This is a genomic window from Microtetraspora malaysiensis, assembly GCF_050947145.1.
GTDB classification, from domain to species: Bacteria; Actinomycetota; Actinomycetes; order Streptosporangiales; family Streptosporangiaceae; genus Microtetraspora_A; species Microtetraspora_A malaysiensis.
In genome coordinates this window covers 2,930,712-3,159,594 of record NZ_CP191998.1, presented here as the reverse complement: position 1 = coordinate 3,159,594, position 228,883 = coordinate 2,930,712, and the positions used below count along the sequence as shown (strand labels likewise).

The window sequence follows — 228,883 nt, the reverse complement described above, 5'->3', positions numbered from 1 at the left end:
CTCGGCCAGGCGGCCGGCGAGCTCGCTCTTGAGCACGATCAGCGACAGGCTGTGCCCGAGCAGGTCGTGCAGGTCTCGCGCGATGCGGAGCCGCTCGTCGCTCGCCGCCAGCCGAGCGACCTCCCGCTGCGCGTCCTCGAGCTGGAGGACGAGCAAGCGCGTGTTACGAACGCTGGCGAACAGGATGCCGAGGGTCCACACCTGCATCAGGAGCATCATCACGGTGCCGATCTCCGCGCCCGCGACCAGGCAGTCGACGAGGACGACCAGGGACATCGCCGCCATCGCTACCAGGGCGTGCCGCAGGGGCAGCGCCATGGAGAGCATCACGGTGACGTAGATCGGCAACGCGGTCCACTCGCTCCCGAAGAGGAGCGGGAACACGACCGCCATCAGCGTGGTCAGGGCCATCAGCGTGATCGCCCGCCTACCGCGCTCGCCGTGCTCCCCCGGGGTGAGGACGGCGACGACGTAGGTCACGACGAACACCCCGAGGGCGACGCTCTGCCAGACCGCCTCCGCGCCGGAGACCTCTCCGGTCACGATGGCGGACACCGGGTAGGCGAGGTACATGAAGCCGAACGCGATGCCCATCAGGCGCCGCGGTCGTGACCCCCGTCCCCCTGTCCTGCCGAACGTGAAGACGCGCTCCAGCCTGCCGATCATGCGCGTACGGTAGCCCGCCGGAAGGCGAAGATGGCGAACGCGATCAGGGCGACGCCCCACCCGAGGATGCCGAGGACCGCCGAGGCGGACGGCGTCTCTCCTGCGACGATCTGCCAGCCGATGGTGGCGTAGTCGTTCGAGGGAAGCACCTTGGCGATCGACCGCATGGTCTCCGGCATGATGTCGAGGGGGATCCAGAGACCTCCGAGCAGCGCGAGCCCGAACATGCCGATCATGGCGAGCGGCTGGGCCGTGTCGGGGCGCGTCAGCGAGCCGATGGCCAGGCCGAGCGCGGCGAACGGGATCACACCGAGCCACATCGCGACGACCAGCCCGGCCCACGCGCCCGGCGGAAGCGAGACGCCCTGGGTGAGGACGGCCGCCAAGCCGACGAGCACGAGCGCGGGCAGAGTGAGCAGCAGGGACACGACCAGCTTGGTCACGATGAACGACCAGCTGGGCAGCGGCGTGATCTGGAGTTGGCGCAGCCAGCCGCTCTCCCGCTCCTGCGCCCAGGGGACCGCCGTGGACATGATGGACGAGGCCAGTGCGCCGTACGCGCCCATGGAGACCATGAGGATCACGCTGGCCTTCACCCCGGTGGTCGCGTCCACCTGATCACCCCACAGGTTGGAGTAGAGCAGGTAGAAGCCGAGGGGGAAGGCCACGACGAAGACGGCGTAGCGCTTGTTGCGCAGCATCCGCAGCGCTTCGATCTTGATGTGCTTCAGCATCAGGACTCCTGGGTCAGTGCGAGGAAGGCGTCCTCGAGATCGGCCCCGGCGATCTCGAGGCCGCGCACATCGAGGGCGGTCTTGCGGTAGAGCGCGTCGACGGTGACGTCCGGATCGCTCGTCCTGAGTACGGCACGGCCCGATGTGATCTCGACCGCGATGACGCCGGGCAGCGCGTCAAGGCCGGCGACGGACTGCGTGCCGAGCGTGAAGCTCACCGTTTGGCCTCCGACTCCGGCCTTGATCTCGGCGGCCGTCCCGTCGGCGACGATCCGGCCGCGTGCGATGACGACGACCCTGTCGGAGTTCTCGTCGGCCTCCTCCAGGTAGTGGGTGGCGAACAGGACCGTGCGCCCCTGTGCCGCGTACGCCCGGATGTTGTCCCAGAAGGCGCGGCGGGACTCGACGTCCATGGCGGCGGTGGGTTCGTCGAGGATGAGGAGCCGGGGAGCGCCCGCGATGGCCAGCGCGAACCGTACCCGCTGGGTCTGTCCGCCGGACAGCCGTCCGGCCCTGCGTCCGGCCAGGTCGGTGAGTTCGGCCATGCGGAGGATCTCGTCGAGGGGCAGGGGGTCGGGGTAGAGGCTCCGGACGAAGCCGACGGTCTCGGCGACGGTCAGTTCGGGGATCAGCGTCCCCTCCTGGAGCATCGCGCCGACGTCGCCGCGGGCGATGGCGCGTTCGGGCGTCTCCCCGAAGATCTTGATCTGGCCGCTGGTCGGGCGGAGCAGGCCGAGCATCATGTTGATCGAAGTGGATTTGCCGGCGCCGTTCGGCCCCAGCAGGGCGACCGTACGGCCCGGGGGGATGTCGAGGTCGAGCCCGTCCACCGCGAGCACGTCCCCGTAGGCCCGTGTGACCTGGGAGAAGGAGATGGCGTTCACGCGCTCGATGCTAGGAGGCGTACCGCTGCACGCTGCAGTTCCATACCTCCGGCCTTCTTCATGACATTTGTCAGAGAAGCGCGGCCGGTCGTGCGGGCCCGGTCCCCTTGATCCCTCCGTTAGGGTGTTCGTCATCCTTTGACGCTGATGTGTAGGGGGCTGCGGTGAACGGCTGGGTGGGAGTCTCCTCCGTGCTCGGCGACCGCTACCGCCTGGACGCGCCGATCGGCCGGGGCGGGATGGCCGAGGTGTGGCGCGGCCACGACCTGGTCCGCGATCTGCCGGTGGCGGTCAAGGTCTTCGCGGCCGAGGGGTCCGATCCGTCGATGCGGGCCCGGTTCGCCCAGGAAGCGCGCACCGCCGCGCGGGTGGTCCACCCCAACGTGGTCAGCGTGTACGACGTGGGCGAGCACGAGGGGCGGCCGTTCCTCGTGATGGAGCTGCTCTCGGGCCGGAGCCTGGCCGAGGAGCTGGCCGCGCGGGGGCCGCTGGAGGTGGACGAGGTCCGCCGGCTGGTCGGGCAGGTGGCCGTCGCGTTGGACGCCGCACATCGGGCCGGGGTCGTGCACCGCGACATCAAGCCCGCCAACCTGCACCTGACCGACGGCGGCCAGGTCAAGGTGGTCGACTTCGGCATCGCCCGGCTGGCGGACGAGGCGGCGGGACGGCTCACCGCCGTCGGCATGATCGTCGGCACCGCCGCGTACATGTCGCCGGACCAGATCATGGGACGCCCCGGTGACGCGGCCAGCGACATGTACGCCCTCGGCTGCGTGTGCTACGAGCTGCTGTGTGGCCACCCGCCGTTCGCCGGGTCGTCGGCCGAGCTGGTCTTCCAGCACATCCAGCAGCCGCCCCCACCGCCGCGCCGCTTCCGTCCGGAGCTCCCGGCGGACCTGGAGGCGCTGGTGCTGGCGCTGCTGGAGAAGGAGCCGAGCGCCCGGCCGACGGCCGGAGAGGTGATCGCCCGGACCCGGAGCGCCCCGCCCCCGCCTCCCGGCCCGGCGCGGGCCGGCGACACAGCGTTGCTCGACGTGAGCGGCGCCGGGTTCTTCGAGGGGGGCGGCGCGGCCTCCGGCTGGCCTCCGCAGGCCTATCAGGGCGGCGGGGCGCCCACGCAGGGGCACACCGCGCACCCGACCGCCTGGCCGCCCACGTCGGCATACGGCGGGCATCTCGCCTACCCGGACGGCGGCCCGACGGCGCACACGTCCGTCACGCCGGGGCCGTGGTCCTCCGGAAACTCCGGAAACTCCGGACGCCCGAAGCGCGGCGGGATGTCCCGGCGCAAGGGGGCGATGATCGCGGCCGGCGCGGTCGTCCCCGTCCTGGCCGTGGTGTGGCTGGCCTCCCCGTCCTCGACGTCCACGCCCGACGCCGCCGGGGCGGCTCCCACGAGTGCCGCGACGACGCCCGCGCCGGTGCGGCGGAGCCCGTCCGCCACCCCGAGACCGACCCCGTCGGTCACCCCGACGCCGCCGGCTCCGTCTCCGTCGCCCACGAGGGTCGTGAACGGCCCCCTCGCCTGGCTGGCCGGGCTCGCGAGCGCCCTGGCCGCCCAGGAGCAGCAGGGCGGCATCGACTCCGACACGGCCGAGAAGGTACGCGACAAGATCGAGGAGATGCGGGAGAAGATCGCGGACGGCAAGCCCGAGAAGGTGCGCAAGAAGCTGCGCGAGCTCAGCCGGACGATGAACGAGGCGCAGCGGAAGGGCCGGCTGGCCTCAAGCGGCCCGCTGGTCGACTACCTGAACCGGTCCGGCCTCCTCAACGACCACCGGCGCTGATCCCGCTCGCGCGGCGACGGACGTCAGAGCCGGCAGGCGTAGATGGCGGTGATCAGGATGGCCTTCGCGCCGATCTCCCAGAGCTGGTCCATCATCTGCTGGTGGCCCTTGCGCGGCACCATGGCGCGTACGGCGACCCAGCCCTCACGGTGCAGCGGCGACACCGTCGGCCCCTCGACGCCGGGCGTGATCGCGATGGCCTCCTCGATCCGCTCGACCCGGATGTCGTAGTCCATCATCACGTAGTCGCGGGCGACCAGAACGCCCTGGAGCCGCCGGATGAGCTGCTGGAAGCCGTTCGTCTCGGCGGCGCCGGCCCGCTTGATGACCACGGCCTCGGAGTGGGCGATGGGCTCCCCGAAGACCTCCAGGCCGACGTTGCGGAGCGTGGTGCCGGTCTCGACGACGTCGGCGACCGCGTCGGCGACGCCGAGCCGGATCGCCGTCTCGACCGCGCCGTCGAGCTTGATGACCCGCGCGTCGATGCCCTCCTCGGCGAGGTACTTGCCGAGCAGACCGGCGTAGGAGGTGGCGATCCGCAGGCCGGCCAGGTCGGTGACGCTGCTGTACCGTCCGGCGGGCGCGGCGAAGCGGAACGTGGACCGGCCGAAGCCCAGCGGCACGACCTCCTCGGCCGGGGCGCCGGAGTCGAAGAGCATGTCGCGGCCGGTGATGCCGGCGTCGAGCGTGCCTTCGCCGACGTAGACGGCGATGTCGCGGGGACGCAGGAAGAACAGCTCGCAGGAGTTCTCGGGGTCGACGACCACGAGCTCCTTGCTGTCGGTGCGCGGGCGGTACCCCGCCTCTTTCAGGATGGTCTGGGCGGCTTCGGCGAGCGCGCCCTTGTTCGGTACGGCGAGACGCAGCATGGTGTGACGGAACCCCTTCGGGACGCGGATGACGAGGTCATTGGACGCGTTTCGGCCGCCTCGCGGGCGGCCTAGAGATGCTTGTAGACCTCGTCGAGCCCGATGCCGCGCGCCAGCATGAGGACCTGCACGTGGTAGAGGAGCTGGGAGATCTCCTCCGCGGCCCGCTCCGTGGACTCGTGCTCGGCGGCCATCCAGCTCTCGGCGGCCTCCTCGACGACCTTCTTCCCGATGGCATGGACCCCGGCGTCCAGCGCGGCCACGGTGCCCGAGCCCGGGGGCCGGGTGCGCGCCTTCTCCGACAGCTCGGCGTACAGCTCTTCGAAGGTCTTCATGATCTCTTTCAGGGTTGTCGGGCGATGCGGAACCAGCGTAGTCGGTCCGCGTGACCGGCCGCGTGACCGGGCGCGTCTCGTGGGCCTCCGCGCCGTCGCCGGGCCGACGCGAGGTCAGCCGAAGATCTTCTTGGCGATCTTCAGGTGCTCCAGGGCCTCCAGCGACTGGCCGCCCTCGTGCCCGTTGAACGGCCAGACCGAGATGTCCTTGGGACCGGCGTAGTGATTGTAGGCGGCGAAGACGGTCGAGGCCGGGGTGACCTCGTCGCGCAGCCCCACGGAGAACCGGGCGGGCACCGTCGCCCTGGCCGCGAAGTTCGTCCCGTCGAAGTAGGCCAGGGTGGCGAAGACGTCGTCGGCCCGCTCCCGGTTGACCGCGCAGAACCGGCTCAGCTCCCCGTACGGCAGGGCGTCGGTGACCTCGACGGCACGCCGGATGTGGCACATGAACGGCACGTCGACGAAGGCGTAGGAGATCCCGGGCGCGAGCGCGGCGGCGGCCAGGGCCATGCCGCCGCCCTGGCTGGCGCCCGAGACCGCGATGCGCTCCGCGTCCACGGCGGGGTGCGCCCGAGCCGCCTCGACGGCGCGCACCACGTCGGTGTAGAGGCGCCGGTAGTAGTACTCGTCGCGGTCGAGCACGCCGCGGGTCAGCTTCCCGGCGGTCTCGGGGCCGGTCCCGGGCGCGGGGTCGGGTGTGTCCCCCTGCCGCCAGCCGCCGCCCTGGCCCCGGGTGTCCATCACGAACACCGCGTATCCGGCGGACGGCCACAGGAGCCAGTCGTGCGGCAGACCCCGTCCGCCGTTGTAGCCGATGTACTCGACGACGCAGGGCAGCGGCCCGTCCGGCGAGGCTGGGGTGAGCAGCCACCCCTTGATCGGGTGCCCGCCGAACCCGGCGAAGGTCACGTCGTACGCGTCCACGAGCGCGAGGTGGGCGTCGTGGGGTGTGAAGGTGGCCGCGAGGTCGTACGTACGGGCTTCACGCAGGGTCCGCGCCCAGAAGTCGGCGAAGTCGGCGGGCTCATCCCGTTCTGGAAGATAGGCGCGAAGATGGTCGAGCGGCAGGTCGACGAACACAGGGGGACTCCTTACGGCAGGCGCCCGGGCGGCGACAACCTACCGGATCCGGCTCAGGCCCGGATGTCCGCGGGGCTCGTGGAACCGTCGCCCGGAAAACGGCGAGCGCCGGTGCCCCGTACGGGACACCGGCGCAGCACAACCGCGAAGAGCGGTCGGAATCAGGTCTCAGCGACCGTAGCGGTTGCCGGAGTGGCCTCCGGCGCGCCCGCCGGGGCGGCCACCCTGCCGGAACCCGCCGCCACGCGGCGTGCGGAAGTCGCCGCGGCTGTCCGGGCGGCGCTCGCCGTCACGGTGGCCGCCGCGCTCGCCGTCCCGGGAGCCGCCACGCTGCTCGGGGCGGCCCTCCCCACTCTGGCCGCGCGACTGATCGCGGAACCCGCCGTGTGAGCCCCGGCCCTCGCCGAAGGAGCCACGCGAGCGGTCCCCCTGGTAGCCGCGGTCGCCGCGGTTCTGGCGCCCGTCACGATCGCCCCGGTAGGAGCCGCCGTCCCGGTCGCCGCGGAAGGGGCGGTCTCCCTGGCCGCGACGGTCGCCCTGGTACGAACCGCTCTCACGGTCGCCCCGGTACGAACCACTCTCACGGCCGCCCCGGTAGGAGCCGCCGTCGCGGTCCTGGCGGAACGGGCGGTCGTTGCGGTCGTTGCGGTCGCCCCGATAGGAGCGGTCACGGTCGTCGCGGAACGGACGGTCGCCGCCCTCCCGGTCGCCCTTGACCGGACGGTCGCCACCGTCCCGGTCGCCCTTGAACGGACGGTCGTCCCGGCCCTGACGCTCGTCACGGAACGGACGGCGCTCGCGGTCGTCGCGGAACGGACGGTCGCCGCCGTCGCGGTGACCGCGGAACGGGCGGCCCTCACGACGCTCGTGGCCTTCACCGGTCTCGCGGTCCGCGCCGAAGGAACGGCCCTCCTGGTCGCCCCGGAAGCCCCGGCCGTCACGGTCGAACCGGCGCTCCCTGCGGTCGCCGAAGCGGCGGGGACGGCCCTCGCCGGCCGGGCCCTCACGGCGCGGCCGCAGCGGCTTGCGCACGTCGGGCTCCCAGACGGGGATCGCCTCGCCGCTGGGCTGCCGCGCGCCGGCGACCTCGGCGAGCACCTCGTCACCGGGGCGCACCCGGTGCCGCGACGGCGTGATGCCGGCGCGCCGGGTCATCGCGTCGGTGGAGCGGCGCTCGTTCGGCATGACGAGCGTCACGACGCTGCCGCTCTCGCCCGCGCGGGCCGTACGGCCGCCGCGGTGCAGGTAGCTCTTGTGGTCCATCGGAGGATCGACGTGGAGCACCAGGCTGACGTCGTCGACGTGGATGCCCCGGGCCGCCACGTCGGTGCAGACCAGCACCTTCACGTTGCCCTCGCGGAACTCCCCGAGGATGCGGGTGCGCTGGTTCTGCCGCTTGCCGCCGTGCAGGCCGCCGGCCCGGACACCGACGCGGGCGAGCTGCTTGACGACGCGGTCCACCCCGTGCTGGGTGCGCACGAACAGGATCGTGCGGCCCTCGCGGTTGGCGATCTCGGCGGTCACGTCGACCTTGTCGTCCCGGTGGACCTGGAGGAGGTGGTGCTCCATGGTCGCCACCGACGAGGCCGCCGGAGCGAGCGAGTGGGTCACCGGGTCGGTGAGGAACTTCTGGACGAGCTTGTCCACGTCGCCGTCGAGCGTGGCGGAGAAGAGCAGCCGCTGCCCGTCGGAGGGGGTGGCATTCAGGATCGCGCTCACCACGGGGAAGAAGCCGAGGTCGCACATGTGGTCGGCCTCGTCGAGCACGGTGACCTGGACGTCCTGGAGCGAGCACTCGCCCTGCTCCATGAGGTCGGTGAGGCGTCCGGGCGTGGCCACGACGATCTCGACGCCCCGGCGCAGCGACTCGATCTGCCGTCCCATCGACATGCCGCCGACGACGGTCCTGGTGCGCAGCGACAGGCCCCGGCCCAGCGGCTCAAGGGTGTCGGCGACCTGGAGGGCCAGCTCGCGGGTGGGGACGAGGATGATGGCGAGCGGGCGCTTGGGCAGCGCGCGCTCCCCGGCGATGCGGGCCATGGTCGGCAGGCCGAAGGCGAGCGTCTTGCCCGAGCCGGTCTGCCCGCGGCCGAGGACGTCGTGGCCGGCGAGGACGTCGGGGATCGCCGCGCTCTGGATGGGGAACGGCTCGGTGATGCCGTCCCTGGCCAGCCCGGAGACGAGCGGCCGCGGCAGGCCGAGCGACGCGAAGTCCCCGGCGCCGGACGGCGCGGAGGAGACGTCGGAGGAGGGAGCCGCCTCGGACGGGGCGGCGGCGTCGTCCTCGGGCGAGGACGCGGGGGAAACATGGCCAGCGTCAAGCATGGTCACGAGGTTCGTGCCTTTCATCGAAGTCAACGTGTCGAAACACGGGGGCGCGTCACTTCTGCGAAAGGACGAGCCAGGACATAGGTACGGCGGCGCCGTACTTCATTCATTCAGTACGCAGGGGTGTTCATGGGCGGGGCTTCCAGGATCGTTTCCTGGACGGACACAAAGTCCGGCGCCACCGAGCACTCCGGCGGGCTGGCCCCTGCGTCAGGCGGTGGTTCCGCGTGATGCGCGCGTCGCGCGGTGCGGTACCACGGTCAATCCGGCGACCTCGGCGTTCCCGCAGTCGTGCCGGTCACCCGCATGGATGCGAGCGGCCTTGTCACGGACACCGTCATTCAAGTCGCTTCGGGCATAACGAGATGCAACCCTACACCATTCCCTCAGCCACCAACATCACGGTAAAGACCGCCGGGCGGTGGCACGAGAACGGGCCGACCCCCGGCCGGGAAGCCCGAGGTCGGCCCGAGAAAAGCCTGGTCAGACGTTGAAGCCCAGCATCCGGAGCTGCTCGCGGCCCTCGTCGCTGATCTTGTCCGGGCCCCACGGCGGGAGCCACACCCAGTTGATCACAACACTGGACGCGAGGTCGGCGAGGGCCGAGTTGGCCTGGTCCTCGATGACATCGGTCAGCGGGCAGGCCGCGCTGGTCAGCGTCATGTCGATGGTGGCGACGGGCCGCTCGCCCTCGCCCGCGGGGTCGAGGTTGACCCCGTAAATGAGGCCGAGGTCGACCACGTTGATCCCCAGCTCGGGGTCCACAACGTCCTTCAGCGCCTCCAGGACGTCGTCGAGGGAGATCTCTCCGTCGAACGCCACCGTGGGGGTCTCGGTCGGCTTGCTCACGCCATCCTCCTTACGTTCGTTCGAGCGGTCACGCCTGGCTCCGCAGCACGGCGTCCTTGTAGGCCATCCAGGACAGCAGCGCGCACTTGACCCGGGCGGGGAACTTCGCCACTCCGGCGAAGGCGACCGCGTCGCCGAGCACGTCCTCGTCGGCCTCGATCTGGCCTCGCCCCTGCATGAGCCGGGTGAACTCGTCGACCACTGAGAGGGACTCCTCGATCGTGGAGCCGGTGGCGAGCTCGTGCAGCACGGAGGCCGCCGCCTGACTGATCGAGCAGCCCTGCCCGTCGTAGGAGACGTCCACCACCTTGCCGCCGTCGCCCAGCTTCACCCGCAGCGTGACCTCGTCGCCGCAGGTCGGGTTCACATGGTGCACCTCTGCGTCGAACGGCTCACGCAGCCCGCGGCCCTGCGGGTGCTTGTAGTGCTCCAGGATGAGTTCCTGGTACATGGATTCAGCGATCATGGCTCAGCCGAACACCTTCTGGACATGGTGGAGGCCGCGAACCAGAGCGTCGACCTCGGCCGTCGTGTTGTACAGGTAGAACGACGCCCGAGTGGTCGCGGGAATTCCGAACCGCAGGTGCAGCGGTCGGGCGCAGTGGTGTCCTACCCGTACGGCAACGCCGAACACGTCGTCCAAGATCTGGCCGACGTCGTGCGGGTGGATGCCCTCAAGCGTGAACGAGACCGTGCCGCCGCGCGCGATGACGGTGCGCGGCCCGACGATCCGCAGGCCGGGGATCTCCCCCAGCGCGTCGAGAGCGTAGCCGGTGAGCTCCCGCTCGTGCTGCTTGATCGCGTCCATGCCGATCGACGTCAGGTAGTCGACCGCGGCGCCGAGGCCGACGGCCTCGACGATCGGCGGCGTCCCGGCCTCGAACTTGTGCGGCACGGGGGCGTAGGTCGAGTGGTCCATCCAGACCGCCTCGATCATCTCGCCGCCGCCGAGGAACGGCGGCATGGCCTCGAGCAGCTCGCGGCGGCCCCACAGCACGCCGATGCCGGACGGGCCGAGCATCTTGTGCCCGGTGAAGGCGACGAAGTCGACGTCGAGGTCGGTCACGTCCACCTGCTGGTGGGGCACCGACTGCGAGGCGTCGACCATCATCAGCGCGCCGACCTCGCGGGCCCGGTCCAGGATCGGCGAGATCGAGTTCACCGTGCCGAGCACGTTCGACTGGTGGACGATCGAGACGATCTTGGTGCGCTCGTTGACCAGCTCGTCGAGGTTGTCCAGGGAGAGACGGCCCTCGTCGGTGACGGAGAACCAGCGCAGCGTCGCGCCCGTGCGCTGGGCCAGGAACTGCCACGGCACGATGTTGGAGTGGTGCTCCATCTCCGTGATGACGATCTCGTCGCCGGGGCCGATCCGGAACCGCTCGTCGGTGTTGGTCGGGTTGCCGAAGGAGTACGCCACCACGTTGATCGCCTCGGAGGCGTTCTTGGTGAAGACGATCTCGTCGCGCGACGACGCGCCCACGAACGCGGCGATCTTGTCGCGGGCCCCCTCGTACGCCTCCGTGGACTCGCTGCCGAGCGCGTGCAGCGCCCGGCCGACGTTGCCGTAGTGCTGGGCCAGGTGCTCGCGCATGGTGTCGATCACCTGGGCCGGCTTCTGGGAGGAGTTGCCCGAGTCGAGGTAGACCAGGGGCCGACCGCCGGGCAGCTCGCGCGAGAGGATCGGGAAATCCTTCCTGACCCTCTCCACGTCGAAGCTCGGAACGCTCATTACGCGGACGCCTTCACGTAGGACTCGTAACCCTCGGCCTCCAGCTTGTCGGCCAGCTCGGGGCCGCCCTCCTCGACGACCCGGCCGCCGGCGAAGACGTGTACGAAGTCGGGCTTCACATAGCGCAGGATGCGGGTGTAGTGGGTGATCAGCAGCACGCCGGTGTCGCCGGAGGCGCGGAACCGGTTGATGCCCTCGGAGACGACGCGCAGCGCGTCCACGTCGAGGCCGGAGTCGGTCTCGTCCAGGACGGCGATCTTCGGCTTGAGGAGCTCGAGCTGGAGGATCTCGTGCCGCTTCTTCTCACCGCCGGAGAAGCCCTCGTTGGTGTTGCGCTGGGCGAAGGCCGGGTCGATGGACAGGGCGTCCATGCCGTTCTTCAGGTCCTTGGCGAACTCACGCAGCTTGGGGGCCTCGCCGCGCACGGCGGTGACCGCGGAGCGCAGGAAGTTGGAGACGCTCACGCCGGGCACCTCGACCGGGTACTGCATCGCGAGGAAGAGACCGGCCCGGGCCCGCTCGTCCACCGACATGGCGAGCAGGTCCTCGCCGTCGAGCAGCACGGTTCCGGAGGTGACGGTGTACTTCGGGTGACCCGCGATCGCGTACGCGAGGGTGGACTTGCCGGAGCCGTTCGGCCCCATGATCGCGTGGGTCTCGTTCGAGCTGATGGTCAGGTTGACGCCGCGCAGGATCTCCTTGTCGCCCACTGCGACGTGCAGGTCACGAATCTCAAGGGTTGACATGTATTACTCCTTCGAGAGCGAGACGTACACGTCGTCGCCGTCAATCTTGACTCGGTAGACGTTCACGGGCTTGGTGGCGGGCGGGCCGGTGGACTTGCCGGAGCGCAGGTCGAAGCACGAGCCGTGCAGCCAGCACTCCAGGGTGTGGTCGTAGACCTCGCCCTCGCTCAGCTTCACCTCCGCGTGCGAGCACACGTCGTGCAGCGCGAAGACCTCGCCGCCGGTGCGGACGAGCGCGACCGGGGTGTCCCCCACCTCGACGCCCAGGGCGCCGTCGTCGGGGATGTCGCTGACCTTGCAGACCTTCTCGAAACTCATCGCGCGAGCTCAGCCTCCACCGCGGACAGCACCCGCTCGCGGATCTCCTCGACCTCGATCTTCTCCAGGAGCTGGGCGAAGAAGCCGTGCACCACGAGACGCCGGGCCTCGTCGTACGGGATGCCCCGAGCCTGCAGGTAGAAGATGTGCTCGTCGTCGAGACGGCCGGAGGCGGAGGCGTGGCCCGCCCCGGCGACCTCGCCGGTGAGGATCTCCAGGTTGGGCACCGAGTCGGCGCGGGCGCCGTCGGTGAGCAGGAGGTTCCGGTTGAGCTCGTAGGTGTCGGTACCCTCGGCCTCGGCCCGGATGATCACATCGCCGATCCACACGGAGTGCGCCCCGTCGCCCTGCAGCGCGCCCTTGTAGGTCACGTTGCTGCGGCAGTTGGGCACCCCGTGGTCCACCCAGAGACGGTGCTCCAGGTGCTGCCCGGCGTCCACGAAGTAGAGCCCGGTCAGGTCGGCGTCGCCGCCCGGAGCGGTGTACGACACGGACGGCGAGAGCCGTACGAGGTCGCCGCCGAGCGTCACCACGAAGGACCGGAACGTCGCGTCCTTGCCGAGCTGCGCGTGGTGGTGGGAGACGTGGACGGCGCCGTCGGCCCAGTCCTGCAGGCTGACGACCTTGAGGGTCGCGCCCTCGCCGATCGCGAACTCGACGTTGTCGGCGTAGACGGCGCCGCCGGTGTGGTCGAGGACCAGCACCGCCTGCGCCATCGGCTCGACCCGGACCACGATGTGGCCGTAGGTGGCCCCGTGACCCGCGCCCTCGCCGAGGCCGCGCACGTTGACCACGGTCGGCCGGGAGGCCACGACCTCCCGGGGCACCGTGATGACGGTCGCCTTCTCGAACGACGCGTACGCCTGCGCGCTGACCCGGTCGGACGGCACGTAGGCGGCGCCGATCCTGGCGTCGTCACGGGTGACCGTCTCCACGGTCACCTCGGGTGCGGCGTCCACCTCGACCACGACGTTGCCCACGGGCGCGGCCGTGCCGTCGTGGAGCCCCTTGAGGCGGGACAGCGGCGTGAACCGCCACTCCTCCTCGCGGCCGGTCGGCACCGGGAAGTCGGCCGGGTCGTACGACGACTCCGCGTGGAGCTTGGACACCGGCATCGTTTCCAGACCCATCAGCCGACGGCCCCTTCCATCTGCAGCTCGATCAGGCGGTTCAGCTCCAGGGCGTACTCCATCGGGAGCTCCCTGGCGATCGGCTCGACGAAGCCGCGCACGATCATCGCCATCGCCTCGTCCTCGTTCATGCCGCGGCTCATCAGGTAGAAGAGCTGGTCCTCGGACACCTTGGAGACCGTGGCCTCGTGCCCCATCGACACGTCGTCCTCGCGGACGTCCACGTAGGGGTAGGTGTCGGAGCGGCTGATCTGGTCCACCAGCAGCGCGTCGCACTTCACCGTGGACGCCGATCCGGCCGCGCCCTCCTCGATCTGGACGAGGCCGCGGTAGGACGTGCGGCCGCCGCCCCGGGCGACGGACTTGGACACGATCGTGCTCGACGTCTTGGGCGCGAGGTGCACCATCTTGGCGCCGGCGTCCTGGTGCTGGCCCTCACCCGCGAAGGCCACCGACAGGGTCTCGCCCTTGGCGTGCTCGCCCATCAGGTAGACCGCCGGGTACTTCATCGTGACCTTGGAGCCGATGTTGCCGTCGATCCACTCCATGGTCGCGCCCTCGTACGCCACGGCGCGCTTGGTGACCAGGTTGTAGACGTTGTTCGACCAGTTCTGGATGGTCGTGTACCGGCAGCGGGCGTTCTTCTTCACGATGATCTCGACGACCGCGGAGTGCAGCGAGTCGGACGAGTAGATCGGCGCGGTGCAGCCCTCGACGTAGTGGACGTAGGAGTTCTCGTCCACGATGATCAGGGTCCGCTCGAACTGGCCCATGTTCTCGGTGTTGATCCGGAAGTAGGCCTGGAGCGGGATCTCCACGTTCACGTTCGGCGGCACGTAGATGAAGGAGCCGCCCGACCAGACCGCGGTGTTCAGCGAGGCGAACTTGTTGTCGCCGACCGGGATCACCGAGCCGAAGTACTCCTTGAAGAGCTCCTCGTGCTCGCGCAGGCCGGTGTCGGTGTCGACGAAGATGACGCCCTTCTCCTCAAGGTCCTCACGGATCTTGTGGTAGACGACCTCCGACTCGTACTGAGCGGCCACACCCGCGATCAGGCGCTGCTTCTCCGCGTCGGGGATGCCGAGCTTGTCGTAGGTGTTCTTGATGTCGGCGGGCAGTTCGTCCCAGGAAGCGGCCTGCTTCTCGGTGGACCGGACGAAGTACTTGATGTTGTCGAAATCGATGCCGGACAGGTCCGAGCCCCACGTCGGCATCGGCTTCTTCCCGAACAGCCGCAGGCCCTTGAGGCGCAGGTCGAGCATCCACTCCGGCTCGTTCTTGAGCTCGGAGATGTTGCGCACGACCTCCTCGGACAGGCCACGGCGGGCCGCGGCACCGGCCGCATCCGAGTCGGCCCAGCCGAACTTGTAATTCCCGAGGCCTTCCAGCTCCGGGCGGTCGGTGACAGTCACCTTCCGGACTCCTTGCTCGTCGTTTCAGGACTGCGCGCGTGCCGTACGGCCAGCGCGTGAGGACTCACGTGTGTGGTGCAGACCCCGTCGCCGTTGGCGATCGTGGCCAGTCGTTGCACCGGTGTGCCGAGCAGCTGCCCGAACGCCTCCGTCTCGGCCTCGCACAGCTGCGGGAACTTCGCGGCGACGTGGGCGACCGGGCAGTGGTGCTGGCAGAGCTGCTCGCCTCCTATGACCGTCTCCGTGGCGGAGGCGGCATAGCCCTCGGCGGACAGCGCCTCGGCCAGCACGCGGATCCGCTGGTCGGCGGGGACCTCGCGCATGACCGACTCCAGCCGGTCGACCAGGCCGGCGACCTGTGCCCGCGCGAACTCGGACACGGCCTCGTCGCCGAGCCGCTCGGCCAGGAAGCGCAACGCGCTGCCCGCCAGGTCGTCGTAGGCGTGGACGAAGGCGCTGCGGCCCGCGTCGGTGATCGCGAACAGCTTGGCCGGCCGGCCCCTTCCCCGCTGGCCGCGCGGCCGCGCCGTACGGGGTGCGATCATCCCGTCGGCGAGCAGCGCGTCCAGGTGGCGGCGGACGGCCGCGGGGGTGAGCCCCAGCCGTTCGCCCAGGTCGGCGGCGGTCACCGGACCGTGTTCGAGGATGAGACGCGCGACCCGCGCCCGCGTGCCGCGCTCGGCGGACAACGCGCTCCCCACTGCGATCTCGGCCCTGCTCTCGGTCGTGTTGCCGGGCACGCCGGAACGCCGCGTCGCCGCGGCACCCTCGACGCTCGTCTTCCCGGACACGTATTTCACAACATCAGTGTGCCGTAATTCCTTCCCGCGCCACAAACGAAGGTAGGAGCAGTCAGGAATGCAATTTGTCACGCAGGGTAGGCTTACCTAACACACTTGCCCGGCGTCGCGGCGACGCCCGACGCCGCGCGCGATCAGGGCTCCGGCGGCCCGGGCACCCCGCCGCCTCCCTAGACTCGTCTCGTCAAGAAGTGTGTCCCATCTGGCTGGGGGGAGGCCGGGAGCGTGCGGACTTCCGGCTGCGAGCCCCCGCGTCTGCCATGGTGCGGACGGCAGGCAGGAGAACCATGATGCCGGACGCCGCGAACACGCGACCCGCGGCGGGCGCCGACGGCACGCCCGCGGTCGAGGTGCGCGACCTGGTCAAGCGTTACGGCCGCACCACCGCGGTCGACGGCCTGACGCTGTCCTGCGCGCGCGGCCGGGTGACCGCGATCCTCGGCCCCAACGGGGCGGGGAAGACGTCCACCATCGAGATCTGCGAGGGCTTCCGCCACGCCGACGGCGGTGAGGTGCGCGTGCTGGGCCTCCCTCCGTCCGACCGGTCGCTCAGGGCCCGGGTCGGCGTGATGCTCCAGTCCGGTGGCGTGCCGCCCGCGATGCGCGCCGGCGAGTGGCTGCGCCTCATGGCCCGGTTCCACGCCCACCCGCTCGACCCCGCCGCACTGCTGGACCGGCTCGGCCTCACCGAGCACGCGCGCACGCCGTACCGGCGGCTGTCCGGCGGGCAGCAGCAGCGGCTGTCACTGGCCGGGGCGATCGTGGGGCGGCCCGAGCTGGTCTTCCTCGACGAGCCCACGGCGGGCCTCGACCCCCAGGCCAGATACGCCTGCTGGGACGTGGTCACCGGCCTGCGCGAGGCCGGGGTCTCGGTCGTCCTCACCACGCACTTCATGGACGAGGCGGAGAAGCTCGCCGACCAGGTGATCATCATCGACCACGGACGGGTCGTCGCCGCCGGGACCCCCGCCACGCTGACCGGCGCCGAGCGCCAGCTCCGGTTCCGGGCCCGCCCGGGGCTGAACCTCGACGAGCTGCTCAGCGCCCTCCCCGAGGGGAGCGCCGCCAAGGAGTCGCCCGCCGGGCACTACATCATCGAGGGGCAGGTCGCACCCGGCCTGCTCGCCACGGTCACCGCCTGGTGCGCCAGCGAAGGGGTCACGGCCGAGGACCTCAGCATCGAGCGGCGCACCCTCGAAGACGTCTTCCTCGAACTCACCGGCCGGGAGCTGCGATGACCACGACGCTCGACTTCGCCCCCCGGCCCGGGGCCGCCCCGCTGCCGCGGATGGTGCTGGCGCAGGCGGGGGCGGAGATGCGCGCCATGCTCCGCAACGGCGAGCAGCTGCTGCTCACCCTGATCATCCCCGTGCTGCTGCTCGTCGGGTTCTCGCGGGCACCGCTGATCAACGTGTCCGGGGCCCGGGTCGACTTCGTCACGCCCGGCGTCCTCGCGCTCGCCGTCATGTCCACCGCGTTCACCGGCCAGGCCATCGCCACCGGGTTCGAACGGCGCTACGGCGTACTCAAGCGGCTCGGGGCCTCCCCGCTGTCCCGGCCCGGCCTGCTGCTCGCCAAGACCGCGGCCGTGCTGGGCGTGGAGGTCATCCAGGTCGCGGTGATCTCCGCGGTCGCGCTGGCCATGGGCTGGTCCCCGCACGGAAACCCGCTCTGGATCGCGCTGCTGATCGTGCTCGGCACAGCCGCCTTCAGCGGCCTGGGCCTGCTGATCGCGGGCACGCTCCGGGCCGAGGCCACGCTCGCCGCGGCCAACCTCGTCTACCTCGTCCTGCTGGGGCTGGGCGGCGTCGTGTTCCCCGTCGCCAGGTTCCCCGAAGGGGTACGCCCGATCCTTGAGCTGCTGCCGATCACCGCGCTGACGAACGGGATGCGCTCGGTGCTCGCCTCCGGCGGCGGCTTCCCGGCCGGTCCGGTGCTCGTGCTGCTGGCATGGGCCGTGGTCACGCTCGCGGTGGCCTCCCGCACCTTCCGCTGGGAATGACGCCCGCCGGGCCCACCTCGGTGCGGTGCGACCTGGGCCGGGGCGATAGGTTCTGACGCTCGGGTCGAGTGGCCGGCGCCGTCTTCGAGAGGCGTACGGCGGACGTTTTGGGAGGTGGCGGCCGGATGACGGCTGAACCCGTGGGGGGGCGGCGGAGCCGTACCGGATCGGACCGTTCCGTATGGGGCGCGGCGGGATGCGCCCGGGCGCGCTGCTGCGGGCGGCGTCGGACTCGATCCCGCCGCCGGGGCTGGTGCTACTCGCGGTCCTGTCGGTGCAGGTCGGGGCCGGGCTGGCCAAGAACCTCTTCGCCGAGCTGCCACCGACCGCCGTGGTGTTCCTGCGCATCGCGATCGGCGCGGTCATCCTCGTGCCCGTCGCCCGGCCCCGGCTGAAGGGGCTCACCCGGCGCGACCTCGCCGTCGGCGTGGCCTTCGGGCTCAGCCTCGGCCTCATGAACCTGTCCTTCTACGAGGCGCTGGCCCGGCTGCCCATGGGCATCGCGGTCACGATCGAGTTCATCGGGCCGCTCACCGTGGCCGTCGTGGCGTCGCGGCGGCGGCTCGACCTGGTGTGGGTCGCGCTGGCCGCCGCCGGGGTGGTCCTGCTCGCCCCGTGGGGCCAGGCGGGCGGCGCCAACTGGGTGGGCATCGGATTCGCCGCGCTCGCGGGCGCCCTGTGGGCCGCCTACATCGTGCTGTCGGCCGCCACCGGCGCCCGGTTCCCGGGGTCGAGCGGGCTCGCGCTCGCCATGGTCGTCGCCACGATCGCCGTCGCCCCCGTCGGGGTGGCCTCCGGCGGCGCCGACCTGCTGCGTCCGGAGATCCTTCTCCTGGGAGCCGGGGTCGGGCTGCTCTCCTCGGTCATCCCGTACACGATCGAGCTGGAGGCCCTGCGAAGGATGCCGAAGCGGGTCTTCGGCATCCTCATGAGCCTCGAACCCGCCGTCGCCGCGCTGGTCGGCCTCCTCCTGCTCGGGGAGCTCCTGCAGGCCCGCGAGTGGGCGGCGATCGGCTGCGTGGTCGCCGCCTCGATCGGCGCGACCCGCTCCGGCTGAGCCGCCCCTGAGCCCCCTGGGGCGCCCTGGGGCGCCTACGCCTCCGGCTCTTCCGGGGCCGGCCGGGTCTCGGGCCTGCTTTCCGGTTTGTCCGCCCAGATGCCGCGTACGTGCTGGATGTGGTGGCTCATGACGCGCTCCGCCGCCCCGGCGTCGCCGCGGACCAGGGCGTCCACGATGGCGACGTGCTCGCGGGCCGAGTCGATCAGTATGCCGCGCTCGGCCAGGCCGCGCAGGCCGTACAGGCGGGCCCGCCCACGCAGGTCGCGGATCACCTCGACGAGGTGGGTGTTGCCGGAGAGGCTCAGCAGCCCCAGGTGGAAGCGCAGGTCGGCGTTGACGTAGGCGATCAGGTCACCGCGCCGGGCCGCCGCGACGATCTCCTCGGCGACCGGCCGCAGCGCCTCGAAGTCGGCGGCCGGGCGGCGGCCGGCCAGCCGGGCCACGGTCGGGACCTCGATGAGCTGGCGGACCTCGGTGATCTCGTCGAGGTCGCGGTCGGTCATCTCGGTCACCCGGAAACCCTTGTTGCGCACCGCCTCGACCAGGCCCTCCTTGGCCAGGTCGAGCATCGCCTCGCGCACGGGGGTCGCGGAGACGCCGAACTGGGCGGCGAGCACCGGCGCCGAGTAGACCACGCCCGGCCGCATCTCACCCGCGACGAGGGCGTCCCGCAGCGCCTGCGCCACCTGCTCGCGCAGGCTCTGCCGCTCGCCCACCAACGGCAGGCCGAGCCCGTCCGCGGCCGAAGGCGCCATGTCATAACCCTCTTTCGTGCTCACCGGAGATCTCCCCACGGGCGGTCCACGCGTCATACGCCGCGGAGGCGACCGCCAGGTCCTGCCAGGCCATGCCCACGCTCTTGAAGACGGCGGGGCCCGGCCCGGGCGCCACCCGGCCGGCGACGAGGTCGGCGAGGTTTCCGGCGAGGTGGTCAGCCGTGATCCTACCGGCCCGCAACGGGACGACCAGGTCACCCGCCTCCGCCAGGGCCGCCGTACGGGCCTCCACGACGACGACGGAGCGGGCGACGAGGTCGTCGTCCAGTTCGCGCGCGTCCGGCTCGTGCGAGCCGACGGCGACCACGACCGCGCGGTCGCGCACCAGGCCGCCGGGGAACAGCGGCGTCCGCGCGGTGGTGCAGCAGGCGACCAGGTCGGCCTCCTCGACCGCCCGCCGCCAGGCGGGATCGGACGCCGGATGGGAGCGGGCGGTCAGCCCGGCGGCGGCGCACCGCCGCGCCAGCCCGGCCGCGCGCTCCGGGTCGCGGGCCACCACGGTGACCTCCTCCACCGGGCGCACCCCGCGCAGGGCCGTCACGTGCCCCCACGCCTGCGGTCCGGAGCCGAACACGACGAGCGAGCGGGCGTCCGGCGGCGCGAGCCGCCGTACGGCGAGCGCCGAGACGGCGGGGGTGCGCAACGTGGTCAGCGCGGTGCCGTCCATCGTGGCGAGCGGGGTGAGCGTGGCGCCGTCGAGCAGCAGGTAGAGGGCCTGGATCCGAGGCAGCCCGCGCGCCGGGTTGCCCGGGGCCACCGTGGCCACCTTCACGCCCGCGTACGGCCCGGAGGAGGCCGGCATGAGGAGGAACTGCCCCGCCGGGACGTCGACCACCGGGCGCGGCGGGGCCTGCTCGGGGTCGAGTCCGCCGCGCAGCGCCTCCTCCAGGGCTTCCACGGCCCGGCCGGGAGGCACGAGCCGGTCGATCGTGTCGCCGTCCAGGTGGGGCAGGCCGTTCATCCGGGTTTTCTCCTCATTTCGCCGCCGTCTCGCTCTCCCGCTGCCCTCGGGCGTGCCGGGATCTCATCGGAGGGTGAACCCGGGGCCGAGCGGGTCGCGGGGGTCGAGGACGAACCGGTGCTCTCCGGTCCGGAACGCGGTGCCCTCGATCTCCGGGACGATCGCCGGGCGTCCCGCCTCCTCGGTCACGGCGGCCACGCTCGCCAGGAACACGCCGCCCGCGATTCCCTCGTGCCGGAGGGTGACCGCCCGGGGATCGGGACGGCCCTCCGCGAGCGACGCCAGCCGGGCGGCGGTGCCCGACCCGCAGGGCGACCGGTCGACCTCGCCGTCCGCGAAGACGGTGACGTTGCGCTGGTGGTGCCGGTCACCCTCGGACCCGAGATCGTCGTAGAAGATCACACCGTAGATCCCGGAGAGCCGGTCGTCGGTGGGGTGCCGCGCCGCCGAGTGCCCCTCCAGGGCGGCCTTGACCGACCGGCCGGCGGCGATCAGGCCGGGCAGGTCCTCGGGGGTCACCGCGAGGCCGAACGCGGCGGCCGGCGCGGAGGCGTAGATCGCGCCGCCGTACGCGACGTCCACCGTGACGCCGCAGGCGGGCACGTCCCTGGCGACGGCGTAGGACGGCACGTTCCGGAACGTCACCGCCTCGACCACGCCGCCCGCGCGGCGCACCCGGGCCTGCACGCGGCCCGACGGCACGTCGATCTCGACGGTCGTCTCGCCGTCCTCGGCGGCCGGGACCAGGCCGTACTCCACGGCGTACGCGCCGAGCGCGATGGTGCCGTGGCCGCACGCGGTGGAGTAGCCGTCCTTGTGCCAGAAGAGCACGCCGAGGTCGGCCGGCGCGGAACCGGCGGACGAGTCGTCTGGCGGGACGAGGAAGCAGCCGTACATGTCGGCGTGGCCGCGCGGCTCGTGGCAGAGCAGCCGCCGCACGGCGTCCACCTCGGGCGCGGACGCGGCCGTCCTGCGGTCGAGCACCGTCGCGCCGGGGATCGGCGGCGCCCCCGAGACGACGATCCGGAACGGCTCGCCCGCGGTGTGGTAGTCGACCGTGCGGACGTCGTACACAGCTCTCATCTCGCGGTTCCTCCCAGATACGCCTCGGCGACCCGCGCGTCGTCGCGCAGGTCGGCGGCGGTTCCCGTCAGGACGCACGCCCCGTTCTCGATCACGTAGCCGCGGTGTGCGATCTTCAGGGCGGCCCTGGCGTTCTGCTCGACCAGCAGCACCGCCGTCCCCTCCGCGTTGATCTCCCTGATCACGTCCATGACCGCGGCGACCACGAGCGGGGCGAGGCCCATGGACGGCTCGTCGAGCAGCAGCAGCCGGGGCCCGGTGACCAGCGCGCGACCGATGGCGAGCATCTGCTGCTCGCCGCCGGAGAGGGTGCCGCCCTGCTGGCCGGCGCGCTCGGCCAGGCGGGGCAGCAGGCCGTACACGCGGTCGATCCGCCGCTTGACCTCGGCCTGGTCGCGCACCGCGTACCCGCCGAGCAGGAGGTTGTCGTGGACGCTGAGGGTGCTGAACACCCGCCGGCCCTCGGGGACGTGGACCAGCCCGAGCCGGACGATCGCGCTCGCCTTGGCGCCGATGATGTCGCGGCCCTCGTAGGTGATCCGGCCCGCGCTGGGCCGCACCAGCCCCGACACCGCCGACAGGGTCGTCGTCTTGCCCGCGCCGTTGTTGCCGAGCAGGGCGACGACCTCGCCCTCCCCGACCGTCAGCGACAACCCGCGCAGCGCGTGGACGCCGCCGTAGTGGACGTCCAGCCCGTCGATCTCAAGCGCCGCCATCGCGTCCTCCCGCCACGCTCGCCCTGGCCTGCTCGATCTCGGCCTCGTCGGCGTCCCGGCCGAGGTACGCCTCGACGACCTGGGGGTCGCGCCGCACCTCGTCCGGGGGCCCGTCGGCGATCTCCCGCCCGAAGTTGAGCACGACCACGCGCTGTGAGACGTCCATCACCAACCCCATGTCGTGCTCGATCAGGACGATCGCGACGCCCTGCTCGCGGATGCGGCGGATCAGGTCGAGCATCTCGGCCTTCTCGGTGTGGTTGAGCCCGGCGGCGGGCTCGTCGAGCAGCAGCAGGTCGGGGCGGCGGGCGAGCGCCCTGGCGATCTCCACCCGGCGCTGCTCGCCGTACGGCAGGGCCCGGGCGGGGCCGTACCGGTCGCCGCGCAACCCGGCGAAGTCGAGCCAGTGGTGGGCCTGCTCGGTGCTCTCCCGCTCGCTCCTGCGGTAGCGCGGGGTGTGCAGCAGCGCGTCGAGGACGTTCTGCCTGCTCCGCAGGTGGGTCCCGGCGCGGACGTTGTCGAGGACGGACATCTCCCCGAACAGCCGCAGGTTCTGGAACGTGCGGGCGACGCCGAGCGCGGCCACCGCCGAGGGGCGCAGGCCGGTGATGTCGCGCCCGCGCAGCCGCACGGATCCCGCGGTGGGCCGGTAGAAGCCGGTCACGCAGTTGAACGCGGACGTCTTGCCCGCGCCGTTGGGGCCGATCACCGAGACGATCTCGGCCTCGCCGACGGCGAAGGTGAGCCCGTCGATGGCGACCACGCCGCCGAAGGCGAGCCGCAGGCCCTCGACGGAGAGCAGCGGGGCGTTCACTTGGCGACCTCCTTGGGCCGGGCCGGCCACAGACCCTGCGGCCGCACCAGCATCACGATGATCAGCAGGACGCCGAAGGCGACGTACCGGTAATCGGCCAGGTCGCGCAGCAGTTCGGGCAGGAGGCTGACGATCACTGCCCCGACGACGACGCCCCTGATGGAACCCATGCCGCCGAGCACGACCGCCATCAGCACCAGCGCGGACTGCAGGAACGTGAAGCTGCCCGGGGAGACCGCCGACAGATGCGCGGCGAACAGGACCCCGGCCAGGCCGCCCCAGACCGCGCCGACGACGTAGGCGGCCATCTTGACCTTGTAGGTGTGGACGCCCATGGCCTCCGCGGCGTCCTCGTCCTCGCGGACGAACCGCCACGCCCGGCCCAGGCGGGAGCGGCCCAGCCGGGCGGCGCCGATCACCGCGACCGCGACGACCAGCACGGTCAGGTAGTAGAAGGACACCGGCCCCTCGGTCAGCCCGGGGATGCCGTAGATCCCCGAGGGACCTCCGGTGACGTCGAGGTTGGTCGCGGTGACACGGATGATCTCGCCGAAGCCGAGCGTCACGATCGCGAGGTAGTCGCTGCGCAGCCGCAGCGTCGGCGCGCCGATCACCAGCCCGGCGATCACGGTGACCACCAGGACTGCGGGCAGGGTGGCGACCAGCGGCAGACCGAGGCGGGTGGACAGCACGCCGCTGGTGTACGCGCCGACCGCGAAGAAGGCGATGTACCCGAGGTCGAGCAGGCCGCAGTAGCCGACGACGATGTTGAGCCCGGCGGCCAGCATCACGAAGATCGCGGCGCTGGTCATCACCGACAGCGCGTACGGCGAGGCGTTGACGAACGGCGCGAGCAGCGCGACCGCGAGCCCGGCCAGCCCGGCCCACCGGTTCTCCATCAGCCGGGACGCGATCGAGCGCGGGCCGGCCCCGCGACGGCCGCCGCTGGGCGCCGGCGCAGCCTCGGAGGTGGCCTCAGCGGGGGGCGCGCCCCCGCCCGGCCCGGTCACACCCGCTCCGTGACGCGTTCGCCGAGCAGGCCGGTCGGCCGCACGGTCAGGAACAGGATGAGCACGCCGAAGGCGAAGACGTCCCGCCACTCGCCGCCCAGCCAGAAGGTGCCGAACGATTCGAGCAGGCCGAGGAGCAGCCCGCCGAGCATGGTGCCGGGGATGTTGCCGATGCCGCCGATGACGGCCGCCGTGAACGCCTTGAGGCCGATCAGGAAGCCCATCATGAAGTCGATCTTTCCGTAGTGCGCCCCGGCCATGACCCCGGCCGCTCCGGCCAGAGCGGAGCCGAGGAAGAAGGTCCGGGAGATGATGGCGTCCACGTCGATGCCCATGAGCGCGGCGGCCCTGGGGTCGAGCGCGACGGCCCGCATGGCGCGTCCCTCGCGGGAGCGGTTGACGAGCAGGTTGAGACCGATCATGAGGATGACGGCCACGGCCACCAGGGTGAGCTGCTGGAGCGTGACCCGCGCGCCCAGGACCTCCAGCGTGGTGCCGCTGAGCCGCACCGGGTACACGCGCGGGTCGGCGCCCGCGCCGGCGCGCATGCCGTATTCGAGGGCGAAGGACGCGCCGACCGCGGTGATCAGCAGTGAGAGCCGGGGGGCGCCGCGGAGCCGCCGGTAGGCGACCCGTTCGAGCACCACCCCGGCCAGGCCGGTGACGCCCATGGTGAGCACGAGGACGAGCAGCAGCACCGGCAGTGCCATCGCGGCGGACACGCCGCCGGCCGCGCCGAGAACGGCGAAGCCGACGAACGCGCCGAGCATGTACAGGTCGCCGTGGGCGAAGTTGAGCAGCTTGATGATCCCGTAGACCATGCTGTAGCCCAGCGCCACGAGCGCGTAGAACGACCCGACGAAGAGCCCGTTCCAGACCAGTTGTGACATTTCAGGATTCCCTGGGGGTTACTGGAGAGCGTCCTGGAGGGCGAACGCGCCGTCCTTGACGACGAGGATCTGGAAGCCACCGGTGCTCAGCGTGTGCTCGGGGGTGAACTTCAGCGGCCCGGAGAACATCGGGAAGCCGTCGATCGCCTCCAGCGCCGAGATGATCTTCTCCCCGTCGGTGCCGCCCGCCTTGGTGACCGCCTCGGCGGCGAGCCGTACCGCGTCGTAGGCCTGGTTGGAGTACGGGCCCGGGTCCGTGCCGAACTTCTTCTTGTAGTCGGCGATCCAGTTCTCGGCGCCCTTGAGCGTGTCCGGCGTCTGGGTCATGGTCGCGTACAGGCCGGCGGCGGCCTCGGGACCGGCGATCTCGATCAGCTTCGGCGAGACCGAGCCGTCGCCGACCATGATCTTGCCCGTGTACCCGGCCTGGCGGAGCTGCCGGGCGATCAGGCCGCCCTCCTGGAAGTAGCCGGTCCAGTAGACGTAGTCGGGCTTCTTGGCCAGCACCTTGGTGATGTTGGCGCTGTAGTCGCTTTCCTTGGGCGTGACCGCCTCCAGGATCGCGGTCTCCGGCCCGCCCGGCTCGTCGACCAGGGCCTGGGTGCGCAGCGCGATGTCCTTGGAGTAGCTGGTGTTGTCGTGCATGAGGGCGACCTTGGTGGCGCCGTCCTTGGCCATCCACGCGGCGGCCGCCCCGGCCTGCTGCGCACCGGTGCCGTTGATCAGGAAGACGTTCTTGAGCTTCTGGTCGACCAGATCCTGCGAGTTCGCCGCCGGGATGATCATCGGGATGCCGGCCTTGGCGAAGATCGGCAGCGTGGGGAGGGTCGCGCCCGAGCAGTACCCGCCGATCGAGACGTGGATGCCCGCTGTGACCAGCTTGTTCGCCCCGGCCGCCGCGCTCTGCGGGTCGCACGCGTCGTCGGCGGTCTTCAGCTCCAGGGTGCGGCCGAGGACGCCGCCCTTGGCGTTGATCTCGTCCACCGCGAGCTGGGCGGCATTGCTCATATAGGGGCCGATCGCGGCCTCGCTGCCCGACTGCGGGATCAGCATGCCGAGCACGATCGGCTCGTTCTTCTTCTCGTCGGAGCCGGTGTCGCCGGCGAGCAGTCCCTGCCCGCACCCCGCGGTCAGCAGGGCCGCCGACGCCATGACACCCACGAGGGCCGTGCTATAGAACTTGCGCATCCGCGCCTCCTCTTGCCATATGTGGAATGTGACATTGCAGTCCCACGGAAGATCGGGTCAAGGTCTGATACCAGACCGTTAGCGGGCCGTGGTCGCACCGCCGCCGGCACGTCGCACCGGCGGACGAGGCCCGCGGGGAAAGCGCCGAGAAAGAGGAGGGCAGCCCAAAACCCCTCGCGGTGGACCGCGAGGGGAAGGGGCCACGACCTAAAGCAGGAACCCGGACGGGAAGGGGTCGCGGGGGTCGAGGAAGTACTGCGCGGTCCCGGTCACCCAGGCCCGGCCGGTGATCGTGGGGACCACCGCGGTCAGACCCCCGGCGGACGTCTCGGCCACCAGGCGGCCGACGAAACGGGTGCCGATGAACGACTCGTTGACGAAGTCGGTGTCCAGGCCCAGCTCTCCCCGGGCGTGGAGCTGGGCCATCCGCGCGCTCGTGCCGGTGCCACACGGCGAGCGGTCGAACCAGCCGGGATGGATCGCCATCGCGTGCCGGGAGTGCCGGGCGTCCGACCCCGGCGCGACGAACTGGACGTGGTGGCAGCCGCGGATCCCCGGATCCTCCGGATGGACCGGCTCGTCCGCCTCGTTGATCGCGGCCATCAACGCGAGCCCCGCGTCGAGGATCTCCTGCTTGCGCGCGCGCTCGAACGGCAGCCCGACCGACTCGATGGGCAGGATGGCGTAGAAGTTGCCGCCGTAGGCGAGGTCGTAGCGCACCTCGCCGAAGCCGGGCACCCGCACCGCGCGGTCGAGCGCGACGCTGAACGACGGCACGTTGGTGATGGTCACCGCCACCGCCGCGCCGTCCTCGACCCGCACCTCGGCGACGACCAGCCCGGCCGGGGTGTCGAGCCGGATCACGGTCACCGGCTCGGTCACCTCCACCATCCCCGTCTCCACGAGGACGGTGGCGACGCCGATGGTGCCGTGCCCGCACATCGGCAGGCAGCCGGACACCTCGATGTAGAGCACGCCGAAGTCGGCGTCGGCCCGGGTGGGCGGCTGCAGGATCGCGCCGCTCATCGCCGAGTGCCCGCGCGGCTCGTACATCAGCAGGGTGCGTACGTGGTCGAGATGCGCCATGAAGTGCTCACGGCGCTCGGCCATGGTCGCGCCCGGGATCACGCCGACACCCCCGGTGATCACCCGGGTCGGCATCCCCTCGGTGTGGGAGTCCACCGCGTGGAAGACCCGTTTCGTCCTCATCGCGCCCGCACTCCCGCCGTACGGCGCTCCACTAGCGGAGCCCCTCGGCGAGCGCCTTCTCGGTCACGGCGCGCACGGTGGCCTCCTGCTCGGCCGTCAGCGGCCCGCGGGGCGGACGGCACGGGCCGCCGGGGCGACCCGCGATGTCCATGGAGAGCTTGATCGCCTGGACGAACTCGATCTTGGAGTCCCAGCGCAGCAGCGCGTGCAGGGACCGGTAGAGCGGGAGCGCGGTGTCCAGGTCACGGGCGATCGCCGCGCGGTAGAGCGCGACGGACGAGACGGGCAGCGCGTTCGGGTAGCCCGCGATCCAGCCGACCGCACCCGCGAGGGCCACCTCCAGCAGCACATCGTCGGAGCCGATCAGCACGTCCAGCCCGGGGGCGAGCTCGGCGAGCTCGTACACCCGCCGGACGTCTCCGGTGAACTCCTTGACGCCCACGATGAGCCCCTCGGCGTGCAGCGTGGCGAGCAGCCGGGGCGTGAGGTCCACCTTGGTGTCGATCGGGTTGTTGTAGCCCACGATCGGCAGCCCGGCCCGCGCGACCTCGCGATAGTGCGCCACCACGGCCGGTTCGTCGGCCCGGTAGGCGTTCGGCGGCAGCAGCATCACGGCGCCGCAGCCCGCCTCGCGGGCCTGCTCGGCCCACCGGCGCGCCTCCAGCGCCCCGTAGGCGGCGATGCCCGGCATGACCCGGTCGCCGCCCACGGCCTCCACCGCGGTCTCCACGACCCGGGCCCGCTCCTCGGGAGTCAGCGTCTGGTACTCCCCGAGTGAGCCGTTGGGCACCACGCCGTCGCACCCGCTGTCCACCAGCCACCGGCAGTGCTCGCCGTACGCGTCGTAGTCGACGCTCAGGTCGTCACGCAGCGGCAGCGCGGTGGCCACCATGACCCCATGCCAGGGCTTTTCACGCGTCGTCATCCGATGTCCTCTCATTCATGGCGGCGAGATCGCCGAGTCGTACGGGCTGGGCGATCGGCCGCCGGGGCGGCCCCAGGGCCTCACCCGCGAGGCGGGCCACGGCCTCGCCGCAGATCCGTCCCTGGCACCAGCCCATCCCGGGCCGGGCCAGCAGCTTGATGGAGCGCGCGTCGGCGGCGCCGAGGTCGCGGGCCTCCTTGACCCGGCCGTACGGCACCTCCTCGCAGCGGCAGATCAGCGTGTCGTCGCGCAGCCAGGAGGTCCAGCCATCCCGCACCGGGTAGGCGCGCAGCAGCGCGTCCGCGAACGCGGCCAGCCGCCGCCTCCGCGCCTCGGTCCGGACGGCCGCCGGGTGCGCCGCCGCCGGGACGCCGCGCGCGTCGGCCACGACGGCGCGGCCCGCGATCTCCCCTTCCAGCGCGGCCAGGTCCGCGCCGCCCACGCCGGTGGTCTCGCCCGCCGCGTACACGCCGGGGACGCTGGTGCGCATGTGCCGGTCCACCCGCGCCGCCGGGACGCCCGCCGCGTCCGCGCCGATCTCGCAGCCGAGCTGCGCGACGAGGTCGAGCTGGGGCGTGAAGCCGTAGCCGACCGCGAGGGTGTCGCACCGAATCGTCTCGTGACCGCCCTGGTACGGCCGCCATTCGGCGTCCACCCTGGCGACCGTCACGTGGGTCAGCTCGCCGTCGCCGTGCGCGGCCACCACCGCGCGGCCCCCCTTGTACGGCACGCGGTGCCGGGCCAGGAGCCGGCCGTACCCGAGGGCCTCGGCGGCCTTGCCCGGCCGGGTGAGGGCCCGGGGCGCGAGCGTGAACCGGCCGCCCGCCTCGAAGACCCCGACGACCCGCGCCCCCGCCGCGGCCAGCGAGGTGGCGACGGGCAGCAGGAACGGCCCGGTGCCGGCGACCACGACGCGGCGTCCGGCGACGACGAGGTTGCCCTTGAGCAGCGCCTGCGCGCCGCCCGCCGTCATCACCCCGGGCAGGTCCCAGCCGGGGAACGGCAGGACGCGGTCGTGCGCGCCGGTCGCGATCAGCAGCCGCGTCGCGGCGACGGTCGCGGCCCGCTCCCGCCCGCCTTTCAGGCAGTGGACGGCGAAGCCGCCGCTCGCGGCCGGCTCGACCGCCCACACCCGGTGGCCGAGCAGGACGTCGGTGTCGCCGAGCCCGTCACGAAGCCGTACAAACCTGGCGTAGCCGTGATGGAGCGCCCCAGGCCGGGTGGCATGGAACCCATCGGGCGGCTGGCGGAAGTACTGGCCGCCGACCCGCGTCCCGGCGTCCAGGAGCGCCACGCGCAGGCCCGCCCGCGCCGCCACACCCGCCGCCGCCAGGCCCGCGGGTCCCGCGCCCACGATGGCCAGGTCGTACGCCACTTCGCTCCTGGTCATGACGTGGTCACCTCGTCGCCGGGGCGGGCCTCGGTCAGGCAGGCCCGCAGGTTCTCCTCGCCGTTGACGGTGACCAGGCAGTCGAAACAGACGCCGATCCCGCAGAACAGGCCGCGCCGCCGCCCGTCGAAGCGGGTTGTCCGCCAGGTCCGGATCCCGGCCGCGTGCAGCGCCGCGCCCACGGTCTGGCCCGGCACCACCGGCACCGGCCGCCCGTCCACCCGCATCTCGAACTCCGGCTCCGGCCGCGCGCCCACCAGCCGGTACGGCGAGGCTCCCGTCATGCCGCCCTCCCTCGTCCACGTGTTCTCCGGCGCGGCCCGCCGCGCCGTACGCCGTACGCGCTCACGCCGCGGCCCCGGTGAAGCGGTCGGGGCGGAAGGGAGCGAGGTCGAGCTCCGGGACCGCTCCCGTGAGGAGCCGCGCGATGAGCAGGCCGGTCACCGGGGCGAGGCCGATGCCCGCGCCCTCGTGGCCGCACGCGTGGTAGAGCCCGGATACCCGCGGATCGGCCCCGATGACCGGCAGGTGGTCGGGGCAGTAAGGCCGGAACCCGCAGTAGGCCCGGATCGCCCGCACATCGGCGAGCGCCGGGAACAGGCCCACCGCCTGCCGGGCCAGCCGCGCGAGCACGGGCAGGGACACGGTCCGGTCGAAGCCGACGCGCTCGCGGCTGGCCCCGATCAGCACGGTGCCGGCCTGGGTCGCCTCCACCACGGCGGAGGTCTCCAGCCCTTCGGAGTCGCTGGCGACGTTCGTGACGTACGCGGCCGTGTAGACCTTGTGCCGGACCAACGGGCGCCCGTCCGCCCGGGCGGTCAGCGGCTCGGTGACCAGGATGAACCCGCGGCGCGGCATGATCGGGAGCTCGACGCCCGCGAGCGCGGCGGCCTCCCCGGCCCAGACGCCCGCCGCGTTGACCACGGCCCCGGCCGGGATGTCGCCCGCGCCGGTGCGTACGCCGGTGACCCGGCCGCGCTCCGTGAGCAGGCCGGTCACCTCGGTCCCGGTGCGGAGCTCGACGCCCGGCCACCGCCGCACCAGGCGCGCCGCGGCGAGCATGGGCTGCACCTGGGCGTCCTGGGGGTAGAAGACCCCGCCGGCGAATCCGGGGGCGAGATGCGGCTCATAACCCCCCAGCTCGTCCGCGGTCACCCGGTGGGTCGCCACGCCGCTCTTCTCCTGCCGTCCGGCCAGCTCTGTGAGGGCGCGCAGCACTTCGTCGCTCTCGGCGACGACCAGCCCGCCCTTGGGCTCGTGCTCGAAGCCGCACGGCTCACCGGCCTCGGCGGCCAGCTCGGTCCAGAGGTGGCAGGACAGCACCGCGAGGTCCAACTCGGGGCCCGGCTCCTTGTCGGAGACGAGGACGTTGCCCTCCCCCGATCCCGTGGCACCTCCCGCGACCGACGCCCGGTCCACCACGGTGACGCTCAGGCCTTCGCGGGCGGCGTAGTAGGCGCAGGCCGCGCCGACCATCCCCGCCCCGATCACCACGACGTCGGGCACGCACGCCACCTCCTTCTCGGCGGCCTGTAATGTGTCATATTTTATTGCCCCCTGGCAATACCCCCCGATCTCCCTCCGAATGGGGCGAAGGCGGGACCACCCCCACCGCCGCCTACCATTTGAGCGTGACCAGCCTCTCCGCCCAGATCCGCGGTTTCCACCGGTCGTACTGGCTGCCCACAGCGGCCTCGCTGCGGCGATGGGCGCTCGCCAGCATCGTCGTCAACGCCGGTATCACGGTCACCGGGGCCGGCGTGCGGGTGTCCAAGTCGGGCCTCGGCTGCCCGACCTGGCCGAAATGCACGCCGGACAGCTTCGTCCCGGCGCAGCACGACGGGCACTCGGCGCTCAACATGGCGATCGAGTTCGGCAACCGGCTGCTGACCTTCCTCGTCCTCGCCGTCGGCGTCGCCTGCGTGCTCGCCGCCGTCCGGCTGGTCCGCGAGGAGTCCGGGGGCAGGGGCCGCCGCGACCTGGTGTGGCTCGCGTGGCTCCAGCCGGCCGGCGTGCTCGCCCAGGGGCTGTGGGGCGGCCTGGTCGTGCGCACGATGCTCAACCCGGTCACGGTGAGCGTCCACTTCCTGCTGTCGATCGCCATGATCGTCGCCGCGTACGCGCTGTTCGCGCGGGCCGGGGAGGGCGACGCGCCGCCGCGGCGGGTCGTCCACCGCGACATCCGCACCCTCGGCTACGTGCTGCTCGGCGCGGTCGGCGTGCTGCTCGTCGCGGGCGTCGTCGTCACCGGGACGGGGCCGCACTCGGGCGACGAGGCCGCCTCGCGGTTCGGCTTCGACATCGAGACGGTGGCCCGGCTGCACGCCGACGTCGTGTGGATCGTCGTCGGCCTCACCTTCGCGCTGCTGTTCGCGCTCCACCTGACCGACTCCCCCGCCCGGGTCCGCCGGGCCGCGCTCGCGCTGTTCGGCATCGAGCTCGCGCAGGGCGTGATCGGCTACGTGCAGTACTTCCTGGCCATCCCGGCCCTGCTGGTGCTGCTGCACGTGCTCGGCGCGAGCCTGGTCTGGATCGGCACACTGCGCATCGTCTTCCTCATGCGCACCCGCGACCCGCTCCCCGTCGGCGACGCCGCCGACGAGGCGACGGGCGAGCGCGACGCGGACGATCCGCGCGTCCTCACGCCGTCGACGCCGGGCGACGCCACCGCCTGAGCGGTCAGCCGCTCTCCTCGACGAACGGCTCCAGCAGGCCCGGCACCGCGTGGCGGGCCAGCCGGAGCCCCTCGTCCCGCCCCACGTCGAGCACGTCGTACCGGCCCTCGCCGGCCGCGGTCGTGGCCGACAGGGTCACCAGGCCGGCCCGTCGCTGGAACAGCGACTCGCTGATCGTCAGGCCGATGATCCCGGAGCGGTCCAGGGCGACCGTCCTGCGCCGGACCGCGCCCGTGCGGGTGACCAGATACCGCCGGGTCAGGCCATGTCCCAACGAGCGGTAGCCCTCGGCCGCGAGCGCCCACCCGGCCGGTACGGCCAGCACCGGCAGCGCCCAGGCCCAGGCGGGCACCCACGCGGTCCACGCGTCCAGCACGCCCAGCGCGGCCGCGAGCGCCGCCGCGGCGACCAGCGCCCGGCGCACCCGCCGGCCGCGGGCCGCGCGCGGATGGCCGCGCAGCCCGGCCGGGTCGAGCTCCTCCCCCAGCACCGCGGAGGCGATCCGGCGGGCCTCACGGGCGGGCAGCGGCGGCGTCAGCGCGGCGACCTCCTCGGTCACGTTCTCCTCGGCCTTCCGCAGCCCCGTCGTGACCGCGGTGACCCTGGCCCCGCCACCGAGCCGCAGCAGCAGCGGCTCCGTCACCGCCACCCCGCGCAGCCGCCGCTCCTCCAGCGTGAGAGAGCGGGTGGTGAGCAGGCCGCGGCGGAGCCGCAGGACGCCCGGCCGGCGCTCCAGGCGGTACCGTCCCCACGACTCGGCGTACAGGACGGCCGCCCCCGCGAACCCGAGGAGCGCGTTGGCCGCCAGGAGGAGCGGCACGGTGATCCACGGGGTGGCGGTGATCCACTCCCAGGCCCGCACGGCGGCCTCCCACTTCGCGGGTTCGAATCCCAGCGTGTCGAACAGCTTGTACAGCCCGCCGAGAGCCAGTCCCCCGCCGACGAACGTCCACACGGTCAGCGGGGCGTACCTGATCCACGACCAGCGCAGCTCGGCGAGCGGCCCGTCGTCCGGCCGCTCCGCGCACCCGCCCAGCAGGATGCCGCGCAGCGCCTCGGCCTCGGCGACCGCGAGCGCGTCGAGGGTGAGCTCGACCGGCCCGCCCGAGGCGTCCTTCTCCCCCGTGCCCACCTTCACCACGGCCAGGCCGAGCACCCGCCGTACGGGATCGGCGGTGACGTCCACGCTGCGCACGCGCTCACGCGGGACGGCGCGGTACTCCTTGGTCCAGATGCCGCTGTGCAGCTCCAGGCGCCGGCCGGTCAGGCGGTACCGGGTGGCGCGCCTGCGGGCGGTCTCGTAGACCGCGGCCGCGCCGACGACGAGGAGAGCCGCGGCCGCCGCGGCGGCGACGCCCCTGTCCAGGGCGACGCCCTTGCCGACCAGGAACCGCGCCAGGGCGATCGCGGCGGGGACCGCGACGGCGAGGGAGAAGACGGCGGCGGCGACCACCACGCGCGGGTGCGGCGACCGCCAGGCGGCGTCCTCCTCCGTGGCGGTCTCCTCGATGTCGGGGATCATGTCGCGTCTCCGGGGGTGCTCTGTGTGATCGCGGTCAGGCGTTCGGCCAGCTCGGCGGCGAGCTTCTCGTCGAGCCCCTCGATCTTGAGTGGCCCGGCGGCCGAGGCCGTCGTCACCGTCACGTCCGCGAGGCCGAACAGGCGCTGCACCGGCCCGCGTACGGTGTCCACCGTCTGGACACGCGACATCGGCGCGATCCGCCAGGTCCGGGTCAGCAGGCCGGTACGGGTGTAGACCGCGTCCTCGGTGGCCTCCCACCGCCCGGTCCGGTAGTACACCCGGGGTACCACCAAGACGAAACCCGCGCAGAGCAGGACGAACACCACCAGAAGTGCGCCCAGCCAGGCGGGCCGGTCCGTGAACCGCCAGTACGCCAAGATCGCGGCGCCCGCCACCGGGACGGCGGCCAGCAGCGTCTGGACCGTCCACCACGCCACCGCGCGCGGATCGGCCCGGTGACGCGGCGGGCGCAGCCGGAGAGAGGCCGTCACGAGGCCCGGTCCTTCTTGAGGGTGTCGGCCGTCCCGAGCAGGGCGAGGCCGAGCACAGCCAGCGCGATCGAGGCGAACGCCTCGTACCCCGCCAGCACGTCGAGCCGGTGGACGATCAGCAGGTCGTGCGCCCACCGCCACCAGCCGAGCAGGGTGTTGCCGACGCCGCCCACCCCCTGCACCAGCGCCACCCAGCCCGCGATTTCCAGCAACGTCTTCATGGTGCAAGCCTCAGGGAGCGGCGCGAGCGGCCGCTTCTGCCCGAAGTAGCCGAGACCGGCTACTTTGGTCGCTGTCGCGCACCCGCGATCACGCCGTAACCTCGGTGAACATGAAGTCGAGGACGGAGTACCGGTGGCTGCTGCCCTCGGTCCTCCTCGGCGAGGGCGAGGGCGAGCGGCCCGCGCGGCGCTCCACACGCGACTGGATCGTGGACACGGCGCTGTTCCTGTCCGCCTGCGGGCTGGCGATCGCCTCGGCGCCGGACATCGCCGGCAAGCCGCGGGCGTACGTCGTCGCCGAACAGGTGCTCGGCGCGCTGGCCTGCGCTGCCGTGTGGCTGCGCCGCCGGTGGCCGGTCACCCTGGCCCTGGCGACGGCGCTGCTCGGCTCGGTGTTCACGCTGATCGGCGGCGCCGGCGTGGTGGCCCTGTTCACCGTGGCCGTGCACCGCCCCTTCAAGATCGCCGGATCGGTCGCCGCCTTCTTCCTCCTGACGGCGATCCCCTACGTGCACCTCTGGCCGGACCCCGACGTCGGCGTGTGGGGCATGTTCCTGCTGATCGTGGCGCTCACCATGATGATCTTCGCGTGGGGGATCGTCGTACGGGCCCGACGGCAGCTCGTCATCTCCCTGCGGGCCCGGGCGTCCGCCGCCGCCGCCGAGGCCAGACAGCTGGAGCGGGAACGGATCGCCCGCGAGATGCATGACGTGCTCGCCCACCGCATCTCGATCCTGAGCCTGCACGCCGGAGCCCTGGAGTACAGCCCCGGCGCCCCGCCCGAGCAGATCCAGCGGGCGGCGAGCGCCATCAGGACCAGCGCCCACCAGGCGCTGCAGGACCTGCGCGAGGTGATCGGCGTCCTGCGGCAGACGCCGGAGGACGCGCGGCCGGAGCGCCCGCAGCCGACGCTGGCCGACCTACCCGCGCTGGTGGAGGAGTCGCGGCAGGCCGGGATGGACGTCGCGCTCGACCTCGTCGAGCCCGCGCCGTCCGTGCCTGAGTTGTCCGTGCCCGCGCCGCCCGAGGCGCTGGGCCGCAACGCCTACCGCATCGTCCAGGAGGCGCTGACCAACGCCCGCAAGCACGCCCCAGGCGCCCCGGTTACCGTACGGGTGACCGGCGCACGCGGCGCGGGGCTGACGGTCGAGGTCGCCAACCCGGTGCCGACGGCGGCGCACCGGCGGCAGACCGTCTCCGAGATCCCGGGCGCCGGCACCGGGCTCATCGGCCTGGCCGAACGTGCCAAACTGGCCGGCGGACGACTGGACCACCACCTGGCGGACGAGGGCGCGTTCGTGCTCCGCGCCTGGCTGCCGTGGTCGTGACTCGAGAAAGGGAGGGCATGGACCGTCGCATCAAGGTGCTCATCGTGGACGACGACGCGCTCGTGCGCGCCGGGCTGTCGATGATCCTGGCGGGCGCGGGCGACATCGAGATCGCCGGCGAGGCGGCCGACGGCGACCAGGTGCCGCTCATGGTCGCCGAGCACCGGCCGGACGTGGTGCTCATGGACATCCGGATGTCCCGGGTGGACGGGCTGACCGCCACCGAGGCGCTGCGCGCGACGGCCAACCCGCCCGAGGTGGTGGTGCTGACCACCTTCCACGCCGACGCGCAGGTGCTGCGGGCGCTGCGGGCGGGCGCGGCCGGGTTCCTGCTCAAGGACATCCACCCGGCCGACCTGGTGTCCGCCGTACGCAAGGTCGCCGCGGGTGAGCCCATCCTGTCGCCCGCGGTCACCCGCCAGCTCATCTCGCATGTCTCCGACGGTGGCGCGGGAGGCCGCCGGGATCGGGCCCGCGTCCACTTGGACAAGCTCAGCGTGCGCGAGCGGGAGGTCGCCGTCGCGCTCGGCGAGGGCAAGTCCAACGCGGAGATCGGGGCCGAGCTCTACCTGAGCGTGCCGACGGTCAAGGCCCACGTGTCGCGGATCCTCACGAAGCTGGGGCTGAACAACCGGGTCCAGATCGCGCTCATCGTCCATGACGCCGAAGCGGCCGACCGGTCCTGACCCGCGCACTAGACTTGGCGCTCCATGAGCGCCCTCCCGAGTCGACTGCTCCCCTGGACCTGGTCGCGCGGCGGCCGGCGACGCGGCTTCCAGGTCCTGGTCGCGCTGAGCGTCCTGGCCCTCACCCCGATGACCTGGGCGTGGCTGGACAGCTCCGGGCACCGCGTCACGGCGGACCGCTCGAACGCCTGGCTCTCCTCGGTGCCCGCGATGCCGGTCGCCCTCGTGCTCGGCGCCGGGCTCACCGCGCACGCCGCCCCCACGCCGATGCTGCGCACCCGGCTCGACATCGGCGCCCGGCTCTACCACGCGGGCAAGGTCCGCGCGCTGCTGGTGTCGGGCGACAACAGCCGGGTCGGCTACGACGAGCCGACGGCGATGCGCGACTACCTCTCCTCCCACGGCGTCCCCGCGGAGAAGGTCGTCCTCGACTACGCCGGGTTCGACACCTGGGCCTCCTGCGTGCGCGCCCGGAAGATCTTCGGGGCGTCGCGGGCGGTCGTGGTGACGCAGAACTTCCACCTGCCGCGCGCCGTCGCGCTGTGCCGTACGGCGGGGCTGGACGCCTTCGGCGTCGGCGACGACTCCTTCACGGACTGGCCGCTGCAGACGTCCATCTACGCCGCCCGCGAGTTCTTCGCCTCCGCGAAGGCGCTCCTGGAGGCGCGGATCCTCCACAAGGACCCCCTGCTCGGTCCGCGCGAGGTCACCCTCGATCGCGCCCTCGCCTCCTGATCGCGCGGGTACGGCCCGGGGTCGCGGGGATCTCGTGCGCTACGCGCCAGATGGCGGGGTCCAGCGGGGACGCCCCGGAGGCGGCGGAGGGGGTTGCCCGGGGGGCGGGGCCCCGGGCGCGTATCCGGGCGGCGGCATCCCCTGGGCGGCCGCGGGCCGCGGGAACGACATGCGCGCGTGCGCCATGAGGCCGGCGAGCGCGCGCTGCCGCTCCAGGAAGGACCTTTCGTCGATCCCGCCGCGGGACGCCCGCGCGTGCAGCAGCCCCAGCTCGGTGGCGGCCAGCTGGTAGTCGCTCATCGCCCGCACCCCCGCCTTGCCCCCGTGGGCCTTGGCCCACTGGCGCGCCTGCCGCCGGCCCTTGAGCGACGACAGCATGAAGATGTCCGCCTCGTTGATCAGCCCGTTGCGCTCGTACGGCGGCAAATAGTGGTGGATCAGCGCGACGATCCGCTTGCGGTCCCGGAAGATCACGCCCAACTCGATGAACAGCAGGACCATCAGCACCAGGTACGCGACCGCGAGCCCGGGGAAGCCGCCGAACGAGGCGAGGCCGTTCCACAGGCCGTGCAGCACCATCGCACCGGCCCAGCCCGCCAGCACCACCCCGGTCGCGCCGCGCCGCTGGGCCGCGTACGCCACGGAGATGCCGATCAAGGAGGTGAACAGCGGGTGCGCGAACGGCGAGAGCACGCCCCTGAGCACGACCGTGGCGGCGAGCCCCTCCGGGCCGTGCTCGGACAGCGCGGCCAGGTAGTAGCTGACGTTCTCCGACATGGCGAACCCCAGGCCGACCATGCTGGCGTAGATGATGCCGTCGGTCGGGCCGTCGAGCTCCTGGCGGCGGAACCGGAGCAGCCCGACCAGCACCAGGCCCTTCATGGTCTCCTCGACCAGCGGGGCGCCGAACGTCGCGACGAGGTTGCGGGCGTCGGTGGTGTTGCCGATCTGGTGCTCGATATAGATCAGGTTGAGCGAGTTGAGCAGACCGGCGAAGAGCACGGCCACCCCCGCGCCCCAGGCGAACGCGAAGGCGAGGTTGGCGCGCGGCTCGGGTTCCATCCGGTCGAGGGCGAGCACCCCGGCGAGCAGCAGCGGAACGGGAGCGACCGCGAGCACGAGGGCGATGAAGAACTGGACGGGCTCGCCGTCGAAGATGTCGAACGAGAGCGTCACGAGGGCGCAGACGCCTGCCAGAACCAGACCGATGATCAGCCCGACCGACGGACGTTCCTTCAGCACGGTACGCGGATCCAGGCTCGCCACTCCGCGAATGTAACCGACTGGGGACCCGCTGTCCGCCCCGCCCCCGAAGATCCCTTGGCCGAGGGTGTCCTTCGGCTTTCCCCAATGCGGACCACCGCCTGACCATATGCTCGACCGGGCCTTTCCCGGCCGCGGGTAACGTGCTGTCGAAGTGATCTTCATGTGTGCCGTTCGTCACAGGGGGCGGAGCGGATGGGCGAGAACGACGGCGGCAGGCTGAGCCGCCGGACCTTCCTCGGTGTGGTGGCAGCCGCCGGCGCGGGGGCCACGGCCTGCGGGGCCAGTGCCGCGGAGGAGGCGACGCGGGCGGGCGCGGCCGGAACGCCGGCGTCCGGGCCGCTCCTGCTGCCGTCCCAGAGCCCCTCCCCCGACCCGGCGGCGTCCCCGCCGCCGACCCGCTACGAACGGCTCCGGCCCGGCGACCCCGCCTGGCGGGCCCGCTCGTACGGCCCCGCCGAGGCCATCGAGGGGTACTGCGACCAGGTGAGCGTGCTTCCCGGCCACCCGGTCGAGCTGCGCGTCTCGACCACCGCCGACCGCTACCGGGTCACCGCGTACCGCATGGGCTGGTACGGCGGGGCCGAGGCGCGCCGGGTGTGGCGGTCGGAGTGGCTGCCCGGACGCAGGCAGGGGCGCGGCGACATCGACGGCGCGACCCGCACGGTGCACGCGAACTGGCGGCGCTCCCTCACGGTGCCGACGGCCGGCTGGCCCGAGGGCGCCTATCTGCTGCGGCTCGACTCCGCGAAGGGGCACCAGCGGTACGTGCCGCTCATCGTGCGCTCCACGGACGCCACGGGGCGGACGCTGCTGGTGCACGCGGCGGCCACCTGGCAGGCGTACAACCAGTGGGGCGGCTACAGCCTCTACTACGGCAAGGACGGCAGCTACGGCGCCCGCTCACTCGCGGTCAGCTTCGACCGCCCCTACGACAAGAACGGCGCGGAGAAGTTCCTCGTCTACGAGCGGGGGCTGGTCGTCCTCGCCGAACGCCTCGGCGTCCCGCTGGCGTACACGACGGGCCTGGACCTGACGCCCGAGGTGATGAAGGGCGCGGCGGCCGTCGTCTTCCTCGGCCACGACGAGTACTGGACGCCGCAGGCCCGCAGGCAGGTCACCCGGGCCAGGGACGCCGGCTCCAACATCGCGTTCCTCGGGGCCAACACGTGCTACCGCCGCATCCGGATCGAGAACCGGGGCCGCCTGATCGTCTGCTACAAGGACCAGTACGCCAGCGACCCCATGTACGGGCGGCGCCCCGCCGATGTGACCGCGGACTTCCGGTCGGCGCCCGCGCCCGACCCGGAGTCGTCGCTCACGGGGGTCTACTACGACGGGTTCCCCGCCGACGCCCCCTACGTGGTGACGGCGCCGCACCACTGGCTGTTCGAGGGGACCGGGGTACGGCGCGACGACGCGTTCCCGCACCTGGTCGGCGTGGAGTACGACCGGGTGACGCCGAGCGTGCCGACGCCCCGGCCGATCGAGATCATCGCCCACTCGCCCCTGATGTGCGGGAACCGGCCCAGCTTCGCCGACTCGGCGTACTACACGACGCCGAGCGGCGCCGGAGTCTTCGCGACGGGCACGATGCGGTGGGTGGAGGCGCTCAGGGCCGGCTATCCGGGAGGGCCCCAGCTGCACGGGATGGACGCGCGGACCCGCAAATTCGTGACCAGGACGACGGCGAACCTGCTGCGCGCCTTCGCGCGCGGTCCGGCGGGCGAGCATCGGGCGGCTCCGCGTGACAACGTCCACGCGTTCTACGCCTGAGCGGGGCGCGGGCCCCCGCTCCCGGTCAGACCAGGAGCGAGTCGACCGCGACGGCGAGGAACAGCAGGGCGAGGTAGATGTTCGACCAGTGGAAGAAGCGCATCGGGCGCAGGTCCACCCCGGTCTTGCCCGCGTTGAGCCGGCCGAGCAGGCGGTAGACCTCCCACAGGCAGGCGGCGCCGAGGACGGCGGCGACGGCCGGGTACAGCAGCGAGGTCCCGGCCACCGGCCACAGCAGCAGCGAGCACAGGACGGTCGCCCAGGTGTAGGCGATCACCTCGCGCACCACGCGGCGCTCGGTCGCGACGACCGGCAGCATCGGCACGTCCACCGAGGCGTAGTCCTCGCGGTAGCGCATGGCCAGCGTCCACGTGTGCGGCGGCGTCCAGAAGAACACCACGCCGAACAGCACGACGGGGGCCCAGGAGAGGCTGCCGGTGATGCCCGCCCAGCCGATCAGCACGGGCATGCAGCCCGCGATGCCGCCCCAGACGATGTTCTGGACGGTGCGGCGCTTGAGCACCATCGAGTAGACGAGGACGTAGAACAGGATCGCGCCCAGCGACAGCGCGGCGGCGAGCCAGTTCACGGCCAGGCCGAGGCCGACGGTGGAGATGACGCCGAGGACCACGCCGAAGACCAGCGCGCCCGCCGGGGAGACCTCCGCCTTGGCCAGGGGACGGCGGCGGGTGCGCCGCATCGTCTTGTCGATGTCCCGGTCGATGTAGCAGTTCAGCACGTTGGCGCTGCCCGCGGACAGCGTGCCGAAGACCATCGTCGCGATGGCGGTCCACAACGGCGGCAGGCCGCGCGCGGCGAGGAACATGACGGGGAGGGTTGTGATCAGCAGCAGCTCGATGATCCGCGGCTTGGTGAGCGCGACGTACGCCCGCACAAGCGCGCCCAGGGAGCGCGGCGCGGTCGCCACCGCCGTTCCGAGCGGGGGCACCGATTCCATCTTCGTCAGCACCGTCAAGGCGCTTCCAGCGTGTGCGGGGTCAACGCGTAACCTCTGAATTGAGCGGATCTCCAGGCAGGAGCCAGGCACTTGAGGACTCACTGTAGTCGGGAGAACCGATGGTCCCTGAACTGGGGCCGGGAGGGGCGCCTTCGCGACCCCGCCGGTACGCCCTGCTCGCCGCACCGGACAGCCGGTACGGCGGTGGTCTACCGAACGGTAGGAGCGCCGACCCGTTAGGGTCCCGTGTGGGCGGGAAATGCCAAATCCGGCGCAATGAACGTAGAGGGGAATCAGCAGTTGAGCAGCGCAAGCCTTGAGTGGACCGACCTCGACCGGCGCGCGGTCGACGTGGTGCGAGCACTCGCCATGGACGCGGTCGAGAAGGCCGGCTCAGGTCACCCCGGAACTGCGATGAGCTTGGCTCCCGCGGCCTATCTCCTTTTCCAGCGAGTCCTGCGGCATGACCCCTGCGACGCCAAGTGGGCGGGCCGCGACCGGTTCGTCCTTTCCTGTGGTCACAGCAGCCTGACCCTTTACATCCAGCTCTACCTGTCCGGGTACGGCCTGGGCTTGGAGGACCTCAAGGCGCTGCGGCAGTGGGGCAGCCTCACCCCCGGCCACCCCGAGTACGGCCACACCGTCGGCGTGGAGACCACCACCGGCCCGCTCGGCCAGGGCATCGGCAACGCGGTCGGCATGGCCATGGCGGCCCGCCGCGAGCGCGGCCTGTTCGACCCGGACGCGGCTCCGGGGACGTCGCCGTTCGACCACATGATCTGGTGCATCGCCTCCGAGGGCGACATCGAAGAGGGCATCAGCCACGAGGTCAGCGCCCTCGCCGGCCACCAGAAGCTGGGCAACCTCGCGGTCGTCTTCGACTCCAACCACATCTCGATCGAGGACGACACCCAGATCGCCCTGTCGGAGGACATCACCAAGCGCTACGAGGCGTACGGCTGGCAGGTCCTCGAGGTCGACTGGACCGCGACCGGGGAGTACAAGGAGGACGTCCAGGCGCTGTACGACGCGCTTGAGGCGGCCCGCGCGGAGACCGATCGGCCGACGTTCATCAAGCTCCGCACCATCATCGGCTGGCCCTCGCCGAACAAGCAGAACACCGGCAAGATCCACGGCGCGGCGCTGGGCGAGGCGGAGGTCGCCGCCACCAAGCGGGTGCTCGGCCTCGACCCCGAGCAGACCTTCCAGGTCCCGGCGGACGTCCTCGACCACGCCAGGGAGGTCGTCAAGCGCGGCCGCGAGCTGCGCGCCGAGTGGGACAAGGGCTACCAGAGCTGGCGGGCGGCCAACCCCGAGCGCGCCGAGCTGTTCGACCGGATCTCGGCCCGCCACCTGCCGAACGGCTGGTCCAAGGCGCTGCCGTCGTTCGAGGTCGGCTCCTCCATCGCCACCCGCAAGGCGTCCGGCGAGGTGCTGAGCGCCCTCGCGCCGGTGCTGCCCGAGCTGTGGGGTGGCTCCGCCGACCTCGCCGATTCCAACAACACCACGATGAAGGGCGAGCCGTCCTTCATCCCGGACGAGTACCAGACCCACGAGTTCCCGGGCAACAAGTACGGCCGCACGCTGCACTTCGGCATCCGCGAGCACGGCATGGGCGCCATCCTCAACGGCATCGCCCTGCACAACGGCACCCGCCCGTACGGCGGCACCTTCCTCGTCTTCAGCGACTACATGCGTCCGGCGGTCCGGCTCGCCGCGCTGATGAAGCTGCCGGTGACCTACGTGTGGACGCACGACTCGATCGGCCTCGGCGAGGACGGCCCGACCCACCAGCCGATCGAGCACCTGTGGTCGCTGCGCGCGATCCCGGGCCTCGACGTGGTGCGCCCGGCCGACGCCAACGAGACGGCCGCGGCCTGGAAGGTGATCCTGGAGCACACCGACCGCCCGGCGGCGCTCGCGCTGACCCGGCAGAACCTGCCGGTCTACGAGGGCACCGGCGACGCGGACCGGGTCGCGCGCGGCGGCTACATCCTTCAGGACGCCTCCACCGGCCAGCCCGCCGTCGTGATCATCGCCACGGGCAGCGAGGTCGAGCTGGCCGTCGGCGCCCGCCGGATCCTGGAGGAGCAGGGCGTCCCGACCCGGGTCGTGTCGATGCCGTGCGTCGAGTGGTTCCGCGCCCAGGACGCCGCCTACCAGCAGTCCGTGCTGCCCCCGGCGGTCCGCGCCCGGGTCGCCGTCGAGGCGGGAATCTCCCTCGGCTGGCACGAGTTCGTCGGTGATGCGGGGGCAGTGCTCAGCCTTGAGCACTTCGGCGCCTCCGCGCCGTACAGGACCATCTTCGAGCAGTTCGGCCTCACCGCCGACCGTGTGGTGGCCGCCGCCAAGGCGAGCCTCGCCAAGACGGGGGCCGACAAGGGCGAGACGACCGGAAACTGAGGAGATCATGAGCGAGAACCTGAACCGCCTCACCGGGGCCGGCGTGTCGATCTGGCTGGACGACATCAGCCGTGATCGCCTGCGCACCGGCAATCTTGCCGCCCTGATCCGGGACAAGCAGGTCGTGGGCGTCACCTCCAACCCCACGATCTTCGCGGCGGCCCTGAGCAAGGGCGACGCGTACGACGCGCAGCTCCACGACCTGCGGGTGCGGGGCGTCTCGGTCGATGAGGCGGTCCGGTCGATCACCACGTTCGACATCCGCTGGGCCGCCGACGTGCTGCGCCCGGTCTTCAACGCGACGAACGGCGTGGACGGCCGGGTCTCCATCGAGGTCGACCCGCGCCTGGCCCGGGACACGGAGCGGACGATCGCCGAGGCCCGCGCGCTTTGGTGGCTGGTCGACCGGCCCAACCTGTTCATCAAGATCCCGGCGACCGTCGAGGGCCTGCCCGCGATCACGCAGTGCCTCGCGGAGGGCATCAGCGTCAACGTCACGCTGATCTTCTCCCTCGAGCGCTACCGCGCGGTCATGGACGCCTGGCTGGAGGGCCTGGAGAAGGCCAAGGCGAACGGCGTCAACCTCGCCGCCATCGAGTCGGTCGCCTCGTTCTTCGTCAGCCGGGTGGACACCGAGATCGACGCCCGCCTCGACCGCGTCGGCACGCCCGAGGCGGCCGCGCTGAAGGGCAAGGCCGCCGTGGCCAACGCGCGGCTCGCGTTCGCCGCCTTCGAGGAGATCATGGCGAGCCCGCGCTGGCAGGCGCTGCGCGCGGCGGGCGCCCGGCCGCAGCGCCCGCTGTGGGCCTCGACCGGTGTGAAGAACCCCGACTACCCGGACACGCTGTACGTGGACCAGCTCGTCACGGCGGGCACGGTCAACACGATGCCGGAGAAGACGCTCGACGCGGTCGCCGACCACGGGAAGATCTCGGGCGACACGATCCGTCCCTTCTACGAGCAGGCGTGGAACACCATGGCCGCGCTCAAGGAGGCCGGCGTCGACTACGACGACGTCGTACGGGTGCTCGAGAGCGAGGGCGTGGACAAGTTCGAGATCTCCTGGAAGGAGCTCCTGGAGACCGTGACCGCCGAGCTCGGGAAGGCCTGAGATGACCATCGAGGTAACTCTCGGCCCGGAACCGGAGAACGTACGCGCCCTCCGGGAGAAGCTGGTGGCGGAGGGGGTGCCGGCGGCGCTGGCCGCCGGCGACCCCGGCCTGTGGGGGTCCGAGGCCAGGACCGAGGCGGCCGTCCGCCTCGGCTGGCTGAAGCTCCCCCTCACCAGCAGGGAGCTGTTGCCCGAGATCACCAAGCTCGTCGAGAAGGCGTGCGCGGAGGGCCTCGACCACGTCGTACTGGCCGGGATGGGCGGTTCGTCGCTGGCCCCGGAGGTGATCTGCGCCACCGAGGACGTCCCGCTGACCGTGCTCGACACCACCGACCCCGGGCAGGTCCGGCGGGCGCTGGCGGACCGGCTGGAGCGCACGCTGCTGGTCGTCGCCAGCAAGAGCGGCGGCACCATCGAGACCGACAGCCACCGGCGGATCTACGAGAAGGCGTTCCGCGACGCCGGGATCGACCCGGCCGACCGCATCGTCGTGGTGACTGATCCCGGCTCTCCGCTGGAGCAGATGGCCATCGAGGCGGGCTACCAGGTCGTGCTGGCCGACCCGAACGTCGGGGGCCGCTACAGCGCTCTCAGCGCGTTCGGGCTGGTGCCGAGCGCGCTCGCCGGCGCCGACATCGCGCGGCTGCTCGACGACGCGGCGGCGGTCGCGCCGCTGCTGTCCCGCGACGACGGCAACCCGGGCCTCGACCTGGGCGTGCTGCTCGGCGCGGAGGCGCTCGCGGGGCGCGACAAGATGGTCCTGCGCGACAGCATGACCGACATCAACGGGCTCCCCGACTGGATCGAGCAGCTCATCGCGGAGTCGACCGGCAAGTCGGGCACGGGCATCCTGCCCGTCGTCGGCGCCGAGGCGGCCGAGGCCGGGGACCAGTTCCTGGTGAACATCGGCCGGGACAGCGGCGCCTCGGTGGACGGCCCGCTGGGCGCGCAGTTCCTCGTCTGGGAGTACGCCACGGCGATCGCCGGCCGGCTGCTCGGGATCGACCCGTTCAACCAGCCGAACGTCGCCGAGTCCAAGGAGAACACCACCCGCATCCTGAGCGAGGCGGGCGATGGGCCGCTGCCGACCGGCACGCCGCTCCTCACCGACGGCCCGGTCGAGGTCTACGGCGACGTGCCCGGCGGCCCGAAGAACCTGGCGGACGTGCTGACCTGGCTGCTGCGGGCGATCCCGAAGCACGGCTACCTCGCGGTCATGGCGTACCTGGACCGGGAGGCGGCGTTCGACGCGGCCCGGGTCGGCGACGCCTCGTTCGAGGAGCTGACCGAGGCGTGGGCGGCGGCCGATCCGGCCACGCTGCGGGCGCTGCTCGACTACCGGACCGACCACGCGGTCACGTTCGGCTGGGGACCGCGCTTCCTCCACTCGACCGGCCAGTTCCACAAGGGCGGTCCGGAGGTGGGCGTTTTCCTGCAGATCACCGGCGCGGTCACCGAGGACGTCGAGGTGCCGGACAAGCCGTACACCCTGGGCCGGCTCCAGCTCGCCCAGGCCCTGGGCGACTTCGGGGCGCTGGTCTCGCGGGGCCGTCCGGCGGTGCGCCTGCACCTCACCGACCGGGTGGCCGGCGTCAAGCACCTGCTGTCGGTGGCGGAGGAGCTCTGACCTCGATGAGCACGCCACTGGCCACGAGCCGCAGGGCGAGGAGATCCGATGGGTAAGCGGGACAACCGCCCAGCCGAGACGGCGCAGGCCGTCGCCGGGACGCCTGACGTCCCGGCGGCGGCCGAGCCGGCCGGCCCGGCGGAGACACACGACGGCGGGCGGGTGCCCGATGTCTCCGAAATGTCGGAGACATCGGAGGAGCGTGACCTGGCGGCCGCCCTCGGCCTGGCCGCCGACGAGGAGGGCGTGGCGAACCCGCTGCGGGACCCGCGTGACAAGCGGCTGCCCCGGGTGGCCGGCCCCTGCGTGCTCGTCCTGTTCGGTGTGACCGGCGACCTCGCGAAGAAGAAGCTGCTCCCGGCGATCTACGACCTGGGCAACCGCGGCCTGCTGCCGCCGGGGTTCTCCCTGGTCGGCTTCGCCCGCCGCGACTGGGCGCACGAGGACTTCGCCCAGGTGACGTACGAGTCGGTGAAGGAGCACGCGCGGACGCCGTTCCGCGAGGAGGTCTGGCGGCAGATCGCCGAGGGCATCCACTTCTGCCCCGGCGAGTTCAGCGACGACGGCGCCTTCGACGTGCTCGCGATGATGCTCAAGGAGATCGACGAGACGCGCGGCACCGGCGGGAACTACGCGTTCTACCTGTCGGTCCCGCCGAAGTTCTTCCCGGTGGTCGTGGAGCAGCTCAAGCGGACCAACCTGGCCAACGCCCCCGAGGGCGCCTGGCGGCGGGTGGTCATCGAGAAGCCGTTCGGCCGCGACCTCAAGACCGCCCGCGAGCTCAACGCGATCACCAGCGCGGTGTTCCCGGAGAAGTCGGTCTTCCGCATCGACCACTACCTGGGCAAGGAGACCGTCCAGAACATCCTGGCCCTGCGGTTCGCGAACACGCTGTACGAGCCGATCTGGAACCGCGGCTACGTGGACCACGTCCAGATCACGATGGCCGAGGACATCGGCATCGGCGGCCGGGCCGGATACTACGACGGCATCGGCGCCGCCCGCGACGTGATCCAGAACCACCTCCTTCAGCTGCTCGCCCTGGTCGCTATGGAGGACCCCACGTCCTTCGACGCCGACTCGCTGCGGCGCGAGAAGGAGAAGGTGCTCCGCTCGGTCCGGCTGCCGGCCGACCTGTCGCTCGGCACCGCGCGCGGGCAGTACACCGCGGGCTGGCAGGGCGGCGAGTCGGTGGCCGGCTACCTGGAGGAGGAGGGCATCTCGCCGGACTCCATCACCGAGACCTACGCCGCCGTCAGGCTGGAGGTGGCCAACCGCCGCTGGGCGGGCGTCCCCTTCTACCTGCGCACCGGCAAGCGGCTCGGCCGCAGGGTCACCGAGGTGGCGGTGGTGTTCCAGCGGGCGCCGCACCTGCCGTTCAGCTCGACCGACACCGAGATACTCGGGCAGAACGCCCTGGTCATCCGCGTCCAGCCGGACGAGGGGATCACCGTGCGCTTCGGCTCGAAGGTGCCGGGCACCGCCATGGAGGTCAGGGACGTCAGCATGGACTTCGCCTACGGCGAGTCGTTCATGGAGTCCTCCCCGGAGGCGTACGAGCGGCTGCTGCTCGACGTCCTCATCGGGGATCCGCCCCTGTTCCCGCACCAGGCCGAGGTCGAGCTGTCGTGGAAGATCCTCGACCCGATCGAGGAGCACTGGGCGGCCTCCGGCCGTCCTGAGGGCTATCCCGCGGGCACGTGGGGCCCGCCGTCCGCCGACGCCATGATCACGCGTGACGGGCGCGTGTGGCGACGGCTGTGAGTGAACGGAAGGCGCCGTGACCACCTTCAACCTGACCGACACGACGGCCTCGAAGATCTCGTCGACGCTGACCCAGTTGCGCCACCAGATGGGCGCGCCGGCGGTGGGCATGGTGCTCACCCTTGTCGTGGTGTGCGACGAGGCCGGCCAGTACGACGCCGTGCGCGCGGCCACCGAGGCCGCGCGCGAGCACCCCTCCCGGGTGCTGACGGTCATCAAGCGTGACCCGAACGAGCCCGACCGGCTCGACGCCGAGGTACGGATGGGCGAGTCGTCCCCGGGCGAGGTCGTCCTGCTCCGCCTGTACGGCCGGCTCACCGAGCACGCCGACTCGGTGATCAGCCCGCTACTGCTGACCGACACGCCGGTGGTGGCGTGGTGGCCCGGCGACGCGCCTCCGGCGCCGTCGCAGGACGCCGTGGGCCGGCTCGCCACCCGGCGGATCACCGACGCCCGGGCGGCGGCCGACTCCCTGGCCGCCATCGCCGGCCGCCACCAGGGCTACCTCCCGGGCGACACCGACCTCGCCTGGACGCGGCTCACGGCGTGGCGCAGCCTCCTGGCGTCCGCGTTCGACCGGCCTCCCGGGCGGGTGCTGTCCGGCGCGGTGTACGGCGCGGCGGGCAACCCCAGCGTGCCGCTGCTCGCGGCCTGGCTCTCCGAACGGCTCAACGCCTCGGTGGAGGTGGCCGAGAGCGTGGGACCGGGCCTCACCGAGGTACGGCTCACCCTCGCCGAGGGCGGCGAGCTGGCGATCTCCAGGACGGACGCCCGGCTGGCGACGCTGTCCCGGCCGGGACAGCCGAACCGGCGCGTCGCCCTGGCCCGCCGGCCGACCGCCGAGTTGCTCGCCGAGGAGCTGCGCCGGCTGGACTCGGACGACGTCTACGGATCGGCGATCCAGTGGTTGGCGAAGTCCCCGGCCTCCTGAGCCCGAACCGCCCGTAGTGCCCCAATGGAGAAGGAACAGCCGTGAGTGTCCCCAACGTCATCGTCCACCGCGACGCGGAGGTGCTCGCCCAGGCCGTGGCGGCCCGCCTGATCACCCGCCTGGCCGACACCCAGGCGGCCCGCGGGTCGGCCCATCTCGTGCTGACCGGCGGCACCGTCGGCATCGCGACGCTCGCGGCGCTCGCCGGGTCGAAGGCGCGCGACGCCATCGACTGGCGTGCCCTCGACGTGTGGTGGGGCGACGAGCGTTTCCTGCCCGCGGGTGACCCCGAGCGCAACGAGACCGGCGCGCGCACGGCGCTGCTCGACCACGTGGACGTGGACCCGGCGCGGGTCCACGCCATGCCGGCGGCGGACTCCGGGCTGACCGCGGAGGAGGCGGCCGAGGTCTACGCGGCCGAGTTGGAGAAGGCCTCCCGTCCCGAGGACCACGGCCCGGTTCCGTCGTTCGACGTGCTGCTGCTCGGTATGGGCCCGGACAGCCACGTCGCGTCGCTGTTCCCCGGGCAGCCCGCCCTCTACGAGGAGGAGCGCGCGGTCGTCGCGGTACACGGGGCACCGAAGCCGCCGCCCACCCGCCTCTCGCTCACCCTCCCGGCGATCAAGGCCGCGCGCGAGGTGTGGATCGTCGCCGCGGGCGCGGAGAAGGCGCAGGCCGTCCACCTCGCGCTGTCGGGGGCGGGGCCGATCCAGGTCCCGGCCGCCGGGGCCCGCGGCAGCCGCCGGACCCTGTTCCTGCTCGACCGCGCCGCGGCCGGCAAGATCCCGCCCGGCCTCGGCCGCATCGCCTCCCCCTGACCCCGCGATCGCGGCGAGCGCCATAGGCACAGCACCCCGCGAGCGCGACCGCCGGTAGGCGCGTGATCACGAGAAATCTGGCAGATTGGACCTATGCCAGACACCCCTCTGCCCCGCGACGAGCTGCGCGCGACCGTCGAAGCCCGCCGCGAGCTCGGCCCCGAGTACGAATCCGCGCTGACGGAGGCCTTCCTCGACCGCATCGAGGCCACCATCGCGCAACGTGTCAAGGCGGAAGCCGACAGCCGGCTCCCCGACCCGCGCCACTCCACGTGGGCGGAGCAGCAGGAGCGCAAGCGCCACCTCGGCCTGGCCCTCGGCTCGCTCGGCATCTCCATCCCGCTCACCGGCGCGGCCTCGTTCTCCGGCGGCGGCATATCCGGACTGGTGATCGTGTGGACCGGCATCGTCGCGGTCAACGTCGCCTACGCCCTCGGCCAGCGCAGGCGACGGTAGGGACCACCGCGCCACGGTCCAGGTGTTCTCGGCGTGCCCCGGTTCAGCTCGGGGAGGTCGGCGCCATCACGCCCACGGGCATCCGCGCCTCGACCACACCGGGGTCCTCGGTGTAGGTGAGCGTGGCGCCGAGGGAGAGCAGGAGCGCCCGCATCCGGGCGTTGTCGGAGAGGAACGAGGCCCTGACCTCCGCGAGGCCGAGGTCGCGCGCCGCCTCCAGGAGCATCTGGGCGAGGATCCGGCCGAGACCGCGTCCCTGCCAGCTGTCCTCCACCAGCAGGGCCATCTCGGCGGTTCCGGGCTCCGGGCTGAACTGCAGGTTGGCCATGGCGACCACCTGGCCGTCGTGCCCGGCCACGAGGGAGTGGCCGCGGCCGCGGTCGCAGAGCCGTTCGAACATCCGGGGCGGCAGCGTGGGCATGGCCGTGAAATAGCGGAACCTGCGGGACTCGGGCGAGCAGCGTTCGTGCAGGTCCCGGACCGCCTCGCGGTAGAGCGGGGTCAGCGGCCTGATCACGACCTCGGCCCCGTCGCCGAGCCGTACCGGCCGCTCGGACCTCTGCGCCTCGGCGGGCGGCTGCGCGAGCCGGACGAACGCGGCGGCACGGGCCGCCTCCGTGAGAGTGAACGGCAGCCCCGCCCGGCGCAGCCGGATCGCGCGCTTCGGCGCCACGGGCACCGTGAGCAGGGTCGGGTCGGGCAGGTCGGAGAGGTCCGCGCCGTAGACCCAGCGGGCGTCGTCGGCCCGCATCAGCTCGCGCAGGATCTCCGGGAGCCGCCAGGGCGTGGAGCGCAGGCGGGCGGCGAGCAGCAGCGCGCGGGTGGGCTCGTCGGTGAGGTCGTGGGCGGTCGCGGTGACGACCTGGACGCGGCGCCCGCCGGCGGACTCCAGGGCGGCGCGCACGGTCTCGGCGGAGGCGGGGATCTCGGCGACGAACTCGTCCACCGTGCCGTCCGTGTCCGGCTGGACGGACAGGCCGAGGATGTTCCCGCCCTTGTCGGCCAGCGCCGCCGCCAGGGAGGCCAGCCGCCCGGGTCGCTCGTCCACCGTCGTCCTGATCCGCAAGAACCCCATCGATACCGCTCCCTCCGTGATGAGGCAATCCTGTCGTAGATCTGTTACGCGATTGCTACACGAAGGTGTGCCGACCGTTTCGCCCTGGAAAATCCTGCCACTGGCGACGTTATCGGCATGCCAGCCGACGTTTCGCAACGACTTCCGCAGCGAGGTTCTCCAACTGGTACGGATATAGCAGGATATGCCTCATGAACGCTCCGCTGTCCCCAGATTTCGTCAACGGCGATGTGTCCTTCTGGTTCCGATCCCTGGGTATCCCCGCCCCCGGCGACCGGCTCGACGGCGACCGGGAGGCGGACGTCGCGATCGTCGGCGGCGGCTACACCGGCCTGTGGACCGCCTACTACCTGAAGAAGGCCGACCCCTCGCTGCGGGTGGCGGTCCTGGAGAAGGAGTTCGCCGGGTTCGGCGCGTCCGGACGCAACGGCGGCTGGCTGACGGGGGCGCTCGCGGGCTCGCCGGAACGGTACGCCAAGACCCACGGGCGGGAGGCCACCCAGCGGTTGCAGCGGGAGATGTTCGCCGCGGTCGACGAGGTCATCGCGGTCTGCGCCACCGAGGGCATCGACGCGGACATCGTCAAGGGAGGACTGTTCAACGTCGCGCGGGGCCCGGCCCAGGAGGCCCGGCTGCGCGCCGAGATCGCCGGGCAGCGCGCGTGGGGCTGGACCGAGGAGGACGTCCGCCCGCTCTCCCCCGCCGAGAGGGACGAGCGGCTGCGCGTGTCCGGGGCGGTCGCCGCCACCTGGAGCCCGCACTGCGCCAGGATCCAGCCCGCCAAGCTCGCCCGGGGGCTCGCGGACGCCGTACGCGCCCTGGGCGTGGACCTCTTCGAGGGCACGCCGGTGACGGCGATCGAGCCGGGCCGCGCGGTCACGCCGTACGGCGCCGTGCGGGCGGCGCACGTGCTGCGCTGCACGGAGGGGTTCACCGCCACGGTCCCGGGCCACCACCGCGACTGGCTCCCGATGAACAGCTCGCTGATCGTCACCGAGCCGCTGCCGCCCGAGGTGTGGGAGACGATCGGGTGGGAGGGCCGCGAACTGCTCGGGGACATGGCGCACTACTACATGTACGCGCAGCGCACCGCGGACGACCGCATCGCGTTCGGCGGGCGCGGGCGCCCCTACCTCTACGGCTCGCGCGTGGACGACCGCGGGCACACCCACGACTGGACCGTGGACGCGCTGTGGGGCCTGCTGACGTCGTTCTTCCCCGCCGCGGCGTCCTCGCGGGTGGCGCACGCCTGGTCGGGCGTCCTCGGCGTGCCGCGCGACTGGTGCGCGACCGTGGGCCTGGACCGCGCGACGGGGCTCGGCTGGGCGGGCGGATACACCGGGCACGGCGTGACCACGACCAACCTGGCCGGGCGGACGCTGCGCGACCTGGTGCTCGGGCGGGAGACGCCGCTGACCGGCCTCCCCTGGGTGGACCGCCGCGTCCGCTCCTGGGAACCGGAGCCGCTGCGCTGGCTCGGGGTCCACTCGATGTACCGCCTGTACCGCGTCGCCGACGCCCGCGAGGCCAAGGGCATGCGCAAGACCTCCGTGCTGGCCCGCGTCGCCGACATGATCACCGGTCACTGACCTCTCCCGCGCGGCCCGGGCACTCCGGGCGTGCGGATACCGTTTCGCCACCACGTCGGCGCGGGTGACGTGGAACGACCACGAGCACATGAAGAAAGAGGACGATCGTGAGCTCCTCCATCCTGTTCCGCGGCGGCCGGGTCCTCACCCCGGGCGGATTCGCCGAGGCGCTGCTCGTGCGCGACGGCGTCATCGCCGCCGTCGGCGCCGAGTCCGACCTGGTACGGCTCTCGCCCGGCGCCGAGCCGGTGGACCTGCGCGGCGGGCTGCTGACGCCGGGCTTCGTCGACGCCCACATCCATCCCGTGCAGGCGGGACTGGAGCGGGCCGCCTGCGACCTGGCCGAGATCTACGGCCTCGACGACTATCTGGCGCATGTCGCGTCGTTCGCCGCCGCGCACCCCGAGAAGACGTGGATCAGCGGCGGCGGCTGGGACATGGCGGCCTTCCCCGGCGGGCTCCCCCACCGCACCCAGCTCGACTTCCTCGACCGGCCCGCGTACCTGATCCAGCGCGACCACCACGCGGCGTGGGTCAACACGCGCGCCCTCGAACTGGCTGGGATCACCAAGGACACGCCCGACCCGGCCGACGGACGGATCGAGCGCGACCCCGACGGCACCCCGAGCGGCGTGCTGCACGAGGGGGCGATGGACCTCGTCGGCCTGCTCACGCCGCGCCCGACCCCCGCCGACCTCGAGGCGGCCCTGCTTGAGGCGCAGCAGTACCTGTTCTCGCTCGGCATCACGGGATGGCAGGACGCCATCGTGGGCTCCTACGCGGGCTCGGACGACCAGCTCCCCGCGTACCTCTCCGCGGCCTCCAGCGGCCGTCTCAAGGCTCGCGTGGTGGGTGCCCTGTGGTGGGACCGTTCCCGTGGGGCCGAGCAGATCCCCGAGCTGCTGGAGCGGCGCGCCCGCGCCGAGGGCCTGGACCGCTTCCGCGCCACCTCGATCAAGATCATGCAGGACGGCATCGCGGAGAACTTCACCGCCGCCGTCATCGAGCCCTACTGCCGCTGCGGCGGCACCGGGCTGTCGTACGTGGACCCGGAGCTCCTCAAGGGGTACGTCAAGGAGCTCGACTCCCACGGGTTCCAGGTGCACTTCCACGCCATCGGCGAGCGCGCCGTGCGGGAGGCGCTGGACGCGCTCACCGGCACGTCCCCGCAGAACCGCCACCACATCGCCCACCTGCAGATCGTCACGCCGCAGGACGTGCCGCGCTTCGCCGCCCTCGGCGTCACCGCGAACCTGCAGGCGCTGTGGGCCACGCACCACGCCCAGATGGACGAGCTGTGCCTCCCCTACCTGGGCGAGGAGCGCTCGACCTGGCAGTACCCCTTCGCCGATCTCGTACGGCACGGCACCCGGCTGGCGGCCGGATCGGACTGGCCGGTCTCGTCCGCCGACCCGCTGCAGGCGGTCCACGTGGCGGTCAACCGGACCGAACCTGGCAGCTCGGTCCACGCGTCCTACCCGACCGCGCAGACCCCGTTCCTGCCCGGCCAGAGCATCGACCTGCGCACCGTGCTGACGGCGTACACCGCCGGGTCGGCCTGGCTGAACCGCTCGCCCGCCGGGGTGATCGAGGAGGGCCGCCCCGCCGACCTGGCGGTGCTCGACCGCGACCCCTTCGCCCTCGACCCCAAGGACATCTGGACGACCGGCGTGCGGATGACCTTCGTCGACGGCGAGTGCGTCGCGGACAACGGCTCCGCCTGACCCTGGATACGACGAGGCCCCCGTTCCACTGGGGAACGGGGGCCTCGCGATGCCGTGAGACGGGCCTGGAGATCTGTCCGGTCTAGTAGATCGGACGCGACGAGGACCGCAGCCGCTCCAGGGCCTCGGCCAGGATCTGCGCGCCGTCCTTGTCGCTGCGCCGCTCCTTCACGTACGCGAGATGCGTCTTGTACGGCTCGTTTCGCGGCGGAGCGGGCGGGTTCGCCTCGTCCTGACCGGCCGGCAGTCCGCACCGGGGGCAGTCCCAGTGCTCAGGGACGGCCGCGTCGCTGGCGAAGCTGGGACGCGTCTCGTGCATGTTCGCGCACCAGAACGAGACCCGCACTCGGGGGGCCGCCTCGCCGCGTTCGGCCTCCCCCATGGGGCCCGCACCGACTCGGCTGCCACGGATCGCGTTGCCACTACCCACGAATGAACTCCTCGCTCTCACGCCCCGCGGGACACGGGGGAAAGATGAATCTATGTCACGTGTCGCCGCAGATGAGCCGTTTCTGCCCTATTTTTTACAGCCTGACCGATTTTGACGTTACGGCCGTTACGGCTTGAGCAGCAGGCCCAGCGCGATGATGCAGACGAACCACACCACGCCTGTGATGATCGTGAGGCGGTCGAGGTTACGCTCGACCACCGCCGACCCGCCGAACGACGACGAGAACCCGCCGCCGAACATGTCCGTGAGACCACCACCCTTGCCCTTGTGCAGCAACACGAGCAGCACCATCAGGGCGCTCGACAGAATGAGGGCGATGGAGATTCCGATAATCACCGTTGACCTGTTCCTATGACTCGCGCGGGTGCGCGACACCAGCGGTGTGACGATTCAATCTTGCCTTATGAGGGTACGGCTTGTTGTCAAGTCGCACCCCCCGAACGGCTCAGCCCGCCGACATCTCGCCAAAACGGGAAATCTTCACGAACCCGCCCGGGTCGAGGCTGGCCCCTCCGACGAGGGCACCGTCCACGTCGGGCTGCGCCATGATCCCGGCGATGTTGTCGGACTTGACCGATCCTCCGTAAAGGATACGGACGGCCGCGGCCACCTCGCCGTCGTAGAGCTCGGCGAGTCGTGTCCGGATCGCCCCGCAGACCTCCTGCGCGTCCTCCGGGGTGGCGACCTCGCCGGTCCCGATCGCCCAGACCGGCTCGTACGCCACGACCAGGGACTTCGCGTGCTCGGCGGAGATCCCGTCGAGAGCGCCGTCGAGCTGGGCCAGGGTGTGCGGCACCTGCTCGCCGGCCCTGCGGACCGGCAGGCCCTCACCGACGCAGAGGATCGGCGTGATCCCGTGCCGGTAGGCCGCCTTCACCTTGTCGTTGCACACGGCGTCGTCCTCGGCGTGGTACTGCCGCCGCTCCGAGTGGCCGACCAGCACGTAGGTGCAGCCGAGCTTGGCCAGCATGGCGCCGGAGATCTCCCCGGTGTAGGCCCCCGCGTCGTGCCGGGACAGGTCCTGCCCGCCGTACGTGATCTGGAGCTTGTCCCCGTCCACCAGGGTCTGCACGCTGCGCAGGTCGGTGAACGGCGGGAGGACCGCGACGTCGACGGCGTCGAAGTCCTTGGCGGTGAACGAGAACGCCAGCTTCTGCACCAGGTTGATGGCCTCGAGGTGGTTGAGGTTCATCTTCCAGTTGCCGGCGATGAGCGGCTTGCGGCTCACGAGTCCTCCAGAGCTGCGAGTCCGGGCAGGGTCTTGCCCTCGAGGTATTCGAGGCTCGCCCCTCCACCGGTGGAAATGTGCGAGAAGCCGTCTTCCGGCAGGCCCAGGCGGCGCACAGCCGCCGCGGAGTCGCCGCCGCCGACCACGGTGAACGCGCCGGAGGCGATCAGCGCCTCGGCCACGGCCCGGGTCCCGCCCGCGAACGCGTCGAACTCGAACACGCCCATCGGGCCGTTCCAGAAGACGGTCCGCGCGTCGGCCAGCTTGGCGGCGAACAGCTCGCGGGTACGCGGGCCGATGTCGAGCCCCTGCCGGTCGGCCGGGATCTCGGTCGCGTCCACCGCCTCGTGCGGCGCGTCCGGCGCGAACTCCGTCGCCGCCAGCACGTCCACCGGGAACACCAGATCGACGCCGCGCTCCTTCGCCTCCGACAGGAAGCCGCGCACCTGGTCGAGCTGGTCCTCCTGCAGCAGCGAGCCGCCGACCTCGTGGCCCTGCGCCGCGAGGAAGGTGTAGGCCATACCGCCGCCGATCAGCAGCCGGTCGACCTTGGACAGCAGGTTGGCGATGACGCCCAGCTTGTCGGAGACCTTCGCGCCGCCGAGCACCACCACGTACGGCCGGGCCGGGTCCTCGGTGAGCCGCTTGAGCACCTCGACCTCGGCCACGATCAGGCCGCCGGCCGCGTGCGGGAGCCGCTTGGGCACGTCGTAGACGCTGGCGTGCTTGCGGTGGACGGCGCCGAAGCCGTCGCCGACGTACAGCTCGGCCAGGGCGGCCAGCCGGTCGGCGAACGCGCCGCGGACCTCGTCGTCCTTGGACTCCTCACCCGGCTCGAAGCGCAGGTTCTCCAGGAGCGCGACCTGGCCGTCCTGCAGCGCGGCCACCGTGGCCTGCGCGGACTCGCCGACCACGTCCGTGGCGAACGCGACGTGCTCGCCGAGCAGCTCCGACAGCCGGCGCGCGACGGGCGCGAGGGAGTACTTCCGGGTGGGCGATCCCTTGGGGCGGCCGAGGTGGGCGCAGACGATCACCTTGGCGCCGCTGTCGAGCAGCTTCCTGATCGTCGGCACCGAGGCCCGGATCCGCCCGTCGTCGGTGATCGTCTCCCCGTCGAGAGGGACGTTGAGGTCGGCGCGCACGAGCACGCGCCGGCCCTTCACGTCGAGCGAGTCGATGGTCCGCATCAGAGCGAGGCGCCCACGTACTCGATGAGGTCGACGAGGCGGTTGGAGTAACCCCACTCGTTGTCGTACCAGCCGACGACCTTGACCTGGTTGCCGATCACCTTGGTGAGGCCGGCGTCGAAGATGCAGGAGGCCGGGTCGGTGACGATGTCGGCGGAGACGATCTCGTCCTCGGTGTAGCTGAGGACACCCTTCAGCGGGCCCTCGGCGGCGGCCTTCAGCGCGGCGTTGACCTCCTCGACCGAGGTCTCGCGGCGGACCTCGACGGTCAGGTCGGTGGCCGAGCCGGTGGGGATCGGCACACGCAGCGCGAAGCCGTCGAGCTTGCCCTTGAGCTCGGGCAGGACCAGGCCGATCGCCTTGGCGGCGCCGGTGGAGGTCGGGACGATGTTCAGCGCGGCGGCGCGGGCCCGGCGCAGGTCCTTGTGCGGGCCGTCCTGCAGGTTCTGGTCCTGCGTGTACGCGTGGATCGTGGTCATCAGACCCTTCTCGATACCGAAGGTGTCGTTGATGACCTTGGCCATGGGGGCCAGGCAGTTGGTCGTGCACGACGCGTTGGAGATGATCGTGTGCGCGGCCGGGTCATAGATGTCGTGGTTGACACCCATGACGATCGTCACGTCCTCGTTCTTCGCCGGGGCGGAGATGATGACCTTCTTGGCGCCGTTGTCGGCGTGCACCTTGGCCTTGGTGGCGTCGGTGAACAGTCCGGTCGACTCGACGACAACATCGACGCCCAGGTCGCCCCACGGCAGCTTGGCGGGGTCACGCTCGGCGAACGCCTTGATGGCCTTGCCGTCCACGGTGATCTCGTCCGCCGAGGCCTTCACCTCGTACGGCAGGCGGCCAAGGATGCTGTCGTACTTCAGCAGGTGGGCAAGAGTGGCATTGTCGGTCAGGTCGTTGACCGCGACGATCTCGATGTCCTTACCGCTGGCTGCCACAGCGCGCCAGAAATTGCGGCCGATACGGCCGAAGCCGTTGACGCCTACGCGGATGCTCACGGAATCGGTCTCCTCGTACGTCGTGCGCCGGCTGCCCGGCGACAGGGCTGGCTTGAAACCTCAGTCACAGACCTTATCTGACTCAAATTGGTTTAGACCAACGCGGCCCCACCGCTGATCGGAACCGGCAAAGCGGGCGTCAGCAAGGCGTGCGCGCGGCAAAGCGGCCGGTTCGCACACGCAAACCGGCCGCCATGGAAGCGAGAGGAAAAGGCCGAGGTCAGGGGGCCAGCATGTCGGCTGTGAGGTTGGCCTCGGTGTTGGCGACACCCAGATCCTGGGCGCGTTTGTCGGCCATCGCGAGCAGCCGCCTGATCCGCCCCGCGATGGCGTCCTTGGTCAGCGGCGGGTCGGCGATCTGGCCGAGTTCCTCCAGCGACGCCTGCTTGTGCTCGACCCGGAGCCGCCCGGCGATCACCAGGTGCTCGGGCGCGTCGTCGCCGAGGATCTCCAGCGCCCGCTGGACCCGGGCGCCCGCCGCTACGGCGGCCCTGGCCGACCGGCGGAGGTTGGCGTCGTCGAAGTTGGCCAGCCGGTTCGCCGTGGCCCGGACCTCGCGGCGCATCCGCCGTTCCTCCCAGGCCAGCACACTGTCGTGCGCGCCGAGCCGGGTGAGCAGGGCGCTGATCGCGTCGCCGTCGCGGACCACGACCCGGTCCACGCCGCGCACCTCGCGCGCCTTGGCGTGGATCTTCAGCCGCCGCGCGGAGCCGACCAGCGCCAGCGCCGCCTCGGGTCCCGGGCAGGTCACCTCCAGCGACATCGACCGTCCGGGCTCGGTCAGCGAGCCGTGCGCCAGGAAGGCGCCGCGCCAGGCCGCCTCCGCGTCGCACGTCGCGCCCGAGACCACCTGGCGGGGCAGCCCGCGGACCGGACGACCGTGGTTGTCGATCAGGCCGGTCTGCCGGGCCAGCGCCTCGCCGTCGCGGTAGACCCGGACGACGTAGCGCGAGCCCTTGCGCAGCCCCGCCGGGGCCAGCACCAGCACCTCGGCCTTGTGGCCGAACACCTCGCCGATGTCCCTGATCAGGCGGCGGGCGGTGACGTTGGTGTCGAGCTCCGCCTCGATGACGATCCGCCCGCCCACCAGGTGAAGACCGCTCGCGAACCGCAACAGCGTCGAGACCTCGGCCTTACGGCAGCAGGGCTTCAGCACCGAAAGGCGGCTCAGCTCGTCCTTCACCACACCCGTCATGGCCATCTGCGCGTGTCCTCCCCCAAACAGACTTTGACAGCCAGTCTCTCGCACCTAGGAGGGCCGGTCTCACCGCTTCTCACGGAAAATCTCGTCCAGGACGTTGGCAAGACGTGGTCCGTCGTGCCGGGGAGATCCGTCACAAGCACCCACATCGGCCAATACGAGACGCGCTCCCAGCGACACCACCGCCTTCTCCAGCTCGCGGGGGTCGCCGACCAGACCGTTGTCGGCGAGCACCGCGTCCACGGTCAGCGATGGGGCGTGCTCCCTGAGCACCTCCAGATGCTTCTCTGGGGAGAAACCGTCCGTCTCACCCGGCTGGGGGGCCAGGTTGAGGATCACCAGCCGCCGCGCGGTCGTGGCGTGCAGCGCCTGGGCCAGCTCGGGGACCTTGAGGTGCGGCAGGACGCTGGTGAACCAGGACCCCGGCCCGAACACCACCCAGTCGGCCTCGTGGATGGCCTCCACCGCCTGGGGGCAGGCCGGCGGGTCCGGCGGGAGCAGCGAGATCGCCCGGACCCGGCCGGGCGTCAGCGCGCACGCCACCTGGCCGCGCACGGTCGTGACCTCGCCGTCCAGCTCGACCTCGGCCTGGATGTCCAGCGGGACCGACGCCATGGGCAGCACCCGGCCATGGGCGCCGAGCAGCCGTCCCACCCAGTCGAGCCCCTCGACCGGGTCGTCGAGCAGCTCCCACAGCGCGACGATCAGCAGGTTGCCGACCGCGTGCCCGTGCAGCTCCCCCTCACTGCGGAAGCGGTGCTGGACGACCCGGCTCCACGTCTGGCCCCACTCACCGTCGCCGCACAGCGCGGCGAGGGCCATGCGCAGGTCACCGGGCGGGATGACGCCCAGCTCACGCCTGAGACGGCCGCTGGAGCCCCCGTCGTCGGCCACGGTGACAATGGCCGTGAGGTGCCGCGTCACCGTCCTCAGCGCCGACAGGGACGCGTACAGGCCGTGTCCTCCGCCGAGGGCGACCACTTTCGGGCCGGAGGAGCCGCCGTCCTCGCTCCCCTCGTCCTGAACCGTCACTCGCGCCCCACATCGCGGTGGCTGACCTGCACCTCGATGCCCCGGTCGCGCAGCCGCGCGCCGAGTTGCTCGGCCATGGCCACGCTGCGGTGCTTGCCGCCGGTGCAGCCGACGGCGAGCGTCGCGTAGCTCTTGCCCTCGCGCGCGTAGCCGGCGGCCACCACCCCGAAGACCTCCTCGTACGCGTCGAGGAACTCCTTGGCCCCGATCTGGCCGAGGACGTACTCGCGGACGGAGGCGTCCAGGCCGCTCATCGGGCGCAGCTCGGGGACCCAGTGCGGGTTGGGCAGGAAGCGGCAGTCCACCACGAGGTCGGCGTCCACCGGCAGGCCGTACTTGAAGCCGAAGGAGACCACGTTGACCTTGAGGCCCGGCCGGTCCTCGCCACCGAAGAAGGAGACGATCTTGTTGCGCAGCTCGTGGACGTTGAGCGAGGAGGTGTCGATTATGAGGTCGGCGTTGGCCCGGACCTCGCGCAGGATGCCGCGCTCGCGGGCGATGCCGTCCACCAGCCGGCCGTCGCCCTGCAACGGGTGGGGACGCCGCACGTTCTCGAACCGGCGCACCAGCTCCTCGTCGCTGGCCTCCAGGAAGACCACGCGGAACCCGACCCCGCGGCCGTCCAGCTCGCCGATCGCCGCGTTGAGGTCGGAGGTGAAGGCGAGGCTGCGGACGTCGACGACGGCCGCCACCTTGTCCGCGGCCAGCTTGACCCGGCCCGCCTCCTCGGCCAGGGAGAACAGCAGCCCTGGCGGCAGGTTGTCGATGACGAACCAGCCCAGATCCTCAAGGGCCTTGGCGGCGGTGCTGCGGCCCGCCCCCGACATGCCCGTGACGATCACGAACGCCGGCTCTCTCGCAGCGCACATCAGTCGTTCACCGCTTTCTCTCGGTCGGCGTCCCGCGCGCCGCTCAGCGCGGCCACGATGGCTTCGGCCGTCGCGGGACCGATGCCGGGGACCTCTCGGATCTCGGCCACGCCCGCCTCGCGCAGCCGCTTCAGCGACCCGAAGTGCCGGAGAAGCGCCTGTCTGCGGGCGGGACCGAGGCCGGGGACCTCGTCAAGCGCGCTCTCCTTCACGGCTCTGGACCGCTTCGAACGATGGTAGGCGATGGCGAACCGATGCGCCTCGTCCCGAACGCGCTGCAGGAGGTAAAGGCCCTCGCTCGACCTCGGGAGGATCACCGGCAGGTCGTCGCCCGGCAACCACACCTCCTCCAGCCGCTTGGCGAGGCCGCAGACCGCGACATCATCCACGCCGAGCTCGTCCAGCGCGCGCTGGGCGGCCGCCGCCTGCGCGGGACCGCCGTCGACCACGACCAGGTTCGGCGGGTACGCGAACTTGCGCGGCCGCCCCGTGTCGGGGTCGATCGGCAGGCCGGTGCGCGGGTCGGCGCCCTCGCTGTCCGGCCCGTCGGCGCCCTCGCTCTCCCGCCCGTCGCCGGTCGCCGACTCGGGGGCGGGCTCGGCGCCCAGCTCGCCGGTCGCCGACCGCTCCTCCAGATAGCGCTTGAACCTGCGCGAGATGACCTCGTGGATGGAGGCGACGTCGCCCTCGGCCTGCTTGATGGAGAACCGGCGGTACTCGCTCTTGCGGACCAGGCCGTCCTCGAACACCACCATGGAGGCGACCACGTCGGTGCCCTGGATGTGCGAGACGTCGTAGCACTCGATCCGCAGCGGCGCCTGGTCCAGGCCGAGCGCCTCGGCGATCTCCTGCAGCGCCCGGCTGCGGGTGGTGAGGTCGCTCGCGCGCCGGAGCTTGTGCTGGGCCAGGGACTCCTTGGCGTTGCGCTCGACGGTCTCCATCAGGCTCTTCTTGTCGCCGCGCTGCGGCACGCGCAGATCGACCCGGGCGCCCCGCTGCTCGGACAGCAGCTCGGCCAGGGCCTCCACGTCCGGCGGCAGCGCGGCGACCAGGATCTCCCGGGGGATCGCGGCCTCGCCGTACATCTGGAGCAGGAAGTGCTCCACCAGGTCGCCCGGGGTGGCGTCCTCGACCTTGTCGACCACCCAGCCGCGCTGGCCCCGGATGCGGCCGCCGCGCACGTAGAAGACCTGGACGGCCGCCTCAAGCGGGTCCTCGGCCAGGGCGATCACGTCACAGTCGGTGTCGTCGCCGAGCACGACGGTCTGCTTCTCCAGGGCCCGCTGCAACGCCTGGATGTCGTCGCGCAGCCGGGCGGCCCGCTCGTACTCCTCCACCGCGGCGGCCTCGCGCATGGCCTTCTCGAGCCGCTTGATGAACCGGCCGGTGTTGCCCGACATGAAGTCGCAGAAGTCCTCGGCGAGGGCGCGGTGCTCCTCCGGGGTGACCCGCCCGACGCAGGGGGCGGAGCACTTGTCGATGTATCCGAGCAGGCACGGCCGCCCGATCTGGCCGGCCCGCCTGAACACCCCGGCCGAGCAGGTGCGCACCGGGAACACGCGCAGGAGCAGGTCGACCGTCTCCCTGATCGCCCAGGCGTGGGAGTAGGGCCCGAAGTAGCGCGTCCCCTTGCGCTTGGCGCCGCGCAGCACCTGCACGCGGGGGAACTCCTCCCCCATCGTCACCGCGAGGTACGGATAGGACTTGTCGTCCCGGTACTTCACGTTGAACCGGGGGTCGAACTCCTTGATCCAGGAGTATTCGAGCTGGAGTGCCTCGACCTCGGTGCCGACCACCGTCCAGTCGACGCCGGCCGCCGTGGTGAGCATCGTCTGGGTCCGCGGGTGCAGGCCGGCGAAGTCCGCGAAGTACGAATTGAGCCGCTGGCGCAGGCTCTTGGCCTTGCCGACGTAGATCACCCGGCCGCCGGGGTCGCGGAAGCGGTAGACGCCCGGGGAGTCGGGAATCGCTCCAGGCGCTGGTCGATAGGTTGCCGGATCCGCCACAAATGCAAGCCTACTGTCAGCGACCGACAAAGCAGATCGCGACCGAGCGGCGGACGAGCCGGGGACCGCCCGTCAGAGGATCACGATGCCGTCGCCGTCCACCCGGAGCGGGAACTCCTTGAGCGGCGCCTCGGCCGGGCCGCGCAGGCAGGCGCCGGTGTCGAGCGCGAACGCGCTCCCGTGGCAGGGGCACTCCACGGCCTTGTCCGCGAACCGGCCGACGGCGCAGCCCTTGTGCGGGCAGACGGCGGTGAACGCCTTGAACACGCCCTCCGCCGGCTGGGTGATCAAGATCTTCCAGTCGTTGATCAGGGTGCCTCCGCCGACCGGGACGTCGGCCACCTTGGCGATGACCTTCCCCTTGATGCCGGGCGGCACCACCGGCTCCGGCGGCACGCCCACGCCGCATCCGGCGAGCGCGACGCCGCACGCCGCAACGCCCGCGGTCCCGAGCACCTGACGGCGCGTGGGCATGGAGGGGGAGGTGCTGGTCATGGTGATTTCCTTCTCGGGATCGGGGTGTGGCTCCAGCCTATGGACGGAAGCCGCTGCCCCCGCATCCGCCCCGGCCGGCGGCGAGGCGACACCTGCCGGGGCGGTAACGGTGCTCTCCACGACGACGCCGGGGCCGTTCGACGCCCCGGCGCACGGGTCGCGGTCAGACGCCGAGGATCTTGCGCAGGAAGACGCCGGTGTGGCTCCCCTCGACGTCGGCGACCTCCTCCGGGGTGCCGGTGGCGACGACCGTGCCGCCCCGCGAGCCGCCCTCCGGACCCATGTCGATGATCCAGTCCGCGGTCTTGATCACGTCCAGGTTGTGCTCGATGACGATGACCGTGTTGCCGTTGTCCACGAGCCGGTTGAGCACGCCGAGCAGCCGCCGGATGTCCTCGAAGTGCAGACCGGTGGTCGGCTCGTCCAGGACGTAGATGGTCCGGCCGGTGGAGCGGCGCTGCAGTTCGGAGGCGAGCTTCACGCGCTGGGCCTCGCCTCCGGAGAGCGTGGTCGCCGGCTGGCCGAGCCGTACGTAGCCGAGGCCGACGTCGTGGAGCGTCTGCAGGTGCCGCCGGATCGCCGGGATGGCCTCGAAGAACCCCAGCGCCTCCTCGATCGGCATGTCCAGGACCTCGGAGATCGTCTTGCCCTTGTAGTGGACCTCCAGGGTCTCCCGGTTATAGCGCGCGCCGTGGCAGACCTCGCACGGGACGTAGACGTCCGGCAGGAAGTTCATCTCGATCTTGATGGTGCCGTCGCCCGCGCAGGCCTCGCACCGGCCGCCCTTGACGTTGAAGCTGAACCGGCCCGGCAGGTAGCCGCGGATCTTCGCCTCGGTGGTCGCCGCGAACAGCTTGCGCACGTGGTCGAAGACGCCGGTGTAGGTGGCCGGGTTGGAACGCGGCGTGCGTCCGATCGGGGACTGGTCCACGTGCACGACCTTGTCCACCAGGTCGGTGCCGGTCACCCGCGAGTGGCGTCCGGGGACCGTGCGCGCGCCGTTCAGCTCCTTGGCCAGCGCGGCGTACAGGATGTCGTTGACCAGCGTGGACTTGCCGGAGCCCGAGACGCCGGTGACGGCGGTGAAGACGGCGAGCGGGAACTCCACGTCGACGCCCTTGAGGTTGTGCTCGCGGGCGCCCTTGACGACGAGCTGCCGCTTGCGGTCGCGCTTGCGCCGCTGGTCCGGGACCTCGATCGCCCGGCGGCCGGACAGGTAGGCGCCGGTGAGCGACTGCTCGCTGGCGAGCAGCTCCTCGACCGTGCCGGACACGACCACCTGGCCGCCGTGCTCACCCGCGCCGGGGCCGATGTCGACGACCCAGTCGGCCGCCGCGATGGTGTCCTCGTCGTGCTCGACGACGATGAGCGTGTTCCCCATGTCACGGAGCCGGATGAGGGTCTCGAGCAGCCGGTGGTTGTCCCGCTGGTGCAGGCCGATCGACGGCTCGTCCAGCACGTACAGCACGCCGACGAGGCCGGAGCCGATCTGGGTGGCCAGGCGGATGCGCTGCGCCTCGCCGCCGGCGAGCGTGCCCGCGGCCCGGTCGAGGGTGAGGTAGTCGAGGCCGACGTCGAGGAGGAAGCCGAGCCGCGCGTTGATCTCCTTGACCACCCGCTCGGCGATGTGCGCGTCGCGGTCGGACAGCTCCAGCGAGGACAGGAAGGCGGCGCAGTCCGCGATCGACATGGCCGACACCTTGGCGATCGAGGCGTCCCCCACCGTCACGGCCAGGGAGACCGGCTTGAGCCGGAACCCCTTGCAGGTGGGGCAGGGGATCTCCCGCATGAAGCCCTCGAACCGCTCGCGCATCGCGTCGCTCTCGGACTCGGCGTGCCTGCGCTGCACCCACGGGATGACGCCCTCGAAGGTGGTGTAGTAGTCGCGCTGCCGGCCGTACCGGTTGCTGTAGCGGATGCGCACCTGCTCGGCGTGGCCGTTCAGGATCGCCTTCTGCGCCTTCTTCGGCAGCCGCTCCCAGGGCGTGTCGAGGTCGAACCCGATCGCGGACCCGAGCGCTTCGAGCAGCCGGACGAAGTAGTCGCTGGTGTGGCCGCCGGACCACGGGCTGATCGCGCCGTCGCCGAGGGCCCGCTCCGGGTCGGGCACGACAAGATCCGGATCGACCTCCATCCGGGTGCCGAGCCCGGTGCACTCGGGGCACGCGCCGAAGGGCGAGTTGAACGAGAACGAGCGCGGCTCCAGCTCCTCGAACGACAGGTCGTCGTAGGGGCAGTACAGGTGCTCGGAGTAGAAGCGCTCGCGGCCCGGGTCGTCCTCGGGCAGATCGACGAAGTCGAGCGTGATCGTGCCGCCGGAGAGCTGGAGTGCCGTCTCGATCGAGTCGTTCATCCGGCGGCGCGCGCTCTCCTTGACCGAGAGGCGGTCGACGATGACCTCGATGTCGTGCTTCTCGTACTTCTTGAGCGTGGGCGGCTCCTCCAGGCGGACGATGGTGCCGTCCACCCGGGCCCGGGCGAAGCCCTTGGTCTGCAGCTCGCGGAACAGCTCGGCGTACTCGCCCTTGCGGCCGCGCACGACGGGGGCGAGCACCTGGAACCGGGTGCCCTCCTCCAGCTCCATCACCCGGTCCACGATCTGCTGCGGCATCTGCTTGGCGATCGGCCGGGCGCAGGTGGGGCAGTGCGGCTTGCCGATACGAGCCCAGAGCAGACGGAGGTAGTCGTAGACCTCGGTGATGGTGCCCACGGTGGAGCGAGGGTTGCGGCTCGTCGACTTCTGGTCGATGGAGACGGCCGGGGACAGCCCCTCGATGAAGTCGACGTCGGGCTTGTCCATCTGCCCGAGGAACTGCCGGGCGTAGGAGGACAGCGACTCGACATAGCGCCGCTGGCCCTCGGCGAAGATGGTGTCGAAGGCCAGGCTGGACTTGCCCGAGCCAGATAGCCCGGTGAAGACGATCAGAGCGTCTCGCGGGAGGTCGAGCGAGACGTCCTTCAAATTGTGCTCACGTGCGCCACGCACGATCAGGCGGTCAGCCACAGCGGTCCCGATAGGTCGTTGGAGTCAACAGAGGTGCACGGGGAGGCTATCTGGAGGCACCGACAATTTCGTGGGGGCCGGAGCCGCCCCCGGTTCGCCGCCAAGCCTCCGCGGACGCTCCGATGGTCGTGTCCCCTGTCTGTCCAGGGTATGGGCTCCTGCGACCGTACGCCCCCGAGTCCGCGATGATGACCTACGCCCGGACCGAGGATGAAGGAGTGGCATGAGCTACACCGGTGACGTGACCAAGGGCGGCCCCGCGGATGTGCGCGAGCTGCCCGGCCTGACCATCTCCAAGATCGAGGTCGGCGACTTCGGCAACAACGCCTATCTGCTGCGCTGCACGGAGACCGGCGAAGGCCTCCTCATCGACGCCGCCGCCGAGCCGCGCCGCCTGCTCCACCTGATCGGAGACCGCCCGATCGGCACCATCGTGACGACCCACCGGCATGGGGATCACTGGATGGCCCTGAAGGAGGTTGCGGCGGCGACCGGGGCGCGGGTGGTGGCCCATCCTCTCGACGCGCCTGAGCTGCCGGTCGCCGTGGCCCGTACGGTCGAGCACGGCGACCGGATCACCGTCGGCCGGATCCCGCTCGAGGTCATCCACCTGCGCGGGCACACGCCGGGGTCGATCGCGCTGCTGTACGAAGGCGCGGGCGGCCACCTGTTCACCGGCGACTCGTTGTTCCCCGGCGGGGTCGGCAACACGCAGAAGGACCCCAAGCGGTTCGACCGGCTCTACACCGACGTCGTCGAGCGGCTCTTCGATCGGCTGCCGGACGGGACCTGGGTCTATCCGGGCCATGGCAGGGACACGACCCTCGGCGCCGAGCGCCCGTCGCTGCCGGAGTGGCGCGCCCGCGGCTGGTGACGGTGGGGATCCGCCGGCCGCCTCAGGCGGGCCCGCCCGCCGAGCGGAGGGCGAACACCTTCAGGATGCGGTCGGCCGCGGCCTCCGGGTCGTCCGCGCTCTCCACGATCTCGCCCCAGGACCACCGGTAGAACCAGCCGTCCGGAGTGGCCACGCAGTCGACGGTCTCGCTGAGCATCGTCGCGCCCGGATCGGTGGCCTTCAGCGAGGGAGGATTTGACCGGAGCGCGACGTCGAGTCCCCTGATCTCCAACACCTCGGCCAGCTTGCCGAGGAAGTACGTCCGGGTGTGCTCACGAGGCGGAGTAGCGGTCATGCCTCATTAAACAAGGTGATCGCCTGGGCCGGAAGCCGGACACGAAAGCGGAGGGGCCCGGATTCGCATCCGGGCCCCTCACAATGCGCGTTCCGCGTCGCGCGGTCAGCCGACGTGCTCGTGCTCGTGCTCGGAGCGGCGCGCCCGGCGGCGCTCCCACTTGAAGATCAGCACACGCAGCGGGATGGCGGCCACGATGGCGATCTGCATGACCGCGCCCACGGTGATGAGCTGGTCGCCCCCGGCCAGGCCGGACGCCCAGATGCTCAGGCAGGCGACGTTGATCATCATCCAGGCGAGGACGATCGCCGCGACGTTGCCCTTGGGCTTGGGGTACTCGATGCGGCTGACCATGAGCCAGGCGACCGCGAAGATGCCGGCGATCGTCACGTAGTTGGGCTGGAAGAGCAGCACGAGCGACACGACCGTCATCGCGCCCATGGGGATGGGAAGGCCCATGAAGTCGCCGCTCTTGGTCTTGACGCAGGCGAAGCGGGCCAGCCGTACGACGCCGGCGAGCAGGACGGACGCGGCCGCACACAGCACAAGCCACAACGGGAGCCGGCCGGAGAAGCCGCCCCAGATCACGACCATGAAGGCGGGCGCGAAGCCGAAGCTGATCACGTCCGCGAGGTTGTCCAGCTCCGCGCCCATCGCGGACGCGCGGAACTTGCGGGCGACCAGGCCGTCGAACAGGTCGCAGGTCGCGCCGATGAGCAGGAGGACCACGGCGGTGCCGAAGAACCGCGGGTCGGGCTCGAACTTGGCGCCGGACCGCTGCAGAAGGTCGGAGATGGCCGACCACGCCAGGACGCAGACGGCGAGGAATCCACTGAGCGCGTTGCCGAGCGAGAGGGAGTCCGCGGCGGACAGGCGAAACGCCTTGCCCACGGGGCCGCGGGGCTCCTCCTCCTCCAGCTCGCCAACGGGCCAGCTCTCAGCGCGCAGCTCAGGCGTGGTCAATGCGAGTCACCCCCGCTACCGTCTTCTGGCCGACGCTCACCGCCGGTTCGATGCCCTCGGGCAGGTAGACGTCCACCCGCGAACCGAACCGGATCAGGCCGACCCGCTCGGTCTGCGACACCTTCGTGCCCGCGGACAGGTACGGCACGATCCGGCGCGCGACCGCGCCCGCGATCTGCACCATCTCGATGTCGCCGAGCGCGGTGTCGAAGTGCCACACGACGCGCTCGTTCTTGTCGCTGTCCTTGTTGAAGGCCGGGACGAACCCGCCGGGCACGTGCTCGACCGAGGTGATCGTGCCGGCCGCAGGCGCGCGGTTGACGTGCACGTTCAGGGGGCTCATGAAGATCGCCACCCGGGTGCGCCCGTCGGGCCACGGGTCGATGCTCTGCACCACCCCGTCGGCCGGCGAGACGATCCGCCCCTCGCCGGGGACACGCTCGGGGTCACGGAAGAACCAGAGCATCGCGCCGGTGAGCGCCGTGAGCGGCACCGCGGCCAGGGCCCATCGGGGGGACTTGCGGACGAGGGCCGTGCTGACGACCGCCGCGGCGACGGTAGGTGCCAGCCACGGCGACACCCCGCGTGCGAGCCGGACCCGGCCTCGGGGATTTTCGGAATCGTTGGACACAGGGAACCTTTGTACTCTTTGCGACAGGGGACCGATATGCGCCTTAACGATCGATATTACCGATCCCGTGGTCATTTGTACGGCACAACGAGACAAGCAAACAGTGTCAGTTCCCGTTGCGCTAGCCCTGTGGGCCCTCAGCGGGGAGTGACTACCTCATCCCGACGAGCCTTGATCAGGCTGACGACCGTCGTCACGGTCATCGTGACGCCGATAACCGCCAGAGACACCCAAATCGGGATCTGCGGCGCCCATGAGACATGGCTCTCATGCAACGCCTCGAGAACGAGTTTAACCCCGATGAACCCGAGCACGAACGCGAGACCGTAGCTGAGGTACACCAGGCGCTGCAGCAGACCACCCAGCAGGAAGTACAGCTGACGCAGTCCCATCAGGGCGAACGCGTTCGCGGTGAAGACGATGAACGGGTCCTGGGTGAGGCCGAAGATCGCCGGGATGGAGTCGAGCGCGAACAGCAGGTCGGTGGTGCCGATGGCGATCATCACGATGAGCATCGGGGTGACCAGCCGCTTGCCGTCCACCTTCACCGTCACGCGCGAGCCGACGTAGTCAGGCGTGGTGCGGAAGACCCGGCGGGCGGTGCGCAGCAGGAAGTTCTCGGTGAACTCGTCGTCCTCCTTGTTGTGATCCCGGACCAGCGTGTACGCCGTGTAGATCAGGAAGAGGCCGAAGATGTAGAAGAGCCAGCTGAACTGCGCGAGGGCCGCCGCGCCGAGCGCGATGAACGCCCCCCGCATCACCAGGGCGAGCAGGACGCCGACCAGCAGGACCTTGTGCTGGTAGAACCGCGGCACCGAGAACCGCGACATGATGATGAAGAAGACGAACAGGTTGTCGACACTCAGGCTGTACTCGGTGATGTATCCGGCGAAGAACTCTCCCGACGCCTCGGGACTCCACAACACGAGTAGGCCGATGCCGAAGAGCACCGCCAACGCCACGTAAAACGCGACCCAGAACGTGGCCTGCCGCATGGAGAACTCGCGGGGTTCACCGCGATCGACGATCCACAGGTCGAAAGCCAGGACGAGGAGCAGCCCGACCACCACTGCGACCCAGATCCACACGGAAACGTTCAAGATCTTTAACCTCCGGCGCGCGCGAAACACACTGCCGGAGTCTCTCCCGCCCGCACGCAAGCCGGACCGACGGCTCCGGGTGCGCTGACACCGTGATGACGAAACCGCCGCGAAGGGATACTCCCCCCAACGCGCCCAGTATAGGGATCAGGCGGGGACGCTCCTAATCCAACGTTCAAGAAGACCGCATCGCCAGGTCAGCGACGACCTGGCGGCACCTTGCCCGGCCGCGGGCCGTCAGAGCGGCCCCCCGGCGGAGTAGGCCCGCAGGGCCGAGGCCAGCGCGTCCGCCTCGTCCGGCAACTCCCGGCCCCGCCGGGCGGACCGTTCCGCGAGGGCCGCGAGCAGCCGCGGGTCTCCGAGCAGCCGGTCGACCTCCGCGCGCATCGCCGCCGCGTCCCCCTCGGGCACCAGCACCGCGGCGTCTCCGACGAGGTCGGGGATGCCGCCGACCCGGGTGGCGACGATCGGCGTCCCGGCCCGCAGCGCCTCCTGGACGGTCAGCGGCTGCCCCTCCCAGCGGCTCGGCACCAGCATCACGTCCGCGACCTGGAGCAGGTCCGCCGGGTCGGCCCAGCCGTACAGCAGGACGGGCAGCCGCTCGGCGTCGATCCGCTCCCGCAGCTCCTCCCGCAGCGGGCCGTCCCCGGCGACCACGAAGAACGGCCGCGCCTCGAACGGCCCGGCGGCCGCGTCCAGCAGCGTCTCCAGACCCTTCTGCTGGGCCAGCCGGGCGGTCGTGAGCACGACAGGCCGGTCCGCCGAGAAGCCCGAGGAGCCCGCGGCCCGCTCGGCCAGCTCGCGCCGCACATCCTCGGGCGTACGGGCGGGCGGCGTGAGGGGCGGCGCGGGCACCACGGCGGCGGCGACGCGCCGCGCTCCCCTGGCCCGCATCCGCTCACCGAGATCCGGGGACACGACCAGCACCGCGTCGGCCCGGCGCGCCACGATCCGCTCGAGAACGCCGTAGATGGCGCCGATCGCCCCGCCCGCGGTGACGGCGTTGTGCAGGGTGACCACGAGGCGCGGCCCGCGCCCGGACCCCATCAGCGCGAGCGCGGCGAAGGCGCCCGCCCGCAGCCCGTGCGCGTGCACCACGTCCGCGCCCCTGAGAGCGCCGCGCAGCCGTCGGACGGCCCCGGCATCGGCCAGAGGACGCGGCCGATCCGCGATCGGCACCTCCGCGAACCGCGCGCCGGCTCCGGTGAAGTCGAAGGCGTCCTCGGTCGCGCGCGGCCCCGCGACCACCACCTGGCGGCCGTCCCCGGCGAGCCGCTCGGCGAGCATCCGCACGTGCCGGCCCACGCCTCCCGCGCTGGTCCCCAGCACGAGCGCGATGCGGCGCACGTCGTGATCAGACACCGTCCCCCCTCGTTCCGGCCGCTTCTGTCCCGGCCTCCTCTGTCCCGGCCGCCGCTTTCCGGCGCGGCCTGACCGCCCGCAGGTCCTCGCGATCGAGCAGCGCCGCCACCAGGACCCCCGCGGCGACGGCGGCGGTCCCGGCGAGGATCGCCGCTCCCGCGCCGGCCCACGGTCCACTCACGTCCACGAGCCGTACGACTCCCGCGCCGGCCAGCCAGCCCGCGACCCCGCCGGCCAGCGCGGCGACCGCGGCCTTGGGTACGCCCCGCAGCGCCTCCCCACCGCGGGCCCGCAACACCGAGACGAGCAGGAGCGCTCCCCCCGCCGTCATGCCGACCGCCTGGCCGAGCGCCAGCCCGGCGAGCTTCCACCCGGCGGGCAGGACGGCCGCGAAGGCGATCTGGGCGGCGATGACGATCAGCCATCCGGCAACGAGGCCGCGCGCGGCCTGTCTGCCCCGGCCGTCCGCGTACAGCACCCGGCTGAGGTGGGCGGTCAGGCCGTAGCCGACCAGTCCCGGCGCGAACAGCGCGATCGCGCGGGCGAACTCGGCGATGTCGACGCGGGAGTCCGCCTGCGCCAGGAAGACCTCCGCGGCGGGAGCGGCGACAGCGGCGAGCGCTCCCGCGGCGAGCCCGGAGACCAGCACCACGGCCCGCGTCGTACGGGCCGACAGCGCGGCAAAGCCCTCCCGGTCGCCGCCGGCCGCCCGGGACGAGAGCACCGGGAACGCGCTCGTCGCGATGGGCACCGCGAGCACGGCGTACGGCACCTGGTAGATCGCCCACGCGTAGCCGTACGCGGTGAGCACGCCGCCCCCGATCCGGTTGGCCACGGGGATCAGGATCGCCGTGGCCGCCTGCTGCGCCACCAGCGCGCCGAGCCCGGCCAGGGCGAGCCCGCGCACCCGCGCGGCGACACCGGGAGGGAAGCGCAGCGTCGGCCGCAGGCGCAGGCCGAGCCGGGAGACCGGCCCGATCACCGTGACGACCAGGGCGAGCACTCCCAGCGAGGTGCCGACGGAGAGCGCGAGCTCGGCCGGGCGCGGCAGCTCGGCCAGGTCGGCGCCGACCCCTCCGAGCGGCACGAACAGCAGGTACGCGACGATCACGACCACGCTGGAGACCAGCGGGGCGACGGCCGGGGCGGAGAAGCGACGGTGGGCCTGGAGCACGCCGTAGAGCACGACGGCCACGCCGTACAGGGGGATCTGCGGGGCGAAGACGACCAGCATCCGGGTCGCCATCTCGGCCACCTGGCCCGCGTCGCACCCGGGGACCGTCGAGGCGACCAGGCCGACGAGCGGCCCGGCCAGCAGCGCGGTGAGCAGGGCGAACGGCACCAGGAGCACGACCGCCCAGGTCAGCAGCGCCGAGGAGATCCAGCCGACCTCCTCACGCGCCCCCTCGTCGGCGCCCGCCCCCGGGGTGGGGTTTCCGCGTCCGGCGGCTCCGGCCAGGACCGGCACGACCATCCCGGCGAGCGCCCCGCCGACGACGATCTCGAACACGATGTTCGGCACGTTGTTCGCGGTGACGTACGCGGTGGACAGGCAGTTCGTGCCGACGGCGCGGGCGAAGACCAGTTGCTTGGCGAAGCCGGTGGCGCGGGCGAGGATGCTGATCGCCCCGATGAGCACCGCCGCGCCGGCGACGCCCGCGCCCAGACGGCGGGTCATGCGGAGCCGCATCTCACGGGGTCGGGGAGACGACCGCGGGCGGCGGCGGCACGGGACGCCGGCCCAGCATGTCGATGCGGTTGAGCACGGGGTTGGCGGCGATCACCTTGGTGAAGCTCACCTTCTCCGACGCGGCGGTGAGCGCGGCGACCGTGCCGAGCACGGCCAGCCGGCCGGCACGGCCCAGCCGCACCGTGGCGGCGAGCCCGAGCAGCGCGCCGAGCGCGTTCGCCCCGGCGTCGCCCAGCATGGCCCGCTCCCCCAGGTCCTCCGGCAGCAGCGCGGCGGCGGCGCCCAGCGGCATCGCGGTCAGCACGGCCGCCGTCGTGTTCCGTGCGGGGACGCCGGTCGGGCGCGTCGCCAGGGAGACCGCGAGCAGCGGCGTCCCGGCCAGGAACGCGACCTTGATGGCCCGCCCCGGCCTGAGGTCGAAGAGGTTCGCCAGGTTGGCGCTCCCGGCGATGACGGCCCCGTCGAGCAGCGTGTCCATGGCGACCGCCGCCGCGCCCGTGGGACGGGCGGCCGGGTCGCGGGCGAGCGCCGCCGCGGCGAGGCCGGTGGCGCCGATCCCGATGATCTTGATGGCTCCGCTCGTCACCTCGCCGCGCGCGAGCGCCGTCAGGTGCCCCTTGAAGCCCTTGGAAGCGGTCGTGCCGAGCACGTCGTCGTACGCGCCGAGGGCGCCGCCGCCGAGACCCGCGAGCAGCGCGGCGGCGCGGAGCCGCGCGGGCAGGCCCGGCGCGAGCGCCGCCGCCGCGCCGGCTCCGGCGACCAGGGCCGGGCCCTCCAGCAGGGTGATCGGCTCGCCTCTGTGGTTGGTCCTCGTCCACGTCTTCTCGTCGCCGATCGGGGGGCGGCGACGGAACGCCGCGTAGGCGACGCGGGCGGCGACCGCTCCTGCGGCGGCGCCCGCGACGGCGGCGGCGAGGGCGCCGATCGCCGATCCGGGACGCGCTCCCGCCGACGTACGCCGCAGAGCGCTCGCCACCAGACCGGTCCAGGGACGACTGGCCACAGCAGGCTCCTCTTCCTCGGATCTTCCTCGATCGTGCTCGGGACGCGTTGGGTCAGCCGCCCGAGGCTACCGGCTTGGGGGTGGGGCCGACGCCGGGCGACACGGGCGGCGAGAACGCGGTGGTCTCACTGCCGACACCGTACGCGCCGGAGCGGCCGGCGAGCTGCTCCCGCAGAGCGTAGACGACGGTGATGCGGCCCGCGGGCATATCGATGGTGTCCACCGTCGAGACGTTCGACGCCGCCTCGCCCGCGTCGTGCAGGGCGGCGATCGTGCCGCCCGTGCCGGAGGCGGTGGTGGTGCCGACCAGGACGGCGCCGAGGCCGGCGGAGTCGAGCCCGGCCGTGAGGGCCACGACCGCCGCGGTCTGGCCTTCGGCGGTCTCCCCCTCGTACGGCTGGGTCGGCGCCACCACGATGGCGACGTTCGCCCGCTGCGCCGGGGAGCCAGCCGTAGCCAGGAATCCGCCGGTCTGGAACGCCTCGAGCACGCTCACGGCGGCCGGGTCGTCCCGCCCCGCCTGGCCCCGGTCGCCGGTGACGAGGGCACCGGCCAGCACCGCCGCCGCCTTCTCGTACGGCGTGGCCTCGTCGGGGAACCGCGTGCCGGCGGGGGCGACGGTGCCGGCGAGCTGGTCGACGACATTGGTCTGGTCGGCCTCGAGGAACTTCTCGGTCAGGCTGACCCGTCCGGTGTAGACGGCGCCGGAGTCGCCGAGGACCTTCACGAGGTCGTCGCGCAGGCCGGCCGGGGCCCCGGGGGCCTCGACGAGCACGACCCGCTCGCCGGGGAGCTGGCCGCGGACCAGCTCGGCCGTGTGCGCGGTGACGAAGGCGGCGGCACCCTTCTCCCGCGCCTGCAACGCGGTGATCGTCTCCCGGTTCTCCGTGTTCGCCTGGCGCAGTTGGCCGGTGATCTCCTCCGCCGTCCGGTAGAACGGCGTCTCCAGGACGGTGCTGCCGAGCACGATGCCGACCGTGAGCGCGAGGAAGATCGCCACGATGGAGACGAGATGATAACGGAAATCGATCACGAGAAGAGTCCGACCAGCCAGAAGGTGAAGCCGTTCCACGCCTCGATCAGCCCGTTCAGCCAGATGCGGCCGACGGGCGAGACCGAGAGCACCACACCGATCGTGATCAGCGTGGTGGCGACGAGGAGCAGCAATGACGGCGTGGAGATACGGCTGCGATACAGCCTGCTGACGCCCTTGGCGTCGACGAGCTTGCTGCCCACCCGGAGCCGGGTGAGGAAGGTGCTGGCCATGCCGGACCGCCCCTTGTCGAGGAACTCGACGAGCGTCCAGTGCGTGCCGACGGCGACGATCAGCGACGCCCCCTTGTCGTCGGCGAGCAGCATGGCGATGTCCTCGCTGGTGCCGGTGGCCGGGAACACGACGGCCTGCTGCCCGAGCTGGTGCACGCGCTCAAGACCTGGAGCGCGGCCGTCCCGATAGGCGTGGACCACCAGCTCGGCGCCGCAGCACAGCGCCTTCTCCGACACCGAGTCGAAGTCGCCGACGATCATGTCGGGCAGGTAGCCGGCCTCCACCAGGGCGTCGGCCCCGCCGTCCACGCCGATGAGCACCGGACGGTACTCCCGGATGTACGGCCGCAGCGTCGCGATGTCTTCCTTGTAGTGGTAGCCCCTGACGACGATGAGGACGTGCCGGCCCTCCATGACGGTGCGGACCTCGGGCACGCCGATGCCGTCGATGAGCAGATCGCGCTCGCGCCGCACGTACTCCATGGTGTTGGCGGCGAACGCCTCGATCTGGACCGACAGCCCGGCCCTGGCCTCCGTCATGGCGGCCTCGACCGACTCGACGGTCTGCACCTCGCCCTTGCCCACGAGCTCGTCGCAGAGGTGGATCTGCCCCTCATGGACGCGGACGACGTCGCCGTCCTTGATCCGCTCGAACAGCTCGGGGGTGGCGTTGTCGACGACCGCGACACCGGCCTCGACGAGGATCTGCGGCCCGAGGTTGGGGTAGCGCCCGCTGATACTCGCCGCGACATTGACCACCGCGGCCGCGCCACACGCGACAAGGGCCTCCGCGCTCACTCGGTCGACGTCAACGTGATCGATAATCGCGATTTCCCCGGCCTTGAGGCGCTTGGTCAGCCTCTTGGTCCGCCTGTCGATTCTCGCCACTGCCGTCACCCCGGGAAGGTCGTCTGCCTTCCTGCGGCGGAGGCCCGGAACGTTCAAGCTCGGGACCTTCATCGTGACCATCCTGCCAGAGTGGGCGACCAAGATGGTCCCGCAGCTCAGAGCGTGTCAGTTTTGTCACACTGTGTCAGGGTGTGTTCTTGTCCGCCAAAGCGATCGAGAGGAGTTCCTCGGCGTGCGCTCTACCCAGCTCGGAGTCCTCCAGTCCCGCGAGCATCCGGGAGAGCTCGCGGGCCCTGCCCTCCTGGGTCAGCGCGACAACGCCGCTGCGCACCACGCTGCCGTCGCTCGCCTTCTCCACGACCAGGTGCTGGTCGGCGAACGCGGCCACCTGGGGCAGGTGGGTGACGACGATGACCTGGGCGTTCCTGGCCAGCCTGGCGAGCCGCCTGCCGATCTCCACCGCGGCCTTGCCGCCGACGCCGGCGTCGACCTCGTCGAAGACGAACGTCGGCACGGGATCCGCTCCGGCGAAGACGACCTCGATGGCCAGCATGACTCGGCTCAGCTCGCCTCCGGAGGCGCCCTTGCCCAGCGGCAGGGGCGGCGCCGCCGGATGCGCGGCCAGCCGCAGCTCCACCTCGTCGACGCCATGCGGCCCGAAGCCGTCACCGCGTGTCACGGCGACGCTCACCCGGGCGTGCGGCATGGCGAGCGCCGTCAGCTCGGCGGTGACGGCGGCCCCGAACCGCTCGGCCGCGGCCTCCCGGATCGCGGTCAGGTCGGCGGCGAGCTCCTCCATACGCGCGACGAGCTCATCCTGCTCGCGGGTGAGCTCCTCGATCCGTCCGTCGTCGCCGTCCAGCTGAGCCAGCCGGGTCGCCGCGTTCCGCGCCCAGTCGAGCACCGCGGCGGCGTCCTCGCCGTACTTGCGGGTCAGCCCCGTCACCAGCGACCTGCGCTCCTGCACGGCCGCGAGGCGGGCCGGGTCGGCCTCGACGGACTCGGCGTAGGCGGCCAGCTCGGTCGCCACGTCCGAGATGAGGTATCCGGCCTCGGCCAGCCGGTCGGCGAGCCCGGCGAGCTCCGGGTCGAAGGAGCGCACTGCCTCCACCGCCGCCCGGGCCTGCCCGACCAGGGACACCGCGTCCTGCGCGATCTGCGGGCCGGCCATGGGGTCGCCGAGCAGCGCGGAGTGCGCCGTGGTGGCGGCCGTGCGCAGCGCGTCGGCGTGCGCCAGCCGCTCGGCCTCCTCCCTGAGCTCGGCGTCCTCACCCACCTTGGGGTCGGCCTTCTCGATCTCGTCCAGGCCGAAGCGCAGCACGTCGGCCTCCTGCGCGCGCTCCCTGGCCCGGGTGGTCAGCTCCCGCAGCTCCTCGACGACCTGCCGGTGCCGCCGGTACGCCTGCTCGTACGCGCGCAGCGGCTTGACCAGGTCGTCCCCGGCGTACCGGTCCAGCGCGGCGCGCTGGCGGCCCGGCTGGAGCAGGCGCTGCTGATCCATCTGGCCGTGCACGGCCACGAGGTCGTCGGCGATGTAGGTGAGCGTCCCGACCGGGACGGTGCGCCCGCCCAGCCAGGCGCGGGATCGCCCCTCGGCGGAGACCGTCCTTGAGATGATCAGCTCGCCGTCCTCGACCTCGCCTCCGAGGTCGTGCACCTGCTGGGCCACCTTGCCGTCGGTGGCGACGATCAGGGTGCCCTCAACCGTCGCCCGGTCCGCCCCGGGACGGACCCGCGCCGGATCGGCCCGGCCGCCGAACAGCAGGCCGAGCCCGGTGACGACCATCGTCTTGCCCGCGCCCGTCTCACCGGTCACCACGGTGAACCCTGGTGACAGCTCCAGTACGGCCTCGTCGATCACGCCGAGCCCCTGGATCCGGACCTCCTCGACCCGTGGCCGCACTGGTCCCCTCCCGTTTCGCCGACAGATCTCGCCCAGAGATCCTACGCACAAATCGCCAAGATTTTCGAGGAAGGAGGGTGTCAGGGGGAGCGGACGCGCCCGCGCCAGCCCTCCACCGGCAGGCCGAACTTGGCGACCAGGCGGTCGGTGAACGGCGCTCCGGTCGTCTCCACGCCCAGCAGCCGGGCCAGCCGTACGGGGACGGTTCCCCGGCGCACCTCCACCCGGGCTCCGGGCGGGACGTCGAAGCGGCGCCTACCGTCACACCACAGCACCCCCGCGCTGGTCTCGGGCACGATCTCCATGGCGAGCGTGGAACGCGGTGAGACCACCATCGGCCGCGCGAACAGGGCGTGCGCGCTGATCGGCACCATCAGCAGCGCCTCCACCTCCGGCCACACGACCGGCCCCCCGGCGGAGAACGCGTACGCCGTGGAGCCGGTCGGCGTCGCGCAGATCACCCCGTCGCACCCCCAGCGCGACAGCGGACGGCCGTCGATCTCGGCGACCAGTTCGAGCATCCGGTCGACCTTCTCGACCGTGGCCTCGTTCAGCGCCCACGTGTCCGCGAGCGTGGAGCCGTTCAGCCGGATGGCGACCTCGACCGTCATCCGCTCCTCGACCTCGTAGCGGCCGTCAACCACGCGGTCCACGGCGGCACCGAGGTCGGCGACCTCGGCCTCGGCGAGGAACCCGACGTGCCCGAGGTTGACCCCGAGCAGCGGGACCGCGGCCGGGCGGGCCATCTCGGCCGCGCGCAGCAGCGTGCCGTCGCCCCCGAGCACCATCATCAGCTCGCACTCGTGGAGCGAGGAGGGGGTGGCGGACACGACGTCGACGCCGGGGCAGGCGATCTCCTCCGCCTCGACGTCGAACACGCGTACGCGCAGCCCAGCGCCGAGTAACCGGTGGATCACCAGCCTGGCGCTGTCGACGGCCTGCTCCCTGCCCGTGTGGGCGGTGACCATGACGGTCCGCGTGGGGGCCTTCTCTGTCGTCACTGCGGCCCTTCCGCCACTGCCCGCTCGATGGCCGCGTCCAGGTCGGCCACCGACTCGTGTCCCGGCCCCTTGCCCAGCCAGATGACGTACTCCACGTTGCCGGACGGGCCGGGCAGGGGGCTCGCGGTGACGCCCTTCACGACCAGGCCCAACTCCAGCGCGGCCGTGGCGACGTCCCGGACGGACCCGGCGCGCAGCGCCGGGTCGCGGACCACGCCACCCGCTCCGACGCGCTCCTTCCCCACCTCGAACTGCGGCTTGACCAGCAGCGCGAACTCGGCCACCTCGGCGGCGCAGGCGGTCAACGCGGGCAGGACCAGGCGAAGCGAGATGAACGACAGGTCGCCCACGACCAGGGTCGGCGGTTCTCCCACCATGTCGGAAGTGAGGTCGCGGACGTTGACCCGCTCCATCACGGTGACGCGCTCGTCCGTACGCAGGGACCAGGCGAGCTGGCCGTACCCGACGTCCACCGCGAGCACATGGGCGGCGCCGTGCCGCAGCAGCACGTCGGTGAACCCGCCGGTGGAGGCCCCGGCGTCCAGGCAGCGGCGTCCCTCGACCTTGAGCCCCTCGAAGGCGGCCAGCGCGCCGAGCAGCTTGTGCGCGCCACGCGAGACATAGTCGGGTCCCGAGACGTCCTCGGCCACCACGATGGCGGCGGCGGTGTCCACCTGGGTCGCCGACTTGGCCGCCGTACGGCCGCCCACCGACACCCGGCCCGCCTCGATGAGCTGCGCTGCCTGTTCCCGCGAGCGGGCCAGCCCGCGACGGACCAGTTCGCTGTCCAGACGCACCCGCTTCATCGGCCCCACCAGCCCATAAGAAACATCTCCAACACACCACGCCCACAGGCGGGCCCACAACGGGAAGCTGGGCGGGACGCGACGCAGGAGGCTGACGCCGCCTCTTGTGATCGGCGGCTCACCTGCGCGGCTCTCCGGTGGGCTCGTCCACGGACGCGAGCGCGCCCTCCAGACACGTGAGCGCCTCCTCGAACACGCCGACGTGCTCGGCGACGGGCAGGTCCCCGAGCCGCCGGAGCGCGGACAGCGCCCCCTGGACAGCCTCGTCGCCCCCGCGCGGCGTCGGCTGCCCCTCCGACGGCTCTGCGCCGGTCTCGGTCATTCGTCCCCTCCGATGGATCCGGCCTGCGCCGATCCTGGTCGTGCTGGATGGTTCCCCGTGCGCCATCGCGGCCGCCCGTCCGGTTCCGCGCCGTGACGGCGGGCACGCCTGACGCTCGTCGGTCCGACCGTAGCGGACTCTGTCCGGCACAGCCTCGTGGTGGGCGCCTCGCCGGGTGCCACCCGGCGGCTCTCCCACGCGGGCCCGGAAATCACGGTTCCGGTGATTGGGACGCGATGCGTACAGTGCGGTTCTGTCGGCCGGGTACGGTCCGTACAGTGCGGCGGTCGCGCCACCCCGGCAGGGGCGGCGCGCTCGGTGCACGGCACGGCTCCACGGCGAGAACGGGGCGGCCGTGGTGAGGGCATCGGCCAGTCGCACATAGCCTGGCAGAGCCTCGACCACCATGCGGCCCCCTTGTCGCTGATCCTCCGGTACGTGTCACATTTCGCGCAGCGCTCATGAGGAACGCTACCGTCCGTAGGTACAGAGGCATCTGATCGGCCGTGGGAAGAGAGGCATACGCATGGCGACCGTCGAGGAATGCCGGGCGGCGCTCGAGAAACTCGTCGAACAGTTCGACGAGATCAGCGACGAGGACCGTGCCAGGCACGTCGTCGAGCGCAGGCTTACCTGCCATATCTCCGACCTCGGCATGACCTTCTACGGCCGGATCCACCGGTCGGGGCTGGACCCGTTCACCGACGCCCCTCCTCAGGACGGCCGGCCCAGCGAGGTCAAGATCACAATCGCCAGCTCGGACCTGATCTCCATGGTCAACGGCGAACTCGACATGGGCCGCGCGCTCTTCGGCGGCCGGGTCAAGATCGACGCCAGCCTCGGCGACCTCTTGCGGCTCCGCAAGCTTCTCTGACGTCACCGCGGATGCCCGCTCCGACGGTTCCCTTCCCTCCCTGAGGCTCCCTCGGCCAGGCGCGACGATCGTCGCCCGCCCGGCCGGGGTTCGCGGTCATCGTGTCAGCGATCCGAGGGCCGCGAGGACCGGCTTCACCGCGTCCTCGTCCACCCTGCCGTCGCCGGCCGCATCCCATGCCGCCGCGCACGCCGCGCGCAGCGCGTCGATCGGCTCACCGCCGCCGGACAGGTCGAGCCGGCCGCTTTCGCAGCGGGCCGTCCACCCTCCGCATTCCCATCCGCCGGAGCCGCGCCGTACGTGGGCCGGGGGCTCGTGCAGCCCGGACAGGTCCGCCGCCACATGCGTGGGCCGATGCTCTGGCGGCGCGGTGAGCAGGTCCAGCGGCCCCGTCACACCGGTCAGGACGAGCAGGCTGTCCACGCCCGCCCGGGTCGCGCCTTCGATATCGGTGTCGAGCCGATCGCCCACGATCAGTGGCCGCTCCGCCCCCGTTCGGATGATCGACTCCCGATGTAGCGGCGGCTCGGGCTTGCCCGCGACGACCGGCTCGACGCCGGCCGCGGTGGCGATCACCCTGCTCATCGAGCCGTTACCCGGCAGTTCGCCCCGATTGGTCGGCATCGTCGTGTCCCCGTTCGCCGCGACGAACCAGGCCCCCGCCCGTACGGCGAGCGTCCCCTCGCAGAGCAGGCCGTAAGACAGGCCGTCCCAGATGCCCTGGACGACAGCGACGGGACCGTCCAGCGCGGTGGTCACGGGACGCAGCCCGTATGCCCGCACCGCACCGCGCAGCCCCATGCCGCCGACGACCAGCACGGGAGATCCGGCCGGGAACCGCTCGGCCACCAGCCGGGCGGCCGCCTGGGCGGACGTCACCACGTCGTCGCAGGTCGCCGGGATGCCGAGACCGGTGAGATGCTCGGCGATCGCGCCCGGCGTCCGGGAGGCGTTGTTCGTGACGAAGGCGAGCCGTCCCCCGCGCTCCCGCGCCTCGGCGAGGGCTTCGGGAGCGTTCCGGACGGCATGGCGGCCGAGGTAAACGACACCGTCCAGGTCGAGCAGAAGAGTGTCGTACGCCTCGAGCAGGCTTGCCGGCATGTCGGGACTCACGCCTCCCTCGCCCGCAGGGTGGCCCGCACCTGGGTCAGCGCGGAGACGTAGTGTCGCAGATCGGGACGCATGGCCACGGCGACGGCCAGCGGCTCCTGAGCTCCCTCGATGTCACCAGTACGCCACAATGCCATGCCCAGCCCGTAGTAGGCGTAGTCCTCGGCCGGGTTGGCGTCCACGATCCAGCGGAAACTGCCGATCGCATCGACGTACCTGCGGGAGTTGAACTGCGCCCGTGCCAGCGCCTCACGAATGCTGCGGGAATCGGGCTCCACCTGAGCCGCACGTTCCAGGAGCGCCGCCGCGGCGGCCGGGCTGCCCTCTTCCAGGAGCTTGACGCCACGCTGGAACCACTCGTAAACACCCCCAGCCGGGCCGTTCTGCTGGTCATCCGATGGTCCGTGTCGTCCCTGGATCATTCTGTGGGGCCTCCTGCAATGCGAATTCCTGACCAACGGGCCACCGCAGCCTCGGGAAGACTGGGCATTTATGGCAACATGCCCGGTATGGAGACTTCTGAACGGCCGGCCCTGGTGCTGCGTCCGTTCCGCGGTGTGCGCTTCACGGTGGACGATCTCGCTGCGGTGACCTCGCCGCCGTACGACCTCGTCTCCCCCGATGACGCTCAGGATCTGCTCGACGTCCACCCCAACAACGTGGTGCGCCTGATCCTTCCCGGTGTGAGCCACTACGCGGACGCGCGAGCCGAACTGGACGAGTGGTTGTCGTCCGGGGCCCTCACCGTGGACCCGCTGCCCGCGCTCTACGTGTACGAGCAGAGTGGTGCCGGGATCCTCCAACGCGGCCTGATCGGCGCCCTGGGGGTGGGCTCCCCCTCGGTGCTGCCGCATGAGGACGTCATGCCGGGCCTGATCGCCGACCGCCTGGCGTTGATGCGGACGACGGAGGCGAACCTCGAACCGATCTTCCTGCTGTACGAGGGCGGGGGGGCCGCGTCGCGGCTGGTGGACGAGGTCGCCGCGCTGCGCGTCCCGATCCTCGACGTCCAGACGGACGACGGATTCCGTCACCGCCTCTGGCCGGTGACCGACCCGGTGGAGATCGCGGCGATCGGCGAAGACCTGCGAGACCGGCAGGCGCTGATCGCGGACGGACACCACCGCTACTCCACGTACCAGAAGCTGTGCGAGGAGCACGAGGAGTCCGGCCCATGGGACTACGGGCTGGCGCTCCTGGTGGACTCCACGGTCTACCCACCCGATCTGAAGGCCATCCACCGGGTGATCCCCGGCCTGGCGCTGTCGGAGGCGGCGGCGCGGGCCAAGGGAGCCTGGCAGGTGCAGGAGTTCGTCTCGCTCGACGACGCGCTGTCCGGGCTCGCCACGGCGACGGGGCCGGCGTTCGTGCTCGCCGGAGACGGCCACGCGCACCTGCTGACCAACCCCGACCCGTTGCAGGTCGAACACGCGATGCCGCCCGAGCGGTCCGCCCGCTGGCGGGCGCTGGACACATCGATCCTCGCCGAGTTTCTCCTGCCCAAGGTCTGGGGCATCTCCGACAACGAGCGCCAGGTGCTGGTGGTCCATCACGACCCCTATGCCGCCGTACGACTCGCGTGCCAGTTGTCCGGGACCGCCGTCCTGCTCAATCCGCTGGCGACCGAGGACGCGCTGGCCGTGGCCGCCCAGGGTGAGCGCGTCCCCCGGAAGTCCACCTCGTTCAGCCCCAAGCCCCGAACCGGACTCGTCATGCGCCTCTTCGCCGTGGAGTGACCTTTCCCCGCGACGGCCTCGACCTCCGGACGTGTCTCCACCGCGGGTACGTCTCCAGCATCGGCCGGTGTCACAGATGGGGCGGCAGTTGCCGCGAAGGACGCCGGTGACGCCGACGGGGAAGAAGGACCGACCGGAGACAGCGTGTCCGGCGGCGGGGCCGCGGGGTGGTCGTCCGCTCCAGGCGTCTCCCTGGCGCGCTCAGCCGCGCCGAGCTCATCGTTGCCGGCGCGCGCTCTCCGGGCAGAACGACGTTCGACCAGGCGCGCCGTACAGACCTCGATCTCGTAGCGACTGCCACCACGCCACCAGCGGCGGCGCACCGCGCCCTCGACCTCGACGATGTCGTCGAGGCGCCAGCCGGACACGATCGCGCGGACGTCGTCCTCGAACGTCGCGCACTCGATGGCGTCGGCGCGCTGACTGCCCGGGTGATCGTCGGGCCTCCGGACCGCGAGCCGCCAGCGCGTGAGCACGACCCCACTGGGCAGCTCCCGATGCTCGGGCTCCATGGACAGCCGTCCGCGCAGGAGCACAGAGTTCAGATGCATGTGGTCTCTCCCCTCTCGTCGAGAGACCACTGTCCTTCACTAGGCTGAAGGAGATTTGCCCGAACCAGATTCTGGGGATATTGGGGTGACTGTGGACAACGTGACACCGCTGGGCGCGGACGTCTACGAGATCGACACGAGGATGGCGGGATATTCCGGCATCACCGCCGGTTATCTGATCCTGGGCGACCGGCCCTGTCTGGTGGAGACCGGAACCTCCACCTCAGCGCCGATCGTCAGGGACGCGCTGACGTCACTTGGCGTCGGCCCCGACGACCTGGCCACCGTCGTCGTGACGCACATCCATCTGGACCACGCGGGCGGTGTCGGAGACATCTCCCGCTTCTATCCCTCCGCCGAGATCGTCGTACACGAGAAGGGCGCCCGGCACCTCGCCGACCCGTCGCGGCTCATGGCGAGCGCGAAGATGGTGTGGGGCGACAAGCTGGACGTGCTCTTCGGCACCCTGGCGCCCACCGACGCGGCCCGGATCCGGGCGCTCGGCGACACCGGCAGCATCGACCTCGGTAACGGGCGGACGCTGTCGAGCCACTACTCCCCGGGCCACGCCAAGCACCACGTCGGTCTCCTCGACTCGCTCAGCGGCGACCTCTACGTCGGTGACGCTGCCGGTGTCTACCTGCCCGAGACGGGCGACCTCCGCCCCGCCACTCCGCCGCCGGACTTCGACCTCGGGGTCGCTCTCGACTCGATCGCCCTGTTCGAGGCACTTGGTCCGCAGCGGCTGCTCTTCAGCCACTACGGACCGGTGTCGAACGTGACGGAAACCCTCGAACGGTCGGCGGAGGAACTCCGCATCTGGGTGGACCTCACCCGCCAGGCCCGATCAGAAGGTCTCGACCTGGATCACGCGGTCGCGATGGTCCGCGAGCGGACGCACGAGCGGTACGCCGCCCTGCGGGGAGACGAGGCGACCGCCGAGCAGTTCGAGCTGCTCAGCGGCGCTCCGTCCAACGTCGCGGGCATCATTCACTGGCTGGACCGCACGTCAGGCTGATCTCCCGGCGCGTGCCGTACCCCCTACGGTCCGGGACAGGCACGCGAGCTCGAGGCCGATACGCGTACGGAAAAGGGCGGTGCCACCAGATCCGGTGGCACCGCCCTTCAGCATGTATCCGTCAGGACGCCGGCTTGTCCCGGTCCTCCGGGCCATCCAGGACGTCACCGAAGTGCGGTTCGATGAAGGCCGGCCCCAGAGCGCCCGCCTCCCCCTTGGCCGCATCCTCATTCTCCTCATCGGAGACGGCGTCGCCCTTCTCCTCATCGGAGACGGCGTCGCCCTCCTCGGCGGCCGGTGCGGCGGAGGGCTCCGGAGCTGCCACTTCCAGCGCCGACTCGCTCTCGTCCCCTGCCTCCGCGTCGCCGGAGACCTCATCCTCGCCGGACGGGAGCTCCTCAGCGACCTTCTCTGCCACGCCAGCATCGTCGGAGTCGCCGGAATCGTCGAGGTCGTAGTCCTCTTCGAGGTCCTCGATGACGCCACCGGTCAGCTGGGCATAGCGCTCGGCCGCGTCGGTCTCGCCGTCCTCGTCGAACGCCATCGCCTTGGCGAACCAGTCAGCGGCGGCGGCGTGGTGACCGGCGTCGGCGAGCGCGTCCGCGTACGCGAACGCGAGCCGGGCCGACCACGGCCGCGGCTGCGGATCGCGCAGCTCCGGCACCCGCTGAAGCGTGATCACCGCGGCGTCGTGCTGGCCGAGATCACGGCGGGCGCCGGACTCGACGATCGCCAGCTCGATCTTCCCGGCCCGGTCCAGTCGCTCGGCCTCGCGGGAGCGGACCAGATCCAGAGCACGTTCCGGTCGGCCGAGACCCCGCTCGCAGTCCGCCATGATCGGCAGGTACTCGTCCGAACCCGTCAGGCGCCGCGCGGCCCGGAGGTCGCCGAGCGCTTCGGCGTACTGACCCGCGTGGTAGGCCGCGATCCCGACCGCCTCGCGCACCACGCCGATCCGGCCGGCGAAACGGCGTGCGACCTTCGCGTGCTCGTACGCCCGCTCGGGCTCCTCCTCGCTCAGCGCGCGAGCGGCCGCCACCAGGTGGCTGGCCACCAGCTTGGCCAGGTCGTTCGGCAGCGACCTCAGCTCAGCGCGCGCCTCGCTGTCCAGCTCGTCCGGCGTGATGTCGGGCGGCAGCTCGGGCAGCTTCTCGCGCTCATTGGGCTCGGCCTCCTGCCCGTATCGGGTGCGGCTCCCGCCCGAGAAATCATCGCGGCTGAACGGCCTAGGCCCGCCGCGGTCCTCACGCGGGCGGTCGCGGAAACCGGCCTCGCCGTCACGCTCCCGGAACGGGCGCCCACCGCGCTCATCGTTCCGCTGGAAACGTCCACCCGACGGGCGCGAATCCGCGTCGCGGTCCCGGGAGCCGTAACGGCCGCCGAAGCCGCCGCCCTCACGCCGCGGACCACGATCATCACGATCACGGAAACCACGCGCAGAATCCCGATCGCCGTAGGAACGCTGCGGACGATCACCACGCGCCGCATCCCGGTCCCCATAGGAACGCTGCGGACGATCGTTGTCCCGATCCCCGTAGGAACGCTGCGGACGATCACCACGCGCCGCATCCCGGTCCCCGTACGAACGCTGCGGACGATCACCACGCGCCGCATCCCGGTCCCCATAGGAACGCTGGGGACGATCGTTGTCCCGATCCCCGTAGGAACGCTGCGGCCGGTCACCGAAGGACCGCTGACCACGGTCGTCCCGGGAGCCGTAACGCCCGCCGAAGCCGCCGCCCTCACGCCGCGGACCACGATCATCACGATCACGGAAACCACGCGCAGAATCCCGGTCCCCGTAGGAACGCTGCGGCCGGTCACCACGCGCCGCATCCCGGTCCCCATAGGAACGCTGCGGACGATCGTTGTCCCGATCCCCGTAGGAACGCTGCGGCCGGTCACCGAAGGACCGCTGACCACGGTCGTCACGATCACGGAAACCACGCGCAGAATCCCGATCGCCGTAGGAACGCTGCGGCCGGTCACCACGCGCCGCATCCCGGTCCCCGTACGAACGCTGCGGACGATCACCACGCACCGCATCCCGGTCCCCATAGGAACGCTGGGGCCGGTCGTTGTCCCGATCCCCGTAGGAACGCTGCGGCCGGTCACCGAAGGACCGCTGACCACGGTCGTCACGATCACGGAAACCACGCGCAGAATCCCGATCGCCGTAGGAACGCTGCGGCCGGTCACCACGCGCCGCATCCCGGTCCCCGTACGAACGCTGCGGACGATCATTGTCCCGGTCACCAAACGAACGCCGCGGACGATCGTTGTCCCGATCCCCGTAGGAACGCTGCGGCCGGTCACCGAAGGACCGCTGACCACGGTCATCCCGGGAGCCGTAACGGCCGCCGAAGCCGCCGCCCTCACGCCGCGGACCACGATCATCACGATCACGGAAACCACGCGCAGAATCCCGGTCCCCGTAGGAACGCTGCGGACGATCGTTGTCCCGGTCACCATACGAACGCTGCGGCCGGTCGTTGTCCCGATCCCCGAAGGTACGCCGCGGACGGTCAGCGCGGAAAGCGTCACGATCGCCGTATGAACGCTGAGGGCGATCTCCCGCGTCCCTGCTGAAGGGACGGTCACCGCGATCGCGTCCCCGGAAGTCGCCTCGGTCGCCGGAACGGCCCTCAGGCCGCTCGCCATCGCGCCTCACGGAGCCCCCTCGGCTCTCGTCGCCTCCGGTGGTACGACGCGGCCGGTCATTGTTCTCTTCGCCACGGCCCACGCCGTCACGTCCGTCTTCTCTGTTCACTTCTGTCCTCTATTACTCACTCACCGCGTACGGCTGGCAGGGATACTGGTCCCTCGTCCCGCCCCGCAGGAGATGGACTATGAGCCGGACGATGCTGAACGTCCACTTCCGGCCGAAAGTCTGAATGGCTGCCGGCTCTCGTCGCTCGCCGTGGCCTTCGCTCCTTGCCTGACGCGAAGAAGGCCACCCAATTGGGGGTGGCCCGACGGTCTCAAGCCTAGCAAGTCGCCACTACCACACAAGCCGAAGTCAGAACCCGTATCTTACGTGGCCCCAATCGCCTGTTTGCCGCCGTCACCGCGCCAGCGAAATCCCTGCCTTACTCACTGCGGAGAAGCACCCCAGCTGCTCGGATACGGCTTAGGCCCGGGTCACGTCACAGGGCTAGGGTCCGTAGGCGCTGCGGCGGGGGCGGCTCCGGCCGGCCGTGATAGTTGCGGCCCCAGTGATGCCGCTCCCGCGGCCATCGCGGGCGCGGTAGTACATGGCAACGGTCCTATCCTGGCCTCCGCAATCCCCCGCCTCCGCGCCAAACTCTCCCGCCGTACCCCGTCCAAGACCAAGTACGACCAGCACGAGAAGCCACACCCACACATCGACTCACAGCAACACGACCAACGGCAGAGGCGCGCCTCTGCCTCGGCACCCCCCAGCACAACCAGCCCATGCGCGGGAAAAGGTCGACCGTCACCATGCTGTCCCGGCTCAACCGGAGCACCCCTCGCCCAGCACTCAAAAAACTCAGCCAGCGCAGCAACAACGCAACCCAGACAGGCAGCGCCGACAACAGCACAACCTCACAGCCCGAGAGCACCTCCACAGGAACCGCGACAGGCCCTGACCAGACGCCGCCTAACACCACCCACGATCAACCCAGGCAAACTGCCCGACCTCAATAACGCCCGCCAGCACAGCTGCCCCCACATCGCGCTCGGGACCACCACCCACCGATAACAGCGATGAGCCGTCCAATAGGTAGCGCGACAGGCACACCCCCAGGACCTCTCGCAACAATGACCGAAGCACAACCCCCAAAACAAAAAAGGGGCCCACCGGACCCCTCAAAACATCACCACACAAACCACCGCCGACACGACACCACCACCACCACCAGCCGCGGGGGAAACCACAACCCCGCCGGCCCCGGCCGCAACCACCAGCCGCGCACAGAAAAACCCGCCAACAACCAACACCGCACAACAAAAAAAGGGGCCCGCCCCCGGACCCCCAAAAACGAAGGAAGGGCCACCCCTGTTAAGAGGTGGCCCTTCCTCACAAAAATTGTCCGGCGGCGTCCTACTCTCCCACACCCTCCCGAGTGCAGTACCATCGGCGCTGGAAGGCTTAACTACCGGGTTCGGAATGTAACCGGGTGTTTCCCAACCGCTATAACCGCCGTAACCCTATGAAACACACAACCAGCCACCCACCATCACAGCGGGCAGGACTGTTTGCAGTCTCTGAATCGCATAGTCGACGCGAACATCTATGGACAAGTCCTCGGCCTATTAGTACCGGTCAGCTCCACACGTTACCGCGCTTCCACTTCCAGCCTATCAACCCGGTCATCTACCGGGAGCCTTACCCCACAAAGGGTGGGAGACCTCATCTCGAGACGAGCTTCCCGCTTAGATGCTTTCAGCGGTTATCCCTTCCGAACGTAGCCAACCAGCCGTGCTCCTGGCGGAACAACTGGCACACCAGAGGTTCGTCCGTCCCGGTCCTCTCGTACTAGGGACAGCCTCTCTCAAGTCTCCTGCGCGCGCAGCGGATAGGGACCGAACTGTCTCGCGACGTTCTAAACCCAGCTCGCGTACCGCTTTAATGGGCGAACAGCCCAACCCTTGGGACCTACTCCAGCCCCAGGATGCGACGAGCCGACATCGAGGTGCCAAACCATCCCGTCGATATGGACTCTTGGGGAAGATCAGCCTGTTATCCCCGGGGTACCTTTTAGCCGTTGAGCGACACCGCTTCCACAAGCCGATGCCGGATCACTAGTCCCAGCTTTCGCTCCTGCTCGACCCGTCAGTCTCACAGTCAAGCTCCCTTGTGCACTTACACTCGACACCTGATTACCAACCAGGCTGAGGGAACCTTTGGGCGCCTCCGTTACTCTTTAGGAGGCAACCGCCCCAGTTAAACTACCCACCAGACACTGTCCCCCACCCGGATACACGGGCGCGGGTTAGACGTTCAAAACGACCAGAGTGGTATTTCACCAATGACTCCACCCCAACTAGCGTCGAGGCTTCCCAGTCTCCCACCTATCCTACACAAGACGCTCCAAACGCCAATGTCAAGCTGTAGTGAAGGTCCCGGGGTCTTTCCGTCCTGCTGCGCGTAACGAGCATCTTTACTCGTAGTGCAATTTCACCGGGTCTGTGGTTGAGACAGCGGGGAAGTCGTTACGCCATTCGTGCAGGTCGGAACTTACCCGACAAGGAATTTCGCTACCTTAGGATGGTTATAGTTACCACCGCCGTTTACCGGCGCTTAAGTTCTCAGCTTCGCATACCCGAAGGCACACTAACCGGTCCCCTTAACGTTCCGGCACCGGGCAGGCGTCAGTCCGTATACATCGTCTTACGACTTCGCACGGACCTGTGTTTTTAGTAAACAGTCGCTTCCCCCTGGCCACTGCGGCCTCCACCAGCTTCGGAGGAAAACTCCTACACCAACAGAGGCCCCCCTTCTCCCGAAGTTACGGGGGCAATTTGCCGAGTTCCTTAACCACAGTTCACCCGAACGCCTTAGTATTCTCTACCTGACCACCTGAGTCGGTTTCGGGTACGGGCCGCTACGACACTCACTAGAGGCTTTTCTTGGCAGCATAGGATCACCCACTTCACCACAATCGGCTCGGCATCACATCTCAGGCTACATGGCAGACGGATTTGCCTATCTGCCGCCCTACATGCTTACCCCGGGAACAACCATCGCCCGGGATGGGCTACCTTCCTGCGTCACCCCATCGCTTACCTACTACCAGATCAGGCCAGGCGTTCACCCTCACCACCATCCCGAAGGACAGCAGGGGTTAAGGACCCTTAGTATCACTGGATTCGATATGGGCGCATCACAGCGGGTACGGGAATATCAACCCGTTATCCATCGACTACGCCTGTCGGCCTCGCCTTAGGCCCCGACTTACCCTGGGCGGATTAGCCTAGCCCAGGAACCCTTGGTCATCCGGCGCAGAAGTTTCTCACTTCTGATTCGCTACTCATGCCTGCATTCTCACTCGCACAACCTCCACGGCTGGATCACTCCGCCGCTTCACCGGTCGCACGACGCTCCCCTACCCACCCACACAAACGTGTGAGTGCCACGACTTCGGCGGTGTACTTGAGCCCCGCTACATTATCGGCGCGGAATCACTTGACCAGTGAGCTATTACGCACTCTTTCAAGGGTGGCTGCTTCTAAGCCAACCTCCTGGTTGTCACAGCAACTCCACATCCTTTCCCACTTAGCACACGCTTAGGGGCCTTAGTCGGTGATCTGGGCTGTTTCCCTCTCGACTACGAAGCTTATCCCCCGCAGTCTCACTGCCACGCTCTCACTTACCGGCATTCGGAGTTTGGCTGACGTCAGTAACCTTGTCGGGCCCATCGGCCATCCAGTGCTCTACCTCCGGCAAGAAACACGCAACGCTGCACCTAAATGCATTTCGGGGAGAACCAGCTATCACGGAGTTTGATTGGCCTTTCACCCCTACACACAGGTCATCCCCCAGGTTTTCAACCCTGGTGGGTTCGGTCCTCCACGCAGTCTTACCCACGCTTCAACCTGCCCATGCGTAGATCACTCCGCTTCGGGTCTACAGCATGCGACTCAAACGCCCTATTCAGACTCGCTTTCGCTACGGCTCCCCCACACGGGTTAACCTCGCCACACACCATAACTCGCAGGCTCATTCTTCAAAAGGCACGCAGTCACATCACAGACGCCCGAAGACGTCTACGCTCCTACGGCTTGTAGGCACACGGTTTCAGGTACTATTTCACGACCCCTCACCGGGGCGCTTTTCACCTTTCCCTCACGGTACTCGTTCACTATCGGTCATCAGGGAGTATTTAGGCTTACCAGGTGGTCCTGGCAGATTCACACAGGATTTCTCGGGCCCCGTGCTACTTGGGATCCCCTCAAGAAGCCTGCAAAATTTCGTCTACCCGGCTCTCACGGTCTACGGCGCCCCTTCCCAGAGGCTTCGACTATCCCACAGGTTTATCACTTCTCGCAGTCTCGGCAGAGACTGCCAGAGGGTCCCGCAACCCCGCACACGCAACGCCTGCCGGCTATCACACATGCACGGTTTAGCCTCATCCGCTTTCGCTCACCACTACTCACGGAATCACTCTTGTTTTCTCTTCCTACGGGTACTGAGATGTTTCACTTCCCCGCGTTACCACCAACCGCCCTATACATTCAGGCGGAGGCAACACCACATAACTGGTGCTAGGTTTCCCCATTCGGACATCCCCGGATCAACGTCTGGTTGGCGACTCCCCGAGGCTTAACGCAGCCTCCCACGTCCTTCATCGGCTCCTGATGCCAAGGCATCCACCGTGTGCCCTAAAAAACTTGGCCACAAAAGATGCTCGCGTCCACTATGCAATTCACAAACAACAAACAGCCAACCGAATCAACCCCGCCACCAACACCAGAAAACCCGGCAGGTATGGCAGAAGACCGGTCCCGTCAACGAGAGACAAGCAAACGCCCGTTCCCTCAGGACCCAACAGTGTGCCCAGCCAGCCCCAGCCCCCCGACAACCACGTTCCCACTCCCAACCAAACCTCGAAACGAGGAACGGTCAGACGGTACTAGCAGCCCGGAAACCCGAACCAACTGAATAACCAGTGCTCCACTAATGAGCTCGCCGCGCATCGGACACTCGCCGATGAACACGACATGGACTACTACCAACGTCAAGCCGGTAGAAGCCAGATGCTCCTTAGAAAGGAGGTGATCCAGCCGCACCTTCCGGTACGGCTACCTTGTTACGACTTCGTCCCAATCGCCAGCCCCACCTTCGACCGCTCCCCCCGGAAAACCGGTTGGGCCACGGGCTTCGGGTGTTGCCGACTTTCGTGACGTGACGGGCGGTGTGTACAAGGCCCGGGAACGTATTCACCGCAGCATTGCTGATCTGCGATTACTAGCGACTCCGACTTCATGGGGTCGAGTTGCAGACCCCAATCCGAACTGAGACCGGCTTTTAGGGATTCGCTCCACCTCACGGCATCGCAACCCTCTGTACCGGCCATTGTAGCATGTTTGCAGCCCAAGACATAAGGGGCATGATGACTTGACGTCATCCCCACCTTCCTCCGAGTTGACCCCGGCAGTCTCCCATGAGTCCCCACCACCCCAAAGGGCGTGCTGGCAACATGGAACAAGGGTTGCGCTCGTTGCGGGACTTAACCCAACATCTCACGACACGAGCTGACGACAGCCATGCACCACCTGTACACCAGTCCGAAGAGGGCCCCATCTCTGAGGCTTTCCGGTGTATGTCAAACCTTGGTAAGGTTCTTCGCGTTGCGTCGAATTAAGCAACATGCTCCGCCGCTTGTGCGGGCCCCCGTCAATTCCTTTGAGTTTTAGCCTTGCGGCCGTACTCCCCAGGCGGGGCGCTTAATGCGTTAGCTACGGCGCGGAAACCGTGGAAGGTCCCCACACCTAGCGCCCAACGTTTACAGCGTGGACTACCAGGGTATCTAATCCTGTTCGCTCCCCACGCTTTCGCTCCTCAGCGTCAGAACTGGCCCAGCAAGCCGCCTTCGCCACCGGTGTTCCTCCTGATATCTGCGCATTTCACCGCTACACCAGGAATTCCGCTTGCCCCTACCAGCCTCTAGCCTGCCCGTATCCACCGCAGACCTAGGGTTAAGCCCTAAGCTTTCACGGCAGACGCGACAAGCCACCTACGAGCTCTTTACGCCCAATAATTCCGGACAACGCTTGCGCCCTACGTATTACCGCGGCTGCTGGCACGTAGTTAGCCGGCGCTTCTTCTACAGGTACACGTCAACTTCGTCCCTGCTGAAAGAGGTTTACAACCCGAAGGCCGTCATCCCCCACGCGGCGTCGCTGCGTCAGGCTTTCGCCCATTGCGCAATATTCCCCACTGCTGCCTCCCGTAGGAGTCTGGGCCGTGTCTCAGTCCCAGTGTGGCCGGTCGCCCTCTCAGGCCGGCTACCCGTCGTCGCCTTGGTAGGCCACTACCCCACCAACAAGCTGATAGGCCGCGAGTCCATCCCCAACCGAAAAAACTTTCCACCACCATCGGATGCCCGAAGTAGTCATATCCGGTATTAGACCCAGTTTCCCAGGCTTATCCCAGAGTCAGGGGCAGGTTACTCACGTGTTACTCACCCGTTCGCCGCTCGAGTACCCCGAAGGGCCTTTCCGCTCGACTTGCATGTGTTAAGCACGCCGCCAGCGTTCGTCCTGAGCCAGGATCAAACTCTCCAAACAATGTTTTCGAGTTTTTCCTGGCCAACATTCGACATGAATGTCAACCAAAGGAATCCATCCCCCCACACCCGAAGATGCAGGTAAGGACGGGGTTGTGCATCATGCACTGGCTTTTAGCACACTGTTGAGTTCTCAAGAAACGGACGCGAGCACCATCACGACCGGCCGTCTCGACCGACCCCTCTGGGGCATTGATCTCGTCTGTTCAATCCCGAGAGTTCCAACCGATCATCGGCTGGACCTCACCGTGGGATCCGATCCCCGTCTCCGGGGCAACCACTCCAGACTACCTCACTGTCTGCTCCCTGTCCAGTCAGCCTGGCGGGCTGAAATCTGGACACCTTGCGAAGCGACGGGATCGACCCTGGAGCCGGATCCATGTGGCTTTCGGAAGTGGCTGGCCCCTGGAGACCCGGCTCGCCTTGCGGCTTCCCTGTCTCTCGGGGCGAAGAGAACATTAGGCAAGACTCGGCGCATCGTCAAATCCGGGCTATCCACACAAAGGTGCAGGTCAGAGGGCTGATCACGAAAACCTGGCCCGGTTCGCGACACGACTGTTACCGCCGTCACAGACACTTTTGACCTCGCTGACCACCCTTCCGGGACCACCGGGACGTCCGCTCCCGGGTGGTCCGGAACGTCCCTCACCAGGGCACATGGCACGCCACCCGTCGGAATCGCCTGGTTCCGGGGAGCACGCGGAGGCGGGATCGCTTCTCACCGCGAGCCACTGCGACGACGTACGTGTCCTGAACGGTGACGCAGCCTTCCGCCGGCTCAGAACCACCATCGGCAGCGCCCCGGCGGCGCCTCAAGCAACCCGAGTGCCACCACGCGCTCCACCGCGCCCCGGCACCCAGTGCCGTGACCGGCAAGGTTTGCCCGGACGGACCGATGGTCCGGGGTGGTGCATCGCAAGGCGAAGGAGGAGGCCGTAGCGGAGCCCACGGCCGACAACCCCGGGCCCCGCGGAAAGTCCGAGCCTGCGAGGACATTTCGTGGGCGGGGCGTCAACGCCGCGAGGTGCCGCCCTGGGCGACGCGACGGGGCAAAGATTGACGGGAGGGGCATCAGCTCGGGATGCCGGCAAGCGAGCACCCCGAGGCCTGCCCTCCTCCCAAGGCTGCCGTCAGTGCGGTTGCCCGTCGTCACGTCCGGGCTCCCAGCCCAACAGCGTGGTACGGCGCGGCTTCGCACAGGATTCCGCCACATCGCTGAACGCGGAGCGGCGATCCCGCAGGCGTCCGGCGTCCCGGGCTGGGCCGGGGATGGGCGTGAACAAGACGACCCGGTCGGCGCCGCCGGGCGAACGAACGCACCGTGCCGCCGGACATGCCAGACGGGTGGGTCGGCACCGTCGGGGACATCCGGGCGATCGTGTCCGCGCTCGCGTAGCGCCGCGGATGGCGGCGTGGGCGCGGCGCTCAGCGGGCTCACCTGCCGCCGTCGGAATCACAACACGACCAGGGCCCCGCCGGACGGTGCCGGGAGGCCCTGGTCTCACTTCGTATCTCGCCCGAAGGGCACGGCTCCGGCCTTCACCCCCAGCCCTGGGCGCGTCCTCTCCGGGACAGCCCTGAGCCGCGGAGCCACAGGTCGGAAGCCTCCTGCGAACCGTCAGGCGACCTCGACGCCCCCGACAGTGCGCTTGCCGCGACGGAGGACGAGGAACCGGCCGTGCAGCAGGTCGTCCTGGCTCGGCACGTACTCCTCGTCGGTGATCTTCACGTTGTTGAGGTACGCGCCGCCCTCCTTGACGGCACGCCGCGCGGCCGACTTGGAATCGACCAGGCCGCTCTCGGCGAGCAGGTCGACGTACGGCAACCCGAGGGCGGGAACGGTCGCCTTGGGCACCTCGGCCAGCGCCGACTCAAGGGTCCGGGCGTCGAGTTCCTCCAGCGAGCCCTGCCCGAAGAGGGCGCGAGACGCGGCGATCACCCGGGCGAGCTCGGCTTCCCCGTGGACCATGGTCGTCACGTCCTCGGCGAGTGTCCGCTGCGCGGCGCGCGCGGCAGGACGCTCGGCGACGGCCTTCTCCAGCTCGGCGATCTCCTCCTGGGACCGGAAGGTGAAGACCTTCAGGAAGCGCACCACGTCCCGGTCGTCGGCGTTCAGCCAGTACTGGTAGAACGCGTACGGCGAGGTGAGCGCCGGGTCGAGCCAGATGGCTCCCCCGGCGGTCTTACCGAACTTGGTGCCGTCGGCCTTGGTGATCAGCTTGCCGGTGAGCCCGTGGACGTGCGCGCCCTCGACGCGGCGGATCAGGTCGACCCCGGCCGTGATGTTGCCCCACTGGTCGCTGCCGCCGAGCTGCAGCGTGCAGCCGTGCCGCCGGTACAGCTCCAGGTAGTCGTTGGACTGGAGGATCTGGTAGCTGAACTCGGTGTAGCTGAGCCCCTCACCGCCGAGGCGCGCGGCCACCGACTCGCGGGCCAGCATCCGGTTCACCGGGAAGTGCTTGCCGACGTCGCGCAGGAAGTCGATCGCGGACATCTTGCCGGTCCACTCGAGGTTGCTGACCACCGTCGCGGAGGTCGGCCCATCGTCGAACGAGAGGAACCGCTCCACCTGTCCCCGGATCCGGCTCACCCAGTCGGCGACGACGTCCGAGGAGTTCAGCGAACGCTCGGTGCTGCGGCCACTCGGGTCGCCGATGAGACCGGTGGCACCGCCGACCAGCGCGATCGGCCGGTGTCCCGCCCGCTGGAATCGGGTGAGGATCAGCAGGGTGGCGAGGTTTCCCATGTGGATGGACGGCGCGGTCGGGTCGAAGCCGGCATAGACCGTGATCGGACCCTCGGCCAGTGCCTTGCGCAGCGCGTCGGCATCGGTGGTCTGCGCGATGACATCGCGCCATTCGAGCTCATCGAGGATGTCGGTCACGATCTCGGCCTTCAGTGTCGATGGATGGGTCTTCGATGGATGTACGGCTTTCGCCCCCGTACCAGCCTGCCTGATCACAAAACCCTATCGCCACTCAATAGCTGGCCGGGCCGGGCGGCGGGGGCCGGACGTGCCGGTGGGTCCACGGTGGCCGGGCTTCGGGTGTGAGAAGGGACACCTCCCCACCCGGAGATCCCCCGGAGGGAGCGTCCCGGCGCGCGTTCGCCCTCCGCCCGGCGCTCCGGCGGAAGAATGGGCGCCATGGAAATCTGGATCAATCCGGCCTGTTCCAAGTGCCGCTCCGCGCTGTCGCTCCTGGACGAGGAGGGCGCCCAGTACACGGTCCGCCGCTACCTGGAGGACCCGCCGACCGCCGAGGAACTCGAGGACGTGCTCCGGCGGCTCGGCCTGGAGCCGTGGGACATCGCCCGCGTCGGGGAGACGGCGGCGGTGGAGCTCGGCATGGCGTCGTGGCCCTGCGACAAGGAGAACCGCGGCCGGTGGATCGCTGCGCTGGCCACCCACCCGATCCTGATCCAGCGGCCGATCATCACCGCGGACGACGGGACGGCTGTCGTGGGCCGGTCGCCCGAGTCGGTCCGGTCGGTCCTGCCTCCCGCTCGGCCCACGGCCGGCTGAGATCCCCGCGATCCGCGGGGATCGCGGCGTACTGCCCGGCCAGAGAACCTCTCCGTCGCCGGGAGGGCCACGAGCGCGAACACGTGTCCCGCCACGTCGAGCGGCCGGACATCTCGCGGTTCGCCGGACTCTCACCTGTCGTACAGGCGGAGCCTCCGGCGGGCCGGGGGCTCAGCGCACCTCGGGTTGGGGGCCCTCGGTCCGGCCACGACGCCGGGGCACGTGCGGCCGGTACGGCGAAACGGTGGGGTCGCCGTCGATCCAGAACCGCCAGGGCGTCTCGGCGCCGGAGGAGACACCCGTACGCGGTCCGGTGCGGATGAGCGCGGGATCGGCGGGCCTGCCGGTGAAGACGCGGATCGGCCCCTGCGCGCAGCAGTCGAGGCCGTTGTGCCGCCGTTCGAAGCCGAGGGCGACGGCCAGCCGCGCCGGCCCTCGGGCGAGGTCGCGGTCGGGGATGCTCCGGCGTCCCCCCGGGCGAATACCGCTCTCGCCCGCCCCCGGATCGTCGGGTGCCCCGCCGCCGGTGGAGAGGCGGCGGGCGAGGGCGAGGTCGGCCCCGGCGATCACCTCGCCGGCCCGCATGAGCACGGCCGAGCCGCGCCCCTCCGGCAGGCAGACGAGGTTGGCGCAGAAGTGCATGCCGTACGTGAAGTACACGTACAGGTGGCCGGGTTCGCCGAACATGACGGCGTTGCGCGGGGTTCGGCCGCGGTAGGTGTGCGCGGCCGGGTCCTGGCCCGGCCCGCCGTACGCCTCCACCTCGGTGAGCCGGACGGCCACCGGGCCGTGCGCGACCACGCGACCGAGCAGGTCCGCCGCGACCTCGGGGGACGGCCGGTCGAAGAACGCCCGGTCCAGGGGCGCGCCCGCCCCCGGACCGAGAACGGCGAGGTCGGCGGGCCCCACGACGGGGCTCGCGTGACCGGTCTCACCGGAGGCGGCGGGCCCCCCGTGGGCGTCCGGACCTGCCGTCATGGTCAGCTTCCGCTCGCCCACGCCGCCTGGACGTCGGCGATCTCGCGCAGCGCGGCGAGCTGGTCCCGGACACGGTCGGGGGCGGTGCCGCCGTGGGCCTTGCGGGCGGCGAGGGCGCCGGCCACGTTGAGCACGTCCCTGACGTCCGGGGTGAAGTGCGGCGAGACCTTGGCCAGCTCGTCGTCGGTGAGGTCGCCGAGGTCCTTGTCGTTGACCTGGCACCAGACGACCAGGTGGCCGACCGCCTCGTGCGCGTCGCGGAACGGGACGCCCTTGCGGACGAGCAGCTCGGCCAGATCCGTCGCGAGGGCGAAGCCGTCGGGGGCGCTCGCCTCGAGCTTGGCCGTGTTGACCCGCATGGTGGACACCAGGCCGGACACGGCGGGCAGCACCAGGAGCAGCGTGTCGACCGCGTCGAACACCGGCTCCTTGTCCTCCTGCAGGTCACGGTTGTAGGTGAGCGGCAGGCCCTTGAGCGTCGTCAGCATCGTCATCAGCGCCCCGATAAGGCGGCCGCTCTTGCCCCTGGCCAGCTCGGCGACGTCCGGGTTCTTCTTCTGCGGCATGATCGACGAGCCGGTGGAGTAGGCGTCGTCCATCTCGATCCAGCGGAACTCCTGGGAGGCCCACAGGACGATCTCCTCGCCCAGCCGGGACAGGTGGACGCCGACCATCGCCGCGCAGAACAGGAACTCGGCGGCGAAGTCGCGGTCGGCGACCGCGTCCATCGAGTTGGGCGCGGCGGAGTCGAAGCCGAGCTCGGTCGCGACGGCCTGCGGGTCGAGCGGCAGGGAGGAGCCGGCGAGGGCGCCGGAGCCGAGCGGGGAGATCGCGGCGCGGCGGTCCCAGTCCCGCAGCCGGTCGATGTCCCGCGTCAGCGGGTGGACGTGGGCGAGCAACTGGTGGCCGAACGACACCGGCTGGGCGTGCTGCAGGTGGGTCATGCCGGGGGCGGCCGTGGAGGCGTGCGCCTCGGCCTGGCTCATCAGCGCGGTCTCCAGCTCGACCAGGCGCGAGACGATCGTGCGGACGTGGTCGCGCAGATACAGCCGCAGGTCGGTGGCCACCTGGTCATTACGGCTGCGGCCGGCCCGCAGCTTCCCGCCGAGCGTGCCGAGCCGTTCGAGCAGGCCGCGCTCCAGCGCGGTGTGCACGTCCTCGTCGGCGACCGTCGGCCGGAACTCGCCGGCCTTGCAGGCCCGCTCGAGGTCGTCGAGCGCGCCGATCATCCGCCCGAGCTCCTCCTCCGTCAGCAAGCCGGCGCGGTGCAGCACCCTCGCGTGCGCGCGCGAGGCCAGCAGATCGTACGGCGCGAGCCGCCAGTCGAACTGCACGCTCACCGACAGGCGGGTGAGCGCGTCCGCCGGCCCTCCCTCGAACCTGCCGCCCCACAGCCGCATCGGCTTGTTGTCCGCCACCGTCGTTCTCCCTCCGAGTTTCATCCGCGACCTTAACCGACATGAACCCCGGCTCCGACCGGAGCCGGGGCGCACGTCACACCTTCTAGCCCTGGCGGGCGTCGCGGCCGGCCGCGATCTTGCTGGGCAGCGACCAGAGCTGGACGAAGCCCTTGGCCAGCGACTGGTCGAACGCGTCGCCCGTGTCGTAGGTGGCCAGTGAGAAGTCGTACAGCGAGGCGTCCGAGCGCCGGCCGGTGGCGACGGCGCGGCCGCCGTGCATGACGAGCCTGATGTCGCCGGAGACGTGCTGCTGGGCGTCGGCGATGAACGCGTCGAGGGCGTTCTTCAGCGGCGAGAACCACAGGCCGTCGTAGACGAGCTCGCCCCACCGCTGGTCGACGGAGCGCTTGAACCGGGCGAGGTCACGCTCGACGGTGACGTTTTCCAGCTCCATGTGCGCGGTGATCAGCGCGATCGCGCCGGGGGCCTCGTAGATCTCGCGCGACTTGATGCCGACGAGCCGGTCCTCGACCATGTCCAGGCGGCCGACGCCCTGCGCGCCCGCGCGCCGGTTCAGCTCGGCGATGATCTCGAACGGCGAGAGGGTGCGGCCGTCAAGGGCCACCGGCACACCCTGGGCGAAGGTGATGACGACCTCGTCGGCCTCGCGCGGCACGGTCGGGTCGGAGGTGTAGTCGTACACGTCCTCGATGGGCGCGTTCCAGATGTCCTCGAGGAAGCCGGTCTCGACGGCGCGGCCCCACAGGTTCTGGTCGATGGAGTACGGCGACTTCTTGGTGACGTCGATCGGCAGGCCCTTCTCCTCGGCGAAGGCGATGGCCTTGTCGCGGGTCCAGGCGTAGTCGCGGGCCGGGGCGATGACCTTGAGGTCCGGGTTCAGCGCGGCGAGGCCGGCCTCGAAGCGCACCTGGTCGTTGCCCTTGCCGGTGCAGCCGTGCGAGACGTGGGTGCCGCCGAACTCCTCGGCCGCCGCCGCGAGGTGCTTGACGATCAGGGGCCGGGACAGGGCGCTGACCAGCGGGTAGCGATCCATGTACAGCGCGTTCGCCTGGAGTGCGGGGACGCAGAAGTCCCGGGCGAACTCCTCGCGGGCGTCGACGACGACGGCCTCGACCGCACCGCAGTCGATCGCGCGCTTCCGGATGGCCTCCATGTCCTCACCGCCCTGGCCGACGTCCACCGCGACGGCGATGACCTCGGCGCCGGTCTTCTCGGCGAGGAACGGGATGGCCACAGAGGTGTCGAGGCCGCCGGAGTAGGCGAGTACGACCCTGTCACTCATGATCATTCTCCAATTACGTGGTCACGTTTATGTTTTCACAGGTCACACTGCCTGTCGGCACTTCCGCTTCCGGATCGGCGGCGCGAATGCCGCTCCGTTCCACTGCTTCACGGTCACCGAATGTGATCACTCTCGTGTGCCGTGCACCGGTGTGTCGTGTGATCGCCTCTTGACTCGAACCGGCGGCTTCAGCCTCGGCGGTCCGCCAGTTTGAGCAGGGCGGCCGCAAGTTCCTCTCCCCCTAGCGGGTCACGGCTGATCACCAGGATGGTGTCGTCGCCCGCGACCGTGCCGAGGATGGACTCCCAGTCGGCATGGTCGATGGCCGAGGCCAGGAACTGCGCGGCTCCCGGAGGGGTGCGCAGGATGACCAGATTCGCCGATGCCTCCGCCGAGACCAGGAGCTCCTCGGCGATGCCGCGGAGCCGGGCGTAGGGGTTCTCCCCCGTGCCGGTCCGGTAGAGCGGGATCCGGCCGCCTCCCTCTCCCGGAACCGCGTATACCAAGGTGCCGTCGTCGGTCCGCAGCTTGAGCGCGCCCAGCTCGTCCAGGTCGCGGGAGAGCGTCCCCTGGGTCACCTCGACGCCGCTCTCGGCGAGCAGCCGGGCCAGCTCGGGCTGCGAGCGGATCTTGTTCCGGGTGAGCAGGTCGACGATCCGGGCGTGCCGTGCCGCCTTGGTCAGCGGGATCGTCACAGCGCCTCCCCGCGTCGCGCCACCGGCCCCGCCGTACCGGCTTCCGGGGCGCCGGACGCCTGCCCGCTGCGGACTGCCAGCCAGTGCAGCAACGCCTTCTGCGCGTGGAGCCGGTTCTCGGCCTGGTCCCAGACCACGCTCTGCGGACCGTCGATCACCTCGCCGGTGATCTCCAGTCCCCGGTACGCGGGCAGGCAGTGCAGCACGATGGCGTCCGGGCTCGCCTGGGCGAGCAGGTCCGCATCGAGCCGGTACGGCGTGAACGCCGCCACGCGCTCCTCCTTGCCGTCCTGCCCCATGGACACCCAGGTGTCCGTGGCGAGCACATGCGCCCCGGCGGCGGCCGCCGCCGGATCGCTGACCGCGGTGACGGAGCCGCCCGTGGCGGCGGCGATCTCGGCGGCCCGGTCGAGGATCACCGCGTCCGGCAGGTATCCGGCCGGGGCGCCGATCCGTACATGCATCCCGGCGGTGGCGCCGCCGAGCAGGTAGGAGTGGGCCATGTTGTTGGCGCCGTCGCCCAGGTACGCCAGGGTGAGGCCCTTGAGCATGCCCTTGTGCTCGCGGATCGTCTGCAGGTCGGCGAGGATCTGGCAGGGGTGGAACTCGTCGGTGAGCGCGTTCACCACGGGGACGGACGATATCGAGGCCATCGCCTCGACGCGCTCCTGGCCGGAGGTACGCCACACGATCGCCGCTACCTGGCGTTCCAGGACCCGGGCGGTGTCCTCGATCGGCTCGCCCCGTCCCATCTGGGAGGAGCCGGCGTCGATGACCAACGGCAGGCCGCCGAGCTCGCCGACGCCGACCGCGAACGAGACTCGTGTGCGGGTGGACGGCTTGTCGAACAGCACCGCGACGGTGCGGGGGCCGGCGAAGGGCCGGTAGCCGAAGCGGTCCTTCTTCATCGCGTCGGCCAGGTCGAGCACCTGCGCCTGCTCCTCCGGCGTCAGGTCGTCGTCCCGCAGGAAGTGCCTGACCTGCTTCGGATCCGCGACGGGTCCCTGACTAGCCATTGGCGGCCTCCAGAATGCCGGGAAGCGCGTCCACGAAGGACCGCACCTCGGACGATGTGACGACGAGCGGGGGCGCGAGCCGTACGGCGTCGGGCTGGAGCGCGTTGACCAGGAACCCGGCCTCCTGGGCCGCCTCCTGGACCCGCGCGGAGCGGTCGGCGGTGAGCACGAGGGCCAGCCAGAGGCCGCGGCCGCGCACGCCCTTGAGCAGCGGGTGGCCGATCGCTTCGATGCCGCCGCGGAGCTCCCGGGCGACGGCCTGGACGTGTGCCAGCAGGTCCTCGCGCTCGATCGTGTCCAGCACGGCCAGCGCCGCCGCGCACGAGACCGGGTTGCCGCCGAACGTCGAGCCGTGGTCGCCCTTCTCGAAGATCGTCCCGGCCGGGCCGATCCCGACGCAGGCGCCGATCGGCATGCCGCCGCCGAGGCCCTTGGCCAGGGTCAGCACGTCGGGCAGCACGCCGTCCGCCTGGTGGGCGAACCAGTGGCCGGTGCGGCCGATCGCCGACTGGATCTCGTCGGCCACCAGGAGCGCCCCAGTGGCGGAGCAGATCTCCCTGGCCGCCCGGAGGTACCCCTCGGGCGGCGGCACGACGCCGGCCTCGCCCTGGGTCGGCTCCAGAAAGACCGCGGCGCACTCGTCGGTCACCGCGCTCTTGAGCGCGTCGGCGTCGCCGTACGGGACGAAGCGGACGTCGATCGGGAACGGGCCGAACTGGTCGCGGATCGCGGGCTTGCCGGTCAGCGACAGGGCGCCGAGCGTGCGGCCGTGGAAGCCCATCTCGGCGGCGACGAAGTAGCTCCTGCCGTTCGCCTTGCCGTACTTGATGGCGAGCTTGAGCGCGGCCTCGTTGGCCTCGGTGCCGGAGTTGGCCAGGAAGACCCGTGCGGGCGCGCCGAGCAGGCCGCCCAGGCGCTCGGCCAGCAGCACCTCGGGCTCGTGCAGGAACAGGTTCGAGGTGTGCGCCAATGTCGCCACCTGCCGGGACACCGCCTCGACCAGCGCCGGGTGGCCGTGGCCCAGCGAGCTGACCGCGATGCCGCCGATGAGGTCCAGGTAGCGCCGGCCGTCGAGGTCCCAGACGGCGGTGCCCTCGCCGCGTGCGAGCGCGATCGGCGGCACGCCGTAGTTGGGCATGAACGCCGCCTCGAAGCGCTTCCTGAGCGCCTCTCCGGCCGGGTTCCGGCTCGGCTTCGTCTCCTCGCTCACGCGTCCTCCTTGATCGGAACGGCGGCCGGCCCGGGCTCGGCCGGGGCGGATGCGGAGTCGGGCAGGACCATCGTGCCGATGCCCTCATCCGTGAAGATCTCCAGCAACAAGGAGTGTGGCACCCGGCCGTCGAGCACGTGCGCCCGCGTGACGCCGCCGCGCACCGCGGTCAGGCACGCCTCCATCTTGGGGACCATGCCGCTGGACAGCGAGGGCAGCAGCTCGGCCAGCTCGGTCGCGGTGATCCTGCTGACGACCTCGTCGCTGTTCGGCCAGTCGGCGTAGAGGCCCTCGACGTCGGTGAGCACGACCAGCTTGGACGCGCCCAGCGCGACCGCCAGCGCGGCGGCGGCGGTGTCGGCGTTGACGTTGTAGATGGTGCCGTCCTCGCCCCGCGCGATCGACGACACGACCGGGATCCGGTTGTCGTTCAGCAGTGCCTCGACGGCTCCCACCTCGACGCCGACGATCTCTCCGACCTGGCCGATGTCCACGGCGACGCCGTCCACGACGACCTGCTTGCGCTCGGCGGTGAACAGGTGGGCGTCCTCGCCGGACATGCCGATCGCGAAGGGCCCGTGCCGGTTGATCAGGCCGACCACGTCGCGGTTGACCTGGCCGACGAGGACCATGCGCACCACCTGCATGGCCTCGGGCGTGGTCACCCGCAGGCCGGAGACGAAGCGGCTCTCGATGCCCTGCAGGTCGAGCTGCCGCTGGATCTGCGGGCCACCGCCGTGCACGATCACCGGGCGGAGCCCGGCGTACCTGAGGAAGACCACGTCGGCGGCGAACTTCTCGCGCAGGTGCTCCTCGGTCATCGCGTTACCGCCGTACTTGATGACGACGGTCGCGCCGTGGAAGCGCGCCATCCAGGGCAGCGCCTCGATGAGCGTGTGCGCCTTGTCCAGCGCGCCGTTCCTGCGGGGCGTCATGACGAGTACGCCGAGTTCTCGTGGACGTACGCCGCGGTGAGGTCCGTGGTGTGAATCGTCGCGGAGTGCGGACCGGCCGACAGGTCGATCGTGATCGTCACATCGCGGGGGCGCAGGTCCACCTTGGAACGGTCGTCGCCCACGGCGCCGCCGCGGCAGATCCAGACGCCGTTGATGGCCACGTTGAGCCGGTCCGCCTCGAAGACCGCGTCGGTCGTGCCGACCGCGGACAGCACCCGGCCCCAGTTGGGGTCCTCGCCGTGGATCGCGCACTTGAGCAGGTTGTTCCTGGCCACCGCGCGGCCGACCGTGACGGCGTCCTCGACGCCGGCCGCGCCCACAACCTCGATGGTGATCGCCTTGGACGCGCCCTCGGCGTCGACCAGGAGCTGGCGGGTGAGGTCGGCACAGACGTTGGTGACGACCTTCTCGAACTCGGCGAGGTCGGGCCGCACGCCGGAGGCGCCGCTCGCCAGCAGCAGCACGGTGTCGTTGGTGGACATGCAACCGTCGGCGTCCAGGCGGTCGAAGGTGACGCCCGTCGCCTTGCGCAGCACCGCGTCCAGCTCCTCGGAGGAGAGGTCGGCATCGGTGGTGATGACGCAGAGCATGGTGGCCAGCGACGGGGCGAGCATGCCCGCGCCCTTGGCCATGCCGCCGACCATGTAGCCGCCCTCTCCCCTGCGGAAGGCGATCTTGCTGACCGTGTCGGTGGTCCTGATCGCGTCGGCGGCGGCCAGGCCGCCGTCCCTGGAGAGCTGGGACACCGCGGTCTCGACCCCGCCGAGCAGCGCGTCCATCGGCAGCCGCTCGCCGATCAGGCCGGTGGAGCAGACCGCGATCTCGCCCGCCGAGTCCGCGAGCGCGGCGGCGACCTTCTCGGCCGTGGCGTGGGTGTCCTGGAAGCCGAGCGGCCCAGTGCAGGCGTTGGCGCCGCCGGAGTTGAGGACCACCGCCTTGACTCGGCCGCCGGAGAGCACCTGCGCCGACCACAGCACCGGGGCGGCCTTGACGCGGTTGGCGGTGAAGACGCCCGCCGCCGCGTGGGACGGCCCGTCGTTGACGACGAGCGCGAGGTCGCGCGCGCCGCTCGCCTTGATGCCCGCCGCGATGCCCGCCGCCCGGAACCCGAGTGGAGCCGTGACGCTCATACTTCCTCCTCGCCTCGCGGCCCCGGGCCGCTGTCGCCTGTCACGTGCCGTTCTTGCGTTCGCCCGCTGCTGTGGTGCGCCGCGTACTCCGCCGCGGTCACGGGGCCAGCCCGTTCACGGGAAGGCCGAGCTCCTCGGGCAGGCCGAGGGCCAGATTGACGCTCTGGATCGCGCCGCCGGCCGTGCCCTTGGTCAGGTTGTCGACGGCGGCGACGGCGACGACCCTGCCGGAGCGCTCGTCGAGGGCCACCTGCAAGACGGCGGTGTTGGCCCCGGCCGTCATGGCGGTCGCGGGCCACGTCCCCTCCGGCAGCAGGCGGAGGAAGGGCTCGTCCTTGACCGCCGTCTCGTACGCCTCCCGGAGCGCGGCGGCGGTGAGGCCGGGCACGGCCGGGGCCGTGCAGGTGGCGAGGATGCCCCGGCTCATCGGCGCGAGCGTCGGGGTGAAAGAGACCCGGACCGGCGCTCCCGCGACCTTCGCCAGGTTCTGCTCCATCTCGGGGGTGTGCCGGTGGACGCCGCCGACGCCGTACGCGCTGACCGAGCCCATGACCTCGCTGCCGAGGAGGTGGGTCTTGGGGGCGCGGCCGGCGCCCGAGGTGCCGCTGGCGGCGACCACGACCACGTCGGGTTCGACCAGGCCGGCGGCGAAGGCCGGGAACAGCGCGAGCGTCACCGAGGTCGGGTAGCAGCCGGGCACCGCGATGCGGCGGGCCCCGCGCAGCACCTCGCGCTGTCCGGGAAGCTCGGGCAGCCCGTACGGCCAGGTGCCCGCGTGGGCGCCGCCGTAGAAGTGGGCCCAGTCCTGCGCGCTCTCCAGCCGGAAGTCGGCGCCGCAGTCCACCACGACGGTGTCCTCGCCCAGCTCGGCGGCGACGGCGCCGGACTGCCCGTGGGGCAGCGCGAGGAAGACGACGTCGTGACCGGCCAAGGTCTCGGCGGTGGTCTCCTGGACGAGCCGGTCGGCGAGGGCGGGCAGGTGCGGCTGGTGCTCGCCGAGGCGCGAGCCGGCGCTGGAGCCGGCGGTCAGCGCGCCGACCTCGAAGGACGGATGCCCGAGCAGCAGCCGGAGCAGCTCACCCCCCGCGTAACCCGTCGCTCCCGCGATCGCCGCCCTCATCGATCCCCCTGCATGTTCATGCGAACGAGCACATCTTCTTACTCTGAAGAGTATGCATATCTCAGCATGATCATGCAAGCGAGCACGACCCCGTCCGCGCCTGCCACGACCTTGGGAATCGGCACCCTGGTGTCCGTACCTACCGGTCGGTATCGTGATTTTTCCGGTTACCATCGCGGCTTGGAGCGCAGTCCATGGCTATGACGCACGACCAGGTACAGGCCCAGCTCACCGCGCCCGGCCAGCTCTTCGAGATGGAAGAGGCGAAGGCCGGGGGGACGACGATCCGCGCGTGGAAGCACGCTCCCCGGACCTTCCGGGACCTGCTGCAGAACAGCCGTTTCCAAGGCGAGAAGGTCTTCCTGATCTACGAGGACGAGCGGATCACCTACGAGGAGCACTTCCGCCGCGCGGCGACCCTGGCACGGCGTCTCGTGGAGGACTACGGCCTCCGCAGGGGCGACCGGGTGGCCCTCGCGATGCGGAACTATCCCGAATGGGTGGTCGCGTTCTCCGCGATCCTGGCCGCCGGGGCGGTCGCCGTGCCGCTGAACGCGTGGTGGACCGGCCAGGAGCTCGCGTACGGCCTGGCCGACTCGGGGGCGAGACTGCTGATCGCCGACGCCGAGCGCGCCGAGCGCGCCGCGGAGGCGGGCGGGCCCGAAATACCGGTGATCATCGCGCGCGGGCCGGGAGCGAATCTCGCCGAGGTGATGGGCGAGGTGCGGGCCGACGTCACCCTGCCCCCCGTCGACCTCGGCCCCGACGACCTGGCCACGATCTTCTACACCTCGGGGACCACCGGCCGCCCGAAGGGCGCGCTCGGCACCCACCGCAACCTCGGCCAGGCCCCGATGACCGTGGCGTACGCGATGATGCGCGCGACGCTACTCGCCGGGAAGGACCCGGCGGAGACGACCTCGGCCGAACGGGTCACGCTCCTCGCGGTGCCGCTGTTCCACGTGACCGGCTGCTTCGCGGTGCTGATCCCGACGATCTTCAGCGGGGGCGGGCTCGCCCTCATGTACAAGTGGGACGCCGAACGCGCGCTGCGGACCATCGAGCGCGCGCGGGTCACCGGCCTCGCCGGTGTGCCGACCAACGCCTGGCAGCTCCTCTCCCACCCCGCGTTGGAGCGCTACGACATCTCGTCCCTGGGCTCCATCTCCTACGGCGGCGCGCCGGCCCCACCCAAGCTGCGGGAGCGCATCACCGAGCTGCTGCCGGGCCGCGCACCCGCCAACGGGTACGGCATGACCGAGACGACGGGGCTGGCCATCTACAACTGCGGCACGGACTACGCGGCGCGGCCGGACAGCATCGGCCTCCCGCTCGCCGTGAACGACGTCAAGATCTGCGACCCGGGCGGGGCGGAGCTGCCTCCGGGCGAGGTCGGCGAGCTGTGCATCCGCGGGCCGATCGTGATCAGCGGCTACTGGAACCAGCCGGAGGCCACCGCGCAGACCTTCGTGGACGGCTGGCTGCACACCGGCGACCTCGCCCGGGTGGACGAGGAGAGCTTCGTCTACATCGTCGACCGGGCCAAGGACATGGTCATCAGGGGCGGCGAGAACGTCTACTGCGCCGAGGTCGAGGCCGCGCTGTTCGATCACCCTGGCGTCGACGACGTGGCGGTGATCGGCGTCCCGCACGAGGAGCTGGGTGAGGAGGTCGGCGCTGTGGTGCGGCGCGCGCCGGGCTCGGACGTCTCCGCGGACGAGCTGCGGACCTTCGTGCGCGAACGCCTCGCCGGGTTCAAGGTGCCGGCGACGGTCTGGTTCCTGGAGGAGGAGCTGCCCCGCAACCCCGGCGGCAAGATCCTCAAGACCGCGCTGCGCCGCCGCGTCCTCGGCTCCTGACCCGGGATCCCGGCGCGCCTCGGTAGCGCGCCGGGTTACCTGGCGAGTAATCGACGGGGCGCATCGCGTCATGGGAACTTTCCCGTGTCAACGAAGACACGCGAACTGAGGAGTCCCCGTGAGCGACTTTTCCACCCTGGTCGACCGCTACATCGCCACCTGGAACGAGACCGACGCCGCCGCCCGCGCCGCGGCCGTGGCCGAGCTGTGGGCCGAGGACGGCGGCTACACCGACCCGATGGCGGCCGTGCGCGGCCACGACGCCATCGCCGCCGTGATCGCCGGAGCCCAGGGAATGTTCCCCGGCTTCGTGTTCAGCCGCGGCGAGGTGCTCGACGGCCACCACGACATCGTGCGGTTCACCTGGCACCTTGCTCCGGAGGGGGCCGTCGAGCCGGTCGTGGTCGGCTTCGACGTCGCCGCGCTGGACGCCGACGGGCGCATCCGCGACGTGCACGGCTTCCTCGACAAGGTGCCCGCGATGTGAGCGACGGGGCGTCCCCCGGCGTACGCGGGACCGCGCCCCGTCGCACCCCCGAAAATCGATTGCCCGGCGATCCGTCACTCGGCGAACATGGCCGTTCGTGTCTGAACGCTCGGATCGATCGCTGCGTGCGCTGGCCCGCCGGATGCGCGTCGACGTCACCCCGCTGCGCGAGTCCCGCGACTTCCGCCTCCTGCTCGGCTCCAGCCTGATCACCCTGCTCGGCGCCCTCTTCACGATGGTGGCCGTGCCGTACCAGGTGAAACAGCTCACCGGGTCACCGCTCGCGGTCGGTCTGGTGAGCATGGCCGAGTTCGTGCCGATGGTGGTCTGCGGGCTGTGGGGCGGCGCGATCGCCGACGCGCTCGACCGGCGCAAGATCGTGATCTACTCCGAGCTGGGGCTCTGCGTCGCGACCGGCATCCTGCTGGTCAACGCCCTGCTGCCCCATCCGCAGGTCTGGCTCCTCTATGTCGCGGGCGCCCTGTCCGCCGGGTTCAGCAGCGTACGCGGCCCGAGCGAGCAGGCGATGATCAACCGGGTGGTCAAGCTCGACCAGATGACCGCCGCGTACGCGTTGCAGGGCCTCGTCCGCAACAGCGCGGTCATCGTCGGCCCCGCTGTCGGCGGGCTGGTCGTCATCGCGCTCGGCCCCGCCGTGTCGTACGGCATCGACATGGCCTCGTTCCTGGTCTCACTGGCGCTGCTGGTGCGGGTGCGCCCCGTGCCGCGCCCCCAGGACGCCTCCCCCGCCTCGCTGCGGTCACTGGCCGAGGGCGTCCGCTACGCCGTCCGGCGCCCCGACCTGATGGGCACCTATCTCGTCGACATCGCCGCGATGGCGTTCGCCAGCTCGACCGCGCTGTTCCCGTTCCTCGCCGACGACCTGGGGACGCCGCAGGCGCTCGGCCTGCTGTACGCCGCCGGAGGGGTCGGCTCGGTGATCGCCTCGCTGACCTCCGGCTGGACCGCCCACGTGCACCGGCACGGGATGGCCGTGATCGTGTCGGCCGCGCTGTGGGGCGTCTCGGTGGCGATCGCGGCGATCATGCCGAACGTGTGGCTGGTCTTCCTGTTCCTCGCCGTCGCGGGCGGCGCGGACATGGTGAGCGGCCTCTTCCGCGGCACGATCTGGAACCAGACCATCCCCGACGAGTACCGCGGCCGCCTCGCGGGGATCGAGCTACTCTCCTACTCGACCGGCCCGATGCTCGGCGACGTGCGCGCCGGGGCGCTGGCCGGCTGGGGCGGCGCCCGCTTCTCGCTGGGGTTCGGCGGCCTGCTGTGCGTGGGCGCGGTGGCCGCGATGGCGGCCGCGCTGCCCCGCTTCCGCCGCTACGACGCGCGCACCGACGAGCACGCCCTCGCCGAACGCGCCCGCCGCGCGGAGCAGCCCGCGGCCACCTGACACAACCCGGACGAACCCGCCCCTCAGCGAGACCGGCTGGTTACGATGTGCGCATGACGGCAGCGGTAGCGGAGACAGAGACGACGGAGACTACGGCAGCGGCGAAGACGACACCAGCGGCGGAGGCAGAGGCACGGAGCGACGTCATGAGCGACTCATCGGAGCTGCCCGGCTGGGTTTTCCCCCCGCTCAAGGGCTACACGGCCGCGGACCTCGATCACATTCCGGATTTGCCTGCGCACACGGAGTTGATTGACGGAAGCTTGGTCTTCGTGAGCCCTCAGTCCTCCTTCCACTCCCGTGCCGTGTCCCTTCTGGAGAACGCTCTGCGCGGAGTCGCCCCGCGCGAGCTGCGAGTCCGGCGCGAGATGAGCCTGGTCCTCGACTCACGCCAGCGGCCGGAGCCCGACGTGAGCGTCATCCGCGCCGAGGCGGAGCAGGAGGACGAGCAGACCGCCTACCAGGCGGCCGACGCGGTCCTGGTCGTCGAGGTCGTCTCACCGGAGTCCGAGGTCCGCGACCGCAAGCGCAAGCCGGTGCTGTACGCCGAGGCGGGCATCCCACACTTCTGGCGGGTGGAGAACCAGAAGGGTCGGCCCGCCGTCTACGTCTACGAGATCGACCCCGGGACCTCGGCTTACTTCCTCACCGGCATCCATCACGACCGGCTCAAGGTCTCGCTGCCCTTCGAGATCGACATCGACCTCACCGAGATCGACCGCTTTTGACCGATGCGCCCCCGTACGGCTCACGCGGGGGCGCGCGGCACATCGCGACCGGCTATCCGCCGAGGCGCAGGACGACGATGTCCTCCCGGTCGAAGAGCAGGCGATAGCCGTCCCGCACGTAGTCGTCGATCACGCCGCGCAGGTCCTGTCCCGCCGACGCGATGATCCACGGAGTCCTCCGGTGGCGGTAGTCCCACCAGAGGACCGTGTCGCGGGCGGACAGGTGGGGGCCGAAGTCGTTGCTCGCCTCCACCACCACGCCGTCGGGGATCAGCGCGAGCGCCTCCTGCCGCGCCGCCGCCCGGGCGTCCGCGGCGTAGAAGTCCGGACGGAGCAGCTCGCCGAAGGGGCGGTGCGGTACCAGGGTGAGCGCGACGGCGCAGATCGCGACGGACCACAGCAGGCCGAGCCGTTCCGGCTCCGTGATCCGCTCCTTCCGGCGCAGCCACCGGATCAGGCGCGCCGTGCCGTCCACCCCGGCGAGGAAGAGGATCGCGACGGTGAACGCGTCGTAGTGCCAGGCGGTGGACCACCAGTTGGGCGCGTCGGACAGCATCCGCTCGGCGACGTGCGGCAGCGCCGCCAGCGCGATCGGCGACAGGAGGCAGAGGAAGAGCGTCGGCCACAACAGCAGCGCGGTCGTGTCCAGCTTGACCTGGTCGGCGGTCAGCACGCCGAGGACGCGCAGCGGGTCGGTCACGGCCGTGCGCAGCACGGCGGGCAGGTCCGCGCCGAGCTGGGAGAAGTACCAGCGATCGTCCGCCCGGCCGCCCGCGAGCGGGATCAGCACCTTGCGGGTGAGTTCCATCGCGGCCACGCCCCCGACGACGACCGCCGCGCCGAGACGCCGCCGCCGGGTGAGGAACAGCCAGGCGCCGACGCCGGCCACGATCAGCCCGGCATCCTCCTTGGTCAGCAGCAGTCCGGCCAGTGCGAGGAGGCCGGTGAGCCGCCTCCCCGCGTCCAGCCGTTCGATCGCGGCGGCGGTCAGGACGGGGACGAAGGCAACCTCGTGGAACTCCACGCCGACGGTCTGCGCGATCGGCCAGGACAGCGCGTACGCGACCGCGACCAGGTAGGCGGGAGCGGTGCCGAGCCGGCGGCGGGTGAACGTCCACAGGAACGGGACAGCCAGCGCGAACAGCACGGCCTGGGCCACGATGAGCGTCGCGGGCTCGTCGTGCAGCCAGTACAGCGGCGCGAGCAGGGCCAGGATCGGCGAGAAGTGGTCGGCGAGCTGGAGGTAGTCCGTCCCCCGATCCAGCGTGACACCCAGGAGCGGCACGACGGGCGGCCGGAAGTGGGCGTAGCCGCGCACCGCCTGGTCGAAGATCGTCAGATCGTACGTGCCGGTGCGGAAGGCGCGCAGCTTGGTCAGCCCGTGGAGGGAGTACACCCCGGCGGCCACGGCGCATAAAGCAGCGAGCGCGACGACGTGGCGTGGCCACCGGCCCGGCGGCGGGACGGCCGCGAGCACCCGGCGGACGGCCGGTAACGCGAGCAGCGAGTGCCTCCGGGGGGCGGCGGAGTCCACGGGACGGTCAGGGACACGGGTCCTCCAGGCCATGGCCGGAGAGTACGGGCCTGTCGCGTTCCACGACCAGCCCCACTTCTCGCGGGCCGCACACCGTCCCGGCCGGGACCCGGTGACCTGGTGCCTCCGGGGATCAGACGCGGGCCGTGCCCCGGCCCCGGGGTGAAACGTTCACCCCGAGGCCGGGGCGGCTCCGCCGCCTAACGGCCGTACACCTCGAACTCGTAGAGCGAGTAGCCGTAGGACGTGGCCCGCGTGACGCCCTGCATGCGGACGTAGCGCGCGTTCACCGGGGCGAAGGCGACGTTGTCCACGCCGCCGTCGCCGGCCGTGGTCGTGGAGACCGTGGTCCAGGCGCTCCCGTCGGTGGACGTCTGGATCCGGTACGCCTTGCCGTACGCCGCCTCCCAGCGCAGGATCACCCGGCCCACGGTCGTGACCGCCCCGAGGTCCACCTGGATGTACTGGTTGTCGCTGAACGCGCTGGACCAGCGGGTGGAGCGGTCGCCGTCGTTCGCGTTGGCGGGCGGGTAGAGGAAGCTCTCCTTGCTCGACGCGCTCGCCGTGGCCCCGGCGGCCAGGTTGGCGACGTTGTCACCGCGCCGGGCCGGGAAGGAGACCGCCTGCTGGTAGGTCGGCCGGTTCTGCCAGGAGATCAGGTCCTGCTTGATCCCGCCGAGCGGCGACTGCCGCACCGCGTCCGCGCACCACTGGTCGCCGGCGGAGCAGACGTCGTCGGCCGGGTAGGTGACCGCCGCCGTCTCCACAAGCGCCGCGGACAGGCTGTCCAGCAGGACCGTACGGCACGCCTGCACGGTGGCTCCGCAGTACCGGGCCGGGAGCGTCCCCCCTACGGTGTCGCCCAGCACGTTCCTGATGTCCTTGTCGACGTAGCCCCACCAGCCGTACTGGAACGAGGAGCCCTTGTGCGTCTGGGCCTCGTTCGCCGAGGTGACGAGGGTGGAGGTGTCGCCCTGCTGCCGTCCGGACGGCGACTCGTTGATCTGCAGGGCGTCGACCAGCGACCGGTAGAGCCCGTCGCCGAGGCCGGGCTGGAACTGCGCCCGCACCAGCTTGGGCCACCAGGCGTCGAAGAAGCGGATCGCGTCGGCGTGCGCGTACGTCTTGCTGCCCGGGGAGGTCTCGGCGCGGCGGGCTCCGGCGGAGGCCCAGGCGGACAGCTTGGCGACGGCCGAGGCGAGCGTCGGGTCGGTCACGTCGGCGCTGTTGATCACGCGGAGCAGGTTGGGCAGGACCTTCCAGCCGCGCAGGTCCGTGATCGCGGCGTTCGCCATGATCTTCACGGTGCCGGCCCGGTCCAGGGTGCCCGAGGCGAGAGCGGCCTTCACCGGCGCGTCCAGCAGGTCGCCGCGGTGGACGGAGCCGAAGCTGAAGTTGCCGTCGGCCGCCCCGTAGTCCTTGGCCTGCTTGTTGTTCCAGCTCACGAAGTAGTCCTGGTTGACCGCCTGCGGGTGGGTGCTCGCCGCCGCGTACGTCGCGCTGTTGGCGTCCGGGTCGTACCCGGTCCACTCGTGCGCGGCGTCCGCGACCATCGGCAGGTTCGGGTCGGAGACGGCCGAGCGCACCGGGGCGCTCCCGGACATGAAGTACGCCGCGTCGGTCGAGTTCACGTAGAACCAGTTGAACGCGAAGCCGATGTTGGCGGCGGAGTTCTGGAACGCGGCGGCCGACCCCATCTCGGCCGGGTCGTTGAACATCTGGAAGCCCATCGCCGAGTCGGGCTCGTGCCGGTAGGTCGAGCGGAGCGAGGTGAAGGCGGTCGGCGCCCCGTCCACGGTGCCGCGCCACGTCACCAGGCCGTACTTCGTGCGCTTGACCACCAGCTCGTACGACCCGGCCCCGGTGGAGTCGGCCGTGTTCGGCTTCCAGGAGTTCTTCTTGCGCAGCGTCTCCATCGCCGTGCAGGTGCCGCGGTACAGGTAGTGCTCGGAGGCCGTGGTCGGCGTCCCGCCCTTCGGGTCGCACAGCGTGATCGCGTACGTGTCGGTGATGTCCTGCGTGCTCGACGTGGCACTCCAGGCGTAGTCGGCGCCCCGGCCGAGCAGCACGTACAGGTTGAGCCCGGCGAACGCGGCGCCGCGCGCCCGGATGCCGGGGCCGTTCAGCTCCTCCAGCATGAGCAGCTGCGGGGAGAAGTAGCCGGTCTGCGGGCCGAAGACGGCGACGGGGTGGCCGGAGCCCGACTTGGCCGCCGACACGACGATCGCGTTCGACATGCCCGGCTTGGCGTTGTCGACGGTGAGGCCGTCCAGCGGGCTCTTCACGGCGGTCGTGGCGGTGGTGGCGGTCCCGGTCCTGTTCTCGACGATGTCGACCGGCGCGGTCGAGGGGTCGGGCAGCACGACGCCGGTGGCGCCGGCGGGCGCGGATCCGGAGGGGAAGCTCTGGCCGTTGTGGAGGGTGAGCACGGTCTCGGGGTCGTTCTCGCCGCGGAACGCCGCCCAGACCTGGTCGCCCGCGGTGGTGCCGTACTTGGCCCGCGCGGCGACCCGGACCAGGGCCGACTGCATCTCGTTTCCGCCGCCGCCGCCGAACAGGCCGCCGATCACGCCGGAGATCGCGACCAGGTCGGTCATCGTGAAGTCGACCGGACCGCCCTTGTTGGTGATCGCGTCGAGGTGCCCGGTCAGGACGTACTCGCCCGGGCAGTTGCGTTTGGCCATGCAGACGTCGATGTACGCGTTGATGCCGTCGATGTAGTTACGTACGTCCGAGTAGAGCTGGGCGCCCCGTGGGCCGGAATCGCGCAGCCGGTCGATCTGGGCCTGCAGGTCCGCCTCGGTGTAGGGCGAGTTACGCCAGACGCTCTGCTCCAGCTCCCGGTTGCCCTGGGCGCCTCCGGCGAACGGGGTGAGGTCGCCCCGGCCGACGTGCCGCATCAGGTCCATGACCCACAGACGGTCCTGCCCGCCCGCGTACCCGGCGCCGAACATGGTGCCCTCGCGGGTGGTGCCGGTGATGTGCGGCACGCCGGTGGCCTTGTCGCGGACGATCGTGACGTCCGAACGGGGGCTGACCGTGCTCTCGACCTGCCCCGCGGGCACGCCGAAGGAGGCGTCGTTGAAGAACGACGCGATCTGGTCGTCGGTCAGGCCGGTGTAGCCGGAGATGAGCCCGGCGTACCTGCCGAGCTGGTCGGCGTTGTGCGCCGGGCGGGTGCCGAGGGTCTGGTTCCCGACGATGTCGACCAGCGTGGCGTTGCCGTTCTGGCCAGGGGGGAGGATGTCGGCGCACTGGCCGAGGCAGTAGTCGTCGGTGACCGCGTCGGCCGCCGACAAGGAGGACAAGGAGGAGGAGGAAGAAGAAGAGGAGGAGGACGACGAGGCGGAGGCGGAGGCGGCCGATGTCGCCGGTAAGCCGGTGATCACGAGGGCGAGCACGGCAGTGGCCGTGAGCGCCCCTCGAAGGCGCGCGTGCATGGCGAACTTCCCTTCGCGAGAAGCCGGGGGGTGTCAGGGGTTACAGGTTTCGCGCGCGAATATGAGGGCTGCTCAGCTCTGGACGATACTCGTTGGTAACCCTCGCATCAATGGGTGATTTCGCCTCCGGACACGGCGATGCCCGCCCGGCGGGAGGCCGGACGGGCATCGGTGGGGTCGTGAACGTGCGGGTCAGACGCCGCGCAGCCGGGCCCCGGTCCGCTCGTGGGCGAGCGCCACGGCGGCGTCGCGGGCGGCCGTCGTCTCCTCCACGGTGAGCGTGCGGTCCGGCGCGCGGAACCGCAGCGTGTACGCCAGGGACGCGTGGCCTTCCTCCACCTGCTCGCCCGTGTACACGTCGAACAGCCGGACCGACTCCAGCAGCTCGCCGGCGCCCTCGCGCAGCGCGGCCTCGACCTCCGCGACGGTCACCTCGGAGCGGACGACCAGCGCCACGTCCTGGGTGGCCACCGGGTACGCCGACACGGCGGGCGCCTGCGCCGGCCCCGGCGGGGTCAGCAGCGACAGCTCCAGCTCCATCGCGGCGGTGCGCGGCGGCAGGCCGCACGCCTCGACGACGCGGGGGTGCAGCTCGCCGGCGTGCCCGACGAGGACGTCCCCCACGTACAGCGCGGCGCACCGGCCCGGGTGCCACGGCTCGTGCCGGTCGGCCCGCGCCTCCAGCTCGACACCGGCCTCGCGAGCCACGGTCCGCGCCGCCTCGATCGCGTCCGCCCAGGAGGCCTGGCGGCCCGCACCCCACCAGCCGGACCGGTCGAACTCCCCGGCCAGCACGGTGGCGACACGGAACGGCTGCCGCGGCAGCGCGCTCTCGATCTGGGCCAGCTCCTCCGCCGTGGGCTTGCGGTCCACGGTGAGCACCGGCGCGGCCGCCGGGGCGTCCGGCTCCGGCCGGTAGACAAGGCCGGTCTCGAACAGCGCCACGTCGCCGAAGCCGCGGCCCACGTTCCGGACCAGCGTCTTCAGCAGGCCCGGCAGGAGGGTGGTCCGCATGTACGGCTCGTCCTCGCTGAGCGGGTTGACCAGCCGGGTCGCCCGCCGGCGCGGGTCGTCCGCGGGAAGCTGCAGGTCGTCCAGGTCGCGGAGGCCCATGAACGGGTAGCAGAGCACCTCGACGTAGCCCGCGTAGGCCAGCGCCCGGCCAACCCGGCGGCGCAGCCGCTGCTCCTCGGTCAGCCCGGCCCCGGCGGGGGCCGGGGGCAGAACCGAGGGCAGGCCCTCGTAGCCCTCCAGGCGGATGACCTCCTCCGCCAGGTCGTTCGGGTCGGTCAGGTCCGGCCGCCACGACGGCGGGGTGACCGTGAGCAGGTCGTCGCCGCGCACGGCCAGCTTCTCGTGCAGGTCACCCGAGGACACCACGCCGGTCGCGGCCACACCATGGGCGCCGCCGTCGCCGCTCGCCGCGTCCGCGCCCTCGACGACCGCGCAGCCCACCTGCTCCAGCCGGCGGATCACGGTCTCCCGCTCGTACGGCACGCCCGCGACGCGTCCCGGGTAGTCGGCCGGGATGACGACCCGGACCGGGGCGACGTCCACCTCGGCGTGCGTGACGCCCGGGTCGGCGGTGCCGGAGCCCAGCTCGACCAGGAGCTGGACGGCGCGCCAGGAGGCGACCAGCGGCAGCTCCCGGTCCACGCCCCGCTCGAACCGCTTGGACGCCTCGCTGACCAGGTCGTGCCGGCGGGACTCCCTGGCGATGCCCGTGGCGGAGAAGTGCGCCGCCTCGATCACGACGTCGGTCGAGGAGCCGGAGATCTCGGTGTGGAGCCCGCCCATCGTGCCGGCCATCGAGATCGGCCCGGTGTGGTCGGTGATGAGGATGTCCTCCACGTGGAGCTTCCGCGTCACGTGGTCGAGCGTCTCCAGGGTCTCCCCCGGCGCGGCCCGCCGTACGACGATCTCGCCGGACAGGCGGGACCGGTCGAACGCGTGCAGCGGCTGGCCCAGCTCCAGCATCACGTAGTTCGTGACGTCCACGGCGAGCGAGACGGGGCGCATCCCGGCGCGGATGAGCCGCACCCGCATCCACAGCGGGCTCTCGGCGGCCGGGTCGAACCCGGACACCGAACGCAGCACGAACCGGTCGCAGGCCGTCGGATCGGCGATCGACGCCGGGTAGGACGGGCCGGACGCGGCTGGCAGCTCGGCCGCGGCCGGGTCGCGGAACGGCACGCCGAACGCGGTCGCGGCCTCACGCGCCACGCCCCGGATCGACAGCGCGTACCCGCAGTCGGGCGTGATCTCCAGCTCAAGCACATCGTCGCGCAGGCCGAGGAGTTCGACGACGTCGGCCCCGATCGGCGTGTCCTGCGGGAGCAGCAGGATGCCCGGCGAGGACTCGGCGATGCCCAGCTCGGCCTCCGAGCAGATCATGCCCTCCGACTGCCGCCCGTACGTCTTGCGGGCGCCGATCTCGAAACCGCCGGGCAGGACGGCGCCGGGCAGCGCGACCGGCACGATCGCGCCCTCGGAGAAGTTGGTCGCGCCACACACGATCTCGCGCGGCGCGGCCTCCCCCACCTCGACCAGGCAGTGCCTGATCGGCTTCTTGAAGCCGGTGAGCTCCTCGATGACGACGACCTGTCCGACGACGACGTTCTTGATCTCGTGGCCGTGGGCGGTGATCGCCTCAAGCTTGAGACCGGCGGAGGTGAGCTTGTCGGCCACCTCCTGGGCCGTGACGGCCGGGAGATCGACGTACTCCCGCAGCCATGAAAGCGGGACCTTCATCAGACCTCCATTCCGAACGGCAGGGTGAAGCGGATGTCGCCCTCGACCATGTCACGCATGTCCTCGGCGTTGTTGCGGAACATCAGGGTGCGCTCGATGCCCATCCCGAACGCGAAGCCGGAGTAGACCGACGGGTCCACGCCGCAGGCGATCAGAACCCGCGGGTTGACCATGCCGCAGCCGCCCCACTCGATCCACCCCTCCGACTTGCAGGTGCGGCACGGCGGGTTGCCCGGCGCGGCCGACGCGCCGCGGCAGACGAAGCAGCGCAGGTCCATCTCGGCGGACGGCTCGGTGAACGGGAAGTAGTTGGGCCGGAAGCGGGTGGTGATGCCTTCACCGAACATCACCTCGGCGAACCGGTCGAGCGTGCCCTTGAGGTGGGCCATGGTCAGCCCCTTGTCGATCGCGAGCCCCTCGACCTGGTGGAAGACCGGCGTGTGCGTGGCGTCCAGCTCGTCGGTGCGGAAGACCTTGCCCGGGGACACGACGTAGACCGGCAGCTCACGCGACAGCAGGGCGCGGATCTGCACCGGCGACGTCTGGGTGCGCAGCACCTTGCCGGAGGCCGTGCTCTCGACGAAGAACGTGTCGTGCTCGGAGCGCGCGGGGTGGTCCGGCGCGATGTTCAGCGCGTCGAAGTTGAACCACTCGCCTTCGAGCTCGGGCCCCTCGGCCACCTCGTATCCCATCGCCACGAACGCGTCGGCGACGCGCTCCTGCAGCGTGGTCAACGGGTGGCGGGCGCCACGCGGCCGCCGGTCCCACGGAAGGGTGACGTCGACGGTCTCCTCGACAAGGACGCGCGCGTCGCGCTCGGCCTCCAGCTCGGCCTGGCGGGCGGCGAGCGCCTGCCCGATCGCCTTGCGCGCGCCGCCGATGCGCTTGCCCGCCTCGGAGCGCGCCTGCGGCGGCAGCGCGCCGATCTCGCGGTTGGCCAGCGCGATCGGCGAGCGGTCGCCTGCGTGCGCGAGCCGTACCTGCTTCAGTTCGTCGAGGTCGCGCGCCGCCGCGATCGCGGCGAGGGCGTCGGCCTGTGCCCGCGCGACCTCGTCGGCGTGCAGCGGCGTCACCTCGACCGGGTCATAGGTGTTCGACAAGAGAGAGCTCCGTATCCAGGGCTTAAGCGTGCACGAGTCTAGTGCCGGATGGGTCAAGATACGCCCCCGCCAAGATCGGTGGCGGAGGCTCCGGCGCGGCCGGCCACCCGTGCGGGGACGGGGCCGCCGGGCCCTCGGGGCGCCCACCGGGCTGAGATCGGCTCTGACTCCGGCGGCGAAGAATTCAGCTTCGGGGTCAGGCGAAGTCAGGGGTCCCGGTGGGCACGGTAAATCGAAACTCGGCGCCGCCGCCGGGGGCGCGCTGCACGGTGATCGTGCCGCCGTGGGCCTCGACCAGGCCCTTGACGATGAAGAGGCCGAGGCCGGTGCCGCCCCGCCTGCGGCCGTTGCCGCGCCAGAACTGCCGGAAGACGCGCGTGACCAGCTCGGGCGCGACGCCCTCACCCTGATCACGCACAGACACAGCCACTCCCAATTCGACGGCTTCGACCACTATCGTCACCGTACCGCGCCCGTGGCGCACCCCGTTTTCCAGCAAGTTGCCGAGAATCTGGTCGATCTTGTCCTGGTCGCACCAGGTCTCGGGCAACTCGCCGCGTACGTCCAGGGAGAACCGGTCGGCGGACTCCCCCGCGGCGATCCGGCCCTCGATGAGCCGACGGGCGCGCGCGGGGATGTCGACGACCTGGCGGTGGACCTCCAGCCGGCCGGACTCGATCCTGGACACGTCGAGCAGGTCGGTGATCAGCCGGGTGACCCGGTCGGCGTCAGCGTTGACGGTCTGCAGCATGACGAGCTTCTGCGCGTCGGTGAATCGGCCCCACTTGGCCAGCAGCGTCGCGGTGAACCCCTTGACGCTGGTCAGCGGCGACCTCAGCTCGTGCGCGACAGTGGAGACGAGGTCGGCCCGGCTGCGTTCCAGCCGGGCCCGGGCCGAGGCGTCCCGCAGCGTGACCACCACGCGGGCCACGGGGCCACCGCGCTCCGGACAGCGGACCAGCCGGGCTGCGAGCAGCACCTCCTGCCGCCCCGGAAGGTGCACCGGGCGCTCGGGCTGGCGGGTCCGGGTGGGCAGGCCGCCGTGCGGGTCGAGGCACTTCCACCAGTCGCGGCCCTCCGGGTCGCGGAACGGCAGCACGTCGGTGACGTGCCGTCCCACCGCCGCGCGGCGGGCCACTCCGGTCAGCCGCTCCGCGGCCCGGTTGACGACCAGGACGACGCCGTCGGAGTCGGTCACGACGAGGCCGTCGGGGAGATCGTCGGCACAGACGTCCGCACTCCCGCCCGCGACCGGTTTTCGGGCGCCCCGGGGAGTGCCCTCACCTCGCACGCGACCGCCTCCCTCGAACCTGTGAAAGCACGCCGGATGGGGAACCGTGCGCGCTCCAAGGCCGACAATAGCGGGTTTCCCGCTCTAGTCGGCCGTGTCAGACCGCGGGGGTAGATGGATCTTCCACGCGATGTAAGGTCTACCGCTGCGCCCGCGCCGAGGCGTACAGGCAGACCGCGGCGGCGGTGGCGAGGTTGAGGCTCTCGGCCCGCCCGTAGATCGGCACCCGCACCACCTCGTCGGCGAGTTCGAGCAGCGCCGGGGGCAGCCCCCACGCCTCGTTGCCGAAGAGCCACGCGGTGGGCACGCTGAGATCGACGTCGTCGAGGGTCGCCTTGCCGGTGCCGTCCGCCGCGAGGACGCGCATCCCCGCGTCCCGTACGTGCCGCACCGCGTCCTCCACCCGCGCGCCGGTGGCGACGGGGAGGTGGAACAGGCTGCCCGCGCTGGCCCGGACGCACTTGCCGTTGTACGGATCGACGGAGGCGTCGGTGAAGACGACCGCGTCGGCACCGGCGGCGTCGGCCGTGCGCAGGACGGTGCCGGCGTTACCGGGGTCGCGGACGTGGGCGAGGAGGGCGACCAGCCGCGCGCCGGACGGCACCGCCTCGGAGAGCGGGACGTGGACGAACCGGCAGACGCCCATCAGCCCCTGCGGGGTGACGGTCTGGGCCAGTTCGGCCATGACCTCGCCGCTGACCCGGAGCACCGGGACGCCCGCGGCCTCCGCGGCCCCGATGATGTCGGCGTGCCTGATCTCGGCCTCGGCCGTGGCGAACAGCTCCACGGTCACGCCGTCGAGCGCGAGAGCCTCGCGTACGGCCTGCGGCCCCTCGGCCAGGAAGGCCCGGTCGCGGTCCCGGAAAGCGCGCTTCGTGAGCCGCCGGGCGGCCTTCACCCGCGGGGACCTGATGTTGGTGAGCTCGGTTCCGGCCATGCCTTCCCTCGTCAAAAGGGGCCCACCGGATGCCGGTGAGCCCCTATGAATGCTGAATCGCGTCTGACTCAGGCGACCGGCGCGTTCACGTCGGCCGGAAGAGCCTTCTTCGCCGCCTCGGCCAGCGTGGCGAAGGTCTGGCTGTCGTTCACCGCGAGGTCGGCGAGGATCTTGCGGTCCACCTCGATGCCCGCGAGGCGCAGACCCTGGATGAACCGGTTGTAGGTGATGCCGTTCGCACGGGCCGCCGCGTTGATCCGCTGGATCCACAGGCGCCGGAAGGTGCCCTTCTTGTCCTTGCGGTCCCGGTAGGCGTAGGTCATCGAGTGGAGCATCTGCTCCTTGGCCTTGCGGTACAGCCTGGACCGCTGCCCACGGTAACCGCTCGCCCGCTCGAGGACGACCCTGCGCTTCTTCTTGGCGTTGAGCGCCCGCTTCACGCGTGCCATGTTGTTCAGTCTCCCCGGGGTCGGTTACTTCGCGAGCAGCTTCTTGATCTTCTTGGCGTCGGCGTCGCTGATCACGACGTCACCCTCGAGCCGGCGCGTGCGGGTGGACGGCTTGTGCTCGAAAAGGTGCTTCCGGTTCGCACGCCGGCGCACGATCTTGCCGGAGCCGGTCAACCGGAACCGCTTCTTCGCACCACTGTGCGTCTTCATCTTCGGCATCTCAGCCGTCTCTCCCTCATTGGTCGTGCCGAAGGCCCGGGCCGGTGACCCGAGCCGACGGCATGCCTGGCTCTGCGAGACCGTCCCGGTCTCGGCTTCTCCATGCGTGTCTGATCCCTCAGACGCGCGCGTCACTCCGCGGGCGCTGACTCCTGCTCCACGGACTCGGACTCGAACTCGGACTCGGAGTCCGACGCGCGCTGCGCCTTGGCCGCGGCCTTCTCGGCCTTGGCCTCGGCCTTCTTCTTGTGCGGGCCGATGACCATGATCATGTTTCGCCCGTCCTGCTTGGGCTGCGATTCCACGAAGCCCAGCTCGGTGACGTCCTCGGCGAGCCGCTGCAACAGCCGGAAGCCCAACTCCGGCCGGGACTGCTCGCGACCCCGGAACATGATCGTGACCTTGACCTTGTCCCCCGCCTTGAGGAAGCGCACGACGTGACCCTTCTTGGTCTCGTAGTCGTGCGGGTCGATCTTCGGCCGGAGTTTGATCTCCTTGATGATCGTGTGTGCCTGGTTACGGCGGGCCTCGCGCGCCTTCATGGCCGACTCGTACTTGAACTTGCCGTAGTCCATGAGCTTGCACACGGGCGGCCGGGCCGTCGCCGCGACCTCGACGAGGTCGAGGTCGCTCTCCTGGGCCAGCTTCAGTGCATCGCCGATCGAGACGATGCCGACCTGCTCGCCGTTCGGGCCGACGAGGCGAACCTCCGGCACGCGAATACGATCGTTGATGCGGGGCTCGGTGCTGATGGGACCTCCAAAGGACTTCCGCTTGATGCTCGACCGCGCGAGAAAACACAAAACCCCGCACGTCACGCATGCGGGGTCACTGAGCTCTCGCGACGAGAACCCTGGTTGTGATCCTTGACCCGTCGGCCTTTCGGCCGATCAGGTGGGAGGAGGACCTCCGCTTGCGCGTCCAGCCGGCATGCCGGACCGATCAATTGCCAATACTACCACAGAGTGCCTATTGCGCTCGCTCCGCTCGCGCGGGCTCGGGGCGCCCTCAGTCGATGCCGCGCCCCTCGCGCCCGGCTACTTAGCTGCCGCGGCCCGTCTGCGGATCTCCGCCTCGCCGGCCGCGCGCATCTCCTCGACCGGCACGTCCGTACGGCCGGTCATCAGCTCGACCTGGCGGACCGCCTGGTGCAGGAGCATCGGGAACCCGCCGACGACGACGGCGCCGCGCTCCCGCGCGACCCCCGCGAGGGTCGTCGGCCAGGGCGCGTACACCACGTCGAAGACCGCCTTCGCCCCGGCGGCCCTGTCCGCCACGGCGTCCGCGGCCCCCGCGGGGAGCGTGGAGACGAGCAGATCCACGTCGGCGTCGAAGTCCGCGAAGGTCCGTACGGCGACCATGACGCCGAGCCGTTCGGCCACCTCCAGCGTCTCGGCGGCCCGGGACAGCTCACGCACGACCAGCGTCACCTCGCGCAGACCCGTCTCGCGCAGCGCCGCGATCGCGGACGCCGCCGTCGCGCCTCCGCCCAGGATCGAGGCGCTGGACGGCGCGGTCACCCCGGCCTCGGCCAGCGCCCGGACGATGCCGTACACGTCGGTGTTCTCGCCGTGGCGGCGGCCATCACGGAAGACGACCGTGTTGACCGCGTTCACCTCGACCGCAAGGTCGGAGACCGTGTCGAGCAGCGGGAACACCACGCGCTTGAGCGGCATCGTCAGCGAAAGCCCGGCCCATTCCGGGCCGAGCCCGGCGACCAGCTCGGCCAGGTCGTCCTCGCCGCACTCGATCGCGTCGTACCGCCACGCCGAAAGGCCGAGCCCGGCGTACGCGGCGCGGTGCAGGATCGGCGAGAGCGAGTGGCGGATCGGGAGACCGAGGACCGCCGCTCTGCGCGCGTACGGTCCCTCCCCGGCCTCGGCCGATCCGAAGGGCTGAGTCATCCGTGGTTCCGGTTGAACTCAGCGACGAACTGCATGAACTCCGACTCCTTGTCGGTGAACTTGGTGATGCCCTTCTTCGGATCGACGGTCACGAACCACAGCCAGTTGCCGTCGGCCGGCTTGAGAGCCGCCTCGATGGCGTGGTCGCCGGGGCTGTCGATCGGACCGGGAGGCAGGCCGGGGAACTTGTACGTGTTGTACGGCGACGTGCTCTCCAGGTCCTTGTGGCTGGCGGCGATCCCGTACTTGTTCAGGCCGTACATGACCGTGCTGTCCATCGACAGGTTCATCTGCGGGTTCCGGCTGAGCCGGTTGTAGATGACGCGGGCGACCTTGGGCATGTCGGCCTGACTGCCGGACTCGGCCTGGACGATGCTCGCGACGGTCATGATGTCGTGCGCGGTGTAACCGAGCTGCTTCGCCTGGCGCTCCAGGTCGAGCCGCTGGGCGGTCTGGTTGAAGCGGTCCACCATCTTGGTGAGGATCTGGCTCGCGCTGAGCTTGGGCGTGATCTCGTAGGTCGCGGGGAAGGCATAGCCCTCCAGCCGCCCCTTCGCGTACCGGGGAAGGCCGATGTCCTTCTTGGCGGCCTTCTTGAACTCCTCGACCGGCTTACCGCTGGCGGTGGACAGATCGGCGAAGATCTTGCTGAGCCGCAGGCCCTCGGGGATCGTCAGCGTACCGCTGACCACGCGGTTCTTCGGGTCCAGCAGGGTGACCGCGGACTCCGCCGACATGCCCTTGCGCAGCTTGTACTCACCCGGCTGGAGCGAGGAGCTCTTGCCCGCCGCGCCGATGGCGTTGACGAACGCCCGCGCGCTGGCCACGACGCCCTGCTCCTCCAGCTCCTGGGCGACGTCGGAGGCGGTCGCCCCCTCCTTGACCTCGACCACGACCTCACCGCTGCCGGCGCCGGTGAAGTCCTTGGGCACGAGGAGGTCGCGGAACCAGTTGAAGCCGAAGTATCCCGCGCCACCGAGCACCGCGGCGACGACCAGGATGGCGAAGAAGGAGGCCGCGAATCCCTTGCGGCGCTGCCGGGTGCGCCGCCGGCGACTGCGGCGCCGCTGGCTGCGGTTCGGGCCGCGGGCACGGCGCCGGGAGGGCCCGTCGTCGTCGGAGCCCAGCAGGAAGTCCATATCGAGATCATTCATAGTGCGCTGGCCAATCTCTCGGTACGGCGCGCCCCCGCGTCAAGCGAGTGTGGCAGAACCGAGGGCGTTCCGGCGTTCGATTACGCGCCTGCCCCCGCGAGGGGCGGACGTGGGCCCCGGTTGCGGGCGGACCGTCCCTCGCGGGAGGGAGCGGCCACCCGGCCCCCAGGCGGGCCAGGACGGTCCTTCCGGGCGTGAATGGTCATGTCCTAGATGGTCCCTAGGTACGCGCTCAACTCTTCCCGGTATTTCACAAACTCGTCCTCTTTGTCAGTGATTTGGATGATCCTATGGTGAAGATCGGTTCTGACAAACCGGTACCAATCGCCCATTTTTGGAGCGAAGTGCCCTAAGTATGGCATCGCTGCCGGAATAGTCGGCGCGCGTGAGCGGAGGAGAGGGAGAGCGGGAAACGTGCCGGTGAAGGCTTCCTCGCCCCGGGCGCGGACGGCCGACGCCTCGGGGAGCGCGGATCCAGCCGAATGGGCCGCGAAGGGGCGGTCGGCACGGAGTGTCCGGCCGGCATTCCCGGGCTTCGCGAAAAGTTCGTCCCGGTGCGGGATCTCTGGGAGCGGGGCGGCGACGCGGCGCGGCGTCGTCCCGGCCCCGCGCGGCACGGCCTGGCCCGGCGGACGTGACCTGGCCACCAGGACGAGGAGACGGGCGGGCGCGGCCGCCGCGGCGGGCATCAGCCGGCTCCGCCGCTCGCCTTCCCGCCGCCGGGGCCGCCCGGCGGTTCGAGGGAGCTGCCCGGCGGCCGGCCGGTGGCGCGCTCGGAGTCGAGCGCCGCCTGGAGCAACTCCACGGCCGCCGCCTGGTCGATAACCGAACGCTGGTTCTTGGCCTTCACGCCACTGGAGCGCAGCCGCTGCTGCGCGGTGACCGTCGTCAGCCGTTCGTCGAAGAGCCGGATCGGGATCGGCGTGAGCCGGTCGGCGAGGACGGCGGCGAACTCGCGCGCCGCCCCGGCCGCGTGGCTCTCCCGCCCCGACAGGGACGTGGGCAGGCCCACGACCACCTCGATCGCCTCGTGCTCGGCGACGATCGCGGCGATCCGCTCCACGTCGCCCCGGCCGCGCCGTACCGTCTCGACCGGCGTGGCGAGCAGCCCCGAAGGGTCGCTGCGCGCCACGCCGACGCGTACGGATCCGACGTCCACGCCGAGTCGCACACCCTGCCTCATAGCCGGCTCTCCCCGAAAGACCCGGTGATCAGGTGAGGGACGAGGAGATGGCCTCCTCGACGGCGCGCAACGCGTCGCCGATCGCCTCGGCGCGAGTACCGCCGCCCTGAGCGACATCGTCCTTGCCGCCACCGCCACCCCCAAGCGCCTTCGCGGCGACACCGACCAGCCGACCGGCCTTCAGGCCGCGGCCGCGTCCCGCCTCGTTCACCGCGGCGACGACGACCGGCCGGTCGGAGGGGACGCCGGCGACCACGACCACCGCGGCGCGGTCACTCGGGAATCGACCGCGCACGTCGAGGGCGAGTTTACGCAGGTCATCGGGGGAGGTGCCAGCGGGCGCGCGGTGCGTGACGACCGAGACGCCGTCCACGTCGGCCGCCCCGGCGGCCAGCTCGCCCGCGACCGCGAGCACCTGCGCCGAACGGAGCCGCTCCAGCTCCTTCTCGGCCGTGCGCAGCCGGGTGACGATGCCCTCGACCCGCTCGGGCAGCTCCTCGCGGCGGGTCTTGAGCTGCTCGCTGAGCTGCGCCACCAGGACGCTCTCGCGGGCCAGGAAGCGGAAGGCGTCCAGGCCGACCAGCGCCTCGACCCGGCGCACGCCCGCGCCGATCGACGCCTCGCCGAGGACCTTGACCAGGCCGAGCTGGCCGGAGCTCGCCACGTGGGTGCCGCCGCACAGCTCGCGGGAGTAGTCCCCGACCTCGACCACGCGCACCTCGTCGCCGTACTTCTCGCCGAAGAGCGCGAGCGCGCCCATGGCGCGGGCCTCCGACTGGGACGTGTAGAACGCGTTGACCTTGAGGTCGTTGATCAGGACCGCGTTGACCTCGTCCTCGACGTCGCGCAGGACGCTCGGGGAGACGGCGCCGGCCGCGGTGAAGTCGAAGCGGAAGCGGCCGGGCGAGTTCTCCGAGCCCGCCTGCGCCGCCGACTCGCCGAGCGCGTTGCGGAAACCGCGGTGCACGAGGTGGGTCGCGGTGTGGCTGCGGGAGATCGCGCGGCGCCGCTCCAGGTCGACATCGGTCTGCGCCTGCTCGCCGACCCGGATCTCGCCGGTGCGGACCTTGCCGCGGTGCACGATCAGGCCGCCGATCGGCGACTGCACGTCCGTGATCTCGACCTCGGCGCCCGCGGTGCGGATGACGCCCTGGTCGGCGAGCTGGCCGCCGCCCTCGGCGTAGAACGGCGTGCGGTCGAGGACGACCTCCAGGACGGTGCCCTCCCCCGCCGCCGGGACGGAGCCGCCGTCGACGATCAGGCCGATGACGTTGGCCTCGGCCGTGGTGTGGTCGTAGCCGAGGAAGTCGACCCGGCCGGCCTTCTCCAGCATGCCGCTGAAGACGGAGATGTCGGCGTTGCCGGTCTTCTTGGCCGCGGCGTCCGCCTTCGCGCGGTCGCGCTGCTCCTTCATGAGCCGGCGGAAGCCCTCCTCGTCGACCTTGAGGCCCTGCTCGCCGGCCATCTCCAGGGTCAGGTCGATCGGGAAGCCGTAGGTGTCGTGGAGCTGGAACGCCTGGTCGCCGCCCAGGGTGACCGCGCCCTTGCGCTTGGACTCCTCCACGGCCGCGTCGAAGATCGCCGTACCGGTGCGGAGGGTGCCGAGGAAGGACGTCTCCTCCGCGTCGATGACGGTGTGGATGTTGGCCGCGTCGGCCCTCAGCTCGGGGTACAGCTCGCCCATCACGTCGATCGTGGTCGCGGTGAGCTCGTGCATGTACCGCTCCTCGCCCGCGCCGAGCAGGCGGAGGTTGCGGATGCTGCGGCGCAGGATGCGGCGCAGGACGTACCCACGGCCCTCGTTGGAGGGCAGGACTCCGTCGGCGACCAGCATCACGCCGGCGCGCGTGTGGTCGGCCACGACGCGCAGCGACACGTCCGCGCGGCTGTCCCGGCCGTACTTCGTGCGGGTGAGCTCGGCCGCCCGGTCGAGGATCTTGTAGGTGGTGTCGATCTCGTAGATGTTGTCGACGCCCTGCAGGATCGCCGCCATGCGCTCCAGGCCCATGCCGGTGTCGATGTTCTTGCTCGGCAGTTCGCCCGCGATGTCGAAGTCGACCTTGTTGCGGACCGCGCTGAGCTGGAACTGCATGAAGACGTTGTTCCAGACTTCGAGGTAGCGGTTCTCGTCGGAGACCGGACCGCCCTCGCGGCCGTACTCCGAACCGCGGTCGTAGTAGATCTCCGAGCAGGGACCGCCCGGGCCGGGCACGCCCATGTGCCAGTAGTTGTCGGCCAGACCCCGGCGCTGGATGCGGTCAAGCGGGACGCCGACCGTCTTGTGCCAGATGTCGGCCGCCTCGTCGTCGTCCTCGTAGACGGTGACCCAGAGACGCTCCTCGGGGAAGCCGAAGCCGCCGTCGGACTCCGACCGGGTCAGCAGCTCCCAGGCGAACGGGATCGCCTGCGCCTTGAAGTAGTCACCGAAGGAGAAGTTGCCCAGCATCTGGAAGAACGTGGCGTGCCGCGTGGTCTTTCCGACCTCGTCGATGTCCGGGGTGCGGATGCACTTCTGGACGCTCACCAGCCTCGACGCCGGCGGCGTGCGCTGGCCGAGGAAGTAGGGCTTGAAGGGCACCATGCCCGCGGGCACCAGAAGCAGCGTCGGGTCCTCGGCGACGAGGCTGGCCGAGGGCACGACGGTGTGCCCGCGCTCTTCGAAGAAGCGCAGGAAGCGGCGGGCGATCTCTGCCGACTCCATTTCAGCGGCCATCCTTTACGTCGTGGTCGTGGTTTCTGTCAACACTGTCGAGCCCCATACGGGAGCGCAACTCGGTTTCCCGGTCTCGCGCGATGGCGCGGACGTCCCCGGCGAACTCCGCGAGTTCACCGGCCAGCCCCGCGGCCCGGTCGGCCGCGCGCCTGGCGACGCTGTCCGGCCGCATGGCCTGAAGCTTACGCATGACCCAGACCGCGAGGAACGCGCCAACCGTGATGTAGAAGGTCCGGCGGATCACGGGCGCCGCCCTCCGATCGCGCGCCGCTCGCGGCGGGCCAGCGCCTCGCGGACGCCGTAGCTCAGAGCGGACAGCTTGATCATCGGGCCGGCGAACAGCATGGCGGCGACACCGGTGATCTTCACCATGTTGCCGCTGACGTCCTTGACGTTCTCGGTGATCGCCTCGACCGCGACAAGCTGGCGGTTCGTCTCGTTGACCGTGTGGCCGACGTCCTCAAGGAGCGGCACCACCCGATCGCTCAGCTCGGACACCGCCTTGGAGGTCTCCGTGAGCAGGCGGGCCAGCCTGACGAGCACGACGGCCATGAAGCACACCAGGATCGCCCAGAACATCGCGACGATCAGACCGGCGACCTCTCCCGCGGTAAGCATGTGCGGATCCGTCTCCTCGGTAGGTGGCAGGGCGCGTGACGTCGCGCGAATCCGCGCCGCGCGTCTCGGGCGCGCGGATCCGGCTGGAATGGCAAGACCCTACCGCGAACGCCGGACACGCCGAGGCCCACCACGCCTTCCAGGGCCCCCTTCGGACCGCGCACGCCCCCGTCAGGCGCCGCTCTCGCCCCTGAGGAAGGCGCGGATCTTGCCCCAGCGCTCGGCGAACCTGGCCTCCGCCCCGTGCTTGGTCGGCCGGTAGTAGCGCCGGTCCCTGAGCTCCTCGGGGGCGTAGTCCTGCCGGACCAGGCCGTGCTCGAAGTCGTGGGGGTACTGGTAGCCCTTGCCGTGGCCGAGCTTGCTCGCCCCGGGATAGTGGGCGTCGCGCAGATGGGAGGGGATCTGCCCGATCTGGCCGCGCCGTACGTCGTCGGAGGCGGCGCCGATGGCCGTCACCACCGCGTTGGACTTGGGCGCGAGCGCGCAGTGGATCACAGCCTGGGCGAGGTTGATGCGGCCCTCGGGCAGCCCGATGAACTCGACCGCCTGCGCCGCCGCCACGGCGACCTGGAGGCAGGTGGGGTCGGCCATGCCCACGTCCTCCGAGGCGAAGATCACAATCCGGCGGGCGATGAACCGGGGGTCCTCCCCCGCCTCGACCATCCGGGCCAGGTAGTGCAGGGCCGCGTCCGCGTCCGAGCCGCGCATGCTCTTGATGAACGCGCTGACCACGTCGTAGTGCTGGTCGCCCTGGCGGTCGTAGCGGACCGCCGCCTTGTCGACCGCGCGCTCCACGACCTCGACAGTGATCTGGTCGGCCAGCAGCGCCGCCGCCTCAAGGTAGGTCAGCGACCTGCGGGCGTCGCCGCCGGCGAGCCGTACGAGCTGGTCGAGCGCGTCGGGATGCAGCGTGGCGCGTCCGTCGAGGCCGCGCGGGTCGCGCACCGCCCGCTCAAGGACGACGCGCACGTCGTCTTCTTCCAGCGACTCCAGGGTGAGCAGCAGCGACCGCGACAGCAGCGGTGAGATGACGGAGAAGAACGGGTTCTCGGTGGTGGCGCCGATGAAGGTGACCCAGCGGTTCTCGACCGCGGGGAGCAGGGCGTCCTGCTGGGCCTTGTTGAACCGGTGCACCTCGTCGACGAACAGCACGGTCTGCCGCCCGCTCATGCCCAGCTCGCGGCGGGCCTGGTCGATCGCGGCGCGTACGTCCTTGACGCCGGCGGAGACGGCGGAGATCTCCACGAACCTGCGCTTGGTCGCGCCCGCCACGACGTAGGCGAGCGTGGTCTTGCCGGTGCCCGGCGGACCCCACAGGAACAGGGACATGGGGGCCTCGCTCTCGACGAGGCGGCGCAGCGGCGTGCCGGGGCCGAGCAGGTGACGCTGTCCGATCACCTCGTCCAGCCCGCGCGGGCGCATCCGGACGGCCAGCGGCTCGTGGCTCCTGTGGGCCTCCTCGGCCACCGAATCGAACATACTGTCCACAACCTCGACTCTAGCCGTTCCGGGCGTGGCGCCCCGCCGGGAAGCGGCGGCCGGCGCCGTCAGCCCGCCGAGCGCAGCGAGGCCATTCAACGCAGACGTCAGCTGCCCCAGACCGCCGTCGCCCCGCTGTGCCCGGCGCGTACGACGTAGTAGCCCGCGACGACGGCGAGGACCACCGAGACGGCGGACAGGGCCGTGCCGGCGGCCTTCGGCCACCGCCGCGCGCCGAAGACGAGCAGCAGGGCTACCACGCCGAGCGCGCCGGTGCTCAGCAGCAGCGGGTTGGCGAAGGCCTCGTGCGCGTTGACGGCGGCCGACGGATGCCCCTCGAAGAGGTTCCTCTCGAAGGACTCGCCGCTCTCCTTCGCCACGAACACGGCGACGGGCGCGCCGATCGCCACCAGGACGAGGATCCAGTCGAGTTTCGCGCGGAACCTCGGCTGCACGGCGTAGCCGACGCTGAGGAGTCCCAGCAGCGGCGTGAGCACCACGGCGGCGTGGACGAGCATGGGGTGGACGGGCAGGCCGAACATCTCGTCGAACATGGGCGTCGCTCCTGGCTTCGCGATCGGGTCAGGGTGGTTCCTCACCCTGATGCGTACATGATCACGGCGAGGTTCTCAGAGAGATCTGAGAACAATATGAGCGCACGCGGCGCCCCGCTCACGTAAGCGACCCCCCGCGGTCAGGTGGCGGCGCGGCCCCGCGGGGGACGGCCGGCGGGGTCGGGAGGCCCGGCGGCGGGGGTCGCGTCGAGCCCCTCCAGCGCCAGCCGCACCGCCGTGTCGAGCTGCGGGTCGGCGCCCACGGCCCAGTCGGCCGGGGTGTTGAGCACCGCCACGTCCGGTGCGGCGCCCCCGTTCTCCAGCTCCCAGCCGTACCCGCGGATCCAGAGCCCGTAGCCGGGGACGGTGAGGGAGGTGCCGTCGCCGAGCCGGTGCCATTCGTCGTAGCCGATGACGCCGCCCCACGTCCTCGCCCCGACCACCGGGCCGAGGCCGAGCGCCTGCGCCGCGCCGGTGATGACGTCGCCGTCCGAGCACGTCGCCTCGTCGCACACGACGACGACCGGGCCGCGCGGCGCCTCCATGGGGTAGCTCGCCGGCTCGTGGTGGCGGCTCAGGTTCCAGCCAACGATCCGCCGCGACAGCTTCTCCAGCACGAGCTGCGAGGTGAAGCCGCCGCGGTTGCCCCGCACGTCGACGACAAGGGCGTCCCGCGCCAGCTCCCGGCCGAGGTCCCGGTGGAGCTGCGCCCAGCCGGCGGCGTCCATGTCGGGCACGTGCAGGTAGCCCGCCCGGCCCCCGCTCAGCCGCCGTACCCGCTGCCTGCGCTCCGCGACCCAGGCGTGGTAGCGCAGCGTGCGGTCGTCCCACAGCGGCACCACGGCCACCCGGAACACCCGGTCGCCGGACTCGACGGTGAGCTCCACCGGGCGGCCCGCCGTGTCCACCAGCAGCGGCGCGGGCCCGGTGCGCGGGTCCACCGGCCTGCCGTCCACGGCCAGTACGGCGTCGCCCGGCCGCACGCCGGACCCGGCGAGCGGCGACCGGGCGTTCGGGTCGGAGGACTCGGCGGGCAGGACGCGCCGGACCCGCCACAGGCCGTCGGTGTCGGGCGCGAGGTCGGCGCCCAGCATGCCGACGTACCGGTACCACCCCTCCGGAGGGGCGGGCGCCACGTAGGCGTGGGAGGACGCCAGCTCGCCCAGCAGTTCCCCCAGCACGTCGGCGAAGTCGTCCGCGCCGGAGATCCGATCGAGCCACGGCCGGTACGCGGCGAGCGCGCCGGGCCAGTCGACGCCCGCGAGGTCGGCCACCCAGAACTGGTCGCGCACCAGCCGCCCGGCCTCCGCGTACGCCTGGCGCCAGCGGCTCGGCGGGTCGATCTCGACCCGGATCCGGCGCAGGTCCACCTCGACCGGCTCGCCGCCGCCGATGACCTTCATCGCCCGTCCCTCGACGTACGCGATGCGGGCGCCGTCGCCGCTGACCGAGAAGGCGTCGGCGGGCGCGACCTCCTCGCAGGAGCGCTTGGCGAGGTCGAACCGCTCCAGGAGGGGCCGCCGCGGCGGCCCAGGCTCTCCTGTGCCGAGGGAGCCGCGCAGGGGGTGGCGCAGCCAGGCGAGGCCGTCCTTGACCGCCTGGAGGCTCGTGTAGCGCCCCTCGGGCACGGGCAGGCCGACCACCCGGCCCGCCATCCCCTCGGTGTCCACGACGAGGTCGCCGCGGCCGGCGTCCTCCGGCTCGGCCGGGCGGCCGTCCACGGAGGGCGCGAACGGCGAGGGCGTGCTCCGCGCGAGCGGCAGCAGGAAGGGCCGGGAGCCCGCCGCGAAGGCCAGGTCGAAGCTGTGCGCGTCGGAGATCGGGTCGAAGGCCCGTCTGGACAGGAACGCCAGATATCTCCCGTCGGGGGTGAACACCGGCTCGAAGTCGGTGAAGCGGCCGTCGGTGACCTCGACGACGAGCGGGTCGGCGCGCGTCACCCGGTCCGCCGGGTCCGGATCGCCGGGGGTTCCCTCAGGCGCCGCGCGGGGCGTCCGGGAGCGCAGCCGGGCCATCCGGATCGCCCGCAGCGAGCCCACCCCCGGGTGCGACCAGGCCAGCCAGGCCGAGTCGGGCGAGAACCTGGCCCCGCTGGGCGGGCCGCTCTCCGACCGTGCCAGCTCGGTGACCGTCGCGTCCGTCCCGCGGCCCGTGACGTCGACGAGGAGGAGCCTCCCGTCGTGTGTGCTGACGGCGATCATGGTCCCGTCCGGTGAGCCGGACAGCTCCAGCACCCGCCCGAGGCGGCCGCGGGCGAGGCTCCTGACCGTGCCGCCGGGCTCCGTCAGCTCGATGCCGTCCTCGCCGCCCGCGTCGCTCACCCAGGCGACCGGTCCGTTGCCGCGCCGGGCCGCCTCCTCCCCCTCCGGCGCGCGTACGGCGCCGAGCACGACGGGGAGCCGGGCACGGACGCTGGGACGGGCGTCCAGGCACCGCGCCGGGCCGTCCTCGTGGGTGAGCCACAGGACGGCGCCCGCGACCTCGACGGCGCTGGCCCGTCCCGTGGCGTCGCAGGCGAGGTCGTCGAGCAGCGGCGGCGCGGGGCGGGGCCGGCGCCCGGTCCCCGCGCCGCCCAGCGTCACGTCCAGCCGCTCCGGGTGGGCGTCCAGGCAGGGCAGCAGCCACAGCTCCCCCGCCCGCGTGTAGACGATCCGCCGCCCGTCCGTGCTCGCCTGGCGGGCGTAGAAGTCCTCGTGCCAGGTGTGCCGCTTCAGGTCCGAGCCGTCGAGGGCGCACGAGTAGACGTTGCCGACGCCCTCGTGATCGGACAGGAACGCGACCCGGCCCTCGACGATCATGGGCGAGGCGATCTGGCCCTCGTGGCTCTCCAGCAGCCGCCGCCCGTTGAGCCAGAGCCGGCCCGTGCCGCCACCCCGGTAGCGCTTCCAGTGCGCGGGGTCGTGTCCCGCCGCCCCCGTGAGCAGCAGCGTGTCCCCGCCCGACACGTGCAGGTCCTCCACCGGTCCGTACGGCTGCCGCGTGGCCGGCCGCCCGTCGTCCGGGATCGCGTACGCCCAGGTCCAGAACGTGAAGGGCTGGCCGTGCGCGCTGACGGCGGCGACGGTGCGGTCGTCGACCCAGCCCCGGGACTCGGTGTACGGGTCGCCCCAGTAAGTGAGCCGGGTGGCGGGGCCGCCTCCGATCGCGGCCAGATGGATCTCCGGGTCGCCGTCGCGGCGGCTGGTCCAGGCGACCCTGGTGCCGTCGGGCGAGAACCTCGGATGGCTCGCCCCGGCCCGATCGACCGTGAGCCGCCATGCTCTGCCGCCGTCGAGCGGGGCGATCCAGACGTCGTCTTCCGCGACGAACGTCAGCGATCGCCGGTGAACGTGGGGAAATCGAAGGTAAGACCCACTCGTCACCAAATAATCGTAACGGGAAGCCCTTTTACCGCAAGATCGTGATTTTTGCTACTCAAGATACCTGTGAGTCTCCTGCTTACACCTACCCGACATGAACGCCGATAAAGTGACGCATCGCAAGTGGTCAAGACAGGTAAAAAGGGAAGGCGTAACGGTGACCGACACGGACCGACAGCAGCACCCGGCTCGGCCCAGGAGCAAGGCCAGGCGCACCATCGGCGTCGGCCTCAGTGTGCTCGCGCTCGCAGGGAGCCTCGCGGCGTGCAGCGAGGCGAAGAACTCCGCGGACGGGGCTCCGACGCCCGCCCCCTCGGACGCGCCCTCCGCCGTCCCCTCTGAACTCCCTGAGGCGACACCCACGGTCAAGGAGACCGACCTGCGCAAGGTGACCTGCGAGTACCGCAAGGACGACACCGACAGCCCGGCGAAGTTGGTCGGCTTCCCGCCGAAGCAGCTGTCGAAGGCGGTGATCAACGCCAAGACGATGACGATCTACACCAACCTCGGCAACATCGTCATCGACATCGCCCCCGGTGACACGCCCTGCACGATCAACTCGTTCGCGTTCCTGGCGAGCAAGAAGTTCTTCGACAACACGGTCTGCCACCGGCTCACCACGATCGAGAGCAACGGTCTCGGCCTGCTGCAGTGCGGCGACCCGCAGGCCAAGGGCGACGGCGAGAACCCGACCGACGGCACCGGCGGCCCCGGCTACCTGTTCCCCGACGAGAACCTCGGCCCGCAGTACGCCCGCGGCGTGGTGTTCATGGCCCAGGGCGGCGACGCCGCCAACTCCAACGGCAGCCAGTTCGTGATCTCCTACACGGACGAGAACGCCCAGCTCCCGCAGGCGTACACGCCGTTCGGCATCGTGCGCAAGGGCATGGAGATCGTCGACAAGGTCGCCAAGGGCGGGGTCAACACCGCCAAGGACGGCGTCGACATCACCAGCGACGACGGCGGCTCGAACGCTCCCAAGATGAAGGTCCAGATCAAGACCATCAGGATCTCCTGACCCGCGGTCGCACCGCACGACGAACGGCCCCCGGGCCCGGTTCACCACCGGGCCCGGGGGCCGTCGTCATGTGCGCGGAAGCGGCGCGGTCAGGCCTTCGGCTCCGCCTCGCCCTTGGGCTTGGCGTCCACCCCGGCCTCCTTGCGCTGCTCGGTCGTGATCGGCGTGGGAGCGGCGGTCAGCGGGTCGAACCCGGAGGCGGTCTTCGGGAACGCGATCACGTCGCGGATCGACTCGCCGCCCGCGAGGAGCATGCAGACGCGGTCCCAGCCGTAGGCGATGCCGCCATGCGGCGGCGGGCCGTAGTTGAACGCCTCGAGGAGGAAGCCGAACTTGCTCTCCGCCTCCTCCTTGGAGATGCCGAGCACCTCGAAGACCCGCTGCTGCATCTCGGCCCGGTGGATACGGATCGAGCCGCCGCCGATCTCCATGCCGTTGCAGACCATGTCGTACGCGTACGCCAGGGCCTCGCCGGGGTTGTCGTGGAAGGTGTCGGCGAACTCGGGCTTGGGTCCGGTGAACGGGTGGTGCACGGCCGTCCAGCCGGTCTGCCGGCCGACCTCGTCGACCACCGGCTCGAACATGGGGGCGTCCACGACCCACAGGAACGACCACTGCGACTCGTCGATCAGGTCGCAGCGGCGGCCGATCTCCAGCCGGGCCGCGCCGAGCAGCTCCCGCGAGGCGTGCGGCAGGCCGGCCGCGAAGAAGATCGCGTCCCCGGGCTGCGCGCCGGTGACCTTGGCCAGGCCGGCGATCTCGGTCTCGGACAGGTTCTTGGCCACCGGGCCGCCGAGCCCGTCCTCCTGGACCAGCACGTACGCCAGGCCCCGGGCGCCGCGCGACTTGGCCCACTCCTGCCAGGCGTCCAGCTCCTTGCGGGTCTGTCCGGCGCCGCCCGGCATGACGACCGCGCCGACGTACGGCGCCTGGAAGACGCGGAAGGAGGTGTTGGCGAAGTAGTCCGTCAGCTCGGTCAGCTCGACCCCGAAGCGCAGGTCCGGCTTGTCGGAGCCGTACCTGGACATCGCCTCGGCGTAGCTGATCCGCGGCAGCGGCGTCGGCAGCTCGTAGCCGAGGGTCTCCTTCCAGATGCGGCCGATCAGCGCCTCACCGAGCTCGATGACGTCGTCCTGGTCGACGAACGACATCTCGATGTCGATCTGGGTGAACTCCGGCTGCCGGTCCGCCCGCAGGTCCTCGTCACGGAAGCAGCGCGCGAGCTGGTAGTAGCGCTCGAGGCCGGAGACCATGAGGAGCTGCTTGAAGAGCTGCGGCGACTGCGGCAGGGCGTACCAGTTGCCCGGCTGGAGCCGTACCGGCACCAGGAAGTCGCGGGCGCCCTCCGGGGTGGAGCGGGTGAGGGTCGGGGTCTCGACGTAGACGAACCCGCGCTCCCGCATGACCTCGTTCGCCAGGTATGTCGCCTGCGAGCGAATCCGCAGCGCGTCGGCGACCTGGGCCCGGCGGATGTCGAGGTAGCGGTACTTCAGCCGCGCCTCCTCCGACACGCCGCTGCTGCCCTCGATCGGGAACGGCAGCGGCGCGGCCTCGCTCAGCACCTCCACCTCGGAGGCGACGACCTCGACGGCGCCGGTCGGCAGGTCGGGGTTCTCGTTGCCCTCCGGGCGCACGCGAACCTCGCCCGTCACCTTGACGCAGTACTCCGAGCGCAGGTCGTGGGCGTGATCCTCCTCACGGAAGACCACCTGGGCGGAGCCGGAGGCGTCCCGCAGGTCGATGAAGACGACCCCGCCGTGGTCGCGGCGGCGGGCCACCCAGCCCGCCAGCGTCACCCGCTGGCCTGCATGCTCCCTACGAAGCGTCCCTGCTTCGTGACTGCGGATCACGAGAATTTCCCCTTCAGGATGTCGACGACCTCGGCGATCGGCACCGCGGTCTGCTCGGCTGTGGTCATGTCCTTCACTTGCGCGGTCCCCGATTCCAGATCCCGGTCGCCGAGGATCAGGGCGTACCGGGCGCCGCTGCGGTCCGCCGCCTTCATCGCGCCCTTGACGCCGCGCCCGCCGAAGGCCATGTCGACCGAAAGGCCGGCCCGGCGCAGCTCCGCCACCAGGGCGAAGACCCGCCGCCGCGCCTCCTCGCCGAGAGGTACGGCGAACACGTCCACGCTGCCCTGACGCTCGGCGAGCAGTCCCTCGGCCTCCATCGCGAGGACGGTGCGGTCGACGCCGAGCGCCCAGCCGACGCTGGGCAGCGGCGGACCGCCGATCATCTCGCTCAGGCCGTCGTAGCGGCCACCGCCGCCCACGGCCGACTGGGCGCCGAGGCCGTCGTGCACGAACTCGAAGGTCGTACGGGTGTAGTAGTCGAGGCCGCGGACCAGCCGGGGGTCGTCGGTGTAGGAGATGCCCACCTCACGGAGAAGGCCGCGCACCTCCTCGTGGTAGGCCTTGCACGCCCCGCACAGGTGGTCGGTGACCAGCGGCGCGTCCGCGAGCTGGGCGCGGACCTCGGGCCGCTTGTCGTCGAGAACGCGCAACGGGTTGATCTCGATGCGCTGACGGGTCGGCTCGTCCAGGTCGAGCCCGCGCAGGAACTCCTGCAGCGCGGCCCGGTACGCGGGACGGCACTCGCGGCAGCCCAGCGAGTTCAGCAGCAGCCGCACGTTCCGCAGCCCGAGCCGGGTGTAGCCGTCCATGGCGAGCGTGATCAGTTCGGCGTCCAGGGCCGGGTCCTCCGCGCCCAGCGCCTCGGCCCCGACCTGGGAGAAGTGGCGGTACCTGCCCTTCTGGGCCCGCTCGTACCGGTAGTAGCTGCCGGAGTACCACAGCTTGACCGGCAGCGGGCCGCCCGGCAGGCCGTGCTCGATCACCGCGCGCACCACGGAGGCGGTGCCCTCGGGGCGCAGCGTGATCGACCGCCCGCCCTTGTCCTCGAAGGTGTACATCTCCTTGGTCACGATGTCGGTGGACTCACCGACGCCGCGGGAGAACAGCCGGGTGTCCTCGAAGGCCGGCGTCTCGATGTACCCGTAGCCCGCCGCGCGGGCCGGCGCGGACAGCGCGTCGCGTACGGCGAGCGCCCATTCGGAGCGCGGCGGCATCCAGTCGAAGGTGCCCTTCGGCGCTTGAAAGCTCATCACAGTCCCCTGGTCGGGCCGGCGGGCGGCGCGTCCCCGCCCGGGGCCTGCTGGTCGAGCAGCCCGCGGAGGTAGGGGTTGGTCGCGCGCTCGCGGCCAATGGTCGTCTGCGGTCCATGGCCGGGCAGGACCGTCGTCTCGTCCGGCAGCGGCAGGCACACGGTGGCCAGGCTGCGCAGGATCGTCTCGTGGTCCCCGCCCGGAAGGTCGGTACGGCCGATGGAGCCGGCGAACAGCAGGTCGCCCGAGAACATGATCTCAGGAACCCGGAACGTCACCGACCCCCTGGTATGGCCGGGCGCGTGGTCGACTGTGATCTCCATGCCCGCGAGTTTCAGCACGGCGCCGTCGCTCAGCTCGCGGACGTCGTCGGGCTCGGTGAACTCCAGCCCGCCGAAAAGCATCTGCCCGGCCTGCAGGGAGAGCCCCTTGCCGGGATCCGACAGCAGCTCGCGGTCCTCGGGGTGGATCCACGCGGGCACGTCCCGCGCGCCGCAGACGGGCACGACGGACCACATGTGGTCGATGTGGCCGTGGGTCAGCAGCACCGCGACCGGCTTGAGCCGGTACTCGCGCACGATCTCGTCGAGGCCCTCGACAGCGTCCTGACCTGGGTCGATGATGACGCACTCCTCGCCTTCGGCGGGCGCGACAACATAGCAGTTGGTCTGGAAGGACCCTGCGGGAAACCCGGCGACGAGCACGGAATCGGCCTCTTCGTCTCAGAAGATGTATCAAGGAATGCGCGAGCGAATGTAACCGAAGGGTACCGGTGCGGGTCGGCAGGCTGCGAACGCATACCCGTGTGCCGATACGATTCGCCCACCTCAATAGTCATTCTTGGACAGTCGGGAGGACGAAGTGGTCACCGGCAAGGACCGCCAGAAGCAGCTGGCCCGGGATCATTACCAGCGGCAGACGCAGGCGAGACTTGAGCGGCAGCGCAAGGCCCGGCGCACCGCCGTCATCGGAACGACCACCGTCGCCGTCGTGGCGGTGGGGGCGATCGTGGGGGCGATCGCCTTCCTGGGGCGTGACGACAACGCCACCGCGAACGCCAAGCCGAGCATCGCCGCCGGCGAAGAGCCGAAGGGGTACGACCCCGCCGCCGGCACGTGCTCGTACGTGAAGGCGGCCGACGGCGGCCCGGTCAAGGACGTGGGCATGCCGCCCGAGAAGGTGAGCACCGCCCCGGCGGTCATGACGATCAAGACCAACTACGGGGACATCGTCGCCGACCTCGACGCGGTCAACGCGCCCTGCACGGTCAACTCGTTCAAGTTCCTCGCGTCGAAGGACTACTTCGACAACAGCCGGTGCCACCGGATGGGCACCAGCTTCCCGATCCTGCAGTGCGGCGACCCGCTGGCCAAGGCCGACGGCAAGAACCCCACCGACGGACAGGGCGGCCCCGGCTACCGCTTCGTGGACGAGAACCTCGCGGGCGCCAAGTACACCCGCGGCGTGCTCGCCATGGCCAACAGCGGCCCCGCGACCAACGGCAGCCAGTTCTTCATCGTGTACGGCGACACCGGGCTGAGCGCGGACTACACGCCTTTCGGTACCGTGACGAAGGGGCTGGAAATCCTGGACAAAGTGGCCAAGCGGGGCGTGATCACCGGAGCCGGTGGCGACGGCACGGGCGCACCCAAGCGGCCCGTCGAAATCAAAGACGTGACAATTACCAGCAAGAGCTGACGTAATACAACCAAGGGCACATTGGGGCCCCGGAGGCTGATTCGAGTGCGGGAGGACACCGTGACCACCGACCCGTGGGGCCGGGTAGACGACGACGGCACCGTCTACGTACGTACGGCCGAGGGTGAACGAGCCGTCGGGTCCTGGCAGGCCGGTGAACCGGAGGAGGCTCTCGCCTACTACCACCGCAAGTACGAGGAGCTGGCCGGCCAGATTCAGCTCCTCGAACAGCGGGTGAAGGGCACCGACCTGCCGCCCACGCAGGCGGAGGCGAGCATCCTGAAGCTCCGCGAGGCCGTCACCGAGGCCCACGCCGTGGGCGACCTGGCCGCGCTCCAGAGCCGCCTGGAGGCCTTGAGCGAGATCGTCGGCAAGCGTCGCGAGGAAGTGAAGGTCGCGCGTGACAAGGCGCGGACCCAGGCGCGCGATGTCAAGGAGCGGATTGTCGCCGAGGCCGAGCGGATCGCCGAGGAGGCGACCCACTGGAAGTCCGGCGGCGAGCGGCTGCGCCAGCTCGTCGAGGAGTGGAAGGCCGCCGAGCGCATCGACCGCCCCACCGAGGCGGGCCTGTGGAAGCGCCTGTCCGCCGCGCGTACGGCGTTCGCCAAGCGGCGCAAGGCGTACTTCTCCTCGCTGGACGAGCAGCGGGACGCGGTGCGCGACGAGAAGGAGCGCATCGTCGCCGAGGCGGAGGCGATCGCCGGTTCGACCGACTGGAACGCGACCGCCGCCGCCTACCGGGAGCTGATGCACCGGTGGAAGGCCGCCGGGCGCGCCTCCCGTGAGGTCGAGGACGAGCTGTGGACCAGGTTCAAGGGTGCGCAGGACCTGTTCTTCCAGGCCAGGTCGGCCGTCTTCGCCGAGCGGGACGCCTCCTTCGCGGCGAACGCGGAGATCAAGGAGACGCTGCTCGCCGAGGCCGGGAAGCTGCTGCCGATCACGGACGCGAGGAGCGCCCGCGCGGTGCTGCGCGGCATCCTGGAGCGCTGGGAGGCGGCCGGACCGGTGCCGCGGGAGCAGCGCGACCGGCTGGAGGGCGGCCTGCGCAAGATCGATGACGCGGTCCGCAAGGCCGAGGAGAACGAGTGGCGCCGCACGAACCCGGAGGCCAGGGCGCGCGCCCAGGACACCGTCAACCAGCTCCGCCGGTCGATCGAGCAGCTCGAGACCCGGCTGTCCAAGGCCCGGGCGGCGGGCCGCGACAAGGACGTCAAGGAGACCGAGGAGGCGCTCACCGCGCGCCGCTCCTGGCTTGAGGAGGCCGAGCGCACGCTCGCCGAGTTCTCCTGACGCCGGGTTCATCGGGGGCGGCGCCGGCCGCCCCCGCCGCCGGACCGTCCCGTCCCCCGTCGCGATCGCGCGGCGGGGGACGACGCGTGTCAGGGGTCAGGGGGCGACGCGGCCCGAAGGGCCCCGCGCGGACGGTCAGTTCGTCACGCGGTAGACGTCGTAGACGCCCTGGATGTTGCGCACCGCCTTGAGCACGTGGCCGAGGTGCTTGGGATCGCCCATCTCGAAGGTGAACTTGCTCACCGCGACCCGGTCCCGGCTGGTCGCCACCGTGGCGGACAGGATGTTCACGTGCTGGTCCGAAAGCGTACGCGTGACGTCCGACAGCAGCCGGGGCCGGTCCAGCGCCTCGACCTGGATCGCCACCAGGAAGACCGAGTCTCCGCTGGGGGCCCACGACACCTGCACGAGCCGGTCGGGCTGGGCGTTGAGCTCCTCCACGTTGGGGCAGTTCGTCCGGTGGACCGACACCCCGTGGCCGCGGGTCACGAAGCCCACGATCTCGTCGCCGGGCACCGGCGTGCAGCACCGCGACAGCCGCACCCACACGTCCGGGTCGCCCGCCACGTTGACTCCCGCGTTGGAACCGCCCCTGGGACGCCCTCTGAGCTTCGTGGGCACCGCCGCCTCGGCGATGTCCTCCTGTGCCCCCTCGACACCTCCGAGGGACTGGACGAGCTTCTGGACGACCGCCTGGGCCCCCGAGTGGCCCTCGCCGACCGCGGCGTAGAGAGCCGACACGTCCGGGTACCTGAGGTCGCGCGCCAGCGCGAGGAGCGCCTCGCCGGACATCAGGCGCTGCAGCGGCAGCCCCTGCTTGCGCATCGCCCGCCCGATGGCCTCCTTGCCGGCCTCGATGGCGGTCTCCCTGCGCTCCTTGGAGAACCACTGCCGGATCTTGTTGCGGGCCCGGCCGCTCTTGACGAACTTCAGCCAGTCGCGCGAGGGACCCGCGTCCGGCGACTTGGAGGTGAAGATCTCCACCGTGTCGCCGTTGCCGAGCCGCGACTCCAGCGGCACCAGGCGGCCGTTCACCCGGGCCCCGATGCACCGGTGCCCCACCTCGGTGTGCACGGCGTACGCGAAGTCGACCGGGGTGGCGCCCTCGGGCAGCGCGATCACCTGGCCGCGCGGCGTGAAGACGAACACCTCCGAGACCGACAGGTCGAAGCGCAGCGACTCCAGGAACTCGCCCGGGTCGGAGGTCTCCTTCTGCCAGTCGAGGAGCTGGCGCAGCCAGGCCATGTCGTTGACCTGCTTCCCCTTGCCCGCCGTGCCGGGGGCGCCGTTCATCTCCTCCTTGTACTTCCAGTGGGCGGCCACGCCGTACTCCGCGCGGTGATGCATCGCGCGGGTGCGGATCTGCAGCTCGATCGTCTTGCCCTCGGGACCCATGACCGTCGTGTGCAACGACTGGTACATGTTGAACTTGGGCATCGCGATGTAGTCCTTGAACCGCCCGGGCAACGGCCTCCACTGCGCGTGGATCGTTCCGAGGGCGGCATAGCAGTCGCGCACCGTGTCCACCAGCACGCGGATGCCCACCAGGTCGTAGATGTCGTCGAACGCCACGCCCTTGGCGATCATCTTCTGGTAGATCGAGTAGTAGTGCTTCGGACGGCCCTTGACGCTCGCCCGGATCTTGGCCTCGCGCAGGTCGGCGGAGACCCTCTCGATCACGTCCTGCAGGAACAGGTCCCGCCGGGGCGCGCGCTCCGACACCATCCGGGCGATCTCGTCGTACCGCTTCGGGTAGAGCATGGCGAACGCGAGGTCCTCCAGCTCCCACTTGATGGTGTTCATGCCGAGCCGGTGCGCGAGCGGCGCGAAGATCTCCAACGTCTCGCGGGACTTCTGCTGCCGTTTGTGCTCGGGCAGGTAGCGCATCGTGCGCATGTTGTGCAGCCGGTCGGCCAGCTTGATGACCAGCACGCGGATGTCGCGCGCCATGGCGACGACCATCTTCCTGACGGTCTCGGCCTGCGCCGCGTCGCCGAACTTGACCTTGTCCAGCTTGGTCACGCCGTCGACCAGAAGGGCGATGTTCTCGCCGAAGTCGGCGCGCAGCTCCTCCAGGCTGTAGGCGGTGTCCTCGACCGTGTCGTGCAGGAGCGCCGCGCAGAGCGTCTCGTCATCGGTGCCGAGCTCGGCCAGGATCGTCGCCACGGCCAGCGGGTGCGTGATGTACGGGTCGCCGCTCTTGCGCTTCTGGTCGCGGTGATGGTGGGCGGCGACGTCGTAGGCGTGCTCGATCAGCCGGAGATCCGCTTTGGGATGGGTCGCGCGAACCGTCTTGAAGAGCGGTTCCAACACCGGATTCATAGCACCCCACTGCCCCCCGAACCGCGCCCGCCGCCGTCGCTGGGCAGGCGCGGGTCTCTCCTCCGCTGCCTCCGATGCGTCGCGCGCGGCTACCGTCTCCACGGCATCGGCGGGCCAGGACTCACTCCGGGCCCGCACGCCGTCGGGCACGACCACATCACGGGGCACACAGACTCCTCACGTTGAGTCCAGGCTCCCCAGTGTATCCGCGCCGTCTGCCCGCTTTTCGCCTGGATTCGGTCGGTTCAGACGGTCACCAGGGAACGGACCTCCAGGCCAGGCAACCGGTCGCGGCCGGAGAGGAAGGACAGCTCCATCAGGACGGACACCCCGATGACGTGGGCGCCCGCTCTCCTGACCAGCTCCACGGTCGCGTTCGCGGTGCCTCCCGTGGCGAGCACGTCATCCACGATCAGCACCCGCTCGCCCGGGACGAAGGCGTCGGAGTGCACCTCGACCGTCGCGGAGCCGTACTCCAGATCATAGTTCGCCTCGAACGTCTGTGCAGGCAGTTTGCCTTTCTTGCGCACGGGGACGAACCCCGCCCCCGCCCGGTACGCCACCGGGGCGGCCAGGATGAAGCCGCGCGCCTCGATGCCGACCACCTTGTCGAACGCCAGGCCGGCACCCAGCTCGTCCACCACCTGGGTGAACGCGCCGTGGTCGGCCAGCAGCGGGGTGATGTCCTTGAACACGACGCCCGGCTTCGGGTAGTCGGGAACGTCTCTGATCAGGGAGACCCACTCGGTCATTTTCCGCCCACTTCATGAGGACGGCGCCCCCGCGTCCCTCCGGCGATGCCGAGCATCGCCGGAGGCGGCACAGGAGCGCCGTCGCTGTTCTTACGCGTCAACCGTACCGGTCAACGCTTCTTGCGCTTGTCGTCCTCGGTCGCCGGGACTCCGTTCTGCGACCCCGCGCTCACCGGCTGCTTGGCGGCGCGTGCCTCGGCCGCGGCCGCCTTGGCGGCGGAGGCCTCGCGCTGGGCCACCCGCTTGGCCAGGGCCTGCCACTGCGGCTCGCGCTCCTTGAGCGTGACCAGGATGGGCGTGGCCACGCACAGCGAGGAGTACGTGCCGACGACCATGCCGACGAACAGCGCCAGGGACAGGTCCTTCAGCGTGCCCGCGCCGAGCAGCGTGGTGCCGATGAACAGGATCGCCGCCACCGGCAGGATCGCGACCAGCGAGGTGTTCAGCGACCGGATCAGGGTGTGGCTGAGCGCGTTGTTCGCGGCCTGGGTGTAGGTCATCTTCGCGCTCGTGCCGAGCTTGCCCGTCACTTCCTTGATCATGTCGAAGACGACGACCGCGTCGTACAGCGAATAACCGAGGATCGTGAGGAAGCCCAGCATGGTGGCCGGGGTGACCTCGAAGCCGGACCAGGCGTAGATGCCCGCGGTGATCACGAGGTCGTGGACCAGGGCCACGACGGCGGCGAGCGCCATCCGCCACTCGAACGCGAGGCTGAGGTACAGCATGATCGCGAGCATGAAGACGGCCAGGCCGATCCACGCCTTCTGGGCGACCTCGCCGCCCCAGGTCGCGCCGATGACCTGAGTGCTGACCTCGTTCACGTCGATGTGGTACTTGTTCGCGACCGCCTGCTGGACCTTGGGCACCTCGTTGGTGTCCAGGCTCTCGGTCGTGACCCGCCAGTTCGACCCGGCCTGCTGCACGATGGTCTGGTGGACACCGGTCTCGTGGATGGTGTCCCTGACCTCCTCGACGCTGGAACTCGCCGCCCGGGGGAACTCGAAGACCGAGCCGCCCCGGAACTCGACGCCGAGGTTGAGGCCGTGGACGACCATGCCCAGGATGGAGACCGCCATCAGCAGGGCCGACAGGCCGTACCAGAGCTTCCGCTTGCCGACGAAGTCGATGTCGATGTCGCCGCGGTACAGGCGGCTGATAATGCCCGGCATCACGCCTCCTGCAGAGTCTGCTCGGTGCCGGTACGGCCCATGCGTTCAGCGTCGAGCCCGGACAGCTTGTGGCCCTTGGAGAAGAACTTCAGCCGCGCGGCCAGCGACATGAGCGGCTTGGTGAAGAGGAAGACCACCACGATGTCGATGAGCGTGGTCAGGCCCATGGCGAACGCGAACCCGGCGACGCCGCCCACGGCGAGGAAGTAGAGCACCACCGCGGCGATGAACATGACCGCGTCCGCGACCAGGATCGTCCGCTTCGCCCGCCGCCAGGCGACCTCGACGGCGGCGCGGAGGGTGCGTCTGCCTTCCTTCATCTCGTCACGGATGCGTTCGAAGTAGACGATGAACGAGTCCGCGGTGATGCCGATCGAGACCACGAGGCCGATGATGTGCGGCAGCGACCACCGGAAGCCGACGTTCGAGCTGAGGACGGCCACCGACAGGTAGGTGACGATCGTCGCCACTCCGAGGCTGGCGATGCCGATCGCGCCGAGGCCCCGGTAGTAGAGCAGCAGGTAGAGCATGACGATCAGCAGGCCGATGGCTCCGGAGACGAGGCCGCCGCGGAGCTGGTCCTGGCCGAGCGTCGAGGAGACGGAGACGACGGAGCTCTGCACGAACTTGAGCGGCAGCGCGCCGTACTTGAGCTGGTCGGCGAGCTCGGTCGCGGTCTGCTGGGTGAAGCTGCCCGAGATCTCGGTCTTGCCGCCGGGGATCCGGCCGTTCGAGGCGGGGGCGGTGATCACGAGACCGTCGAGGACGACGCCGATCTGGTTGCGCGGCGGCTGGGCGCCGAAGGCCCTGGCGGTGAGGTCGCTCCACTGCGACGCGCCCTGGCTCTTGAAGTCGAGGTTGACCACCCACTCGCCGGTGTCCTGGCGTACGCCGGCCGACGCGGTGGTGATCTGAGCGCCCTGCACGGCGGCCTTGTCGAGGATGTACCTCGCGGAGCCGTCCTGGCTGCAGGCCACGATCTGCTTGTTCGGGTCGTCCTGGGCGCCCTGGCCGCGGTTCTTCGCGGTGCAGTCGATCTTGCGGAACGCCTCCAGGGCGGCCGGGTCGATGCCGGAGACGTCCTGCCCGGCGAGCGGGTCCTCCTCGCCGGCGCTGGTCGAGGGCGACGGCGACGGCGTCGCCTTGGCCCGTGTCCCGGCCGCCGACCTCTCACCGGTGGCGGTATGCGACCTTGCCCGCCTGGTCACGCTCGGCGTCGGGGTGGGCTCGGCGAGGACCTTGGAGACCGCGCGCCCGGCCGGCGTGGCGCCGGGGGACGGGGTGGCGGCCGACGAGCTCGGCGTGGCCGCGGTCGTGGGAAGGGCGGCCGGCGGAGTCGTGGCCGCGGCCACCGCGAGCACCTGGCGGAAACGCATCTCCGCGGTGGTGGCGACCAGTTTGACGGCCTCGTCGCGGCCGGCGCCCGGCACCGAGATGACGATGTTGTCGCCGGACCTGGCGACCTCGGCGTCGGAGATGCCGGTGCCGTTCACGCGGTCCCGGATGATGTTGACGGCCCGGTCGAGGCTCTCCTGCGGCGGGGCCTTGCCGTCGGCGGTCACGGGCGACAGCGTCACTGTCGTGCCGCCCGCGAGGTCGAGACCGAACTTGGGGACGAACGCCTTCTGGAAGACGATCGACGCCCCCATGGCGAGCATTATCACCAGAAGGGCCAGGAGCATGCGCCCTGGCTTGATCTGGCTACTGGTCGGTGGGGCCACTGGTGGTCGACTCTCTCGTCAAGGGATCTTCAGTGAGCGTGGTCAGGACTGCTTGGTGCCCGAGTCCTTGCTGCCCCCGTCTTCGGAGGTCTCGGTCGCCTGCTCGCCCTTGTCCTTCTGAATGTCCTCATGGGCGTCGTCGCGAACGCCCTCTTCCGCCACGGGCTGGGCAGAATCCGTCTCGTCGGCGTCGGCGCCGTCAACGGGAGTCACAACGCGACCGATCGCGGCCTTGACCCAGCGGGTCTCCACGCCCGGCGCGATCTCCAGGATGACGTCCTCGTCCTGGAGGCCCACCACGGTGCCGAACAGACCCGTGGTCGTCATGACGCGCGCGCCCGGCGTGAGCGTGTTCTGCATCTGCAGCTGCTCCTGCTGACGCTTGCGCTGGGGGCGGATCAGCAAGAAGTAGAACACCACTACCAGCAAGATCAGTGGCAGAAACGTCCCAAGCGGGTTGTTGCCCACGGGGGCCACCCTTCCATTAGGTGATGAACCGGTGTGACACCGGAGGTCCTGTTACGCGTTTTGCGCGCCGCGACCGCGTCGCCGAGAAGCGTCAGCGTAAGCGGCCGGTCAAGCCACGCAGTGTAGGCGAGCCGCTCGAAGAGCGGCAACGAACCCACGATATGGCACGCGGGAAAGTGCCCATTTCAGCGCCTTTGCAACCGATCTGTGACCATAAGCGGCTGATGCGCCCTTCGTGACCGACTTCGACACCCTGATATTTCTCTGCCATTCAAGAAATGCGCAGCTTTCGTCGACGGTCATTCACGACTCGGCCGCGTTCCGCCGCTCCTTCCGCGGAAGCGGGGCGGCGCCACGGTTCAGAAGGGGGCGTCCGGAGGCGGGACCAGGCCGAGATGCGTCCAGGCCGCCGTGGTCGCCACGCGGCCCCGCGGCGTGCGGGCGAGCAGGCCCTGCCGGACGAGGAACGGCTCCGCCACCACCTCCACGGTCTCGGGCTCCTCCCCCACCGCCACCGCGAGCGTGGACAACCCGACCGGGCCGCCGCCGAACTTGCGCAGCAGCGCCCCCAGCACGGCGCGGTCGAGCCGGTCCAGGCCCTCGCCGTCCACCTCGTAGAGGTTGAGCGCGGCGGCGGCCACCTCGCGGGTGATCACGCCCTCGGCGCGCACCTCGGAGAAGTCGCGGACCCGGCGCAGCAGGCGGTTCGCGATGCGGGGCGTCCCGCGCGACCGGCGGGCGATCTCGTGCGCGCCCTCGCCGGGAAGCTCGACGGACAGCAGCCGCGCGGATCTGTGCAGCACCTGCTCCAGCTCGGGCACGTCGTAGAAGTCCATGTGGGCGGTGAAGCCGAAGCGGTCGCGCAGCGGTGCCGGGAGCAGTCCGGCGCGCGTGGTCGCCCCGACCAGCGTGAACGGCGCGATGTCCAGCGGGATGGACGTGGCCCCCGGCCCCTTGCCGACCACGATGTCGACCCGGAAGTCCTCCATCGCGAGGTAGAGCATCTCCTCGGCCGGGCGGGCCATGCGGTGGATCTCATCGATGAAGAGGACCTCGCCCTCGGAGAGGGTCGAGAGGATCGCGGCGAGGTCGCCGGCGCGCTCCAGCGCCGGGCCGGAGGTCATCCGGAGCGGCGCGCCCAGCTCGGCCGCGATGATCATGGCGAGTGTGGTCTTGCCCAGGCCGGGGCCACCGCTCATCAGCACGTGGTCCGGCGGCCGGCTGCGGCGCAGGGCGCTCTCCAGCACCAGCGAGAGCTGCTCGCGCACCCGCCCCTGGCCGATGAACTCCTCCAGGCGGCGGGGACGCAGCGCCGCCTCGATGGCGTGCTCGTCCCCCTCGGCGTCGGGCGAAACCAGGTCGCGGTCGATGCTCATGACGGCCTCCCCCGGCGCCGGCGGTGCGCTGAAACGTTCATCGGACGGCTCACCGGACGCTCAGCGCGCGCAGGGCCGACTTGAGCAGGGTGGCGACCTGGGGGGACCGGCCGGCCGTCACCTCGGCGTCGGCCTCGGGCGCCACCACGGCGACGGCCTCGTCCGCGTCCTTGGCCGAGTATCCGAGGCCGACCAGGCCGGAGTGGACCTGGTCACGCCAGGGAAGCACCGGCGCGCCGCCGCCGAGCGCGGCGTTGACCGCGTCCTCCGGCGTGCCGAGCTTGCCCTTGAGCTCCAGGACGATGCGCTGGGCGCCCTTCTGGCCGATGCCGGGGACCATGGTCAGCGCCTTGATGTCGGCGGTCGCGACGGCCACCCGGAGCGCGCTCGGCGTGTGGACGGCCAGCATGGCGAGCGCGATGCGCGGTCCGACCCCGCTCGCCGTCTGCAGCATCTCGAACAGGGTCCGCTCGTCTTCGGAGGCGAAGCCGTACAGCGTGAGCGACTCCTCGCGGACCACCAGCGAGGTGGCGAGTCTGCCGGGCTCGCCCATCCGCAGCCCGGCCAGCGTGCCGGGCGTGCAGTGCACCAGCACGCCGACCCCGCCGACCTCGACCACGGCGGCCTCCGGCCCGATCCCGGTCACCCGGCCCGCCACGGATGCGATCACTGCGCGCTCCCTCCCCGATCGGCCCGCCCTGCTTCGCGGACCCCAGTCCTACCAGAAGCGGCCGACATAGCGACGGCTGGCGACGTCGCCGGGGTCACCGCCCGGCTCCGGGATGGCGGTATCCGGGCTGGAGCGCGACAGGCCGTCCCCGCCCGGCCAGGGCCTGGGCCTGGGCCAGCCGGTTCTGCGCGGCGCCGCGCCAGACATGGCAGATGGCGAGGGCCAGGGCGTCGGCGGCGTCGGCGGGCTTCGGCATGGCGTCGAGCCTGAGCACGCGGGTCACCATGGTGCCGACCTGCTTCTTGTCGGCGTTGCCGTTCCCCGTGATGGCGGCCTTGACCTCGCTCGGCGTGTGCAGCGCGACCGGCAGGCCGCGCCGCGCGGCGCAGGTGATGGCGACCGCGGACGCCTGCGCGGTGCCCATGACCGTACGCAGGTTGTGCTGGGCGAAGACCCGCTCCACGGCCACCGCGTCGGGCTTGATCTCGTCGAGCCAGCGCTCGATCTCGGCCTCGATGGCGACCAGCCGGGCACCGATGTCGTCCTCGGCGGGCGTGCGCACCACGCCGACGGCCACCATGCGCAGCGGCGCACCCGGACGACCCTCGACCGCTCCGAGGCCGCACCGGGTCAGCCCCGGATCGACCCCCATCACCCTCAGCTCGGGCAACCGCACCGGAACGCCTCCCCCGGGATCCATTCTTCGCCGAACACGTGTTCGGCGAAGAACTCTACTCCCGGTGGAGGCGCGAGATCACGGGTAACCGCGGATCAGAAGTAGTCGAGCATGTACGCGGCGCAGCGGAAGGCCGCGTCAAGCGCCTCATCGTCCTCGGCGGAGCCACCCGTGACCAGACCGGCGCGGCGCAGCGTGGCCATGGGGACGCCCGCGAACAGCGCGGACAGGCCGCGGACGCCGAAGGCGGGTCCGGCTCCCGACGACGGGCTGACGGACCCCGCCCCCGAGGAGATCTCCAGTCTCCAGGCTCCGCTGTTCGCCGGCCGCTGCGGGTCCTCCACATGGATGACGGTGTCCACCGAGATCCCGGCGGGGAAACCGCGCCGCGCGACGGCGGCGGGCAGGTCGATCACGCGGAACATCCAGCGTGTCTGCCGGATCTCGTCCTTGCTCCGCTCCCGGAGCAGCCAGAGCACCGGGTCGTACGGCTCGACGACCGCGGTGACGGACTTGGCGACCGAGGAGGCGGTGCCGACCAGGGACCACAGGGCCCGCGCGGTGGCCTCGGATCCGGCCACGCAGTTGTCGACCTGGATGTCGCCGCTGTTCCACCGGTAGATCAGGAACCCGTCATCGGCGACATAGCAGAAGTCGTCGTCCTCGGCCAGCCACAGCCGCCACGTGCGCTCGTCGTAGCAGAGCGGGCCGGAGGCGCGGGTCGCGGCGTGGATCCGCCCGATGGTCGCGATCAGCTCCGGCGCGTCGTCGGGGCCCATCCGGCGCAGCTTGACGCCGGGGCCGGCCGCATCCAGCCCGCGCAGCGCCTCGGTGGGGAGAGTGACCCTGGTCAGGCCGCCCGCGTGCTCCCAGCCCATGCTCCGATAGAGCGGCGTGGTGGCGGGATAGAGCGCGGAGACGACGTCCCCGAGCTCGGCCGCGCGCTCGATGACGGCCTGCGTGATCGCCCGGCCCACGCCGCGGCCCCGGTCCTCGGGGGCGACGGTGACACTCGCGACGCCGCCCATCGGCATCGGGCGGCCGTGCCACCACTGGGTGAACGCGTTGATCCGGGCCGTGGCGATCAGACGGGGACCGTCGAAGGCACCGATGTAGCGCCCGGTCGGCAACACGGGCACCACCAGCCCGCGCCACGTTTCGATGTCGCTGCCGGAGATGGGCCCGAAGGCCCGCTTACGGTTGTCCAGCACCGCGTCGAGATCGTCGACGGTGAGATCACGAATATCCACGATCGCACAAAATATGCGGATCGCCGGTCCGGCGCCAACCGTTTTCCGCGTGACCCGCGCCGCTCGCCGTCGTGGCGGCGGGGTCACGCGGAGGCGGGACTACGCCTCGAGCTTCTCCATGATCTCGTCGGAGACATCGAAGTTGGCCCAGACGTTCTGCACGTCGTCGCTGTCCTCGAGGGCGTCGATGAGGCGGAAGACCTTGCGGGCGCCGTCCTCGTCGAGCGGGATGTTCATGGTCGGCAGGAAGCTCTGCTCGGCCGACTCGTACTCGACGCCGGCGTCCTGGAGCGCGGAGCGGACCGGGACCAGGTTCGTGGCCTCGCACACCACCTCGAAGTTGTCGCCGAGGTCGTTGACCTCCTCGGCGCCCGCGTCGAGGACGGCCAGCAGCACGTCGTCCTCGGAGAGGTCGCCGGCCTTCGGCACGATGACGACGCCCTTGCGGTTGAACATGTACGACACCGAGCCCGGGTCGGCGAGCGAGCCGCCGTTACGGGTCAGCGCGACCCGGACCTCGGACGCCGCGCGGTTGCGGTTGTCGGTGAGGCACTCGATCAGGACGGCCACGCCGCCCGGGGCGTAGCCCTCGTACATGATGGTCTGCCAGTCGGCGCCGCCGGCCTCCAGGCCGCCGCCGCGCTTGCGCGCCCGCTCGATGTTGTCGATGGGGACGGAGTTCTTACGCGCCTTGGTGATGGCGTCGTAGAGGGTCGGGTTGCCGTCCGGGTCGGGTCCACCGGTCCGGGCCGCGACCTCGACGTTCTTGATGAGCTTGGCGAACAGCTTGCCGCGCTTGGAGTCGAGCGCGGCCTTCTTGTGCTTCGTCGTCGCCCATTTGGAGTGGCCGGACATCGCCTAGAACTCCCTCACCATTTCGACAAAATACGAGTGGACCCGCGCATCTCCCGTCAGCTCGGGATGGAAGGACGTCGCGAGCAAAGGTCCCTGTCGGACCGCGACGATCCTACCCCCGGGCTCGGCCCGGCCCAGCACCTCAACGTCGGCGCCGACCGATTCGACCCAGGGTGCGCGGATGAAAACCGCCCGGACGGAGCCGCGTCCGGCGAAGTCGAGATCGGCTTCGAAGGAGTCGACCTGGCGGCCGAAGGCGTTGCGGCGGACGACCATGTCGATGCCGCCGATCGTCTCCTGACCGTCGGCGCCGCCCTCGATGCGGTCGGCCAGCATGATCATCCCGGCGCAGGAGCCGTACGCGGGCAGCCCCTCCTTGATCCGCAGTTTGAGCGGTTCGAGCAGGTCGAACGCGGTCGCGAGCTTCCACATCGCGGTGGACTCCCCGCCGGGGATGACCAGCCCGTCGACCGCGTCCAGTTCGCTCTTGCGGCGTACGGCCATCGCCCTCGCCCCCGCGTCCTCGATGGCGCGGGCGTGCTCGCGCACATCGCCCTGGAGGGCGAGCACACCGATCAGCGGCGCAGTCGTCACGATCGTCCTTTCGTCCGGCGGTGGTCCCAGCGTAGAACCAAGGCGCAGAACGCCCCAAACTGCACGTTTTATGCCTGCGCGGGCGACGCGTCGCGAAAGGTGTGATCGGTGTCGACGTGGTCGAGCGCGGCCAGGTGGTGCCGCCGGGTGAACAGGATCGCGATGCCCACAACGCAGCAGGCCGCCCCCACGTAGTACGGCACGGCCTCGCCGAACTCCTCGCCCAGTTTGGTCACGATGTACGGCGCGAGCGCCCCGCCCATCCAGCGGACGAAGTTGTAGCCGGCCGAGGCGACGGGACGGGGCGCGTCCGACACCTCCATCGCGGCCTCGGTGAAGATCGTGTTGTTGAACCCGATGGGGATGCCGCACAGGATCACGAAGACCACGGTCCCGGCCTGCCCGGAGAGGGCGATGCCCACCTGGAGGACGGCGAGCAGCGCGAGGGAGAGCAGCAGCACGCGGACCGACCCGAGGCGGCGCTGCAGCCACGGCGCGCCGAAGACGGAGGCCAGCGCCACACAGACGCCCCACCCGAAGAACACCGCGCCGATGCCGTACGCGGACATGCCGAGGATGAACGGGGTGAACGCCAGCACGGTGAAGAACGCGAAGTTGTAGAAGAGCGCGGTGAAGGCGGTGGTGGACAGGCCGCCGTGGGCCAGCGCGCGGATCGGGTCGCTCAGCCGGGTCCGCATGGCGGGCTTCGGCGTCGGCGCGAGCAGGGTCACGATCAGGACGAACCCGACGGCCATCAGCGTCGCGGTGCCGAAGAAGGGCGCACGCCAGTTCCAGTCGCCGAGCAGCGCCCCGACCAGCGGGCCCAGGGAGATGCCGAGGCCGAGCGCGGCCTCGTAGAGGATGATCGCCTTCTCCGCACCGCCGCTGGCCGCGCCGACGATCACGGCGAGCGCGGTGGCCACGAAGAGCGCGTTGCCGAGGCCCCATCCGGCGCGGAAGCCGACGAGCTGGCCGACCGTGCCGGAGGTCCCGGCCAGCGCGGCGAAGACGACGACGAGCGCGAGACCGAGCAGGAGGGTGCGCTTGCCGCCGATCCGGCTGGAGACCCAGCCGGTGACCAGCATCGCGACCGCGGTGACCAGGAAGTAGCTGGTGAACAGCAGCGACACCTGGCTGGGCGTGGCGTGCAGCCCCTGCGCGATCGACGGGAGGATGGGGTCGACGAGCCCGATCCCCATGAAGGCCACCACCGCGGCGAACGCGGTGGCCCACACCGAGACGGGTTGGCGGAGGATCCCGCCGGATGGCTGCGACAACTGGGGCTCCTTCAGCTTCGGCCGAGCTTGGCGAGGGCGGGCAGGGCGACGTCGATGGCGGCGCGCTCCTCGGGGGTGAGGAAGCCGAGCTGGCGGGTGAGATAGCCGATCCTGGACTCCCGTACGGCGTGCAGCCGGGCGCGGCCCTCCTCGGTGAGCTCGACGGTGCGCACGCGGGCGTCGGCCGGGTCGGCGGCGCGCGCGACGAGCCCGGCGTCCTCCAGCCGGTTGATCTGCACCGTCATGGTGGGGAGTTGCACCGCGTGATCCTCGGCCAGCTCGGTCATCCGCCGGCCGCCGCCCTCCAGGGAGCCGAGCACGGCGTACTGCTGGGCGGTGATCGGCTGGCCCGCCGTCGTGCGGCGCAGCAGCATCACCAGGTGGCGCAGTTCGCGGGAGAGGCGCTCGGCCAGCGCCCGCGTGTCATCCGTCGTCATAGTTTGCCATGCTAACTTAGCCTGGCTAACTATTTCTCCGGAGGGGCCCTCATCCGCCTGATATTCCAGGATCTTCCGGAAAGCCGAAACGGCGACCCCGCATGGCGGGGCCGCCGTTCCTCAGCGGACGCTCGGTCGTCAGACCGGCGAGTTCACCAGCCGCGCTCGGCCAGGCGGTGCGGCACCGGGATCTCGTCCACGTTGATGCCGACCATGGCCTCGCCCAGGCCGCGCGACACCTTCGCCACGACGTCCGGGTCGTCGTAGAACGTGGTGGCCTTGACGATGGCGGCGGCGCGCTTGGCCGGGTCACCGGACTTGAAGATGCCGGAGCCGACGAAGACACCCTCGGCGCCGAGCTGCATCATCATCGCGGCGTCGGCCGGGGTGGCGATGCCGCCCGCGGTGAACAGCACGACCGGGAGCTTGCCGGCCTTGGCCACCTCGGCGACCAGCTCGTACGGCGCCTGCAGCTCCTTGGCCGCGACGTACAGCTCGTCCTCGGACAGCGAGGTGAGCCGCCGGATCTCGCCGCGGATCGTGCGCATGTGGGTGACGGCGTTGGAGACGTCACCGGTGCCGGCCTCGCCCTTGGAGCGGATCATCGCGGCGCCCTCGGTGATGCGGCGCAGCGCCTCACCCAGGTTGGTGGCCCCGCAGACGAAGGGGACGGTGAAACGCCACTTGTCGATGTGGTTGGCGTAGTCGGCCGGGGTGAGCACCTCGGACTCGTCGATGTAGTCGACGCCAAGCGCCTGCAGCACCTGGGCCTCGACGAAGTGGCCGATCCGGGCCTTGGCCATCACCGGGATCGACACGGTGTTGATGATGCCCTCGATCATGTCGGGGTCACTCATCCGGGACACCCCGCCCTGGGCGCGGATGTCGGCGGGGACGCGCTCCAGTGCCATGACCGCGACCGCTCCCGCGTCCTCGGCGATCTTGGCCTGCTCGGGCGTGACGACGTCCATGATGACGCCGCCCTTGAGCATCTCGGCCATGCCCCGCTTCACGCGGGCGGTGCCGACGGCGGTCTCGTTGACTTCAGGCGTGCTGCTGGACACGTTGCTACCTCACGACGGCGGATCAGTGGATTCTCTTCCATGGTAGGTCCTGACCGAACCTTGGCCCGACGCACCATTCTGTAAGGGTTCATCCCGCGTTTTGTACGCCGCGCCCATTCCTCGGTCGTGCCCGGTCCCGGCGTCGCCTCCCGTACGGACGGGTCAGGGGGCGATGGGCTTGCGTGAGGCGAGCACGACCCAGACCTGGCCGCGCGCGAACGGCATCGGCGACCCGTCGGCCATGGTGTAGGTGGTGCCCCCCTCCTCCGAGGGGCGCTCCCACCTGACCTTGTACGCCATGCCGTCGCGCAGCACGACGCCGGTGCCCTTGCCGACGCTGTGGACCAGGGGCGTGTAGCTGCCGGTGAAGTCGTGGAACTCCGACCTCTCGGTCTTCACCCACTGCACCACGATCGTCGGCGCGCCCTGCTGGCCGCCCTCGGCCGCCATGTCCTTCTTGCCGTCCTGGGTGACCAGCCAGCGCTTCTGCGTCTCCGACCAGGCGAACTCGAAGTTCGCCGCGGGGTAGCGCACGCGCACCTTCTTCTGCGGCACTCCCCCGGCGGGCGGCTCGTCGGAGAACACGAAGCCGACGTCGTCCGCCTTGGTCGCCTGGGACGCCTTCGCCAGCAGCTTGCGGGGCGTGGCGAACAGGTTGTACGGCGCGTACCGGCCCTGGGCCCGGAAGTAGGCGCCGGGCGTACTGCTGTCGGAGACGTCGAACAGCGACGCCTTCTGCACGTACGGGATCATCTTGGTCTGCACGCCCGAGTACGACAGGGCGGGCTTGCCGAACTGCGGCAGGATGTGCAGGTCGGAGATCCGGGCGCTGCGGACCGGCCCCACCTGGGCGGGCAGCTTCGAGGAGAAGATCGCCATGAGACGGGTGAGCCCGCCCTCGACCTGCTCGACGTAGACGATGTCGGCACTGCGCACGCCCATCTGCGGCTTGCCGGCCGAGGTGTTCTCGATCTTCACGGCGAGAACCGGACGAGCCTGGTTGAACGGGCGTCCGGTGAACGGGTGCTCGGGCGGCGGGGTCGGCGACGGGGAGGCGGTCGCGGCCTCAGGCTGCGCGAGGGGCGGCTTGTCACTGTCTGAGGAGCACGCGGCACCGGCGAGAACCGCCCCCAGACCAAGCGTGACACCGATCATCCGTTGCGCCCGCACCCTCAAGCTCCTCCCATGGAGAACCAGCCGAAATCAGCAGGGAACGCCGCATCCGGACCGGCTCGCGCCGCGAAATGGCAACGAGCTTACCGGCGCTAGATAGTAGATCTCGCTTGGAACGGTCAAAAGTGACTATTCCGCCGCGAGGACCGCCGGAGGCGCATCGTCGATCTCGAAGAACCGAGGATATTCCGTGTGGCCCGCCAGCCGGAGCGTACGCGCCAGCCATCGGCGTTGCGCCGTGCGGGTGACGCCGACGGCGTTGTTGTAGAACCGCCGGGAGTAGACCACCTTGGCCACCGCGGCGTCGAGTTCCTCCAGCAAATCCGGGCCGGTGGGATGCTCGGCCAGCCTCTCCCGGAAGCGGTCCTGGTCCACGACCGCGCGCAACGTCCGGGACAGGTCACTCTCGGCGTGCTCACGCTCGTCCAGCCCCGCCGTACGGGCCTCGTGGGCGGCGGCCGCGAGCACGAGCGAGGTCGCGGGGTCGAGGATGCGCGACCCGGCGAGCTCCAGGCAGACCGCGGCCCGCCGCAGCAGCGACGCGTCGAGCGCCGCCTGCGCGGTCTCCAGCCGGATGTGCAGCCGGTCGAGCCGACCGGCCCGCCAGGAGATGTAGACGGCGGTGAGCACGACGATCACGCCCACCACGAGGATCAGGACGGTGGTCGTCACGACGCGTCGTCCTCCACCACACCGGCGGTCGCGTCGGTCACGGTCTCGTAGACGCGCGACACGTCGCGGGCGACGGTGGACCAGTCGTACTTGCGCACCGCCTGCCGCGCCTCGTCGGACAGCTTGGCGCGGCGCCCGGGGTCGTCGAGGAGCCGGGCCGCCTCCTTGGCCAGGGCGGCCGGGTCGCCGGTGGCGAACAGCGCGCCGGCCTGACCGTCCCCGAGCACCCGCCGGAACGCGGGGATGTCGCTGGCCAGGATGGGCGCGCCCGCCGACATCGCCTCGGTGAGCACGATGCCGAAGCTCTCGCCGCCGAGGTTGGGCGCGCAGAAGACGTCCACCGAGTGGTAGGCGCGCGCCTTGTCCTCCTCGCTGACCATGCCGAGCAGCCCGACCCGGTCGTGGAGCCGCTCGGGCAGGCGGCCGAGCACGTCGGCCGCGTCGCCGGGGCCGGCGATCAGCAGCCGCACGCCCGGCCGCTCCTCGGCGAGGATCTCGAAGGCCGACAGCAGGACGGGCAGCCCCTTGCGCGGCTCGTCCATCCGGCCGAGGAAGCCGATGACGCCGCCGTCCGGCCCCCAGCCGGGCAGCGGCTCGGCCTCGGCGTACCGGCTGACGGTGACGCCGTTGGGGATCAGGACGGCATCGCCGCCGAGGTGCTCGACCAGCGTCTTACGCGCCGCGTCGGAGACCGCGATCCTCGCGGTGATCTTCTCCAGCGCGCTCTGCAGCATCGGTGCGGCCACCGACATGGCGCGGGAGCGCTCGTAAGAGGCGTGGAACGTCCCCACGATCGGGCCGCGCGCCACCCAGCAGGCGAGCAGGCCGAGGGACGGCACGGCGGGCTCGTGGACGTGCAGCACGTCGAACCGGCCCTCGCGGATCCACTTGCGGACCCGGCCGGCCGACAGGAAGCCGAACGCCAGCCGCGCCACCGACCCGTTGTACGGCACCGGCACCGCCCGGCCGGCCGAGACGACGTACGGCTCCAGCGGGGCGTCGTCGCCCGCCGGGGCCATGACGGAGACGAAGTGGCCGTCGGCGATGAGCGCCTCGGCGAGGTCGCGCACGTGGGCCTGGACGCCGCCCGGGACCTCCCAGGTGTACGGGCAGACGATGCCGATCCTCATGACGCGTCCGCGGGTCGCGGCTCCAGGTCGTCGAGCCACAGCCGCTGGAGCATGTGCCAGTCCTCCGGATGCTCGGCGATGCCCTTCTCGAACACGGACGCCATCTGCTGGGTCATGACGGCGACCTTGTCCCGGCGGGTGCCCTCCTCGGGGACGGGGATCTCCTCGTGGATCCGCAACCCCCAGTCGGCCCCCTCGAACCACAGGGTGGCGGGCAGCAGGGCCGCCCCGGTCTGGAGCGCGAGCAGCGCGGGCCCGGGGGCCATGCGGGTGCGCGCGCCGAAGAAGTCGACCTCGACGCCGGAGGCGGTCAGGTCGCGGTCGGCGGGCAGGCAGACCGCGCGGCCCGCCCGCAGCCGTTGAGCGAGCGTGCCGAACGCCATGGCGCTGCCGCCACCCTTGCCGGTGAGCGGCAGCACCTCCATGCCGAGGCTCTGCCGGTAGGCGAGGAAGCGCTCGAACAGCGACTCGGGCTTGAGCCGCTCGGCCACGGTGGTGAAGGGGTGCCCCTTGTGCACCAGCCAGGCGCCGGCGACGTCCCAGTTGCCCATGTGCGGCAGGGCGAGCACCACGCCGTGGCCCCTGGCGAGGTTGTCGAAGATCGCCTGCTCACCGCTGGCGTGGGTCCCGCCGAGGATCCGCTCGCGACTCATGGAGGGAAGGCGGAACGCCTCGGCCCAGTAGCGGAAGTAGGAGCGCAGCCCGGCCCGGCTGAGCCCGCGCACCTCCGCGGAGCCTGCGTCGGCGCCGACGACGCGGGCCAGGTTGGACTCCAGCCGGCGTACGGCCTTGCCCTGCCGGCGCCACATCACGTCGGCGATGCTCTGGAAGATCCATCCGGCCAGGCGCTCGGGGAGGCGCCGGACCACCACCCACCCGGCGGCGTAGCTCGCCGCGACGATCCGATCGGCAACGGGCAACCGCCCGTCGGGGCGATTCACCTGACCACCGCCTGTCGGTAGACGTGGACCATTCGCTGGACGACCGTGACCGCGCTCGCCGCCGCGAGCAGCCACAGCCCGGCCGCCAGGATGTACGGCACGCCGAGGCCCGAGAGTCCGGTCGCGACGAGGACGCCGACGAGCCGCTCGCCGCGCTCGGCGATCCCGACGTTCGCCGTCATCCCGAGCCCCTCCGCCCGAGCCTTGGCATATGACACCAATGCTCCCGCGACGAGGCAGAAAAGCGCCACGCCCGCGAGGACGAACTCCGGCTCGTCCTCAAGGATGAAGTAGAGGATGAGCCCGGAGAAGATCGCGGCGTCGCCGAGCCGGTCGAGGGTCGAGTCGAGGAAGGCCCCCCACTTGCTGCCCGTGCCGCCGCTCATCCGGGCGAGCACGCCGTCGAGCAGGTCGGCGAGGACGCAGACCGTGATCGCGAGCGTGCCCCAGAAGAGGTGGCCCGTGGGGAAGAGAGTCAGTGCCGCGACGACCACGCCCAGCGTGCCGGCCGCGGTGACGACGTCGGGGGAGATCCCGTGGCGGGCGAGGACCCGCCCCAGGGGGGTCAGCACTCGGGTGACGGCGGGGCGCAGGACGTTCAGCATCGCGCTCCGATCGTAGGCCATGGAACGCCTGGTGAGGCGACCAAGCCCATTCCGGAGATAGGTCTTGTGATCTGCGCCACATGGGTAAAAGGTGAAGAACACGCGCCTGGGATTCCCGGCGGGGAGGACGGGCCGCCCGGCCAGGACGACCCGGGGCGAAGGGCTCCGCCGGCGTCCGGGTGGCGCGCGCAGCTACGGCAGAGCGGCCGGCGCCCCGGCCGCTCGTGAATCCGGGAGGCGAAGTGGCGGAAAAGGCGAACGGCGGTCCAGCAGGGGCCGCGGGCAGGGCACCCTCGGCCGATCGGCCGGACACGGTGCGCAATGTCGTGCTGGTCGGCCATTCCGGAGCCGGCAAAACCACGCTGATCGAGGCGTTGCTGGCGGCCACAAGCACCGTCCCCCGCCCCGGGCGGGTGGAGGAAGGCACCACGGTCAGCGACTTCGACGAGGTGGAGGTGCGCCAGCAGCGCTCGGTCAACCTCTCCCTCGCCCCGCTCGTTCACAACGGCATCAAGATCAATCTTCTCGACACGCCGGGATACGCGGACTTCGTCGGCGACCTGCGCGCCGGGCTCCGGGCGGCCGACGCGGCGCTCTTCGTCGTCTCCGCCGTGGAAGGCGTGGACGGGCTCACCCGGATGCTCTGGGAGGAGTGCGGTCTGGTCGGCATGCCGCGCGCCGTGGTCATCACCAAGATCGACCACCACCGCGCGAACTTCGACGAGGTGCTGGCGAGCTGCCAGGACGCGTTCGGCGACGGCGTGGCCCCGCTGTACCTGCCGGTCGACGGCAGGGGACTGCTCGGCCTGCTGTCCCAGCGGTTCCTCGACTACTCCGGCGGCGCCCGCACCGAGCGGGAGCCCGACCAGGAGCAGCTCGCCCTGATCGAGCAGTACCGCGGCGACCTGATCGAGGGGATCATCCAGGAGAGCGAGGACGAGTCCCTGATGGACCGCTACCTCTCCGGCGAGTCCATCGACACCAAGATCCTGATCGACGATCTGGAGAAGGCCGTCTCCCGGGGCAGCTTCCATCCGGTGCTCGCGGCCGCCCCGGGAACGGGGATGATCGAGATCCTCGAGGTCGTCACGCAGGGCTTCCCGTCACCGTTGGAGCACCCGCTGCCCGAGATCACCACGATCGACGGCAAGGCCGTGACGGACATCACCTGTGATCCCGACGGCCCGCTCGTGGCCGAGGTCGTCAAGACCACGAGCGACCCGTACGTCGGACGGATCAGCCTCGTCCGGGTGTTCTCCGGAACGCTGCGCCCGGACATGCTCGTCCACGTGTCGGGGCACGGCCTCACCGACCGCGGGCACGAGGACCACGACGTGGACGAGCGCCTCGGCGGGCTCGGCTCGCCGCTGGGCAAGACGCAGCGCCCGGTGCCCAAGTGCGTCGCCGGGGACGTCTGCGCGATCGCCAAGCTGTCCCGGGCCGAGACCGGCGACACCCTGTCGGACAAGGACCGGCCGCTGCTGATGAAGGCCTGGGACATGCCCGAGCCGCTGCTGCCGGTGGCGATCCAGGCCCGGTCCAAGGCGGACGAGGACAAGCTGAGCCAGGCGCTGGCCCGCCTGGTGGCCGAGGATCCGACGCTCCGGCTGGAGAACAACGCCGAGACCCGCCAGCTCGTGCTGTGGTGCATGGGAGAGGCGCACGCCGACGTCCTGCTCGACCGGATGTCCCGGCGGTACGGCGTGGAGGTGGAGCGGATCCCGCTCCGGGTGCCGCTCCGCGAGACCTTCGGCGGCCGGGCCCAGGGCCTGGGCCGCAACGTCAAGCAGACCGGCGGCCACGGGCAGTACGCGATCTGCCACATCGAGGTCGAGCCGCTGCCCTCGGGAGGCGGCCTCGAGTTCGTCGACAAGATCGTCGGCGGCGTGGTGCCTCGCCAGTTCATCCCGTCCGTGGAGAAGGGCGTGCGGACGCAGATGGAGCGCGGCGTGCTGGCCGGATATCCGGTGGTGGACATCCGCGTCACGCTCTACGACGGGAAGGCCCACTCCGTCGACTCCTCGGACATGGCCTTCCAGGTCGCGGGGCAGCTCGCGTTGAAGGAGGCGGCGGCCAAGGTGCCCGCGCTGCTGCTCGAACCCGTGGACGAGGTCTCCGTCCTGGTGTCCGACGAGTTCGTCGGCGCCGTGATGTCGGACCTGTCCGGGCGCCGCGGCCGCGTGCTCGGCAGCGAGCCGGCGGGTGGGGGACGCAGCCTCGTCAAGGCCGAGGTCCCCGAGCTGGAGATCACCCGGTACGCGGTGGACCTGCGCTCGATGTCCCACGGGACGGGGACGTTCCACCGGGAGTTCCTGCGCTACGAGCCGCTCCCGGCCCATCTCGCGGAGAAGGTCGCGTCCGCGGCCGAGCACTGATCCCGTACCTGCGGCCGGGCGGCGGGCCGCCGGCGCCCGGCCGCAGGTACGGGGTGTCCCCGCGTTTTCGTCATCGGGTTTCCTCTTCCGGCCAAACCATCGGTCGGTCGATGCCAAACTGATGACCCATGGCGAAACGGGAGGGCCGCCGCATGCGGGCGAGTAGTGAGGAAGACGCGCCGGATCGGCCGCGGTCGATACGCGTTCCGCTTCTGGCGAGCCTGGTCATCGCGGCGGCGAGCGCCGGAGCCGCCTACGCGTTCGGCCCCCAGCCCGCCCCGAAGAAGACCACGACGGTGCGGGCGGCCGCGGAGGCGGAGACCTGCACGGCGAGCGGCTCCCATCCCAAGCGGCAGCTGCGCGGGGTGTGGATCGCGACCGTGCACAACACGGACTGGCCGTCCAAGCCCGGTCTCTCCCCCGCCCGGCAGCAGGCCGAGTACGTCAAGATCCTCGACAACGCCGTCCAGCGCCGGCTCAACGCGGTGTTCGTCCAGGTCCGGCCGGAGTCGGACGCGATCTACCGCTCCTCGCTCGAACCCTGGTCGAAGTACCTCACCGGCACCGTCGGCAAGGACCCGGGCTGGGACCCGCTGCCGTTCCTGATCTCCGAGGCGCACAAGCGCGGCCTGGAGTTCCACGCCTGGTTCAACCCGTACCGCGCGGCGGACGGGGCGGCGACCCCGGCGACGCTGCCGGCCGGGCATCCGGCGCGGCTCCACCCCGACTGGACGGTCAGCCACGAGGGGAAGCTCTACTACAACCCCGGGCTGCCGCAGGTGCGCGCCTGGGTGACCAGGGTCGTCACCGACGTGGTGCGCCGCTACGACGTGGACGGGGTCCACTTCGACGACTACTTCTATCCGTATCCGGGCAACGGCACCCGGTTCGCCGACGCCGCGACGCACGCCAAGTACGGCAAGGGCGTCAAGCTGGCCGACTGGCGCCGTGAGAACGTCAACAAGCTCGTCGCGCAGGTGTCCTCTGCCGTGCACCAGACGAAGGCGTACGTGAAGTTCGGGATCAGCCCGTTCGGCATCTGGCGCAACAAGTCGGACGACCCCAATGGGTCGGCCACCAAGGGCATGTCGGCCTACGACGCGATCTACGCGGACGCGAAGGCGTGGATCAAGGCGGGGTCGGTGGACTACCTCATCCCGCAGCTCTACTGGCCGCGCGGGTTCGCCGCGGCGGACTACGACGCGCTGGTGCCCTGGTGGGCCGAGGCGGTGCGCGGCACCGACGTCGATCTCTACATCGGCCAGGCGCTCTATCGCGTCGGCACCAAGGACACCCCCGCCTGGACGAAACCGGCGGAGATGCCCTCCCACCTCACGGTGAACCGGCGTTACCCCGAGGTGAAGGGCGACGTCTACTTCAGCGCCAAGGGCCTGGCCGCCAACCCGCTGGGCGTGCTGGACCGGCTGGAGAAGAACCAGTACACGCGGCCCGCGCTGCTTCCGCTGATCAAGGGCCTGCCGGCCGGCGCCCCGGCCACGCCGGCGAACCTGAAGAGCGCCGCCGGGACGCTGACCTGGAGTCCGGCGGACAGTGCGCGGACGTACGCCGTCTACCGGGCCGACGGCAAGAACGCCGGCTGCGCGACCGTGGACGCCCGGCACCTGGTGGCGCTCGTCCCGGCCCAGGGCAGCCCGGCGTACGCGGCCAAGGAGGGCGGCGACTACTTCGTCACCGCCCTCGACCGGCTGAACAACGAGAGCGACGCCGCGCGGGTCACGGTCAAGCTCCCCTGATCCGGACGGCGTCCGTACGCGTGAGGTCGCGCACGCCCCGCTCAGCGAACATTCGGGTCAGGGGCGGGAGACCGTCGGGTTTCAGGCGGAGGGCCAGGCGTCGGCGAGCAGTTCCCGGGTGTCACGCAGGAGCTGCGGCAGCACCTTGGTCTGCCCCACCACCGGCATGAAGTTCGTGTCGCCGCCCCATCTCGGCACCACGTGCTGGTGCAGGTGGGCGGCGATGCCGGCGCCCGCCACCTGGCCCAGGTTCATGCCCACGTTGAACCCCTGGGCGCCGCTCGCCTTGCGCAGCGCCTGCAGCGACCGCTTGGTGAAGTCGGCCAGCTCGGCGGTCTCCGCCTCGTCCAGGTCGGCGTAGTCGGCGACGTGCCGGTACGGGCACACCATCAGGTGGCCCGAGTTGTACGGATAGAGGTTGAGCACGGCGAAAACGGCGGAGCCCCTGGCCACGATGAGACCGTCCTCGTCGCTCATCGTGGGGATCTCGCAGAACGGGCAGCCGTCCCCGGGCCCCGACCCGCTGGGCTTGTTCTCCCCCTTGATGTAGGCCATGCGGTGCGGAGTCCAGAGCCTCCCAAACGCGTCAGGCACTCCCGCTCCCGGCTGCTGCTCCGGCTCGTTCGTCATGCGGGCCAGCATATTGCCGCCCATCGCGGGGGTCGCCTACGGCTCCGGCGACATCCGCAGATACCGGATAAATCACATCAGGTTCCGGCAGAATCACGTCCTGAGCGAGCCCACGGATCTTCCCTTCTCCGAGGAGTGTTCAGATGTCCGATGTCGCCACCATCGAGGAACCGGTCGAGGAGCGGGCCGAGGAGCCCGCCGGCGGTCCGGCCGATCCGGGCGCCCCGCAGGAGATCGCCGATGACACGGCGGGCGACGGCGGGTCCGGCCTGCTGGGAGCGTCCGTCGTCAAGGGCCGCATCAAGGTCGCCGACGAGGTGGTCGAGAAGGTCGCGGCGCTCGCCGCGCTGGAGATCCCCGGCGTGGCCGACCTGGGCGGCGACTTCGAGCGCGCCTTCGAGGCGGTCCGCGATCGCATCGGCGTCGGCTCCAAGCGGGCGACCCAGGGTGTGCGCGCGCAGATCGAGAACCAGCAGGTGGCGGTGGACGTGACCATCGTCATCGTGTACGGGCACGTGGTGATGGACGTGGCCGCCGAGGTCAAGGTGAACGTGGCCAGGTCGGTGAGCCGGATGCTGGGGATGCGGGTCGTCGAGGTCAACGTGACCGTGGACGACGTGCGCCTGCCGGGCGAGGGCCGCGGCGGCCGCGCCGCCGAGGACGACGAGGCGGCCTGACTCCTCCGCCGTCCGGACGTGAAAGCCCCCGCCGCTCCTTTCGGGCGGCGGGGGCTCACGACGGCCGGCCGGGCGGCGCTCCCGTGACAGGAAGCGGCGCCCGGCTCTGACTCAGACCTGGATACGGCGGTCGATCGCGTCGACGATCTCGGCGATCGCCTCGTCGATCGACACCCCGTTCTTCTGCTCGCCGTTGCGGTAGCGGAAGGAGACCGCGCCGCTGGCGATGTCGTCGTCACCCGCGAGCAGCATGAACGGCACCTTGGCCTTCTGCGCGTTGCGGATCTTCTTCTGCATCCGGTCGTCGGCCGTGTCGATGTCGACCCGGACGCCCCGCTCCCGCAGCCGCTTGGCGACATCCTGCAGGTACGGGACGTGGGCGTCGGCGATCGGGATGCCGACGACCTGGACCGGGGCCAGCCAGGGAGGGAACGCCCCCGCGTAGTGCTCGGTGAGCACGCCCAGGAAACGCTCGACGGAGCCGAACAGCGCCCGGTGGATCATGACCGGGGTCTGCCTGCTGCCGTCCGCCGCCTGGTACTCCAGACCGAACCGCTTGGGCTGGTTCAGGTCGAGCTGGATGGTGGACAACTGCCAGGTGCGGCCGATCGCGTCCTTGGCCTGCACGGAGATCTTCGGCCCGTAGAAGGCGGCGCCGCCCGGGTCGTCCACCAGTTCCAGCCCCGACTCGGTGGCGACCTGGTGCAGTGCCTCGGTGGCCTCGTCCCACTCGGCGGGGTCGCCGATGAACTTCTCGGAGTCATCCCGGGTGGACAGCTCCAGGTAGAAGTCCAAAAGCCCGAAATCACGCAGCACGCTGAGCACGAACCTCAGCAGCGACTTGATCTCGTCGGCCATCTGCTCCCTGGTGGTGTAGATGTGCGCGTCGTCCTGCGTCATGCCGCGCACCCGGGTCAGCCCGTGCACCACACCCGACTTCTCGTACCGGTAGACCGAGCCGAACTCGCACAGCCGCAGCGGCAGCTCACGGTAGGAACGCCCCCGCGCCCGGAAGATCAGGTTGTGCATGGGGCAGTTCATCGGCTTGACGCGGTACTCGACACCCTCCAGCTCGAAGGCCGGGAACATGTCGTCGGCGTACCAGGGAAGGTGCCCCGAGGTCTCGAAGAGCGACGACTTGGTGATGTGCGGGGTGTTGACGAACTCGTACCCCGCCTCCGCCTGCCGCCGGCGCATGTAGTCTTCCATCTCCTTGCGGATGATCCCGCCCTTGGGATGGAAGAGCGGAAGGCCGCTGCCCAGCTCCGGCGGGAAGCTGAACAGGTCGAGCTCCGCGCCGAGCTTGCGGTGGTCGCGCTTCTCGGCCTCCGCGAGCAGCTGGAGGTACTCGTCCTGCTTCTCCCGCGACTCCCACGCGGTGCCGTAGATGCGCTGGAGCTGCGGGTTCTTCTCGCTGCCCCGCCAGTAGGCCCCGCCGCTGCGCATCAGCTTGAACGCCGGGATGACCCGGGTGGTCGGCAGGTGCGGACCGCGGCACAGGTCCTTCCAGCACAGGTCGCCCGACTTGGGGTCGACGTTGTCGTAGATGGTGAGCTGGCCGGCGCCCACCTCGACGCTCTCCTCGTCCGCGGCGCCGCCCTTGAGCCCGATCAGCTCCAGCTTGTACGGCTCGGCGGCGAGCTCCTCACGGGCGTCCTCGTCGCTGACCGGGCGCCGCTGGAAGGTCTGCCCCTGCTTGACGATCTCGCGCATCCGCTTCTCGACGCGCTTGAGGTCCTCAGGGGTGAAGGGCTCCTGGACGTCGAAGTCGTAGTAGAAGCCGTTCTCCACCGGCGGGCCGATGCCGAGCTTCGCCTCCGGGAAGATCTCCTGCACGGCCTGGGCCATCACGTGCGCGGTGGAGTGGCGCAGGATGGCGCGGCCGTCGGCGCTGTCGATGGCGACCGGCTCGATCACGTCGCCGTCGGCCACCTCGGCGGCCAGGTCGCGCAGCTCTCCGTTGACCCGGGCGGCGATGACCGACCGGCCGTCGGCGTCGAGCGCCTCCCCGGCCGTCGTGCCCGCCGCCACCACGCGCTCGGCTCCGGCGAGGGTGATGCGTATCTCTAGGGCGGCAGACACGGGTAGCTCCTTGCTCGATTCCCGATGGATGAGACAGCCGGCGGAGCCGCGCAGGAGTGCGACGCGCTCGCGGCACCTCACCTTCCGATGGTTACCTTCCGATGCTACCGGTGCCGTCGGGGCGAATTCGCGCGCTTGTCCCCCATCCCATCGATCACGGTTCGCTTTCGCGTCCGACCGCCACGGGTGTCTCGGCTCTCCCGGCCGCCGCGTACGGAGCTCATCGGGGACGTCGTGCCGCCGCCCGATCCGGCTGATCGTCCCTCCCTGCCCGGATGACGCCCGTCCCCATTCATCCGCCGCGCCGGCAGGGCACGCACCCCGCCCCAGCAGGTGCTTTGGTGCGAGATAGGTATTTATATGGGGATTTATCCCCATTCCTTGAGCGTGGGTCCGGGGAGAAAGTGTCCCCGGGAGGTCCCACGCGGACGAGGACCCGGGGGGAATGAGTCATGGACGAGCACGCGTCACCGTCCGCGCCGGCGGACACTCTCGACCGGGAAGGCCGCCACGGCACCGATCGTCGTTCCGGGCACAGCAGGCGAACCTTGGCACAGGCTCTCGCGCACGCTCTGGGGCTCGCCTCCGGCGACGACGGCCGGCACGCCCAGTCCTCCCGACCCGCCGCTCCGTCGCTTGGGGAGGGCGAGCCGGACAGCGCGTCCTGGGTGCTCGCGGGACACGCGTCGTGCGTGCGCCGGGCCCGGCGGCTGGTCCGCGACCAGCTCGGCCTCTGGGCGCTGCGCGACCGGCGCGGCGTGGCTGACCCGCTGGTGGCGGAGTTGGTCAGCGAGGCCCTGCGGCTCGCGGGCGGGCCGGTGCGGCTCAGCCTCTACCTCGTCGACGGCACGCTTCGCGCGGAGGCCGAGGTCGAGAACGGGGCCCGGGGAGGGGCCGACGGGGTCGAACGGCCGGCACTCGAACGGCTCGCCTGCTGCTGGGGCCGGGTCCACACGGCCACGGGCGTCGCCGTCTGGGCCGAGTTCCCGTCTGTGAGCCGCCCCTGCCACGCCCGCGACACGGCACCGCGCTGACCGCACCGCCGCTCACTCCCGGGGCGGGTCCCCGGCGGCGTGGTCGCGCTCGCGGACCCAGACCGCGATCTGGGCGCGCGAGCTGAACCCGAGCTTGCTCAGGATGTGCTCGATGTGCCCCTCGGCGGTGCGCTGCGCGATCACCAACGTGGCGGCGATCTCCTTGTTGCTCATGCCCTGGGCGACGAGCTGGGCGATCTCCGTCTCCCTCGGGGTCAGCGGCGAGGCGTCGGCGGGCCGTTCCGCCCGTTCCTCCTCCGGGGCCTCCCCCAGGGCGTAGGCGACCCCCTCCTCGTACGTGATCCTGGCGCCGCGGCGCACCGCGGCGCGATACCCGGTCTCCCCGAGCCCCTGGCGAGCCCGCTCCTCGCTCTCCTCCCGGTACGGCGTCAGGTAGGCGTAGCTCGACATGGCCGTGCCGAGGGACTCCCAGATCCTCCCCAGCACGCCGCGCAGCCGCCCGGCCCGCTCATACTGCTGCCGGCCCGCGGCGATCCAGCAGAGCACCTCGATGTTGAGCCCCGCGCCCAGCATGTCGTCGAGGGAGCGGTTGAACCGCAGGCTCTCCTCGGCCAGCTCGGCGGCTCGGGCGTCGTCGCCACGCCGCCAGTGCTCGACCCCGAGCGCCGTCAGCGCGTACGCCCGGTGCCACTGCTCGCCGTACGCGTCGCACAGGGCGACGCACCGCTCCCCCTCGGCGATCGCCGCGTCCGAGTCGCCGACGACCGAGCGGGCGAGGGTGAGCCGGTTGCGGGCGAGCGCCTCGGCCACCGGGTCCCCGATCTCGTGGGCGCGGCGCACCCCCTCCTCGTACAGCGCGATCGCCTCGGCCGGCGCCTCCCGGCACATCGCGATCATGCCGGAGAAGAGGGCGGCGTACGCGAGGACCTGCGCCAGCTCCAGCCGCTCGCCGATGGCGCGCGCCTCCACCAGCATGTCGTCGGCGGCGGCGATCTCGGTCTGGATGATCGCCAGCCACGACGCGCACCACAGGGCCCTGGCCCGGGTCGGGTTCGGCTCGGTCTCCGCCGCCAGGCCCTTCTCCAGCCAGCCGCGGCCCTCACTGAGGTAGTAGCCGGTGGTCCAGTGGTAGAGAAGGTCGGTCGCCATCTCCAGGCCGGTGCGGGTCTCCCCCTGTCCGAAGCAGTGCTCCAGGGCCGTGCGCAGGTTGGCGTGCTCGTGCTGCAGGCGGGTGAACCAGGCGACCTGGTCCGGCCCGAAGAGCAGCCGGTCCGCCTCGGCCGCCAGGCCCCGGTAGTAGTCCCGGTGCCGGTGCCGCAGCGCGTCCTCCTGGCCGGTCTCCTCCAGCCGCTCCCTGCCGTATTGGCGGATGGTGTCCAGGATCCGGTACCGCATCGCCGGGCCGTGCTCGTCGGGGATCAGGATGGACTTGTCGACCAGGCCGATCACCAGGTTGAGGACGTCCTCCCTGGCGATCCCGTCGCCGGAGCAGACCTCCTCGGCCGCCTCCAGGTCGAGGCTCCCGGCGAAGACCGACACGCGGGCCCACAGCAGCCGCTCCTGCTCGGTGCAGAGGCCGTAGCTCCAGTCGATCAGCGCGCGCAGCGTGCGGTGCCGCGGGAGCACGGCGCGCGATCCCGCGGTGAGCAGCCGGAACCGGTCGTCCAGCCGGTCGAGCAGCTGGTCGAGGGAGAGCGCCCGCAGCCGCACCGCGGCCAGTTCGAGCGCGAGCGGTATGCCGTCCAGCGTGCGGCAGATCCGCTCCACCGTCTCGTGGTTGGCCTCGGTGACGGCGAATCCGGGCACCACGGCGGAGGCCCGCTCGGCGAACAGGCGTACGGCGTCGAACTGGGCGAGCGTCTCCAGCGGCAGGACGGCGCCGTCCATGTCGGGCAGCGACATCGCGGGCACGGCCAGCGTCTGTTCCCCGGCGACGCCCAGGGCCTGCCGGCTGGTGGCGAGGATCCGCAGGTCGGCGGTGGCCCGCGCGAGCTTCTCCACGAACACGGCGCATTCCTGCAGCAGGTGCTCGCAGTTGTCCAGGACCAGCAGCGCCTGCCGGTCCCTGAGGTGGTCGGCGAGCACGTCCGGGCACGGGCGGGACGACTGGTTGCGGATCTCCAGCGCCTCGGCCACGGTCTGGCACAGCATGCCGGGGTCGTCCAGCGCGGCCAGCTCGACCAGCCAGACACCGTCGGGGAAGGCCCGGCGTACGTCGGCGGCGATCCGGAGCGCAAGCCGGGTCTTGCCGACCCCGCCGGGGCCGGTGAACGTCACGATGCGGGAGTGGGACAGCATCCGCTTGGCCTCGGCCACCTCGTGGCGGCGGCCGACGAAGCTCGTCACCTCGGTGGGCAGCCTGTCGTGTGGACGCTTCGAGGTCTGGGTTGTCATCGCCGCCATCAAACGCCTCAGTTCGCGGACCGCCGGGCACGGAAACGGGCTCGACAGAATCCAGGTTATGTCTCGGCCGTGACGCAGCTGCGCGTCGGTGACCGGGCGCGGCTCCCACCGCCCGGGTCGCCGCGCCGATCGCCGCCCCGGACGTCGCCGTACGGGCGGGCCGCCGATCAGCCGGGCTCGCGGACCACGTCCTCGGCGCGGCGGTCCGGCCGCAGGCCGCGCCAGCTCGGGTGGCGGAGCCGGCCGTCGGCGGTCCACTCCGCGTACCGCACCTCGCCGACGAGGGTGGGGTCGGTCCAGCGGGCGTCGCGGGCGTGCCCGCGTGGCACCTCGTCGGCGAACGGGCTGGTCTCCCGGGTGAGCGGCGCCAGCAGCGCCCCCAGATCGGCGAGCATCGCCTCGGTGAACCCGGTCCCCACGTGTCCGGCGTAGACCAGCCGTCCCTCCTGGTCGTGGACGCCGAGCAGCAGCGAGCCGATGCCCTTGGCGCGCCTGCCCTCGCCCGGCTTCCACCCGCCGATGACCGCCTCCTGGGTGCGGAAGTGCTTGATCTTGATCCAGTCCGCGCTGCGCCGCCCCGGCTGGTACGTCGAGGTCAGCCGCTTGGCGACCACGCCCTCCAGGAGCAGCTCGCGGCTGGTCTCGAAGGCGGTCGCGCCACCTCCGGGGGAGTACGGCGGCACGTCCCAGCGCTCCCCCGCCACCACCGTGCGGTCGAGCAGTTCGCGCCGCTCGGCGTACGGCCGGCGGATCGCCGGCCGGCCCCCGGCGTGCAGGATGTCGAAGATCAGGTACGTCACCGGAGTGGCCCGCGCCAGCAGTCGGATCTTGACCGGGTCCCGCTGGTGCATCCGCGGCTGGAGGGCGGCGAAGCTGGGCAGCCCCCGGGGCCCGAACGCGACGATCTCCCCGTCCAGCACGGCCTCGTCCGCGACGGCGCCGGCGAGGGGCCCCAGCTCGGGATAGGCGACCGTGACGTCCAGCCCGTTGCGCGAGAGCAGCCGCAGCCGCCCGTCCTCGACGTAGCCGAGGGCCCGCACGCCGTCCCACTTCATTTCGAAACCGAACAACGCGTCCTGCGGCTCCGGCGGCAACTCCCCCAGCCGGGCCGTCATCGGCTCGTACGCCGGAAGGTGCCCCATGTGGGGCTCCTACCCCAGCTCGCGGCCGACCGCCTTCGCCCACGCCGTGATCTGGCCGCGGTCGCGGAAGTCCCCGGCCATGGTCCTGGCCATCGCGGACGCGGGGAAACCGGCGGCGTCCGGCGCCAGTCGGCCTCCGAACGTGGCGTGGCCGAGGGCCTCCAGCCGGACGCACCAGCGGGCGACGTTCGGCGTCGGCGGGATGTCCTCCTCCACGGCCGAGCCGTCCAGCGGGCCGCTGCTGAACAGCCACACCGACAGAGCCCGCAGGGTCGCCGCGTGACGGAGCGCGAACCTCCGGGCGTCCTTGTGCCACCGCCGGGCGTAGAGCGCGCCCCCGAGGATCACCGCGTCGTGTTCCCGTACGTCGCGGGCGTCCGCCGCCGCGACGACGTCGGCCTGGTGGCCCTCCTCGCGCAGCGCCTGGCCGATCCATTCCGCGATCTCGGCCGTGGCCCCCATCTTGGAGCCGTACGCGACCAGTACCCGTGCCATCAAGATCACCTCGGTGATCAGTCTCCGGACAGGCACGGAGGGCGGTCAGGGCCGAAGGTCGGTGCGGGGCGCGCCGTTGGTCCCCGGACGTCTCTGGCGCGCCCGCGGCAGCGGTCAGTCGGATGGGAGGACGGGGTTGAGGTGGAACAACCCGGTCCGCACCTCGCCGCCGCTCTCCCGCGTCCGGCCCTGCTCGCCCCGCTCCTCGTCGCGGCCGGCACGGCCCGCCACTGCCCTCAGCACGTCGCTGACCGTGATCAGGCCGAGCAGCCTGCCCGCCTCGGAGACGACGGGAACGGCGTCGCAGGCCACGTCGAGCATGACGCAGGTGATCCGCGACAGCGTCTGCCCCGGCCCCACCTTCGGCAGGCGACGCCGGCCGAGGAGGCTGCGCACCTGGCGGCGCGAGTGTTCGTCCGGCCCGCCGCCGCACCAGGTGGCGGCGACGTCCTCCCTGGTCAGGACGCCGAGGACATGGCAGTCGTCATCCACGACGGGCAGGTGGTGGACGTCGGCGCGGCGCATCAACTCCCACGCCATCAGCGGCGACTCCTCCGCGGTGACCGTGACGAGCACGCGGGTCATGATCTGCTCCGCGGTCAGATCCTCCACGCTCATTGCTCCTCCTCTCCCCGGCCCACGACGGCGACGGCGCAGTGAGCCCGGTGCAGGACGCCGTGGCCGACCGATCCCAGCACGGCGGAGCCGAACGCGCCGAGGCCCCGGGACCCGACCACGAGCAGGTCGGCCCGGCGCGAGAACTCCGACAGGACCGCGATCGGGTGCCCGCAGATGAAGGACTGCTCCACCTGCACGCCGGGGTGCTTGTCGCGCCACGGCGCGATCCGCCGGCGGGCCGTGTCCGCGCTCTGGTCGAAGACCTCTTCCAGCGCCCGTGTGTAGCCGACCCCGAACGGGGTGAACGCGGGCACCTGCCAGGCATGAACCACCCGCACCGGGACCCCGCGCAGCTCGGCCTCCTCGAACGCGTACCGCATGGCGGCCTCGGAGTGCTCGGAGCCGTCGAAGCCGACGACGATCTCCCGCCCCGCCTCCTCGTCCGGCCCGCGTACGTCCTTGCTCGGTCCGCGGACGATCACGACGGGGCAGGCGGCGTGACCGGCCAGGCCCAGCCCGACGGAGCCGAGCACGAGCCCGGCGAAGCCGCCCATGCCCCGGCTGCCGACCACCATGGCTGTGGCCTTCCGGGACTCGGCCTTCATCTTCTCCACGACCGTGCCAGAGGCCAGTTCCGCGGTGACGGCGAGCCCCGGGACCCGTTCCCTCGCCCGCTGCGCGGCCGCGTTGATCACACCCTCGCAGTGCTCGGAGAGCGACTGGTCGTACCCCTCGACGCCGTGGAAGGGGTACCGGTGCGACCACGGCTCACGGACGTGCACGATCTTCAGCGGCGCGCCCCGGCGTGCCGCGTCGTCGGTGGCCCAGTCCACCGCCGCGGTCGACTGCGGGGAACCGTCTACTCCGACGACGATGGGTGCGATCATGGCGCGTCTCCTCCTAGGGCCGGTGAATTCCATTCCACCACCGGGCTCTCGGCAGCCCAGCGGCCGAACGTCCCATGATTGCGGGACCTCCGGCCCCGCGCCCGGCGGGAACGGCCGGCCTCGTTCCGGCCGCCTACCCATCCAGACGGATCGGACGCTAGCGTGCATGACATGATTCGTGTATTCCTCCTGGACGATCATGAGGTCGTGCGGCGCGGTGTGGCGGCCCTGCTCGAGGCCGAGGACGACATCGAGGTCATCGGCGAGGCGGGCACGGCCGAGTCCGCGATCGCCCGCATCCCGGCGCTCAAGCCGGACGTCGCCGTCCTCGACGTACGGCTGCCCGACGGCAGCGGCGTCGACGTCTGCCGGGAGGTGCGCTCGCGGATGCCCGAGCTGGCCTGCCTCATGTTGACGTCCTTCGCCGACGACGAGGCGCTGTTCGACGCCGTGATGGCCGGGGCCTCCGGGTACGTGCTCAAGCAGATCCACGGCTCCGACCTGGTCGGCGCGGTGCGGACGGTGGCCTCGGGGCAGTCGCTGCTCGACCCGCAGACGACGGCGAGGATGCTGCAGCGCCTGCGCGAGCAGGCCGACAAGCGTGACCCGCTCGCGGCGCTGTCGGAGCAGGAACGGCACATCCTGGAGCTGATCGGCGAGGGGCTGACCAACCGGCAGATCGGCGAGCGGCTCTACCTGGCCGAGAAGACCGTCAAGAACTATGTGTCCAACCTGCTGAGCAAGCTCAACATGCAGCGCCGCACGCAGGCGGCGGCCCTGGCCGCGCGGCTCAAGGTCGACCGCGGCGAGTGACCGGGGCCCCGGGGCGCCCGGCGTCGCCGCCGGTCAGTGGAGCGGCGGCACCACGAGGTCGTTCTTGGCGAACGTGATCTCGGTCGTCACGCCGATCACGCCCTCGACCGCGCGTACCGCCTCGACGAGGTGGGAGATCTGCGAGCGCCTGTGCACCCTGCCCCGGATGGTGACCATGCCGCACTCGATGAGGACGTCCAGGCACTCCGGGTCGGCCTGGTGCCCGATCACCTCGGCGATGTCGGCGCGGATGTCCTCCACCGGGCGGTTGAAGATCCGGAGCAGGTCGGACTGGTGGACGGTCCCGACGATGCGCCCGGTGACCGGGTCGATCACGGGGAGCTGCTTGATCCGCTTCTCGTGCATCAGCCGCGCGGCGACCCGTACGGGGGTTCCTGGGGTCACGGTCACCGGCGGCGTGCTCATGATCTCGGCGGCGGTGACGCCGAGCGCCTTGCGGTGCTCGCGCCGCCGCCTGCCCGGGTCCAGGAGCGCGCCGGGTCCTCCGGGCGCGCCGGTCTCGCGGAGCAGCAGGTCGTCCTCCGAGACGACGCCGACGGGCCGGCGCTCGGCGTCGATCACCGCAACCGCTCCCACCCTGTACCTCTCCATCGCGGCGGCGATGTCGGCGAAGCCCGCGTCCTCCTGGACCGCGATGGCCACACGTCCCATGACGTCTCTGACCGTGACGGACATGGCGTCCTCCCTCGCTGCCGCTCCCTCGCTCCCGACCAGGGTCCGCCCGGGGCGGAGCCCCCGGGCAGCGGCGTACGTCCTCCGCACGCGGGGCTTAGGTCCCTGAATGCCCCGCTCAGGGCGGTATAAGCGGCCGGGGCAGGGGTATCGCGACGACGGCGGCGGGCACGGCGTACCGTCGCTTCTGAAGGTGTCATGACCCTCGACGAAGGAAGGGGAGCAGATGTCCCGCCGAACGGTCTCGCCCGGTGACCTTGGCCGCCGCATCGCCCACCACCGCAAGCGCCTGGGGCTCAGCCGTGAGGAGCTGGCGGAGCGCGCGGGCATGGCTCCCGGTTTCGTGGAGTACGTCGAGGAGGCCGCCGCCTCGATCACCGAGGAGGCGCTGCTGCGGCTCGCGGCGGCGCTGGAGACCACCACGGACGATCTACTCGGCGCCGACATGGACCGGCCGCCCGGCCAGGGACCGGCCACGGCGCACCCGGTCCTGCACGCGCTCGATCCCGAGGAGTGCATGCGCCTGATCGAGCCGGGCGGCGTGGGCAGGGTCGCCTTCAGCGGGCCCTGCGGACCGACGGTCCTCCCCGTGAATTTCAAGGTCTACAAGGGCGCGATCGTCTTCCGCACCCAGTACGGCGGACCGATGGAGGAAGCGGTGCGCACCGGACTGGAAGGCGTCGAGCTGACGATCGGCTTCGAGGTCGACCACATCGACGAGGTCAACCGCGAGGGGTGGAGCGTCCTCGTCCAGGGGCCCGCGCACCGCGTCTCGGCGGACGAGCTGGAGGAGGCGGCCGGCACCGGGGTGGAGCCCTGGGCCGGGGGCGCGCGCGAGACGTACATCCGGATCGCGCCGCACACCATCAGCGGCCGCCGGATCAGCAGCTTTTGACCGTAAATTCTCCACAAAAGTTACAAATAGCGACATGCCAGGCCAAAAGCCCCTTCCGTTCGCGATGGACCGAGGGGACGCTTAAATCGGGAGGTGTGTTCACTATGGAGCGCAAGGAGTGGAACGTCGAAATCTTCATCGACGAGGACGAAACCGACCAGGTGACCACAGCCCGGGCCGTGCTACACGCGGGCGACGGCACCCGGCACGAGAGCGTGGCACACGCCCGGCGCAACCCGCATGACCGGCCGGTGCCGCAGATCGGGGACGAGCTGGCGGCAGGGCGCGCCCTGTCCGACCTGGCCGCCAAACTGATCGAGGACGGCGCCGAGGACGTGGCCCAGTTCGCCGCGGCCGCCCGGTCCAGCTGAGCCTTCTCGGGTCGCCCACGGAATCCGAGGCGGGGGCGGGGGTGGCGAACAGCCGGCCCCGCCCCCGCCCGCGTCTCACCGCTCCCGGGGCGGCGGGATCACGGCCACCGGGCAGTCGGCGTGCTGGAGGAGGGCGTTGCTGACGGAGCCGAGCACCAGCCCGGCCAGGTCGCCGCGCCCGCGGGACCCGACGACGAGCAGCCCCGCGCCGGCCGACGCCTCCTTCAGCACCTCGACCGGGTGCCCGTTGACGACGTGCTCGGTGACCTTCACCTCGGGGTGGCGGCGCGCCGGGCCCGCCAACGCCTCGGACAGCATGGCGCGCAGGCCGTCCTCCTCCTGCGCGGACGCGGCGGCCTCGAAGCCGCCGGCGACCAGCCCCCGCCAGGCGTGGACGGCGTGCAGTTCCGCGTCATGGAGGGCGGCCTCGGCGAACGCGAACTCGACGGCGCCGGCGTTCGACGGCGCCCCGTCCACGCCCACCACGATCCTGCGGCGGCCCTCCGCCGGGAGCGCGCGAACCACGACGACAGGGGATGGCGCCCTTCCGGCCACGCCGAGCGCCACGGAGCCGAGCAGAAGCCCGCGGAAACCGCCGAGCCCGTGGTTGCCGACCACGAGCAGTTCCGCCTCCTCCGCCGCCTTGATCAACGCGGTCCGGGCATCCCCCGGCAGCAGGGCGGACTCGACGGCCACATCTCCTTCCTGCTCCCCGATCCGGTCCAACGCCTCGGCGACAACGGTGTCGGCTCCTTCGCGCATCCACCTCGCCACGTCCGTGTACGGACCATGGGGAGGCATCTCGGACGCCCACTTCGGCATCGAGTGGACCACACGCAACGGGGTGCCGCGCAGCGCCGCCTCACGAGCCGCCCAGGCGGCGGCCTCCAGCCCCGCCCCGGAACCGTCGACACCAACGATGATCATCTTTTCTCTCCTTCATCGCGCAACCTCACAGGTCCCTGTGTACCCGGCCGGGTCCGGAGGTGCGGTTTCCCGTCTTTCGTGGTCGCCGTACGCGGGAATGGATAGAGGGACATTCGCCGCGAAAGGGCCGTGATGGACATCATCCAGATGATCGAGCAAGCACAGGACAAACCCGCGGTCAAACGCGTGTTCGGCGAACCGATCGTCCAGGACGGCATGACGGTCATCCCGGTCGCCCGGGTCGCCGGAGGCGGAGGCGGCCACGGCGATCGGGGCCGAGAGGATTGACCGGCATGGACGCCGGCATGGACGCCTGGGTGGTCGCCCGTCCGGGCCCGATCGCCACACGTCCCCTCGAACGGGCGCGGCTCCCGGTCCCCACCCCCGGACCCGGCGAGCTGCTCGTACGCGTCGAGGCGTGCGCCGTCTGCCGTACGGACCTGCATCTGGCGGAGGGTGACCTGCCTCCACGGCGGCCGCGGACCGTCCCCGGCCACGAGGTCGTCGGCAGGGTGACCGCGCACGGCCCCGGAGCGGAGAGCCCGCCGCTCGGCGCCAGGGTGGGCGTGGCCTGGCTGCGCTCGACGTGCGGACGCTGCCGCTACTGCCTGCGCGGAGCGGAGAACCTCTGCCCGGCGTCCACCTACACCGGCTGGGACGCCGACGGCGGCTACGCCGAGTACGTCACCGTACCGGCGGGCTTCGCGTACCTCCTGCCGGACGATCACGCCGCCGAGACGCTCGCGCCGCTGCTGTGCGCGGGGATCATCGGCTATCGGGCCCTGCTCCGTGCCGACCTGCCGCCCGGGGGCCGGCTCGGGATCTACGGCTTCGGCGCCTCGGCCCACCTGACGGCGCAGGTCGCCATCGCCCAGGGCGCCGCCGTACACGTGATGACGCGATCGCAGCAGGCGCGGGAACTGGCCCTGGAGCTGGGCGCGCGGTCGGCGGGCGGGGCGTGGGACCCACCGCCCGAGCCGCTGGACGCGGCCATCCTGTTCGCGCCGGTGGGCGACCTCGTGCCGCCCGCGCTCGCGGCCCTGGACCGCGGCGGGACGCTCGCCGTGGCGGGGATCCACCTGACCGACATCCCGGTGCTCAACTACGAACGCCACCTGTTCCAGGAGCGGACCCTGCGCAGCGTCACGGCCAACACCCGCGCGGACGGGCGGGCGTTCCTCGAACTCGCCGCGCTGCACCCTCCCCGGGTCGCGACCACGCCCTACCCCTTCGGGGCCGCCGACCGGGCCCTGGCCGACCTCGCCGCCGACCGCGTCGAGGGCGCGGCCGTGCTCCTGCCGTAGAGGAGGGAACCCGCGTGCCGCCGCCCTCCGCTCCGAGGCCCGTCCGGGGGCGGGCATGAGCTGCGCTCTACGTCCGAAGGGCCCTCCGTTTCGGGACTTCCGACCTCTGCCCGGCGCCGCCCGGCGCCACTTGGATGGTGGCCGGGCATTCCCATCGTTTCCCGGCCGTATTTGGAGGCACGTGATGCGCGTCAAAGTGAGGGACATCATGGCCCCGCATGTGGTGTCCGTCGACGGAGGCACGCCTTTCAAGGACGTCGCGGAAGTGCTCATCGCGCACAGTGTGAGCGCCGTACCGGTGGTGGACGACGAGGGCCACGTGATCGGGGTCATCTCCGAGGCGGACCTGTTGCGCAAGGAGCAGTTCAAGGAGCAGTACTACGGCGAGGGCTACCAGCCGCCGCTGCGCGCCCGCCTGCGGCACCGCCTCACCGAGAAGAACCACAGCATCAGGGACACCGCCCACGGCGAGACCGCCGCCGAGCTGATGACGTCCCCGGCGGTGACCGTCCCGCCCGGCGCCTCCGTCGTCACGGCGATCCGGTTGATGGACCAGCACGGCGTGAAGAGGCTGCCCGTCGTGGACGCCGACGGCGTCCTCATCGGCATCGTCAGCCGCCAGGACATGCTCCGGGTGTTCGTACGCACCGACGCCGACCTCGCCGAGGAAGTGCGCGATGACGTCGTCGGGCACTCGCTGTGGGCGGAGAGCTCGCGGATGGAGGTGGACGTGTGTCAGGGGGTCGTCACGCTGACCGGGTGGACGACCCGGCGCAGCGACGCCGCGATCGTGGTCGCCATGGCCCGCCGGGTCCACGGCGTGATCGACGTCGTCGACAAGCTGGAGTGGGAAGAGGACGACACCCCGCGGTGGCGCCGCGGCTGACCGCGACTCCCCGGCGCGACTCCCCGGCGGGTACGCGGCTCACGGCCGAGGCGCGTGGAAGGCGCCGTTCCCGTGACATGCGGCCGCTCCCGTGACATGGGAAAGGGCGGGAGCCCGCCCGGCCCCCGCCCCGTCCGTCTCGGAATCAGGTCGCCTCCCCGATCTGCGGGCGTTCCTCGCCCGCCGTCCGCTGGATCGGGATCCGCCGCCCCTCGGCCTTCTTCTCCGTCTCCAGGCCGACGCTCACCTCGAGGACGCCGTCCTTGTACGTGGCCTGGACGTCGTCCTCCCGCACATCCAGCGGGAGCGTGATGGAGCGGTAGAGCGACCCGTAGTGGAACTCGGTGCGGCGGCGCTCCCTCATCTCCTCACTCTTCTCCGCGCGTATTTCGAGCACCCCGTTCGTCAGGGTGATGTCGACGTCCCTCGACGGGTCAATGCCCGGAAGCTCGGCCCGTACGATGTACCGGTCGCCTTCCACGTAGTCCTCGATTCGGATCAGCTCGGCGGACGAGCGCAGCCCCATCAGCGGCGATTCCAGCCATTCCAGCAGGTCCGGGAAAGGCCATCCGGACTCCCTGCGTGCGATGGCACCCATCTCCGACTCCCTTCGCAGCGAGCCTTCTCCTCCATGACATCACCAGGAGTAAGGGGCGATGTCAGGGTCTGAGGTCCCGGACCGTGGGGACCATCGCCGCGATTCTCCCCCTGATCCGCCCCCGGGCCTGCCGGAAACACCTCGGCCCGCGCCGGACGCGTCCGTACCCGGCGCGAGCCGGGGCACAGCACCGCGCGGGTACGGACGAAGGTCCCTCCATAGCCGGGTCGATCAGCACTGTGCCGGGCCTCGGCCGGTTCCCTACGGTCGGGTACGTGTGGAGGTATGGGATGAATACGCCGATATCAGCGAGGCTGGCCCGGTTCCTAGGCCTGGATCACAATCCCCTGCGCCGCGCGGCCGATCATGTGGAATCGACGATCCTCATCACGCTGCTCATCCTCTTCACCGCGATCATCCCTGTGGGGACGTACCTCGCCTCCCGCACGGCGTACGTGACCGCGCAGACAGAGAACGCGGGCAAGCACCAGGTGACGGCGACGCTGTACGAGCAGCCCTCCCCCGCTCAGGGGTCGCGGCTGGGCGGCACGGCCGAGTTCCGGGCCGGCGCCCGCTGGCAGACGTCCGACGGCAAGCTCCACGAAGCGGTGATCCCGGTCAGGGGCACCGCCACCGTCGGCACGAAGGTGAACATCTGGGTCGACGCGCACAGCGAGCCGTCCCGGGAGCCCGCCGGCGCTCTGGAGATCATCATGGCGACCGTGATCGTCGCCCTCGCGGCGCTCTCCGGGCTCGCCGCGGTGCTGGCGATGTTCGTCGGCCTCCTCCGCCGCACCATGCGGCGCCTCAACCGGAAGAGCTGGGAGGAGGCCTGGACGAGCGTCGAGCCGCGCTGGGCCCGCCGCTACTGATCGCCTACGCCCGCGACCTACGCCCGCGACGGCGTCGCCCGTCCCCGGCTCAACGGCTCGCCGCGGAACCGTTCACCGTCACGACGCTCTCCGGCGTGGTGATCGCCGGGAACGTCCCGGTGTCGATGATCCCGTGCTCGTTGTACGCGGCCTCCAGCAGCGCGTGGGCCTTGGGCTCCAGCTTCCACAGCGCGCGATATTCGCGGGCGGTCACCAGCGGGATGCCGATCTCGTGCGCGATGTCGGCGGCGCGGGGCACGAAGCGGCGTTCGATCTCCCGCTCCCAGTACTGGCGGGCCGCGCGCATCAGCGCGGCGCGCTGCGCCGTGTCGACCGGAGGCGCCGGCTCGACCACCTCACGTCCCTCCTCGTCGTCGTCCTCGTCGTCGAGGAGCGGTGCGCCCGCGGCGAGAAGCACGGCGTGCGCGGGACGTACGGACTGCTCCGCCGGCTTTTCCTCCTCTTCGGGCGCCCACGGGACGGGCGGGCTCAGGTCGATCAGGGCGGACGTGTTGTAGAGCGCCCCGATCTGGGACAACAGTGCCTCCTGCCGCTCGGAGTCCACGGCCAGTCCCGTGTGCTCCACCGCCTGGTCCATCGCCCGGTCGAGCTTCCTGAGCGCGGCGCGCATCTTCCGGTCGGACGCTCCGGCCGCGCGCAGCGCGCGGGCCCGCTTGGCGGCCAGCGCCACGCGGGTGAGCCGGCGGTGCGCGTCCACCTCGCCGGCCGTGCGGTCGCCCGCCTCGGCGAGCCCGATGCGGACCATGACGCGCTCAGGGGTGACCCGCCAGTTGATGCGGGCCCGTCCGGTGATGCGGTGCCGTTCGATCGCCATGCCGCGCTCCCAGAGCCAGGCCGCGACGAGCGGGGCGGCCAGCCGGAACAGGGCCTCGGGCAGGCTGCGGGCGTCCATGCTGGACAGCACCGCCGACAGGGAGGTGAACACCCATACGGCGATTCCGTCGATGCCGGCCGAGTAGTTCTCCCGCATGTTCCGGCGGGCCCGTACGGCGCTAGTGATCACGGCGACTTCGATGAACGCGAAGAGCAGAAGGCGAAGGGGGCCGTCGAAGCCCAGGACGTCGCCCGAGAAGCGCCACATGCCCTGGGCGGAAACGCCGGTGGCGATGGTCGCGGCGACGATCGTGAGGATGTCCTCCGGGGGACGCGGCGCGGCGAAACGCCGATAAAGGGTGATGATTGTCCGACAAGCGGCCCGGAGCGCAAAATACCCCACAATCAGAATAATCAGGGCGAATACGCAGATAACAGCGGTACCGACTGGATGATCCGCCATAAAGGCGGTGATTTTCTCCATGGGGGGCATCAGTCACTGTCCATCAGTCTCGAAGAACACGAGGTATGCCCCGCGATCATTCCAGAATGTCGCCATCTTGTTGGGCGAAACGGAAGTTCGCCCTGAGCCGGATTTACCCGCCTGCAGTTCGAACCGACGTCACGGATGCCCGCTTACACCAACCTGCGTCCTAATCGAAGTGGAACGATCCATATGCGAGGTTCGCTCCGGGGTGCGAGCATCGCCGGACGACCTGGAAGGTGGAATGACGTGAGTGAGATCGCGGTTCGGCCGAACGAGACGACGGTGCCGTTGATGCCGTGCGCGTCGGTGGAAGAGACCTTGGCCTTCTATGAGGCGCTGGGGTTCGAGGCGACCTACAAGCAGAGCAAGCCCTATGTCTATCTGGCGCTGCGATGGAGCGGATTCCACCTGCACTTCGGCCCGGCGCCCGAAGGGCTGGATCCGGCCCGGGAGCAGTCCGGAGGCTGCCTGGTCCTGGTCGACGCCGTGGCGCCGTATCACGCGGCGTTCGTCGCGGCGATGCGCCGGGTTCACGGCAAGGTGCTGAGTTCCGGCCTGCCGCGGATCACCCGCTACCGGCCAGGTGCGTCCCGGTTTACGCTGATCGATCCGTCCGGGAACTCGATCATGTTCATCCAGCGCGACGAGCCGGCCGAACTGGAGTATGGCGGCTCGAAGAAGCTGACCGGCCTGGCCAAGGCGCTCGACAACGCCCGGATTCTGCGCGAGTTCAAGAATGATGACCTGCAGGCTTTCCGCGCGCTCAAGTCGGCGGTGCGCAGGCACGGCGCGGACGCCCCGGTGGTCGAGCGGGCCATCGCCCTGTGCCACCTCATCGATCTGGCGACGGCCCTCGGCGAGCCCACCGATCCTTGGGCCGCCGATTTGCGCGGTCTGGAGCTCACCTCCGGCGACAGGCAGCGCATCGAGTCAGAACTCGGGCATCTCGCCGGGATCCAGGAGTGGCTTCCCTAAAAAGGGCAGACGCCACTTCGCAATCGGTCACTCATCAGTTATGCGATGGCTGTGCCAGAAATATGCCAGGCGGGTTGCGCGAAAAGCCGCCACCCAAACCCACCTCATGTTATTTGTCAGCGCGAAGGCCCCGTTGGAGAGCTTTCACCACAAGAAACCCGGTCAGCCGGAAAACTCCAGGCGGACTGCCGTCGTGGGTCGCCGAGGCCGGCCCCGGCGGTCGTCACCCTCGCCGGGCGCGGGCGAGATCCCGCGCCAAGTGCGACGGACGCAACCCGGCGGCCACCAACCGGCGGAGATCGGCCGCGGTGTCGTGCATGAGCTGAACATGGAAGTAGTTGACGTATTCGAGCACCGCGACGAGAGCGAACGCCACGCCGGGCCAGGAAGCGCGCCCGGGGCCGGCGGCCGCGGCGTACGCGGTGAACGCCACTCCGGTTACCAGGAGGGGCACATCGGCCACTCGCGCGATCAGAAAGGCGCGGACTCCCGGAAGAGGGCCCGGCCTTCGCAACTGGCGGAGCTTGGCGATCCAGTACAGCGACCCCTGGACGAGGAGGAGCGCGGCCAGAACGAATCCCACGGCGTTCGCCGCCGTGACAGGCAGGCCGACCACCCCGAACCAGACCCACGCCTGAAAGGGGATGTTGGCCGCTTCGAGCAGGGCCAGGTTCCGAAGCCTGGACCGGACCTTGCCCGGCACGCCGGGAGCGGTGGCCCGCGGCGGGGAGAACGTCATGAAGGCACCGGGAAGCGGAAGGACCGGTCCCCGCAAGGGACCGGTCCTTCTCCGCGCCTACGCCTGACCTGCACCGTCGTTGGGAGCATCGGTCTCGTCATCACGCATGGGCTCGTCGACCACGCCGAGGTCCTGGCGCAGCCTCTCGAGATCCATGTTGTGGTTGGCGTACTTGAGCTCGCGAGCGACCTTCGTCTGCTTCGCCTTGGCCCGACCCCGCCCCATTGATCGTCCTCCCGTCACACAGGCCGTGCTTCGCCCTATTCTCTATCATTTGAAGAATTATGCAATTTCCCACACCGTCTAGGTGTTGGGCATAGGTTTGTCCACGGCGTACGGCTCGCACCCGTGGGACCGGGCGGGTCCGCTGGGGGTCGCGACGCGGCGCACCGGCGGCCCCGAGGCCCCTCGGCGGGTGCGCCGCGCCTTCCGTACGACGTGCGAGGCCCGATCACCCGGGCCGGGTATGCTCCGCCTCTCGCAACTCCGCCAGCAGCTCGCCCTGTCCGGCGATCATGTCAGTCAGGATGCGTCTCGCCGCTCGCAGCAGATCGGCCACGTCGTTGCTGCTCAGTGCGTATACGACGGTGGATCCCTCGCGCGTCGAGGTCACGATACCCGCCCGCCGCAGCACGGCGAGCTGCTGCGAAAGGTTGGACGCCTCCACCTCGATCCCGGCGAGCAGATCGCGCACCGGGAGGGGGCCGTGCTGGAGAAGTTCCAGGACCCGGACCCGTACGGGATGGCCGAGCGTGCGGAAGAAATCCGCCTTCGCCTGGTAGAGGGGAACGGGCATCAGCACCTCCCCCTGCGGCCATCCGCCCCCGGCGGGGGGGCTGCTCGTCGAGGTGCGCGCGGCCCGGCGACGTCACACATGCACGTCTCCGTTCCTTGGTGCGGAACCGGCTGACAACGAGAATTCGTCACACGCCATGATAGCCAATTGAAAACTTCTTCAAGTCCATGACGCGCCCGCGTCCGCGCCGGGGACCGCCGCTTCAACGGAAGGAGCGCCGGTAGGCGGCGGGCGTGGTGTTCAGCGCGTTGTGGAAGCGGCGGCGCAGGTTCACCGCCGAGGACAGGCCGACGCGCTGGGCGATGGTCTCGACGGACAGGTCGGTCTCCTCCAGGAGGGCGCGGGCACCGGCTATGCGACGGTCGAGCAGCCAGCGGCCGGGGGAGATGCCGAGCTGGCTGGTGAAGTGACGGCTGAAGGTACGGCAGGACAGGCCGGAACGGGCCGCCATGTCCTCGATCGTCAGCGGCCGGTCCAGGTTGGCGGTGATCCAGTCCAGCAGCGGGGCGAGCGAGTCGGGCACCGGGCCGGTGGTCGGCAGTTCGGGGTACTGGCGCTGGCAGCCCTCCCGGTGCGGGGCGGCCGACAACTGGCGGCCGATGCGCATCGCCAGGGCGGCGCCGTACTCTCGCCGGACCTGGTTCAGGCAGAGGTCGATGGTCGTGGCGGTGGCACCGGCCGTCGCCACGTCGCCGTGATCCACGTAGAGCACGGACGCGTCGGGCCGGACGCGGGGGAAGCGTGCGGCGATCTCGGCGGCCTGTTCCCAGTGGGTGGCGGCGGCGCGGCCGTCCAGGAGGCCGAGGCTCGCCGGGATGTAGATCCCCGAGCAGATGGCCATGATCCGCATACCGCGGGCGTGGGCCGCCAGGATCGCGGCACCGAGATCGGAGGAGACCTCCACCGTTGAGCACCAGCCCGCGATGAGAAGGGTGTCGGCCTCGGCGAGGGCCTCCAGCCCGCGCTCGACGATGATGTCGACGCCCATGGTCGTCCGGACCGGCCCCGGGCGTTCGGCGCAGAGGGTGAAGTCGTAGTGCTCGGGGATGTCCGGGCCGTGGTAGCCGAAGACCGCGGAGGCGCTGGTCACCGGATACAGCTCCTGGAGCGGGCTGAGCAGGGCGACCACGCGGCGCTTCATGAGCATGGCATAAATGTACCTAATGATGTCATTGTGGACACCTGTGCCGGGCTTGCGGGATGTCCACAGTAGGTGGTCATGGAGTTCAGGAAATGACCGCGCTTTACGACTGCGAACAGTCCCTCGCCGCCCCGGCCAGGCTCTGGACCAGGGACTTCGTCTTGTATTTCGGCGCCAGAGCGGTGTCGTTGCTCGGTGACGCGATGATGCCCGTCGCGACCGCGCTGGCCGTCGGAGCGATTTACGGGGTGTCCGGCGTCGGCTACGTGCTGGCCATCTGTACCGCCCCGTTCGTGCTCTTCATCCCGTTCGGCGGAGTGTTCGCCGACCGGTTGGGCGCCCGGACCATGATGGTCAGCGCGGACATCATCCGGATCTTCACCCAGACCGCGGTGGCCGTCGCCTTCTTCACCGGCACCCCGCCGCTCTGGCTGCTGCTGTCCGCCTCGTTCCTGTCCGGTACGGCAAGCGCGATGTTCCAGCCCGGCGTCAACGGCATGGTCCCCCTTGTCGCCAAGGACCCGCAGCGCGCCAACGGCACCTTGAAGATCGCCGATGCGGCCACCCAGCTCGGCGGGCCCGTCCTCGCGGGCCTGCTGATGACGCTGACCGGCGCGGGCGCCGTCTACACGGTCGATGCGGGAACCTTCCTGCTCAGCGGCCTGTGCCTGGCCTTCATCCGGCTGGCTCCGGCCGCCGGGGCCAAGGAACGCTCGACGGTCATGGTGGACCTGCGCCGCGGCTGGCTGGAGTTCCGCTCCCGCAACTGGATGTGGTCGGTGATCCTCATCTGGGTGTTCTTCGGCATCCTGGTCTTCGGCCCCTACATCCCGTTGGCCTCGCGCCTGGTCGGCGACCGCCTCGGCGATGCCGCCTACGGCTGGGTGATGGCCGGCCTCGGCTCCGGCACCGTTCTCGGCGGGCTGATCGCGATCAGGCTCCGGCCGTCACGACCGCTCGCCGCCGGTGGCGCGGCCATCTTCGGGTTCGGGTTCATCCCGCTGACGGTGGCGCTGGAACTGCCGCTGCCGCTGCTGATGGCGGGCCACCTGCTGGGCGGGATGTCCCTGGCCTTCTGGTCGGTGATGTGGTCGACGAGCGTCCAGACCCAGGTCGCCCCCGACGTCCTCAACCGGGTCACCGCCTACGAGATCGCCGGATCGGTGTCCGGAATGGCCGTCGGGCAGGCACTGGTGGGACCGGTCTCGGAGATCGTCAGCCCTCGGGGCCTGCTGTTCGTCTCCACCGGCGTCAGCTTCGCGGTCTGCGCGGCCCTGCTGCTGACGTCTCCGATTCGCCGCCTCCGCCGGGCCTGATCCCCGGGTACGGCTCGCGCCCTGGCCTGCCGGGGAGCCGCCCCAGGGCCAGTGCCGGACCCGCACCAGAACAGTGTGGAGTCTGCACAACTCCTCGTTCCCGCTCCCACATCCACGTGCTTGGCTGGCCCGTGAGCGGCACGAGGAGGTCACATGGCAGGGCGGCGGACGGAACCGGTCCCGGTCCGTGAGGGGGCCACCCCAGAGGAAATGGCACGGGTCGTCGCGCTCATCGGCTTCGTCTGCCTGCTGCCGCTCGCGGTCGTCGACTGGCTACTCGGCACGGTGACGACACGCACGCTCGTCTGCTCCGCGTACGAACGGGGCGGCGTGCTGGACTGCGGCGGGTCGGCGGGCTTCGGGGAGGCGATGCTGACGGGCACCCTCCTGGGGCTCCTGCTCACCGCCCTCCAGGTTTGGCTGCTGGCCCGCGTCGTCCGCCGCGTCCACGCGCGCGGCTCGGGCGGCGTCCGGCCACCGGGCGAACAGGTGGACGCGCAGGCGCCGGGGCCATAGCGCCCCGGCGCTCCCCGTCGTGCCGGACGACGACCAGTCGTCCGGCACGACGGGGACGCGCACCCCGGCTTCGGCGCTAGTCCTTGATCTCGCAGATCGTGGACCCGGCGGTGACACCCGCCCCGACCTGGGCGGAGAGCCCGGTCACGGTGCCCGCCTTGTGCGCGGTCAGCGGCTGCTCCATCTTCATCGCCTCAAGCACCACGATCACGTCGCCCTCGGTGACGACGGCGCCGTCCTCGACCGCGACCTTGACGATCGTGCCCTGCATGGGCGAGGTCAGCGCGTCGCCGCTCGCCGCGGCGCCGCCGGCCTTGCGGGAGCCGCCGGCGCGCTTCGGCCGCCCGCCATTCGGCCGGGCCGACGCGGCCGCCCCGGTCGCTCCGAGCCCGGCGGGCAGGACGACCTCCAGGCGCTTGCCGCCGACCTCGACCGTGATGCGCTCGACGGCGCCGGGCTCGGCGGTCGCCGTGTCCCCGGCGTACGGGGCGATCGTGTTGTCGAACTCGGTCTCGATCCAGCGGGTGTGGACGCCGAACCTCTTGCCGTTGCCGATGAACGCGGGATCGTCGACCACCACGCGGTGGAAGGGCAGCACGGTCGGCATGCCCTCGACGACGAACTCGGCCAGCGCGCGGCGTGAGCGCTCCAGCGCCTGGGTGCGGTCGCGGCCGGTGACGATGAGCTTCGCGACCAGCGAGTCGAAAGAGCCGGGGACCGTCTCGCCCTGGTCGTACCCGGCGTCGAGCCGCACTCCGGGGCCGGAGGGGGCCTGCCAGCGGGTGATCGTGCCGGGCGCGGGCAGGAAGCCGCGGCCCGCGTCCTCGGCGTTGATCCGGAACTCGATCGAGTGCCCGCCGACCTTGGGGTCCTTGTAGCCGATCTCCTCGCCACAGGCGATCCGGAACATCTCCCGGACCAGGTCGATGCCGGTGACCTCTTCGCTGACCGGGTGCTCGACCTGGAGCCGCGTGTTGACCTCCAGGAAGGAGATCGTGCCGTCCTGGCCGACGAGGAACTCGCAGGTCCCGGCGCCGACGTAGCCGGCCTCGCGGAGGATCGCCTTGGACGACTCGTACAGCGTGGCGATCTGCTTGCGCGAGAGGAAGGGGGCCGGGGCCTCCTCGACGAGCTTCTGGTGGCGGCGCTGCAACGAGCAGTCGCGGGTGCTGACCACGACGACGTTGCCGTGCCGGTCGGCCAGGCACTGGGTCTCGACGTGGCGGGGACGGTCCAGGTACCGCTCGACGAAGCACTCGCCGCGCCCGAACGCGGTGACGGCCTCGCGGACGGCCGACTCGTAGAGCTCGGGGATCTCCTCCAGGGTGCGGGCGACCTTCAGCCCGCGCCCGCCCCCGCCGTACGCGGCCTTGATGGCGATGGGCAGGCCGTGCTCGCGGGCGAACGCGACGACCTCGTCGGCGCCGGACACGGGGTCGCTGGTGCCGGCGACCAGGGGCGCGCCCACCTTCTGCGCGATGTGCCGGGCCTGCACCTTGTCGCCGAGGGCGTCGATCGCGGAGGGCGGGGGGCCGATCCAGACGAGGCCGGCGTCGATGACGGCCTGGGCGAAGGCGGAGTTCTCGGCGAGGAAGCCGTACCCGGGGTGGACGCCGTCGGCGCCGGTACGGCGGGCCACGTCGAGGATCTTCTCGATGTCGAGGTAGGTCTCCGCCGGGCTGGCCCCGCCGAGCGCGTACGCCTCGTCCGCCATCCGCACGAACAGGGCGTCGCGGTCCTGGTCGGCGTAGACCGCCACGCTGCCGATTCCGGCGTCCTTGCAGGCGCGGACGACGCGCACGGCGATCTCACCGCGGTTGGCGACGAGCACCTTGCGCAGGACGGGAGAGTTGCTCACTGAAGTCCTCCAAGCTTCCAGCTCGAATCGCGCCAGGCTCCGGGACCGGCGGCGAGGGGCCGGCGCATCATGTGGTGACGGGCGGCCCAGCGACGTGGCGGGGCGGGCACGGGCGCCGGAGCGGTCGCCGCGCGCGCGGCGACCGCCATGACCAATGCGGCGAGCTCCTCCGGGGATGGCTCGCCCTTGACGACGCGCAGCTCGCTCACAGCGGGATGTTCCCGTGCTTCTTGGGCGGCAGCCCCTCCCGCTTGCCGCGCAGCAGCCGCAGCGAGCGGACGATCTCCCTCCGGGTCTCGCGAGGGGCGATCACCGCGTCGACGTAGCCACGCTCGGCCGCCTGGTAGGGGTTGGCCAGGGTGTCCTCGTACTCCGTGACAAGTTTGGCACGGAGCTCCTCGGGGTCGTCGGCCGCGGCGAGTTCCTTGCGGTAGAGGATGTTGACCGCGCCCTGGGCGCCCATCACGGCGATCTGCGCGGTCGGCCAGGCGAGGTTGAGGTCGGCGCCGAGGTGCTTGGACCCCATCACGTCGTAGGCGCCGCCGTACGCCTTGCGGGTGATCACGGTGATCAGCGGGACGGTGGCCTCGGCATACGCGTAGAGGAGCTTGGCGCCGCGGCGGATGATGCCGTTCCACTCCTGGTCGGTGCCGGGCAGGAAGCCGGGGACGTCGACGAGCGTGAGCACGGGGATGTTGAACGCGTCGCAGGTGCGCACGAAGCGCGCGGCCTTCTCCGAGGCGTTGATGTCGAGGGTGCCGGCGAACTGCATGGGCTGGTTGGCGACCACGCCGACCGGCCGGCCCTCCACCCGCCCGAAGCCGATGATGATGTTGGGCGCGAACAGCGCCTGCACCTCGAGGAAATCGCCGTCGTCGAGGAGGGACTCGATGACGTTCCGCATGTCGTACGGCTGGTTCGCCGAGTCGGGCACCAGCGTGTCGAGCGCAAGGTCGACGTCGTTGACCTCGAGGTCGGCCTCCTCGTCGAAGACCGGGGGCTCGTCGAGGTTGTTCTGGGGCAGGTAGGACAGCAGCGCCTTCACGTACTCGAGCGCGTCGTCCTCGTCATGGGCGAGGTAGTGGGCGTTGCCGCTCTTGGTGTTGTGGGTGAGGCCGCCGCCGAGCTCCTCGAAGGTGACGTCCTCGCCGGTGACGGTCTTGATGACCTCGGGGCCGGTGACGAACATGTGCGAGGTCTGGTCGACCATGACGGTGAAGTCGGTCAGCGCGGGCGAGTACACGTGGCCGCCCGCGCAGGCGCCCATGATCAGGGAGATCTGGGGGATCACGCCGGAGGCGTGCACGTTGCGCCGGAAGATCTCTCCGTACAGGCCGAGAGAGACGACGCCCTCCTGGATGCGGGCCCCCGCGCCCTCGTTGATGCCGATGATCGGGGATCCGGTCTTCACCGCGAGGTCCATGACCTTGCAGATCTTCTCGCCGTACACCTCGCCGAGGCTGCCACCGAGGAAGGTGAAGTCCTGGGCGAAGACGCAGACGTTCCTGCCGTCGATCGTGCCGTATCCGGTGATGACGCCGTCGCCGGGGACGCGGTTGCGCTCCAGCCCGAAGGCGGTGCTGCGGTGTTTGGCGAGCGCGTCCAGTTCGACGAACGAGCCCTCGTCGAGCAGTCGCTCGATCCGTTCCCTGGCGCTCAGCTTCCCCTCGGCGCGCCGCTTCTCGGCCGCTCGACCGGTGGATCCGACCTGCACGGCCTCGTCGCGTCGGTCTTCGAGATGGGCGAGTTTGCCCGCCGTACTGTGCAGATCCATTGATCACCACACCTCTTGAGACTGAGTTTCAATCGTACGATACTGAGTCTCACAGCATTCGACAAGGTTCGCCAAACAGGGAGAATGGGCCGATGGCAAGATCGCCCACCAGCCAGCGCCTCGCCGACGCGGCGATTGGGCTCTTCAACGAGCGCGGCTACGACGAGACCACCGTGGACGACATCGCGGCCCGGGCCGGCGTGAGCCGCAGCACCTTCTTCCGGTACTACCGGTCGAAGGAAGAGGTGATCTTCCCTGACCACGACGCGCTGCTGGCGAAGGTCGAGGCCCGGCTGAGGGCCTCCACCGCGGACACCGCGATCGTGGCGATCTGCGACGCCGTCCGCATCGTCCTCGCGCACTACGTCGAGGACGCGGAGGTGTCGCTACGGCGCTACCGCCTGGTCGGCCGGGTGCCCGCGCTGCGGCACCGCGAGATCGCCAGCGTCGCACGCTACCAGCGGCTGTTCCGCGAGTACGTCGGCGACTGGCTGGCCGGGACACCCGACGCCCCGCTGCGCGCCGAGCTGATGGCCTCGTCGGTCGTCGCCGCCCACAACCAGGTGCTGCGCGGCTGGCTGCGCGCGGGCGGCTCCTACGACCCGTTCGAACCGCTCGACCACGCCCTGCAGTACGTCATCAGGACGTTCCGGCACCTGGAGAACATGGAGGGTCCGCACGAGGGCGAGGACCAGGTGGTCGTGGCGGCCTTCCCGCGCTCGGCCTCCCCGGACGACGTCATGGACGCCATCCGGGCGCACCTCGGCTCGCGGCAGTAGCCGGCAGGCGGGAGCCGGTCGGCCACCGCCTGCCGGGAGAGCCGCCGGTCAGGCGGACGCGTACCGCTGCGCGGCCTCCTCGGCGAGCTCGGGCTTGAGCGCCCGCAGCACCGCCACCGTGATCGCCTGCGCGTCCACGCCGAAGTGGCGGCGGGCCGCCTCCCTGGTGTCGGACAGGCCGAACCCGTCGGTGCCCAGCGACACCCACTCCTGCTCGACCCACGGCCTGATCTGGTCGGGGACCGCCCGCATCCAGTCGCTCACCGCGACGACCGGCCCGTCCGCCCCGCCCAGGGCGGCGGTGACGTACGGCACACGCTCGCGCTCCGCGGCCATCGCCTCACGGCGCAGCTCGCTCCAGGAGGTGACCGACCAGACGTCGGCGCCCACGCCCCAGTCGTCGGCGAGCAGCCGCTGCGCCTCCAGGGCCCAGTGCATCGCGGTGCCGCTGGCGAGGATCTGCGCCTGGCCGCCTCCGGAGGAGTAGCGGTAGATGCCGCGTACGATGCCCTCCTCGACGCCCTCGGGCATCGCCGGCTGGGGCAGCGGCTCGTTGTAGACGGTGAGGTAGTAGAAGACGTCCTCCGCCGCCTCGCCGTACATCCGGCGCAGGCCGTCGCGGACGATCGCCCCGACCTCGTACGCGAAGGCGGGGTCGTAGCTGAGGCACGCGGGGTTGGCCGAGGCGAGGAGCTGCGAGTGGCCGTCGGCGTGCTGCAGCCCCTCCCCCGTCATGGTGGTGCGGCCCGCGGTCGCGCCGATCAGGAATCCGCGCCCCATCTGGTCGGCGAGCGCCCACATCTGGTCGGCCGTGCGCTGCCAGCCGAACATCGAATAGAAGATGTAGAACGGGATCACCGGCTCGCCGTGCGTGGCATAGCTCGTGGCGGCGGCGGTGAAGCTCGCCATGCAGCCGGCCTCGGTGATGCCCTCGTTCAGGATCTGCCCGGTCGCCGACTCCTTGTACGACAGGAGCAGCTCCCGGTCGACCGCGTCGTACCTCTGCCCGAGCGGGGAGTAGATCCCCGCGGTGGGGAAGAGCGACTCCATGCCGAACGTGCGGGCCTCGTCCGGGACGATGGGCACCCAGCGCGCGCCGGTCTCGGGCACCCGCATCAGGTCCTTGACCAGGCGGACGAAGGCCATCGTGGTGGCGACGGTGGCGCCGCCCTTGGCGAGCGCCTCGAACGGCCGGTCCGGCGCCGGCGGCAGCGGGGCGGACACGGTGGCGCGGCGGGGCATGGGGCCGCCCAGCGCGTTCCGCCGCTCGGCGAGGTAGCGGCGCTCCTCGGGGCCGGGCTGCAGGTACGGCGGCAGGTCCCCGTCCAGTGCCGAGTCGGGGACGGGCAGGTCGAGGCGGTCGCGCATGGCGCGGAACTCGTCCTGGGTGAGCTTCTTCATCTGGTGGTTGGCGTTGCGCGACTCGAAGCCCGAGCCGAGCGTCCACCCCTTGACGGTCTGCACCAGGATCACCGTGGGCCCGTCGTGGTGGTCCAGGGCCGTGCGGTAGGCGGCGTAGACCTTGCGCGGCTCGTGTCCGGCGCGCGAGCCGCCGACGAGGCGTTCGAGCTCCTGGTCGCCGTACGGCGCGGCCAGGTGCTCCAGCCCCCGGAACAGGTGCTCACGGATGTAGGCGCCGTCGGAGGCGGCGAAGGTCTGGAACTGCCCGTCGGGCACCTCGCCCAGGCGGGCGGCGAGCAGCCCGCCGACGTCGCGGCTGAGCAGGCCGTCCCACTCCGTGCCCCACAGCGCCTTGACGACGTTCCAGCCCGCGCCGCGGAAGACGTTCTCCAGCTCGCGTACGACGCGGGTGTTGCCGCGTACCGGCCCGTCGAGCCGCTGGAGGTTGCAGTTGATCACGAAGGTGAGGTTGTCGAGCTTCTCCCTGGCGGCCAGGGTGAGCGCGGCGGTCGCCTCGGGCTCGTCCATCTCACCGTCGCCGAGGAAGGCCCACACGTGGCCGCCCGAGGTGTCCTTGATCCCCCTGGCGGCGAGGTAGCGGTTGAACCTGGCCTGGTAGATCGCGTTCAGCGGGCCGAGCCCCATGGAGACGGTGGGGAACTGCCAGAAGTCCGGCATCGCTCGCGGGTGCGGGTAGGACGGGAGCCCTCCCCCGCCGGCCTCCCGGCGGAACCGGTCGAGCTGGGCCTCGGTGAGCCGCCCCTCCAGGAACGCGCGGGCGTAGATGCCCGGTGAGGCGTGGCCCTGGAAGTAGACCTGGTCCTCGGTGCCGTGGAAGAAGTGGTTGAAGCCCACTTCGTACAGCCAGGCCGCCGAGGCGTAGGTGGAGATGTGGCCGCCGAGGCCGAGCTTGCTGCCCCTCGTCACCATGGCGGCGGCGTTCCACCGGTCGTACGCCGCGATGCGCTCCTCGATCGCCAGGTCGCCCGGGTACGCGGGCTCCTCAGCGGTGGGAACGGTGTTGAGGTAGGGGACCGTCGGCGCTCCGATCGTGTCGAGCAGCCGCCCCATCAGATAGCGTGCCCGGTCGGGGCCCGCCTCCCGTACGAGCGCCTCCAGGGACTCGCGCCATTCGGCCGTCTCCTCCGGGTCGGCGTCGGGGATCTGGTCCCACAGCGTCATGGCCACCGCCTTTGCTTCCTGAGGGAATACCAATCATCCGATGATTCCATCAGATGATAGTCCCCGATTGCGGGTTCTCCCATGCCCGGATCCGGATGTGCGAGAAAGCGGTCGCCTCGACGCGTCAGCGCAGGTGAAACGTCACCACCGTGACGGCACGTTCCCGCTGTCCGGACAGACCGCGCCCTCGGCCCGAGGCGGCGTGATCGGCGGGGACGTGTCCGGGACCGGCGGGGTCACTCCGAGGCGCCGCTGCTCCTCCTCGACGATCTGCCGGGCGATCGTCTGGTCGGAGATGTCGACGGCGTCGGGCGTGGATTCGGCCAGGTCGCTCCGCCGGGCGTACGCGTCGAACAGCCGGGCCTTGCCGCGGAGGATCTCGAGCATGCGCTCGTCGACGCTGTCCGCCGCGAGGATGCGGTGCACCAGGACCTTGCGCACCTGCCCCATCCGGCGAACGCGGGCGACGGCCTGGCTTTTCATGGTCGGTTTGACCTGGGGTTCACAGATGATCACAACGGACGCGGCCTGCAGGTTGAGCCCGACACCGCCGGCCTGGATCTGGCTGAGCAGCACGGCATGCCCCGGTGCCGCCGTGAAGTCGTCGACGATCCGCTGGCGGCGGGCCGCGGGGACGTTCCCGGAGATCGGCCCGTGGGCGCGGCCGCCGAGAGCACCGCGGACGACGGCCAGGACATCCCGGAAGAAAGAGAAGATCACCACCTTGTGGCCGTTCCCGGCGGCCTCCTCCACGAGTTCCAGCACCCGCTGGAGCTTCGCCGACGCCGCCGGAGAGGCGTACGCGGCGCGGCGCATGGCCATGAAGTTCCCCTGCGCCACGGCCTCGCGGTACGCGGTGAGGTCGGCCGGGCCGAGCTCCTCCCACTCGTTCACCTGGACGAGATCGGGCAACTCAGTGAGGACGTCTTCCTGGTTCCTGCGCAGGTAAGCCGGCGCGACGGCCCTGCGGAAGGCTTCCGCTCCCGCCGCCGCGTCGCTCCCCCGAATATGGGGGACGAGCTCCGGCTGGAGATAGCCCACCAGGCTTCGGAACTCCTCCACGCGGTTCTCCATCGGAGTGCCGGTCATGAAGAGCACCCGTTCCGTGCGGTCGCACCATTCGGCGACCGCCCGCGACCTGCGGGCCGCCGGGTTCTTCACATAGTGCGCCTCGTCCACGACGAGCATCTCGATCGTGAATCCGGCGGGCACCTCGACCCGGTGCAGGATGTCGATGGTGGCCACGGCGATGCCGCCCTCGCGCAGCCAGCCCTCCTCCGCCGCGAGACGGTCCGGGCCGTGCAGAGGATGGGCCCTGAGAGTGCTGCGCCCCTCGATCTCGCGCACCCAGTTGATCAGGACACTGGCCGGGCAGGCCACGAGGAAATGCCTGCCGCCTCGGGCCTTGAGATGCGCGAGAGCGGCGATGGCCTGGACCGTCTTGCCCAGGCCCATCTCGTCGCCCAGGATCACCCGGCGCTGGACGAGCGCGAATCGGGCTCCGAACGACTGGTATCCGCGCAGGGACACCCGGCGATGGGTGTCGTCGAGCTGCTGGGCCTTGACCTGGGAGGAGATGTCGTCGGGAACGAAGCCTTCGGCGGCGGCGCGATCCGGCTCCAGGCCCGCGGCCTCGGTGAGCAGGCTGTAGTACTCGGACGCCCGCAGTTCGAAGTCGGCCCATGCCTCGAACCCGGTGACTCGCGGGCGGAGCAGGTCGACGGTCGCCTGATTGATCAGCAGCCGGGTGCCGCGGGCTCTCGCCGCCGCGAGGATGCTCGCTATCTGGGCGACGGCCTCCCGCGCCCGGCCGCGGCCTTCCTTGCCGGCCAGTAGCATCCGCCACCGGCCGCGAGCCGGCCGCGCGGCGGGCAGCAGCACGGTCAGCCGCTTCTCGATGTCCGTCGCCGCGTCACGCGCTCGCGCGAGATCGGGGCCCGCGATGACCAGGACGTTCAGGGCGATCAGCAGATCCGTGGTCTCCGGAGTCCGATCGTCGACGTCGATCCGGACGGCCACCGTCTGCTCCGCCGCGTCCGCGATCTGCCGGGCCGCTGCCTGCACCTGCGCCGCCGTACGCGCCCCGATCCCGGGAACGAGCTGGAGCGCGTAGGGCGTCGCGTCGAGAACGTCCAAGACCGTGCTGTATCCGGCATGCTCGAGCGCCCCGAGCCCCAGCCGCCCCTCGGTGACGTCCCTGACCCGCGATATCGGAATCGACCCCAGGTCCTCCCGCGCCGAACGTGCCCGTACGGCGGACAACGCCTGTCCGACGTCGCCGAGGGCACGCGCGTCGTCGGCGCGCAGCGTCCGAGCGTCCGCGAGGACGAGCTTGGCCTCCTGGACGAGGGCCCTCGTCTCCTTGGCCGTGAGCGCCGCGGTCGCGAGTGCCGCGTCTTCGCTCCCCGTCCCGTCCAAGCGTTCGCCTTTCCTCCACCCTGATCGCAGGAGTCTCACCGTGACCAAGCGCTCGAGGAATGTCAACGCGGGACGACGACGGATCGTGCTCCATGGCGAAGTCAACCAGCGCGCCCTGAGACCGGGCCCGCGAATTCCCTGCCGGGACCCATCCCTTCAGCGCGGCTGGGTTGGGGTGTGAGGGTAACGGCCAATTCGGCGAAGGCGGTGGCCGTTGGGAGCGGGTTGGCGGGCAAGGCGAGAAGGACGGTGCGCTCAGCAGCCGGGTCCAGCGGGATCGCGTGCACGCCCGGGCGATGGGCGGGCAGCGACAGTTCAGGGACGATGCTCACCCCGAGCCCCTCGGCGACCATGGCGAGAATGCTGTTGGTGTCGCGCACCCGGTAGTGGCACTTCAGGCTCGCCCCCGCCGCCCGCGCGAGTGCCGTGATCAGAGGCTCACAGCCGCCCGTGGACATGATGAACGGCTGCCGGGACAGTTCGACCACCGGTACCGAGTCGCGGACGCCCAGTTCGTGACCGCTGGACAGGACGGCCAGCATGCGGTCGGTGGCGAGTGGTCGCGCCATCAACCCTGCAGGGAGCGCGGCCGTGGTGGCCCGTGCGCCCGCCACTCCGGCTGACACAGTTGCGATATCCGCCGCTCCCGTTTCGAGCCACTCCAGCACCTCGTCGTCCGAGCCTTCCATCACCGTGAGCCGCACCTGCGGATGCGCATCCTCGAACCTCCGCAGGATCGGCGGCAGCAGCCGGACGTTGGCGCTGGGGATGACACCGACGCGTAGGCTGCCACGCTCATGCTTCCGGGCTGCGGCCGCCTCCTGCTCCAGCGCTTCCACCTGGGTGAGAATGAGTGCGGCGCGGCGGCACACGGCACGCCCAGCCGCCGTCAGGCTCACCCCGTGGTTGCCCCGCACCAGCAGCGCGACCCCGAGCTCGCTCTCCAGGGCGCGCAGCGCGTGGCTGACGGCAGACTGCGTGGTGGCCAGTTCCTCGGCGGCCCGGGTCATGTTGCCGGTGCGTGCGACCGCCTGCAGGATCCTCAGTTGGGTGAAGGTCATAGCGCCGCGCGCAGCAGGCCGACGACCAGCGGGTGCGGGGCCTCAGGACGCGAGCGGGTTTGCGGCACGAACAGTGTCGCCACGTAGTAGGGGTGGCCGGGAATCTCCAACACCCGGGCCTCGCCATCACCGTCCACTCCTGTGACTGAGAAGCCACCCTCGTGCAGGGTCTCCTGCCGGCTGGGGTCGAGACCGAAGTTGCAGTAATACTCCTCTTCGACCTCGGTCCGTCCGTACAGTGCGGCCACTCGGGTACCGGGGACCAAGGTGACAGGCATGGTCTTGCCGGCCAGCGAGCAGGCCAGTTCCGACACGAAGAGGGTAGAGGCGTATGGGTCGTACTCTGCGTGCTGTGCGTCCTCGTAGCCGAGCACGTGGCGGGCGTACTCGATGACCATGTGCTGGCAGCCGCCGCACGTCCCAAGGGTGGGCACGCTGTGCTCGCGGCCGTGCCGAAGCGCGGCGAGGGCGCCGCGCAGGCTGCGGTACGGACTGCCGGGCGCGCACCACAACACGTCGGCGGCCTTGACCTCGGCCAGGTCAGATTCGAGCGGTTTGGTGGCCAGCCAGCGGACGTCCACCCCGATGCCGAGGTGCGCGGCGGCGTGCCGCAGCGCGTCGTCGGTAGCCACGTGCGGAGGAAAAGCCAGGTCGCGGTCGCCAATGACCGCGACGCGCAGAGATCGGTCCATGGCCTCACTATGCGACGTTCCGGCCTGAGCACCAATATCAGACCATGCGTGCGCCATGAGCGATCGCTCATATCCAGGCGGGAAGCCTCGCAAATTATCCCTCGCCTCTGCCGAGGGAGCCCACAGGCGTGCAGACCACTTCGCGCATCCGTGCGCACGACTTCGGAAACTGACAGACGTGGCCAGGCCACCCCCTCTATCAATACCTCGCACACAGAGCTAACCTTTCAATATGGACATAACGGGCATAACGGACCCTCCTGACGCCCTTGCCGATGTCCTGTCCGGCATCCAGCGGCTCATCCGGCGCAGAGTGCGTAGCGGCCTGACCGGACCGAGGTTGCGCGGCGCCCAGGTCGAGTTGCTCCAGCTGGCGCTGGCCAATCCGGGGATCAGTGTGTCGGCGGCGGCCAGGGAGCTCTACCTCGCCGGGAATTCCGTGTCCACGCTGGTCAACCAGCTCACGGCGGCCGACCTGCTGGTCCGGGAGACCGACCCGGACGACCGGCGGACCGCCCGGCTGCTCGCCACACCCGAGGCCGAGTCACGGCTGCGGACGTGGCACGACCGGCGGACCGCGCTCGTCCGCGAGCACGTGGGGAGGCTCGGCGAGAACGACCGGGCGGCCCTGGCCGCCGCGCTCCCCGCGCTGCGCAGGCTCGCCGAGAGCCTGCACGAGGAAGTGGAGGGACCGTGACACTCGAGCCCGTGAAACCCGAGCCCGTGACGACCGTAACCGTGACACCCGCTCCCCTGACGACCGGAACCATGGCGCCCGGAACCACGGCGCCCGAAACCACGGGGACCGGCGCCGTGACCACCGGCGCGGTGGCCCCCGACGCCGTCTCCTGCCGCGGGCTGCGCTACTCCTTCGGCCGTACGAGGGCCGTGGACGGGGTCGACCTGACCGTCGCCTCCGGCGAGGTCTTCGGCCTGCTCGGCCCGAACGGCGCGGGCAAGACCACCGCGATCCGCTGCCTCACCACGCTGCTGCCGGTCCCGCCCGGGACGGTGCGGGTCTTCGGCCACGACGCGGCGAGGGAGCGGATGGCGGTCCGGCGCATGATCGGGTACGTCCCGCAGCAGCTCTCCGCGGACTCGAGCCTCACCGGACGGGAGAACGTCGCCCTCTTCGCCCGGCTGTTCGACGTGCGCCGCCGCGAGCGGGCGGAGCGCGTCGCGCTCGCGCTGGAGGCGGTCGGCCTCGCCAACGCCGCCGACCGGATGGTGGGGACCTACTCCGGCGGCATGATCCGGCGACTCGAACTCGCCCAGGCCCTGGTGAGCGCGCCCCGCCTGCTGATGCTCGACGAGCCGACGATCGGGCTCGACCCCATCGCGCGCACCGGCGTGTGGGAGCACATCACCGCGATCCGGGCCGCCACGGGCATGACGGTGCTGGTCACCACCCACTACATGGACGAGGCCGACCAGTACTGCGACCGCGTCGCGCTCATGCACGCCGGGCGCGTCCAGGCGCTCGACACGCCGGAACGGCTCAAGGCCGCGCTGCGCGACCGCCGTGGGGACGACGCCGCGCCGACGCTGGAGGACGTCTTCCGCGACGTCGTCGGCGGCGACCTCGGCGCGAGCGAAGAAGGGGGAGATTTCCGTGATGTCCGTCGCACCCGCCGGACGGCCTCCCGCCTCGGCTGAATCCGCCGCGGCCCTGGGGCTCGCCCCGCTGCTCACCACGCCCCGCGCCCGTCCCGGATGGTTGGTGCTGCCCGCCAGGGTCGGCGCGATGTGCCTGGTGGAGCTGCAGAAGCTGCGCCACGACCGGACCGAGCTGTACACGCGCGCCGTCCAGCCCGCCCTGTGGCTGCTGATCTTCGGCGAGACCTTCACTCGTATCAGGGCGATCCCGACCGGAGGCGTGCCGTACCTGGACTTTCTCGCGCCCGGGATCATCGCCCAGTCGGCGATGTTCATCGCGATCTTCTACGGCATCATGATCATCTGGGAGCGCGACTCGGGCGTGCTGACCAAGCTCCTGGTGACGCCGACCCCGCGGGCCGCGCTGGTGACCGGGAAGGCGTTCGCGGCCGGGGTCAAGTCCCTGATGCAGGCGGCGGTCGTCCTCGTGCTCGCCACCCTGCTCGGCGTCTCCCTGACCTGGAACCCGCTGCGCCTGCTCGGCGTGGCCGCGGCCGTACTTCTGGCCTCGGCGTTCTTCTCCTGCCTGTCGATGAGCATCGCCGGGATCGTGCTGACCCGCGACCGGTTGATGGGCGTCGGCCAGGCGATCACGATGCCGCTCTTCTTCGGGTCCAACGCGCTCTACCCGGTCGACGTCATGCCGGACTGGCTGCGGGCGGTCAGCGCGGTCAACCCGCTCAGCTACCAGGTCGACGCCCTGCGCGGCCTGCTGCTGGACACGCCCTCGCACCTGCTGCTGGACTTCCTGGTCCTGCTCGCCGCCGCGACGGCCGGCATCACCGCCGCGTCCTGCCTGCTCGGCCGGCTCGCCCGCTGAGCCCCGGCCCCGAGCCGCCGGGGAGGCCGTCGCGGCGGAGCTCGGGCGAGGACGCCGGCACCGCGCCCGCTGTCTCGCGCCGCGTTCCCGGCCAGTGGTGTGATGGGCCGGGCGGACAAGAGACCCGCCCCTTTTCGGCGTTCCGGACGAAGCCGGGCGGCCGGGCCGTCCCTAGGCTCGCCGCATGACGGCCAAGACCCACGATCTAGTGCTGGCGGGAGCCAGAGTGCTCGACCCGGAGACCGGCCACGACGCGGTCGCGAACGTGGGGGTGACCGGCGCGACCATCACGGCGGTGTCGCCCGGCCCGCTCGAAGGACGCGAAACGCTCGACGTCTCCGGGCTGGTGCTCGCCCCGGGCTGGATCGACCTGCACAGCCACTCCCACACCGTCGCCGGGCACCGCCTCCAGGCGCTCGACGGCGTGACCACGGCCCTCGACCTGGAGGCGGGCGTCGCACCGGTCGGCGAGGCCTACGACGCGGCCGCCGCCGAGGGGCGACCGCTCAACTACGGGTTCTCCGCCTCCTGGGCCCAGGCCAGGATGACGGCCGTCGGCGGCCTTCCTCTCGGCGGCGGCCTCGCCGCGGGGCTGAGCCACCTCGGCAACCCCGCCTGGCAGCGGGCGGCGACCCCGCGCCAGCTCGACGCGTTGTTCGAGCTGATCCGCGCCGACCTCGCGGCCGGGGCGCTGGGGATCGGCATGCTCGTCGGCTACGCCCCGCGGGTGGCCCCCGAGGAGTACCTGGCCGTGGCCGGGCTCGCGGCCGAGGCGGGCGTGCCGACCTACACGCATGCCCGCGACCTCGTCGAGCAGACGCCGGACACCCCGATCGACGGCGCGACGGAGGTGGCGCAGGCCGCGGCGGCCACCGGGGCGCACATGCACTACTGCCACGTCAACAGCACGTCCCTGCGCCAGGTCGACCGGGTGCTCGCCCTCATCGAGCGCGTTCGCGCCGAGGGCGCGCGGGTGTCCACCGAGGCCTACCCGTACGGCGCGGGCATGACCGGCATCGGCGCGACCTTCCTCGCCGCCGAGCTGCTCGGCAGAAGAGGCATCCGGCCGGACTCGATCGTCTACGCCCCGACAGGTGAACGGGTGGCCGACGCGGCACGGCTGGGCGAGCTACGCGCCACCGACCCGGGCGGCCTGGCGATCGTTCACTTCCTCGACGAGGACGTCCCGGCGGACGTCGCCGTCATAGACCGCGCGCTGCTCGGCGAGGACACCGTGATCGGCTCCGACGCGATGCCGCTGACGTGGACGGGAGGCGAGCGGCCGGACCCGATGGCGTGGCCGCTGCCGCCGGGGGCCGTCACCCATCCCCGTACGGCGGGCACGTTCTCCAAGGTGCTGCGCCGCTACGTCCGGGAGACGGGGCGCCTGTCGCTGATCGAGGCGGTGCGCCGGTGCAGCCTGCTGCCCGCGCGGGTGCTGGAGGAGTCGGTGCCGGCCATGCGGCGCAAGGGCCGGGTGCAGACCGGGTGTGACGCCGACCTGGTCGTCTTCTCCCCCGGCGTGGTCAGCGACCAGGCCACCTACGCGGACAGCACCAGGCCCTCGACCGGCTACGCGCACGTGCTGGTCGGCGGGCGGCACGTGGTGCGCGACGGCGAGCCGGTCCTCGACGCGCTGCCCGGCCGGGCGATCCGTCGCTGACACCGCCGAGCGACCCGCCTGAGAACCACCGCGGCCCGCCCCCCGGCGAGGGGGCGGGCCGCGCGTGCCTGAAAGAGATCAGTTGTCGTAGAGGCGGTCGCCGCCGAGCCAGTACCAGAAGCCGCACTTCGTCGGGTACCTGCCGTACAGCCCGATCTGGCAGACCTGGACCTGAACGCTCCGCAGGTCGTGCCGCTGGACGCTGAAGCTCTTGGAGCCGCCCGCCCCGCAGTACTTGTACGACTTGAAGCTGGGCGAGACGTCGTCCTCGTCGTCCAGGTCCTGGAAGCGGAACTTCACGTACGCGCACTTGCCGCCCTGGTGCTCGTTGCGGTTGTCGAGGTCCCACAGCTTGCCCGTGATGCGAACGCTGTTGGAGGTGTCGTCGTCCCAGTAGACGTCGATGTAGCCGTTGGCCTTGGCGAGCCGATTCTTCGACCAGTACGGGCCCCAGTAGGGGTTGCCGGCGGAGGCGGTGGCCGCGCCGGCGGTGGTGGTGGTGGCGCTCGCGGCGGTCGCGACCGCCGGGATGCCGAGGGCGACGGTGGTGCCGACGGCGGCGAGAGCGAGGAGGTTACGGATGGAGCGACGCATTTCGGTTCCCCCACATTCGAGGACGGGTGCTGCCGGGGTTGCACCTCAGTGATAGGCGCACCCGCCTGCACGCCGCTTTCGGGAGGCGGACTACCGCTTGTACGCCGCTTGCAGGCGCCTGAACGCGTCGACGGTGGCGAGCCGCGTTCCGCGCCCTCGCGCGAAGACCGCGGGCGCGGCACGGATGTGCCGCGCCCCGGGCCTCACGGGGAGAAACGCTCCGTCAGAGATCCAGGCCCACCAGCAGCGGGTCGTGGTCGGAGGAGCGGTAGGCGTCCGGCGCGTACAGGTACGGCGGGTTGAACTCAGTGTTGTAGTCCATGAACCGGCCCTCGTCACTGTTGATGTGCCAGATGGTGGCGCCGGTCACGAGCTTGCTCAGCTGCTTGTCGGCCATGGCGTGGTCGAGCTCGCCGGAGAGGCCGTTGAAGACGTAGCTGTAGCGGTCCTTCGCCGAGACGTACTTCTTGCTCAGGCTGGTCAGCCCGCCCGCCTCCAGCGTGTGGATCGGGTCCTCCTCGCCGTACGCGTTGATGTCGCCGAGGACGAGCGTGTTCTGCAGCTTCAGGCTGTCGATCAGGGACAGCACGGCCTGGGCCTGCTTGACCCGCTTGGCGTTGTAGCAGCTCTGGCCGTCGCCCTGGTCGGCGTCGGCGCCGGTGGCGGGACCGTCGACGTCGCTGCAGCCCTTGGACTTGAAGTGGTTGACCAGCACGGTGAAGCTCTTGCCGTTCCCCTGAGCCTTGCGGAACGTCTGGACCAGCGGCGGCCGGTTGAGGATCGGGTCGGAGGAGGACTGCGCCGCGCCGACCGGGGTGACCTTGGCCGGCTTGTAGATCAGCGCGGTCTGGATCAGGTCGGTGCCCGGGTTGGGGTGGGTGATCGCCTTGTAGGTGCCCGCGCCGGCCTTGGCGTTGAGGGCGTCGACCAGGGCGTTCAGCGCCACGTCGGAGTTGCGCTCGACCTCCATCAGCCCGGCCACGTCGGGGTCGAGCCCGGTGATGTTGGCGACCAGCTTGGCGAGCTGCCGGTCCCGCTCGGCCGCGGTGGTCGCGCCCCGGGACTTGAGCGTGGTGAACCAGTTGAGCGTGTTGAGGCTCGCCACCCGGACGTCGCCGCCGACGTTCTCGGGCTGGGCGGGACGCGGGTTCACCGGCTCGAACTCGAAGGGCTGGAGGGGCTGGATCCGGTAGGCGTCGAAGCCGTAGGTGAGCACGCCGGTCAGGTCCTTGACCCGGTCGCCGATCCGGACGGTGTTCGACCCGGTCGAGTGGTACGGCAGGGTCGCCGGGTTCTGGACGGTGGACCCATCGTCGAGCAGGATCGTCCGCCCCGCGTCCTTCTCGGTGTTCACGTTCTTGCGGTCGGTCGGCTGCCACAGCCGGCCGCCCTGCGCGAGGGTGATCTCACCGAACCGGCCGAGGTTGTAGATCTCGGAGGCCGCCAGGTCGCCCTTGAAGGTGACCAGCATGCCCTCGTATCGCTCGAAGGTGACCCCCTTCTTGAGCGGCAGCTTCACCTTGGTCGGCGTGATGACGCCGGTGCCGCACACGTTGACCGCGGTGGCCGGCGAGATCTCGGTCAGGCCGTTGTACTCGATGACCTTGCCGGAGACGAGGACGCGGTCACCGGCCTTGACCGGCGACGAGGAGTACACGAACAGGCCCTCGGACGTGGCGGGGTCCGCGTCCGGCTTCGGGTCCTGGATGTAGAAGCCGCCGAACTGGCCGGCTCCCTGGAAGGCGCCGACGACGATGCCCTCGACCCGGACGTCCGTGCCGGCGAGCGGGCTGACGTCGCCGCTCCCCTGCACCTGCGCGATCCGGTGCGTGATCGGAGTGTCACAGGTGGCCCCCGGGGTGGGGCTCGACGTGGGGCTCGACGTGGGGCTCGGGCTGGCCGAGGGCGAGCTCGACGGCGAGGCGGAGGGGGACGGGGTCGGCTCGCCGCCGCACGGCGCGGGCGGCGTGGCCGCGTTGCGCGGCGCGGGGGCCGCAGCGTCGAAGTCGGCGCCGTTGTCGCCGGTGTCGGCGCAGCCGCCGTTCTTGCGGATCGCGGCGGTGGCGTTCGTGAGGCCGGGCGCGGGGCTGCCCTTGAAGAAGTTCGCCGCGCCGTACCCGACGAGGTCGGCGATGAGCGCCATCTGGTCGTCGGTGCAGGGGGTGGTGGAACCGTTGCAGACCAGGCCGTCGGCGGAGCTGACCAGGGCCACCTTGCCCGCGGTGCCGCTCATGTTGATGGTGCCGACGTTGTCGGGCGTGGGCAGCGCCGCGCCGGGCGTGGTGCCCGCGGCGAGCTGGACCAGGTGGTACTGGCCGGGGGCCAGGGTGCCGGTCAGTGCCGTCTTGTTGGCGGAGAAGTTCCCGGTTCCGCTGGCGCTGGTGTACTGCACCGACCACCCGTCCAGCGATACGGGGGCGGCGCCACGGTTGAAGAGTTCGACGTAGTCGTTGGTGAAGGGGGCGCCGGAGTTTCCGCCTCCGCCGTACACCTGGCTGATGAGGACGGTGCTCTGCGCCGCGACGGCGGGAGCTGAGGGAAGGGCGGCGATCGTGCCGGCGGTGACGCCGGCGGTCGCGAGGATCGCGAGTACCCGGGGCAATGCACGCATGGGCAAAAAGGGTAAAGCGCCACCCACCTGCATCTTGTCTCTAATGCATGGATAACTAGTGAATTCGCAATATCGACACTTCCTGTCGATGACAGGCGTCACGATCTGGCGTCATATGACCTGGCGGCCCGCCGAGCCTTCGCTTCACGTCGGCCCCAAAGCCGTCTCCGACGGCCGCATCCCGCCGCCGGCGGACCAACCTCGATCTGATCGCCGCGCACGGGGACGATCTGCCGCCCCGGCCTTCACGGGCCCACTGACGCCACGGGCCGTCCGAGTACCGCTCAACCCGGTGGCAGCGACCGGTGGGCACACCGAAGCGGCGCGGCGACCATGGACTGCGCGTTCGGCCACCCACCAATTACGAAACTGGAGTTGCGTAATTGACTCGCGAGGGATAGCTTCTATTTCGCTACATGAGTTTCGAAATGGAGGAGGTCGCCTTGGCGCCTCGCGGACGACCACGCGACACGCAGGTGGACGAGCGAGTGCTGCGGATCGCCGCTGCCCTGATCTTCGAACGCGGCTACGCCGGTCTGTCCATCGACGAGGTGGCCGAGCAGGCAGGCGTGGCCAAGACCACGCTGTACCGCCGCTGGTCGACCAAGGATCATCTGGCCGTCGCGGTGGTGGCCCGGCTGCAGGCCGACGACGAGATCACCGACACCGGCGACATCCGGGCCGACCTCGTCGACTACATGGAGAAGATCGCCGCCGGGCTCAACCGCATGCGTGCGGCAGGCGGCCGCGAAGGCCCATCCGCAGGGGCCGTCGGCGAGCTCGTGGCGGCCGCGGCCAGACACGAGGACATCGGCCGGCTGACCCGCGAGCAGTACGCCACGCGCAACACCATCGCGCTCGCCCTGATCGAGCGTGCGCGTGTACGCGGCGAGCTGCGCGCCGACCTTGACGCCGAGGCGCTGTTCGACCAGCTGGCCGGCGCCCTCTACTACCGAGTAATGATCACAGGCGCGCCGATCGACCGGGCCTACGCAGAGCGGCTCGTGTCCTCCGCGCTCGAAGGGAGCCTGACATGTCACTGATCGCGGAAACGGCCATCGTCCGCCAGGTCGACGCCGAGACCATCATCTCGCCCACGGCCACGGGACGGCTGCTGCTCGACTCCAGCGACACTGGCGGCGCACTGAGCACCGTCAGGATGACGCTCGCCGAAGGCGCGGACGGCGCCGTGCCCCACCACCACGCCACGTCGACCGAGCTGTTCTACGTCCTGGAGGGCAAAGCCCGCATCCTGTCGGGCGAGGAGATCGTGACGCTGGCGGCGGGCGATGTGGCGGCCGTGCCTCCGCTGACACCTCATGCTTTCGCCGCCGCCCCCGGCCACACCGCCGACCTCCTCATCGTCGTCGCCCCCGGCATCCAGCGCTTTGATTACTTCCGCCTGCTCGACCGCCTCCGCAGGGGCGAGGCCACGCTCGAGGAACTGCTGGCCGCCCAGGACGTATACGACAACCACTTCCTCGACAGTCCTGCCTGGACACGCGACCGCCAGGCGTCCTGATCCCCGCCGGTCGACGACCTCCCTGGGCGCCGGACTCCTCCCGAACGACCGGCGCAGGGCGGGCCGTCCGTCCCCGGTCCATTCAATGTCGTGCGGGCCCACCACCCCGATCCCCTCTTCGACAGCCCTTCCGGCCAGCTTTGATACGCATAGAGATATTGATGTATCAGACATATCGATATTGGACATGATGCGACGCCTCTGGTCTGCTCCTCGCAGAAGATCGACAAAGTTGAGGAGCTTGTCATGCGGAACTCCCCCACCTTCGCTTCCCGGTCGCGGCTGCGCGCGACGCTGGGCACGGCCGTCCTGACCGCCTCTGCGCTGTTCGGCGGAACCGCCTACGGCGCCACCGGCGCCGTGAACACGGCCGGCCACAGCGCCGCCGCCGTCCACGGCGGCATGATCGTCCGCGACGACCTGCAGGCGCTGTTCCGCCAGGCGGGAGTGCGCGGAACCTTCGCGCTCTTCGACGTGCGGCAGGGGCGGACCACGGTCGTCGACGCCGCGCGGGCGCAGAAGAGGCTGATCCCGGCCTCGACGTTCAAGATCCCGCACAGCCTCATCGCCCTGGAGACCAAGGCCGTCAAGGACGAGAACGAGGTGATCCCGTACGGCGGGCAGCCACAGCAGTTCCCCGAGTGGGAGCACGACATGAACCTGCGCGACGCGATCCGGGTGTCCAACGTCCCGGTGTTCCAGACGCTCGCCCGCCGGATCGGCCTCAAGCGGGAGAACCAGTGGGTGAACCGGCTGAACTACGGCAACCGGCAGATCGGCCCCGTCGTGGACCGCTTCTGGCTCGACGGCCCCCTTGAGATCTCCGCGGTCGAGCAGACCCGCTTCCTGTCCCGGCTGGCCCGTCAGCAGCTCCCGGCATCCAAGAAGAACCAGCTCACGGTGCGCGAGCTGCTGAAGGTCGAGGAGAAGGACGGCTACGCGCTGTTCGCCAAGACCGGATGGGGCATGTCGACCACGCCCAACATCGGCTGGTGGGTGGGCTGGGTCGAGCGCGGCGGCCGCCTCTACACCTTCGCGCTCAACATCGACGTGAACACCGACAAGGACACCGAGAAGCGGATCCCCCTCACCCGCGACCTGCTGACGACTCTCGGCGTCCTCCCGAAGGCCTGACCGAGTTGGACAGACCTCGCGGCCCGTGAGACAGTCCGCTGCCATGACCTCGCCGCGCGCGGAATCCGCCTCCTCCGGCCGGCTGTCGACCGGGCGCGCGGCGACGGCGGGCGCCCCCGCGCCCCGAGGGCGGGCGGTCCCCGACCGCCGGGTGATCGCGATCGTCGTGGGAACGAGCCTGGCCATCTCGCTCGGCTACTACGCGATGATGGCCCACCTGGTCGCGCACCTGCACCGTGACCTCGGCATGCTCGCCGGGACCGTCACCGCGGTCCTCGGCGTGCGTGTCGCGGTGCAGTACATGCTGTTCCTTCCCGTCGGCGCGCTCACCGACGTGATCGGCCCGGCGCGCGCGGGAGCCCTGGCCTGCGCCCTGCGGATGGCGGCGTTCGCACTGCTGGGCGTCACCAGCGGGGTCGGCGAACTGCTCTGCGCCGTCGTGGTCATGGCGGTGGGCGGCGCGCTGTTCCACCCGGCCGCGCAGTCCCTACTCGCCGGGGTGGCTCCGGCGCGCCGCTCCCGGGGCTTCGCCGCCTATCTGATCACCAGCGAAATCGGCGCCGTGGTCGGGCCGCCCGTGGGGCTCCTGCTCCTGCTGACGGGCGGGTTCGGGCTGCTGTCGGCGGTGACGGCGGGCGCGTGGGCGGTCGGCGCCGTGCTGTTCATGCTGCTCCACCGCGCTCCCGGCCCGGCTTCCCATACGGACACGACTTCCCCCGTGGACGGGGAGGCGGTTGCCGGCGCCGGGGCGGCACGGCCGGATGTACGGAAAATCGTCGCCGGGGTGTGGGCGGTGCTCCGCGACCGGGGTTTCCTCCTGTTCGCCCTGACCGCGGCGCCCACCACGCTGCTCACCACCCAGGTCGCGACCGTGGTCCCCCTCAGGGGAGTCGACGCCGGCACGACGACCCTGTTCTTCTCCGCGGTGGCGGTGACCACGGCCGCGATCCAGCCGTGGTGCGCCGCCGCCCGCCGGGGTGAGCGCCCCTGGCTGCTCAAAAGCGGCCTGCTCTGCGCCGGCGGCGGCTACCTGATGCTGATCGCGATTCCACCCGCCGGGGCCGACCGGATCGCCGTGCTGGCGGTGGCCGCCGTACTGCACGGACTGGCCTCCGGCCTGACACAGGCGGCGCTGTTCCAGACCGTCACCCGCTGCGCGCCGTCCGGGCGGTTCGGCGCCTATATCGGCCTGCTCAACTTCCTTTCCGGTGTGGTCGCCCTGGCGGGGAGCTTCGCCGCCGGGCCGCTCTTCGACGCCGGGAACCGGGGCGCGGCGACGGCCCTGGCCGGACTCGGCCTGGTCGCGGCCGTCACCGCCGCCGCCGTGCGGCTCCCCCACACACGAGTGGCCCGCGCCCCGTCTCCGCGTTGACGCGCGCCCCGGCCCGCTCGGCGATGCCGTCGATCTTGGCGTCGCGGAAGCCGCGTTCGGCGAACTCCTCCCGGGCTGCGGCCAGCACCTTCGCGCGGTGCGCTCCTGGGCCTGCGCTCTGGTGAGCCGCCCCATCGTCCTCCCGACCCGGCGCGGTCGCAGTACTCCGGTTGCAAGATACCGAAGCCATCCAGATGATGAGAACATGTGTTGTCGCCATTTGGAAAGGCGCTTCTTCGACCACCGCCCCACCGCCTCGTCCGCGCTCCCGGTCCGGGCGGCCGTGGACCCCTTCGACCGCTGAGGAGACGCTCCGGAATGGCCCGCACCGACAACGGCGACGACCTGCCGAAATGCACGTTCTGCGGAAAGAGCCAGAACCAGGTCAGGCGGCTGATCGCCGGGCCGACCCCGCTGTGCATCTGCGACGAGTGCGTCCAGCTCTGCACCGAGCTCATCCAGGAGGAGGGCGGCGAATCGTCCGCTCCGCCCCGAGGCGACCTGCCGAAACCGCGAGAGATCCACGCGTTCCTCAACCAGTACGTCATCGGCCAGGAAAGCGCCAAGAAGGCGCTCTCCGTGGCGGTCTACAACCACTACAAGCGCGTACGGGCGATGGCCGGGAGAAGCGACGCCGCGGGCGAGGAGCCGGTCGAGCTGGGCAAGTCGAACATCCTGCTGGCCGGCCCGACCGGCTCCGGCAAGACGTACCTCGTCCAGCGGCTCGCCCGGCTGCTCGACGTCCCGTTCGCGATCGCCGACGCCACCGCCCTCACCGAGGCGGGCTACGTCGGCGAGGACGTCGAGAACATCCTCCTCAAGCTGCTCCAGGCCGCCGACCACGACGTGAAAAGAGCCGAGACCGGAATCGTCTACATCGACGAGATCGACAAGATCGCACGCAAGAGCGAGAACCCGTCGATCACCCGTGACGTCTCCGGCGAGGGCGTCCAGCAGGCCCTACTGAAGATCATTGAGGGCACCGTCGCGAGCGTGCCGCCGCAGGGCGGACGCAAGCACCCCCAGCAGGAGTTCATCGCGATCGACACCACGAACGTGCTGTTCATCGTCGGCGGCGCCTTCGCCGGTCTGGAAGAGATCATCGAGCAGCGGGTCGGCCGCGGCCGCGCGGGGTTCGACGCCGCGCTCCGCATCGCCCAGGTGGAAGACGGAGCGGACACCCTGGCCGACGTCACGCCGCAGGACATGCTGAAGTTCGGGCTGATCCCCGAGATCGTCGGCCGGCTCCCGGTCGTGGCGACCCTGCACCCGCTGGACCGGACGACGCTGGCCCGGATCCTCACCGAGCCGCGCAACGCGCTTCTCAAGCAGTACCGCAGGCTCTTCGAGCTCGACGGCGTCGAGCTGGAGTTCACCACCGACGCGGTGGACGCGATCGCCGGCCAGGCGCTGCTGCGCCGCACCGGCGCCCGAGGAGCCCGCGCCATCCTCGAAGAGGTCCTGCTCAACGTCATGTACGAGGTGCCCGGCCGGGAGGACGTCGCGCGGGTCGTGATCGACCGGGAGACCGTGCTCCACAACGTCAACCCGACCCTCGTGCCGCGCGAGCGCCCCGGCCACGGACCGCGGAGCCAGGAGAAGTCCGCCTGAGCGGCTCCCTCACGGCGCGTGGCACCGCTTCGGCCGCCTCAGGTCACACCTGAACCCCCGAAGCCGTGCCGCGTGCTGGGTCGGACATGCCTCACACCCCGCCATGTGAAACAGGCAGTCGGAGCAGCGGGCGTTTGAGTTCGATCCAGGCCCGGAGTTCATCAGCCAGGACGGCCGAGGCGACGTAGGGCCAGCAGGGCTGGATGGCGTGGATCTGGTTACGCAGGCGGCGGGACAACCGAATGTCGGCGGGGCCGAGAGGGCGCTCGGTGCACAGGTGTGCGGCATACGCCAAGGTCGTTGTCGCCGCCAGCCAACGCTCTACCGCCTCGTCCATCGTCGGCAAGCCGTCCGCCACATCTGAGTCCCGGACCTCGACGAGCGTGGTGATCAGGTTGACGGCCGCCTCGTCCTCGCGGTCCACACCCCGTTCCGCCGCATGGCGGTCGAGAGCGGCGCGGAGCCGCCACCACCGTGCCCTGTCCGTGACGGTTCCGCCGGTGCGCCTGGCGACCACGGTTCGGAGACAGTCCCACCAGTCGGTTCGCCGGGGCTCCGCGTCGGGTTCACGCTGGTCCAGCCAGGCGGCCAGCCGCGGCTCGGACCTCGAACGCGCACCTGATCGCGGCGGCTGATGAGCTCGGGGCCGTTCAGCGTGTAGGCGGCGCCCCCGTGCCCGTCCTCCAGAAGGGCGGCCGTGGCCACGTCGGCGATGTCGCGCTCGTGGACGGGATACCAGGCGAGGTCGGGGAACGGCTCACGGACGACCCGGCGGAACCCTTGGGCAAACGCGAACATGCTGTTCACATATCGCCATTGACTTGCGAAAACGCTGTCTTCTTGGTCCTCCGGACGCGCGAAATCGATAGTCCTTCTCGCCCGCCTCACCCGCTGCCGGGGCGACGATGCGACCGGTGCGGCGCCTCAACCAGGTATACAACCGATCGGTCGTTAATATAGTTTGAGCCTCATGACGCAAGACGGCCGGCGGCTGCGCGGGTTGCGCAGCCGCGAGGCGATCCTCGAACGGGCGGTGGCCCTGGCCTCCGTCGAAGGACTGGACGGACTCTCCCTGGGGCGGCTGGCGGCGGCGACCGGCACCAGCAAGTCCGGATTTTTCGCCCATTGGCGCGACAAAGAGCAACTGCAGCTCGACGCCCTCGACTGGGCCACCCGCCAGTGGGCCGACCAGGTGGTGGCGCCTGCCATGGCGGCCCCGGCCGGGGTGCGGCGGCTGTTCGCGCTGCACGAGGCGCGGCTGAGGTTCTACGGCGAGGGAGTGCTCCCCGGCGGGTGCTTCTTCTTCACCGTCCAGGCCGAGTTCGACGATCGTCCCGGCCTGGTGCGCGATCGCGTCGCGCGCGCCATGCGCGAGTGGCAGGAGTTCATCCGGCGGCAGGTGGCACAGGCCGTGGCGCAGGGCGAGCTGGCCGAGAGCGTGGACGCGGCCCAGCTCGCGTACGAGATCGACGCGCTCGGCGAGATGGTGGTCGTCCACTCCCGGCTGCATGACGGTCCGGTCGCCCTCGTCCACGCCCGCCGCGCCGTGCTGCAACGCCTGCGCGCGCTCTGCCCCGACCCGACGCTTCTCCCGGAGGATTGATCATGACTGAAGACGGCGTGCACGAGCCGGTCCAGGTGCATTTCGACGATCTCGACGCCATGGGCCTGTTGCACAACTCCCGGTACGCCCTGCTGGTCGAGCGGGCGATCGGCGCGTACTGGCAGCGCCTGGGCTGGGCACCCGATCCGGTCCGGTCGGCGTTCAAGGACGTGTTCCTGGCGGTGCGTGAGTTCAAGGTGACCTACCACGTGCCCATCGCGGGGGCGGGTGAGCCGCTGGTGCACTTCTGGATGGACCGCATGGGCCGCACGAGCGGCGTCTACGGCTTCCGCGTGCTGTCCGCCGACCGCACGGTGGTGCATGCCGAGGGCTACCGCGTCAACGTCAACCTGGACCCGGCCACACTGCGGCCCGCGCCGTTCAGTGACGAACTGCGCACCGCCGCCGAACCTCTGCTCCGCCGAACGGCGGCGGCGTGCTGAGGTCCCGCTGGATCGCCGGCCCGGCGGCCGAGCCGCCGGGTCCACTGGTCGCCGCGCTGACGGACTACCGGATGAACCGCCTCCTCGACCTGCCCGGCGTCGTGCGGCACGGCCTGTCGCTGAGCCGTCTGTGGCCGGCGTTGCCCGGCGCGGTGGGCATGTGGCTCTGGCTCGATCTCCCCGGCCACCGGGTCGGCTCGCTGTCCGTGTGGCGCGGCGAAGACGACCTCCACGCGTTCGTACGGCTGCGTCCGCATGTGCGGATCATGCGCGCATACCGTCACCGCGGCACGCTGCGATCGCGCACCTGGCAGATCGACACGCTGGACCGGGACGCCTTGTGGCGGTCCCTCCACTCGGGCCCGTGTGCGGAGCCCCAGAGTCGCCCCACGTGACGACGGCTGCAGCCCCGCTTCGCTCAGCGGGGTCGCTCACGGCCGAGGGGCGGCGTAGAGCTCAAGGGGGGCGCGAAGGTTGGCGAGTGCTTCGTCGACGGACCAGCCTTGGCCGGCGACTTCGACCTGGACGCAGCGCGCGACGTATCAGCCCTCGTCGTCCAGGGTGACGGTCGCAGTGAGCGTGACCGTGGCGCTCATGGACAGCTGCGGTCTGCCCAGATTCTCCCCAAAAGCAAAGTAGCTGTCCTTAGGCCGGGCAAGGACGGTTATCCGTGCAATCTTGATGATCACTAGGATCGCCGACGTGATCATCAGACGACGTCCGGCCGCAGCCTTGCTCGGGATGCTGGCCGCCCTCTCCATATTCGGTGTGCCCCCTGCTCACGCCGACGAGACCACCCCGAAGGAACCGCCCAACGTCGAGCTGGTCGATGAGACCACCCCGAAGGAACCGCCCAAGGTCGAGCTGGTCCTCGACATCAGCGGCTCGATGCGGGCGCGCGACATCGAGGGCCACAGCCGGATCTCGGTGCTCCAGCAGGCCTTCAACGAGGTGCTGGACGCGCTGCCCTCCGAGGCCCAGGTCGGCATCCGCGTCCTCGGCGCCACCTACCCCGGCAAGGACAAGGCCGTGGGCTGCAGGGACACCCAGCAGCTGGTGCCGATCGGCCCGATCGACAAGCTGGAGGCCAAGACCGCCGTCGCCACCCTGCGCCCCACCGGCTTCACCCCGGTGGGCCTGGCGTTGCGCGCCGCCGCTCGGGACCTCGGAACCGGCGAGACCACCCGCAGAATCGTCCTGATCACCGACGGCGAGGACACCTGCGCCCCGCCCGACCCGTGCGAGGTCGCCCGGGAGCTCGCCGCGCAGGGCACCCACCTGGTCGTGGACACCCTCGGCCTGACCCTCAACGACAAGGTGCGCAGGCAGCTCACCTGCATCGCCTCCGCCACCGGCGGCACCTACACCGCCGTCACCAGCAAGACCCAGCTGAGGAACCGGATCAACCAGCTGGTGGACCGCGCCGCGACCACCTACACCCAGACCCCGGCTCAGGTGGACGGCACCGAAAACTGCAGCCGCGCCCCGCTGCTCAGCCCCGGCGCCTACACCGACCGGGAGAAGTTCCAGGAGCACCGCTGGTACCGGGTCCTGGTCCGCGACGGGCAGGAGCTGCGGGCCTCCGTCAGCGTCTCCCTGGACCGCGCGCTCAACCGCGACTACGGCGTGCTGCTGCGGGCCGTCTCCCAGGACGGGCGGGAGCTGGTTCGCGGCACCGACGCGGGCAGCGGCCGCACCGATGTGCTCTCCACCGGCCTGCGCTGGTCCGCCGAGCAGAACGCTCCCGACCAGACCGTCTGCCTGGTGGTCAGCAACTCCTTCTCCTCGCCCACCGCCGCCACCGCCGCAACGCCCGGTATGCCGTTGGAGCTGACCGTCGGCGTGGTCGACTCCTCCCCCGCCCCCAACGGCCCGGACCTGGGCCGCGGCTGGGGGCTGCTCGGCCTGCTGGCCCTCGCCGGTCTGGTGGGCGGCCTGGTCTTCGGCTGGCTGGCGCGCTGGCGGGTCGCGATCTGGATGGAGAACTGACGATGCGTACAACTTCCGTCCGCAGCTGTGTCGGGGCGCTGTCCGCCGCTGCGGCCGCACTGCTGCTCTCTGCCGGTCCGGCCGTCGCCGACATCACCTCGCCGTCACCGTCTGCGTCGGAGAGCCTGGCGCCGGTGACCACTGCCGGGTCGTCCTTCCTCACCGCGACCGCCGTCCAGCCCGGACAGCCGGTGCAGCTGGCCGGCTCCACCGGCGACTACCTCTACTGGTCGTTCACCTCCGAAGCCGGGCGGACCGACAAGATCGCGATCACCGTCACCCTGCCGCCCAAGGCCTCCCGGCACGGCGCATCCAGCTGGGCGGTGGACGTCTTCGACGGGCTCCGCCGCCGCCAGGCCTGTACGGCGGGCGCCCAGACGCCGACCGCTGCGGCCGGCGCCGCATCGGTCACCCTGGGCTGCACTCTGCGGAAGGTCCGCGCCTGGGCCGAGCCGTGGTCCGGCGACCCGCTGCCCGGCACCTACTACGTCCGACTGGCCGTCACCGAACTACCCGAGCAGGATCTGGGCCTGCCGATGCAGGTGGCGATGCGGATCAGCGCTCATGACAGCGACGACATCCAGCCGGAGGGCGGCAAGCTCACGACCCCGCTGACCCAGCCGGTCGCCGCCGGAACGGTGCAGACCTCGGCGCCGCCGGTCGCGGCCGAGAAGGAGAAGGGCACTGGCTGGAGCTGGAGCTGGGACTGGCTCCCCGACCTGTCGACCCGCTGGGCCTGGACCGCCGTCGGCGGTGTCATCGCGGCCATCACCGGCGTCGGCGGCTACAGCCTCACCCGGCATCCGCGTCGGCGTCGGCACAGGCCGGAGCACGACGGCTACAACCACCTCTGATCCCCCGCAGCCACACCGCGGGCTGCCGATCGTGGTGACGCCGGCTGGGCGGCCGCAAATATGCGCGGCCGCCCAGCCGTGTGACGCCCCGTGCTTCCCGTCAGGGCGCGACGTGCTTGAGGAGCGGTCCGGGTCGACCCCGTTACAGCAGCTCGACGACGACGGCGATGGCGGTTCCCCAGCCGATATGGAGACCCCAGGGCTCGGGGATCGTGAATGGGTCGATCCGGGAGCAGATCGGGCCAGACGATCAAAAGGCCGGACCCCCGATCTCGGGGGTCCGGCCTCTGAATTGCATCAATATGGTGGGCGATACTGGGATCGAACCAGTGACCTCTTCGGTGTGAACGAAGCGCTCTCCCGCTGAGCTAATCGCCCGGGATGATCGGCCCCTTGCGGCGCCGACGGGGAAAACCATACCGCACTTCGCGGGGTCCTGGCGAAGCGAACGATCCTCCGGGCCACTCCCCACCGCCGGGCCCTTCAGCGATCCCCGGACGACCCTCCGGTCGACCGGGTGGCGCGGCCGGCGCTCGGCGGCGGCGTCGGGGCGACCCCCTCGTCGCATCGTTTCCTCCGGGACCAGCGGGACCTCGCTGTGTTGTCATAGCATCGTGATGCCCCAGAGTCCCCGTATACGCCCCGAGCTAAGATCATTTGTACCGTGCAAGACTTCGCCATGACAGTCGGATCGACACGCAAAACCAGCGCCAACTTGCGGCTGTTAGCGATGTTTGACCAGGTAGATGCTCAAATGTCTACCTGTGAGATGCGTTACAGAAGGCCCCGGAAGCGGAATCTCTCCTACGGGTTTCTTCGTTCGCGTACATAGCTTCGCGGGCGACAGCAAGTCCGTGAGAGCAGTTGCCAGCCCCTATGAGGGGACCCGACACGAAAGGTTTGGCTGACGATGAACAGCACCACCGTCACTGCCGAGCTGGGCCTTCGACTTGTGGTCCCCGACCGTACTACCGTGCCCCTGCTCGCCGGGCTCAGTTACACGGCCGAGGACCCGTACGCCATACGCATGGCATTCCACGTGGGGAACGATGAACCGGTCGAGTGGATCTTCGCTCGCGAACTGTTGACCGTCGGCATCGTCCGGCGCGTTGGAGAGGGTGACGTCCAGGTGTGGCCCGCCCGCTCCGACGGCGAGCGCACCTTGAACATCAGTCTCACCTCCCCGTTCGGACAGGCCCTGTTCGAAGTGCCCCTGGCTCCGCTGACGCAGTTCTTGCACCGTACGTTCGAGCTCGTCCCCGCCGGCCGTGAGACCGACTTCATGGACCTCGACGAAGAGCTCACCAACATGCTGTGGAGCTCCTGATCCGACCGGTCCCGATCGTCCGGCGCCGAAGCCGGCGATAGTGATCATCCCGGGACCGGCCCTGACGGGCCGGCGTCCCGTCCCCGGACGCCCTGATCGGGCGTCCTAACCGGCGAGCATCTGTCGCATCCGGCCGATCTCGGCCCGCTGCCCCGAGACGATGTCACGGGCCATCTCCCGCATGAGCCGGTCCGTCCCGTCGCGCAGCTCGTCCTCCGCCATTCGCACCGCGCCCTCGTGATGCCTGATCATCAACCGCAGGAACAGGGTGTCGAAGGCGGCGCCCCGCGCCTCGCGCAGGCGGTTCATCTCCTCCAGCGTGGCCATGCCGTACGCGCCCTGGCGAGCGTGATCGTGTACGGCGGGGGCGGGACGGCCGAGGGAGGACAGCCACGACGTCATCGTCGCGATCTCGGGCCCCTGGCCCCCGGCGATCCGCCGGGCCAGCACGGCCACCTCGCCTCCCGCGCCCCTGCCGTCGGCCAGGCCGGTCATCTCCAGCGCCTGCCGATGGTGGGGAATCATCGCCTCCGCGAAACGCACGTCGGCGGCCGTGGCCCGCGCGTCCGACTCGCCGATCCGCTCCCCTGGCGTCGCCGTACGGGCGTGCCCTCCGGGCCCGTCAGGGACGACGACAGGCGCGCCGGATCCCGCGACGAATGGGGCCCTCCGGTCGGCGGGGGTGTCCGCGGCGCAGCCCGCCGCTCCCGCGACCAGAACTGCCAGCACAACTGTTACAAAAGTGCCACCCGCGCCGCTTCTGCCCGACATAACGTCCATAGTGGGGCAGTCTCCAAGATCCAGGGGGAACAGTGAAGCGTGCGGGGCTCATCGCGTGCCTGGCGCTGGCGCTGTGCGCCGCGTCCTGTTCCTCCGGTTCCGCCCCGTCCGGGGCCGCGCCGTCGTCCGAGGCGGCCCGCGCGGCGAGCGACGCGTCCGGCGTCGCCAAGCGCGCCAGCGCCGATCTCGGCGTCGACGAGGTCCTGCACAGCGACAACATCACGCCGATCGCCAACGTCCCCCTTGAGGCGCCGTTCGACGGCCCCCACTCCTGGAACACCGATCTCGCCTTCCAGGGCGACTACGTGTTCGCGGGGAACTACGACGGCTTCACGGTCCACGACATCTCCGACCCGGCGCACCCGAAGGTGGTCACCCGGGTGCTGTGCCCGGGCGGGCAGAACGACGTCTCCGTCTCCGGCGACCTGCTCATCGTGTCCGTGGACGACCCGCGGGCCGACGACCGCTGCGAGAGCGACTTCATGGCCCCCTCGACCAAGTCGGGCTGGGAGGGCGTCCGGATCTTCGACATCTCCGACAAGGCCCGGCCCGATTACGTGGCCGCGGTGGCGACCGAGTGCGGCTCCCACACCAACGTGATCGTGCCCGGACCGGACCCGAACGCCTTCTACGTCTACGTCTCGGCGGGCGGGCCCGACCCGGGCGCGCCGAACTGCCCGGCGCCGCACGACGGCATCTCGATCGTCGAAGTGCCGGTGAAGAATCCCAAGGCGGCCAAGGTCGTCGCCACCCCCGCGCTGTTCAAGGGGCATCAGGGCGGCGGCTACGGGGGCTGCCATGACATCACGGTCTATCCGGCCAAGAAGCTGGCCGCCGCCGCGTGTTACGGCGACGGCTATCTGATCGACATCTCCGACCCGGTCAAGCCGGTCGTCCTCACGACCGAGTCGGACCGGACGAACTTCTCCCTCTGGCACTCCGCCACGTTCAACAACGACGGGACCAAGGTCGTCTTCGGCGACGAGCTGGGCGGCGGCATGGTCGCGACGTGCGACTCCTCGGGCAACGACACCAAGGGCGCGAACGCCGTCTACGAGATCACCCCCGCACGCGAGCTCGTCCGGCACGGCTACTTCAAGATCCCTCGGGTCCAGGGCTCGGAGGAGAACTGCGTGGCCCACAACGGTGCGCTGATCCCCGTCCCGGGCCGGGACATCATGGTCCAGGCGTGGTACCAGGGCGGGGTCTCCGTCTGGGACTTCACCGACTCCGACCACCCCGTCGAGATCGGCTTCTTCGAGCGCGGACCGCTGCGGGCGGGGTTGCGCGTGGGCGGGTCGTGGTCCGCGTACTACTACAACGGCCACATCTATTCGAGCGACATCACGAAGGGTCTGGACGTCCTGCGGATCGACGACCCGCGTACGGACCCCGCCAAGGACGTCACCGTGAAGGAGTTCAACGCCCAGACCCAGTACTCTTACCGCGGCTGACGGCCGATCACGGGTCGAGGTCGGCCGCCGAGCGAGCGGCGAACGCCTTCATCGCCGCGAGCGTCACCGGACCGGGCGCCTGGGGCAACTCGCGGTCGTCGACCAGCCGGATCGGCTGCACGTCCCGCGTGGTGGAGGTGAGGAACGCCTCCTCGGCCTCGTAGAGCGCGGAGAGGGGAACGTCCTCCTCGACGCCACCGCACCACTCCAGGACCAGCGCCCGGGTCACACCGGCCAGGCAGCCGGAGGCCAGCGTCGGCGTCACCAGCCGCCCGCCGGTCACGATGAAGATGTTGCTGCCGGTGCCCTCGCAGAGGTTGCCCGCCAGGTTCCCGAAGATCGCCTCGGCGCCGCCGCGCTCCTTGGCGTACGCGAGGGCCTTGGCGTTGTCGCCGTAGGAGGTGCTCTTGACCCCGGCGAGCGCGCCGCGCTCGTTGCGCGGCCAGGGCACCACGGTGACCGCGGCCGTCTCGGGGAACGGCTTCTGCTCCGCGACGATGATGATCGCGTTGGTCCCCTGGGACCCGCGGTCGGAGCCGAGCGGCCCCGGCCCGCTGGTGTACGTGATCCTGATCCGGCCCAGCGGCCAGGCGGGCGCGGCGGCGACGCACTGCCGCACGCCGTCGGCGATGGCGGCCAGGTCGGGCTCGGGCAGGTCCATCCGCTTGGCCGAGAGCGCGAGCCGCTCCAGGTGCCGGGTGAGCGCGAAGGCCTCGCCGCCTACGAACTTGACCGTCTCGAAGACGCCGTCACCCACCATCAGCCCGTGGTCGAAGACCGAGACGACGGCCTTCTCCGGGTCCAGCAATTCACCGTTGACCCAAATGGGTACGGTCATCTCGATCTCCATCCCTGCTCGTGCTAGCTCCGTGACGCGAGTCCGATGAGCCGGGACGCCTTCAACTCGGTTTCGCGCCACTCCCGCGTGGGGTCGGAGCCCCACGTGATGCCCGCTCCGGTGCCGAAGCGGATCATGCCCTGCTCCACCCAGAAGGTGCGGATGCCGACCGCCAGCGCGGCTTCCCGCCGGTCGGCGTCGACCCAGCCCACTGCCCCACAGTATGGCCCGCGCGGCTGTGGTTCGAGTCGATTGATGATCTGCAGGGCCGTGTACTTCGGCGCTCCCGTCACCGAACCGGGCGGAAACGTCGCGGCGAACAGCTCCGGCCACCCCGCTCCGGCCGCGAGCTTGGCCCGTACGGTCGAGACGAGGTGGACGAGCCCCGGGTGCTCCTCGACCTCGCAGAGCGCGGGCACCGACACGGAGCCGACCTCGGCCACCCGGCCCAGGTCGTTCCGTACGAGATCGACGATCATCACGTTCTCGGCGTGGTCCTTTTCCAGCAGGTCGGCCGCGGTGACGCCGGTGCCCTTGATCGGCCGGGACTCGACCACGTCACCGGCGCGCGACAGGTACAGCTCGGGCGAGGCCGACACGACCGTCAGGCCGGGCACGTCGATCAGCGCGGCGTAGGGCGCCGGATTTCCCCTGGCGAGCCGTACGGCGAGGGCCGCGGGGTCGGCGTCGTCGGCGAGCGGGGCCGACAGCACCCGGCAGAGGTTGGCCTGGTAGACGTCCCCCCGCTCGATGTGGTCCTTGATCGCGCGCACACCCTGCTCGTATGCCGCGCGGTCGAGCGAACTCGTCCACGCCTCGGGGGCCGGGCCCGGCCAGGGCGCGCGCGGCCGGGGCAGCGGCGCGGGGCGCACATCGTCGAAACGCGCGCACGTGACCTTGCCCTCGTAGGTCACGACGACGGCCCACCATCCGGTCGAGTCGAGCGCGGCCGGATCGGTCGTCACATCGCGCAGGCCGGTGGCCAAGAGGCCGCCAACATGGGCGTAAGCGTCCTTCACCGGACCATTTTCGCCCGATTCGGCGACCGTATTCTCCCGCCCCGCCCTCCCCCGAGGCCGCTCGTGCGGCCACCTCGTCCTGGAGCAGCCGCGGGAACGCCACCTCAGGCGGGCATGCGAGGCGTCCTCAAGCGCCGGCACGGTGGCGTGGCAGGGAATACCGTCAACCAATATCAGCGATCTTCTTCTGGGATATTTTCGGACCCGTCTTAAGAACATATGACGTCTGAAACCGATCGCATGGATTGGTCCAGGAGGAGTCTGTGATCCGGATTCTGGTGGCGGAAGACATGCGCATCCTGCGCGACACGCTGGTCGCCGTGTTGAAGCTGGAGGACGATCTCGACGTGGTGGCGGCCATGGAGACGGGGGACGACGTCGTGTCCACCGCGCTTGCGTACCGGCCGGACGTGGCGGTGATCGCCGTCGACCTTCCCAGTACGGACGGGATCGTCGTGGCGGCCGAACTGCACGAGCGGCTGCCGGAGTGTCGCACGCTGATACTGACCGGCTCGGGCAGACCGGGAGAACTGCGCCGCGCCCTGGCCGCGCGAGTTCACGGGTTCATCGCCAAGGACGCCCCGGTGAACGAACTGATCGACGCCGTGCGCAAGGTGTCCGCCGGCGTCCGGGCGGTCGATCCGCAACTGGCGCTGGCGGCTCTCGATGTGGAGGAGAACCCGCTGTCCCGTCGCGAGGCCGAGGTGCTGAAGCAGTTCAGCACGGGCAGTGGCGCGGCGGAGATCGCCGCCGGGTTGTGCCTGTCGTATGGCACCGTGCGCAACTATCTGGCCTCCGCCGTCACCAAGCTGAACGCGCGCAACCGGGTGGATGCCGTCCGCATAGCCACCGAGGCCGGCTGGCTGTAGCGGGAAATGTGCAGTCTGCACGATTCCCCGGTGCGATCTGCATGCCGACATCGTGCTTGAGGCACTGCCGCGCGCCACCGAAACCCACGAAAGATTTGACGTCATGGGGTTACAGGATCTTCGGCTCTTTGACCGAAGCCTGTTGCGCAAGATCCTTCGACCGGCGCGATGTCGCGGCGGTCGAAAACGAAAGGACACGTACACGTGCGTAAATCCGCGAAGACCGCCCTCGTCGCGGCGGGGCTGGCCGTCGGAGCATTCACCGTGAGCCCGGCGCCTGCCATCGCCGCGGCGTACTCGCCTGAGGGTGTCTGCGGGGCGGGGTACGCGCGGGTCAGCGACGGCTCTCGCGCGGTCAAGACGCCGTCCGGCTCCACCTTCGGCCATGTCTACCTGCTCTACAACAGCAGCAACGGCTACAACTGCGTGGTCACCATCAAGAAGTCGTACGTCGGAACCGCCACCCTCACCATGGCGACCCTGCAGGTGGAGGGCAGCAAGCCGGTGACCGACTCCAAGTCCTACAAGTACTACGCGGGCCCGGTGAAGGCATCCGCCAAGGGCAAGTGCGTCAGGTACAGCGCCGTCATCTACGACACCCGGACTCAGGGTGAGGTCGCCCAGGG

204 protein-coding genes, 1 tRNA gene, 3 rRNA genes and 2 pseudogenes (2 of these 210 only partly in view) are annotated in these 228,883 nt (G+C 71.0%); 64 read left to right on the top strand and 146 right to left on the bottom strand.

What is annotated here, in order from left to right; genetic code table 11:
- The 3 genes in view from ACQP1V_RS15050 to ACQP1V_RS15040 are tightly spaced (each overlapping or abutting the next) and all read right to left on the bottom strand, a layout consistent with a single transcriptional unit that may run on beyond the window.
- Nucleotides 1-666: the 5' portion of a sensor histidine kinase gene (locus ACQP1V_RS15050; protein WP_433423169.1), read on the bottom strand. 528 nt of this gene lie to the left of the window's left edge; only the first 666 of its 1,194 coding nucleotides appear in the window; it begins with the start codon at nt 664-666; its stop codon lies off the left edge, out of view.
- Nucleotides 663-1,400 carry an ABC transporter permease gene (locus ACQP1V_RS15045; RefSeq protein WP_387416625.1) on the bottom strand — a complete coding sequence of 246 codons (738 nt, stop codon included), beginning with the start codon at nt 1,398-1,400 and terminating at the stop codon, nt 663-665. Before ACQP1V_RS15045 ends, ACQP1V_RS15050 begins: the two co-directional genes overlap by 4 nt.
- Nucleotides 1,400-2,284, bottom strand: a complete 885-nt coding sequence (locus ACQP1V_RS15040; RefSeq protein WP_433423165.1) for an ABC transporter ATP-binding protein — start codon at nt 2,282-2,284, stop codon at nt 1,400-1,402. The genes ACQP1V_RS15045 and ACQP1V_RS15040 overlap by 1 nt, the downstream gene beginning before the upstream one ends.
- A 164-nt stretch (nt 2,285-2,448) precedes the next feature.
- On the opposite strand from ACQP1V_RS15040, the gene ACQP1V_RS15035 reads away from it, so the two are divergent.
- A complete protein-coding gene (locus ACQP1V_RS15035; RefSeq protein WP_433423162.1) occupies nt 2,449-4,071 on the top strand; it encodes a protein kinase domain-containing protein in 1,623 nt (540 codons plus the stop codon).
- Nucleotides 4,072-4,094: 23 nt separating this feature from the next.
- Here the strand turns inward: ACQP1V_RS15035 and hisG are convergent, their stop codons facing one another.
- The 12 genes from hisG to ACQP1V_RS14975 form a co-directional block, all read right to left on the bottom strand.
- Nucleotides 4,095-4,940 (bottom strand): ATP phosphoribosyltransferase, encoded by an 846-nt coding sequence (gene hisG, locus ACQP1V_RS15030; protein WP_067141916.1) that lies wholly within the window; start codon nt 4,938-4,940, stop codon nt 4,095-4,097.
- A gap of 71 nt (nt 4,941-5,011) precedes the next feature.
- The gene (locus ACQP1V_RS15025; protein WP_067141912.1) at nt 5,012-5,275 is read right to left on the bottom strand and encodes a phosphoribosyl-ATP diphosphatase; all 264 of its coding nucleotides are present in this window, start codon (nt 5,273-5,275) and stop codon (nt 5,012-5,014) included.
- A 114-nt stretch (nt 5,276-5,389) separates the two neighbouring features.
- Complete coding sequence (locus tag ACQP1V_RS15020) at nt 5,390-6,355, bottom strand: acetylxylan esterase (RefSeq protein ID WP_433423158.1); 966 nt, start codon at nt 6,353-6,355, stop codon at nt 5,390-5,392.
- 168 nt (nt 6,356-6,523) lie between these two features.
- The gene (locus ACQP1V_RS15015; RefSeq protein WP_433423155.1) at nt 6,524-8,704 is read right to left on the bottom strand and encodes a DEAD/DEAH box helicase; all 2,181 of its coding nucleotides are present in this window, start codon (nt 8,702-8,704) and stop codon (nt 6,524-6,526) included.
- A gap of 462 nt (nt 8,705-9,166) precedes the next feature.
- Complete coding sequence (locus tag ACQP1V_RS15010) at nt 9,167-9,532, bottom strand: metal-sulfur cluster assembly factor (protein ID WP_387416619.1); 366 nt, start codon at nt 9,530-9,532, stop codon at nt 9,167-9,169.
- A gap of 28 nt (nt 9,533-9,560) precedes the next feature.
- On the bottom strand, nt 9,561-9,998 hold the full coding sequence (gene sufU / locus ACQP1V_RS15005) for a Fe-S cluster assembly sulfur transfer protein SufU (protein WP_387416618.1): 438 nt from the start codon (nt 9,996-9,998) through the stop codon (nt 9,561-9,563).
- A 3-nt stretch (nt 9,999-10,001) separates the two neighbouring features.
- Entirely contained in the window at nt 10,002-11,264 is a 1,263-nt protein-coding gene (locus tag ACQP1V_RS15000) for a cysteine desulfurase (protein ID WP_433423152.1), read from the bottom strand.
- Nucleotides 11,264-12,010, bottom strand: coding sequence for a Fe-S cluster assembly ATPase SufC (gene sufC / locus ACQP1V_RS14995; protein ID WP_433423150.1), 747 nt, complete (start codon nt 12,008-12,010; stop codon nt 11,264-11,266). Before sufC ends, ACQP1V_RS15000 begins: the two co-directional genes overlap by 1 nt.
- 3 nt (nt 12,011-12,013) lie before the next feature.
- Nucleotides 12,014-12,328 (bottom strand): Rieske (2Fe-2S) protein, encoded by a 315-nt coding sequence (locus ACQP1V_RS14990; RefSeq protein ID WP_387416616.1) that lies wholly within the window; start codon nt 12,326-12,328, stop codon nt 12,014-12,016.
- Entirely contained in the window at nt 12,325-13,458 is a 1,134-nt protein-coding gene (sufD, locus tag ACQP1V_RS14985; protein WP_433423147.1) for a Fe-S cluster assembly protein SufD, read from the bottom strand. Before sufD ends, ACQP1V_RS14990 begins: the two co-directional genes overlap by 4 nt.
- Nucleotides 13,458-14,870: a Fe-S cluster assembly protein SufB gene (gene sufB / locus ACQP1V_RS14980; RefSeq protein ID WP_433423145.1), complete on the bottom strand. Its 1,413-nt coding sequence runs from the start codon at nt 14,868-14,870 to the stop codon at nt 13,458-13,460. The genes sufD and sufB overlap by 1 nt, the downstream gene beginning before the upstream one ends.
- Nucleotides 14,867-15,670 (bottom strand): helix-turn-helix transcriptional regulator, encoded by an 804-nt coding sequence (locus ACQP1V_RS14975; protein ID WP_433423142.1) that lies wholly within the window; start codon nt 15,668-15,670, stop codon nt 14,867-14,869. The genes sufB and ACQP1V_RS14975 overlap by 4 nt, the downstream gene beginning before the upstream one ends.
- 290 nt (nt 15,671-15,960) lie before the next feature.
- Here ACQP1V_RS14975 and ACQP1V_RS14970 point away from each other — a divergent pair, with 290 nt between their 5' ends.
- The 3 genes from ACQP1V_RS14970 to ACQP1V_RS14960 all read left to right on the top strand — a co-directional run bounded on the left by ACQP1V_RS14970 (nt 15,961) and on the right by ACQP1V_RS14960 (nt 18,729).
- Nucleotides 15,961-16,908, top strand: a complete 948-nt coding sequence (locus ACQP1V_RS14970) for an ABC transporter ATP-binding protein (protein WP_433423139.1) — start codon at nt 15,961-15,963, stop codon at nt 16,906-16,908.
- Entirely contained in the window at nt 16,905-17,672 is a 768-nt protein-coding gene (locus tag ACQP1V_RS14965) for an ABC transporter permease (protein WP_387416612.1), read from the top strand. The genes ACQP1V_RS14970 and ACQP1V_RS14965 overlap by 4 nt, the downstream gene beginning before the upstream one ends.
- 181 nt (nt 17,673-17,853) lie before the next feature.
- Nucleotides 17,854-18,729 (top strand): EamA family transporter, encoded by an 876-nt coding sequence (locus ACQP1V_RS14960; RefSeq protein ID WP_433423136.1) that lies wholly within the window; start codon nt 17,854-17,856, stop codon nt 18,727-18,729.
- A gap of 35 nt (nt 18,730-18,764) precedes the next feature.
- Here ACQP1V_RS14960 and ACQP1V_RS14955 read toward each other — a convergent pair whose 3' ends face one another.
- The 13 genes from ACQP1V_RS14955 to ACQP1V_RS14895 form a co-directional block, all read right to left on the bottom strand.
- A complete protein-coding gene (locus ACQP1V_RS14955; protein WP_387416610.1) occupies nt 18,765-19,511 on the bottom strand; it encodes a GntR family transcriptional regulator in 747 nt (248 codons plus the stop codon).
- Nucleotides 19,489-20,469 (bottom strand): ornithine cyclodeaminase family protein, encoded by a 981-nt coding sequence (locus tag ACQP1V_RS14950; protein WP_433423134.1) that lies wholly within the window; start codon nt 20,467-20,469, stop codon nt 19,489-19,491. Before ACQP1V_RS14950 ends, ACQP1V_RS14955 begins: the two co-directional genes overlap by 23 nt.
- A 63-nt stretch (nt 20,470-20,532) precedes the next feature.
- Nucleotides 20,533-21,552, bottom strand: a complete 1,020-nt coding sequence (locus ACQP1V_RS14945; RefSeq protein ID WP_433423131.1) for a proline racemase family protein — start codon at nt 21,550-21,552, stop codon at nt 20,533-20,535.
- Entirely contained in the window at nt 21,549-22,268 is a 720-nt protein-coding gene (locus ACQP1V_RS14940) for an ABC transporter ATP-binding protein (protein ID WP_387416607.1), read from the bottom strand. Before ACQP1V_RS14940 ends, ACQP1V_RS14945 begins: the two co-directional genes overlap by 4 nt.
- Nucleotides 22,255-23,082, bottom strand: coding sequence for an ABC transporter ATP-binding protein (locus tag ACQP1V_RS14935; protein WP_433423128.1), 828 nt, complete (start codon nt 23,080-23,082; stop codon nt 22,255-22,257). The genes ACQP1V_RS14940 and ACQP1V_RS14935 overlap by 14 nt, the downstream gene beginning before the upstream one ends.
- Nucleotides 23,079-24,092, bottom strand: a complete 1,014-nt coding sequence (locus tag ACQP1V_RS14930) for a branched-chain amino acid ABC transporter permease (protein WP_433423125.1) — start codon at nt 24,090-24,092, stop codon at nt 23,079-23,081. The genes ACQP1V_RS14935 and ACQP1V_RS14930 overlap by 4 nt, the downstream gene beginning before the upstream one ends.
- Nucleotides 24,089-24,982 (bottom strand): branched-chain amino acid ABC transporter permease, encoded by an 894-nt coding sequence (locus ACQP1V_RS14925; protein ID WP_067141862.1) that lies wholly within the window; start codon nt 24,980-24,982, stop codon nt 24,089-24,091. Before ACQP1V_RS14925 ends, ACQP1V_RS14930 begins: the two co-directional genes overlap by 4 nt.
- Before the next feature lie 18 nt (nt 24,983-25,000).
- Nucleotides 25,001-26,170: a branched-chain amino acid ABC transporter substrate-binding protein gene (locus tag ACQP1V_RS14920; protein WP_387416605.1), complete on the bottom strand. Its 1,170-nt coding sequence runs from the start codon at nt 26,168-26,170 to the stop codon at nt 25,001-25,003.
- Nucleotides 26,171-26,377: 207 nt separating this feature from the next.
- The gene (locus tag ACQP1V_RS14915) at nt 26,378-27,379 is read right to left on the bottom strand and encodes a proline racemase family protein (RefSeq protein WP_387416604.1); all 1,002 of its coding nucleotides are present in this window, start codon (nt 27,377-27,379) and stop codon (nt 26,378-26,380) included.
- Between the two features lie 31 nt (nt 27,380-27,410).
- Entirely contained in the window at nt 27,411-28,304 is an 894-nt protein-coding gene (locus tag ACQP1V_RS14910; RefSeq protein ID WP_387416603.1) for a dihydrodipicolinate synthase family protein, read from the bottom strand.
- Entirely contained in the window at nt 28,291-29,694 is a 1,404-nt protein-coding gene (locus ACQP1V_RS14905) for an FAD-dependent oxidoreductase (RefSeq protein ID WP_433423120.1), read from the bottom strand. The genes ACQP1V_RS14910 and ACQP1V_RS14905 overlap by 14 nt, the downstream gene beginning before the upstream one ends.
- Complete coding sequence (locus tag ACQP1V_RS14900) at nt 29,691-29,978, bottom strand: (2Fe-2S)-binding protein (RefSeq protein ID WP_387416601.1); 288 nt, start codon at nt 29,976-29,978, stop codon at nt 29,691-29,693. The genes ACQP1V_RS14905 and ACQP1V_RS14900 overlap by 4 nt, the downstream gene beginning before the upstream one ends.
- Nucleotides 29,979-30,039: 61 nt before the next feature.
- Nucleotides 30,040-31,200, bottom strand: coding sequence for an NAD(P)/FAD-dependent oxidoreductase (locus ACQP1V_RS14895; protein WP_433423117.1), 1,161 nt, complete (start codon nt 31,198-31,200; stop codon nt 30,040-30,042).
- 125 nt (nt 31,201-31,325) lie between these two features.
- Here ACQP1V_RS14895 and ACQP1V_RS14890 point away from each other — a divergent pair, with 125 nt between their 5' ends.
- Nucleotides 31,326-32,369, top strand: a complete 1,044-nt coding sequence (locus ACQP1V_RS14890; protein WP_433423114.1) for a COX15/CtaA family protein — start codon at nt 31,326-31,328, stop codon at nt 32,367-32,369.
- A 4-nt stretch (nt 32,370-32,373) separates the two neighbouring features.
- Here ACQP1V_RS14890 and ACQP1V_RS14885 read toward each other — a convergent pair whose 3' ends face one another.
- The 3 genes from ACQP1V_RS14885 to ACQP1V_RS14875 are packed head-to-tail and all read right to left on the bottom strand — an operon-like array spanning nt 32,374 to nt 34,603.
- Nucleotides 32,374-33,891 (bottom strand): PH domain-containing protein, encoded by a 1,518-nt coding sequence (locus ACQP1V_RS14885; RefSeq protein ID WP_433423111.1) that lies wholly within the window; start codon nt 33,889-33,891, stop codon nt 32,374-32,376.
- Nucleotides 33,888-34,382 carry a PH domain-containing protein gene (locus ACQP1V_RS14880; RefSeq protein WP_433423109.1) on the bottom strand — a complete coding sequence of 165 codons (495 nt, stop codon included), beginning with the start codon at nt 34,380-34,382 and terminating at the stop codon, nt 33,888-33,890. Before ACQP1V_RS14880 ends, ACQP1V_RS14885 begins: the two co-directional genes overlap by 4 nt.
- Nucleotides 34,379-34,603 carry a hypothetical protein gene (locus ACQP1V_RS14875; RefSeq protein WP_433423106.1) on the bottom strand — a complete coding sequence of 75 codons (225 nt, stop codon included), beginning with the start codon at nt 34,601-34,603 and terminating at the stop codon, nt 34,379-34,381. Before ACQP1V_RS14875 ends, ACQP1V_RS14880 begins: the two co-directional genes overlap by 4 nt.
- Before the next feature lie 110 nt (nt 34,604-34,713).
- Here ACQP1V_RS14875 and ACQP1V_RS14870 point away from each other — a divergent pair, with 110 nt between their 5' ends.
- From ACQP1V_RS14870 to ACQP1V_RS14860, 3 genes are read left to right on the top strand one after another with little or no spacing between them, the layout of a single operon-like run.
- Nucleotides 34,714-35,931: a sensor histidine kinase gene (locus ACQP1V_RS14870; protein WP_433423103.1), complete on the top strand. Its 1,218-nt coding sequence runs from the start codon at nt 34,714-34,716 to the stop codon at nt 35,929-35,931.
- Between the two features lie 17 nt (nt 35,932-35,948).
- Entirely contained in the window at nt 35,949-36,617 is a 669-nt protein-coding gene (locus tag ACQP1V_RS14865) for a response regulator (RefSeq protein ID WP_387416594.1), read from the top strand.
- A gap of 24 nt (nt 36,618-36,641) precedes the next feature.
- A complete protein-coding gene (locus ACQP1V_RS14860) occupies nt 36,642-37,352 on the top strand; it encodes a SanA/YdcF family protein (protein WP_433423100.1) in 711 nt (236 codons plus the stop codon).
- A gap of 39 nt (nt 37,353-37,391) precedes the next feature.
- On the opposite strand, the gene ACQP1V_RS14855 is transcribed toward ACQP1V_RS14860, so the two are convergent.
- Nucleotides 37,392-38,618 (bottom strand): PrsW family intramembrane metalloprotease, encoded by a 1,227-nt coding sequence (locus ACQP1V_RS14855; RefSeq protein ID WP_387416592.1) that lies wholly within the window; start codon nt 38,616-38,618, stop codon nt 37,392-37,394.
- A 192-nt stretch (nt 38,619-38,810) separates the two neighbouring features.
- Here ACQP1V_RS14855 and ACQP1V_RS14850 point away from each other — a divergent pair, with 192 nt between their 5' ends.
- Nucleotides 38,811-40,391 (top strand): N,N-dimethylformamidase beta subunit family domain-containing protein, encoded by a 1,581-nt coding sequence (locus tag ACQP1V_RS14850; RefSeq protein WP_433423097.1) that lies wholly within the window; start codon nt 38,811-38,813, stop codon nt 40,389-40,391.
- Between the two features lie 25 nt (nt 40,392-40,416).
- On the opposite strand, the gene ACQP1V_RS14845 is transcribed toward ACQP1V_RS14850, so the two are convergent.
- The gene (locus ACQP1V_RS14845; RefSeq protein ID WP_433423095.1) at nt 40,417-41,349 is read right to left on the bottom strand and encodes a heme o synthase; all 933 of its coding nucleotides are present in this window, start codon (nt 41,347-41,349) and stop codon (nt 40,417-40,419) included.
- A gap of 300 nt (nt 41,350-41,649) precedes the next feature.
- Between ACQP1V_RS14845 and tkt the strand changes: the two genes are divergently transcribed.
- The 7 genes from tkt (at nt 41,650) to ACQP1V_RS14810 (ending at nt 50,459) form a co-directional block, all read left to right on the top strand.
- Complete coding sequence (gene tkt, locus ACQP1V_RS14840; protein WP_433423092.1) at nt 41,650-43,752, top strand: transketolase; 2,103 nt, start codon at nt 41,650-41,652, stop codon at nt 43,750-43,752.
- 7 nt (nt 43,753-43,759) lie between these two features.
- Complete coding sequence (tal, locus tag ACQP1V_RS14835) at nt 43,760-44,863, top strand: transaldolase (protein WP_433423089.1); 1,104 nt, start codon at nt 43,760-43,762, stop codon at nt 44,861-44,863.
- A 1-nt stretch (nt 44,864) separates the two neighbouring features.
- A complete protein-coding gene (locus ACQP1V_RS14830; RefSeq protein WP_433423086.1) occupies nt 44,865-46,490 on the top strand; it encodes a glucose-6-phosphate isomerase in 1,626 nt (541 codons plus the stop codon).
- A 180-nt stretch (nt 46,491-46,670) separates the two neighbouring features.
- On the top strand, nt 46,671-48,254 hold the full coding sequence (gene zwf / locus ACQP1V_RS14825; RefSeq protein WP_084259635.1) for a glucose-6-phosphate dehydrogenase: 1,584 nt from the start codon (nt 46,671-46,673) through the stop codon (nt 48,252-48,254).
- 16 nt (nt 48,255-48,270) lie between these two features.
- On the top strand, nt 48,271-49,185 hold the full coding sequence (locus tag ACQP1V_RS14820; RefSeq protein WP_433423083.1) for a glucose-6-phosphate dehydrogenase assembly protein OpcA: 915 nt from the start codon (nt 48,271-48,273) through the stop codon (nt 49,183-49,185).
- A gap of 41 nt (nt 49,186-49,226) precedes the next feature.
- Complete coding sequence (gene pgl / locus ACQP1V_RS14815) at nt 49,227-50,003, top strand: 6-phosphogluconolactonase (protein WP_433423080.1); 777 nt, start codon at nt 49,227-49,229, stop codon at nt 50,001-50,003.
- Between the two features lie 93 nt (nt 50,004-50,096).
- The gene (locus ACQP1V_RS14810) at nt 50,097-50,459 is read left to right on the top strand and encodes a hypothetical protein (RefSeq protein WP_433423078.1); all 363 of its coding nucleotides are present in this window, start codon (nt 50,097-50,099) and stop codon (nt 50,457-50,459) included.
- Between the two features lie 43 nt (nt 50,460-50,502).
- Here the strand turns inward: ACQP1V_RS14810 and ACQP1V_RS14805 are convergent, their stop codons facing one another.
- Nucleotides 50,503-51,534 (bottom strand): N-acetyltransferase family protein, encoded by a 1,032-nt coding sequence (locus tag ACQP1V_RS14805; RefSeq protein ID WP_433423075.1) that lies wholly within the window; start codon nt 51,532-51,534, stop codon nt 50,503-50,505.
- Between the two features lie 191 nt (nt 51,535-51,725).
- Between ACQP1V_RS14805 and ACQP1V_RS14800 the strand changes: the two genes are divergently transcribed.
- Both ACQP1V_RS14800 and ACQP1V_RS14795 read left to right on the top strand, forming a co-directional pair.
- The gene (locus ACQP1V_RS14800; protein ID WP_433423072.1) at nt 51,726-53,123 is read left to right on the top strand and encodes an NAD(P)/FAD-dependent oxidoreductase; all 1,398 of its coding nucleotides are present in this window, start codon (nt 51,726-51,728) and stop codon (nt 53,121-53,123) included.
- 107 nt (nt 53,124-53,230) lie between these two features.
- Entirely contained in the window at nt 53,231-54,847 is a 1,617-nt protein-coding gene (locus ACQP1V_RS14795; protein ID WP_433423069.1) for an amidohydrolase, read from the top strand.
- 82 nt (nt 54,848-54,929) lie between these two features.
- Here ACQP1V_RS14795 and ACQP1V_RS14790 read toward each other — a convergent pair whose 3' ends face one another.
- The 11 genes from ACQP1V_RS14790 to uvrA form a co-directional block, all read right to left on the bottom strand.
- On the bottom strand, nt 54,930-55,277 hold the full coding sequence (locus ACQP1V_RS14790; protein ID WP_084259626.1) for an RNA polymerase-binding protein RbpA: 348 nt from the start codon (nt 55,275-55,277) through the stop codon (nt 54,930-54,932).
- A 126-nt stretch (nt 55,278-55,403) separates the two neighbouring features.
- Nucleotides 55,404-55,634, bottom strand: a complete 231-nt coding sequence (gene secG, locus ACQP1V_RS14785) for a preprotein translocase subunit SecG (RefSeq protein WP_061255550.1) — start codon at nt 55,632-55,634, stop codon at nt 55,404-55,406.
- A gap of 109 nt (nt 55,635-55,743) precedes the next feature.
- Nucleotides 55,744-56,526, bottom strand: a complete 783-nt coding sequence (tpiA, locus tag ACQP1V_RS14780) for a triose-phosphate isomerase (RefSeq protein ID WP_433423066.1) — start codon at nt 56,524-56,526, stop codon at nt 55,744-55,746.
- Nucleotides 56,523-57,713 carry a phosphoglycerate kinase gene (locus tag ACQP1V_RS14775; RefSeq protein WP_433423063.1) on the bottom strand — a complete coding sequence of 397 codons (1,191 nt, stop codon included), beginning with the start codon at nt 57,711-57,713 and terminating at the stop codon, nt 56,523-56,525. The genes tpiA and ACQP1V_RS14775 overlap by 4 nt, the downstream gene beginning before the upstream one ends.
- Nucleotides 57,713-58,717: a type I glyceraldehyde-3-phosphate dehydrogenase gene (gene gap / locus ACQP1V_RS14770; protein ID WP_387416578.1), complete on the bottom strand. Its 1,005-nt coding sequence runs from the start codon at nt 58,715-58,717 to the stop codon at nt 57,713-57,715. Before gap ends, ACQP1V_RS14775 begins: the two co-directional genes overlap by 1 nt.
- Nucleotides 58,718-58,937: 220 nt before the next feature.
- On the bottom strand, nt 58,938-59,918 hold the full coding sequence (whiA, locus tag ACQP1V_RS14765; RefSeq protein ID WP_387416577.1) for a DNA-binding protein WhiA: 981 nt from the start codon (nt 59,916-59,918) through the stop codon (nt 58,938-58,940).
- Between the two features lie 63 nt (nt 59,919-59,981).
- Entirely contained in the window at nt 59,982-60,950 is a 969-nt protein-coding gene (locus ACQP1V_RS14760) for a gluconeogenesis factor YvcK family protein (RefSeq protein WP_433423058.1), read from the bottom strand.
- The gene (gene rapZ / locus ACQP1V_RS14755; protein WP_067141783.1) at nt 60,947-61,819 is read right to left on the bottom strand and encodes an RNase adapter RapZ; all 873 of its coding nucleotides are present in this window, start codon (nt 61,817-61,819) and stop codon (nt 60,947-60,949) included. Before rapZ ends, ACQP1V_RS14760 begins: the two co-directional genes overlap by 4 nt.
- Nucleotides 61,819-63,825, bottom strand: a complete 2,007-nt coding sequence (uvrC, locus tag ACQP1V_RS14750; RefSeq protein WP_433423055.1) for an excinuclease ABC subunit UvrC — start codon at nt 63,823-63,825, stop codon at nt 61,819-61,821. The genes rapZ and uvrC overlap by 1 nt, the downstream gene beginning before the upstream one ends.
- 72 nt (nt 63,826-63,897) lie before the next feature.
- Complete coding sequence (locus ACQP1V_RS14745; protein WP_387416574.1) at nt 63,898-64,320, bottom strand: Rieske (2Fe-2S) protein; 423 nt, start codon at nt 64,318-64,320, stop codon at nt 63,898-63,900.
- Nucleotides 64,321-64,483: 163 nt separating this feature from the next.
- The gene (uvrA, locus tag ACQP1V_RS14740; protein WP_433423051.1) at nt 64,484-67,324 is read right to left on the bottom strand and encodes an excinuclease ABC subunit UvrA; all 2,841 of its coding nucleotides are present in this window, start codon (nt 67,322-67,324) and stop codon (nt 64,484-64,486) included.
- Nucleotides 67,325-67,547: 223 nt separating this feature from the next.
- On the opposite strand from uvrA, the gene ACQP1V_RS14735 reads away from it, so the two are divergent.
- Nucleotides 67,548-68,198, top strand: a complete 651-nt coding sequence (locus ACQP1V_RS14735) for an MBL fold metallo-hydrolase (RefSeq protein WP_433423048.1) — start codon at nt 67,548-67,550, stop codon at nt 68,196-68,198.
- 22 nt (nt 68,199-68,220) lie between these two features.
- Here the strand turns inward: ACQP1V_RS14735 and ACQP1V_RS14730 are convergent, their stop codons facing one another.
- The 13 genes from ACQP1V_RS14730 to ACQP1V_RS14670 form a co-directional block, all read right to left on the bottom strand.
- A complete protein-coding gene (locus tag ACQP1V_RS14730) occupies nt 68,221-68,514 on the bottom strand; it encodes a hypothetical protein (RefSeq protein WP_067141770.1) in 294 nt (97 codons plus the stop codon).
- Between the two features lie 105 nt (nt 68,515-68,619).
- Entirely contained in the window at nt 68,620-69,477 is an 858-nt protein-coding gene (gene pssA / locus ACQP1V_RS14725) for a CDP-diacylglycerol--serine O-phosphatidyltransferase (RefSeq protein ID WP_067141768.1), read from the bottom strand.
- Complete coding sequence (locus tag ACQP1V_RS14720; RefSeq protein WP_433423045.1) at nt 69,464-70,108, bottom strand: phosphatidylserine decarboxylase; 645 nt, start codon at nt 70,106-70,108, stop codon at nt 69,464-69,466. Before ACQP1V_RS14720 ends, pssA begins: the two co-directional genes overlap by 14 nt.
- Before the next feature lie 137 nt (nt 70,109-70,245).
- The gene (locus ACQP1V_RS14715; protein ID WP_433423042.1) at nt 70,246-71,208 is read right to left on the bottom strand and encodes a TerC/Alx family metal homeostasis membrane protein; all 963 of its coding nucleotides are present in this window, start codon (nt 71,206-71,208) and stop codon (nt 70,246-70,248) included.
- Nucleotides 71,209-71,445: 237 nt separating this feature from the next.
- A complete protein-coding gene (locus ACQP1V_RS14710; protein WP_433423039.1) occupies nt 71,446-72,570 on the bottom strand; it encodes a glycosyltransferase family 4 protein in 1,125 nt (374 codons plus the stop codon).
- Nucleotides 72,563-74,248: a murein biosynthesis integral membrane protein MurJ gene (gene murJ / locus ACQP1V_RS14705; protein WP_433423036.1), complete on the bottom strand. Its 1,686-nt coding sequence runs from the start codon at nt 74,246-74,248 to the stop codon at nt 72,563-72,565. The genes ACQP1V_RS14710 and murJ overlap by 8 nt, the downstream gene beginning before the upstream one ends.
- Nucleotides 74,249-74,261: 13 nt before the next feature.
- The gene (locus ACQP1V_RS14700; protein WP_433425839.1) at nt 74,262-75,224 is read right to left on the bottom strand and encodes a hypothetical protein; all 963 of its coding nucleotides are present in this window, start codon (nt 75,222-75,224) and stop codon (nt 74,262-74,264) included.
- 91 nt (nt 75,225-75,315) lie between these two features.
- Complete coding sequence (locus tag ACQP1V_RS14695; protein WP_433423033.1) at nt 75,316-76,296, bottom strand: copper transporter; 981 nt, start codon at nt 76,294-76,296, stop codon at nt 75,316-75,318.
- A complete protein-coding gene (gene steA, locus ACQP1V_RS14690; RefSeq protein WP_433423030.1) occupies nt 76,293-77,489 on the bottom strand; it encodes a putative cytokinetic ring protein SteA in 1,197 nt (398 codons plus the stop codon). The genes ACQP1V_RS14695 and steA overlap by 4 nt, the downstream gene beginning before the upstream one ends.
- A gap of 73 nt (nt 77,490-77,562) precedes the next feature.
- A complete protein-coding gene (recN, locus tag ACQP1V_RS14685) occupies nt 77,563-79,281 on the bottom strand; it encodes a DNA repair protein RecN (protein ID WP_433423027.1) in 1,719 nt (572 codons plus the stop codon).
- Between the two features lie 80 nt (nt 79,282-79,361).
- Nucleotides 79,362-80,282 carry an NAD kinase gene (locus tag ACQP1V_RS14680; protein ID WP_387416564.1) on the bottom strand — a complete coding sequence of 307 codons (921 nt, stop codon included), beginning with the start codon at nt 80,280-80,282 and terminating at the stop codon, nt 79,362-79,364.
- Nucleotides 80,279-81,088 carry a TlyA family RNA methyltransferase gene (locus ACQP1V_RS14675; protein WP_433423024.1) on the bottom strand — a complete coding sequence of 270 codons (810 nt, stop codon included), beginning with the start codon at nt 81,086-81,088 and terminating at the stop codon, nt 80,279-80,281. The genes ACQP1V_RS14680 and ACQP1V_RS14675 overlap by 4 nt, the downstream gene beginning before the upstream one ends.
- Before the next feature lie 118 nt (nt 81,089-81,206).
- Nucleotides 81,207-81,410, bottom strand: a complete 204-nt coding sequence (locus ACQP1V_RS14670) for a hypothetical protein (protein WP_067141741.1) — start codon at nt 81,408-81,410, stop codon at nt 81,207-81,209.
- 526 nt (nt 81,411-81,936) lie between these two features.
- Between ACQP1V_RS14670 and ACQP1V_RS14665 the strand changes: the two genes are divergently transcribed.
- Nucleotides 81,937-82,284, top strand: coding sequence for an SCP2 sterol-binding domain-containing protein (locus ACQP1V_RS14665; RefSeq protein WP_067141738.1), 348 nt, complete (start codon nt 81,937-81,939; stop codon nt 82,282-82,284).
- 96 nt (nt 82,285-82,380) lie between these two features.
- Here the strand turns inward: ACQP1V_RS14665 and ACQP1V_RS14660 are convergent, their stop codons facing one another.
- Both ACQP1V_RS14660 and ACQP1V_RS14655 read right to left on the bottom strand, forming a co-directional pair.
- Complete coding sequence (locus tag ACQP1V_RS14660; RefSeq protein WP_433425837.1) at nt 82,381-83,385, bottom strand: HAD-IIA family hydrolase; 1,005 nt, start codon at nt 83,383-83,385, stop codon at nt 82,381-82,383.
- Between the two features lie 8 nt (nt 83,386-83,393).
- Nucleotides 83,394-83,816, bottom strand: coding sequence for a tetratricopeptide repeat protein (locus ACQP1V_RS14655; protein WP_387416562.1), 423 nt, complete (start codon nt 83,814-83,816; stop codon nt 83,394-83,396).
- An 87-nt stretch (nt 83,817-83,903) separates the two neighbouring features.
- Between ACQP1V_RS14655 and ACQP1V_RS14650 the strand changes: the two genes are divergently transcribed.
- Nucleotides 83,904-85,130 (top strand): DUF1015 family protein, encoded by a 1,227-nt coding sequence (locus ACQP1V_RS14650; RefSeq protein WP_245658765.1) that lies wholly within the window; start codon nt 83,904-83,906, stop codon nt 85,128-85,130.
- A gap of 284 nt (nt 85,131-85,414) precedes the next feature.
- Here ACQP1V_RS14650 and ACQP1V_RS14645 read toward each other — a convergent pair.
- Nucleotides 85,415-85,681: pseudogene (locus tag ACQP1V_RS14645) on the bottom strand (single-stranded DNA-binding protein); the annotation flags it as partial.
- A gap of 91 nt (nt 85,682-85,772) precedes the next feature.
- Between ACQP1V_RS14645 and ACQP1V_RS14640 the strand changes: the two are divergent.
- Nucleotides 85,773-86,699, top strand: a complete 927-nt coding sequence (locus tag ACQP1V_RS14640) for an MBL fold metallo-hydrolase (RefSeq protein ID WP_387416628.1) — start codon at nt 85,773-85,775, stop codon at nt 86,697-86,699.
- 121 nt (nt 86,700-86,820) lie between these two features.
- On the opposite strand, the gene ACQP1V_RS14635 is transcribed toward ACQP1V_RS14640, so the two are convergent.
- Nucleotides 86,821-87,753 (bottom strand): hypothetical protein, encoded by a 933-nt coding sequence (locus ACQP1V_RS14635; RefSeq protein ID WP_433423022.1) that lies wholly within the window; start codon nt 87,751-87,753, stop codon nt 86,821-86,823.
- On the opposite strand from ACQP1V_RS14635, the gene ACQP1V_RS14630 reads away from it, so the two are divergent.
- Nucleotides 87,742-89,256, top strand: coding sequence for a hypothetical protein (locus tag ACQP1V_RS14630; protein WP_433423019.1), 1,515 nt, complete (start codon nt 87,742-87,744; stop codon nt 89,254-89,256). The two genes, ACQP1V_RS14635 and ACQP1V_RS14630, sit on opposite strands and share 12 nt — an antisense overlap.
- Before the next feature lie 1,496 nt (nt 89,257-90,752).
- Here the strand turns inward: ACQP1V_RS14630 and rrf are convergent.
- The 4 genes from rrf to tyrS all read right to left on the bottom strand — a co-directional run bounded on the left by rrf (nt 90,753) and on the right by tyrS (nt 98,837).
- A 5S ribosomal RNA gene (rrf, locus tag ACQP1V_RS14625) occupies nt 90,753-90,869 on the bottom strand.
- An 88-nt stretch (nt 90,870-90,957) separates the two neighbouring features.
- Nucleotides 90,958-94,061, bottom strand: a 23S ribosomal RNA gene (locus ACQP1V_RS14620).
- Nucleotides 94,062-94,432: 371 nt separating this feature from the next.
- Nucleotides 94,433-95,954 (bottom strand): 16S ribosomal RNA (locus tag ACQP1V_RS14615).
- Together the 16S, 23S and 5S rRNA genes form the textbook arrangement of a ribosomal RNA operon.
- 1,617 nt (nt 95,955-97,571) lie before the next feature.
- Nucleotides 97,572-98,837, bottom strand: a complete 1,266-nt coding sequence (gene tyrS / locus ACQP1V_RS14610; RefSeq protein WP_067133916.1) for a tyrosine--tRNA ligase — start codon at nt 98,835-98,837, stop codon at nt 97,572-97,574.
- A 261-nt stretch (nt 98,838-99,098) separates the two neighbouring features.
- Here tyrS and ACQP1V_RS14605 point away from each other — a divergent pair, with 261 nt between their 5' ends.
- Nucleotides 99,099-99,476: an arsenate reductase family protein gene (locus tag ACQP1V_RS14605; protein ID WP_433423016.1), complete on the top strand. Its 378-nt coding sequence runs from the start codon at nt 99,099-99,101 to the stop codon at nt 99,474-99,476.
- 171 nt (nt 99,477-99,647) lie between these two features.
- Here ACQP1V_RS14605 and ACQP1V_RS14600 read toward each other — a convergent pair whose 3' ends face one another.
- The 9 genes from ACQP1V_RS14600 to argC form a co-directional block, all read right to left on the bottom strand.
- Nucleotides 99,648-100,454, bottom strand: coding sequence for a DNA-3-methyladenine glycosylase (locus ACQP1V_RS14600; RefSeq protein WP_433423014.1), 807 nt, complete (start codon nt 100,452-100,454; stop codon nt 99,648-99,650).
- 2 nt (nt 100,455-100,456) lie between these two features.
- Nucleotides 100,457-101,872, bottom strand: a complete 1,416-nt coding sequence (argH, locus tag ACQP1V_RS14595) for an argininosuccinate lyase (RefSeq protein WP_387413531.1) — start codon at nt 101,870-101,872, stop codon at nt 100,457-100,459.
- Between the two features lie 85 nt (nt 101,873-101,957).
- On the bottom strand, nt 101,958-103,157 hold the full coding sequence (locus ACQP1V_RS14590; protein ID WP_433423011.1) for an argininosuccinate synthase: 1,200 nt from the start codon (nt 103,155-103,157) through the stop codon (nt 101,958-101,960).
- 188 nt (nt 103,158-103,345) lie between these two features.
- Nucleotides 103,346-103,852: an arginine repressor gene (locus ACQP1V_RS14585; RefSeq protein ID WP_067133922.1), complete on the bottom strand. Its 507-nt coding sequence runs from the start codon at nt 103,850-103,852 to the stop codon at nt 103,346-103,348.
- Nucleotides 103,849-104,868 carry an ornithine carbamoyltransferase gene (gene argF / locus ACQP1V_RS14580; RefSeq protein ID WP_433423009.1) on the bottom strand — a complete coding sequence of 340 codons (1,020 nt, stop codon included), beginning with the start codon at nt 104,866-104,868 and terminating at the stop codon, nt 103,849-103,851. Before argF ends, ACQP1V_RS14585 begins: the two co-directional genes overlap by 4 nt.
- Nucleotides 104,861-106,006, bottom strand: coding sequence for an acetylornithine transaminase (locus tag ACQP1V_RS14575; protein ID WP_433425835.1), 1,146 nt, complete (start codon nt 106,004-106,006; stop codon nt 104,861-104,863). Before ACQP1V_RS14575 ends, argF begins: the two co-directional genes overlap by 8 nt.
- A gap of 68 nt (nt 106,007-106,074) precedes the next feature.
- The gene (argB, locus tag ACQP1V_RS14570; protein WP_433423006.1) at nt 106,075-107,013 is read right to left on the bottom strand and encodes an acetylglutamate kinase; all 939 of its coding nucleotides are present in this window, start codon (nt 107,011-107,013) and stop codon (nt 106,075-106,077) included.
- Nucleotides 107,010-108,164, bottom strand: coding sequence for a bifunctional glutamate N-acetyltransferase/amino-acid acetyltransferase ArgJ (gene argJ, locus ACQP1V_RS14565; RefSeq protein ID WP_387413523.1), 1,155 nt, complete (start codon nt 108,162-108,164; stop codon nt 107,010-107,012). Before argJ ends, argB begins: the two co-directional genes overlap by 4 nt.
- Before the next feature lie 97 nt (nt 108,165-108,261).
- Nucleotides 108,262-109,284: an N-acetyl-gamma-glutamyl-phosphate reductase gene (gene argC, locus ACQP1V_RS14560; RefSeq protein ID WP_433423003.1), complete on the bottom strand. Its 1,023-nt coding sequence runs from the start codon at nt 109,282-109,284 to the stop codon at nt 108,262-108,264.
- 194 nt (nt 109,285-109,478) lie between these two features.
- Here argC and ACQP1V_RS14555 point away from each other — a divergent pair, with 194 nt between their 5' ends.
- The 4 genes from ACQP1V_RS14555 to ACQP1V_RS14540 all read left to right on the top strand — a co-directional run bounded on the left by ACQP1V_RS14555 (nt 109,479) and on the right by ACQP1V_RS14540 (nt 113,763).
- On the top strand, nt 109,479-111,143 hold the full coding sequence (locus tag ACQP1V_RS14555; protein WP_433423000.1) for a class I adenylate-forming enzyme family protein: 1,665 nt from the start codon (nt 109,479-109,481) through the stop codon (nt 111,141-111,143).
- A 118-nt stretch (nt 111,144-111,261) separates the two neighbouring features.
- Entirely contained in the window at nt 111,262-111,630 is a 369-nt protein-coding gene (locus ACQP1V_RS14550) for a nuclear transport factor 2 family protein (protein WP_433422998.1), read from the top strand.
- 97 nt (nt 111,631-111,727) lie between these two features.
- Nucleotides 111,728-113,035, top strand: coding sequence for an MFS transporter (locus ACQP1V_RS14545; protein WP_433422996.1), 1,308 nt, complete (start codon nt 111,728-111,730; stop codon nt 113,033-113,035).
- Between the two features lie 146 nt (nt 113,036-113,181).
- Nucleotides 113,182-113,763, top strand: a complete 582-nt coding sequence (locus ACQP1V_RS14540; RefSeq protein WP_433422993.1) for a Uma2 family endonuclease — start codon at nt 113,182-113,184, stop codon at nt 113,761-113,763.
- A 52-nt stretch (nt 113,764-113,815) separates the two neighbouring features.
- Here the strand turns inward: ACQP1V_RS14540 and ACQP1V_RS14535 are convergent, their stop codons facing one another.
- The 18 genes from ACQP1V_RS14535 to ACQP1V_RS14450 form a co-directional block, all read right to left on the bottom strand.
- A complete protein-coding gene (locus ACQP1V_RS14535; RefSeq protein ID WP_433422990.1) occupies nt 113,816-115,330 on the bottom strand; it encodes a DUF2079 domain-containing protein in 1,515 nt (504 codons plus the stop codon).
- A 167-nt stretch (nt 115,331-115,497) separates the two neighbouring features.
- The gene (locus ACQP1V_RS14530; protein ID WP_433422987.1) at nt 115,498-118,737 is read right to left on the bottom strand and encodes a penicillin acylase family protein; all 3,240 of its coding nucleotides are present in this window, start codon (nt 118,735-118,737) and stop codon (nt 115,498-115,500) included.
- 192 nt (nt 118,738-118,929) lie between these two features.
- Nucleotides 118,930-121,488: a phenylalanine--tRNA ligase subunit beta gene (locus tag ACQP1V_RS14525; protein WP_433422984.1), complete on the bottom strand. Its 2,559-nt coding sequence runs from the start codon at nt 121,486-121,488 to the stop codon at nt 118,930-118,932.
- Nucleotides 121,488-122,588: a phenylalanine--tRNA ligase subunit alpha gene (gene pheS / locus ACQP1V_RS14520; RefSeq protein ID WP_387413506.1), complete on the bottom strand. Its 1,101-nt coding sequence runs from the start codon at nt 122,586-122,588 to the stop codon at nt 121,488-121,490. The genes ACQP1V_RS14525 and pheS overlap by 1 nt, the downstream gene beginning before the upstream one ends.
- Nucleotides 122,589-122,784: 196 nt before the next feature.
- On the bottom strand, nt 122,785-123,879 hold the full coding sequence (locus ACQP1V_RS14515) for an ATP-binding protein (RefSeq protein ID WP_433422982.1): 1,095 nt from the start codon (nt 123,877-123,879) through the stop codon (nt 122,785-122,787).
- 139 nt (nt 123,880-124,018) lie between these two features.
- Complete coding sequence (locus tag ACQP1V_RS14510; protein WP_433422980.1) at nt 124,019-124,816, bottom strand: TrmH family RNA methyltransferase; 798 nt, start codon at nt 124,814-124,816, stop codon at nt 124,019-124,021.
- 68 nt (nt 124,817-124,884) lie between these two features.
- On the bottom strand, nt 124,885-125,265 hold the full coding sequence (rplT, locus tag ACQP1V_RS14505) for a 50S ribosomal protein L20 (protein WP_061257234.1): 381 nt from the start codon (nt 125,263-125,265) through the stop codon (nt 124,885-124,887).
- Nucleotides 125,266-125,289: 24 nt separating this feature from the next.
- Nucleotides 125,290-125,484 carry a 50S ribosomal protein L35 gene (rpmI, locus tag ACQP1V_RS14500; RefSeq protein ID WP_067133961.1) on the bottom strand — a complete coding sequence of 65 codons (195 nt, stop codon included), beginning with the start codon at nt 125,482-125,484 and terminating at the stop codon, nt 125,290-125,292.
- A gap of 131 nt (nt 125,485-125,615) precedes the next feature.
- A complete protein-coding gene (gene infC, locus ACQP1V_RS14495) occupies nt 125,616-126,302 on the bottom strand; it encodes a translation initiation factor IF-3 (protein WP_433422978.1) in 687 nt (228 codons plus the stop codon).
- Between the two features lie 219 nt (nt 126,303-126,521).
- Nucleotides 126,522-127,388, bottom strand: a complete 867-nt coding sequence (locus ACQP1V_RS14490) for a shikimate dehydrogenase (RefSeq protein ID WP_433422975.1) — start codon at nt 127,386-127,388, stop codon at nt 126,522-126,524.
- The gene (mltG, locus tag ACQP1V_RS14485; protein WP_433422972.1) at nt 127,385-128,527 is read right to left on the bottom strand and encodes an endolytic transglycosylase MltG; all 1,143 of its coding nucleotides are present in this window, start codon (nt 128,525-128,527) and stop codon (nt 127,385-127,387) included. The genes ACQP1V_RS14490 and mltG overlap by 4 nt, the downstream gene beginning before the upstream one ends.
- 703 nt (nt 128,528-129,230) lie before the next feature.
- On the bottom strand, nt 129,231-129,725 hold the full coding sequence (ruvX, locus tag ACQP1V_RS14480) for a Holliday junction resolvase RuvX (protein ID WP_067133976.1): 495 nt from the start codon (nt 129,723-129,725) through the stop codon (nt 129,231-129,233).
- Between the two features lie 28 nt (nt 129,726-129,753).
- The gene (alaS, locus tag ACQP1V_RS14475) at nt 129,754-132,426 is read right to left on the bottom strand and encodes an alanine--tRNA ligase (RefSeq protein WP_433422970.1); all 2,673 of its coding nucleotides are present in this window, start codon (nt 132,424-132,426) and stop codon (nt 129,754-129,756) included.
- Nucleotide 132,427: 1 nt separating this feature from the next.
- Nucleotides 132,428-132,682 carry a hypothetical protein gene (locus ACQP1V_RS14470; protein ID WP_067133982.1) on the bottom strand — a complete coding sequence of 85 codons (255 nt, stop codon included), beginning with the start codon at nt 132,680-132,682 and terminating at the stop codon, nt 132,428-132,430.
- Nucleotides 132,679-133,056, bottom strand: a complete 378-nt coding sequence (locus ACQP1V_RS14465) for a DUF948 domain-containing protein (protein WP_067133985.1) — start codon at nt 133,054-133,056, stop codon at nt 132,679-132,681. The genes ACQP1V_RS14470 and ACQP1V_RS14465 overlap by 4 nt, the downstream gene beginning before the upstream one ends.
- Nucleotides 133,057-133,227: 171 nt before the next feature.
- Nucleotides 133,228-134,535 (bottom strand): replication-associated recombination protein A, encoded by a 1,308-nt coding sequence (locus tag ACQP1V_RS14460; protein WP_433425834.1) that lies wholly within the window; start codon nt 134,533-134,535, stop codon nt 133,228-133,230.
- 107 nt (nt 134,536-134,642) lie between these two features.
- Complete coding sequence (locus ACQP1V_RS14455) at nt 134,643-135,089, bottom strand: DUF2231 domain-containing protein (protein ID WP_067133992.1); 447 nt, start codon at nt 135,087-135,089, stop codon at nt 134,643-134,645.
- Nucleotides 135,090-135,229: 140 nt separating this feature from the next.
- The gene (locus ACQP1V_RS14450; protein WP_433422966.1) at nt 135,230-138,451 is read right to left on the bottom strand and encodes a S41 family peptidase; all 3,222 of its coding nucleotides are present in this window, start codon (nt 138,449-138,451) and stop codon (nt 135,230-135,232) included.
- A gap of 154 nt (nt 138,452-138,605) precedes the next feature.
- Between ACQP1V_RS14450 and ACQP1V_RS14445 the strand changes: the two genes are divergently transcribed.
- A complete protein-coding gene (locus ACQP1V_RS14445; RefSeq protein WP_433422964.1) occupies nt 138,606-139,466 on the top strand; it encodes a peptidylprolyl isomerase in 861 nt (286 codons plus the stop codon).
- Between the two features lie 89 nt (nt 139,467-139,555).
- On the opposite strand, the gene aspS is transcribed toward ACQP1V_RS14445, so the two are convergent.
- From aspS to ACQP1V_RS14430, 3 genes are read right to left on the bottom strand one after another with little or no spacing between them, the layout of a single operon-like run.
- Nucleotides 139,556-141,316, bottom strand: a complete 1,761-nt coding sequence (aspS, locus tag ACQP1V_RS14440; RefSeq protein ID WP_433422962.1) for an aspartate--tRNA ligase — start codon at nt 141,314-141,316, stop codon at nt 139,556-139,558.
- Nucleotides 141,313-142,569, bottom strand: a complete 1,257-nt coding sequence (gene hisS / locus ACQP1V_RS14435) for a histidine--tRNA ligase (protein WP_174550718.1) — start codon at nt 142,567-142,569, stop codon at nt 141,313-141,315. The genes aspS and hisS overlap by 4 nt, the downstream gene beginning before the upstream one ends.
- The gene (locus ACQP1V_RS14430) at nt 142,569-143,273 is read right to left on the bottom strand and encodes an MBL fold metallo-hydrolase (protein ID WP_433422959.1); all 705 of its coding nucleotides are present in this window, start codon (nt 143,271-143,273) and stop codon (nt 142,569-142,571) included. Before ACQP1V_RS14430 ends, hisS begins: the two co-directional genes overlap by 1 nt.
- Nucleotides 143,274-143,430: 157 nt before the next feature.
- Between ACQP1V_RS14430 and ACQP1V_RS14425 the strand changes: the two genes are divergently transcribed.
- Nucleotides 143,431-144,267 carry a peptidylprolyl isomerase gene (locus ACQP1V_RS14425; protein WP_433422956.1) on the top strand — a complete coding sequence of 279 codons (837 nt, stop codon included), beginning with the start codon at nt 143,431-143,433 and terminating at the stop codon, nt 144,265-144,267.
- A 60-nt stretch (nt 144,268-144,327) separates the two neighbouring features.
- Complete coding sequence (locus ACQP1V_RS14420; RefSeq protein WP_433425832.1) at nt 144,328-145,557, top strand: DUF349 domain-containing protein; 1,230 nt, start codon at nt 144,328-144,330, stop codon at nt 145,555-145,557.
- Nucleotides 145,558-145,692: 135 nt separating this feature from the next.
- On the opposite strand, the gene ACQP1V_RS14415 is transcribed toward ACQP1V_RS14420, so the two are convergent.
- The 19 genes from ACQP1V_RS14415 to pgsA all read right to left on the bottom strand — a co-directional run bounded on the left by ACQP1V_RS14415 (nt 145,693) and on the right by pgsA (nt 164,712).
- Nucleotides 145,693-147,879, bottom strand: coding sequence for a RelA/SpoT family protein (locus ACQP1V_RS14415; RefSeq protein ID WP_433422953.1), 2,187 nt, complete (start codon nt 147,877-147,879; stop codon nt 145,693-145,695).
- 245 nt (nt 147,880-148,124) lie between these two features.
- The gene (locus tag ACQP1V_RS14410; protein ID WP_387413484.1) at nt 148,125-148,631 is read right to left on the bottom strand and encodes an adenine phosphoribosyltransferase; all 507 of its coding nucleotides are present in this window, start codon (nt 148,629-148,631) and stop codon (nt 148,125-148,127) included.
- Between the two features lie 110 nt (nt 148,632-148,741).
- The gene (gene secF, locus ACQP1V_RS14405) at nt 148,742-149,803 is read right to left on the bottom strand and encodes a protein translocase subunit SecF (protein ID WP_387413482.1); all 1,062 of its coding nucleotides are present in this window, start codon (nt 149,801-149,803) and stop codon (nt 148,742-148,744) included.
- On the bottom strand, nt 149,803-151,452 hold the full coding sequence (secD, locus tag ACQP1V_RS14400) for a protein translocase subunit SecD (protein ID WP_433422950.1): 1,650 nt from the start codon (nt 151,450-151,452) through the stop codon (nt 149,803-149,805). The genes secF and secD overlap by 1 nt, the downstream gene beginning before the upstream one ends.
- Nucleotides 151,453-151,566: 114 nt before the next feature.
- The gene (yajC, locus tag ACQP1V_RS14395; RefSeq protein ID WP_387413480.1) at nt 151,567-151,992 is read right to left on the bottom strand and encodes a preprotein translocase subunit YajC; all 426 of its coding nucleotides are present in this window, start codon (nt 151,990-151,992) and stop codon (nt 151,567-151,569) included.
- A gap of 359 nt (nt 151,993-152,351) precedes the next feature.
- Complete coding sequence (gene ruvB, locus ACQP1V_RS14390; RefSeq protein WP_433422947.1) at nt 152,352-153,368, bottom strand: Holliday junction branch migration DNA helicase RuvB; 1,017 nt, start codon at nt 153,366-153,368, stop codon at nt 152,352-152,354.
- 49 nt (nt 153,369-153,417) lie between these two features.
- Nucleotides 153,418-154,038: a Holliday junction branch migration protein RuvA gene (gene ruvA, locus ACQP1V_RS14385; protein WP_433422945.1), complete on the bottom strand. Its 621-nt coding sequence runs from the start codon at nt 154,036-154,038 to the stop codon at nt 153,418-153,420.
- A gap of 94 nt (nt 154,039-154,132) precedes the next feature.
- The gene (gene ruvC / locus ACQP1V_RS14380; protein WP_433226955.1) at nt 154,133-154,699 is read right to left on the bottom strand and encodes a crossover junction endodeoxyribonuclease RuvC; all 567 of its coding nucleotides are present in this window, start codon (nt 154,697-154,699) and stop codon (nt 154,133-154,135) included.
- 110 nt (nt 154,700-154,809) lie between these two features.
- The gene (locus ACQP1V_RS14375) at nt 154,810-155,964 is read right to left on the bottom strand and encodes a GNAT family N-acetyltransferase (RefSeq protein ID WP_433422942.1); all 1,155 of its coding nucleotides are present in this window, start codon (nt 155,962-155,964) and stop codon (nt 154,810-154,812) included.
- A 99-nt stretch (nt 155,965-156,063) separates the two neighbouring features.
- Nucleotides 156,064-156,819 carry a YebC/PmpR family DNA-binding transcriptional regulator gene (locus ACQP1V_RS14370; RefSeq protein ID WP_387413473.1) on the bottom strand — a complete coding sequence of 252 codons (756 nt, stop codon included), beginning with the start codon at nt 156,817-156,819 and terminating at the stop codon, nt 156,064-156,066.
- 3 nt (nt 156,820-156,822) lie between these two features.
- Nucleotides 156,823-157,413 (bottom strand): pyridoxal 5'-phosphate synthase glutaminase subunit PdxT, encoded by a 591-nt coding sequence (gene pdxT / locus ACQP1V_RS14365; protein WP_067134030.1) that lies wholly within the window; start codon nt 157,411-157,413, stop codon nt 156,823-156,825.
- Nucleotides 157,414-157,481: 68 nt separating this feature from the next.
- Complete coding sequence (locus ACQP1V_RS14360) at nt 157,482-158,690, bottom strand: MFS transporter (RefSeq protein WP_433422938.1); 1,209 nt, start codon at nt 158,688-158,690, stop codon at nt 157,482-157,484.
- 11 nt (nt 158,691-158,701) lie between these two features.
- Nucleotides 158,702-159,127, bottom strand: a complete 426-nt coding sequence (locus tag ACQP1V_RS14355) for a MarR family winged helix-turn-helix transcriptional regulator (protein ID WP_067134032.1) — start codon at nt 159,125-159,127, stop codon at nt 158,702-158,704.
- Nucleotides 159,128-159,279: 152 nt separating this feature from the next.
- Complete coding sequence (gene pdxS, locus ACQP1V_RS14350; RefSeq protein WP_387413469.1) at nt 159,280-160,191, bottom strand: pyridoxal 5'-phosphate synthase lyase subunit PdxS; 912 nt, start codon at nt 160,189-160,191, stop codon at nt 159,280-159,282.
- A 162-nt stretch (nt 160,192-160,353) separates the two neighbouring features.
- Nucleotides 160,354-161,361, bottom strand: a complete 1,008-nt coding sequence (locus ACQP1V_RS14345; RefSeq protein WP_245658325.1) for a DUF3048 domain-containing protein — start codon at nt 161,359-161,361, stop codon at nt 160,354-160,356.
- A 132-nt stretch (nt 161,362-161,493) separates the two neighbouring features.
- Nucleotides 161,494-162,036, bottom strand: coding sequence for a hypothetical protein (locus ACQP1V_RS14340; protein ID WP_433422936.1), 543 nt, complete (start codon nt 162,034-162,036; stop codon nt 161,494-161,496).
- Nucleotides 162,033-163,166, bottom strand: a complete 1,134-nt coding sequence (locus tag ACQP1V_RS14335) for a glycosyltransferase family 4 protein (RefSeq protein ID WP_387413466.1) — start codon at nt 163,164-163,166, stop codon at nt 162,033-162,035. Before ACQP1V_RS14335 ends, ACQP1V_RS14340 begins: the two co-directional genes overlap by 4 nt.
- Complete coding sequence (locus tag ACQP1V_RS14330) at nt 163,163-164,107, bottom strand: phosphatidylinositol mannoside acyltransferase (protein WP_433422934.1); 945 nt, start codon at nt 164,105-164,107, stop codon at nt 163,163-163,165. The genes ACQP1V_RS14335 and ACQP1V_RS14330 overlap by 4 nt, the downstream gene beginning before the upstream one ends.
- Entirely contained in the window at nt 164,104-164,712 is a 609-nt protein-coding gene (pgsA, locus tag ACQP1V_RS14325) for a phosphatidylinositol phosphate synthase (protein ID WP_433425830.1), read from the bottom strand. The genes ACQP1V_RS14330 and pgsA overlap by 4 nt, the downstream gene beginning before the upstream one ends.
- 242 nt (nt 164,713-164,954) lie before the next feature.
- On the opposite strand from pgsA, the gene ACQP1V_RS14320 reads away from it, so the two are divergent.
- Both ACQP1V_RS14320 and ACQP1V_RS14315 read left to right on the top strand, forming a co-directional pair.
- On the top strand, nt 164,955-167,087 hold the full coding sequence (locus ACQP1V_RS14320) for an elongation factor G-like protein EF-G2 (RefSeq protein ID WP_433422932.1): 2,133 nt from the start codon (nt 164,955-164,957) through the stop codon (nt 167,085-167,087).
- A 128-nt stretch (nt 167,088-167,215) separates the two neighbouring features.
- A complete protein-coding gene (locus ACQP1V_RS14315) occupies nt 167,216-168,841 on the top strand; it encodes a glycoside hydrolase family 10 protein (protein ID WP_433422930.1) in 1,626 nt (541 codons plus the stop codon).
- 81 nt (nt 168,842-168,922) lie between these two features.
- Here ACQP1V_RS14315 and ACQP1V_RS14310 read toward each other — a convergent pair whose 3' ends face one another.
- Nucleotides 168,923-169,471: an HIT family protein gene (locus ACQP1V_RS14310; protein WP_218001816.1), complete on the bottom strand. Its 549-nt coding sequence runs from the start codon at nt 169,469-169,471 to the stop codon at nt 168,923-168,925.
- Between the two features lie 143 nt (nt 169,472-169,614).
- Here ACQP1V_RS14310 and ACQP1V_RS14305 point away from each other — a divergent pair, with 143 nt between their 5' ends.
- The gene (locus tag ACQP1V_RS14305) at nt 169,615-170,148 is read left to right on the top strand and encodes an Asp23/Gls24 family envelope stress response protein (RefSeq protein ID WP_433422928.1); all 534 of its coding nucleotides are present in this window, start codon (nt 169,615-169,617) and stop codon (nt 170,146-170,148) included.
- Between the two features lie 111 nt (nt 170,149-170,259).
- Here ACQP1V_RS14305 and thrS read toward each other — a convergent pair whose 3' ends face one another.
- Nucleotides 170,260-172,230 (bottom strand): threonine--tRNA ligase, encoded by a 1,971-nt coding sequence (gene thrS, locus ACQP1V_RS14300; protein ID WP_433422926.1) that lies wholly within the window; start codon nt 172,228-172,230, stop codon nt 170,260-170,262.
- 452 nt (nt 172,231-172,682) lie between these two features.
- Here thrS and ACQP1V_RS14295 point away from each other — a divergent pair, with 452 nt between their 5' ends.
- Nucleotides 172,683-173,264 carry a hypothetical protein gene (locus ACQP1V_RS14295; protein WP_433422925.1) on the top strand — a complete coding sequence of 194 codons (582 nt, stop codon included), beginning with the start codon at nt 172,683-172,685 and terminating at the stop codon, nt 173,262-173,264.
- Nucleotides 173,265-173,276: 12 nt separating this feature from the next.
- On the opposite strand, the gene ACQP1V_RS14290 is transcribed toward ACQP1V_RS14295, so the two are convergent.
- From ACQP1V_RS14290 to ACQP1V_RS14270, 5 genes are all read right to left on the bottom strand, one after another.
- Nucleotides 173,277-175,619, bottom strand: coding sequence for an ATP-binding protein (locus ACQP1V_RS14290; protein WP_433422923.1), 2,343 nt, complete (start codon nt 175,617-175,619; stop codon nt 173,277-173,279).
- A gap of 176 nt (nt 175,620-175,795) precedes the next feature.
- Nucleotides 175,796-176,770, bottom strand: a complete 975-nt coding sequence (gene ligD / locus ACQP1V_RS14285) for a non-homologous end-joining DNA ligase (RefSeq protein ID WP_387413453.1) — start codon at nt 176,768-176,770, stop codon at nt 175,796-175,798.
- Between the two features lie 9 nt (nt 176,771-176,779).
- Nucleotides 176,780-177,265, bottom strand: coding sequence for a flavodoxin domain-containing protein (locus tag ACQP1V_RS14280; protein ID WP_067134410.1), 486 nt, complete (start codon nt 177,263-177,265; stop codon nt 176,780-176,782).
- A 114-nt stretch (nt 177,266-177,379) separates the two neighbouring features.
- Nucleotides 177,380-177,883: a CBS domain-containing protein gene (locus tag ACQP1V_RS14275; protein ID WP_433422921.1), complete on the bottom strand. Its 504-nt coding sequence runs from the start codon at nt 177,881-177,883 to the stop codon at nt 177,380-177,382.
- The gene (locus ACQP1V_RS14270; protein ID WP_433422919.1) at nt 177,880-178,770 is read right to left on the bottom strand and encodes a universal stress protein; all 891 of its coding nucleotides are present in this window, start codon (nt 178,768-178,770) and stop codon (nt 177,880-177,882) included. Before ACQP1V_RS14270 ends, ACQP1V_RS14275 begins: the two co-directional genes overlap by 4 nt.
- A 171-nt stretch (nt 178,771-178,941) precedes the next feature.
- Between ACQP1V_RS14270 and ACQP1V_RS14265 the strand changes: the two genes are divergently transcribed.
- On the top strand, nt 178,942-179,583 hold the full coding sequence (locus ACQP1V_RS14265) for a response regulator (RefSeq protein ID WP_387413448.1): 642 nt from the start codon (nt 178,942-178,944) through the stop codon (nt 179,581-179,583).
- A gap of 33 nt (nt 179,584-179,616) precedes the next feature.
- Here the strand turns inward: ACQP1V_RS14265 and ACQP1V_RS14260 are convergent, their stop codons facing one another.
- On the bottom strand, nt 179,617-180,279 hold the full coding sequence (locus ACQP1V_RS14260; protein WP_387413446.1) for a CBS domain-containing protein: 663 nt from the start codon (nt 180,277-180,279) through the stop codon (nt 179,617-179,619).
- 223 nt (nt 180,280-180,502) lie between these two features.
- On the opposite strand from ACQP1V_RS14260, the gene ACQP1V_RS14255 reads away from it, so the two are divergent.
- Entirely contained in the window at nt 180,503-181,171 is a 669-nt protein-coding gene (locus tag ACQP1V_RS14255) for a helix-turn-helix domain-containing protein (protein ID WP_067134079.1), read from the top strand.
- Between the two features lie 104 nt (nt 181,172-181,275).
- A complete protein-coding gene (locus ACQP1V_RS14250) occupies nt 181,276-181,542 on the top strand; it encodes a DUF1876 domain-containing protein (protein WP_067134083.1) in 267 nt (88 codons plus the stop codon).
- Between the two features lie 75 nt (nt 181,543-181,617).
- Here ACQP1V_RS14250 and ACQP1V_RS14245 read toward each other — a convergent pair whose 3' ends face one another.
- Entirely contained in the window at nt 181,618-182,469 is an 852-nt protein-coding gene (locus ACQP1V_RS14245; RefSeq protein ID WP_387413443.1) for a universal stress protein, read from the bottom strand.
- Nucleotides 182,470-182,601: 132 nt separating this feature from the next.
- On the opposite strand from ACQP1V_RS14245, the gene ACQP1V_RS14240 reads away from it, so the two are divergent.
- The 3 genes from ACQP1V_RS14240 to ACQP1V_RS14230 all read left to right on the top strand — a co-directional run bounded on the left by ACQP1V_RS14240 (nt 182,602) and on the right by ACQP1V_RS14230 (nt 184,659).
- The gene (locus ACQP1V_RS14240; protein ID WP_387413441.1) at nt 182,602-182,757 is read left to right on the top strand and encodes a hypothetical protein; all 156 of its coding nucleotides are present in this window, start codon (nt 182,602-182,604) and stop codon (nt 182,755-182,757) included.
- A 17-nt stretch (nt 182,758-182,774) separates the two neighbouring features.
- Nucleotides 182,775-183,773 (top strand): zinc-binding alcohol dehydrogenase family protein, encoded by a 999-nt coding sequence (locus tag ACQP1V_RS14235; RefSeq protein ID WP_433425828.1) that lies wholly within the window; start codon nt 182,775-182,777, stop codon nt 183,771-183,773.
- A 184-nt stretch (nt 183,774-183,957) separates the two neighbouring features.
- On the top strand, nt 183,958-184,659 hold the full coding sequence (locus ACQP1V_RS14230) for a CBS domain-containing protein (protein WP_433422917.1): 702 nt from the start codon (nt 183,958-183,960) through the stop codon (nt 184,657-184,659).
- A 145-nt stretch (nt 184,660-184,804) separates the two neighbouring features.
- Here ACQP1V_RS14230 and ACQP1V_RS14225 read toward each other — a convergent pair whose 3' ends face one another.
- Nucleotides 184,805-185,257, bottom strand: coding sequence for an Hsp20/alpha crystallin family protein (locus tag ACQP1V_RS14225; protein ID WP_433422914.1), 453 nt, complete (start codon nt 185,255-185,257; stop codon nt 184,805-184,807).
- Between the two features lie 290 nt (nt 185,258-185,547).
- On the opposite strand from ACQP1V_RS14225, the gene ACQP1V_RS14220 reads away from it, so the two are divergent.
- Complete coding sequence (locus ACQP1V_RS14220; protein WP_433422911.1) at nt 185,548-186,129, top strand: Rv1733c family protein; 582 nt, start codon at nt 185,548-185,550, stop codon at nt 186,127-186,129.
- Between the two features lie 49 nt (nt 186,130-186,178).
- Here ACQP1V_RS14220 and ACQP1V_RS14215 read toward each other — a convergent pair whose 3' ends face one another.
- Nucleotides 186,179-187,366 carry a hypothetical protein gene (locus tag ACQP1V_RS14215; protein WP_433422910.1) on the bottom strand — a complete coding sequence of 396 codons (1,188 nt, stop codon included), beginning with the start codon at nt 187,364-187,366 and terminating at the stop codon, nt 186,179-186,181.
- A 330-nt stretch (nt 187,367-187,696) separates the two neighbouring features.
- Here ACQP1V_RS14215 and ACQP1V_RS14210 point away from each other — a divergent pair, with 330 nt between their 5' ends.
- Complete coding sequence (locus ACQP1V_RS14210; RefSeq protein ID WP_433422908.1) at nt 187,697-188,425, top strand: glyoxalase; 729 nt, start codon at nt 187,697-187,699, stop codon at nt 188,423-188,425.
- A gap of 223 nt (nt 188,426-188,648) precedes the next feature.
- On the opposite strand, the gene ACQP1V_RS14205 is transcribed toward ACQP1V_RS14210, so the two are convergent.
- The 4 genes from ACQP1V_RS14205 to ACQP1V_RS14190 form a co-directional block, all read right to left on the bottom strand.
- Complete coding sequence (locus ACQP1V_RS14205; RefSeq protein ID WP_433422905.1) at nt 188,649-189,164, bottom strand: hypothetical protein; 516 nt, start codon at nt 189,162-189,164, stop codon at nt 188,649-188,651.
- A 57-nt stretch (nt 189,165-189,221) separates the two neighbouring features.
- Nucleotides 189,222-189,389, bottom strand: a complete 168-nt coding sequence (locus tag ACQP1V_RS14200; protein WP_387413426.1) for a DUF3073 domain-containing protein — start codon at nt 189,387-189,389, stop codon at nt 189,222-189,224.
- A 226-nt stretch (nt 189,390-189,615) separates the two neighbouring features.
- Nucleotides 189,616-189,960, bottom strand: a complete 345-nt coding sequence (locus ACQP1V_RS14195; protein ID WP_067134414.1) for an ArsR/SmtB family transcription factor — start codon at nt 189,958-189,960, stop codon at nt 189,616-189,618.
- A gap of 202 nt (nt 189,961-190,162) precedes the next feature.
- Complete coding sequence (locus ACQP1V_RS14190; protein ID WP_067134107.1) at nt 190,163-191,107, bottom strand: GlxA family transcriptional regulator; 945 nt, start codon at nt 191,105-191,107, stop codon at nt 190,163-190,165.
- 86 nt (nt 191,108-191,193) lie between these two features.
- Between ACQP1V_RS14190 and ACQP1V_RS14185 the strand changes: the two genes are divergently transcribed.
- Nucleotides 191,194-192,417: an MFS transporter gene (locus tag ACQP1V_RS14185; protein ID WP_433422903.1), complete on the top strand. Its 1,224-nt coding sequence runs from the start codon at nt 191,194-191,196 to the stop codon at nt 192,415-192,417.
- Between the two features lie 210 nt (nt 192,418-192,627).
- A complete protein-coding gene (locus ACQP1V_RS14180; protein WP_433422901.1) occupies nt 192,628-192,933 on the top strand; it encodes a hypothetical protein in 306 nt (101 codons plus the stop codon).
- A 76-nt stretch (nt 192,934-193,009) separates the two neighbouring features.
- On the opposite strand, the gene ACQP1V_RS14175 is transcribed toward ACQP1V_RS14180, so the two are convergent.
- The 3 genes from ACQP1V_RS14175 to ACQP1V_RS14165 are packed head-to-tail and all read right to left on the bottom strand — an operon-like array spanning nt 193,010 to nt 196,565.
- A complete protein-coding gene (locus tag ACQP1V_RS14175; protein ID WP_433425826.1) occupies nt 193,010-194,773 on the bottom strand; it encodes an acetyl/propionyl/methylcrotonyl-CoA carboxylase subunit alpha in 1,764 nt (587 codons plus the stop codon).
- 14 nt (nt 194,774-194,787) lie between these two features.
- On the bottom strand, nt 194,788-195,000 hold the full coding sequence (locus ACQP1V_RS14170; RefSeq protein WP_067134113.1) for an acyl-CoA carboxylase subunit epsilon: 213 nt from the start codon (nt 194,998-195,000) through the stop codon (nt 194,788-194,790).
- Nucleotides 194,997-196,565: an acyl-CoA carboxylase subunit beta gene (locus ACQP1V_RS14165; RefSeq protein ID WP_067134115.1), complete on the bottom strand. Its 1,569-nt coding sequence runs from the start codon at nt 196,563-196,565 to the stop codon at nt 194,997-194,999. Before ACQP1V_RS14165 ends, ACQP1V_RS14170 begins: the two co-directional genes overlap by 4 nt.
- 92 nt (nt 196,566-196,657) lie before the next feature.
- On the opposite strand from ACQP1V_RS14165, the gene ACQP1V_RS14160 reads away from it, so the two are divergent.
- Nucleotides 196,658-197,344, top strand: a complete 687-nt coding sequence (locus ACQP1V_RS14160) for a TetR family transcriptional regulator (protein WP_433422898.1) — start codon at nt 196,658-196,660, stop codon at nt 197,342-197,344.
- 48 nt (nt 197,345-197,392) lie between these two features.
- Here ACQP1V_RS14160 and aceE read toward each other — a convergent pair whose 3' ends face one another.
- From aceE to ACQP1V_RS14140, 4 genes are all read right to left on the bottom strand, one after another.
- Complete coding sequence (gene aceE, locus ACQP1V_RS14155) at nt 197,393-199,927, bottom strand: pyruvate dehydrogenase (acetyl-transferring), homodimeric type (protein ID WP_433422895.1); 2,535 nt, start codon at nt 199,925-199,927, stop codon at nt 197,393-197,395.
- Nucleotides 199,928-200,068: 141 nt separating this feature from the next.
- Complete coding sequence (locus ACQP1V_RS14150) at nt 200,069-202,345, bottom strand: DEAD/DEAH box helicase (protein ID WP_433422892.1); 2,277 nt, start codon at nt 202,343-202,345, stop codon at nt 200,069-200,071.
- A gap of 101 nt (nt 202,346-202,446) precedes the next feature.
- Nucleotides 202,447-203,406 (bottom strand): LysR family transcriptional regulator, encoded by a 960-nt coding sequence (locus ACQP1V_RS14145; RefSeq protein WP_433422889.1) that lies wholly within the window; start codon nt 203,404-203,406, stop codon nt 202,447-202,449.
- The gene (locus ACQP1V_RS14140; RefSeq protein ID WP_433422886.1) at nt 203,403-204,098 is read right to left on the bottom strand and encodes a CTP synthase C-terminal region-related (seleno)protein; all 696 of its coding nucleotides are present in this window, start codon (nt 204,096-204,098) and stop codon (nt 203,403-203,405) included. Before ACQP1V_RS14140 ends, ACQP1V_RS14145 begins: the two co-directional genes overlap by 4 nt.
- Nucleotides 204,099-204,330: 232 nt before the next feature.
- On the opposite strand from ACQP1V_RS14140, the gene ACQP1V_RS14135 reads away from it, so the two are divergent.
- From ACQP1V_RS14135 to ACQP1V_RS14120, 4 genes are all read left to right on the top strand, one after another.
- Nucleotides 204,331-204,795 (top strand): MarR family winged helix-turn-helix transcriptional regulator, encoded by a 465-nt coding sequence (locus ACQP1V_RS14135; RefSeq protein ID WP_433422884.1) that lies wholly within the window; start codon nt 204,331-204,333, stop codon nt 204,793-204,795.
- A gap of 11 nt (nt 204,796-204,806) precedes the next feature.
- The gene (locus ACQP1V_RS14130) at nt 204,807-205,754 is read left to right on the top strand and encodes an ABC transporter ATP-binding protein (protein ID WP_433422881.1); all 948 of its coding nucleotides are present in this window, start codon (nt 204,807-204,809) and stop codon (nt 205,752-205,754) included.
- Nucleotides 205,714-206,574 carry an ABC transporter permease gene (locus tag ACQP1V_RS14125; RefSeq protein ID WP_433422879.1) on the top strand — a complete coding sequence of 287 codons (861 nt, stop codon included), beginning with the start codon at nt 205,714-205,716 and terminating at the stop codon, nt 206,572-206,574. Before ACQP1V_RS14130 ends, ACQP1V_RS14125 begins: the two co-directional genes overlap by 41 nt.
- Nucleotides 206,575-206,758: 184 nt before the next feature.
- Nucleotides 206,759-208,237 carry an amidohydrolase family protein gene (locus tag ACQP1V_RS14120; RefSeq protein ID WP_433422876.1) on the top strand — a complete coding sequence of 493 codons (1,479 nt, stop codon included), beginning with the start codon at nt 206,759-206,761 and terminating at the stop codon, nt 208,235-208,237.
- Nucleotides 208,238-208,315: 78 nt separating this feature from the next.
- Here ACQP1V_RS14120 and ACQP1V_RS14115 read toward each other — a convergent pair whose 3' ends face one another.
- Both ACQP1V_RS14115 and ACQP1V_RS14110 read right to left on the bottom strand, forming a co-directional pair.
- Nucleotides 208,316-208,831, bottom strand: coding sequence for a hypothetical protein (locus tag ACQP1V_RS14115; RefSeq protein WP_433422873.1), 516 nt, complete (start codon nt 208,829-208,831; stop codon nt 208,316-208,318).
- A 223-nt stretch (nt 208,832-209,054) separates the two neighbouring features.
- Nucleotides 209,055-211,442: an ExeM/NucH family extracellular endonuclease gene (locus tag ACQP1V_RS14110; RefSeq protein ID WP_433422870.1), complete on the bottom strand. Its 2,388-nt coding sequence runs from the start codon at nt 211,440-211,442 to the stop codon at nt 209,055-209,057.
- Nucleotides 211,443-211,858: 416 nt separating this feature from the next.
- Between ACQP1V_RS14110 and ACQP1V_RS14105 the strand changes: the two genes are divergently transcribed.
- The 4 genes from ACQP1V_RS14105 (at nt 211,859) to ACQP1V_RS14090 (ending at nt 215,470) form a co-directional block, all read left to right on the top strand.
- Nucleotides 211,859-212,485 (top strand): TetR/AcrR family transcriptional regulator, encoded by a 627-nt coding sequence (locus ACQP1V_RS14105; RefSeq protein WP_433422867.1) that lies wholly within the window; start codon nt 211,859-211,861, stop codon nt 212,483-212,485.
- Complete coding sequence (locus tag ACQP1V_RS14100; RefSeq protein WP_433422864.1) at nt 212,476-212,964, top strand: cupin domain-containing protein; 489 nt, start codon at nt 212,476-212,478, stop codon at nt 212,962-212,964. The genes ACQP1V_RS14105 and ACQP1V_RS14100 overlap by 10 nt, the downstream gene beginning before the upstream one ends.
- A gap of 246 nt (nt 212,965-213,210) precedes the next feature.
- Nucleotides 213,211-214,098 (top strand): class D beta-lactamase, encoded by an 888-nt coding sequence (gene blaOXA, locus ACQP1V_RS14095; protein WP_433422861.1) that lies wholly within the window; start codon nt 213,211-213,213, stop codon nt 214,096-214,098.
- Between the two features lie 43 nt (nt 214,099-214,141).
- On the top strand, nt 214,142-215,470 hold the full coding sequence (locus ACQP1V_RS14090) for an MFS transporter (protein WP_433422858.1): 1,329 nt from the start codon (nt 214,142-214,144) through the stop codon (nt 215,468-215,470).
- Nucleotides 215,471-215,480: 10 nt separating this feature from the next.
- Here the strand turns inward: ACQP1V_RS14090 and ACQP1V_RS14085 are convergent.
- Nucleotides 215,481-215,605: pseudogene (locus ACQP1V_RS14085) on the bottom strand (TetR family transcriptional regulator); the annotation flags it as partial.
- A gap of 183 nt (nt 215,606-215,788) precedes the next feature.
- On the opposite strand from ACQP1V_RS14085, the gene clpX reads away from it, so the two are divergent.
- Complete coding sequence (gene clpX / locus ACQP1V_RS14080; RefSeq protein ID WP_433422855.1) at nt 215,789-217,081, top strand: ATP-dependent Clp protease ATP-binding subunit ClpX; 1,293 nt, start codon at nt 215,789-215,791, stop codon at nt 217,079-217,081.
- A 91-nt stretch (nt 217,082-217,172) separates the two neighbouring features.
- Here the strand turns inward: clpX and ACQP1V_RS14075 are convergent, their stop codons facing one another.
- The gene (locus ACQP1V_RS14075; protein ID WP_433422853.1) at nt 217,173-217,505 is read right to left on the bottom strand and encodes a hypothetical protein; all 333 of its coding nucleotides are present in this window, start codon (nt 217,503-217,505) and stop codon (nt 217,173-217,175) included.
- Between the two features lie 546 nt (nt 217,506-218,051).
- Here ACQP1V_RS14075 and ACQP1V_RS14070 point away from each other — a divergent pair.
- From ACQP1V_RS14070 to ACQP1V_RS14060, 3 genes are read left to right on the top strand one after another with little or no spacing between them, the layout of a single operon-like run.
- Nucleotides 218,052-218,684, top strand: coding sequence for a TetR/AcrR family transcriptional regulator (locus tag ACQP1V_RS14070; protein ID WP_433422850.1), 633 nt, complete (start codon nt 218,052-218,054; stop codon nt 218,682-218,684).
- Between the two features lie 2 nt (nt 218,685-218,686).
- Nucleotides 218,687-219,127 carry an acyl-CoA thioesterase gene (locus tag ACQP1V_RS14065; protein ID WP_433422848.1) on the top strand — a complete coding sequence of 147 codons (441 nt, stop codon included), beginning with the start codon at nt 218,687-218,689 and terminating at the stop codon, nt 219,125-219,127.
- The gene (locus tag ACQP1V_RS14060) at nt 219,121-219,522 is read left to right on the top strand and encodes a hypothetical protein (RefSeq protein WP_433422845.1); all 402 of its coding nucleotides are present in this window, start codon (nt 219,121-219,123) and stop codon (nt 219,520-219,522) included. Before ACQP1V_RS14065 ends, ACQP1V_RS14060 begins: the two co-directional genes overlap by 7 nt.
- A 147-nt stretch (nt 219,523-219,669) precedes the next feature.
- Here ACQP1V_RS14060 and ACQP1V_RS14055 read toward each other — a convergent pair whose 3' ends face one another.
- Complete coding sequence (locus ACQP1V_RS14055) at nt 219,670-219,837, bottom strand: hypothetical protein (RefSeq protein ID WP_433422843.1); 168 nt, start codon at nt 219,835-219,837, stop codon at nt 219,670-219,672.
- On the opposite strand from ACQP1V_RS14055, the gene ACQP1V_RS14050 reads away from it, so the two are divergent.
- Both ACQP1V_RS14050 and ACQP1V_RS14045 read left to right on the top strand, forming a co-directional pair.
- Nucleotides 219,830-221,116, top strand: coding sequence for a VWA domain-containing protein (locus ACQP1V_RS14050; RefSeq protein WP_433422841.1), 1,287 nt, complete (start codon nt 219,830-219,832; stop codon nt 221,114-221,116). The genes ACQP1V_RS14055 and ACQP1V_RS14050 overlap by 8 nt on opposite strands.
- Before the next feature lie 2 nt (nt 221,117-221,118).
- Nucleotides 221,119-221,970 (top strand): hypothetical protein, encoded by an 852-nt coding sequence (locus ACQP1V_RS14045; protein WP_433422838.1) that lies wholly within the window; start codon nt 221,119-221,121, stop codon nt 221,968-221,970.
- 303 nt (nt 221,971-222,273) lie between these two features.
- On the opposite strand, the gene ACQP1V_RS14040 is transcribed toward ACQP1V_RS14045, so the two are convergent.
- Nucleotides 222,274-222,348 (bottom strand) — tRNA-Val (locus tag ACQP1V_RS14040).
- A 532-nt stretch (nt 222,349-222,880) separates the two neighbouring features.
- On the opposite strand from ACQP1V_RS14040, the gene ACQP1V_RS14035 reads away from it, so the two are divergent.
- Complete coding sequence (locus tag ACQP1V_RS14035) at nt 222,881-223,297, top strand: SsgA family sporulation/cell division regulator (protein WP_067134180.1); 417 nt, start codon at nt 222,881-222,883, stop codon at nt 223,295-223,297.
- 105 nt (nt 223,298-223,402) lie between these two features.
- Here the strand turns inward: ACQP1V_RS14035 and ACQP1V_RS14030 are convergent, their stop codons facing one another.
- Nucleotides 223,403-224,026, bottom strand: a complete 624-nt coding sequence (locus tag ACQP1V_RS14030) for a DUF305 domain-containing protein (protein ID WP_433422835.1) — start codon at nt 224,024-224,026, stop codon at nt 223,403-223,405.
- Between the two features lie 83 nt (nt 224,027-224,109).
- Between ACQP1V_RS14030 and ACQP1V_RS14025 the strand changes: the two genes are divergently transcribed.
- Complete coding sequence (locus ACQP1V_RS14025; protein WP_433422832.1) at nt 224,110-225,531, top strand: LVIVD repeat-containing protein; 1,422 nt, start codon at nt 224,110-224,112, stop codon at nt 225,529-225,531.
- Nucleotides 225,532-225,538: 7 nt separating this feature from the next.
- Here the strand turns inward: ACQP1V_RS14025 and ACQP1V_RS14020 are convergent, their stop codons facing one another.
- Complete coding sequence (locus ACQP1V_RS14020; protein WP_433422829.1) at nt 225,539-226,369, bottom strand: aminotransferase class IV; 831 nt, start codon at nt 226,367-226,369, stop codon at nt 225,539-225,541.
- Between the two features lie 23 nt (nt 226,370-226,392).
- The gene (locus ACQP1V_RS14015) at nt 226,393-227,388 is read right to left on the bottom strand and encodes a chorismate-binding protein (protein ID WP_433422826.1); all 996 of its coding nucleotides are present in this window, start codon (nt 227,386-227,388) and stop codon (nt 226,393-226,395) included.
- A 263-nt stretch (nt 227,389-227,651) separates the two neighbouring features.
- Here ACQP1V_RS14015 and ACQP1V_RS14010 point away from each other — a divergent pair, with 263 nt between their 5' ends.
- Nucleotides 227,652-228,257, top strand: coding sequence for a response regulator transcription factor (locus ACQP1V_RS14010; protein WP_387413374.1), 606 nt, complete (start codon nt 227,652-227,654; stop codon nt 228,255-228,257).
- 204 nt (nt 228,258-228,461) lie between these two features.
- Nucleotides 228,462-228,883, top strand: partial view of a spore-associated protein A gene (locus ACQP1V_RS14005; RefSeq protein ID WP_433422823.1) — the 5' portion only. The gene runs 34 nt beyond the window's last position; only the first 422 of its 456 coding nucleotides appear in the window; it begins with the start codon at nt 228,462-228,464; the stop codon falls past the right edge of the window.

Coding starts and splice junctions, on each gene's coding strand:
- ACQP1V_RS15045 (WP_387416625.1), bottom strand. CDS start 1,400: ATGCTGAAGCACATCAAGATCGAAGCGCTGCGGATGCTGCGCAACAAG.
- hisG (WP_067141916.1), bottom strand. CDS start 4,940: ATGCTGCGTCTCGCCGTACCGAACAAGGGCGCGCTCGCCGAAGCCGCC.
- ACQP1V_RS15025 (WP_067141912.1), bottom strand. CDS start 5,275: ATGAAGACCTTCGAAGAGCTGTACGCCGAGCTGTCGGAGAAGGCGCGC.
- ACQP1V_RS15015 (WP_433423155.1), bottom strand. CDS start 8,704: ATGAAAGGCACGAACCTCGTGACCATGCTTGACGCTGGCCATGTTTCC.
- sufU (WP_387416618.1), bottom strand. CDS start 9,998: ATGATCGCTGAATCCATGTACCAGGAACTCATCCTGGAGCACTACAAG.
- ACQP1V_RS15000 (WP_433423152.1), bottom strand. CDS start 11,264: ATGAGCGTTCCGAGCTTCGACGTGGAGAGGGTCAGGAAGGATTTCCCG.
- sufC (WP_433423150.1), bottom strand. CDS start 12,010: ATGTCAACCCTTGAGATTCGTGACCTGCACGTCGCAGTGGGCGACAAG.
- ACQP1V_RS14990 (WP_387416616.1), bottom strand. CDS start 12,328: ATGAGTTTCGAGAAGGTCTGCAAGGTCAGCGACATCCCCGACGACGGC.
- sufD (WP_433423147.1), bottom strand. CDS start 13,458: ATGGGTCTGGAAACGATGCCGGTGTCCAAGCTCCACGCGGAGTCGTCG.
- ACQP1V_RS14970 (WP_433423139.1), top strand. CDS start 15,961: ATGCCGGACGCCGCGAACACGCGACCCGCGGCGGGCGCCGACGGCACG.
- ACQP1V_RS14965 (WP_387416612.1), top strand. CDS start 16,905: ATGACCACGACGCTCGACTTCGCCCCCCGGCCCGGGGCCGCCCCGCTG.
- ACQP1V_RS14960 (WP_433423136.1), top strand. CDS start 17,854: ATGGGGCGCGGCGGGATGCGCCCGGGCGCGCTGCTGCGGGCGGCGTCG.
- ACQP1V_RS14950 (WP_433423134.1), bottom strand. CDS start 20,469: ATGAACGGCCTGCCCCACCTGGACGGCGACACGATCGACCGGCTCGTG.
- ACQP1V_RS14945 (WP_433423131.1), bottom strand. CDS start 21,552: ATGAGAGCTGTGTACGACGTCCGCACGGTCGACTACCACACCGCGGGC.
- ACQP1V_RS14940 (WP_387416607.1), bottom strand. CDS start 22,268: ATGGCGGCGCTTGAGATCGACGGGCTGGACGTCCACTACGGCGGCGTC.
- ACQP1V_RS14925 (WP_067141862.1), bottom strand. CDS start 24,982: ATGTCACAACTGGTCTGGAACGGGCTCTTCGTCGGGTCGTTCTACGCG.
- ACQP1V_RS14920 (WP_387416605.1), bottom strand. CDS start 26,170: ATGCGCAAGTTCTATAGCACGGCCCTCGTGGGTGTCATGGCGTCGGCG.
- ACQP1V_RS14915 (WP_387416604.1), bottom strand. CDS start 27,379: ATGAGGACGAAACGGGTCTTCCACGCGGTGGACTCCCACACCGAGGGG.
- ACQP1V_RS14910 (WP_387416603.1), bottom strand. CDS start 28,304: ATGACGACGCGTGAAAAGCCCTGGCATGGGGTCATGGTGGCCACCGCG.
- ACQP1V_RS14905 (WP_433423120.1), bottom strand. CDS start 29,694: ATGACCAGGAGCGAAGTGGCGTACGACCTGGCCATCGTGGGCGCGGGA.
- ACQP1V_RS14900 (WP_387416601.1), bottom strand. CDS start 29,978: ATGACGGGAGCCTCGCCGTACCGGCTGGTGGGCGCGCGGCCGGAGCCG.
- ACQP1V_RS14885 (WP_433423111.1), bottom strand. CDS start 33,891: ATGATCCCCGACATCGAGGAGACCGCCACGGAGGAGGACGCCGCCTGG.
- ACQP1V_RS14875 (WP_433423106.1), bottom strand. CDS start 34,603: ATGAAGACGTTGCTGGAAATCGCGGGCTGGGTGGCGCTGGTGCAGGGG.
- ACQP1V_RS14870 (WP_433423103.1), top strand. CDS start 34,714: ATGAAGTCGAGGACGGAGTACCGGTGGCTGCTGCCCTCGGTCCTCCTC.
- ACQP1V_RS14865 (WP_387416594.1), top strand. CDS start 35,949: ATGGACCGTCGCATCAAGGTGCTCATCGTGGACGACGACGCGCTCGTG.
- ACQP1V_RS14860 (WP_433423100.1), top strand. CDS start 36,642: ATGAGCGCCCTCCCGAGTCGACTGCTCCCCTGGACCTGGTCGCGCGGC.
- ACQP1V_RS14850 (WP_433423097.1), top strand. CDS start 38,811: ATGGGCGAGAACGACGGCGGCAGGCTGAGCCGCCGGACCTTCCTCGGT.
- ACQP1V_RS14845 (WP_433423095.1), bottom strand. CDS start 41,349: ATGGAATCGGTGCCCCCGCTCGGAACGGCGGTGGCGACCGCGCCGCGC.
- tal (WP_433423089.1), top strand. CDS start 43,760: ATGAGCGAGAACCTGAACCGCCTCACCGGGGCCGGCGTGTCGATCTGG.
- ACQP1V_RS14830 (WP_433423086.1), top strand. CDS start 44,865: ATGACCATCGAGGTAACTCTCGGCCCGGAACCGGAGAACGTACGCGCC.
- zwf (WP_084259635.1), top strand. CDS start 46,671: ATGTCGGAGACATCGGAGGAGCGTGACCTGGCGGCCGCCCTCGGCCTG.
- ACQP1V_RS14810 (WP_433423078.1), top strand. CDS start 50,097: ATGCCAGACACCCCTCTGCCCCGCGACGAGCTGCGCGCGACCGTCGAA.
- ACQP1V_RS14805 (WP_433423075.1), bottom strand. CDS start 51,534: ATGGGGTTCTTGCGGATCAGGACGACGGTGGACGAGCGACCCGGGCGG.
- ACQP1V_RS14800 (WP_433423072.1), top strand. CDS start 51,726: ATGAACGCTCCGCTGTCCCCAGATTTCGTCAACGGCGATGTGTCCTTC.
- ACQP1V_RS14775 (WP_433423063.1), bottom strand. CDS start 57,713: ATGCGGACCATCGACTCGCTCGACGTGAAGGGCCGGCGCGTGCTCGTG.
- whiA (WP_387416577.1), bottom strand. CDS start 59,918: ATGGCCATGACGGGTGTGGTGAAGGACGAGCTGAGCCGCCTTTCGGTG.
- rapZ (WP_067141783.1), bottom strand. CDS start 61,819: ATGTGCGCTGCGAGAGAGCCGGCGTTCGTGATCGTCACGGGCATGTCG.
- ACQP1V_RS14745 (WP_387416574.1), bottom strand. CDS start 64,320: ATGACCAGCACCTCCCCCTCCATGCCCACGCGCCGTCAGGTGCTCGGG.
- ACQP1V_RS14735 (WP_433423048.1), top strand. CDS start 67,548: ATGAGCTACACCGGTGACGTGACCAAGGGCGGCCCCGCGGATGTGCGC.
- ACQP1V_RS14730 (WP_067141770.1), bottom strand. CDS start 68,514: ATGACCGCTACTCCGCCTCGTGAGCACACCCGGACGTACTTCCTCGGC.
- murJ (WP_433423036.1), bottom strand. CDS start 74,248: ATGACCCGCCGTCTGGGCGCGGGCGTCGCCGGCGCGGCGGTGCTCATC.
- steA (WP_433423030.1), bottom strand. CDS start 77,489: ATGAAGGTCCCGAGCTTGAACGTTCCGGGCCTCCGCCGCAGGAAGGCA.
- ACQP1V_RS14675 (WP_433423024.1), bottom strand. CDS start 81,088: ATGAAGCGGGTGCGTCTGGACAGCGAACTGGTCCGTCGCGGGCTGGCC.
- ACQP1V_RS14670 (WP_067141741.1), bottom strand. CDS start 81,410: ATGACCGAGACCGGCGCAGAGCCGTCGGAGGGGCAGCCGACGCCGCGC.
- ACQP1V_RS14665 (WP_067141738.1), top strand. CDS start 81,937: ATGGCGACCGTCGAGGAATGCCGGGCGGCGCTCGAGAAACTCGTCGAA.
- ACQP1V_RS14660 (WP_433425837.1), bottom strand. CDS start 83,385: ATGCCGGCAAGCCTGCTCGAGGCGTACGACACTCTTCTGCTCGACCTG.
- ACQP1V_RS14655 (WP_387416562.1), bottom strand. CDS start 83,816: ATGATCCAGGGACGACACGGACCATCGGATGACCAGCAGAACGGCCCG.
- ACQP1V_RS14650 (WP_245658765.1), top strand. CDS start 83,904: ATGGAGACTTCTGAACGGCCGGCCCTGGTGCTGCGTCCGTTCCGCGGT.
- ACQP1V_RS14605 (WP_433423016.1), top strand. CDS start 99,099: ATGGAAATCTGGATCAATCCGGCCTGTTCCAAGTGCCGCTCCGCGCTG.
- ACQP1V_RS14600 (WP_433423014.1), bottom strand. CDS start 100,454: ATGACGGCAGGTCCGGACGCCCACGGGGGGCCCGCCGCCTCCGGTGAG.
- ACQP1V_RS14590 (WP_433423011.1), bottom strand. CDS start 103,157: ATGAGTGACAGGGTCGTACTCGCCTACTCCGGCGGCCTCGACACCTCT.
- argF (WP_433423009.1), bottom strand. CDS start 104,868: ATGGCTAGTCAGGGACCCGTCGCGGATCCGAAGCAGGTCAGGCACTTC.
- ACQP1V_RS14575 (WP_433425835.1), bottom strand. CDS start 106,006: ATGCCCAACTACGGCGTGCCGCCGATCGCGCTCGCACGCGGCGAGGGC.
- argB (WP_433423006.1), bottom strand. CDS start 107,013: ATGACGCCCCGCAGGAACGGCGCGCTGGACAAGGCGCACACGCTCATC.
- argJ (WP_387413523.1), bottom strand. CDS start 108,164: ATGAGCGTCACGGCTCCACTCGGGTTCCGGGCGGCGGGCATCGCGGCG.
- argC (WP_433423003.1), bottom strand. CDS start 109,284: ATGAGGGCGGCGATCGCGGGAGCGACGGGTTACGCGGGGGGTGAGCTG.
- ACQP1V_RS14555 (WP_433423000.1), top strand. CDS start 109,479: ATGGCTATGACGCACGACCAGGTACAGGCCCAGCTCACCGCGCCCGGC.
- ACQP1V_RS14540 (WP_433422993.1), top strand. CDS start 113,182: ATGAGCGACTCATCGGAGCTGCCCGGCTGGGTTTTCCCCCCGCTCAAG.
- ACQP1V_RS14535 (WP_433422990.1), bottom strand. CDS start 115,330: ATGGCCTGGAGGACCCGTGTCCCTGACCGTCCCGTGGACTCCGCCGCC.
- ACQP1V_RS14530 (WP_433422987.1), bottom strand. CDS start 118,737: ATGCACGCGCGCCTTCGAGGGGCGCTCACGGCCACTGCCGTGCTCGCC.
- ACQP1V_RS14525 (WP_433422984.1), bottom strand. CDS start 121,488: ATGAAGGTCCCGCTTTCATGGCTGCGGGAGTACGTCGATCTCCCGGCC.
- ACQP1V_RS14510 (WP_433422980.1), bottom strand. CDS start 124,816: ATGGCCGGAACCGAGCTCACCAACATCAGGTCCCCGCGGGTGAAGGCC.
- rplT (WP_061257234.1), bottom strand. CDS start 125,265: ATGGCACGCGTGAAGCGGGCGCTCAACGCCAAGAAGAAGCGCAGGGTC.
- rpmI (WP_067133961.1), bottom strand. CDS start 125,484: ATGCCGAAGATGAAGACGCACAGTGGTGCGAAGAAGCGGTTCCGGTTG.
- ACQP1V_RS14490 (WP_433422975.1), bottom strand. CDS start 127,388: ATGACTCAGCCCTTCGGATCGGCCGAGGCCGGGGAGGGACCGTACGCG.
- mltG (WP_433422972.1), bottom strand. CDS start 128,527: ATGGACTTCCTGCTGGGCTCCGACGACGACGGGCCCTCCCGGCGCCGT.
- ruvX (WP_067133976.1), bottom strand. CDS start 129,725: ATGAGGCAGGGTGTGCGACTCGGCGTGGACGTCGGATCCGTACGCGTC.
- alaS (WP_433422970.1), bottom strand. CDS start 132,426: ATGGAGTCGGCAGAGATCGCCCGCCGCTTCCTGCGCTTCTTCGAAGAG.
- ACQP1V_RS14465 (WP_067133985.1), bottom strand. CDS start 133,056: ATGCTTACCGCGGGAGAGGTCGCCGGTCTGATCGTCGCGATGTTCTGG.
- ACQP1V_RS14460 (WP_433425834.1), bottom strand. CDS start 134,535: ATGTTCGATTCGGTGGCCGAGGAGGCCCACAGGAGCCACGAGCCGCTG.
- ACQP1V_RS14455 (WP_067133992.1), bottom strand. CDS start 135,089: ATGTTCGACGAGATGTTCGGCCTGCCCGTCCACCCCATGCTCGTCCAC.
- hisS (WP_174550718.1), bottom strand. CDS start 142,569: ATGAGCTTTCAAGCGCCGAAGGGCACCTTCGACTGGATGCCGCCGCGC.
- ACQP1V_RS14415 (WP_433422953.1), bottom strand. CDS start 147,879: ATGAATCCGGTGTTGGAACCGCTCTTCAAGACGGTTCGCGCGACCCAT.
- ACQP1V_RS14410 (WP_387413484.1), bottom strand. CDS start 148,631: ATGACCGAGTGGGTCTCCCTGATCAGAGACGTTCCCGACTACCCGAAG.
- secF (WP_387413482.1), bottom strand. CDS start 149,803: ATGCCGGGCATTATCAGCCGCCTGTACCGCGGCGACATCGACATCGAC.
- secD (WP_433422950.1), bottom strand. CDS start 151,452: ATGGGGGCGTCGATCGTCTTCCAGAAGGCGTTCGTCCCCAAGTTCGGT.
- ruvB (WP_433422947.1), bottom strand. CDS start 153,368: ATGAGCATCGACCGCGACCTGGTTTCGCCCGACGCCGAGGGGGACGAG.
- ACQP1V_RS14370 (WP_387413473.1), bottom strand. CDS start 156,819: ATGTCCGGCCACTCCAAATGGGCGACGACGAAGCACAAGAAGGCCGCG.
- ACQP1V_RS14355 (WP_067134032.1), bottom strand. CDS start 159,127: ATGACGACGGATGACACGCGGGCGCTGGCCGAGCGCCTCTCCCGCGAA.
- ACQP1V_RS14335 (WP_387413466.1), bottom strand. CDS start 163,166: ATGAGGATCGGCATCGTCTGCCCGTACACCTGGGAGGTCCCGGGCGGC.
- pgsA (WP_433425830.1), bottom strand. CDS start 164,712: ATGCTGAACGTCCTGCGCCCCGCCGTCACCCGAGTGCTGACCCCCCTG.
- ACQP1V_RS14315 (WP_433422930.1), top strand. CDS start 167,216: ATGGCGAAACGGGAGGGCCGCCGCATGCGGGCGAGTAGTGAGGAAGAC.
- ACQP1V_RS14310 (WP_218001816.1), bottom strand. CDS start 169,471: ATGACGAACGAGCCGGAGCAGCAGCCGGGAGCGGGAGTGCCTGACGCG.
- ACQP1V_RS14305 (WP_433422928.1), top strand. CDS start 169,615: ATGTCCGATGTCGCCACCATCGAGGAACCGGTCGAGGAGCGGGCCGAG.
- ACQP1V_RS14295 (WP_433422925.1), top strand. CDS start 172,683: ATGGACGAGCACGCGTCACCGTCCGCGCCGGCGGACACTCTCGACCGG.
- ACQP1V_RS14290 (WP_433422923.1), bottom strand. CDS start 175,619: ATGACAACCCAGACCTCGAAGCGTCCACACGACAGGCTGCCCACCGAG.
- ligD (WP_387413453.1), bottom strand. CDS start 176,770: ATGGGGCACCTTCCGGCGTACGAGCCGATGACGGCCCGGCTGGGGGAG.
- ACQP1V_RS14280 (WP_067134410.1), bottom strand. CDS start 177,265: ATGGCACGGGTACTGGTCGCGTACGGCTCCAAGATGGGGGCCACGGCC.
- ACQP1V_RS14275 (WP_433422921.1), bottom strand. CDS start 177,883: ATGAGCGTGGAGGATCTGACCGCGGAGCAGATCATGACCCGCGTGCTC.
- ACQP1V_RS14270 (WP_433422919.1), bottom strand. CDS start 178,770: ATGATCGCACCCATCGTCGTCGGAGTAGACGGTTCCCCGCAGTCGACC.
- ACQP1V_RS14265 (WP_387413448.1), top strand. CDS start 178,942: ATGATTCGTGTATTCCTCCTGGACGATCATGAGGTCGTGCGGCGCGGT.
- ACQP1V_RS14260 (WP_387413446.1), bottom strand. CDS start 180,279: ATGTCCGTCACGGTCAGAGACGTCATGGGACGTGTGGCCATCGCGGTC.
- ACQP1V_RS14255 (WP_067134079.1), top strand. CDS start 180,503: ATGTCCCGCCGAACGGTCTCGCCCGGTGACCTTGGCCGCCGCATCGCC.
- ACQP1V_RS14250 (WP_067134083.1), top strand. CDS start 181,276: ATGGAGCGCAAGGAGTGGAACGTCGAAATCTTCATCGACGAGGACGAA.
- ACQP1V_RS14245 (WP_387413443.1), bottom strand. CDS start 182,469: ATGATCATCGTTGGTGTCGACGGTTCCGGGGCGGGGCTGGAGGCCGCC.
- ACQP1V_RS14240 (WP_387413441.1), top strand. CDS start 182,602: ATGGACATCATCCAGATGATCGAGCAAGCACAGGACAAACCCGCGGTC.
- ACQP1V_RS14235 (WP_433425828.1), top strand. CDS start 182,775: ATGGACGCCTGGGTGGTCGCCCGTCCGGGCCCGATCGCCACACGTCCC.
- ACQP1V_RS14230 (WP_433422917.1), top strand. CDS start 183,958: ATGCGCGTCAAAGTGAGGGACATCATGGCCCCGCATGTGGTGTCCGTC.
- ACQP1V_RS14225 (WP_433422914.1), bottom strand. CDS start 185,257: ATGGGTGCCATCGCACGCAGGGAGTCCGGATGGCCTTTCCCGGACCTG.
- ACQP1V_RS14220 (WP_433422911.1), top strand. CDS start 185,548: ATGAATACGCCGATATCAGCGAGGCTGGCCCGGTTCCTAGGCCTGGAT.
- ACQP1V_RS14205 (WP_433422905.1), bottom strand. CDS start 189,164: ATGACGTTCTCCCCGCCGCGGGCCACCGCTCCCGGCGTGCCGGGCAAG.
- ACQP1V_RS14200 (WP_387413426.1), bottom strand. CDS start 189,389: ATGGGGCGGGGTCGGGCCAAGGCGAAGCAGACGAAGGTCGCTCGCGAG.
- ACQP1V_RS14195 (WP_067134414.1), bottom strand. CDS start 189,960: ATGCCCGTTCCCCTCTACCAGGCGAAGGCGGATTTCTTCCGCACGCTC.
- ACQP1V_RS14190 (WP_067134107.1), bottom strand. CDS start 191,107: ATGCTCATGAAGCGCCGCGTGGTCGCCCTGCTCAGCCCGCTCCAGGAG.
- ACQP1V_RS14185 (WP_433422903.1), top strand. CDS start 191,194: ATGACCGCGCTTTACGACTGCGAACAGTCCCTCGCCGCCCCGGCCAGG.
- ACQP1V_RS14180 (WP_433422901.1), top strand. CDS start 192,628: ATGGCACGGGTCGTCGCGCTCATCGGCTTCGTCTGCCTGCTGCCGCTC.
- ACQP1V_RS14165 (WP_067134115.1), bottom strand. CDS start 196,565: ATGGATCTGCACAGTACGGCGGGCAAACTCGCCCATCTCGAAGACCGA.
- ACQP1V_RS14160 (WP_433422898.1), top strand. CDS start 196,658: ATGGCAAGATCGCCCACCAGCCAGCGCCTCGCCGACGCGGCGATTGGG.
- aceE (WP_433422895.1), bottom strand. CDS start 199,927: ATGACGCTGTGGGACCAGATCCCCGACGCCGACCCGGAGGAGACGGCC.
- ACQP1V_RS14145 (WP_433422889.1), bottom strand. CDS start 203,406: ATGACCTTCACCCAACTGAGGATCCTGCAGGCGGTCGCACGCACCGGC.
- ACQP1V_RS14140 (WP_433422886.1), bottom strand. CDS start 204,098: ATGGACCGATCTCTGCGCGTCGCGGTCATTGGCGACCGCGACCTGGCT.
- ACQP1V_RS14135 (WP_433422884.1), top strand. CDS start 204,331: ATGGACATAACGGGCATAACGGACCCTCCTGACGCCCTTGCCGATGTC.
- ACQP1V_RS14125 (WP_433422879.1), top strand. CDS start 205,714: ATGTCCGTCGCACCCGCCGGACGGCCTCCCGCCTCGGCTGAATCCGCC.
- ACQP1V_RS14120 (WP_433422876.1), top strand. CDS start 206,759: ATGACGGCCAAGACCCACGATCTAGTGCTGGCGGGAGCCAGAGTGCTC.
- ACQP1V_RS14115 (WP_433422873.1), bottom strand. CDS start 208,831: ATGCGTCGCTCCATCCGTAACCTCCTCGCTCTCGCCGCCGTCGGCACC.
- ACQP1V_RS14110 (WP_433422870.1), bottom strand. CDS start 211,442: ATGCGTGCATTGCCCCGGGTACTCGCGATCCTCGCGACCGCCGGCGTC.
- ACQP1V_RS14105 (WP_433422867.1), top strand. CDS start 211,859: ATGAGTTTCGAAATGGAGGAGGTCGCCTTGGCGCCTCGCGGACGACCA.
- ACQP1V_RS14100 (WP_433422864.1), top strand. CDS start 212,476: ATGTCACTGATCGCGGAAACGGCCATCGTCCGCCAGGTCGACGCCGAG.
- blaOXA (WP_433422861.1), top strand. CDS start 213,211: ATGCGGAACTCCCCCACCTTCGCTTCCCGGTCGCGGCTGCGCGCGACG.
- ACQP1V_RS14090 (WP_433422858.1), top strand. CDS start 214,142: ATGACCTCGCCGCGCGCGGAATCCGCCTCCTCCGGCCGGCTGTCGACC.
- clpX (WP_433422855.1), top strand. CDS start 215,789: ATGGCCCGCACCGACAACGGCGACGACCTGCCGAAATGCACGTTCTGC.
- ACQP1V_RS14070 (WP_433422850.1), top strand. CDS start 218,052: ATGACGCAAGACGGCCGGCGGCTGCGCGGGTTGCGCAGCCGCGAGGCG.
- ACQP1V_RS14065 (WP_433422848.1), top strand. CDS start 218,687: ATGACTGAAGACGGCGTGCACGAGCCGGTCCAGGTGCATTTCGACGAT.
- ACQP1V_RS14055 (WP_433422843.1), bottom strand. CDS start 219,837: ATGATCACGTCGGCGATCCTAGTGATCATCAAGATTGCACGGATAACC.
- ACQP1V_RS14045 (WP_433422838.1), top strand. CDS start 221,119: ATGCGTACAACTTCCGTCCGCAGCTGTGTCGGGGCGCTGTCCGCCGCT.
- ACQP1V_RS14035 (WP_067134180.1), top strand. CDS start 222,881: ATGAACAGCACCACCGTCACTGCCGAGCTGGGCCTTCGACTTGTGGTC.
- ACQP1V_RS14020 (WP_433422829.1), bottom strand. CDS start 226,369: ATGACCGTACCCATTTGGGTCAACGGTGAATTGCTGGACCCGGAGAAG.